188 protein-coding genes, 1 tRNA gene, 1 other RNA gene and 1 pseudogene (2 of these 191 only partly in view) are annotated in these 230,686 nt (G+C 53.7%); 65 read left to right on the forward strand and 126 right to left on the reverse strand.

All coding sequences use genetic code 11. The annotated features are described in order from the left end of the window. A protein-coding gene (locus ACRDCA_RS21160) for an HD domain-containing protein (protein ID WP_438691293.1) crosses the window boundary here: on the forward strand, positions 1-477 show its 3' portion. Its footprint begins 132 nt before the window's first position; the window shows 477 of its 609 coding nt (coding positions 133-609); its start codon lies off the left edge, out of view; it ends in the stop codon at positions 475-477. A 143-nt stretch (positions 478-620) separates the two neighbouring features. Here the strand turns inward: ACRDCA_RS21160 and ACRDCA_RS21165 are convergent, their stop codons facing one another. The 9 genes from ACRDCA_RS21165 to ACRDCA_RS21205 all read right to left on the reverse strand — a co-directional run bounded on the left by ACRDCA_RS21165 (position 621) and on the right by ACRDCA_RS21205 (position 11,896). Next, positions 621-1,367 carry an SDR family oxidoreductase gene (locus tag ACRDCA_RS21165; RefSeq protein WP_438691294.1) on the reverse strand — a complete coding sequence of 249 codons (747 nt, stop codon included), beginning with the start codon at positions 1,365-1,367 and terminating at the stop codon, positions 621-623. A 25-nt stretch (positions 1,368-1,392) separates the two neighbouring features. Then, positions 1,393-2,358, reverse strand: a complete 966-nt coding sequence (locus ACRDCA_RS21170) for a quinone oxidoreductase family protein (RefSeq protein WP_438691295.1) — start codon at positions 2,356-2,358, stop codon at positions 1,393-1,395. A gap of 109 nt (positions 2,359-2,467) precedes the next feature. Further along, positions 2,468-5,347 (reverse strand): aminomethyl-transferring glycine dehydrogenase, encoded by a 2,880-nt coding sequence (gcvP, locus tag ACRDCA_RS21175; protein ID WP_438691296.1) that lies wholly within the window; start codon positions 5,345-5,347, stop codon positions 2,468-2,470. Between the two features lie 85 nt (positions 5,348-5,432). Continuing rightward, entirely contained in the window at positions 5,433-5,819 is a 387-nt protein-coding gene (gcvH, locus tag ACRDCA_RS21180) for a glycine cleavage system protein GcvH (RefSeq protein ID WP_098929864.1), read from the reverse strand. Positions 5,820-5,848: 29 nt separating this feature from the next. Then, the gene (gene gcvT / locus ACRDCA_RS21185) at positions 5,849-6,946 is read right to left on the reverse strand and encodes a glycine cleavage system aminomethyltransferase GcvT (protein ID WP_438691297.1); all 1,098 of its coding nucleotides are present in this window, start codon (positions 6,944-6,946) and stop codon (positions 5,849-5,851) included. 476 nt (positions 6,947-7,422) lie between these two features. Further along, positions 7,423-8,625 carry an FAD-dependent 2-octaprenylphenol hydroxylase gene (ubiI, locus tag ACRDCA_RS21190; protein WP_438691298.1) on the reverse strand — a complete coding sequence of 401 codons (1,203 nt, stop codon included), beginning with the start codon at positions 8,623-8,625 and terminating at the stop codon, positions 7,423-7,425. Positions 8,626-8,734: 109 nt separating this feature from the next. After that, positions 8,735-9,913 carry a 2-octaprenyl-6-methoxyphenyl hydroxylase gene (gene ubiH / locus ACRDCA_RS21195; protein ID WP_438691299.1) on the reverse strand — a complete coding sequence of 393 codons (1,179 nt, stop codon included), beginning with the start codon at positions 9,911-9,913 and terminating at the stop codon, positions 8,735-8,737. A 1-nt stretch (position 9,914) separates the two neighbouring features. Then, on the reverse strand, positions 9,915-11,228 hold the full coding sequence (gene pepP, locus ACRDCA_RS21200) for a Xaa-Pro aminopeptidase (RefSeq protein ID WP_438691300.1): 1,314 nt from the start codon (positions 11,226-11,228) through the stop codon (positions 9,915-9,917). 89 nt (positions 11,229-11,317) lie between these two features. After that, complete coding sequence (locus ACRDCA_RS21205; protein ID WP_025122094.1) at positions 11,318-11,896, reverse strand: YecA/YgfB family protein; 579 nt, start codon at positions 11,894-11,896, stop codon at positions 11,318-11,320. A gap of 295 nt (positions 11,897-12,191) precedes the next feature. Between ACRDCA_RS21205 and zapA the strand changes: the two genes are divergently transcribed. From zapA to ACRDCA_RS21220, 3 genes are all read left to right on the forward strand, one after another. After that, positions 12,192-12,521, forward strand: a complete 330-nt coding sequence (zapA, locus tag ACRDCA_RS21210; protein ID WP_021179791.1) for a cell division protein ZapA — start codon at positions 12,192-12,194, stop codon at positions 12,519-12,521. 40 nt (positions 12,522-12,561) lie between these two features. Then, positions 12,562-12,745: non-coding RNA, 6S RNA (gene ssrS, locus ACRDCA_RS21215), on the forward strand. 52 nt (positions 12,746-12,797) lie between these two features. After that, positions 12,798-13,406 (forward strand): 5-formyltetrahydrofolate cyclo-ligase, encoded by a 609-nt coding sequence (locus tag ACRDCA_RS21220; RefSeq protein WP_438691301.1) that lies wholly within the window; start codon positions 12,798-12,800, stop codon positions 13,404-13,406. 47 nt (positions 13,407-13,453) lie between these two features. Here ACRDCA_RS21220 and serA read toward each other — a convergent pair whose 3' ends face one another. Then, on the reverse strand, positions 13,454-14,692 hold the full coding sequence (serA, locus tag ACRDCA_RS21225) for a phosphoglycerate dehydrogenase (protein ID WP_025122096.1): 1,239 nt from the start codon (positions 14,690-14,692) through the stop codon (positions 13,454-13,456). 354 nt (positions 14,693-15,046) lie between these two features. Beyond that, entirely contained in the window at positions 15,047-15,706 is a 660-nt protein-coding gene (gene rpiA, locus ACRDCA_RS21230) for a ribose-5-phosphate isomerase RpiA (protein ID WP_438691302.1), read from the reverse strand. Positions 15,707-15,923: 217 nt separating this feature from the next. On the opposite strand from rpiA, the gene ACRDCA_RS21235 reads away from it, so the two are divergent. Continuing rightward, positions 15,924-16,817, forward strand: coding sequence for a LysR family transcriptional regulator ArgP (locus tag ACRDCA_RS21235; protein ID WP_021179788.1), 894 nt, complete (start codon positions 15,924-15,926; stop codon positions 16,815-16,817). A 37-nt stretch (positions 16,818-16,854) separates the two neighbouring features. On the opposite strand, the gene ACRDCA_RS21240 is transcribed toward ACRDCA_RS21235, so the two are convergent. The 3 genes from ACRDCA_RS21240 to ACRDCA_RS21250 all read right to left on the reverse strand — a co-directional run bounded on the left by ACRDCA_RS21240 (position 16,855) and on the right by ACRDCA_RS21250 (position 18,916). Beyond that, on the reverse strand, positions 16,855-17,586 hold the full coding sequence (locus tag ACRDCA_RS21240) for an oxidative stress defense protein (protein ID WP_025122098.1): 732 nt from the start codon (positions 17,584-17,586) through the stop codon (positions 16,855-16,857). Between the two features lie 81 nt (positions 17,587-17,667). Then, positions 17,668-18,285 carry an arginine exporter ArgO gene (argO, locus tag ACRDCA_RS21245; protein WP_025122102.1) on the reverse strand — a complete coding sequence of 206 codons (618 nt, stop codon included), beginning with the start codon at positions 18,283-18,285 and terminating at the stop codon, positions 17,668-17,670. A gap of 124 nt (positions 18,286-18,409) precedes the next feature. Then, positions 18,410-18,916, reverse strand: a complete 507-nt coding sequence (locus ACRDCA_RS21250) for an RrF2 family transcriptional regulator (protein ID WP_438691303.1) — start codon at positions 18,914-18,916, stop codon at positions 18,410-18,412. Between the two features lie 221 nt (positions 18,917-19,137). Here ACRDCA_RS21250 and ACRDCA_RS21255 point away from each other — a divergent pair, with 221 nt between their 5' ends. Next, on the forward strand, positions 19,138-20,337 hold the full coding sequence (locus ACRDCA_RS21255) for an NAD(P)/FAD-dependent oxidoreductase (RefSeq protein ID WP_438691304.1): 1,200 nt from the start codon (positions 19,138-19,140) through the stop codon (positions 20,335-20,337). A gap of 160 nt (positions 20,338-20,497) precedes the next feature. Here the strand turns inward: ACRDCA_RS21255 and mscS are convergent, their stop codons facing one another. Further along, positions 20,498-21,364, reverse strand: coding sequence for a small-conductance mechanosensitive channel MscS (gene mscS / locus ACRDCA_RS21260; RefSeq protein ID WP_438691305.1), 867 nt, complete (start codon positions 21,362-21,364; stop codon positions 20,498-20,500). A 227-nt stretch (positions 21,365-21,591) separates the two neighbouring features. Between mscS and ACRDCA_RS21265 the strand changes: the two genes are divergently transcribed. Beyond that, on the forward strand, positions 21,592-22,263 hold the full coding sequence (locus ACRDCA_RS21265; RefSeq protein WP_438691306.1) for a DUF1345 domain-containing protein: 672 nt from the start codon (positions 21,592-21,594) through the stop codon (positions 22,261-22,263). A 56-nt stretch (positions 22,264-22,319) separates the two neighbouring features. On the opposite strand, the gene fbaA is transcribed toward ACRDCA_RS21265, so the two are convergent. From fbaA to epd, 3 genes are all read right to left on the reverse strand, one after another. Then, complete coding sequence (gene fbaA, locus ACRDCA_RS21270) at positions 22,320-23,399, reverse strand: class II fructose-bisphosphate aldolase (RefSeq protein WP_025123097.1); 1,080 nt, start codon at positions 23,397-23,399, stop codon at positions 22,320-22,322. Positions 23,400-23,551: 152 nt separating this feature from the next. Next, positions 23,552-24,715, reverse strand: a complete 1,164-nt coding sequence (gene pgk / locus ACRDCA_RS21275) for a phosphoglycerate kinase (RefSeq protein WP_438691307.1) — start codon at positions 24,713-24,715, stop codon at positions 23,552-23,554. A gap of 72 nt (positions 24,716-24,787) precedes the next feature. Beyond that, a complete protein-coding gene (gene epd / locus ACRDCA_RS21280; protein WP_438691308.1) occupies positions 24,788-25,804 on the reverse strand; it encodes an erythrose-4-phosphate dehydrogenase in 1,017 nt (338 codons plus the stop codon). A gap of 458 nt (positions 25,805-26,262) precedes the next feature. On the opposite strand from epd, the gene ACRDCA_RS21285 reads away from it, so the two are divergent. Further along, positions 26,263-26,550, forward strand: coding sequence for a putative quinol monooxygenase (locus ACRDCA_RS21285; RefSeq protein WP_438691309.1), 288 nt, complete (start codon positions 26,263-26,265; stop codon positions 26,548-26,550). 52 nt (positions 26,551-26,602) lie between these two features. Here ACRDCA_RS21285 and ACRDCA_RS21290 read toward each other — a convergent pair whose 3' ends face one another. The 5 genes from ACRDCA_RS21290 to ACRDCA_RS21310 all read right to left on the reverse strand — a co-directional run bounded on the left by ACRDCA_RS21290 (position 26,603) and on the right by ACRDCA_RS21310 (position 32,328). Further along, positions 26,603-27,109, reverse strand: coding sequence for a fimbrial protein (locus tag ACRDCA_RS21290; protein WP_438691310.1), 507 nt, complete (start codon positions 27,107-27,109; stop codon positions 26,603-26,605). A 40-nt stretch (positions 27,110-27,149) separates the two neighbouring features. Further along, a complete protein-coding gene (locus ACRDCA_RS21295) occupies positions 27,150-28,385 on the reverse strand; it encodes a hypothetical protein (protein WP_438691311.1) in 1,236 nt (411 codons plus the stop codon). Further along, positions 28,382-29,107 (reverse strand): fimbrial biogenesis chaperone, encoded by a 726-nt coding sequence (locus ACRDCA_RS21300; protein ID WP_438691312.1) that lies wholly within the window; start codon positions 29,105-29,107, stop codon positions 28,382-28,384. Before ACRDCA_RS21300 ends, ACRDCA_RS21295 begins: the two co-directional genes overlap by 4 nt. After that, the gene (locus tag ACRDCA_RS21305) at positions 29,104-31,635 is read right to left on the reverse strand and encodes a fimbria/pilus outer membrane usher protein (RefSeq protein ID WP_438691313.1); all 2,532 of its coding nucleotides are present in this window, start codon (positions 31,633-31,635) and stop codon (positions 29,104-29,106) included. The genes ACRDCA_RS21300 and ACRDCA_RS21305 overlap by 4 nt, the downstream gene beginning before the upstream one ends. A gap of 135 nt (positions 31,636-31,770) precedes the next feature. Continuing rightward, the gene (locus ACRDCA_RS21310) at positions 31,771-32,328 is read right to left on the reverse strand and encodes a fimbrial protein (RefSeq protein WP_438691314.1); all 558 of its coding nucleotides are present in this window, start codon (positions 32,326-32,328) and stop codon (positions 31,771-31,773) included. A gap of 418 nt (positions 32,329-32,746) precedes the next feature. Here ACRDCA_RS21310 and ACRDCA_RS21315 point away from each other — a divergent pair, with 418 nt between their 5' ends. Both ACRDCA_RS21315 and ACRDCA_RS21320 read left to right on the forward strand, forming a co-directional pair. Beyond that, positions 32,747-33,535 carry a winged helix-turn-helix domain-containing protein gene (locus ACRDCA_RS21315; RefSeq protein ID WP_438691315.1) on the forward strand — a complete coding sequence of 263 codons (789 nt, stop codon included), beginning with the start codon at positions 32,747-32,749 and terminating at the stop codon, positions 33,533-33,535. Between the two features lie 6 nt (positions 33,536-33,541). After that, positions 33,542-34,018, forward strand: a complete 477-nt coding sequence (locus tag ACRDCA_RS21320) for a hypothetical protein (RefSeq protein WP_438691316.1) — start codon at positions 33,542-33,544, stop codon at positions 34,016-34,018. Between the two features lie 72 nt (positions 34,019-34,090). Here the strand turns inward: ACRDCA_RS21320 and ACRDCA_RS21325 are convergent, their stop codons facing one another. After that, the gene (locus ACRDCA_RS21325) at positions 34,091-35,050 is read right to left on the reverse strand and encodes a LysR substrate-binding domain-containing protein (protein WP_438691566.1); all 960 of its coding nucleotides are present in this window, start codon (positions 35,048-35,050) and stop codon (positions 34,091-34,093) included. Positions 35,051-35,129: 79 nt separating this feature from the next. Here ACRDCA_RS21325 and ACRDCA_RS21330 point away from each other — a divergent pair, with 79 nt between their 5' ends. Beyond that, complete coding sequence (locus tag ACRDCA_RS21330; protein WP_438691317.1) at positions 35,130-36,215, forward strand: tartrate dehydrogenase; 1,086 nt, start codon at positions 35,130-35,132, stop codon at positions 36,213-36,215. 45 nt (positions 36,216-36,260) lie between these two features. Here the strand turns inward: ACRDCA_RS21330 and ACRDCA_RS21335 are convergent, their stop codons facing one another. The 4 genes from ACRDCA_RS21335 to tkt form a co-directional block, all read right to left on the reverse strand. Continuing rightward, positions 36,261-37,331: an ABC transporter ATP-binding protein gene (locus ACRDCA_RS21335; protein ID WP_438691318.1), complete on the reverse strand. Its 1,071-nt coding sequence runs from the start codon at positions 37,329-37,331 to the stop codon at positions 36,261-36,263. Then, positions 37,324-39,093 carry an ABC transporter permease gene (locus tag ACRDCA_RS21340; protein ID WP_438691319.1) on the reverse strand — a complete coding sequence of 590 codons (1,770 nt, stop codon included), beginning with the start codon at positions 39,091-39,093 and terminating at the stop codon, positions 37,324-37,326. The genes ACRDCA_RS21335 and ACRDCA_RS21340 overlap by 8 nt, the downstream gene beginning before the upstream one ends. 304 nt (positions 39,094-39,397) lie before the next feature. Further along, positions 39,398-40,486 (reverse strand): ABC transporter substrate-binding protein, encoded by a 1,089-nt coding sequence (locus ACRDCA_RS21345; RefSeq protein WP_438691320.1) that lies wholly within the window; start codon positions 40,484-40,486, stop codon positions 39,398-39,400. Positions 40,487-40,742: 256 nt separating this feature from the next. Continuing rightward, entirely contained in the window at positions 40,743-42,737 is a 1,995-nt protein-coding gene (gene tkt, locus ACRDCA_RS21350; RefSeq protein WP_438691321.1) for a transketolase, read from the reverse strand. A 226-nt stretch (positions 42,738-42,963) separates the two neighbouring features. Between tkt and ACRDCA_RS21355 the strand changes: the two genes are divergently transcribed. Next, on the forward strand, positions 42,964-43,716 hold the full coding sequence (locus ACRDCA_RS21355; protein ID WP_438691322.1) for a M48 family metallopeptidase: 753 nt from the start codon (positions 42,964-42,966) through the stop codon (positions 43,714-43,716). Positions 43,717-43,895: 179 nt separating this feature from the next. On the opposite strand, the gene ACRDCA_RS21360 is transcribed toward ACRDCA_RS21355, so the two are convergent. From ACRDCA_RS21360 to ACRDCA_RS21465, 22 genes are all read right to left on the reverse strand, one after another. Further along, complete coding sequence (locus ACRDCA_RS21360; protein WP_438691323.1) at positions 43,896-45,533, reverse strand: thiamine pyrophosphate-binding protein; 1,638 nt, start codon at positions 45,531-45,533, stop codon at positions 43,896-43,898. A gap of 32 nt (positions 45,534-45,565) precedes the next feature. After that, complete coding sequence (locus ACRDCA_RS21365; RefSeq protein ID WP_438691324.1) at positions 45,566-47,035, reverse strand: aldehyde dehydrogenase; 1,470 nt, start codon at positions 47,033-47,035, stop codon at positions 45,566-45,568. 16 nt (positions 47,036-47,051) lie between these two features. After that, positions 47,052-47,846, reverse strand: a complete 795-nt coding sequence (locus tag ACRDCA_RS21370; protein WP_438691325.1) for an aspartate dehydrogenase — start codon at positions 47,844-47,846, stop codon at positions 47,052-47,054. Between the two features lie 12 nt (positions 47,847-47,858). Beyond that, positions 47,859-48,653 carry an SDR family oxidoreductase gene (locus ACRDCA_RS21375; RefSeq protein WP_438691326.1) on the reverse strand — a complete coding sequence of 265 codons (795 nt, stop codon included), beginning with the start codon at positions 48,651-48,653 and terminating at the stop codon, positions 47,859-47,861. Then, positions 48,650-49,468, reverse strand: coding sequence for an alpha/beta fold hydrolase (locus ACRDCA_RS21380; protein WP_438691327.1), 819 nt, complete (start codon positions 49,466-49,468; stop codon positions 48,650-48,652). The genes ACRDCA_RS21375 and ACRDCA_RS21380 overlap by 4 nt, the downstream gene beginning before the upstream one ends. Beyond that, positions 49,468-49,992: a cupin domain-containing protein gene (locus ACRDCA_RS21385; protein ID WP_021179767.1), complete on the reverse strand. Its 525-nt coding sequence runs from the start codon at positions 49,990-49,992 to the stop codon at positions 49,468-49,470. Before ACRDCA_RS21385 ends, ACRDCA_RS21380 begins: the two co-directional genes overlap by 1 nt. Positions 49,993-50,012: 20 nt before the next feature. Beyond that, complete coding sequence (locus ACRDCA_RS21390; RefSeq protein ID WP_438691328.1) at positions 50,013-51,275, reverse strand: MFS transporter; 1,263 nt, start codon at positions 51,273-51,275, stop codon at positions 50,013-50,015. Positions 51,276-51,299: 24 nt separating this feature from the next. Beyond that, the gene (locus ACRDCA_RS21395; protein WP_438691329.1) at positions 51,300-52,511 is read right to left on the reverse strand and encodes an NAD(P)/FAD-dependent oxidoreductase; all 1,212 of its coding nucleotides are present in this window, start codon (positions 52,509-52,511) and stop codon (positions 51,300-51,302) included. After that, entirely contained in the window at positions 52,508-53,449 is a 942-nt protein-coding gene (locus tag ACRDCA_RS21400; RefSeq protein ID WP_438691330.1) for a VOC family protein, read from the reverse strand. Before ACRDCA_RS21400 ends, ACRDCA_RS21395 begins: the two co-directional genes overlap by 4 nt. 127 nt (positions 53,450-53,576) lie before the next feature. Further along, the gene (locus ACRDCA_RS21405) at positions 53,577-54,371 is read right to left on the reverse strand and encodes an IclR family transcriptional regulator (RefSeq protein WP_438691331.1); all 795 of its coding nucleotides are present in this window, start codon (positions 54,369-54,371) and stop codon (positions 53,577-53,579) included. A 36-nt stretch (positions 54,372-54,407) separates the two neighbouring features. Continuing rightward, positions 54,408-55,163, reverse strand: coding sequence for an SDR family oxidoreductase (locus ACRDCA_RS21410; protein ID WP_438691332.1), 756 nt, complete (start codon positions 55,161-55,163; stop codon positions 54,408-54,410). Next, positions 55,160-56,203: a Rieske 2Fe-2S domain-containing protein gene (locus ACRDCA_RS21415; protein ID WP_438691333.1), complete on the reverse strand. Its 1,044-nt coding sequence runs from the start codon at positions 56,201-56,203 to the stop codon at positions 55,160-55,162. The genes ACRDCA_RS21410 and ACRDCA_RS21415 overlap by 4 nt, the downstream gene beginning before the upstream one ends. A 20-nt stretch (positions 56,204-56,223) precedes the next feature. Beyond that, positions 56,224-56,532: a recombinase-like helix-turn-helix domain-containing protein gene (locus tag ACRDCA_RS21420; RefSeq protein ID WP_438691334.1), complete on the reverse strand. Its 309-nt coding sequence runs from the start codon at positions 56,530-56,532 to the stop codon at positions 56,224-56,226. A 2-nt stretch (positions 56,533-56,534) separates the two neighbouring features. Continuing rightward, complete coding sequence (locus ACRDCA_RS21425) at positions 56,535-56,852, reverse strand: Rieske (2Fe-2S) protein (protein WP_025123075.1); 318 nt, start codon at positions 56,850-56,852, stop codon at positions 56,535-56,537. A gap of 428 nt (positions 56,853-57,280) precedes the next feature. Further along, positions 57,281-58,147, reverse strand: a complete 867-nt coding sequence (rluF, locus tag ACRDCA_RS21430; RefSeq protein WP_438691335.1) for a 23S rRNA pseudouridine(2604) synthase RluF — start codon at positions 58,145-58,147, stop codon at positions 57,281-57,283. Positions 58,148-58,245: 98 nt separating this feature from the next. Beyond that, positions 58,246-59,166 (reverse strand): agmatinase, encoded by a 921-nt coding sequence (gene speB / locus ACRDCA_RS21435; protein ID WP_438691336.1) that lies wholly within the window; start codon positions 59,164-59,166, stop codon positions 58,246-58,248. Between the two features lie 142 nt (positions 59,167-59,308). After that, complete coding sequence (locus ACRDCA_RS21440; RefSeq protein WP_438691337.1) at positions 59,309-61,459, reverse strand: peptidase domain-containing ABC transporter; 2,151 nt, start codon at positions 61,457-61,459, stop codon at positions 59,309-59,311. A 2-nt stretch (positions 61,460-61,461) separates the two neighbouring features. Next, positions 61,462-62,730 (reverse strand): HlyD family secretion protein, encoded by a 1,269-nt coding sequence (locus tag ACRDCA_RS21445; RefSeq protein ID WP_438691338.1) that lies wholly within the window; start codon positions 62,728-62,730, stop codon positions 61,462-61,464. Positions 62,731-63,001: 271 nt separating this feature from the next. Further along, positions 63,002-63,724, reverse strand: coding sequence for a peptide-methionine (S)-S-oxide reductase MsrA (gene msrA, locus ACRDCA_RS21450; protein ID WP_438691339.1), 723 nt, complete (start codon positions 63,722-63,724; stop codon positions 63,002-63,004). A gap of 8 nt (positions 63,725-63,732) precedes the next feature. Next, positions 63,733-64,230, reverse strand: a complete 498-nt coding sequence (msrB, locus tag ACRDCA_RS21455) for a peptide-methionine (R)-S-oxide reductase MsrB (protein WP_438691340.1) — start codon at positions 64,228-64,230, stop codon at positions 63,733-63,735. 206 nt (positions 64,231-64,436) lie between these two features. Next, a complete protein-coding gene (gene speA / locus ACRDCA_RS21460) occupies positions 64,437-66,413 on the reverse strand; it encodes a biosynthetic arginine decarboxylase (protein ID WP_438691341.1) in 1,977 nt (658 codons plus the stop codon). Between the two features lie 236 nt (positions 66,414-66,649). Next, the gene (locus ACRDCA_RS21465; protein WP_438691342.1) at positions 66,650-66,793 is read right to left on the reverse strand and encodes a hypothetical protein; all 144 of its coding nucleotides are present in this window, start codon (positions 66,791-66,793) and stop codon (positions 66,650-66,652) included. Between the two features lie 512 nt (positions 66,794-67,305). On the opposite strand from ACRDCA_RS21465, the gene metK reads away from it, so the two are divergent. Continuing rightward, positions 67,306-68,460, forward strand: coding sequence for a methionine adenosyltransferase (gene metK / locus ACRDCA_RS21470; protein WP_025123067.1), 1,155 nt, complete (start codon positions 67,306-67,308; stop codon positions 68,458-68,460). 126 nt (positions 68,461-68,586) lie between these two features. Here the strand turns inward: metK and ACRDCA_RS21475 are convergent, their stop codons facing one another. The 7 genes from ACRDCA_RS21475 to hrpB all read right to left on the reverse strand — a co-directional run bounded on the left by ACRDCA_RS21475 (position 68,587) and on the right by hrpB (position 80,386). Further along, positions 68,587-68,739, reverse strand: coding sequence for a Hok/Gef family protein (locus ACRDCA_RS21475; RefSeq protein WP_438691343.1), 153 nt, complete (start codon positions 68,737-68,739; stop codon positions 68,587-68,589). A gap of 305 nt (positions 68,740-69,044) precedes the next feature. Further along, on the reverse strand, positions 69,045-71,033 hold the full coding sequence (gene fhuB / locus ACRDCA_RS21480; protein ID WP_438691344.1) for a Fe(3+)-hydroxamate ABC transporter permease FhuB: 1,989 nt from the start codon (positions 71,031-71,033) through the stop codon (positions 69,045-69,047). Beyond that, complete coding sequence (fhuD, locus tag ACRDCA_RS21485; RefSeq protein ID WP_438691345.1) at positions 71,030-71,935, reverse strand: Fe(3+)-hydroxamate ABC transporter substrate-binding protein FhuD; 906 nt, start codon at positions 71,933-71,935, stop codon at positions 71,030-71,032. The genes fhuB and fhuD overlap by 4 nt, the downstream gene beginning before the upstream one ends. Further along, positions 71,935-72,732 carry a Fe3+-hydroxamate ABC transporter ATP-binding protein FhuC gene (gene fhuC / locus ACRDCA_RS21490; RefSeq protein ID WP_438691346.1) on the reverse strand — a complete coding sequence of 266 codons (798 nt, stop codon included), beginning with the start codon at positions 72,730-72,732 and terminating at the stop codon, positions 71,935-71,937. The genes fhuD and fhuC overlap by 1 nt, the downstream gene beginning before the upstream one ends. Before the next feature lie 47 nt (positions 72,733-72,779). Continuing rightward, complete coding sequence (gene fhuA / locus ACRDCA_RS21495; protein WP_438691347.1) at positions 72,780-74,978, reverse strand: ferrichrome porin FhuA; 2,199 nt, start codon at positions 74,976-74,978, stop codon at positions 72,780-72,782. A 256-nt stretch (positions 74,979-75,234) separates the two neighbouring features. Further along, on the reverse strand, positions 75,235-77,736 hold the full coding sequence (mrcB, locus tag ACRDCA_RS21500) for a bifunctional glycosyl transferase/transpeptidase (RefSeq protein ID WP_438691348.1): 2,502 nt from the start codon (positions 77,734-77,736) through the stop codon (positions 75,235-75,237). A 220-nt stretch (positions 77,737-77,956) separates the two neighbouring features. Next, positions 77,957-80,386, reverse strand: coding sequence for an ATP-dependent helicase HrpB (gene hrpB / locus ACRDCA_RS21505; protein WP_438691567.1), 2,430 nt, complete (start codon positions 80,384-80,386; stop codon positions 77,957-77,959). Between the two features lie 88 nt (positions 80,387-80,474). Between hrpB and thpR the strand changes: the two genes are divergently transcribed. The 6 genes from thpR (at position 80,475) to folK (ending at position 85,474) form a co-directional block, all read left to right on the forward strand. Beyond that, positions 80,475-81,017 (forward strand): RNA 2',3'-cyclic phosphodiesterase, encoded by a 543-nt coding sequence (thpR, locus tag ACRDCA_RS21510; RefSeq protein WP_438691349.1) that lies wholly within the window; start codon positions 80,475-80,477, stop codon positions 81,015-81,017. Beyond that, complete coding sequence (sfsA, locus tag ACRDCA_RS21515) at positions 81,014-81,721, forward strand: DNA/RNA nuclease SfsA (RefSeq protein ID WP_438691350.1); 708 nt, start codon at positions 81,014-81,016, stop codon at positions 81,719-81,721. Before thpR ends, sfsA begins: the two co-directional genes overlap by 4 nt. A gap of 207 nt (positions 81,722-81,928) precedes the next feature. Further along, positions 81,929-82,384, forward strand: a complete 456-nt coding sequence (dksA, locus tag ACRDCA_RS21520; RefSeq protein ID WP_021179742.1) for an RNA polymerase-binding protein DksA — start codon at positions 81,929-81,931, stop codon at positions 82,382-82,384. Between the two features lie 74 nt (positions 82,385-82,458). After that, positions 82,459-83,370: a tRNA glutamyl-Q(34) synthetase GluQRS gene (gluQRS, locus tag ACRDCA_RS21525; RefSeq protein WP_438691351.1), complete on the forward strand. Its 912-nt coding sequence runs from the start codon at positions 82,459-82,461 to the stop codon at positions 83,368-83,370. Positions 83,371-83,663: 293 nt separating this feature from the next. After that, positions 83,664-84,980 (forward strand): polynucleotide adenylyltransferase PcnB, encoded by a 1,317-nt coding sequence (gene pcnB / locus ACRDCA_RS21530; RefSeq protein ID WP_438691352.1) that lies wholly within the window; start codon positions 83,664-83,666, stop codon positions 84,978-84,980. After that, complete coding sequence (gene folK, locus ACRDCA_RS21535) at positions 84,980-85,474, forward strand: 2-amino-4-hydroxy-6-hydroxymethyldihydropteridine diphosphokinase (protein ID WP_438691353.1); 495 nt, start codon at positions 84,980-84,982, stop codon at positions 85,472-85,474. Before pcnB ends, folK begins: the two co-directional genes overlap by 1 nt. Here the strand turns inward: folK and qseC are convergent. Both qseC and qseB read right to left on the reverse strand, forming a co-directional pair. Beyond that, complete coding sequence (gene qseC / locus ACRDCA_RS21540) at positions 85,459-86,844, reverse strand: quorum sensing histidine kinase QseC (protein WP_438691354.1); 1,386 nt, start codon at positions 86,842-86,844, stop codon at positions 85,459-85,461. The genes folK and qseC overlap by 16 nt on opposite strands. Next, positions 86,841-87,503: a quorum sensing response regulator transcription factor QseB gene (gene qseB, locus ACRDCA_RS21545; protein ID WP_025123054.1), complete on the reverse strand. Its 663-nt coding sequence runs from the start codon at positions 87,501-87,503 to the stop codon at positions 86,841-86,843. The genes qseC and qseB overlap by 4 nt, the downstream gene beginning before the upstream one ends. A 162-nt stretch (positions 87,504-87,665) precedes the next feature. On the opposite strand from qseB, the gene panB reads away from it, so the two are divergent. The 3 genes from panB (at position 87,666) to panD (ending at position 89,898) form a co-directional block, all read left to right on the forward strand. Beyond that, positions 87,666-88,460 (forward strand): 3-methyl-2-oxobutanoate hydroxymethyltransferase, encoded by a 795-nt coding sequence (panB, locus tag ACRDCA_RS21550; protein WP_438691355.1) that lies wholly within the window; start codon positions 87,666-87,668, stop codon positions 88,458-88,460. Between the two features lie 66 nt (positions 88,461-88,526). Beyond that, on the forward strand, positions 88,527-89,381 hold the full coding sequence (gene panC, locus ACRDCA_RS21555; RefSeq protein WP_438691356.1) for a pantoate--beta-alanine ligase: 855 nt from the start codon (positions 88,527-88,529) through the stop codon (positions 89,379-89,381). Between the two features lie 136 nt (positions 89,382-89,517). Continuing rightward, positions 89,518-89,898, forward strand: coding sequence for an aspartate 1-decarboxylase (panD, locus tag ACRDCA_RS21560; protein WP_025123051.1), 381 nt, complete (start codon positions 89,518-89,520; stop codon positions 89,896-89,898). 180 nt (positions 89,899-90,078) lie between these two features. On the opposite strand, the gene ACRDCA_RS21565 is transcribed toward panD, so the two are convergent. The 3 genes from ACRDCA_RS21565 to ACRDCA_RS21575 all read right to left on the reverse strand — a co-directional run bounded on the left by ACRDCA_RS21565 (position 90,079) and on the right by ACRDCA_RS21575 (position 93,331). After that, positions 90,079-91,371, reverse strand: coding sequence for a polysaccharide deacetylase family protein (locus ACRDCA_RS21565; protein WP_438691357.1), 1,293 nt, complete (start codon positions 91,369-91,371; stop codon positions 90,079-90,081). 269 nt (positions 91,372-91,640) lie between these two features. Further along, positions 91,641-92,411: an ABC transporter permease gene (locus ACRDCA_RS21570; protein WP_025123049.1), complete on the reverse strand. Its 771-nt coding sequence runs from the start codon at positions 92,409-92,411 to the stop codon at positions 91,641-91,643. After that, positions 92,408-93,331, reverse strand: a complete 924-nt coding sequence (locus ACRDCA_RS21575) for an ABC transporter ATP-binding protein (RefSeq protein WP_438691358.1) — start codon at positions 93,329-93,331, stop codon at positions 92,408-92,410. Before ACRDCA_RS21575 ends, ACRDCA_RS21570 begins: the two co-directional genes overlap by 4 nt. 200 nt (positions 93,332-93,531) lie before the next feature. Here ACRDCA_RS21575 and can point away from each other — a divergent pair, with 200 nt between their 5' ends. Beyond that, the gene (gene can / locus ACRDCA_RS21580; RefSeq protein ID WP_429616853.1) at positions 93,532-94,191 is read left to right on the forward strand and encodes a carbonate dehydratase; all 660 of its coding nucleotides are present in this window, start codon (positions 93,532-93,534) and stop codon (positions 94,189-94,191) included. 41 nt (positions 94,192-94,232) lie between these two features. Here can and hpt read toward each other — a convergent pair whose 3' ends face one another. After that, a complete protein-coding gene (gene hpt, locus ACRDCA_RS21585) occupies positions 94,233-94,769 on the reverse strand; it encodes a hypoxanthine phosphoribosyltransferase (protein ID WP_029988257.1) in 537 nt (178 codons plus the stop codon). A gap of 97 nt (positions 94,770-94,866) precedes the next feature. Further along, positions 94,867-96,483 carry a multicopper oxidase CueO gene (gene cueO / locus ACRDCA_RS21590; RefSeq protein WP_438691359.1) on the reverse strand — a complete coding sequence of 539 codons (1,617 nt, stop codon included), beginning with the start codon at positions 96,481-96,483 and terminating at the stop codon, positions 94,867-94,869. A gap of 171 nt (positions 96,484-96,654) precedes the next feature. On the opposite strand from cueO, the gene ACRDCA_RS21595 reads away from it, so the two are divergent. From ACRDCA_RS21595 to speD, 3 genes are all read left to right on the forward strand, one after another. Continuing rightward, a complete protein-coding gene (locus ACRDCA_RS21595) occupies positions 96,655-97,002 on the forward strand; it encodes a YacC family pilotin-like protein (protein WP_037408396.1) in 348 nt (115 codons plus the stop codon). Between the two features lie 138 nt (positions 97,003-97,140). Further along, positions 97,141-98,004: a polyamine aminopropyltransferase gene (gene speE / locus ACRDCA_RS21600; RefSeq protein ID WP_438691360.1), complete on the forward strand. Its 864-nt coding sequence runs from the start codon at positions 97,141-97,143 to the stop codon at positions 98,002-98,004. Between the two features lie 23 nt (positions 98,005-98,027). Then, a complete protein-coding gene (speD, locus tag ACRDCA_RS21605; RefSeq protein WP_438691361.1) occupies positions 98,028-98,822 on the forward strand; it encodes an adenosylmethionine decarboxylase in 795 nt (264 codons plus the stop codon). Between the two features lie 56 nt (positions 98,823-98,878). Here the strand turns inward: speD and ACRDCA_RS21610 are convergent, their stop codons facing one another. From ACRDCA_RS21610 to yacL, 5 genes are all read right to left on the reverse strand, one after another. Continuing rightward, positions 98,879-99,637 (reverse strand): DeoR/GlpR family DNA-binding transcription regulator, encoded by a 759-nt coding sequence (locus ACRDCA_RS21610; protein ID WP_438691362.1) that lies wholly within the window; start codon positions 99,635-99,637, stop codon positions 98,879-98,881. Positions 99,638-99,650: 13 nt separating this feature from the next. Continuing rightward, entirely contained in the window at positions 99,651-100,664 is a 1,014-nt protein-coding gene (locus tag ACRDCA_RS21615) for a D-threonate 4-phosphate dehydrogenase (protein ID WP_438691363.1), read from the reverse strand. After that, positions 100,624-101,895, reverse strand: a complete 1,272-nt coding sequence (gene dtnK / locus ACRDCA_RS21620; RefSeq protein ID WP_438691364.1) for a D-threonate kinase — start codon at positions 101,893-101,895, stop codon at positions 100,624-100,626. Before dtnK ends, ACRDCA_RS21615 begins: the two co-directional genes overlap by 41 nt. Next, positions 101,892-102,854 (reverse strand): 2-keto-3-deoxygluconate permease, encoded by a 963-nt coding sequence (locus ACRDCA_RS21625; RefSeq protein ID WP_438691365.1) that lies wholly within the window; start codon positions 102,852-102,854, stop codon positions 101,892-101,894. Before ACRDCA_RS21625 ends, dtnK begins: the two co-directional genes overlap by 4 nt. A 179-nt stretch (positions 102,855-103,033) precedes the next feature. Then, positions 103,034-103,396, reverse strand: coding sequence for a protein YacL (gene yacL / locus ACRDCA_RS21630; protein WP_025120048.1), 363 nt, complete (start codon positions 103,394-103,396; stop codon positions 103,034-103,036). 209 nt (positions 103,397-103,605) lie between these two features. Here yacL and ACRDCA_RS21635 point away from each other — a divergent pair, with 209 nt between their 5' ends. Next, positions 103,606-104,526 carry a LysR family transcriptional regulator gene (locus ACRDCA_RS21635; RefSeq protein WP_438691366.1) on the forward strand — a complete coding sequence of 307 codons (921 nt, stop codon included), beginning with the start codon at positions 103,606-103,608 and terminating at the stop codon, positions 104,524-104,526. Here the strand turns inward: ACRDCA_RS21635 and mdcH are convergent. The 9 genes from mdcH to acnB all read right to left on the reverse strand — a co-directional run bounded on the left by mdcH (position 104,523) and on the right by acnB (position 114,616). Further along, entirely contained in the window at positions 104,523-105,452 is a 930-nt protein-coding gene (gene mdcH / locus ACRDCA_RS21640; protein WP_438691367.1) for a malonate decarboxylase subunit epsilon, read from the reverse strand. The genes ACRDCA_RS21635 and mdcH overlap by 4 nt on opposite strands. After that, positions 105,452-106,075, reverse strand: coding sequence for a malonate decarboxylase holo-ACP synthase (locus ACRDCA_RS21645; RefSeq protein ID WP_438691368.1), 624 nt, complete (start codon positions 106,073-106,075; stop codon positions 105,452-105,454). The genes mdcH and ACRDCA_RS21645 overlap by 1 nt, the downstream gene beginning before the upstream one ends. 12 nt (positions 106,076-106,087) lie before the next feature. Further along, a complete protein-coding gene (locus ACRDCA_RS21650) occupies positions 106,088-107,047 on the reverse strand; it encodes an AEC family transporter (RefSeq protein ID WP_025120052.1) in 960 nt (319 codons plus the stop codon). Between the two features lie 283 nt (positions 107,048-107,330). Further along, on the reverse strand, positions 107,331-108,137 hold the full coding sequence (gene mdcE / locus ACRDCA_RS21655; protein ID WP_438691369.1) for a biotin-independent malonate decarboxylase subunit gamma: 807 nt from the start codon (positions 108,135-108,137) through the stop codon (positions 107,331-107,333). Next, the gene (locus ACRDCA_RS21660) at positions 108,134-108,970 is read right to left on the reverse strand and encodes a biotin-independent malonate decarboxylase subunit beta (protein WP_438691370.1); all 837 of its coding nucleotides are present in this window, start codon (positions 108,968-108,970) and stop codon (positions 108,134-108,136) included. Before ACRDCA_RS21660 ends, mdcE begins: the two co-directional genes overlap by 4 nt. Continuing rightward, on the reverse strand, positions 108,963-109,262 hold the full coding sequence (locus ACRDCA_RS21665; RefSeq protein ID WP_025120055.1) for a malonate decarboxylase subunit delta: 300 nt from the start codon (positions 109,260-109,262) through the stop codon (positions 108,963-108,965). Before ACRDCA_RS21665 ends, ACRDCA_RS21660 begins: the two co-directional genes overlap by 8 nt. Positions 109,263-109,283: 21 nt before the next feature. Then, a complete protein-coding gene (locus ACRDCA_RS21670; protein WP_438691371.1) occupies positions 109,284-110,138 on the reverse strand; it encodes a triphosphoribosyl-dephospho-CoA synthase in 855 nt (284 codons plus the stop codon). Further along, on the reverse strand, positions 110,138-111,799 hold the full coding sequence (gene mdcA / locus ACRDCA_RS21675; protein WP_438691372.1) for a malonate decarboxylase subunit alpha: 1,662 nt from the start codon (positions 111,797-111,799) through the stop codon (positions 110,138-110,140). The genes ACRDCA_RS21670 and mdcA overlap by 1 nt, the downstream gene beginning before the upstream one ends. 219 nt (positions 111,800-112,018) lie before the next feature. After that, on the reverse strand, positions 112,019-114,616 hold the full coding sequence (gene acnB / locus ACRDCA_RS21680) for a bifunctional aconitate hydratase 2/2-methylisocitrate dehydratase (RefSeq protein WP_438691373.1): 2,598 nt from the start codon (positions 114,614-114,616) through the stop codon (positions 112,019-112,021). A gap of 812 nt (positions 114,617-115,428) precedes the next feature. On the opposite strand from acnB, the gene ACRDCA_RS21685 reads away from it, so the two are divergent. Further along, the gene (locus tag ACRDCA_RS21685; protein WP_255417705.1) at positions 115,429-115,551 is read left to right on the forward strand and encodes a hypothetical protein; all 123 of its coding nucleotides are present in this window, start codon (positions 115,429-115,431) and stop codon (positions 115,549-115,551) included. Between the two features lie 97 nt (positions 115,552-115,648). On the opposite strand, the gene lpdA is transcribed toward ACRDCA_RS21685, so the two are convergent. The 4 genes from lpdA to pdhR all read right to left on the reverse strand — a co-directional run bounded on the left by lpdA (position 115,649) and on the right by pdhR (position 122,778). Further along, the gene (gene lpdA / locus ACRDCA_RS21690; RefSeq protein ID WP_025120059.1) at positions 115,649-117,073 is read right to left on the reverse strand and encodes a dihydrolipoyl dehydrogenase; all 1,425 of its coding nucleotides are present in this window, start codon (positions 117,071-117,073) and stop codon (positions 115,649-115,651) included. A 233-nt stretch (positions 117,074-117,306) separates the two neighbouring features. Continuing rightward, entirely contained in the window at positions 117,307-119,172 is a 1,866-nt protein-coding gene (gene aceF, locus ACRDCA_RS21695; protein WP_438691374.1) for a pyruvate dehydrogenase complex dihydrolipoyllysine-residue acetyltransferase, read from the reverse strand. 13 nt (positions 119,173-119,185) lie between these two features. Further along, entirely contained in the window at positions 119,186-121,849 is a 2,664-nt protein-coding gene (aceE, locus tag ACRDCA_RS21700) for a pyruvate dehydrogenase (acetyl-transferring), homodimeric type (protein WP_438691375.1), read from the reverse strand. A gap of 164 nt (positions 121,850-122,013) precedes the next feature. Further along, positions 122,014-122,778 (reverse strand): pyruvate dehydrogenase complex transcriptional repressor PdhR, encoded by a 765-nt coding sequence (pdhR, locus tag ACRDCA_RS21705; protein ID WP_021179689.1) that lies wholly within the window; start codon positions 122,776-122,778, stop codon positions 122,014-122,016. 607 nt (positions 122,779-123,385) lie between these two features. On the opposite strand from pdhR, the gene ACRDCA_RS21710 reads away from it, so the two are divergent. The 3 genes from ACRDCA_RS21710 (at position 123,386) to ACRDCA_RS21720 (ending at position 127,316) form a co-directional block, all read left to right on the forward strand. After that, positions 123,386-124,762, forward strand: coding sequence for an amino acid permease (locus tag ACRDCA_RS21710; protein ID WP_438691376.1), 1,377 nt, complete (start codon positions 123,386-123,388; stop codon positions 124,760-124,762). Between the two features lie 193 nt (positions 124,763-124,955). Next, complete coding sequence (locus ACRDCA_RS21715) at positions 124,956-126,356, forward strand: glycoside-pentoside-hexuronide (GPH):cation symporter (protein ID WP_438691377.1); 1,401 nt, start codon at positions 124,956-124,958, stop codon at positions 126,354-126,356. Positions 126,357-126,365: 9 nt separating this feature from the next. After that, positions 126,366-127,316, forward strand: coding sequence for a glycoside hydrolase family 43 protein (locus ACRDCA_RS21720; protein WP_438691378.1), 951 nt, complete (start codon positions 126,366-126,368; stop codon positions 127,314-127,316). A gap of 176 nt (positions 127,317-127,492) precedes the next feature. Here ACRDCA_RS21720 and ACRDCA_RS21725 read toward each other — a convergent pair whose 3' ends face one another. From ACRDCA_RS21725 to ACRDCA_RS21735, 3 genes are read right to left on the reverse strand one after another with little or no spacing between them, the layout of a single operon-like run. Next, a complete protein-coding gene (locus ACRDCA_RS21725; RefSeq protein ID WP_438691379.1) occupies positions 127,493-128,734 on the reverse strand; it encodes a c-type cytochrome in 1,242 nt (413 codons plus the stop codon). Continuing rightward, positions 128,734-129,285, reverse strand: a complete 552-nt coding sequence (locus ACRDCA_RS21730) for a (2Fe-2S)-binding protein (RefSeq protein WP_438691380.1) — start codon at positions 129,283-129,285, stop codon at positions 128,734-128,736. Before ACRDCA_RS21730 ends, ACRDCA_RS21725 begins: the two co-directional genes overlap by 1 nt. Beyond that, a complete protein-coding gene (locus ACRDCA_RS21735; protein WP_438691381.1) occupies positions 129,282-132,071 on the reverse strand; it encodes a xanthine dehydrogenase family protein molybdopterin-binding subunit in 2,790 nt (929 codons plus the stop codon). The genes ACRDCA_RS21730 and ACRDCA_RS21735 overlap by 4 nt, the downstream gene beginning before the upstream one ends. A 245-nt stretch (positions 132,072-132,316) precedes the next feature. Between ACRDCA_RS21735 and ACRDCA_RS21740 the strand changes: the two genes are divergently transcribed. The 3 genes from ACRDCA_RS21740 (at position 132,317) to ACRDCA_RS21750 (ending at position 135,502) form a co-directional block, all read left to right on the forward strand. Beyond that, the gene (locus tag ACRDCA_RS21740; protein ID WP_438691382.1) at positions 132,317-132,898 is read left to right on the forward strand and encodes a nucleotidyltransferase family protein; all 582 of its coding nucleotides are present in this window, start codon (positions 132,317-132,319) and stop codon (positions 132,896-132,898) included. Beyond that, entirely contained in the window at positions 132,898-133,872 is a 975-nt protein-coding gene (locus ACRDCA_RS21745) for an XdhC family protein (RefSeq protein WP_438691383.1), read from the forward strand. Before ACRDCA_RS21740 ends, ACRDCA_RS21745 begins: the two co-directional genes overlap by 1 nt. 235 nt (positions 133,873-134,107) lie before the next feature. Continuing rightward, positions 134,108-135,502: a sugar porter family MFS transporter gene (locus ACRDCA_RS21750; protein WP_438691384.1), complete on the forward strand. Its 1,395-nt coding sequence runs from the start codon at positions 134,108-134,110 to the stop codon at positions 135,500-135,502. Between the two features lie 60 nt (positions 135,503-135,562). On the opposite strand, the gene ACRDCA_RS21755 is transcribed toward ACRDCA_RS21750, so the two are convergent. The 3 genes from ACRDCA_RS21755 to ACRDCA_RS21765 all read right to left on the reverse strand — a co-directional run bounded on the left by ACRDCA_RS21755 (position 135,563) and on the right by ACRDCA_RS21765 (position 140,520). Continuing rightward, positions 135,563-136,453, reverse strand: a complete 891-nt coding sequence (locus ACRDCA_RS21755) for a helix-turn-helix domain-containing protein (RefSeq protein ID WP_438691385.1) — start codon at positions 136,451-136,453, stop codon at positions 135,563-135,565. Positions 136,454-136,612: 159 nt separating this feature from the next. Then, positions 136,613-138,259, reverse strand: a complete 1,647-nt coding sequence (fumA, locus tag ACRDCA_RS21760; RefSeq protein WP_025120071.1) for a class I fumarate hydratase FumA — start codon at positions 138,257-138,259, stop codon at positions 136,613-136,615. 299 nt (positions 138,260-138,558) lie between these two features. Next, positions 138,559-140,520, reverse strand: a complete 1,962-nt coding sequence (locus ACRDCA_RS21765; protein ID WP_438691386.1) for a peptidase U32 family protein — start codon at positions 140,518-140,520, stop codon at positions 138,559-138,561. 138 nt (positions 140,521-140,658) lie between these two features. Between ACRDCA_RS21765 and ACRDCA_RS21770 the strand changes: the two genes are divergently transcribed. The 6 genes from ACRDCA_RS21770 to ruvX all read left to right on the forward strand — a co-directional run bounded on the left by ACRDCA_RS21770 (position 140,659) and on the right by ruvX (position 144,804). Next, on the forward strand, positions 140,659-141,159 hold the full coding sequence (locus ACRDCA_RS21770; RefSeq protein WP_438691387.1) for a SprT family zinc-dependent metalloprotease: 501 nt from the start codon (positions 140,659-140,661) through the stop codon (positions 141,157-141,159). A gap of 114 nt (positions 141,160-141,273) precedes the next feature. After that, entirely contained in the window at positions 141,274-141,972 is a 699-nt protein-coding gene (gene endA, locus ACRDCA_RS21775; protein ID WP_438691388.1) for a deoxyribonuclease I, read from the forward strand. Between the two features lie 66 nt (positions 141,973-142,038). After that, a complete protein-coding gene (rsmE, locus tag ACRDCA_RS21780) occupies positions 142,039-142,770 on the forward strand; it encodes a 16S rRNA (uracil(1498)-N(3))-methyltransferase (protein ID WP_438691389.1) in 732 nt (243 codons plus the stop codon). Positions 142,771-142,802: 32 nt separating this feature from the next. Next, positions 142,803-143,753 (forward strand): glutathione synthase, encoded by a 951-nt coding sequence (gene gshB / locus ACRDCA_RS21785; RefSeq protein WP_438691390.1) that lies wholly within the window; start codon positions 142,803-142,805, stop codon positions 143,751-143,753. 65 nt (positions 143,754-143,818) lie between these two features. Further along, positions 143,819-144,382: a YqgE/AlgH family protein gene (locus ACRDCA_RS21790; protein WP_438691391.1), complete on the forward strand. Its 564-nt coding sequence runs from the start codon at positions 143,819-143,821 to the stop codon at positions 144,380-144,382. Continuing rightward, positions 144,382-144,804 carry a Holliday junction resolvase RuvX gene (gene ruvX, locus ACRDCA_RS21795; protein ID WP_025120077.1) on the forward strand — a complete coding sequence of 141 codons (423 nt, stop codon included), beginning with the start codon at positions 144,382-144,384 and terminating at the stop codon, positions 144,802-144,804. The genes ACRDCA_RS21790 and ruvX overlap by 1 nt, the downstream gene beginning before the upstream one ends. On the opposite strand, the gene ACRDCA_RS21800 is transcribed toward ruvX, so the two are convergent. From ACRDCA_RS21800 to ACRDCA_RS21820, 5 genes are all read right to left on the reverse strand, one after another. Continuing rightward, positions 144,767-146,938, reverse strand: a complete 2,172-nt coding sequence (locus ACRDCA_RS21800) for a fimbria/pilus outer membrane usher protein (RefSeq protein WP_438691392.1) — start codon at positions 146,936-146,938, stop codon at positions 144,767-144,769. The genes ruvX and ACRDCA_RS21800 overlap by 38 nt on opposite strands. Before the next feature lie 197 nt (positions 146,939-147,135). Next, on the reverse strand, positions 147,136-147,579 hold the full coding sequence (locus ACRDCA_RS21805) for a DUF1090 domain-containing protein (protein ID WP_438691393.1): 444 nt from the start codon (positions 147,577-147,579) through the stop codon (positions 147,136-147,138). Positions 147,580-147,699: 120 nt separating this feature from the next. Then, positions 147,700-150,927 (reverse strand): ATP-binding protein, encoded by a 3,228-nt coding sequence (locus tag ACRDCA_RS21810; RefSeq protein ID WP_438691394.1) that lies wholly within the window; start codon positions 150,925-150,927, stop codon positions 147,700-147,702. Further along, on the reverse strand, positions 150,917-151,549 hold the full coding sequence (locus ACRDCA_RS21815) for a response regulator (RefSeq protein WP_438691395.1): 633 nt from the start codon (positions 151,547-151,549) through the stop codon (positions 150,917-150,919). Before ACRDCA_RS21815 ends, ACRDCA_RS21810 begins: the two co-directional genes overlap by 11 nt. 188 nt (positions 151,550-151,737) lie before the next feature. Further along, entirely contained in the window at positions 151,738-152,730 is a 993-nt protein-coding gene (locus ACRDCA_RS21820) for a type IV pilus twitching motility protein PilT (protein WP_438691396.1), read from the reverse strand. 20 nt (positions 152,731-152,750) lie between these two features. Between ACRDCA_RS21820 and ACRDCA_RS21825 the strand changes: the two genes are divergently transcribed. From ACRDCA_RS21825 to hemW, 6 genes are all read left to right on the forward strand, one after another. Continuing rightward, complete coding sequence (locus ACRDCA_RS21825) at positions 152,751-153,464, forward strand: YggS family pyridoxal phosphate-dependent enzyme (protein WP_438691397.1); 714 nt, start codon at positions 152,751-152,753, stop codon at positions 153,462-153,464. Positions 153,465-153,474: 10 nt separating this feature from the next. Then, positions 153,475-154,296 (forward strand): pyrroline-5-carboxylate reductase, encoded by an 822-nt coding sequence (gene proC, locus ACRDCA_RS21830; protein WP_438691398.1) that lies wholly within the window; start codon positions 153,475-153,477, stop codon positions 154,294-154,296. 82 nt (positions 154,297-154,378) lie between these two features. Continuing rightward, positions 154,379-154,933, forward strand: coding sequence for a YggT family protein (locus ACRDCA_RS21835; protein ID WP_438691399.1), 555 nt, complete (start codon positions 154,379-154,381; stop codon positions 154,931-154,933). After that, a complete protein-coding gene (yggU, locus tag ACRDCA_RS21840) occupies positions 154,930-155,220 on the forward strand; it encodes a DUF167 family protein YggU (RefSeq protein WP_438691400.1) in 291 nt (96 codons plus the stop codon). The genes ACRDCA_RS21835 and yggU overlap by 4 nt, the downstream gene beginning before the upstream one ends. Before the next feature lie 17 nt (positions 155,221-155,237). Next, entirely contained in the window at positions 155,238-155,834 is a 597-nt protein-coding gene (gene rdgB, locus ACRDCA_RS21845; protein WP_438691401.1) for an RdgB/HAM1 family non-canonical purine NTP pyrophosphatase, read from the forward strand. Continuing rightward, complete coding sequence (gene hemW, locus ACRDCA_RS21850; protein ID WP_438691402.1) at positions 155,824-156,975, forward strand: radical SAM family heme chaperone HemW; 1,152 nt, start codon at positions 155,824-155,826, stop codon at positions 156,973-156,975. Before rdgB ends, hemW begins: the two co-directional genes overlap by 11 nt. A gap of 207 nt (positions 156,976-157,182) precedes the next feature. Here the strand turns inward: hemW and ACRDCA_RS21855 are convergent, their stop codons facing one another. From ACRDCA_RS21855 to trmB, 5 genes are all read right to left on the reverse strand, one after another. Further along, positions 157,183-157,515: a DUF2645 family protein gene (locus tag ACRDCA_RS21855; RefSeq protein WP_438691403.1), complete on the reverse strand. Its 333-nt coding sequence runs from the start codon at positions 157,513-157,515 to the stop codon at positions 157,183-157,185. A 106-nt stretch (positions 157,516-157,621) separates the two neighbouring features. Then, positions 157,622-158,338, reverse strand: coding sequence for a DUF2884 domain-containing protein (locus ACRDCA_RS21860; protein ID WP_025120090.1), 717 nt, complete (start codon positions 158,336-158,338; stop codon positions 157,622-157,624). 40 nt (positions 158,339-158,378) lie between these two features. Continuing rightward, positions 158,379-159,302: a glutaminase B gene (glsB, locus tag ACRDCA_RS21865; protein WP_438691404.1), complete on the reverse strand. Its 924-nt coding sequence runs from the start codon at positions 159,300-159,302 to the stop codon at positions 158,379-158,381. A 139-nt stretch (positions 159,303-159,441) separates the two neighbouring features. After that, positions 159,442-159,768 (reverse strand): YggL family protein, encoded by a 327-nt coding sequence (locus tag ACRDCA_RS21870; protein WP_438691405.1) that lies wholly within the window; start codon positions 159,766-159,768, stop codon positions 159,442-159,444. Further along, positions 159,768-160,487 carry a tRNA (guanosine(46)-N7)-methyltransferase TrmB gene (gene trmB, locus ACRDCA_RS21875; RefSeq protein ID WP_438691406.1) on the reverse strand — a complete coding sequence of 240 codons (720 nt, stop codon included), beginning with the start codon at positions 160,485-160,487 and terminating at the stop codon, positions 159,768-159,770. Before trmB ends, ACRDCA_RS21870 begins: the two co-directional genes overlap by 1 nt. 180 nt (positions 160,488-160,667) lie before the next feature. On the opposite strand from trmB, the gene mutY reads away from it, so the two are divergent. The 3 genes from mutY (at position 160,668) to mltC (ending at position 163,180) form a co-directional block, all read left to right on the forward strand. Next, entirely contained in the window at positions 160,668-161,768 is a 1,101-nt protein-coding gene (gene mutY, locus ACRDCA_RS21880; RefSeq protein ID WP_438691407.1) for an A/G-specific adenine glycosylase, read from the forward strand. Beyond that, a complete protein-coding gene (locus ACRDCA_RS21885; RefSeq protein WP_024484083.1) occupies positions 161,765-162,037 on the forward strand; it encodes an oxidative damage protection protein in 273 nt (90 codons plus the stop codon). The genes mutY and ACRDCA_RS21885 overlap by 4 nt, the downstream gene beginning before the upstream one ends. Before the next feature lie 66 nt (positions 162,038-162,103). Further along, positions 162,104-163,180, forward strand: coding sequence for a membrane-bound lytic murein transglycosylase MltC (gene mltC, locus ACRDCA_RS21890; RefSeq protein ID WP_438691408.1), 1,077 nt, complete (start codon positions 162,104-162,106; stop codon positions 163,178-163,180). A 43-nt stretch (positions 163,181-163,223) separates the two neighbouring features. Here mltC and ACRDCA_RS21895 read toward each other — a convergent pair whose 3' ends face one another. The 5 genes from ACRDCA_RS21895 to ACRDCA_RS21915 form a co-directional block, all read right to left on the reverse strand. Next, positions 163,224-164,330, reverse strand: coding sequence for a membrane-associated sensor domain-containing protein (locus tag ACRDCA_RS21895; protein ID WP_438691409.1), 1,107 nt, complete (start codon positions 164,328-164,330; stop codon positions 163,224-163,226). A 111-nt stretch (positions 164,331-164,441) separates the two neighbouring features. Next, the gene (speF, locus tag ACRDCA_RS21900; RefSeq protein WP_438691410.1) at positions 164,442-166,604 is read right to left on the reverse strand and encodes an ornithine decarboxylase SpeF; all 2,163 of its coding nucleotides are present in this window, start codon (positions 166,602-166,604) and stop codon (positions 164,442-164,444) included. A 483-nt stretch (positions 166,605-167,087) separates the two neighbouring features. Then, positions 167,088-168,434 (reverse strand): OprD family outer membrane porin, encoded by a 1,347-nt coding sequence (locus tag ACRDCA_RS21905; protein ID WP_438691411.1) that lies wholly within the window; start codon positions 168,432-168,434, stop codon positions 167,088-167,090. 139 nt (positions 168,435-168,573) lie between these two features. After that, entirely contained in the window at positions 168,574-170,517 is a 1,944-nt protein-coding gene (locus tag ACRDCA_RS21910) for a bifunctional 2',3'-cyclic-nucleotide 2'-phosphodiesterase/3'-nucleotidase (RefSeq protein WP_438691568.1), read from the reverse strand. Positions 170,518-170,587: 70 nt separating this feature from the next. After that, positions 170,588-171,769: a NupC/NupG family nucleoside CNT transporter gene (locus ACRDCA_RS21915; RefSeq protein ID WP_438691412.1), complete on the reverse strand. Its 1,182-nt coding sequence runs from the start codon at positions 171,767-171,769 to the stop codon at positions 170,588-170,590. Between the two features lie 394 nt (positions 171,770-172,163). On the opposite strand from ACRDCA_RS21915, the gene ACRDCA_RS21920 reads away from it, so the two are divergent. Continuing rightward, positions 172,164-172,239, forward strand: a tRNA-Phe gene (locus ACRDCA_RS21920). A 95-nt stretch (positions 172,240-172,334) separates the two neighbouring features. On the opposite strand, the pseudogene ACRDCA_RS21925 reads toward ACRDCA_RS21920, so the two are convergent. Then, a pseudogene (locus tag ACRDCA_RS21925) lies at positions 172,335-172,466 on the reverse strand (phosphoenolpyruvate hydrolase family protein); the annotation flags it as partial. Between the two features lie 919 nt (positions 172,467-173,385). On the opposite strand from ACRDCA_RS21925, the gene ACRDCA_RS21930 reads away from it, so the two are divergent. From ACRDCA_RS21930 to ACRDCA_RS21965, 8 genes are all read left to right on the forward strand, one after another. Beyond that, entirely contained in the window at positions 173,386-174,876 is a 1,491-nt protein-coding gene (locus ACRDCA_RS21930; protein WP_438691413.1) for an MFS transporter, read from the forward strand. Between the two features lie 654 nt (positions 174,877-175,530). After that, positions 175,531-176,109: a hypothetical protein gene (locus ACRDCA_RS21935; RefSeq protein ID WP_438691414.1), complete on the forward strand. Its 579-nt coding sequence runs from the start codon at positions 175,531-175,533 to the stop codon at positions 176,107-176,109. A 117-nt stretch (positions 176,110-176,226) separates the two neighbouring features. Beyond that, a complete protein-coding gene (locus ACRDCA_RS21940; RefSeq protein ID WP_218520309.1) occupies positions 176,227-177,150 on the forward strand; it encodes a hypothetical protein in 924 nt (307 codons plus the stop codon). A gap of 108 nt (positions 177,151-177,258) precedes the next feature. Continuing rightward, a complete protein-coding gene (locus ACRDCA_RS21945) occupies positions 177,259-177,768 on the forward strand; it encodes a winged helix-turn-helix domain-containing protein (RefSeq protein WP_438691415.1) in 510 nt (169 codons plus the stop codon). Positions 177,769-177,870: 102 nt separating this feature from the next. Beyond that, a complete protein-coding gene (locus tag ACRDCA_RS21950; protein ID WP_438691416.1) occupies positions 177,871-178,086 on the forward strand; it encodes an ANR family transcriptional regulator in 216 nt (71 codons plus the stop codon). Between the two features lie 333 nt (positions 178,087-178,419). Further along, the gene (locus tag ACRDCA_RS21955; RefSeq protein ID WP_438691417.1) at positions 178,420-179,379 is read left to right on the forward strand and encodes a winged helix-turn-helix domain-containing protein; all 960 of its coding nucleotides are present in this window, start codon (positions 178,420-178,422) and stop codon (positions 179,377-179,379) included. Between the two features lie 2 nt (positions 179,380-179,381). Next, entirely contained in the window at positions 179,382-179,855 is a 474-nt protein-coding gene (locus tag ACRDCA_RS21960; RefSeq protein WP_438691418.1) for a FidL-like protein, read from the forward strand. Positions 179,856-180,073: 218 nt separating this feature from the next. Next, a complete protein-coding gene (locus ACRDCA_RS21965) occupies positions 180,074-180,997 on the forward strand; it encodes a hypothetical protein (protein WP_218520304.1) in 924 nt (307 codons plus the stop codon). 54 nt (positions 180,998-181,051) lie between these two features. Here the strand turns inward: ACRDCA_RS21965 and ACRDCA_RS21970 are convergent, their stop codons facing one another. The 4 genes from ACRDCA_RS21970 to ACRDCA_RS21985 form a co-directional block, all read right to left on the reverse strand. Continuing rightward, on the reverse strand, positions 181,052-181,486 hold the full coding sequence (locus ACRDCA_RS21970) for a hypothetical protein (protein ID WP_218520303.1): 435 nt from the start codon (positions 181,484-181,486) through the stop codon (positions 181,052-181,054). A 156-nt stretch (positions 181,487-181,642) separates the two neighbouring features. After that, on the reverse strand, positions 181,643-183,946 hold the full coding sequence (locus ACRDCA_RS21975) for a fimbria/pilus outer membrane usher protein (RefSeq protein ID WP_438691419.1): 2,304 nt from the start codon (positions 183,944-183,946) through the stop codon (positions 181,643-181,645). Beyond that, entirely contained in the window at positions 183,913-184,107 is a 195-nt protein-coding gene (locus ACRDCA_RS21980; RefSeq protein ID WP_438691420.1) for a hypothetical protein, read from the reverse strand. The genes ACRDCA_RS21975 and ACRDCA_RS21980 overlap by 34 nt, the downstream gene beginning before the upstream one ends. 6 nt (positions 184,108-184,113) lie before the next feature. After that, entirely contained in the window at positions 184,114-184,854 is a 741-nt protein-coding gene (locus ACRDCA_RS21985; RefSeq protein ID WP_438691421.1) for a fimbria/pilus periplasmic chaperone, read from the reverse strand. A 495-nt stretch (positions 184,855-185,349) separates the two neighbouring features. Here ACRDCA_RS21985 and ACRDCA_RS21990 point away from each other — a divergent pair, with 495 nt between their 5' ends. From ACRDCA_RS21990 to ACRDCA_RS22005, 4 genes are all read left to right on the forward strand, one after another. Next, the gene (locus ACRDCA_RS21990; protein WP_218520300.1) at positions 185,350-185,865 is read left to right on the forward strand and encodes a fimbrial protein; all 516 of its coding nucleotides are present in this window, start codon (positions 185,350-185,352) and stop codon (positions 185,863-185,865) included. Positions 185,866-185,971: 106 nt separating this feature from the next. After that, complete coding sequence (locus tag ACRDCA_RS21995) at positions 185,972-186,655, forward strand: fimbrial biogenesis chaperone (protein WP_438691422.1); 684 nt, start codon at positions 185,972-185,974, stop codon at positions 186,653-186,655. 2 nt (positions 186,656-186,657) lie between these two features. Further along, on the forward strand, positions 186,658-189,186 hold the full coding sequence (locus tag ACRDCA_RS22000; RefSeq protein ID WP_438691423.1) for a fimbria/pilus outer membrane usher protein: 2,529 nt from the start codon (positions 186,658-186,660) through the stop codon (positions 189,184-189,186). Between the two features lie 25 nt (positions 189,187-189,211). Next, positions 189,212-190,156, forward strand: coding sequence for a fimbrial protein (locus ACRDCA_RS22005; protein WP_218520297.1), 945 nt, complete (start codon positions 189,212-189,214; stop codon positions 190,154-190,156). 177 nt (positions 190,157-190,333) lie between these two features. Here the strand turns inward: ACRDCA_RS22005 and ACRDCA_RS22010 are convergent, their stop codons facing one another. The 7 genes from ACRDCA_RS22010 to ACRDCA_RS22040 form a co-directional block, all read right to left on the reverse strand. After that, positions 190,334-191,278, reverse strand: a complete 945-nt coding sequence (locus ACRDCA_RS22010; protein WP_438691424.1) for a fimbrial protein — start codon at positions 191,276-191,278, stop codon at positions 190,334-190,336. A gap of 14 nt (positions 191,279-191,292) precedes the next feature. Further along, on the reverse strand, positions 191,293-191,850 hold the full coding sequence (locus ACRDCA_RS22015; RefSeq protein ID WP_438691425.1) for a fimbrial protein: 558 nt from the start codon (positions 191,848-191,850) through the stop codon (positions 191,293-191,295). A 41-nt stretch (positions 191,851-191,891) separates the two neighbouring features. Next, positions 191,892-192,422, reverse strand: a complete 531-nt coding sequence (locus ACRDCA_RS22020; protein WP_438691426.1) for a fimbrial protein — start codon at positions 192,420-192,422, stop codon at positions 191,892-191,894. Between the two features lie 216 nt (positions 192,423-192,638). Continuing rightward, positions 192,639-193,349 (reverse strand): fimbria/pilus periplasmic chaperone, encoded by a 711-nt coding sequence (locus tag ACRDCA_RS22025; protein WP_438691569.1) that lies wholly within the window; start codon positions 193,347-193,349, stop codon positions 192,639-192,641. Between the two features lie 130 nt (positions 193,350-193,479). Continuing rightward, positions 193,480-196,011 (reverse strand): outer membrane usher protein, encoded by a 2,532-nt coding sequence (locus tag ACRDCA_RS22030; protein WP_438691427.1) that lies wholly within the window; start codon positions 196,009-196,011, stop codon positions 193,480-193,482. Positions 196,012-196,060: 49 nt separating this feature from the next. Continuing rightward, positions 196,061-196,642, reverse strand: a complete 582-nt coding sequence (locus tag ACRDCA_RS22035) for a fimbrial protein (protein WP_438691428.1) — start codon at positions 196,640-196,642, stop codon at positions 196,061-196,063. 45 nt (positions 196,643-196,687) lie between these two features. Further along, positions 196,688-197,209 (reverse strand): fimbrial protein, encoded by a 522-nt coding sequence (locus ACRDCA_RS22040; protein WP_438691429.1) that lies wholly within the window; start codon positions 197,207-197,209, stop codon positions 196,688-196,690. 513 nt (positions 197,210-197,722) lie between these two features. On the opposite strand from ACRDCA_RS22040, the gene ACRDCA_RS22045 reads away from it, so the two are divergent. Continuing rightward, positions 197,723-197,860, forward strand: a complete 138-nt coding sequence (locus ACRDCA_RS22045; protein WP_438691430.1) for a hypothetical protein — start codon at positions 197,723-197,725, stop codon at positions 197,858-197,860. Between the two features lie 50 nt (positions 197,861-197,910). Here the strand turns inward: ACRDCA_RS22045 and ACRDCA_RS22050 are convergent, their stop codons facing one another. The 4 genes from ACRDCA_RS22050 to macA form a co-directional block, all read right to left on the reverse strand. Then, complete coding sequence (locus ACRDCA_RS22050; protein WP_438691431.1) at positions 197,911-198,570, reverse strand: 4'-phosphopantetheinyl transferase family protein; 660 nt, start codon at positions 198,568-198,570, stop codon at positions 197,911-197,913. A 76-nt stretch (positions 198,571-198,646) separates the two neighbouring features. Next, on the reverse strand, positions 198,647-218,008 hold the full coding sequence (locus tag ACRDCA_RS22055; protein ID WP_438691432.1) for an amino acid adenylation domain-containing protein: 19,362 nt from the start codon (positions 218,006-218,008) through the stop codon (positions 198,647-198,649). A gap of 201 nt (positions 218,009-218,209) precedes the next feature. After that, positions 218,210-220,156 (reverse strand): macrolide ABC transporter ATP-binding protein/permease MacB, encoded by a 1,947-nt coding sequence (macB, locus tag ACRDCA_RS22060; protein ID WP_438691433.1) that lies wholly within the window; start codon positions 220,154-220,156, stop codon positions 218,210-218,212. Continuing rightward, positions 220,153-221,265, reverse strand: a complete 1,113-nt coding sequence (gene macA / locus ACRDCA_RS22065) for a macrolide transporter subunit MacA (RefSeq protein WP_438691434.1) — start codon at positions 221,263-221,265, stop codon at positions 220,153-220,155. Before macA ends, macB begins: the two co-directional genes overlap by 4 nt. A 1,005-nt stretch (positions 221,266-222,270) precedes the next feature. On the opposite strand from macA, the gene ACRDCA_RS22070 reads away from it, so the two are divergent. Both ACRDCA_RS22070 and ACRDCA_RS22075 read left to right on the forward strand, forming a co-directional pair. After that, positions 222,271-223,674, forward strand: coding sequence for a M24 family metallopeptidase (locus tag ACRDCA_RS22070; RefSeq protein ID WP_438691435.1), 1,404 nt, complete (start codon positions 222,271-222,273; stop codon positions 223,672-223,674). A gap of 190 nt (positions 223,675-223,864) precedes the next feature. Next, positions 223,865-224,269 (forward strand): dTDP-glucose pyrophosphorylase, encoded by a 405-nt coding sequence (locus ACRDCA_RS22075; protein WP_438691436.1) that lies wholly within the window; start codon positions 223,865-223,867, stop codon positions 224,267-224,269. A 128-nt stretch (positions 224,270-224,397) separates the two neighbouring features. Here the strand turns inward: ACRDCA_RS22075 and ACRDCA_RS22080 are convergent, their stop codons facing one another. The 7 genes from ACRDCA_RS22080 to ACRDCA_RS22110 all read right to left on the reverse strand — a co-directional run. Continuing rightward, complete coding sequence (locus tag ACRDCA_RS22080; protein WP_438691437.1) at positions 224,398-225,243, reverse strand: MrpH family fimbial adhesin; 846 nt, start codon at positions 225,241-225,243, stop codon at positions 224,398-224,400. Positions 225,244-225,304: 61 nt separating this feature from the next. After that, positions 225,305-225,835 (reverse strand): fimbrial protein, encoded by a 531-nt coding sequence (locus ACRDCA_RS22085; RefSeq protein WP_438691438.1) that lies wholly within the window; start codon positions 225,833-225,835, stop codon positions 225,305-225,307. Positions 225,836-225,850: 15 nt separating this feature from the next. Further along, the gene (locus ACRDCA_RS22090; protein WP_438691439.1) at positions 225,851-226,339 is read right to left on the reverse strand and encodes a fimbrial protein; all 489 of its coding nucleotides are present in this window, start codon (positions 226,337-226,339) and stop codon (positions 225,851-225,853) included. 12 nt (positions 226,340-226,351) lie between these two features. After that, on the reverse strand, positions 226,352-226,888 hold the full coding sequence (locus ACRDCA_RS22095; protein ID WP_438691440.1) for a fimbrial protein: 537 nt from the start codon (positions 226,886-226,888) through the stop codon (positions 226,352-226,354). Between the two features lie 63 nt (positions 226,889-226,951). Next, the gene (locus ACRDCA_RS22100) at positions 226,952-227,701 is read right to left on the reverse strand and encodes a fimbria/pilus periplasmic chaperone (protein ID WP_438691441.1); all 750 of its coding nucleotides are present in this window, start codon (positions 227,699-227,701) and stop codon (positions 226,952-226,954) included. 8 nt (positions 227,702-227,709) lie between these two features. After that, complete coding sequence (locus tag ACRDCA_RS22105; RefSeq protein WP_438691442.1) at positions 227,710-230,286, reverse strand: outer membrane usher protein; 2,577 nt, start codon at positions 230,284-230,286, stop codon at positions 227,710-227,712. A gap of 122 nt (positions 230,287-230,408) precedes the next feature. Beyond that, positions 230,409-230,686: the 3' portion of a fimbrial protein gene (locus ACRDCA_RS22110; RefSeq protein ID WP_438691443.1), read on the reverse strand. 256 nt of this gene lie beyond the right edge of the window; only the last 278 of its 534 coding nucleotides appear in the window; the start codon falls outside the window, past its right edge; its stop codon occupies positions 230,409-230,411.

The following is a 230,686-nucleotide window of genomic DNA, read 5'->3' on the forward strand; positions in this document are numbered from 1 at the left end:
GCCGAGCACAGTTGGCACTTTGCCATTGCGGCCCTGAGCCTGGCTCCCTATGCCGGTGATGCGGTAGATATTCAGCGCGTGATCCAGATGGCCCTGCTGCACGACATCGTCGAGATCGATGCGGGTGATGTTTTTGTCTACGATCTGGCGGCTCGCGCGGCGATCCACGATCAGGAAGTTGCCGCAGCCAAACGCCTGTTCGGTCTGTTGCCGGAACCTCAGCGTGGGGTGTTCACCGCGCTGTGGCAGGAGTATGAAGAGGGCGAAAGCGCCGATGCCCGCTTTGCGCTGGTGCTGGATCGCTCTATGCCGATGCTGATGAACCTGCATAATGAAGGCCAGAGCTGGGTAGAAAATAACGTTAGCCTGGAGCAGGTGTTGAATCGCAATGCGATGATTGCAGATATCCATCCGGAACTGTGGAAGCACTTAGAGCAGCACTTGCAGGATGCGCAGCGTAAAGGCTGGCTGAAGTAATGCCCTCACCCTAACCCTCTCCCACAAGGAGAGGGGACCGATCGAGTTCGTTAGCGGTTGCAGAAATCTACCTGGCCACCACACTCCACCACGACACCGTTGCAACTCCCTCACCCTTTGGGAGGGTTGGGGTGAGGGGAATATTAACGCCCGCCCGCCGCCTCGATAAAGCTGCCGGTCACGTAGGAAGCCGCATCGGAGAGCAACCAGGCGACGGCTTGCGCCACTTCTTCCGGCTGACCGCCCCGTTGCATTGGCAACGCCGACTTCACCCGATCGACACGACCCGGTTCACCGCCGCTGGCGTGCATCTCGGTGTAAATACAACCCGGTCTGACACAGTTGACGCGTATCCCCTGTGCGGCCACTTCCAACGCCAGGCCGGTCGTCAACGTATCCACCGCCCCTTTTGATGCCGCATAGTCGATATATTCCCACGGTGCCCCCAGGCGAGACGCAGCAGAAGAGACGTTAACAATCGCCCCACCCTGCCCGCCGTGGCGCAGCGCCATGCGTTTAACCGCCTCGCGACAGCAAAGAAAATACCCGGTGACGTTAGTCGTCAGCACCTTGTTGATCCGCTCGGCGGTGAGTTGCTCGATACTCGCCTGTTGGAAGAGAATACCCGCGTTGTTGACCAGTGCATCGAGGGGTCCCAGCGTGGTCTCCAGTTCGGCAAACATCGCCATCACTTCCGCTTCGTCGGCAATATCTGCCCGCAGAGCTAACGCTTTGCCGCCCTGTTGGCGGATCTGAGCCACCACCTGCTCCGCTGCCGCACTATCGCGCAGATAATTGACGCCTACCGCATAGCCCTGCTGGGCTAATAATAATGCCGTCGCGCGGCCTATGCCCCGGCTAGCGCCGGTAACTAATGCAACCTTGGTCATACGGTTCCTTATGCGTGGATACGCTCTAATCACGGATGCGGATCACCGAACGGGTATCGCTTTGCTTGTTGATATCCCACGCGTCGGCAATATCGGCAAAGGCATGTTCCTGGGTATCGACACTGATTTTACCTGCGGCCGCCAGCGCCAGAATATCGGCCACGATGCTTTTCAACTGCGGGATCGGCGGAAAGTTGCCCGTTCCGCTGCCCAGGATCTGCAACTGCGTACTTCGTAGCACCGCCGCAGGTAAGGTAATGTTTGGCCCGGCCATTGACCCCACGTTCACCAGCCGGATGCCTTGGCCACCAGTATGGGAAGAGAGATCGTGATTGTTGAAGGTCGCCAGCAGCGCCTCCGTCGCCGGTCCCCAAATGTAGTCCACCACTACGTCATAACCCTGCGGCCCGGCTGCGGCGGTAAAGGCCTGTTGTAGCGCCAGCCCCTCAAGGCTCAGATCCACCGTAGCATCCACCTTCAGCTCATCCAGCACGCTCTGACGCCGCCCGGCAGCGACGATCCGCCCGGCACCGGCTTGACGCGCCGCTGCAACCGCAAGTTTACCCGATGTCCCGGTCGCGCCGATGATCAGGACGGTTTCCCCTGGCTGGACATTGGCTCGCCAGAACAGCGGCAACCACGCTGCCAGCGCCGGATTGATCAACGCTGCGGCAGTCGCATCATCTAGCGAATCGGGCACCGGTACCGTCCATGAGGCCACGGTATGTTCGGCCAGCGCACCGTGTGGCTGGCGAAAAGAGGCAAAGTACACCCGTTGCCCATCTGGCGTTCTGCCTACGCCATCAGTTCCCGGCACAAACGGCAGATCCTTCGGGCTGGAATAATGCTTTCCGGCCACAATAGCGCGATCCAGCTGTTTGATGCCGGCAACCATCACCTCAATAGCCACTTCATCGGCCAGCGGTTGTGGTGGCGTGAAAACGCCTAACTGGGGTACCTGACCTAACGTATTGACGACTGCCGCTTTCATACCGTTTCCTTGTTCCGTGGTGGAGACTCGTTAATCACTGATACGCTGCAATAAAAAAGGGACACGCCATGATGGCAGTGTCCCTCGATCATCATGTTGGCGGATGGTGCTATTCGTAATCGCTCATTGGTACGCAAGAGCAGAACAGATTGCGATCGCCGTAGACATCATCCAGGCGCTTCACGCTCGGCCAGTATTTATTCTCACGCACACCGGCAATTGGGAACACCGCCAGCTCGCGGCTGTAAGCGTGCTGCCAGTCGCTGACCAGTTCGGCCTGCACGTGTGGTGCATTCACCAATGGGTTGTCTTCCAGTGGCCACTCGCCCTTTTGTACACGGTCGATTTCGCTGCGGATCGCCAGCATCGCCTCGATAAAGCGATCCAGCTCCACTTTGTTTTCCGATTCGGTCGGCTCAACCATCAGCGTACCCGCCACCGGGAACGACATGGTCGGCGCATGGAAACCATAGTCGATCAGGCGTTTGGCAATGTCCATTTCGCTGATACCGGTCTCTTCTTTCAACGGACGGATATCCAGAATACATTCGTGCGCCACGCGGTGATCGCGGCCGGTATACAGCACCGGATAAGCGTCTTTCAGGCGGGTTGCGATGTAGTTGGCGTTGAGGATCGCCACCTGGCTGGCCTGCTTCAGCCCTTCCGCGCCCATCATGCGGATATACATCCAGCTGATTGGCAAGATAGAGGCGCTGCCGAACGGTGCGGCAGAAACCGCGCCCTGCTGAGTGGTAACGCCGTCAATCTGCACCACGCTGTGGCCTGGAACGAACGGTGCCAGGTGCGCTTTCACACCGATTGGCCCCATGCCTGGGCCGCCACCGCCGTGAGGGATACAGAAGGTTTTATGCAGGTTGAGGTGTGACACATCCGCGCCGATATAGCCCGGCGTGGTGATCCCCACCTGTGCGTTCATGTTGGCACCGTCCAGATACACCTGACCGCCAAACTGATGCACGATCTGGCACACTTCACGAATGGTTTCTTCATACACGCCATGGGTCGACGGGTAGGTGACCATGATGCAGGAAAGAGCTTCCCCGGCCTGCTCGGCCTTGACCCGCAGATCGTGCAGATCGATGTTGCCGTTCTTGTCACAGGCCACCACCACCACGCCCATGCCCGCCATCTGAGCGGAAGCCGGGTTGGTACCGTGCGCCGAGCTCGGGATCAGGCAGATATTACGCCCAGCCTCGTTGCGGCTTTCGTGGTAACGACGGATCGCCAGCAGGCCAGCATATTCGCCTTGTGCGCCCGAGTTAGGCTGCATGCACACTGCATCATAACCGGTCAGTTGCACCAGCCACTGGGAGAGTTGCCCAATCATCAGTTGATAGCCTGCCGCCTGCTCTGGTGGGCAGAACGGGTGCAGTTCAGAGAACTCGGGCCAGGTGATCGGGATCATCTCTGCGGCAGCGTTCAGCTTCATGGTGCAGGAGCCCAGCGGGATCATCGCCTGGTTCAGCGCCAGATCTTTACGCTCCAGGCGGTGCATATAGCGCATCATCTCGGTTTCGCTGTGATAGCGGTTAAATACCGGATGCGTGAGGATCGGATCTTTGCGCAGCATGGCCGCCGGGATCGACTGGCTGTTGTTGCTCACGGCCGCGTCCAGCGCATCGATATCCAGGCCGTGGTTATCGCCTGCCAACAGGGCAAACAGCGTCTGCACGTCTTCACGGGAAGTGGCTTCATCCAGCGTGATGCCAACGGCTCCGTGGATATCCGTGCGCAGGTTGATACCGAAGCCCAGTGCGCGTTCCAGTACCGCGGCTTTGTCTTTCACTTCCACGGTCAGGGTATCGAACCAGGTTTTATGGCGCAGTGACAGACCCGCTTGTTGCAGGCCAGCAGCCAGGATATCGGTCAGGCGATGGATGCGCCCGGCGATACGTTGCAGACCTTGTGGACCATGGTACACCGCATACAGGCTGGCGATGTTGGCCAGCAGCACCTGCGAGGTACAGATATTCGAGTTGGCCTTTTCGCGGCGGATATGTTGTTCACGGGTTTGCATCGCCATGCGCAGCGCGGTATTACCGGCAGCGTCGCGGGACACGCCGATGATACGGCCCGGCATCGAGCGTTTGAATTCGTCACGGCAGGCGAAGAACGCCGCGTGTGGGCCACCGTAGCCCATTGGCACACCGAAGCGTTGCGCAGAACCAAATACCACATCGGCCCCTTGCTTGCCCGGTGCCGTCAGCAGCACCAGCGCCATGATATCGGCTGCCATGCTGGTGACGATTTTGCGCGTTTTCAGCTCTGCCAGCAGGGCGCTGTAATCGTGCAGTTCACCCGTGGTGCCAACCTGTTGCAGCAACACGCCGAAAACGCCTTGTAGCTCCAGCACCTTCGCCGGTTTGTCGACGATCACATCGAAACCAAAGGTCTCGGCACGGGTACGAACTACGTCCAGAGTTTGCGGGTGCACATCGTCAGCTACAAAGAAGCGGTTGGCGTCTTTCAGTTTGCTGGCACGTTTGGCCAACGCCATCGCTTCTGCGGCAGCGGTAGCTTCATCCAGCAAGGAAGCGGAGGCCAGATCCAGCCCGGTCAGATCTAGGGTCACGGTCTGGAAGTTGAGCAGTGCCTCAAGGCGGCCTTGTGACACTTCTGGCTGATAAGGCGTATAAGCGGTGTACCAGCCTGGGTTTTCCAGCATGTTGCGCAGGATCACCGGCGGCGTCAGCACCGCGCTGTAGCCCATACCGATATAGGATTTGTAGCGCTGATTCTGCGAGGCAATCGCCTTCAGTTCGGCCAGCGCCTGATGCTCCGTCGCCGCATCGCCTACCGGCGGAGGCCCTGGCAGTTGAATATCGGCTGGCACAATCTGTTGGATCAGCGCGCTGAGCGAGCGAGCGCCCACCGCTTCCAACATCTGCTGCTGTTGCTCTGCAGAAGAGCCGATGTGGCGTTCGATGAACGCTTCGCTGTGTTCAAGTTGGCTGAGTGTCTGAGTCATTGCTACAAATTCCTGAATGCTTGCGGGGTACGGGATATAGCCTGAACTGCAAAACGCCCCACATGAGGGTGGGGCGTGATAGGGCTTATTCGTCGATGGAAGCCTGGTAAGCACCGGCATCCAGCAGCTTGTCCAGCTCTGACGCATCGCTTGCCTTGATGCGGAACAGCCAGCCTTCGCCGTACGGTTCGCTGTTGACCAGCTCCGGGGAGCTTTCCAGTTCGCCGTTAACCGCGATGATTTCACCGCTGATTGGCGCGTAAATATCGGAAGCGGCCTTGACCGACTCCGCAACGGCACAGTCATCACCCGCGGAAACGGTAGTGCCGACTTCCGGCAGATCGACAAATACCATATCGCCCAGCAGTTCCTGCGCGTGTTCGGTAATACCTACAACGTATTCGCCGTTGCCTGCGTCACGCACCCACTCATGGGAGGTGGCGTATTTCAATTCTGTTGGCACATTGCTCATTGGCCTGTTACTCCTTCGAAGAATAAAAACTAATTGATCAGTGACTTACCGGCACGCACAAAACCTGGCTTACAGACCTTCACTGGCATTTCACGGTTACGGATCTGCACGATAGCCTGCTCACCAATACCGGCTGGAACCCTGGCCAGCGCAATGCTGAAGCCCAGGGTCGGTGAGAAGGAACCGCTGGTGATCACGCCAACCTGCGGCTGACCCTGCGCATCGGTGAAATGCACCGGCAGTTCATTACGTAATACGCCTTTTTCCGTCATGATCAAGCCGACCAGTTGTTCAGTGCCTTTTTCACGCTGCTGCTCCAGCGCTTCACGGCCAATAAACTGGCGATCCTGCGGTTCCCAGGCCACGGTCCAGCCCATATTGGCGGCTAATGGCGAAACGCCTTCGTCCATTTCCTGGCCGTAGAGGTTCATACCAGCTTCCAGACGCAGGGTATCCCGCGCGCCAAGACCGGCAGGTTTTACCCCTGCGGCCAGCAGTTGCTGCCAGAAATCGACGACCTGCTCTTTCGGCAGGGCAATTTCATAGCCTGCTTCACCGGTATAGCCGGTGGTCGCAATAAACAGATCCCCCGCCTGCACGCCGAAGAAGGGCTTCATGCCTTCCACCGCCTGTTTCTGTTCCGGGGTAAATAAAGTGGCGGCGCGCTCTTTGGCCTGTGGGCCTTGCACCGCAACCAGCGCCAGATCGTCGCGCACCGTCAGCTCAACGCCGTACGGAGCCGCATGCTGCTCAATCCAGGCCAGATCCTTTTCGCGGGTGGCGGAGTTAACCACCAGGCGGAAATAGTCTTCGGTAAAGAAATAGACGATCAGATCGTCGATCACGCCACCGGACGCATTCAGCATGCCGGTATACAACGCCTTACCAGATTGAGTGAGTTTGGCGACATCGTTCGCCAGCAGGTAACGCAGGAATTCACGGGTACGAGCACCGCGCAGATCCACGATGGTCATATGGGAGACATCGAACATGCCGGCATCCTGACGCACGGCGTGGTGTTCATCAATCTGGGAGCCGTAGTGCAGCGGCATCATCCAGCCATGAAAATCTACCATGCGCGCACCGCACGCCACGTGCTGGTCGTACAGTGGGGTTTGCTTTGCCATCTTTTCCCTCTTTCCACTCAAGTAGCCGAAGACAGGGTGTTATTACGCAATAAGGCGGGTGTAACTCGCGGGCCTGATTGCGCGAAACACGCTGGCTGCTCAACACAAATGCCTCGCCAATAATCAACGACGCAAACGATACCTTTGCCCTGACGTTAACACCGAACGACCCCATTAACCATAAGTTAAAATAGGCACGACCAGGTTCAGGGTCAGTAAAATGCCGCGTTAGTTTGCAGAGTTTTTCACTGGAAAAATGCGCTTTAAGGCACAAAATTAACAATTAAAGCGGTGAAAATCCGAAGTTATATAACAAACAGTAACTGGAATGGAGAATATCGGGTTTTGATAACCGACCATGGAATTAGAAAAAGTAATGAGAAAATTTGCCTGGAATTAGAATTTCTCAAATGAAGGCAGGTATAAGGAAGATTGATGATGAAGGTAGAGGCCTGCACCGCAGGCCTCTGAAATAATCAGACTAACCAGTCCGGCAGATCGTTAAGCCCCATGGCCTGGCGCACCAGTTTCGGCTTCACGCCCGGCAGGCTGTCTGCCAGCCGTAGGCCCACGTCACGCAGCAGCTTCTTCGCCGGATTGTGGCCCGCAAACAGTTCCCGGAAGCCTTGCATACTGGCCAGCATCACTGCCGCGCCGTGTTTACGGCGGCGTTCATAACGGCGCAGATACAGATGCTGGCCGATGTCCTTACCCTGACGTTGCAGGCGTTTAAGCTCGGATATCAGCTCGGCGGCGTCCATAAAGCCCAGATTCACGCCCTGCCCGGCCAACGGGTGTACGGTATGCGCCGCATCCCCCACCAACGCCAGACGATGGCCTGCAAAGCTGCGGGCGTAACGCCCGGTGAGCGGGAATGTCAGCCGCTCGCTTTCAAGCTGGCAGTTGCCCAGACGCATGTCGAAGATCATCGCCAGCTCGCGGTTAAAGGCTTCCGGTTCCAACTGCTGCAGCCGCTCCGCCTCTTCTGGCGCGACCGACCAGACAATCGAACTTAAATGGGGATCGTTAAACGGCAGGAAAGCCAGGATCCCTTCGCCATGAAACACCTGACGCGCCGTAGCTTGGTGCGGCTCTTCGGTACGAATGGTCGCCACCAACGCGCTGTGGCGGTAGTCCCAGAAAGTTAACGGGATATCGGCATGCTGACGCAGCCAGGAGTTGGCCCCATCGGCACCGATCACCAGCCGGGCGGTTAGCATACGGCCATCCTCCAGCGTGATAAAGGCGTCGTTCTCTCCCCATGCCACCTGTTTCAGCGCTGCCGGAGCTAGCAACGTCACGTCCGACAACGTGGCCGCCTTGCGCCACAACGCCTGCTGGATCACGTCGTTTTCAATGATATGGCCGAGATGGCTGAATCCACACTCATCCCCACGAAACGCGATCTTGCCGAAGCTGTCACGATCCCAGACTTCCATGGCGTTATACGGGCTGGCGCGCAGGTTGAGGATCTCATCCCATACGCCAATCCTTTGCAGCAAGCGCTCGCTGGCGGCGTTAATGGCAGAGACGCGCAGCGCTGGCTGTGCTGGCAGCGGTGATAATTCCGGCTGCCGGTGTTCCAGCACCGCCACGCGCAGGCCACTGCCCTGCAAACCGCAGGCCAGTGCCAATCCCACCATACCGCCACCGGCGATAATCACATCAAATGATTGCATGCTGCTTGAGTTCCTTAAATTTGCGGACACTTAGTTTTTATGACCTGTTCCCCTCACCCCAACCCTCACCCACAGGGAAAGGGAGCCAGTACCGTGCTGTGGTCAGGTATTAGCGTTCAACCCAGCCTAAGGTGCGCTTGGCAAAGGCATCGCGCAGAGCCGGTGATTGCTCCATCGCCATCAGCCCAAGATTGCGCCCGGCCACCAGCGGCGCATAGCTATTGGCAAACAGGCGGATCAATCCATCAGTGACGCCGATAGTCGCCTGTTGATCTTGCTGCCGCCGTTGCTGGTATTGACTCAACAGCGAATAAGCTCCTAAATCGGTACCCACCTGCGCGGCTTCGGCCAGCGTTTCCGCCAGCGACATCACATCCCGCAGGCCAAGGTTAAATCCCTGCCCGGCGATCGGATGCAGCGTTTGCGCCGCATTGCCAACCAGCGCCAAACGGTGGCTGACGTGCTGATTGGCCTGCAACAGGCTGAGAGGGTAACTGTGGCGCTTGCCTGCTTTCAGCATCTTGCCCAACCGCCAGCCGAACGCCTGCTGCAACTCGCTGAGAAAGCGCTCGTCACTCCAGCTATCGACCTGTTCACGATTTTCCCGTGCGTGGCACCAAACCAGCGAGCTACGCCCGTTAGACATCGGCAACAGCGCCAGCGGCCCGTAACGGGTAAAGCGTTCAAACGCCCGCCCTTGCGGGGCTTCAGCCGTTGAGACATTGGCAATGGTGGCAAACTGCGGGTAATCGCTCTGCTGCCACTGAATATTGCAGGCCTGCGCCAGCGCCGAGCGTGAACCGTCCGCGGCTACCAGCAACTGCCCCTTCAGGCTCTGGCCATTATCCAATTGCACTTCGGCGCAATCGGCGGTACGCAGCACGTCGACCACTTTGGCCGGGCAGTGCAGGGTGACGCCAGGTGCTTTAGCCAACAGGGCAAACAGCCGTTGCCCGGCGTCGTGCAGCTCAATCACCTGCCCCAGGGCTGCAACCTGATAGTCCTGAGCGTGCAGGTTCACAAAACCGGCATGCCCACGATCGCTGACGTGAACATGCGTGATCGCCGTGGCACAGTCCCGCAGCGCAGCCCAAACGCCGATACGCGCCAGCTGTTGGCAGGTTCCCTGCGCCAGCGCGATGGCCCGGGCATCAAAGCCAGGATGCGCGCGATCGTCCGGCCGGGTTGCCTCCACCAGTTCGACGGCCACCTTACCCTGAGTCAGCGAGGAAATCGCCAGTGCCAACGTCGCACCCGCCATCCCACCGCCCACAATGATTACGCTCATGTTATCTGGCCGCCGCCATCAAGGCTTCAATGGCATCAGCATCCTTCACTACGCTGGCGGTCAGATTTTCATTACCGTCTTGCGTGATCAGAATGTCATCTTCGATACGGATGCCAATACCGCGATATTCCTGCGGCACATCAGCATCCGGCGCGATATACAGACCGGGTTCAACCGTCAGCACCATGCCTGGCTCCAGCACGCGATCACGGCTCGCCGAACCATAATGGCCAACATCATGCACGTCCAGCCCCAACCAATGGCTCAGGCCGTGCATAAAGAACGGACGGTGCGCCTGTTCGGCAAACAGCTGTTCCACGTCGCCTTTCATCACGCCCAGCTCCACCAACCCGGCGATCATGATGCGAACCACCTGATCGTTCACTTCGCGGATGCTGACGCCCGGTTTAAACATTTCCAGCGCCTTGTCGATCGACGCCAGCACGATGTCGTACACCGCACGCTGCGGCTTGCTGAACTTGCCGTTCACCGGGAAGGTACGGGTGATATCCCCCGCATAGCCACGATATTCGCAGCCAGCATCGATCAGCACCAGATCGCCGTCGCGCATTTCACATTCGTTTTCGGTGTAATGCAGGATGCAGCCATTTTCACCGCTGCCGACGATGGTGTTGTAAGACGGGTAGCGGGCACCATGGCGGTTAAACTCGTGCAGGATCTCCCCTTCGAGCTGATATTCGAACATGCCCGGGCGGCACTTCTCCATGGCACGGATATGTGCCAGAGCGCTGATCTCACCGGCACGGCGCATTACCGCCACCTCTTCCGCCGATTTGAACAGGCGCATATCATGCAGCCACGGGCGGTAGTCCGTCATAGTTGCAGGCGCTGCCAGGTTCTGACGGAAGCCTTTACGCAGTTTATCCAGCGCGCCGAACAGGATTTCATCGGCATAGGCATATTGCCCCTGCGCGTGATACACCACGTCCAGCCCGTTGAGCAGCAGGTGCAGTTGATCGTTGATTTCGTCGAAGGCCAGCGCGCGGTCTACCCCCAGCTTGGCCGGAGCCGCATCTTGACCCAAACGGCGGCCAAACCAGATTTCTGCCGTCAGATCGCGTACGCGGTTGAACAGCACGCTGTGATTATGGGTTTCATCACTCTTCACCAGGATCAGCACCGCTTCCGGCTCGTTGAAACCGGTCAGATACCAGAAATCGCTGTTCTGACGATAGGGGTACTCAGAATCTGCGCTGCGTGTCGCTTCCGGTGCCGCGAAAATAACGGCTGCACTGCCCGGAGCCATCTGTGCCAACAATGCCTGACGGCGGTTTTGAAATTCCTGCTGGGTCATCACATCTCCTGAAATCGGTTTATGCCACCTTCTGAACGTTATCAGAGAGGGGGTTATCAACGCTCTTGGCCAACGGACGGAGCCAATGGTCAGTGCAACGTCGGCCTTTTATTTTCCGGGGCCGTCGGTTTCTGGCGGGTAAATTCAGTATGGCAAAGCAGCGCGGCAACACGCACATACTCCACCACTTCTTCCAGCGACTGTTCCAGCTCTTCCTGGTCTTCGCCTTCGTCATAACCCAGTTGAGCGATATTACGCAGATCGTCGATCGCTTCGCCCACTTCATCTTTCACCTGCGCCAGCTTCGGCTGCATCATGCCCAACCCCAGCAGGAAGTGGTTTACCCAACCCGCCAGGGCATCCGCACGGTCAAACACGCTGACGGTTTCGCCTTCCGGCATCATCAGTTGGAACATGAACTCGTCATCTTCCAGCGTATCACGGGTGATTTCATGCAGTTGCTGCAAAGGTAAGCTCAACGCCTGCGGGAAGGCAATGCCTTCGTTGGTCAGATCAAACACCAGGGTCTGCCAGCTGGCATCGCGGTTGCCGCCGCACAGCAGGCCACTGATCAATCCGTGCATCTCGGCTGCGGTCAAGGCAACCGCCTGCTGGTTAAGAGCCACGGTCAAAGATTGGTAACTTGGAAATGTATTCTGTATAGACATGCGCATTCGTCATCGTTGGCAGGATAAGTTCGTGTTATGCTACCACCAAGGTCCGTTGGTATACCAGTTGAGGCAACACCTCAGTGGCTAGTTATAATCAGCGCAGGCCGGGCAAACTTACGGTAAATACGCATTTTACATCCGTTTTTTGTCTGGTAAGGTTGGGCGCGGTAGATTACAACCAGGTACTGAAAAAGTGTTGAATCTTGGTACCGGGGTATATATAGTGGCGCCCGCTTCGGTGGCCCGGCAATGGCTGACCGGTGCTGGCGCGAAATTTAGGCAGGAAGGTGGCATGTCTGCACAACCGGTAGATATTCAAATTTTTGGCCGCTCGTTAAGAGTCAATTGCCCGCCAGAACAACAAGATGCGTTGAACATGGCAGCAGAAGATCTTAACCAACGGTTGCAAGATCTTAAAGTTCGCACTAGAGTCACAAATACAGAGCAGCTCGTATTTATCGCAGCATTGAACGTCTGTCACGAACTTGCTCAAGAACGCTTGAAAACGCGTGACTATGCGGCCAATATGGAACAACGAATTCGTATGCTGCAACAGACCATTGAACAAGCACTGCTTGAACAGGGTCGCATCTCTGAACGTCAGGATGCACAATTCGAATAACTAAATTGCTGGGGTTGAAGGCTCCGGCAATGAGTGAAAAATTTCTCTGAGATGTTTGCCAGCGGGCCAGTCCCCTGAGCCGATATTTAGTACCAACAGAATGTGATGATCCACGATCGGTGTGCATGCTCGGCCCGTCCGAGAAGCCTTAAGATTGTGACAGCACGTTCACCTTGAACCATGGGTTCAAGGGTTACAGCCTGCGACGGCATCTCGGAGATCCCTTCACCTGCGTTTTCAGTGTGTTAACTCATCACGGTTCGCGGATCCAGCACCATGTCCTTACACCCCCAGTTTTCTCAGCAACGCCAACTGATCCGTAACGAAATACGTCAGCGTCGCCGTGCCTTAACACCTGCTCAACAGCATGCTTTTGCCCAGCATATGGCCAACAATATTGCGCAGCATCCGCGTATTCAGGCAGCTCAATGCGTTGCGGCATTTCTCTCTTTTGACGGTGAACTGGATACTAAGCCATTGATCGAACGGCTGTGGCAACTGGGCAAATCAGTTTATCTGCCCGTCTTGCATCCCTTCAGCCCCGGCAACCTGCTGTTTCTGCATTACACCGCGCAAACGCCGCTGGTGAGCAACCGCTTCAAGATCCTCGAGCCTGCGCTCGATGTCCGCCACGTCTTGCCGGTATCTCTGTTGGATGTGGTGTTGACGCCGCTGGTCGCCTTCGACTCGACAGGGCAACGCCTGGGGATGGGGGGAGGATTTTACGATCGCACTTTGCAACACTGGCAGCACGCAGGCCCTTATCCGATGGGGATTGCGCACGACTGCCAACGGGTTACCACCTTGCCGGTGGAGCATTGGGATATTCCCCTGCCAGAGATCATTACCCCTTCGCAAACCTGGTCCTGGCCAATCGCCAGATAGCAAAAGGCCGGATTGCTCCGGCCTTGATGTTGTCCGTCGGTTACCGATTACAGCAGCAGGCGGGCGCGGATGGTCCCTTCAATCGCCTTCATGCGCTGCAACGCCACTTCGGCACGTTCGGTTTCCGCTTCGATATCGATCACCACGTAGCCGATTTCCGAGCTGGTCTGCAGATACTGGGCCGCGATGTTCACCCCTTCTTCGGCGAAGATCTGGTTAATCTGCGTCAGAATGCCTGGGCGGTTTTCATGAATGTGCAGCAAACGGCTGGCGTTCGGACCATGGCCTGGCAGTGAAACCTCTGGGAAGTTGACCGCTGACAGCGTAGAGCCGTTATCGGAATACTTGGCCAGCTTGCCAGCCACTTCATCACCGATATTCTCTTGCGCTTCCTGGGTTGAACCACCGATATGCGGCGTCAACAGCACGTTATCGAACTCGCACAGTGGGGAGTTGAACGGATCGGTGTTAGTTGCCGGCTCTTCCGGGAACACATCGATGGCCGCGCCGGCCAGATGATCGCTCGCCAAAGCATTACACAGTGCCGGGATATCCACCACGGTTCCGCGTGAGGCGTTGATCAGGATCGCTCCTGGTTTCATCAGTGCCAACTCTTCGGCACCGATCATGTTCTTGGTCGACAGGGTTTCCGGCACGTGCAGCGTGAGCACATCGCTCATATTGAGCAGATCGGACAGATGGCGCACCTGTTGAGCATTGCCCAGCGGCAGCTTGTTCTCGATGTCGTAGAAGAACACCTTCATCCCCAGGCCTTCCGCCAGGATGCCGAGTTGAGTCCCGATATGGCCGTAACCAATGATCCCCAGTTTCTTGCCGCGCGCTTCATACGAGCCGACAGCCAGTTTTTCCCACTGGCCACGGTGGGCCTTGGCGTTGGCTTTTGGGATACCGCGCAGCATCAGCAACAGTTCGCCCAGCACCATTTCGGCCACGGATCGTGTATTGGAGAAAGGTGCGTTAAACACCGGAACGCCGCGCTTGGTCGCCGCCTTCAAATCAACCTGGTTGGTGCCGATACAGAAACAGCCCACCGCCACCAGTTTCTCTGCGGCCGCGAAGACTTCCTCGGACAGATGCGTACGCGATCGGATACCGACGAAGTGCGCATCACGGATGGATGCCTTCAATGCTTCGGTGTCTAACGCACCTTTATGGTATTCAATGTTGCTATATCCGGCAGCACGCAGGTTATCTACGGTGCTCTGATGGACCCCTTCTACCAACAGGAACTTAATCCTGTCCTTCTCCAATGATACTTTTGCCATTTACCCGACCCTATAAGCAGACTTCAGAAGCGGCTGTAATTCAAAATCAACAGCACATCCCTTCAACATAACAAAAATAACGCGCCCGGCAATACAAACGATTGCCTACCCGTCAGCACAAGGATCAGTGATGTCGGTGGTTTCTGGTGGAAAATGCCATAGGGAAAGATTTAGGCAGAAGCTTAATGGAGGTTATGAAGGGAATGTGACATATGTCACCAAATTCGCCGATTTTGAGAAAAGATATTTTAGGACAAGAATTATTGGCAATGCCCCTCACCCTAACCCTCTCCGACAGGGAGAGGGGACTAAACGTGCCACAGCTTACCAGCGGCACGTGCATTCAGGGGCCGGTTATCTGACCACTTTTTTCACGCCATCTGGCGTACCGACCAGCGCAACGTCCGCGCCACGGTTGGCAAACAGGCCGACGGTCACCACACCGGCAATGCCGTTCATCTTGTTTTCCAGCGCGATGGCGTCGAGGATATCCAGATTGTGCACATCCAGGATCACGTTGCCATTATCGGTCAACACGTTCTGGCGGTATTCCGGCAGGCCGCCCAGCTTGACCAGCTCGCGTGCCACATAAGAGCGGGCCATCGGGATCACTTCTACCGGCAGCGGGAATTTACCCAGCACGTCAACCTGCTTGGTGGAATCGACAATGCAGATAAACTGACGGGCAATGGCCGCAATGATTTTTTCACGGGTCAGGGCTGCGCCGCCGCCTTTGATCATCTGCATATGGCCGTTGATCTCATCGGCACCGTCAACGTAAACATCCAACGAATCCACTTCATTGGTATCGAAAACGTGGATCCCCAGGCTTTTCAGCTTGGCGGTTGAAGCGTCTGAGCTGGATACCGCGCCTTCGATCTGGTGTTTGATCGAGCCGAGTGCATCGATAAAGTGAGCCGCGGTAGAGCCGGTGCCCACGCCAACGATAGTGCCAGGTTTGACGAATTCCAATGCCGCCCAGCCTACCGCTTTTTTCAGTTCATCCTGAGTCATGATGTGTTCATTGCCTATGTACGAAAACGTGTGCGTATTATAGGGTAAATCACTGACAGCAACTCAGGCTAAAGCACACTTATTTAACCTGCCGCACATTTCTGGCCCGCCATGAGCGGTTCGATTTGCAAAGATGGCCGGGATTTTTTTCCCCTGGCAAAGCGCAAAAATGTGGCATAGTGCCTGAATCAATTTACTTTAAGGGATCTTCTCTCCGATGAAACGCCCAGACTATAGAACGCTGCAAGCGCTGGACGCGGTGATCCGTGAGCGTGGCTTTGAGCGCGCGGCACAAAAACTTTGCATCACCCAATCGGCGGTATCCCAGCGCATTAAACAGTTGGAAAACCTGTTCGGCCAACCGCTGCTGGTACGTACCGTGCCACCACGCCCAACCGAGCAGGGTCAAAAACTGCTGGCCTTGCTACATCAGGTCGAGCTGCTGGAAGAAGAATGGTTAGGGAATGACAATGGGGTCGATACGCCGCTTTTGCTGTCGTTGGCGGTCAACGCCGACAGCCTGGCAACCTGGCTGTTACCGGCGCTAAAACCGGTGCTGGCCGACTCCCCGGTGCGCCTGAACTTGCAGGTAGAAGACGAAACACGCACGCAGGAACGACTGCGACGGGGGGAAGTAGTCGGCGCGGTGAGTATCCAGCCGCAACCGCTGCCGAGCTGCCTGGTAGATCGTTTGGGTGCGCTGGACTATCTGTTCGTCGCCTCGAAAGCCTTTGCCGATCGCTATTTCCCCAATGGCGTGACCCGTTCCGCCCTACTGAAGGCGCCGGCGGTGGCATTCGATCATCTCGACGATATGCATCAGGCATTTTTACAGCAGAACTTCGATCTCTCGCCGGGCAGCGTCCCCTGCCATATCGTTAACTCCTCTGAAGCCTTTGTGCAGTTGGCACGGCAAGGCACCACCTGCTGTATGATCCCACACTTGCAGATTGAGAGGGAGCTGGCTAGCGGTGAGTTGATCGATCTGACTCCGGGCCTGTTCCAGCGCCGCATGCTGTTCTGGCACCGTTTTGCGCCGGAGAGCCGCATGATGCGTAAGGTGACCGATGCGCTGTTGTCGCATGGGCATCAGGTGTTAAGGCAGGATTAAAGGCGCAGCGTGATGCCGCGCCTGGGCAAGAGATTGCTTACTGCGCGGCGTTACGTTGCAGTTCGAACACCACGTCCACCTGATCGTCAAAGTGAATGCTTTGCTGTTCGTAAGTTTGAGCGGCATCGGCTTGTGGTGCCGCAGAAGCGGCTTTAAACATGCGTGCTACCGGCATCGGTTGGTAGTTGGCTACGTGGTAGCGAATGCTGTACACCGGCCCCAGCTTGGCCTTGAAGCCCTGCGCCAATGAAGCCGCTTGCTGAGTGGCGTTTTCAATCGCCTTTTGCCGCGCCTGCTCGCGATAAACATCCGGGTTAGCCACCCCGAGTTCGACCGCACGGATCTCGTTCAAACCCGATTTCAGCGCACCGTCCAATAATTCGTTGAGCTTATCCAACTGGCGCAACGTCACCTGTACCTGACGCACGGCCTGGTAGCCTTTCAGCTGCGACTCGCCGGTCTTCAGATAGTCATATTCTGGTTGGGTACGCAGGTTGGCCGCGTTGATATCTTTCTTTTCGATACCGTTCTTTTGCAGGAAGTCGAAGTACTGCGCCACGCGCTCATCAACCTGTTTTTTCGCCTGGGCGGCATCTTTGGCAGAGACGCTGACCTCGATTGCCAAAGTAGCAATATCTGGGGTGGCGTCTACGCTGGCCGTGCCGGAGGTGACCACGTGTGGGCCTTCAGGAACTTCTGCCGCCTGTAACGCCAGCGGTAACGTGCCTAATCCAATCATTGCGGCCATGGCCAATGCTTTAAGCTTCACAGTGTCTCCTTGAATGACTAAATGCTTACCTTCAAAGCTAACACATCCTGCTGCCCTTGGAATTCGGATTAGTGACAAAAACTACAAATTAGCCCCGTGCCAGGCCAATTGCAGCGCAATGGCCCACATCACCACCCCCACCAGGACGTTGATAATGCGCTGTGCCGTCTGGGTTCTTAGCCACGGAGCCAGCCACGAGGCCAACAGAGCCAAGGCAAAGAACCAGACCACCGAAGCGCTGACCGCGCCAAGGGCAAACCATGAGCGGATATCTGGCGTCAACTGGCCTCCCAGGCTACCGAGCACCACAAAGGTATCGAGATACACGTGCGGGTTCAGCCAGGTAACGGCCAACATGGTTACCACAATACGCCAGCGGCTTTGCTTCATCTCCTGCGCCGCCGCCAATTCCAGATGTTGACTAAACGCGGTGCGAAAAGCGCCCCAGCCGTACCACAGCAGGAAGGCAACGCCGCCCCAGGTCACTAGCGCCAACAACAAAGGCGAACTGCTGAGCAAGGCGCTACCGCCAAAAATACCGGCACAAATCAAAACGATGTCGCTCAGTGCACACAGCGAAGCGGTCATCAGATGATAATGGCGGCGAATGCCCTGGTTCATGACAAACACGTTTTGTGGGCCAAGCGGCAGGATCATCGCGGCGCTCAAGGCAAAGCCTTGCAGATAGATGGCTAACATGGTGTTCCTTCTGGAAATTTAAGCGCCAGCAAAGCGGCGTGTGCTGTTCAACACGCGCATCATACGAAGAGAAAATTATTAGGGGAAATGGATATTTCTAATCGGGCATCAGTAATACTAATAGTTAATCGTGACGACGCTGGCCAATCCATTCTTCAATTTGAATAGGAAAAATATCCGGTGCCTTTCTAAACATTCGCCGTACCAGATCCAGCACGGTATGCTGTGATAGCGCTTCTTCCATCCGTTGCTGGGCGACATTCATCACCTGGCGTACGCCGCAGATCCCTTCGCAAGCCCAGTCGGGTGCCGGTTCATCAAACACGGCCATGCGTTGGCGGATCTCCTTGCAGTCAAAGATCGTCTTTTCACCGTCGATGGCCGCAACGATATCCAGCACGGTGATCTGATCGGCCGGTTTGGCCAGCCGGAAGCCGCCGCCTTTACCCTCGGTGCTTTCAACCAGCTTAGCCTTGGAGAATTTGGTGAAGATCTTGGCCAGGTAGTCATAAGGCACGCCCTGCAATTCGGCGATTTCACGCACGCTCATCTCGCGCCCTTCACCTTTGCTATCGACCATACACATCAGGCTATGGATGCCATACTCCACCCCGGAACTGTAGAACGCCATGTTTTCTCCGCACGATTAACTCTGAGTTAAATAGTAAATTCTTCCTCGCACCGATGCAATGCCGGCGGATTGGAACATTTTTAACATTATAAAATTCAATAAATTAAACAAAAACTCTCCACAACTTGGTGTAAAACGCTTGATGATCTTAACTACGATCAATATAGTCGCAGTTAAAGGTTAAGGCCAATTGTCAGATGAAACATCAGCGGAGTCATAGCATGAAACAACAAATTCTTATCCTCGGTGCCGGTTTTGCAGGGATGTGGGCAGCATTGAGCGCGGCTCGGTTAACCGACCTTCATGGTCGTCACGATATCGAGATCACCGTACTGGCCCCTCGGCCAGAGTTGCGCATCCGCCCACGTTTCTACGAGGCAGGGGTAGAAAACTTCGCCGCTCCGCTATTGCCGCTCTTCGCCGCAACCGGCGTGAAGTTCATCACGGGGGTGGCTAGCGAAATTGACAGTGCAAGCCAGCAGGTCTGGTATCACAACGAGCAGGATCAGCTTGCTGCTGTGCGTTACGATCGCCTGGTGCTGGCAACAGGAAGCCAGATGGCTCCTGCCCTGCCAGGGGCACAGCAGTATGCCTTCGACGTTGACCAGATGGAGAGTGCCGCCCGCCTGGAGCAACATTTGGCTGCGCTGGCCGAACGGCCGGAAAGCGTGGCGCGTAATACCGTTATTGTGTGTGGCGGCGGCTTTACCGGCATTGAACTGGCCACCGAATTGCCAGCACGTTTACGGGCCATTCTCGGCGACTCCGCCGCCATTCGCGTGATTATCGTCGATCGTAGCCCGGTAGCGGGTGGGCGCTACAGCGAACAGCTGCGCGGCGTCATTGAGCAAGCCTCGGCGGAGTTGGGCGTCGAGTGGATGTTGAATGCCGAGATTAAGGCAATCGACGAAAGCGGGCTGACGCTGAAAAATGGTGAGCACATCGCCTCCAGCACCGTTGTTTTAACCGTGGGTGTACAGGCTAGTCCGTTGACACGGCAAATCGCAGCGGAGCGCGATCCGCAAGGCAGACTACACGTCGATGGGCAGTTACGAGTGATTGGGCAAAACGCGGTTTATGCCACCGGCGATGTCGCTTTTGCCAGCACTGACGATCAAGGCAACCACGCCCTGATGACCTGCCAGCACGCCATCATGTTAGGCCGCTTTGTCGGTTATAACGTGGCCGCCGATCTGCTTGGCGTTGAACCTTTGCCGTACAGTCAGGTGAATTACGTCACCTGTCTGGATCTGGGGGCATGGGGCGCGGTGTATACCGAAGGCTGGGATCAGGTAGTGAAATCCACCAGAGAGGAGGCCAAGAAAATCAAAGTCGCCATTACTAACGAACTGATCTATCCCCCGCAAGCAGAGCGTGAAGCGGCCTTTGCCGCCGCCGATCCGTTAGCACCGTTTGTTTGACCCCTCATCCCAACCTTCTCCCACAGGGAGAAGGAGCTGACCGGAGCGCATGGTAGGATCCGGCAGCTTCAGTCAGCAGTGAGCATTACACAGACAAATCAGCAAACTCGATCGGTCCCCTCTCCCTGTAGGTGGGCTAAGGTGAGGGGACACCAGATAATTACTCCGCCTGTTCAGCCGCTTTGGCTACGTGGCGCACGTGCACATCCATCTGCGGGAACGGAATACCAATCTTGTGGGTATCCAACTGACGCTTGAAGTTCTCCATCAGATCGTAATATACGTTCCAGTATTCGGCATTGGTGGTCCAGGAACGGGTCACAAAGTTCAACGAAGAAGGAGCCATCTCATTTAGGCGTACTGTTACACCTTTATCATGCATGATGCGCTTATCTGCCGCGATCACGTCACCCAATACCTTCTTCACCAGATCGATATCGGCGTCATAGGCCACACCCACCACAATATCCACACGGCGGTTCGGTTCACGGGAGTAGTTGATAATGTTGCCCGCGATGATTTTGCCATTAGGTACCACAATGGTTTTGTTATCTGCGGTGCGCAGCGTAGTCGAGAAGATCTGAACCTGATCCACCGTACCGGAAACGCCGCCCAGATCGACAAACTCACCGGCACGCAGCGGACGGAAGGCCACCAGCAGCACGCCTGCCGCAAAGTTGGACAAGGAGCCTTGCAGCGCCAAGCCAACGGCTAAACCGGCGGCACCCAACACGGCAATCACCGAGGTGGTCTGGACACCCACGCGCCCCAGCACCGCAATAAAGGTAAACGCCAGGATGCTGTAACGTGCCATCGCAGCCAGGAAATCGGCCACCGTGGCATCGATGCCACGCAGCTTCATCACGCGGCTGAGCGCATTGCTCACGACGCGCGCTATCACCGAACCAATAATGAAGATCACGATCGCAGCAACGATATTTACCGCATATTGGATCAGCATATCTTGATGGTTGACGAGCCAACTGCTGGCATTGTTAATGCCTTCTACTACGTTAAGTTCTTCCATTCTGACGTCCTACTTTACATCCCCGTGTGGGGAAAATGAGCAAAATATACTGGCGAAACAAGGCCAGCAAACAAACCAGTGCTAAGGGTAACCAACATTTTGCCGCAGTGCCAACCGCAATGGGTAAAATTTCCCACCGGGTTTGCCGGATATAACCTGAATAAATCCCGGGTTAAGCCGATTTCAACTATGCTGAAACCATCTTACCGACAGTAGGAAAGTCCATCGTGAACGCCATTTTCCCCTCGCTAAAACACTATTGGCAGGTTCGCCCAAGATTGTTGATTTCGGTGGGTACCGGGTTGCTATGTGCCGGGCTGATGCCCGCTCATTTCTCATGGCTGCAACGACTGATCGTTGGCTGGAACGTGATGGCCTGGATCTACTTATTGTGCCTGTGGCATCTGATGCTGGGCAGCACGCCGCAACGTACCAGGCAGTTGGCCCGCAGGCAGGACGAGAGCGCCAGCCAGGTGCTGGCAATGGTCAGCCTTGGCTGCGCGGTGAGTATTCTGGCGATCCTGTTTGAATTGAGCACCGCCAGGCAGGTCAGCGATCCGTTGAAAACACTGCAACTGGCCCTGACTGGCTCAACGCTGGTCGTTTCCTGGCTGCTGCTGCCCACCGCATTTACCATGCATTACGCCCACCTGTTCTACCGCCAGCGAGGCAATGCGGAGGTGTTACCGCTACTTTTCCCCGGCAAGCTGGCCGAGCCAAGCTATTGGGACTTTGCCTATTTTTCCTTCACCATTGCCGTCGCTTCACAAACCGCCGACGTGGCCGTGGGCACCGCAGACGTACGCAAAATCACCCTATTGCAATCAGTGATCTCCTTTGTCTTCAATATCCTGATATTGGGCCTATCGATTAACGTCGGGGCCGGGCTGTTGAGCTAGCAAAAGAAAAGGCTCCACAAGGGAGCCTTTCGCATCAAACTAAACGCAGAGAAGAATTACAGCACGTCTACCGCGTTCAGTTCTTTGAATGCCAGTTCCAGACGGGTGATCATGGAAGCCTGAGCAGCACGAGTCCATACGCGTGGATCGTAGTATTTCTTGTTCGGCTTGTCGGCACCTTCTGGGTTACCCAGTTGGCCTTGCAGATAGCCTTCGTTCTTTTTGTAGTAGTTCAGGATACCTTCCCAAGTTGCCCACTGGGTATCGGTATCGATGTTCATTTTCACTACGCCGTAGCTGACTGCTTCTTTGATTTCAGCAGCAGTAGAACCTGAACCACCGTGGAACACGAAGTTCAACGCATTGTGCGGCAGGTTATGTTTCTTGGAAACATAGTCCTGAGAGTCACGCAGAATGGTTGGAGTCAGTTTCACGTTGCCTGGCTTGTAAACACCGTGTACGTTGCCGAAAGAGGCCGCGATGGTGAAGCGTGGGCTGATCGCGTTCAGTTTTTCGTACGCGTAATCAACGTCTTGTGGCTGAGTGTACAGGGAAGAAGCGTCCATGTGGCTGTTGTCTACGCCATCTTCTTCACCGCCGGTGCAGCCCAGTTCGATTTCCAGGGTCATACCGATCTTCGCCATGCGAGTCAGGTACTTGCTGCAAATTTCGATGTTTTCTTCCAGAGACTCTTCAGACAGGTCGATCATGTGAGAAGAGAACAGTGGCTTACCGGTCGCCGCAAAGTGCTTCTCACCCGCGTCCAACAGGCCGTCTAACCATGGCAGCAGTTTCTTGGCACAGTGGTCGGTATGCAGGATCACCGGCACGCCGTAATGTTCAGCCATCTGATGTACGTGGTGTGCGCCAGAGATTGCGCCCAGGATCGCCGCACCTTGTGGCACGTCAGTTTTGATGCCTTTACCCGCGATAAAGCCAGCACCGCCGTTAGAGAACTGAACGATAACTGGAGCGCGCACCTTGGCCGCTGTTTCCAGTACGGCGTTGATGGAGTCGGTACCCACGCAGTTTACCGCTGGCAGCGCAAAGTTGTTCTCTTTGGCAACGGCGAAAACTTTCTGCACGTCATCACCTGTGATGACACCTGGTTTTACGAAATCAAAAATTTTAGACATTAGGCGTTGTCCTGTTTCGTTGGTCGTATACCCGTCGTCTTGCAAGCGACAGCCTGAAAACTCGTGGTAGCGATGGATAAATATCGGTGTGTGCCCCGCAGCCAAGCTGGGGGCATAAACAAACGGGCGGCTTGCGCCCCCCGTTGTCTCAATTACTGCTTAGCGCGCTCTTCCAGCATCACTACTGCAGGCAGTTGTTTCCCTTCAACGAATTCCAGGAAGGCGCCGCCGCCGGTAGAGATGTAGGAGATTTGGTCAGCGATACCGAACAGATCGATCGCTGCCAGAGTGTCGCCGCCGCCTGCGATAGAGAAGGCTTCGCTTTCTGCGATAGCGCGTGCCACGATTTCTGTGCCCTTACGGAAGTTAGGGAACTCGAACACGCCTACCGGGCCATTCCACAGAATGGTTTTAGCTTCTTTCAGGATCTTGGCCAGACGCTCTGCAGAGACATCGCCCAGGTCCAGAATTTGCTCGTCGTCTTTGATTTCGCTGGCTGGCTTCAGGGTTGCCGTCGCGGTTTCAGAGAACTCGGTAGCAACGCGCACGTCGGTTGGAACCGGGATATCACAGGTTTCCAGCAGCTTTTTCGCTTCTGGGATCAAGTCTGCTTCGTACAGGGATTTACCTACGTTGTGGCCTTGTGCCGCAACGAAGGTGTTAGCGATGCCGCCGCCAACAATCAGCTGGTCAGCGATCTTGGACAGGGAGCCCAGTACGGTCAGTTTGGTAGACACTTTAGAACCACCAACGATAGCCACCATTGGGCGAGCCGGATTACCCAGCGCTTTGCCCAGGGCTTCCAGTTCCGCAGACAGCAGCGGGCCTGCACAGGCAACCGGAGCAAATTTGCCCACGCCATGAGTAGAAGCCTGCGCACGGTGTGCGGTACCGAAGGCGTCCATCACATACACGTCGCACAGCGCAGCATATTTCTTGGATAGCACTTCGTCGTCTTTCTTCTCGCCTTTGTTGAAGCGAACGTTTTCCAGCACCACCAGCTCGCCTTCTGCAACGTCAACGCCTTCCAGATAATCCTTCGCCAGACGTACTGGAGATTTCAGATGATCTTTCAGGTAGTTAACCACTGGCAGCAGGGAGAACTCTTCGTTGTACTCGCCTTCGGTAGGACGACCCAGGTGGGACGTTACCATAACGCGGGCGCCTTGTTTCAGCGCAGCTTCGATAGTCGGCAGGGAGGCACGGATACGCGCATCGGAAGTCACTTTACCGTCTTTCACTGGTACGTTCAGATCGGAACGGATCAGAACACGTTTACCCGCCAGATCCAGATCGGACATCTTAATAACAGACATGGTGAACCCTCTTTGTTGATTCTCTATAAAGTTGCCTGAACGACGCACCAACACCACGTTGATAGCGCCTTACTAGAAACCGCTTGCGGCCATTGCCCGTGTTGTATCCAACATCCGGTTGGCAAAGCCCCATTCGTTATCGCACCAGACCAAGGTCTTGATCAGGTGCTGTCCACTGACCCGGGTTTGCGTTCCATCGACGATGGCGCTGTGCGGGTCATGGTTAAAATCAATCGAGACTAATGGTAGTTCTGTATAGTCAACTATACCACGAAATGATCCCTGTGCCGCCTTTTGCAACAGTTGGTTTACCTCTGTGACCAACACCTTCGAACTCACGCTGACGCTAAGATCGATGGCCGTAACGTTGATCGTCGGCACCCGCACGGAGATCGCTTCGAAACGATCGCAAAACTGCGGGAAGATGCGCGTAATGCCCGCGGCCAGCTTGGTGTCGACCGGAATAATCGACTGGCTCGCCGCGCGGGTACGCCGCAAATCCTGATGATAGGCGTCTATCACCGGTTGATCGTTCATCGAGGAGTGGATGGTGGTTACCGTGCCGGACTCAATGCTGTAGGCATCGTCCAGCAGCTTGATAATCGGAATAATGCAGTTGGTGGTACAGGAGGCGTTGGACACGATACGGTGTTCGCCACGCAGCGTTTGGTGATTAACCCCAAACACGATGGTCGCATCCAGATCGTTACCGCCGGGATGGGCAAACAGCACCTTTTTCGCTCCCGCTGCCAGATGGGCTTCGCCATCGGCTCTGCTACCGTATACACCGCTGCAATCCAGCACCACGTCCACGCCCAGTTCGCCCCAGGGCAACTGTTCCAGCGCTGGCTGATGTAGCAACCGAATGCTGTCATCACCCACGCTCAACACGTCACATTCCTGGCGCACATCCCAGGCAAAACGGCCGTGGCTGGAGTCATACTTCAGCAGGTGGGCCATCCCCTCGGCATGTGCCAGTTCGTTGATGGCGACGACGGAAATTTCGGCACGTCGTCCCGATTCGTACAGTGCGCGTAAAACGCTGCGGCCAATACGGCCAAAGCCGTTTATCGCTATGCGGATTGTCATGCTACTCCCTGAAGTAGGGCGCTCCCCGGCGGTGGTTTTCCGCTGCTGGGATGGCGCTGACTGGTTATCTCGCCTAGAGTACTTTAGCGTACCGCCTGCTGTGAATCGCTGCTTTGCATTATTCGTCACACCCGGGTGCTCATCGCATCCGTTCACTCTGGCGTTTCCACCGACAACAGTGATAACTGAAACGCTTCAGCCGAGCATAAACCAAAGTTTTGTCAAAAGGAACAGGTGCCGTGCGATGCCTGTCGCGCAGGCCGGACTTTGCGAAAATAAAATGATCTAGCGCACATTTTTACCCTCCGCCCTTACGAGAAGAATTGAGGTCGGCTGCGCAAATGACTTGCCGCTAACGCCAAGTCCACCATAATAGACCCAGCGTTTGTGGGTGAAGCAGATGCTGATGGGTATAGCTCTCTTTCTTTTGTGGTCAATGTTATTTACAAGGAATCAAAATGAGTGAAATCAAAGTAGTCGCCCTGATTAAAGCCAAGCCTGAGCACCGCGCAGCGGTAGACAAAGCAGTACGCGCCATGGTCGCCCCAAGCCGTTCCGAGCCGGGCTGCATCCAATATGATTTGCATGAAGAACAGGGCCATCCAGGCGCCTTCGTGTTTATTGAGCGCTGGACCTCAGAGCAGGCGCTGAAAGAGCATATGGCGATGTCTTACCACGATGCTTTCCTGGCCGAGTTGGAAGGCAAGCTGGTCAGTCTGGAAGTGAAAAAACTGACCCAGCTGTAATCATAACGATTAGGGGCGCTGTCTGTTGCGCCCCTTAATGTTGGCCGGTTAGCTATTCATAAGACAGCGTGTAATGCAGCAAACGCGCAAAATTCCCTGGCTGGATCGCGCCGGTCTTTACCATATAGGCCGAATAGAGCAGCACGTTATCTCCGCCCTGGATCTTCTGTCCACCGGACTTTTGACCAAAGTTAAGCCGGTTACCGGCACCATCGAGCAGAGTTAATCCTACCCCACTAATGCCATCAACCGGGATCACCTGTCCTGTCGCCCCCTTGCCGGTTTTATCAAACAGGGTTTTGACGATCTTGTCTGCGGTATTACAGCCGTACAGGCGGATAGTGAACGGCACCGGGGTTGATTGCCCTTTGCTATCTAACTCTGCCGTAGAGATCTCCCCCAGGTAAACCGTCTGATTATCATCACCGACTACGATGTTACAGGTCGCGACCGTAATACGTCCTTTGAATATCGTCCTGCTGCTGGCTACCAGCTCTGCCTGTGCCATAGTCAGCAGCGATATAGCGAACAATAATAAATAAACCAGTGTTTTCATCATCTATTCCAAATAACGAAGGATCCGCTCGCCTCGTTTACCCTCAAGGCATCCTGACTTCAAAAATCAATACCTGGCTATATTCACCATCCTTGATCCTTTTCAGATCGTTGGTGGTAGCCGCAATCTCGGCACGGATCCTTTTGGTTTCGCTCATGCTGGAAATATTGGCGATAAAGGCCGGGTAGGTATGATTGAACTGCAGATAGTTGCCTTTATTCAGGTCGTAGAGTTTCAAACCAATTCCCTGCGGCGCACCGCTGGAATGATTGATGCCCCAGAAAGTGCTGCTGATGGCATATCCCCCCTCGGTCTTGATCGTGCCGGGCAGGTTGTAGGTACTCCCCGTGCAGACCTGTGATTGGATCGGCCCCTTGGTGGCGGTTAGCGTAAAGTCTTCCATTCTTACCCGATTGCGGCTCAAGTCGTCAGACGAGATCGGCTGGAATTCGACGACGCCGGGAGTGGTGATGGTCAAAGTACACTGTGGTACCGGCGGAACTGCTGGGCCTGCTCCACCGCCACCATCGCTTATGGCACAGCCACTCATATCCGAATTCATCAAGCCACAAATACCTGGGCTACCAATGCCATAGCCGTGGTAGCTCATATTCGGGTCATCGCTACTTCGGTGAACCCACAGGCGGCCTAATAAGTTGACGCCATCAAAGTTTGGCTGTGGGCCACCGTCAATCCGGGTCTTGATTGGCTGCACCGTAAAGGTGAACGATAGCGTTTTGGTATAGTTTGGGTAACCGTCTTGAGTAGAGAAACAATTACTCTGGCAGGGTCCCAGCGTACCATCGCTCCAACCACGGATCTCACCCGTCCCCATATTCTCCAATCCGCTGACTGAAAACGAGCCGGCACCGCTGATACGCATTGTCAGATTTTTGAAAAACTCAGGCTTGAGGGTCGATGCCTTTTCAAAAGAAAATCTGACCGGGGCCGCCGTATCGCCGATATTGACACAGTTCACCGTGGCGGTCGCGGTCATCGTATAGGTGCGGTTAGGGATATTCCAATAATAACGATAGCGACAGCCATCTTTATCACAGTCATACGCCTCTCTTCTCTCCTGGATCTGTGGGCCAATAACATCCCGGAAGCTGCCAGCATTAGGGCCGATAAATTTCGAGCTCCGCAAATTGCCCCAATTGCAAACCAATAAGTCTCTGGCCATCACAGTATTGAACATGGCATACAGCGCCAATAATCCCACCGCTAACAGCAGCTCCCTGATCCCCCACCGGGAGGTCTTCGTCAACACATTCATCATGATTTATCCCGCACACAGGTTGTCGACGTGCAGCTGTAAGTCAGCGGCTGATAGGCACCATAGTCATTGATAAATTTGAGTGCGATCTTCTGCGGCTTTGGCTTGACGGCGGACAGCGTGACTTCACTTTTCGGCCTGAGCGTGACGGCTTCATCTTCTGCCAGCAGCGAATTTTTCCCCACCACCACCTCGGGCAAAATGACAAAAAACGGCGTGGGATTCACCAACTTCAGACCTTGGCTGCTTGGTTCCAGGCGGATCTCTTCCTGCCACACCTTCTCTGCCAATGGCTTCAGGGAGGCTGGGCGATAAAACGTTTTAACCTTGATGCGCAACGCTAACTGGATCGAATTGGGTTTATCCGACTTCGGGGGGATCTCCTGTAAAACAAAGAAAAACAGCGACTCCCGGTCCTGTGGCAGGCGAGCGGCATCCGCAAGAGGCGTCACCCGTATCTGCACGGTGCTGTCTTTTTCTACCCGCTGCAGTGGCGGCAGCGCGGTCAACGGCGAGCTGATTTTCTCCCCCGCTTCATTCTCCAGCCAGGTTTGTGCCAGGTAAGGCAATGTTTTGCTGTGATTGATAACGTTTACCGGAGATGACTTTTCATCACCCAATAAAATAACCCGAGTTCTGTCGATAGAAATTGCCGCCTGCGCCGAGCCGACAAACAGAAACAGCAGCCCGCTGATCAAGCCAGCGGAAAGGGATTTATGCATCATTGTGAAGTTCCTTGAGAGGATGAATCAATACGGCAAACAACCGGTAAAGCAGAAGATAAAGAAAGCCCCTGGGCTGGAAGAGTAAACAGGCAGCGCTGGCCGTCGCTATCCAGCGCGCTCAATTGAGCCTTGATGCCAACGCCGGAAATATAGACCTCGCCGTTTTCGCCCACCACGCCGATCTGACGCCGATCCTGACTTTCTTCCACCGTGGCACCGAAAGGAATGGCTCTTCCCTGCGGATCGCTAAGTTGCAGCAATGCCTTGATACCGCGATAAACATTCAACTTACGGTAGCCGATGGCTCCCTCAGTCAATACCATCTGGATGTTGGGGTTGGTGCTCTCGACATCATCGGGTAACAGGTTGGTATCGATGGTGTAGTTGGTACGGTAATAGTCCGGTACGTTATTAATCACCGCGATACCCTTGGCGTTGGTTGGCATCGGGTTGTTATTGCCCCGATTGCCGACATAAACCCCCTCAATGCCACCGGTATCAACCATCAGGCGAGTATTGCCCGCATAGCCATCACGATGTACGGCAATGCCGTACTCGGTCGCGGTAATACCTGATTTGATACTGCCCCCAAGATAGTAATCATTGCTGCTCATGGAGGTATTCAGCGTCGCGGCATACGCATCGCGATTCAGAGCCAGGTTGCCATTCAGGTTGCTGTTGCTGAACGAGCCCGAGGAACTGCTGCCGATTGACCAGGTCTGGCCAGGATCTGAATTATTGGTGTACGTGGCACTCGGAGAAAGGCTGCCATTGCTGACCCGCATTGCCGTGCTGAGATAGGATTGCGAGTTTAGCGGTATGCTCAGGCTGAGATAGACGGCGTTGTTATTCTTCTGCTCCTGCGAGGCAAAGCTGGTTTTATACTCGGTGCGATTAAGCGAAACGTAGGCGTTGACGTTTTTCAGGCTACCGATATCAAAAGATTTGGCGACGCTAAGACCATAGCTGTTGCTATCAGAGACATCCTGCCAATAGGTCTGGCGATTATAGATAGCGTTAATCGACACCCCCAACTCGCGGAAGCTCTTGCTGGCCACCAGGTTATAGCTTTCCTTGTTGGTCGAGGTGAAATCCGGCGACATCCTCATCGCGACAAAGTTATCTAGCGAGAGGTAGTTTTTCTCCGAGAAACGGTAACCGGCAAAGGTGATCTGGCTATCGATGCTGTCGAACACTTTGGAGTAATTAAACCGGTAACTTTCGCCCTTCAGGGTTTGATGTGCCAGTTGAGAACTGGCATGGGTCATATCGACGGATATCGCTCCCAGCGCATTCATGTCATAGCCAATCCCCCCGTTGAGGGCATAATAATTCTCGTCGGTTAGCAATAGGCCACCAAACACCGATCCTCCGGAGAAGACGCCAACGGAAGCCTCTCCGGTAGCCAATAACGGCTTGATGGATCCATTGGTCTGATTCATTTGGCCTACCATACCCTTGTAGCGAATATGGCCGGAACGGGTGAGGAAGGGGACGTTCGAGGTTTCTATGGTAGAGACTCGCTCTTCGCCATTCTCCTCACGGATGGTCATGGTTAACTGGCCAGAGGTGGCGTTAGTCAGATCCTGGATGACGAACTCACCCGGCGGCACCATCTTTTCATAGATAATACTGTCGCCACGCATCACGGTGACCCGGGCGTTACTATTGGCAACGCCGGTCAACTGTGGAGCATAGCCACGCAACGCCGGAGGCAGCATACGGTCATCGCTGACGATCGCCACGCCACTGTAATTAATCGAGTCAAAAACGTCTGATTGGAGGTAGTTTTTACCGATCGTCAGATTTGCCCCAGCCTCTTTAAGTGCACGAGCGGCATAAACTGTCGTCGTCTTGAACTGACGCTGATCATTGCCATAGCCACTGCTGTACAGCGACGTCTGGTAATTACTTCTCAAGCGCCAGTCTTGATAGTTTGCACCTAGGGTGCCGTAGCTGGAAAACGCGCTATTGCTGGTGTTACGGCCTTGATACTTATTACCGCTCAACGTGTAGTCAAACAACACACCAGGAATACCGTCGTCCCACTGAGCCGGTGGCGTCCAGTCCGGATCGCTGTATTTGAGCAACGCCTGGGGAATACTCACCAGCAGCTCACTCTTACCGCGATCGATACGGGCAGTAATCCCTTTAAAGCCGCCGATCAGTAAGCAATGCGGAATGCCTGGTACGGTACGTTTTATCAACTCTGCCAATGGCGCTTCTTTAAAACCGAATTGTTCTACGATAGGCAGGGGAAAACAAATCTGACTTTTCCCCTCCTGATTGATCACGCTAAAACTGTCGCTGGCGATCACCCGGTCATTGACTTTCAAGGCAAGCGGATAGATCCCCTCAGGGATATAATCAGGGCGAGAAAAATTACTCAGATTAATATTGTTATTATCACGCAACTCAAGCGCTCTGGTTTCAAATTCGATGTTATCATCATCAGCTCTGGCCGGATCTACCGCGATGAGGCAAAGAATAATGGTAGAAATAAATGAGTATTTCTTCTTATCATCCATAATTATATTAACCCATTAAGGCAACAACGTAGAGCAAGGCTCATAAATAGCAGCCCGTTCTAAATAAAGAACAGCACCAAATCACCTTTCTCTGCGGCAATTTGGCACTGGGGTATTACTCTAAATGGCTAAAGCTTAGAGATAGGTCAGAGAGAAGTTGGTCATCGCGTCGTAGGTACCAGCTACAATATCCTGCCCATCCAGCGCCACAACCTGTGCGGAGAACTGCAAGGTGTTATCCCCGGTGCGCAAGCTGTAGTTGTCTGAAGTAGCACCAATTTTAACGTGCTTGTTAGCCGCATCCAGCAGGCGGATTGCTACACCTTTGGCATCACCGCTTACGCCCAGGAAGCCATTGGCAGCCCCAACAGACATACCGTCAAAGCGTACGTTGACCTTGGTTTCTGCCGTTGCAGCAGGATCAAAGCTGCAGCCAATCAGTTTGATCTTGAACTCTTTCGGCGCGCTGTAACCTACGGTCTTCAACTGTGCATCGGCAATTTGCCCCAGGTTGATGTTCTGGTTGTCACCATCCTGGCCGGGAGCCAAGCCGCAAGGTGCTTTGATAACAGAACCTTTAAACATGATTTCACCGTTCCCCTGAGAACCAGGAGGAACATCAGCAAAGGCGTAACCTGATAACATTGCAGATGCCAGCGTGGTCAGAGCAAGTGTGCGGAGTGTCATTTTCATTGCATAAATTCCTTGAGAAGTTTTCCTATACTATGTTTGTCGCCGCTCTTGAATATCGCATTACCTTATACGTTGTATGCATAACCTAACGGCTGATGCCCACTGTCGGCGACCCGATAAATACTATGGACAACGCCCTTTAACAGCAAATTAATCTAAACATAAGGAAAATGTTAGATTTTAAATCTAAAAAATTAATTTTATTAGGATTAAAAACCAAGTTAAGCCAAATACGACCTGATGGACAACATTTATAACTTACTCAAAATCAACAGGATCTCCGGTGAAAAATAAATTCTTAATTCATGCTTGACTCGCTATGTATACTTAACTTAGATTCCTCCTAAATTTCTCAATCGAGATTATTCCTAATCAATAAATCATCTCATTAACCGCAACCAGGACGTTGATTACAAAAATGAAATACACCATAAACTTAATCGTTGTCTTTGACCCAGAGCTGCGAACTCTCGCACTCAATAATAACAATCAGACATCGATTGAACTTTCAAAACCCTGTTGCCGGGTGCTTAATGAGTTTATCAAATACAATGGGGATAATTTATCCCGTGATTTGTTACTGAAAAATGCGTGGGAGGACTATGGCTTTCCCCCTTCCAACGCCAGCTTGAACAATTGCATCAGTGAACTAAGGAAATCATTTGTTAGTCTGGGTGTAGAAAAACCCATCATTATAACCTTGCCACGGGTAGGGTTTAGAATGGAGGCCGATATTCATCCCACCCCAAAACAAAAAACCGAGGTCAAGATAAAAAAACAGGAACCGATGATCTCTAAACCAGAGCTGTCGGTGGCACTAAAAGAAGAAGAGATCGTTAACTCTCACCCAGTTGTCAGAATAAAAAAACCTATGGCGATGCCTATTCTGGCATTGGTGAGCGTATTGGGGTTGATAGGCATTGCATTACTATTATGGGCACCTTCGGCGCAGCTCAAACTGATTGGTGTTTATAACCAATGTGATATTTACTCCATCAACAAAGAGCCTAGTCCCGGCGCCGAATTCAGAGCCAAGCAGATGCTACTGTCAGAAAAGCTGGATTGTGACCAGCCAGGGCAAGACATTTTTTACACCGAAGAACGGCCTGATAACGATCTGTTAAAAATCACCTTCCTGGCCGCCTGCAAAAAGGGCCAGACAGGCAGTGATTATCAATATTGCAAAACGTTTAAAATCATTGAGTAAATTGAAATGAAAAAAATCATTGGCGCAGTGCTGTTTCTTGTCATTTTGCTTCCCTCCCTGTGGTACTACTCTCAGCAGCAGAGTAGAAAACCCTTTCGCTGCGATACACAGCAAATTTCTGTACAGGTGAAAGCGCAAAATAATATTGTACTCAATGCCAACTCCACCATCATATTCTCTTCTGCAAAAACCGGGGTTGCTTACATTACTGGCTCAATAACCGAAAATAACACCCGATATCTGCTGGATCGCAACATTTCATTTTCCATCACGCCATCAGAAATAAAAGGTAATAACAATACCCAGTTCACCCATGAAAACGTACATCCCGCCGATAACACCCCGGACAGTGTTTGGCACAACTTTCTGATGCCTGAAGTTGAGAATATTGATTTTTATACAGAAATCAAACCATTACGGGGCAATGCCTTATTAATCAGGGGATTTACCAACCCATTCCTGGTGTGTATAAGGCAGGATTAACCCTTCGCACTCAGGTTGATTTTTTTAACGGTTACTACAGGGAAATATGACCATGTACCCTTTGCCCCTGAGTCAGCGACGTGACAGGTATTCAGACAGCGGGGCTACTTCGCCATAATGCTGCTGAAAGTAGTTACGCAGGAATTCGACGGTGACGCGTATTTTAGCCGAGGTCGCCAGTCGCGAGACGTAGACTGCCCAGATATTTGCCGGTTGGCTGTACTCCGGCAGAATATGTACCAAGCGCCCACTGCCAATACTCTCCTTCACATCCCAAATTGAACGCAGCGCAATGCCTAGCCCATCAAGGCACCACTGATGAACGATCTCTCCGTGATTAGAGGACAAGGCTCCCGTCACCTTAACGTTTTCCTCCCCCCCTGGCCCCTCCAGCCGCCAGAGTCCGAACGGATGATCGCGCTCTTTGATCACCAGGCAAACGTGTCCGGAAAGTTCATTAAGGTTCCTGGGTGCCCCATGCCTGGCCAGATATTCCGGCGCAGCACACAAAATACGCTGATTCTGTGCCAATTTACGAGCTATCAGGTTCGGAGCGATTTCATCCCCGATGCGAATATCCAGATCGATTCCTTCACTGGCCAAATCCACCAACCGATCTGATACCTCCAGCCGCAGCTCCAGCCTTGGATACTGTGCCGCCAGTTCTGACAGGGCCGCAGCTACAAAACGCCGGCCAAAACCAAAGCTGGTGACAATACGCAATGTACCCTGCGGTTCCTGACGAATGGCTGATACCTCATCCATCATCTGATCGACATCGTTAAGAATACGCTGTGCCCATTCATAGATACGCTCACCATCTTCGGTGATCGTCACCCGTCGGGTCGTGCGGTGCAGAAGGCAAACATTAAGCGCCTTCTCCAATAGCGCAATGCGCTTGCTGATAAAGGCGGGTGAAACCCCCAGCTCTTGCGCTGCTGCGGCAAAACCGGCACGACGCGCTACCAGCATAAACACCTGCAAATCACTCAGAAGGGGAAGATTGTTCATGATCCGTGTTTTATGTTTCACCATTTTCAGGATTGATTAACATTCAGTCAATTATAGGATGGATTAAATGTCAACCAATCCAGCAAAAAGTAGGTATCGGATGAAGAAAACATACAGAATCGCCGCCCTGGCTGGCGACGGTATCGGTCAGGAAGTGATGCCCGAAGGGATCCGTGTATTACAGGCCGCAGCGGCAAAATGGGATCTAGAGCTGGAATTTACCACCTTCGCATGGGCCAGCTGTGATTACTATCTGCAACACGGTCAAATGATGCCAGAAGATTGGTTCGCACAACTGCAAGGCTTCGATGCGATCTATTTTGGTGCGGTCGGCTGGCCCGATAAGGTGCCGGATCATATCTCCCTTTGGGGTTCGCTGCTGAAATTCCGTCGAGAGTTCGATCAGTACGTTAATCTGCGCCCGGTTCGACTGTTCCCCGGTGTTCCCTGCCCGCTGGCCAATAAGCAGCCTGGGGATATCGATTTCTATGTCGTGCGCGAAAACACCGAGGGAGAATATTCTTCCCTTGGTGGACGGATGTTCGAAGGCACCGATCGCGAGATGGTAGTCCAGGAGTCGGTCTTCACGCGCCACGGTGTGGATCGCATCCTCAAGTACGCCTTTGAACTGGCACAGCAGCGCCCGCGTAAACAGCTGACCGCCGCCACCAAATCCAACGGTATGGCTATCAGCATGCCCTATTGGGATGAACGTGTTGCCGCAATGGCGCAACAATATCCGGATATCCGTTGGGACAAACAGCACATCGATATTCTCTGCGCCCGCTTCGTGCTGAACCCGGAGCGTTTCGATGTGGTAGTTGCCTCTAACCTGTTTGGCGATATCCTGTCCGATCTTGGCCCAGCCTGTACCGGCACGATTGGCATTGCACCTTCGGCCAACCTGAATCCAGAGCGTAACTTCCCGTCGATGTTTGAGCCAGTGCACGGTTCCGCCCCGGATATCTTTGGCAAAAATATCGCCAACCCGATAGCCATGATCTGGACCGGCGCCATGATGCTGGATTTCCTCGGAGACGGCGATGAGCGCTATCACCAGGCGCATGATGACATCCTACAGGCTATCGAGCAGGTGATTGCCACAGGCCCACGTACGCCAGACATGCAAGGTAATGCCTCAACCCAGCAGGTTGGTGAAGCGATCGTCGCGCAATTGCGCCGTTAAGCACATCGGCTGGTTCGCAGAGCGTTCCCCACGCTCTGCATTTACCTATTGCTTGGGGAAAATCCACAGATGGTCCGCGGGCAGGGAAAGCGTGCACATTTCCTGGCCACGCACTTCCGTGCCATAGGCGCGAACCACAAAATCCTCCGCCACCGTGCGGAACAGATATTCCCAACGGTCACCAAGATACATGCTGGTCAGCAGCGGTAACGAGATCTGATTGCCTTGTGGATCTTCACCCAGGCGTACGCGTTCAACACGGATCACCGCCGTTGCCTCCTGCCCGGCAACCAACCCCGCCCCGGCCTTCCCCCACAACACCCAGTCTTTACCCTCAATGCGTGCGTTGCCTGCACGGATCTCGGTAACTTTGCCAAACAGACGGTTGTTGCTGCCCATAAACTCGGCGGTAAACAGCGTGGCAGGCGAGCCGTACATTTCCTGTGGCGTGCCCTGCTGTTCGATCTTGCCGTTATTGAGCAGCAGGATCCGATCGGAAATCGCCATTGCCTCGTTTTGATCGTGAGTCACCATCAGTGCAGAAAGGCCCAGTTTGATGATCAGCTCACGCAGGAATACCCGTGCTTCCTCGCGCAGCTTAGCGTCCAGGTTAGACAGCGGTTCATCCAGCAAGATCACCGGCGGGTTATAGACCAGCGCACGGCCAATCGCCACACGCTGCTGCTGACCACCAGAGAGTTGATGAGGATGACGCTTACCCAACTGCCCCAAACCGAGCTGTTCGAGCACCGCCTGCACACGCTGAGTAATTTCTGCTGCAGGCGTTTTACGTAATTTCAGCGGATAGGCGACGTTATCAAACACCGTTTTATGGGGCCATAACGCATAGGACTGAAACACCAGGCCCAGATTACGCTCTTCCGCCGGGATCTCGCTGCGGGCCGTGCCGTCATAGACAGTATTGTTGCCAATGACGATTTTTCCTTGTGTTGGCTTTTCCAACCCGGCCACCGCTCGCAGCAAGGTGGTTTTGCCACTGCCTGACGGCCCGAGCAGTGAAACGACCTCCCCCCGTTTGAGCTGCATGGAAACGCCCTTCAATACCGGGTTATCGCCATAGGTCAGGTGCAGGTTATCTACCGAAAGCTCAATCATGAATTTTCACTCCAAATCGCAGGGCAATCCCTAGTCCTAACACGACCAGAAGAATGTTAATGAAGGACAGTGCAGCCACAATATCGATCGCCCCTGCCGCCCACAGGGAAACCAGCATCGAACCGATGGTTTCGGTACCCGGCGACAACAGATAGACCCCGGTGGAATACTCACGTTCGAAGATCAGGAACATCAGCAGCCAGGAGCCAATCAGGCCATAACGGGAGAGCGGGATCGTCACATGGCGTGTGATCTGACCGCGAGAGGCACCGGTGCTGCGTGCGGCTTCTTCCAATTCTGGCGCAACCTGCAACAGCGTTGACGAGATCAGCCGCAAGCCATAAGCCATCCACACCACGGTATAAGCTAACCAGACGCTGAAGATGGTGCTGCGCAAAGAGCGTAGCCATACCACCAGGTTTTCACGCAGCCATTCGGCGATCGGCAATACGGAAAGCCAACCGCCTTTTAGCGATTTATCCAGCCACATCGGCAGGAACAGGAACACCCACAGGAAGGCCAAACCAGCCAGCAAGCCAGGCACCGCTCGCGGCACCAGCACGCTGTAATCCAGAAAACGGGTCACCCCGTCGGGTTTACGGTGCATGGCAATGCCAATAAACAGGTAACACACTACCGCCAGCGCACCACCGAATACGCCAATTGCCATCGAGTTGACGATCGCCCGCAACAGATTGGGTTGCTGCCAGATGGTTCGGAAAGTGTTGAGCGACAACTCATCCCAAATGGACACTCCGACGCCCCAGTTGGAGATAAAAGCACGCAGCACCACGCCCACCAGGGGAACACCGATGGTAACGGTCAGCCACAAGACCACCACGCCGCCCGCAACCCAACGCCATTTACCCAAAGGTAATGCGCGGGCCTGTGAGGCTTTGCCCTTGACCGTGACAAAGCGGTTGGCGGTACGCATCAGACGCCGTTGCAGCATCACCAACGGGATAGTAATGCAGATCAACACCACTGCCACCGCCGCCATCAGATGGTAAGACGGCGTGCCCAGCTTGTTGGTCAGTTGATACAGATAGGTCGCCAACACCAGGTTGCCTTCCGGATCGCCCAGCACCAGCATCAGACCGAACACTTCCAGCCCCAGGAAGAACAGCAAGACGCTGGCATACAGGATCGACGGGCGCACCATTGGCAAGCTGACCGCGGTCATCACCTGCAACGGAGAAGCCCCGGCAGTACGGGCGGCCTCTTCAACATCCGAGCCTACGCTGCGCAGTGCCGATGAAATATAAAGATAAGCGTGGGGCACGTGCGTCAACCCGGCTATCACCACGATGCTGCCCATCGCATAGATATTCCAAGGCACAAAGCCCAGCAAGGATTCCGCCCACAGCGAGAAGAAACCTACTGGCCCGGCTGCCACCACGTAACCAAAACCCAGCACCATCGGCGAGACAAAGATCGGCACCAGGATCAGCGGCTCAATAAAGCGACGGCCTGGCAGATCGGTTCTTACCATTAAAAACGCCAGCACACCGCCTAATGGGATAGAGATCACCACCAGACCAAAGGCCAGAATAAATCCGCTTTTCAGCGCTTTGTAAAAATCGGGGTCGGTAAAGATAAACCGGAAGGCCTCAAGGCTGAATACCTTGGAAGGCGAGAAAAATGGCGCGGAAAGGAAGCTTTGGATCACGATAAACGACAGCGGCACATAGATTACCAGCGCGGTTATCAGCACCACCAAACCGCGTGGCAGGCTCTGCCACTTGTTGCGCAATGCTCTCATAGTCAGTCCCGATGGTGATATCCCCTGCATCCTGAGATGCACCGGGGGTAGAGTTCCCTGTTTAAGCAATACCGCCAGCCTTTGGCGTCATGCAGAAGGAGAATGCAGCAGATTTGCAATTCCCCTCACCCTAACCCTCTCCCAAAGGGAGAGGGGACAGAACGTGCCACAACTTAATCACGGCACCGCCCCAAGCATTAATCCTGTTACAGATTAACTTCTGCACCTGACCCCAACTCCGCACCAGCTCCCTCTCCCTGTGGGAGAGGGTTGGGGTGAGGGACAACAATGATCCATCCCGTCACTACTTCGCGGCAGCAGTACGCCACTGTTTGATGTAGTCCAGGCGCTTGGTTGGTTCCAGATATTCCAGCAGGCTTTCATCCACCGGGATCGGTTTCAACGCCTTGCCCAGCATCTGGGTCATGCCATCAATATCATTCTTGCCTTCGATATCGTTACGGATGGAGGGGATATCCGCCTTGTTGGCCAGGATGTTCTGCCCTTGCTCAGACAGCACATAGTTCAACCACAGCTTGGCCGCATTGCTGTTGGCCGCTTCCTGGCTGATAAAGCTCACCCGTGACAGCACCAACGTGTAGTCTTTAGGGTAAGAGATACCGAGTGAAGGGTCGGTTTTGGCACGTGCCTCGGCATAAGAGCCCAGGATGTTGAAGCCAATCAGGTTTTCGCCTGAAGAAACCCTCTCCATCATGGTGCCGGTGGAAGACTGCACCGCCAATCCACCTTTGGCGACATCGGCCAAGGTCGCGAAGTAGTTTGGATCGGCCTTGAAGTCCTGCACCGAGAGCATGAAGCCCAGGCCCGACTTCTCTATGTCATAGGTGGTCACTTTCTTTTTGAATTTGTCTGGCTGGCTGGCGATCAGCTTAGCCAACGCAGCGTGGGAATCCGGCACCTCGCCTTGCGGGATCAGGCGCTTGTTGTAGATAAACACCACCGGCTCATAGGTCGTGCCGTAGGCCTTATCTTTCCACACCGCCCACTTAGGCAACTGCCCCAGTTCTGGCGAGGCATATTCCAGCGCATAGTCGGTGGCCAGCTTCAGCGCGGTATCCATCGAGGAACTCCACACCACGTCACCACTGGTGCCCCCAGCCGCTTGCTCGCTGATATAGCGGTTATACAGCTCGGTGCTGTTCATATCGTTGTATTCCACTTTAATACCAGGGTACAGCGCTTCAAACCCCTGGATCAGTGGCCCTGCGGCTTTGGTATCCGTGGTGGAATACACCACCACCTTGCCTTCTTTTTTCGCCGCATCGACGATCTTTTGATAATCGGCCGGATAGCCTGCCGGGAACTGCGCGAACGCCGGAGCAGAGATGAAGACGGCCGCTGCCGCCACGGATACGCCAATCCTTAAAAACATATCATTAACTCCTGGTTACATTTACAAAACCAAAAATTAACATATCGCCAATGAAGGGGGTTAAGCAACGCCGTTAATTGGCTATGTTGCTGTTTTGTGATGCTGGGCAATTTTTCGGCAGTAACTGCCATGATTATCCAATCATTAAGGATTTCTTAATGTTGCATGGGTGGTAGGTGGAGAGAGGTTATGGGCGAAGAAAAAAATTAAGGGGCGATTAATCGCCCCTTAATACTTTTAAAGCTGAGTGGCGAAGTTATTTCACCAGCGCGTTAGCCTTGGCTACCACGTTGTCGACGGTGAAGCCGAACTCTTTGAACAGCTGTTCTGCCGGAGCAGACTCACCGAAGGTAGTCATACCCACGATAGCGCCGTTCAGACCCACATATTTGTACCAGTAATCTGCAATACCCGCTTCCACCGCTACGCGAGCAGAAACTGCCGCTGGCAGCACGGATTCGCGGTAGGCCGCATCTTGCTTGTCGAAAGCATCGGTAGATGGCATGGAGACCACACGCACTTTACGCCCTTCGGCGGTCAGCTTGTCGGCCGCTTCCACGGTGATACCCACTTCAGAACCGGTAGCAATCAGGATCACGTCCGGAGTGCCTGCGCAGTCTTTCAGCACATAACCGCCGCGATAGACGTTCGCCAGTTGCTCGGCGGTACGTGGCTGCTGGGTCAGGTTCTGACGGGAGAACACCAGCGTGGTTGGGCCATCGTTGCGTTCGATGCCGTACTGCCAGGCGATAGCCGACTCGACCTGGTCACAAGGACGCCAGGTGCTCATGTTCGGGGTCACGCGCAGGCTGGCCAATTGCTCAACCGGCTGGTGCGTCGGGCCATCTTCGCCCAGACCGATAGAGTCGTGGGTGTAGACGAATACGTTGCGGATTTTCATCAGCGCAGCCATACGCACGGCGTTACGCGCGTATTCCACGAACATCAGGAAGGTCGCAGAGTACGGCAGGAAACCACCGTGCAGCGCGATACCGTTGGTGATGGCGGTCATGCCGAATTCGCGCACGCCGTAGTGGATATAGTTACCCGCCAGATCGTCACCCAGAGACTTGGAGCCAGACCACATGGTCAGGTTGCTTGGTGCCAGGTCCGCAGAACCACCGAGGAATTCAGGCAGCAGTTTGCCGAAGGCTTCCAGTGAGTTCTGTGATGCTTTACGGCTGGCAATGTTGGCCGGGTTAGCCTGCAACTGCTCAACGAATTTCTTCGCTTCTGCTTTCCAGTTGGCTGGCAGTTCACCGCTGGTGCGGCGTTTGAACTCTGCGGCCAGTTCCGGGAAGGCTTTGGCGTAGGCAGCCAGTTTCTCGTTCCAGGCAGCTTCTTTGGCTTTACCGGCTTCTTTGGCATCCCACTGGGCATAGATGTCCTGTGGAATTTCGAAGGCCGCATATTTCCAGCCCAACGCTTCACGGGTAGCCGCAACTTCGGCTGCGCCCAGTGGTGCACCGTGGGAATCATGGGTGCCCGCTTTGTGCGGAGAACCGAAACCAATCACGGTTTTGCACATCAGCAGGGAAGGTTTGTCGGTAACTTTATGCGCTTCTTCAATTGCTGCTTTGATGGAGTCGCTGTTGTGGCCGTCAACGCCACGCACCACGTGCCAGCCATAGGCTTCGAAACGCTTGGCGGTATCGTCGGTGAACCAGCCTTCAACGTGGCCGTCGATGGAGATGCCGTTGTCATCATAGAACGCGGTCAGTTTGCCCAGCTTCATGGTGCCGGCCAGGGAACAGACTTCGTGAGAGATGCCTTCCATCATGCAGCCATCGCCCATAAAGGCATAGGTGTGGTGGTCAACAATGTCGTGGCCTGGGCGGTTGAACTGCGCGGCCAGGGTACGTTCGGCGATGGCAAAACCGATAGCGTTGGCGATGCCTTGGCCCAGTGGGCCAGTCGTGGTTTCCACGCCTGCGGTATAACCGTATTCCGGGTGGCCCGGAGTTTTGGAATGCAGTTGGCGGAAGTTTTCCAGCTCGCTCATTGGCAGGTCGTAACCCGTGAGATGCAGCAAGCTGTAAATCAGCATGGAACCATGGCCGTTAGACAATACGAAACGGTCACGATCGGCCCAGTGTGGGTTGGTAGGGTTGTGATTCAGGTAGTCACGCCACAGGACTTCAGCGATATCTGCCATGCCCATAGGGGCGCCCGGGTGGCCGGAATTTGCTTTTTGAACGGCGTCCATACTGAGTGCGCGGATGGCGTTGGCAAGCTCTTTACGAGAGGACATGTTTTACTCCAGGTCGGATTAAAAAAGCGATCAAGATTTCTATTTTCTCAGACTCGGCATTGAAACAGCAATCCCTAATACCGAATGAGAGCGAGTTCATCACTAATGCGCACGTTCGGGACACATTTCGGAATATAGCTATTTCGGCCAAGCCTGCCGTACACTAGGCTATGCGCAAAATAATGGCAGCAGATCTCCCCCTTAACTATCACAGGACGATAGAACGATGAAAATCCGTACTTCTTTGATTGCACTGAGCATTACTGCTTTATTGAGCGGCTGTCAAAACCTTAATACCGATACCCTACTACAATCCGGCGCCCAGGCCTACCAGGCGGCAACGCTGAGCGATAGCGACGTCAAGGCACTCAGTGATAAATCCTGCGCAGAGATGGATAGCCAGGAGCAAATCGCGCCAGCAAGCAGCGAATATACCAAGCGCCTGAACAAGATTGCCGCAGCGTTGGGGGATAATATCAACGGTACCCCTGCAAACTACAAGGTCTACGTGACCAAAGACGTCAATGCGTGGGCGATGGCTAACGGCTGTATCCGCGTTTACAGCGGCCTGATGGACATGATGGATGATAACGAAGTCGAAGGCGTACTGGGCCATGAAATGGGCCACGTTGCGCTGGGCCACACTCGTAAAGCCATGCAGGTAGCTTATGGGACAGTTGCATTACGTACCGCAGCATCTTCAGCTGGCGGCGTAGCGGCCTCACTGTCTCAGTCGCAGTTGGCCGATCTGGGCGAAAAACTGGTCAATGCCCAGTTCTCACAGAAACAGGAAAGCGATGCGGATGATTACTCGTTCGATCTGCTGAAAAAACGCGGTATCAATCCTGCTGGCCTGGCTACCAGTTTCGATAAACTGGCGAAATTAGACGGTAATCATGAAAGCAGCATGTTTGACAGCCACCCAACTTCCGAAGCCCGTGCCAAGCACATTCGCGATCGCATCGCGGCTGGGAAGTAACACTTAGCTCCGGGTGATGTGATTGCCCCTCACCCTCTCCCACAGGGAGAGGGGACCTAACGTGCTACATTTTACACCGTCCAACTTCTTGGGGTCAGTTCAATGCGGCGCCCCTACGCACCTGACTACCACACCGAACTAGCTCCCTCTCCTTGAGGAGAGGGTTGGGGTGAGGGAGATCAGTACAGCTTCTGCGGCGGGCCAGCGAAGGTCAACGGCCCAACGCTTTTCATATCAACCTCTACCACCGATGGCCCAGGGTAATTGATCGCCTCCGCCAGCACGCCGCCAAACTGCGCAGCATCACTCACTTTCCAGGCTTTCAGCCCCATGGCTTCGGCCACCTGGCAGAATGCCGGGGTATGCAGTTCGTTGTAATACTGACGCCCGGCGAAATACTTGTCCTGAATGCCACGCATCACGCCGTAACCGCCGTCATTCATAATCAGCAAGGTTATATTGGCCTGTTCCTGCGCCATGGTGGCCAATTCCCCCAGGCCTAGCGCCAAACCGCCGTCCCCGACCAAGCCAGCCACTTTACGCTGCGGGTTGGCAATGGCTGTCCCGATAGCCATAGGTAAACCCATACCGATGGCACCCGCCAACGAGTGAATGTTGCATAAAGGCGAGATAGCCCGGAACAGACGGCTGCCCCACACGCTGCCAGAAACGGTAATATCACGCACCAGCAGGCCATCCTGCGGCAACGCGGCGGCGATGGCATCGTTCAATTTGGCATATTCACCCGACTGCTGGCGCAGCGCCGTTTCCGCCAGTTGTACCGCACGGCCAATCTCGGCATCCCATTCGGTATTAACCTTTTCACCGGGTGCCAGACGCGCCGCCAACGCGCTCAGCAAGGCGGAACAATCGCCATAAACCTGTTCATCTGCCAGATAATTACGGTTGGCCGCCGCCGGATCGATATCAATCTGCACCAACGGGCGTGGCAGAGGGAGCGACCAGGTACGGGTCTCATTACTCCGCAGGCGCGAACCGGCCACCAGCGTCAAATCACACTGCGTCAGGATCGTCTCAACGCTTGGCGAGTTGTGGAAAGCCCGAAGGCTGCGCGGATGACTATCCGGCAAAATCCCACGCCCGTGGGTACTGGAGATCACCACCACACCGGCATCAGCCAACTGCTTCACCGCCTCACGGCAAGCCAACGCTCCGCCCCCCACCCACAGTAATGGGCGTTTGGCTCGTTTCACCCTTTGATATAAACGTTCAACCGCAGCAACATCGGCAGCAGGCAGCGCTGGAGGTGCCACAACCTTCCCGACCAGGTTGGCCGGGATCAGGCTGTTCTGAATATCGATCGGGATCTCTACTGCCACCGGGCCACAAGGCACGGTCTGCGCATCCAGAATGGCACGCTGGATCACCGCCACAGCCTGCTCCGGCGAGTTCACCCGGTAAGCCTGTTTCGAACAGGCACGTAAAAAGCCCAGTTGATCCTTGGTTTCGTGGATAAATCCGGCATCGGCATCCAGATAGGCTTTCTCAACCTGTCCGGTGATATGCAACAGCGGCGTGTTGGCATTCAGCGCCTCTATCATCGCACCTACCGCGTTGCCTGCTCCGGCACCGGTGCTGGTCAGTGCCACCCCCAGACCGGAAAAACGCCCGTGGGCATCGGCCATGGTCACCGCCCCCGCCTCACCGCGCGCCGGCACAAAGCGGATCGCGCCGCGTTGCCCAACGGCATCGGCAATCGGCAGATTATGGATCGAGATGATGCCGTACATCGCCGCTACTTCGTACTGCTCCAGAGTTCGGGCTATCGCCTCACCAACCGTAATTTTATCGCTCATCGTCTGCCTTCTTATTTGTCTTGTTGAGTGCGTTAGTCGCTCCAGCGGTTAGGCTGATTGCTAAGGGACAGGTACAAACTCTTTTGCTGCATATAGGCCTGGATGCCATGCAGGCCCTTTTCGCGCCCCAGACCGCTTTGTTTAAAACCGCCAAACGGGGTAGAAATCGAGAATGTCTTGTAGGTATTGATCCAGACGGTGCCGGTTTCCAGCTGTTCCGCCAGCGCCATCGCGCGGGTAAAATCACGGCTCCAGATCCCGGCAGCCAGGCCGTAGATCGAATCGTTGGCCTGCTCGATCAGGTCCGCCTCGTCATCAAACGGCAACGCCACCAGCACCGGGCCAAAGATCTCTTCCTGACAGGTACGGGCGCTGTTGCTCAACCCTTCGATAATGGTCGGCAGGTAATAACTGCCTTGGGCCAGTTGCGGATCCGCAGGCGCTTCGCCGCCAATTAACACCCGGCCACCTTCCTGTTGAGCCAAAGCCACATAGTCCGCCACGCTTTGGCGATGCTTATGGTTGATCAATGGGCCGAGGTGAACGCCGGCTTGCAACGGATTGCCTATGCGCAACCCGGCGGTCAGCTCGCATAAACGGGCCAATAGCGGTTGGTACAGCGAGCGGTGGACAAACAGCCGTGAACCGGCGATACATGCCTGCCCGGCCGAGCTGAAAATGCCGTAACAGATGCCGCGCGCCGCCTGTTCCAGATCTGCATCTTCCAGCACAATGGTGGGCGATTTGCCCCCCAGTTCCAGCGAGGTAGGGATCAGTTTCTCTGCGGCGACATGAGCCAGGTGACGACCGGTCGAGGTCCCGCCAGTGAAGGAGATCTTTTTCACCAACGGATGGCGAGCCAATGCTTCACCAATCACCGAACCTTTGCCCGGTAATACGCTGAGCAGTCCGGCGGGTAAACCGGCCTGTTCAAACAGTTCGGCCAGTTTCAGCGCCATCAGTGGCGTGGCTTCTGCTGGTTTCAGCACCACCGCATTGCCTGCCGCCAACGCCGGAGCCACCTTCTGCATTTCGCTGGCAATCGGTGAGTTCCACGGCGTAATTGCCGCTATAACGCCCAGCGGCTGATACTGGCTCAGCGTCATCACATCACGATTACGCTGGGTAGGCAGCTCGCCCTCCAACACCTCGCAGGCAGCGGCAAAATAACGCGCTGTAGCAGCCGCGCTCATGACCAGACCACGGGTTTCCGCCAGCGGTTTACCGTTGTCGCGTGTTTGCAACTGCGCCAGAGCATCCACCTGTTCAGTGATCAAATCACTGACACGATGCAGGATCGCCGCACGCTGATGTGGCACCAGTCCACGCCAGGAGGGGGCGCGCCAGGCTTTTTCTGCCGCCGCAACCGCTTCATTCACATCTTCGACGTTGGCTGCCCGCAGGCGAGCATTCACGCTGCCATCCGCCGGGAAAATCGAACTCATCTCTTCACCGCGCCCTTCGCACCAGCGGCCGGCAAGAAAAATTTTTAACGTTTCCATGCTTTGCTCCTGCCCTTCAGGCAATAAAACCACCGTCTACCAGACTGCGGCAGGCTTGCACCGCACTCAGCGCCGCCAGCGTGGACGTTTTCGGGTTGCTGGCCAGCGGATTGCCGCACAGCTCAATCTTGAATTCGCCAAACTGCCCGCATACCTGAATGCGATGAGTATTACGTTGCGTATGGGGATCGACCTGCAAACGCACCCGTGTGGCATCCATCCCCAGACCATGCAGCGCAATGGTGGCCGCCACGTTGGCGTTGGCTGGGAACATGCGTGCGGCTTCACGGGCCGAGCCTTCAAAGAACACCCGTGCTTCGCTGACGGCATCCAGATCGATCAGTTTTTCCGCCTGGCTGCCACGCCAACTGGCCGGGCTTTTGCTGGACTGATAGGTCACGCTATCCAGCCCACCTTCCCGTGCCGAAGCCAGGCCATCCATACCGGCGACGGCGCCAGACAGCACGATCAGCCGTCCGTGATGGCGAACACAGGCCTGCTGCAAGCGCAATTGCAATGCGGCATCAGCCAATGCCCCCGTCGAGATCACCGCCAACTGCCAGCCACGTTTCACAATCGCCTCACCAAACTCGGCAACCGCCTGCTGGCTGGCACACTCCAGCACCAGATCGGGTTGATCCGTGCACTGGTCAGGATGGGTCAAGGCCTGCACCCGTCCGGAAAACGCGGCCTCAATCTCGGCGTGATATTTTTCACGTGCCACAATCCACCCGGCGGCCACCCCTTCCGGCAGGCGCGCCAGCACCTCTTTCGCCATCGAGCCATAGCCAATCATCATGATGTTCTTCATCTTTTCGTCCTGTCAGAGATGGCGATTGAAACCGCCGGAAACGTCCAGCGCCGCACCGGTGGTGAAGGAAGCCATGGGGGAGGCTAAAAACAGCAGCGCCCGTGCCGGTTCCTGCGGCTTGCCCAACCGCCCCATCGGGATACCACGCCGCTCGGCAATCGCAGCCGTCCACTGTTCCCAGCTCTGCTCTTTATCCTGACGCTCGGCAAAGCGCCGCCGCCATTGACCCGACTCCACCATGCCCAGCAGGATCGAGTTGACGCGGATCCCTTTACTCACCAGCTCTTTGGATAAGGTCAGCGTCATATTGAGTAACGCCGCACGAGCCGCCGAGGTGGCGATCATGTGCTCCTCCGGTTGCAGGGCCAGCAATGAGTTAACGCAGGTGATTGAAGCGATATCCGAACGCTCCAACGCCGGTAAAAAGGCCTGCACCGGGTTGATTACCCCGAACAGTTTTAGCTCCGCCTCATGCAGCCAGGCCTCACGCGGCGTCTGATCGAAATGCGCCACAAACCCCTGCCCGGCGTTGTTGATCAACATATCCACCGCGCCGAAATGTGCGCTGACCTGCTCGGCAAATTTGGCAACCTGCTCGGCATCCAGCACGTCGCAACGCAACGCCAGGATCTCCGCCTGCGGGAACTCTTCACGCAGGCTGGCCTCGGCGCTGGCGAGTTTGTCCTGATTGCGACCGCAGAAAGCGACTTTCGCCCCCTCACCCAGCAGCAGGCGCAACGTTTCAAAACCGATCCCCGAAGATCCACCGGAGACCACCGCCACCCGCCGCTCAATCTGAAAATTCATGGTTGGATTGCCCCCGTAAAGTCCTGCAAATAACGGTTAAACAGCGCTGGTGCATCGAGATAGCTGGCATGCCCCGCAGCGTCAATCAGGCGCATCGTCGCATCCTGCTGTTGCGCCAACGTTTCGGCCCCCTGCGGCGGCGTGATGCGATCGTCACTGCCACACCAGACCTGCAACGGGCCGCGATAGCGCAGCAGGTAGCGACTGATATCGTCATTGGCCAGCATCCAGGCGGCGCTGAGAAAGCCGGCTGGATTGAGTTGCTGCATACCACTGCGCACCCAGGCAATATCCTGCGGATCCGCACCTTCACGCAGCAGTGCCGCCGCGCGCTGTTCGCTGTAGCCCTGCGGGCCAAGCGTTTCAATCATTTGCTTGCGCTGACCATAGACCTGTTGGCGTTTTTCCAGTGGTGCAGTGGCATAGCCCTGCGCCGGATCGGCCAGCACCAGACCACTAAGTCCATCCGGATTGGCGGCAGCATAAGCGCTGCCGATCAACGCACCAAGCGAGTGCCCCACGATCAGTGGTTGTTGTAATCGCAGTTCGGCGATCAGCGCCGCCAGCGCCTTGGCATAAGCGGCTGCATCTGGATCTGACTGTGGCAACGGTGCGCTGCCGCCGTAGCCCGGAGCATCCCAGGCAATCAGGCGGTGGCCGTCGGTCAGGGCGCGATCGCTGAACTGCTTGACCCACGAAGCGGAACCGGAACTGATGCCATGCAGCAGTACCACCGCCCGGCCATGCCCAGCCTCGCGCCAACTCAGCCGCTGGCCTCCACAATCCGCCTGCTGGCGTTCCGGTAAGCCGTTCATCAGTTGCGTTTCACTTTCGACAGCGGATGATCGGCCGGGTAGGTCGGCGTTTCCGGCTTGGCGGTACCGAGCATCACGCACATCAAGGCTTCTTCTTCACCGTGATTGAACAGGCCACGATAAACCCCAGCCGGAACCGAAATCAGGTCACGCTCTTTCAGAATGGTTTCGTAATACTCTTCACCGTCCTGGATCATCAGCGTGATTTTGCCTTTCAGCATGAAGAACACTTCTTCCACGTCGTCATGCAGGTGCAGCGGCCCCTCACATTTCGACGGCAGCACCATGGTGGAGAAGGTAAAATTCCCCGCCGGAATGGTGTTGGTGTCGCTCACCACGCCGGTAGCACCGGTGCCGATATAGCGCATCTGCGCACGGCGGTACTTCGGATCGTAATCGGCCTGGAACTTCAGCGCGTTCCAGTCATATTTACGGCCTTCAAAACGGGCGATACGCGATTCCACCCACTTCTCCATCGTCAGATCCTGCGGCTTGATGCCGGCTTTATTCTCAACCTGGGACATGTTGTCTCTCCTTCGTTGCATCAATACTTCTTCAGTAACGGCAGCAGAATGGCGCAGCCGACAAAGGCCATCACCACCAGGAACAGCAAACCGTTATCCATATTGCCGGTGGCGGCGATCAACGCCCCCATCAGCACCGGTGCCAACGCACCGGCAAAATTACCCAATCCGTTAAAGACCCCACCAGCGGTAGCACTCACCCGGCTGCTGGTTGCCTTGGCCAGCAGCGCGAAGATGTTTGGCGCCCCAGCTCCCCACATGAAGGTGCTGAAGGACATTGCGGCAATCACGCTGTAGGTGCCTTGCATATGCAACACCACGGCTAACCCGATCCCGGCACCGCATAGCGAGATAAAGCAGGCCAGCGCACGACGATCCATTTTGTCCGACAGCCACGCCCCCACCACCTCGCCAAGCAACATGGCAATAAACGGCAGTGACGACAGGTAGCCGGCATGCTCCAGATGAATGCCTTTGCCTTCGATCAGATAGCTTGGTAACCAACCGTTCATTCCCCACAGGTAGGTGAGAAACGCGATGTTAAACAGGCAAATCATCCAGAAGTGCGGAGTACGGAACAGCTCACGGCGTAGCTGCTTGCGCTCGGCCACCGCCGGTTTACTGGTCGTGCTGGCCGCTGGGCGCGCGACGTTGAGGTGACGCATGCCAAACAGCACCAGCAGCATCACCGGCACGGTCAGGAACGCCATAAAGAAGAAGGTGGTTTCCCAGTTAAAGCGGCTGAGGATGAACAGCGTGACCGGGAAGCCCAGCGCCGCCCCAATCGGCGTCCCCAACAGCCACAGCATGGTGGCACGCGCCTGGAGACGCTGCGGGAAAGCCTGGCGCACGATGGCGTAGGCCATCGGCAACAGCGGCCCCTCGGCGATACCCAACAGGATACGCAGTGTCATCATGGTGTGATAAGAACGCGTCATACCCATCAGTACCATCAGCACGCCCCAGGTCACCATCATGCCAATCAGCACTTTGACCGGATTGAGCCGGTCACCGATGCCGCTTAGCAACATCGAAGAGAAGCCGTAGGAAAACAGAAAAGCACTCATCAGCAACCCGAGCCGAGTGGGATCAAAGCCGATGCCCATCGCCTGCTGAAACTCGTGGTCGGAAAACAGCGCGGCGATGCTGATCTTGTCGAAAAATGCCAGCAACACGCAGGCAAACAGGGCTGCCGGCACCGACCAACGCACGCTGGTTGGCGAATTTTCGGCAACAGCCTCCCCCACCCGACCGCTGCGGGCGTCGATATCTTGCGTAGTCATAAAACGCTCCCTTCAGGTCGGGCGTTATTTCAACGCCATCAGAGAAAATTCCACATCCGCCAGTTGCTGCGGATCCAGTACCCGGCCGCTGGCCAGCCAGCGTTTGCCCAGCTTGATGGTGCGGGCGTCGTTAAATGCCACCAGTTGCACCAATTGCCGATCGGCATTCAGGGTGAAGAACAGCTGTGACTGCGGTGTGCGACGTACGATTTGATGAACACCGCCGGTAGGGACACCGAGGATTTGGATATTAGCGTCATATTGATCCGACCACAGCCAGGCCACATCATCGTAAGGCGCGGCAAACGCATCCAACATCGCGCAGGCGGTGCTGATTGCCTGATTCTGTGCGTAAGCCCAGGATTGCAGGCACAGGCCGAGAGTGGGATGGCGCGCGACATCGCCCGCGGCAAAAATGGCCGGATGGCTGGTGCGACCTTGTCCATCGACGACAATGCCGCCTTCAAGGCTCAGCCCGGCGCTGTGTGCCAGTTCCAGATTCAGTTCAACGCCAATGCCGACGACCACCAGATCGAAGGGTTGTGCGGCGCTGCTGGCGCTGCCAATCCAGGCTTCGCCATTACGATCTTCGAGCGTGATGTCGCCGCAGTCGCAATGCACGGTGACGCCTTGTTGCTGATGCAATTCCAGTAACGCCTGGGAAACGTCAGCCCCTACGCTGCGCATGCACAACGCGGGTTGGCGTTCAAACACCGTCACTTCGACACCCAGTTTGCGGGCCGAGGCGGCGATCTCCAGCCCGATCCAGCCGCCACCGACGATCGCCAACTTGCGGCATTGCTGTAAACCCTGGCGCAGGCGGGCTGCATCATCCCAGGAACGAAGGGTCATCACTCGCGGGTGCTTGGCCCAGTTGGCATCCGGCAGGCGTGGCCGACCACCGGTCGCGATCAGCAGTTGATCGAACTGCAACTGGCTGCCGTCGCTGAGCGTGACGATTTGTTGTTGCCCGTCGATGGCTTCGGCACGCAGCGGACGATGCCAATCAATGTTCATCCCGGCCACCACGTCTTCACTGAACAGGCGGCTGAGCGGCGCGTTGCCATCCAGCAGCGCCGCCTTGGACAGCGGCGGGCGTTCGTAAAAATCATAAGGTTCGTCACTGACCACCGTCAGCTTGCCGGTGTAACCACGGTCGCGCAGCGTTTTTGCCGCCCATCCCCCGGCCTGACCGCCGCCGATAATGACAATCCCTGCACGGGTTGGTTGGCTCATACCGCCCCCGGCTTCTTATGTTGACGGCGGGTATCATGATCGATTCCACCTTCGACCGCCCATTCGGTAAACGACACCAGCGAATGCTCCAGCTCACGCGGCTGCCAGTTTTCCGTCAGGTAATCATCGTTGGTGTAGTACTCAAAAGCACCGCCGGTCGGGCTATTGACGTACCAGAAGTAGGCCGAGGAGATCGGATGACGGCCCGGACCAATAAAGGTGCTCCAATGCTCTTTATTCATCGCGATGCCGCCGCCGATCACTTCATGGATATCACGCACGGTGAAGGCGACGTGGTTCAGGCCGCGTGGGCGGTTAGGCAGTTTCAGCAAGAACAGGTTGTGATGGCCGCCGCGTGCCTGGGTCCGCAGGAACACGGCACGATCGATATAGCGATCGGAAACCTGGAAGCCTAGTAAATCGCAGTAGAAACGCTCGGTAGCGGCCAGATCCTCAACAAAGAACACCACGTGACCGATGTTGACCGGCTCAGCCTTGGCATAAACCGGGCTAGGCTGATCGATGCGGCGCACGTCGCCCCATTGGTTGATCGGTGAAACCGGCAGATCCACCGCCCGCTGCGCGGTGACGACAAAACGCAGCGTCATGCCGTTGGGATCGCGGCATTCCAGCTCTTCGCCTACCTGGCGGAAACCGGGCATCTGCGCCAACTTAGGTTGCAACTCAGCCAGCGCGGCCGGGCTTTCTACCGCCCAGGTCATGCGGCGTAGGGTTGAACCTGCTTCAAACGCAGTCGGTAAGACCTCGCTGTCCTGCGGGTATAGCACCACGCTAGCGCCACTCAAGGTGGTAAATTCACGGCGCGGCTCGCCCCAATGCTGCTGCGTCGGTTGCAGGCCGAAGTCCCGCATAAACTTTTCGCACGTTGGCAGATCTTCAACGCCAAATTCCAGCTTTTCGATTCCGGTTATGCTCATTATTGTGCCTCACGTTCTCGCTGAATGCGTTTTTCAGGCATGATCGATCCCGGCCCATGAATTTCATGGGTTTTATCCGTGCCTGAGTTAATGGGTAGTGGGCGATTGGCTTCGCCCGACAACAAAATTAGCCGACGTTAGCCTGCGGTGGCGCGCCCAGCAGCCCGGAGATTTTCACCGCGGCGTCCCGGACTTCCATGCGCAACCGCTCGCGATCCGCCTTCGGGATCTCATCGGACGGCACCATAATGCTGATCACCGCTTCCACCCGCTGTTCGCGGTTAAAGATCGGATAGACGATCGAGGAAATGCCATGGCGGAAGAAGGATTCGCCAATCACATAGCCACGCGCCTTATCCTGCTGCACCATCTGCCACAACGCTTCGCGGTTGGCCGGTGTCCCTGGTGCTGCATCGGGCAAGGCGTCATGGGGAAACAGGCGTTCAAACTCTTCCCGGCTGGTGCTGGTCAGCAGCATGCGGCCAAGCGAAGTGCGATGCACTGGCAAACGAGTGCCCACGCTAACCTGGTTGATCTGCGATCCAGCGGCGCTGACGCGGGCAATATAGATCACGTCATGCCCATCGCGGATCGCCAGATGGCTGCTGCACTGGCTGCGATCGCGCAGTTGCTCGATCACCGGCTGACCAGCCTGGGCAACGTCCAGCGAGGCGATATATTCAAAGCCCAGACGCAGCACTTTGATCCCCAACGCAAAGGTGTTGGTACGCGGATTACGCTCCAGGAAGCCCAGGTGTTCCAGCGTTTGCACCACTCGGTAAGCGGTCGCCTTTGGCATATCGACCAGGCGATGTAATTCTGCAAAGGTCATTTCCTTATGCTGCTCGCCGAAGGCCAGCAGCAGTTGTAACCCGCGATCCAGCCCCGGGATCAGATACTTACACGCTTGATCGTCTGCCATGTGCTGCTCCTAAATGTTTGCCTGTCCGTCAGGCGGTCAGTTAAACACAAAACCACCGTTGACCGGTATTAGTTGCCCGGTGACAAAATCCGCCAGCGGTGACAGCAGATAGAGCACGCTGCCGGTCACATCGTCCGGATGCTGAGCACCTGCCAGTGCCCGACCTTGCTCGTAAAGCTGATGTCGTTCGGCCGGGACGTATTCTGTCGCTTCAACTCGCGTCAGACCCGGTGCTATGGCGTTGACGCAAATCCCTTGAGGCCCCAGTTCACGCGCCATCGAACGGGTCATCGAGATGATCGCGCCCTTGCTGGCGACATAAGCCATCAATCTTGGTGCCCCCCACAGGGCGGTATCCGAAGCAACGTTGACGATTTTGGCATGCGGCGTTTGCGCCAACAGTGGCACTGCCGCCTGGCTCACCAGCCAGGTGCCCCGTACGTTGACCTGCATGACCCTGTCCCACAGCTCGATGTCGTATTCCATCATGGTCTTGCCGCCGACGCCGGTCGCCAACGCGGCGTTATTCACCAGCCCGTCGATCGCGCCGCCTTGAGCTATCGCACTGAATGCCGCAGAGATGGATTGCGGTGACGCCAGATCGATAACCTGAGCCTCGACCTGTGCTCCCTGCTCACGCAGGCTGGCGGCGCTGTCCTGCAACTCCTCCGCCAGAATATCGCACATCACCACGCGGGCACCGGCCTGCGCCACCGCAGCAGCAAAGCTGCGCCCCAGCCCACGTGCCGCTCCGGTGACGACGATGCGTTTGCCTGTCAGCAAGCCGTTCACTGTGCCGCCTCCAGCTCGCGGATCGTCGCCAGCTGTTTCTGAGCTTCTTTCTGCATCATGCGGCGCAGGCGGGAGAGGCCCACGTCATGCTGATACAGGTATTCACGACCACGCGCGTTCGGTGCCATGTTCTCCAGCACGATGCGGTCCTGCTCCAGTACGTCCCAGTGCAGTTCTTCCAGGCGGTTGCGGTACATAAAGCGCCACGCATCACGCTGCCAGTCTTTCACTTTGCGGATACGCCAGAAGAATACCCGGCAGTGATCTTTGTCTTCCGGTACCACCATGCCGATGATCCAGAAGTGACCACCCGGCCCAAAGCGTTTTTTGTATGGGATCGACAAGCGCATCCAGTAGGCGCCGCTACTGCCAAACTCCACCCAGTCAAAGTTCACGCCAATCTGGCCGTTCTTTTTAAAGATGAACCCGCTGTCGGTGGGTTCCAGCGCCATATCAGCCTTGCGATCCCCTTCCGCCATCGAATGTGATGAGGAATGCAGGTAGGTGCCATGCATCGGATCCATCACGTTTTCCAATGCGTATTGATAGTTGCAGTCCCAGCTGGCGGTACACAGGAAGTTGCTGTATTCAGCCTCATTCGCCAGTTCCTGCGGGAAGGTCAATTCGGCAGGCTGTTCATCAGCGGTGACGCCGAAATACAGGAATACCGCACCGTAAGCTTCTTTAGCCGGGTAAGATTGCAGGCATTTCTGCCCCACCAGCGGGCAGCGATCTACCGCAGGCACATCTTTAACTTCGCCGTCGCCGCCGACTTCAACGCCGTGATACCAGCAGGCAATGCGATCGCCCAGGTTCCAGCCCATCGACAGGCGCGCACCACGATGCGGGCAACGATCTTCCAGCGCATGGATCGCCCCTGTTTTATCGCGCCACACCACGATCTGTTGCTCAAGACGGGTGATCCCCACCGGGTTATTCCCGACTTCCCAACTGGCCAGCACCGGGTACCACATACCGCGTAAACCCTGATCCAGATAGTCTTGTACCGTCTGCGCGGAGGATGTTGTATTTGCTGTCATTGTCCTTCTCCCTGTGCGGCTCAGAAACCGTTAACATGTAGGAATTCGCGGAACGCGGCTTCATTCCAAGGCTGGCCGCTACGATCGAACAAGCGACGTTGATTGAGCGCGCTGACCACCTGCTCCAGCTCTTCCGCGCCCTGTTCGAAGATCTCTTCCAGTGCGGCCACCAGCGCGCTTTCAAACCCGTCCGGCACGCGCGCCCGGGTTTGCCAGATCACATTCTGAAACTGACCTGGTTGGTGGATTTGGCCGTTGCCGCCCTCACGCGCCGGGATCACCTGTTGGGTATCCGGCAGCCAAGGGTTGAAATCGGTAATGTGCTGCATGCTTATTCCTCCGCGATAAAGGTGATTTGGATTTGGTTATCGATCACCCGGGTAGGGTAGGTTTGCAGATCACGGCCACCGGGTTCGCGCAAGCATTGGCCGCTACGCACATCGAACACCGCTTCGTGCAGTGGACACTCCACTTTTCCGTCATCAACAAACCCCTGGCTGAGCAAGGCATAGGCATGCGGACAGACGTCTTCCAGCGCGTAATATTGACCGTCGATCAAATAGACGCCGACCTCTTTTCCCTCAACGTTGGCGGAGAAAGGAAAATCTTCTTTAACCTGAGACACTTCGCACACGTTCTTCCAGCTCATTGCTTCTGTCCTCTATCTGATTGTTTCATATATGAAACTCAGTTTCTTATTTAATACAGTCACTATAGGTATGGCGAATCTTTCGTCAAGACAGCAACGGGCAGAATGTTAATGATTGGTTATTTTAAAGTTACAACTGCGGAGTGGATCACGAAAAAATGCACTAGGGGTGAAACCCCAGCAAAAGGAACTGGAACCGGCTTACCGCGCATAGTGAGACGGTCATGGTTTCCCCTCACCCCAGCCCTCTCCCGATATAAAGACGCGGGATTTCATGAACATGGGTTCGGGGAGAGGGGGTTAGCCCGGGGTCGAATTCAGGTACGGAGGTGGTCTGTAGCAGGATTAATGTCGAGGACGAATGCACTGGCTAACATGTAGCACGTTCCATCCCCTCTCCCTGCGGGAGGGTTAGGGTGAGGGGCAGCTTAACGCCCTTTCTTTTTACGTCCCGGTTGAGCAAAACGCTTACGCGCTGGGGCGTTACTACTCGGTTTGTCCGCAGCTTTGTGCCCGCTGCTCGCCGGTTTCTTCACCGCCGGCTTGGCGGCTTTCTTGGCTGGTTTGGCTTCTGAGGAGGAGTCTTCAATCAATTTAAACAGCTCGACCAACTCGTCGTCCGTCAAATCGCGCCATTCCCCTAACGGCAGCCCAGACAGCCCAACGTTCATGATACGGGTGCGCTCCAGCTTGGTCACCTCGTAACCAAAATGTTCACACATGCGGCGGATCTGACGGTTAAGCCCCTGCACCAACACGATACGGAACACAAAAGGCGCTTCTTTCTTGACCTTACATTTTTTGGTTACCGTGCCCAGCATCGGCACTCCGGCACCTAAACCACGGATAAAATCATCAGTCACCGGCTTGTTGACCGTAACCAGATATTCTTTCTCGTGATCGTTACCGGCACGCAGGATCTTGTTGACCAGATCGCCGTGGTTGGTCAGGAAGATCAACCCTTGAGAGTCTTTATCCAACCGCCCGATCGGGAAGACGCGGGTGCTGTGGTTAACGAAGTCGACAATATTGTCTTTCTCGCCGTCTTCCGTGGTGCTGACAATACCGACCGGCTTGTTCAGCGCAATAAAGATCAGGTTGTCTTCGTTACGCGGCTCGATAAGCTGCCCGTTAACCTTGACCACATCGCCAGCGAATACCCGATCGCCAAGCGCCACACGCTTACCGTTGATAAAAACATTGCCCTGCTCGATGTAACGATCGGCATCGCGACGAGAGCAGATGCCGCTCTCACTAATATATTTGTTGAGGCGTATAGATGGTTTAGTCAGCACGGTTCCTCCGTAAACGCGAAATACACTTTATCTTCACGGCAATATTTTCATGATGCAAAGGTGGGCGTTTCCGCCCACCCGCCAATCCCTTTCGGGACTTAGCCCTGCTTTTTAGCAGCTTGCAGATACAGCATTTCCAGGCCCAGCGTCGCTGCGGCCAGCGCAGTGATCTCTGACTGGTCGTATGCCGGAGCCACTTCTACCACGTCCATGCCGACGATGTTCAGCGACTGCATGCCACGCACCAGTTTCAGCGCACGATCGGAGGTCAGGCCGCCGATCACCGGGGTGCCGGTACCAGGAGCGAAAGCCGGATCCAGGCAGTCGATATCAAAGGTCAGATAAACCGGCATATCGCCGACGATCTGTTTGATCTGCGTCAGCAGATCGTCCACACCACGATCGTTGACCTGGGCAGCATCCAGCACGGTGAAGCCGTTGTCACGATCGAACTCGGTACGGATCCCGATCTGCACGGAATGGTTTGGATCGATCAGGCCTTCGTTCGGCGCATGGAAGAACATGGTGCCGTGGTCAAACTGGCTGCCGTTGGCGTAGGTATCGGTATGGGCATCGAAATGCACCAGTGCCATTTTACCAAAATGTTTGGCATGCGCGCGCAACAGCGGCAACGTAACGAAGTGATCGCCGCCGAAAGAGAGCATGCGCTTACCAGCTGCCAGCAGTTTTTCTGCGTGCGCCTGCAGCTTGTCGCTCATATCCTGGACGTCGCCAAAGTTGAAGACGACGTCACCACAGTCGACCACGTTCAGGCGTTCGCGCAGATCAAAGCCCCACGGCCAACGCGCCCCTTCCCAGGCCAGATTGGTAGAGACCTGGCGGATAGCGGCAGGACCGTGACGCCCACCGGCACGGCCAGAGGTCGCCATATCGAAGGGAACACCGGTGATCACCCACTCTGCATCGCTGTCGTAAGGCATAAAGTTCAGCGGAAAGCGCAGGAAACCAAAGGCGTTGGACACTAAGGAATTATCGGGCTGATGGCCTAAGGTACTCATATTTACCCTCATTTTTCAACGGTTCGCCCGTAGCCGGACGCTTGGGCGGTAGCAAAAAAAAATCCCTCCCGCGTCGTTAGCCCGACGAGAAAGGGATTTATTCGATGTCTGTTTCAATGAGTAGATTATCGCCGCATTTGGCTCACTCTTCAAGGTGCCTGTCATCAGCAGATGCAACCAGTCTACCCGCGTCAAGTTCGACGACGCGATCGGCAGAAGCAATCGTCTCTGGCCGGTGAGCGATCAGCAGGATGGTTAAGCCCAGATTGCGCAAGGTGCTGCCGATCAGGATTTCATTGGTGACATCAAGATGGCTGGTGGCTTCGTCCAGGATCAGCAAACGTGGGCGTTTATATAATGCCCGCGCCAACAGCAGCCGCTGTTTTTGTCCCCCCGATAACGAATTCCCCATTTCCCCAATCAACGTCTGATAGCCCATGGGTAACGCGATAATATCTTCATGCAACTGCGCCAGTTGAGCACAGTGCTGCGCCCAATCCAGATCGCTGTGCTGAGAGAAAAAGGTGATGTTGTCGAGTATCGTTCCACGGAATAGCCGATCCTCTTGCATCACCGCGCCGATCATCTGGCGAACCTGCCCATACCCTGCGTGATGATGTTCAATGCCAAACACCCGCAGTCGTCCTGCCGATGGCTGATATAACCCCAGCAGGATCTTCGCCAAGGTGGTTTTCCCGCAGCCAGAGCGGCCTACCAGCGCGACAACCTCCCCCGGCATGATACGTAACACCGCACCAGCCAGGAGGGTGTTAGTTCCCTGACCATAGCTGAAAACGATATTTTCCAGTTCCACGACCGGGCGATCGTCTCTTTGCGCAGGGAAAGCTAATCCGAGAGATTCCGTTGCCTGAGCGCCGCCCTCCCTCGGAGTCAGCACAATATCGGCCAGCCGTTCGTTATAGACATCCAGCATGCGCCAGGCAAACGCCTTATCGATCAGGCCATTGATACTGGCGGAAAAGCGCCCTTGAAACGACATATACGCCACCAGCATGCCGATGGAGAACGAGCCAGACAATACCGCATTGGCACCAAACCACAGCACCGCCGCGCCCACCAGGCTACCAATAACCTGATTGATGATGTCATAACCGATAGCCAGCTTGTTCTCACGCAGTTGGCTATTGCGCCTGGCGATATTCAGGTTGCGCCAGGCCGATTCCCGCTGGGCCAACGCCCCATTAACCCGCAGGCTGAGCATGCCATGCAGCGTTTCCAGAAAGTGGCTCGATTCCAGAGTCCCCGCCGTCCAACTGTCCTCTGCTGCCCGGCGCAAGGTTCGAAACCATAACACGCGCAATAGGCCGTAAATCAGCGCAGCGCCCAGCGCCAGCATAGACAGCGGCACGCTGTAGAGCAGCATCATGCCCAAGGTGCCAACCACCAGCAATACGTCCAGCAGAGCCTCCAGGATACTGGTGGTGAGCGTATCCTGAATGGTATCGACCGCATCAAACTTGGCGCTGATATTGCCAATGTCACGCTTTTCAAACCAGTCAATCGGCAGGCGTAGCAGGTGATGGAACACGTTGGCCGTCCACTGCATATTGAAATTGACGGCCATGGTGATGGTGGCCCATTGCCGGGCCAACCCAATCAGCGTCTGGGTGGCACTCATCAACAGCATGGCAATGACAATCAGCACCAGCAGGCTGTCATCCAACGCCACCAACACTTCATCGATCACGATTTGATTGATCAACGGACTCAGCAGCGCCAACACTTCCAACGCCAGGGCAAAACAGAAAATACGCGCCAGCGCGGCTTTCAACCCAACCGTCTTGCCGACCAATTCACTCAGCCGCACTTTCTGGCGCTCATCACGCTGTTCAAAATCATGGGTTGGTGTCAGTTCCAACGCGACCCCGGTAAAGTGGCGGTTAGCCTGTACCAGCGACATTTTCACCGCTCCGCGGGCAGGATCGTGCAATTCGATGTCGTTACCCCGGACCCGTTTAAGCACCACAAAGTGGTTGAGATCCCAGTGCAGAATGCAGGGTACGGCCAATTGGTCGAGTTCTTCCAGCTCTAAACGTACCGCACGCCCGGTCAGTTTCAGGATCTGAGCGCTCTCCATCAAATGTACGAAGGTCATGCCTTGTGTAGAAACGCTGAATCTTGCACGTAGACTGGGAAGGTCAATACGGTACCCGTGCCAGCCGGCGACCATTGCCAGGCAAGCCACGCCACATTCCGCGGACTCGGTTTGGCGGATCAACGGCAAGCGGCGGTGCCAATGCAAATTCAGCTGCAGATGCTCGGTCCATTCCATGGTTAGATTTTTCCTTGCAGACTCCATAACGGCTCCAGCAGCCATTCGTACAGACGCCGCTTGTCCAGCTCGATATCTGCGGCCACCACCATCCCGGTGCGCAGTAATTCCTGGCGGCCATATACGGTGACGCTGGGTTTATCCGGCACGACAATCACCCGGTAATGCCCCTCATTTTCTTTCCATACCACCGGGTTATGCGGCATGACATCGGTCGGACTGAGGCTGATACGGGTCACTTCGCGCGTCGTACCATATTGCACGCCAAATTTCTCATAAGGATAGGCGGCAAAACGCAGGCCAACCCGCTGATGAGGCTTGATAAATCCTACCGACTTACTCGGCGCATACAGTTCAATCTGCAATTGGGCCGCTTCTGGTACCAGCGTTAGCAGCAGCTCGTTCTGGTTGACCGCTTGCCCAGCCTTGACCAACACCGCAGCTATACGCCCTGCCACCGGGGCCGCCAGCGTGCTTTCCTCCTGCGATTGCAGTTCGATCTGTTGCTGACTGATCCCTTGCAGTAGCCGGTCCAACTCCGCCCGGCGGCTTTGCCCCTGCTGCAACAAGCTGCCCCGATCCGTTTCAACCGCGGTCAACTCACGCTTCAGGCGTTGCTGTACCTGCCGCTGGTTTTCGACATAGCCTTCCACAGCCGCCAGTTCAACCTGCTTTTGCTGAAACTCAATCTCGGAAACATACTTCTGCCGCACCAGGCGTTGATAGCGCTCCATCATCGAGCGGGTTAGCCTCGCCTGGCGCAGCGTCAGTTTCAGTGCCTCATCGGCGCTGCGCAGCTCATCTTTCAGTTGATCGACCCGCTGGCACAATCCCTGTAGCTGCAGGGTATTGGCGGCCGTTTCCTGATGCTGTTGCTGTACCAACATCTGATACTGTTGCGCCAGGGAGTTTTTCAGCATCGCCAAAGTGGCCATGCCCTTGCCGTCGTAGCGTTCCCCGCTCAACCGATAAAGTAGTTGGCCGGCCGTCACCTCATCGCCTTCTTTAATCAACAAGGCTTCAACCCGCCCTTGCGTACGCGCAACGACCTTAACCACCCCGGTAGAAGGCATCACGACGCCCTCCAGACGTGCCTTACGGGTATATTCGCCGCCAATTAAAAAAGCGATCAATGCCGCCACCAAGAGTACGCTGGCGCAGGCATAAAGCGTCATATTTGGGCTAGGGGAAATCAAGATCCCCCCTTCGGCCCGCGTGGCCTGAGCGGTGAAATAGGCCTGACGGTAGGGGCGATGGGAACTATGCTGCATAACCAACGGGTACACCTTCCATGATGACCAACCGAGTTTTTATTATTCGTGATTGATTCTTTGCTGAAACGCTATTGACTTACTTTGCTAATGGAGTTTTTTACGGCCCAAAAAACTTATCAAAATAAACCTGACAACTCAACAGCACAGCCAATTATTATTAATTACATCATAACGTTAAATAAATAAGTAACAGCCATCCCGAAGAGATGGCTTAATATCGGTAACGCGAATAATTAATAATTACCGTGCTCAGCAACAGAGATCCTGATTATTTAACTAAAACCGGTTCTGCACGATATTGCGTTGGGAACAGCTGCTGTAACTGTTTAATCTTTGGTAAATCATTCACCACGATATAAGGTTGATCCGGGTTAAGAGTAAGATAGTTTTGGTGGTAAGTTTCAGCTGGATAAAAATGTCCCTGCTCCTCAAGGGTGGTGACCAACGGTTTGGTAAAGCGTTTACTGGCATTCAGTTGGGCAATATAAGCTTGGGCGACCTGCTGCTGCGAGGCCGTTAACGGGAAAATGGCAGAGCGGTATTGTGTGCCGCTGTCCGGCCCCTGACGGTTCAGTTCCGTTGGGTTATGAGCCACCGAAAAGTAGATTTGCAGCAGTTGGCCATAAGAGATCTGCTGGGGATCAAAAGTGACCTGTACGGATTCTGCGTGGCCGGTATTACCCCCACTCACGCTATCATAATTGGCCGTTTGCGCCGCACCACCGGCATAACCCGATACCGCGTTAGTCACCCCTTTGACATGTTGGAACACCCCTTGTACGCCCCAGAAACAACCACCAGCAAAGATCGCGGTTTCCAGGTGTGATGCCGTCGATGCTTCATCTTTTACCGGTGCAGGGATCGCTACCGCCGTTTCCACATCGCCAAGTGGCCAGGCAACGCTTTGCAAACAGAACACGGCGGCAGCCAATGCCACTCCCCATATTCCGCACTTGCGTAGCGATAGCCTCGCTTTATCTACGTTTCTCATCTTATCCCTCACTGCTGTGGCGTAAAGTTCATGGCTAAACCATTCATGCAATAGCGAAGGCCCGTCGGTGGCGGACCATCGTCAAACACATGCCCCAGATGCCCGCCGCAGCGGCTGCAATGCACCTCTTCCCTCAGCATACCGAGCGTCCGGTCCTTGCGCGTGGCCACTGCCTGCTCAAGCGGTTGCCAAAAGCTGGGCCAACCGGTATGGCTGTCAAACTTGGTATGGGAAGAAAAAAGCGCCAGATCGCAACCTGCACAGGAAAACTGACCAGCGCGATGCTCATCGTTCAGCGGGCTGCTGTAAGGCGGCTCCGTTCCCTCCTCCCGTAAAACCGCATATTGGCTGGCAGAAAGCCGTTGCCGCCATTGCTCTGCGGTATAGCTGACGGCAAATGACTCCGCCAGCGCCGAACGGGGAAAGAGTGTGGGCAGCAGGCCCACGGCATAGGCAACAGAGATCGCCCCACCGCTCAGAATAAAATGCCGTCTGTTGATCATCATCGTTACCTCTGGTGCTATCGACCGATGATGACAACTTAGCGGAAAATTGCTGACCAAATCCTCACGGAGAGTTCACAAATTTGTGATAACTGGCAAGGCAGTGGTAATAGATTGAAATTTCTAACTTAATCAGGCGGGGATGGGATGCGGGTAATAAAAAAGGAGCGCAGCCTATGCCACGCCCCTGGTCAGTTTATTAGGGCAGCTTATTCATCTTCTAAATAAGTGTAGCCATACAAACCGGCTTCAAACTCTTCGACAAATTGCGCCTGCAACTCGCCATCCAGATCGGTTTCTTTCACCTGATCGCGGAATTTAGCCAGCAGCGCGATCGGATCAAGCTGCACGTATTCCAACATATCGGCTACGCTATCGCCTTCATCCGACAGCTCGGTTTCGACGCTGCCATCCGGGAACACAAACACATCCACCGAGGCGGTATCGCCAAACAGGTTATGCATGTTGCCCAGGATTTCCTGATAGGCACCGACCATAAAGAACCCCAGCAGAGGCGGGTTTTCCGGATCGTACGGCGGCATCGGCATGGTAGTGGCGACGCCGTCACCATCAATGTAGTGATCGATGGTGCCATCAGAGTCACAGGTGATATCCAGCAATACCGCACGGCCTTCCGGCGGCTTGTCCAACCCTTCCAGCGGCAGTACCGGGAACAGTTGGTCGATACCCCAGGCATCCGGCATCGACTGGAACAGCGAGAAGTTGACGTAGAACTTGTCTGCCATCCGCTCCTGCAACTCATCGATGATTGGCCGGTGTGCGCGGTTGCTCGGATCGAGCTGCTGCTGGATCTTGTTGCAGATGTTCAGATACAGCTGCTCGGCATAGGCACGCTTGGTCAGATCCAGCATGCCGTGCGCATACTGGGTATGGACATCATGCAGATCCATCTGGCTGTCGTGCAGCCATTCACGCAGCGAACGGCGGTTTTCCGGCTCGTTCATTTCCTGCCAGGTTTCCCACATGCTTTCCAACGCGCGCGGCGCATCTTCAACCGGAGGAACCGGCTCACAGAATTCGTTGCGCTCCACGCCAATGACGTTGGAAACCAGCACCGTGTGGTGAGCGGTGACAGCACGGCCAGACTCGGTGATCACCGTTGGATGCGGCAGGCCATGCTCATTACAGGCATCACCGATCCCCCAAATCACGTTGTTGGCGTATTCATTCAGGCCATAGTTGACCGAGCAGTCGGACTGCGAACGAGTGCCTTCATAATCGACACCCAGGCCGCCACCCACGTCGAAACATTGAATATTGACGCCGAGCTTGTGTAATTCCACATAGAAACGGGCAGATTCACGTACGCCGGTGGCGATATCCCGAATGTTGGCCAGTTGAGAACCCAGGTGGAAATGCAGCAGTTGCAGGCTGTCCAGGCGGCCCGCTTCACGCAGGGTTTCCACCAGCTTCAGGACCTGAATGGCTGCCAGACCGAACTTGGATTTTTCGCCACCGCTCGACTGCCATTTACCTGCCCCTTGTGACGCCAGGCGGGCACGAACACCCAGACGTGGTACCACATTCAGGCGTTCGGCTTCTTCCAGCACCATCTGGATTTCCGACATCTTTTCGATCACCAGGTACACTTTGTGCCCCAGTTTTTCACCGATCAGCGCCAGACGAACATATTCACGGTCTTTATAGCCGTTACAGACGATCACCGAACGGGTCATACCGGCATGGGCCAGCACCGCCATCAGTTCCGCCTTGGAGCCGGCTTCCAGCCCCAGTGGTTCACCGGAGTTGACCAGTGATTCAATCACCCGGCGGTGTTGGTTAACCTTGATCGGGTAAACCAGGAAGTAGCCACCTTCATAGCCGAAGGATTCACGCGCACGTTTGAACGCGGCGTTAATCGAACGCAGGCGATGCTGCAAGATCTGCGGGAAGCAGAACAGGGCAGGCAGGCGCTGGCCGTCTTTCTGGCGTTCTTTCACCAACTCTGCAAGATCGACACGCGCATGCGGGACGTCGGGGTCCGGGCACACGCTGATGTGGCCCAGCTCATTGACGTCAAAGTAATTGTTGCCCCAGTAGGCGACGTTATAAGTGCGCAGCATCTTGCTGGCATTACGATCATTCATGGCAACCTCCTGCATGGAGCGTAAAGAGACATTTTCACCCGCTACTGACGGGCGTTGGATCTGCATATCATCAGACATTACTCGCCTCACCTTGCATACTGACGATATAGTCAGCCACTATCGCAGCTACAACCCGCGAGAACAACCCGGAAACACCCCATTTTAGCAGTGAATTCACCTGCCGTTCGTGGTCAGCGATCGGTTTATACCCAATAGATTTTTTGTAAGACACCCTGTTCAAACCTCGTGAATCGGGTAAAGAATCATCCCACAGTAGGCTGTAGGCTACCCTTGTTCAGTGCTTCAGACAGCCGTTAACCGGCCCGAGCATCCTGAGTAGCGCCCAGATGTGTGTAACATCGGGTAGATGGTGTAGAGACAAGACGGGAAATAGCAGAAGAATGCGCGCCAGAACGGCACTGCTGTTGAGAACCAACAACCAGTAGACAACGGATCATTAATCCAACCACCTCCACGCATGCCGCCCACAAAGAACGACAAAGCCTCTATATAGTGTAAGAACATGAACGTTCAATGAAGCGGCGGCCCCCTGATGGGGTCCTACGGCTGGTCATGGCACGGTATTACCGGGTTTTACAGAAGGTGACGATTTCTGTAACACGCTGTGCACCAAATGAGCCGCGCGCGCAGTTTATACCGGACCCCCGGGCAAAATGCAAAATGAAAATTCGCCAGAAACTGTTTCAAGCGATGAAAATGGCGGCAAGCGGTTTGCCCAAAAGAGCGTTAGCGCAAAAAATTACTGGCAATCCGGCTAAAGGCTGACCTAAAATAGACGTCCAGATGTTAATCCATCTATACCGATTAACTGAGAAACTGCTTAACGGCTTTGCCTGAGGGGCGTTGCAGGATGCATCTCGCCATCAGCGGAAGACCCTTCGCTTTGATGCCCGGATCTCCAGCGCTGTGCAGTAATTTCCAACCCGTCTTTTGCAAGGTAAAGAACACCATGGCTAAACACCTCTTCACGTCCGAATCTGTTTCCGAAGGACATCCGGATAAAATTGCCGATCAGATCTCCGATGCCGTTCTGGATGCCATTCTGGAACAGGATCCCAAAGCCCGCGTAGCCTGCGAAACCTACGTGAAAACCGGCATGGTGCTGGTTGGCGGCGAGATCACCACCAGCGCCTGGGTTGATATCGAAGAGATCACCCGCCAAACCGTGCGCGAAATTGGCTACGTCCATTCAGACATGGGCTTTGATGCCAATTCCTGTGCCGTATTGAGCGCCATCGGTAAACAATCACCGGATATCAACCAGGGCGTAGACCGTAGCGATCCGCTGGAGCAAGGTGCCGGGGATCAGGGCCTGATGTTTGGTTATGCTTCCAATGAAACCGACGTGTTGATGCCTGCGCCAATCACTTATGCCCACCGTCTGGTTCAACGCCAGGCCGAAGTGCGTAAAAATGGCACCCTGCCCTGGCTGCGCCCAGATGCCAAAAGCCAGGTGACCTTCCAGTATGACGATGGCAAAATCGTCGGCATCGATGCCGTGGTGCTTTCCACCCAGCATTCCGAAGATATCGCGCTGAAAGATCTGCAAGAAGCGGTGATGGAAGAGATCATCAAGCCAGTGCTGCCAGCCGAATGGCTGACCGCGGGCACTAAATTCCACATCAACCCGACCGGCCGTTTTGTTATCGGTGGCCCAATGGGTGACTGTGGCCTGACCGGCCGTAAAATCATCGTTGATACCTACGGCGGCATGGCTCGTCACGGTGGCGGCGCGTTTTCCGGCAAGGATCCTTCCAAGGTTGACCGCTCTGCGGCCTATGCGGCGCGTTATGTGGCAAAAAATATCGTGGCCGCGGGTCTGGCAGATCGCTGTGAGATCCAGGTGTCCTACGCTATCGGCGTAGCAGAGCCAACCTCCATCATGGTGGAAACCTTCGGCACCGAGAAAATCTCGACCGAGCAGTTGACCCTGTTGGTGCGTGAGTTCTTCGATCTGCGCCCATACGGCCTGATCCAGATGATGGATCTGCTGCAACCGATCTACCGTGAAACCGCTGCTTACGGCCACTTTGGTCGCGAGCACTTCCCTTGGGAAGCGACAGACAAGGCTGCCCTGCTGCGCGACGCCGCTGGTTTGAAATAAGCCTGAGCGTTAGACATAAAAACGGCGAGCCTGAGGCTCGCCGTTTTTGTTGGTCATAGAAGGGTGCTCATAGATCTGGACGCCAACAACCAACAGGCGGGAGCAGGCCCCCGCCGTTGGGTTGCCTTACCGTTCGGATTCGTAAGCCAAAATGGCCGCAACCTCCGTGTTGCCCGATCGAATACGCAGCTCACAAAGTTTGCTGCGCGTTATCCATACCAACAGGATCACCGTGGTACAGATAACGACCAGTTTTACGACATTCCATTTACTCGGCATGGTGCCTCCTTCTCCTTGCCTCTCGGCAGATAAGAAGCTAACCTAACGTTGTCGAGCGTTAGAGTTGGCCTCGGGTTGATGTTATCGACTCGGGGCTTTTCTCTTTGTACCTTTTGCCGCGGCTCCAGATACAAAGATCCAGAGCACCCACCCGCAGTATATTCATCTCATCAGCCCGATTAGCGGCCGTTTTACAGCCAATTACCCACTTTGCGTACTGCCACGCAATGCGTTGCAACGGCCTGAAGAACCAAGGGCCCAGCAATGCTGAGCCCTTGATGGCAACGCTGCTAACCCGAGATTGTCTACGACGTCTGCTTACGCAGCAGGTAGACGAAGTACGGTGCGCCAATAAAGGTCGCCAGCAGCCCCGCAGGGATTTGGTAAGGGAACATCACCATCCGGCCACACCAGTCGGCAAACACCATCAGCAGACCGCCTAGCAGCGCAGCAATCACCATCTGCGGCAGCGCCCTACGGAACCCCAACATGCGGGCCATGTGTGGTGCCATCAGGCCGATAAAGCTCAGCGGCCCGACGGTCAGCGTTGCCATTGCCGTCAGCGTCGCCGCCAGCAGCAAAATGGTCAACCGCGTCGGCGTCAGTGCGATCCCTACTGAACGTGCTGTTGCACCGCCTAACGGCAGGATCGTCAGCCAACGCCGACACAGCGGTGCCAACATGATCAACACACCGGCAATCACCGCCGTACGTATTGCCTGCGGCGCATCCACCGAATAGGTAGAGCCTGAGATCCACACCAATAACCCGCCCATACGGGGATCGCCACTGGCCAGCAGCAGGAAAATGGTCGTAGTGAAAGCGGTACTGAGAGCGATACCCGCCAGCAACATGCGCTCGGTAGAGAATCCGCCGCGCCCTGCCGCCATCATGATGATCAACAGCGTTGCCGCGGCCCCAAGGCTCCCGGCGGGCAGCAGCCACACAAAGGCATCACCGGGTACGATAAACAGCATCACCACCACACCGAAGGCCGCACCGGAGCTGATGCCTAACACTTCCGGGCTGGACATCGGGTTGCCGGTCAACTTCTGGATCAGGGTACCGGCTACCGCCAGCATCATCCCAGCCGCCAGGGCAGAAACGACTCGTGGCCAGCGCCAAGGCATCAACGCCTGCAATTCACTGCCTACGCTCCAGTGCCAGCCGTGGGCGTTTTGGCCAAACATCAGCGCCACCGTAATCCCAGCCAATAATATGACGCTCCCCAGCAGCACCCAAATCGACAAGTTGCCTCGTTCGACAGGCACTTTATCACCCAGATCCATGGGCGGTGGGGTGGCGCTGCTGCGCAGGCGTGGGAGCAGCCATAGCAATAACGGTGCACCAAACAGGGCCGTGGCAGCACCGGTCGGGATTTCACGCCAGAACAGCGTCAGCCAGATCATCACCTGATCGGTCAACCACAGCAGCAATGCCCCCAATAGCGGGGCCAGCATCATGCGGTGCGCCAGACGGCGGGCTCCCAGCATCTTGGCCATCAATGGGGCAAACAAGCCGATAAAACCGATCACGCCGACCGCATTAACCAACATGGCGCTGAATACGATCGCCAGCGCCAACGCGGCAAAGCGTGACATCGCCAGGCCAAGGCCCAGATTGCGCGCCACGCCATCATCCAGCCCTAACAACGTTAATGGCCGGATCAATAACGCAGCCAGCACGGCAACTATCAGCAAGCGTGGCAGGATAGACTGCACCGTCGCCCAATCCTGCTGATTTAGCGCACCGGTACTCCACAGAAACAGGCCTTGCAGTTGATCGTAATTGAACAGCGCCAGCAGGCTATTGACCGCGCCGCAGTACAAACCAAGCACCAGCCCCGCCAAAATCAGCGTAACGGGCGACATCCGTTTGCCCCAGGCAACGCCAAACACCAGCCCACCGACCACAATGGCACCAGCCATCGCCGCCAACTGTCGGGTCAATTCGCCCCCTGGCAGCATCCACAGCGTGGCAATCGTCAGCCCTAGCTGGGCTCCGGCAGCAACGCCGAGCGTAGCGGGCTCCGCCAGCGGATTGCGTAATACCTGCTGGAACAGCACGCCAACCAATCCTAGTCCTGCGCCCACCAACAACGACACCGACAGGCGTGGCAACAGGCTGTAGTGGAACAGCATCTGATCGACATTGTCGATATCGGGCCGTAACAACCCCTGTGACCACTGATCCCACGGCAGTTGATGCAGCAGGTTGAATAGCGTCAGGCCACTCGCCACGGCCAGCAATAACATAATCAACGCTATCGGCAAGATACGCAGGCGTGGGCTCATGAACGGGCCTCCTGCGCCTGCTCCAGCAAACGGCAAAAGCGCATGGCCGACAGCGTGGCACCGTAGAACCACACCGCAGGCATCTGCCGCAGTTGTCCTTGGCGGATAAACGGTAAGGCCTGCCACAGCGGCGTCTGGCTGACTTTATCCATCATCGCCTGATTGCCGTGATCGAGATAAATCGCCCGGGCATTTGTTATCGACGCCAGACGTTCGATCCCTACCACCGAGGTGCCCCAGAAGTTGGTTTCTCCCTGCCAGGCATTCTCGATGCCTAGCTGATCCATCACTTCCTGAAACAGGCTCTTCTGACCAATCACCAACACGTGCCGAGGATCGAGCAAGGAAAACAGCAGCAGCGGCTGTTGCCGATACCCCGCCAGACGGTTACGCGCCTCCACCATGAAAGCATCAAACTGTTGCAGATGCTGGCTAGCCCGTGCTTCCAGCCCTATTCGCTGTGCCAACTGCTGCAGCGAGTTTTTGCCGACGGTGAGTGGTTTACCACTACCATCGTTAAAACCAAACTCCATGGTCGGGCCGATCGGTTGCAGTTTTTGCGGTGAAGGGCCATAGCCTTTGGAAAGCAGGAGCAGCGACGGCTTGAGCTGTTGCAGCAGTTCCAGATTGGGTTCGGTTCGTTGGCCCACGTCGATCACCGAGTCCGGCAGCCGAGGGTCTTGTACCCACAGGTTGTAGTTACGAATATCGGCAACCGCCAGGGGCATCACGCCCAGTGCGATCAACAGCTCGACAGGTAACCATTCCAACGCCGCGATACGGGTAATATCGGGCAAACCTGTCGCACGCGACGGTAAAGAGAACAGCAGTGGCGATAATGCCAGCGCCGTTAATAAACGTCGGCGCAGCGGGTCATGATGAAAATCGGCAGAGGTAGGCATTAATAAACGAAGCTCACGGGTGCACCGCCACTCGGATGCGGCAGGATGCCCATCGGAATACCGTAGATTTGTTCCAGCACCGGCCCTTGCATCAGCTCAAGCGATGACCCCTGGGCAATCATTTCACCACCGCGTAACGCCACCAGATGATCGCAGTAACGAGCCGCCATGTTGATGTCATGCAGTACCGCAATCACCGTCAAGCCGCGTTCATGGCTCAGGCGTTGGATCAAGGCCAACACTTCAACCTGATGGGCAATATCCAGTGCCGAGGTCGGTTCATCCAGCAGCAGACAGCGGCTATCCTGCGCAACCATCATCGCCAGCCAGGCCCGCTGACGCTCACCACCGGAGAGGCTGTCAACCAAGCGGTTGGCAAAAGGCTTCAGCCCCACCAGACCGATCGCCTCTTCCACCAATTCGCGGTCGCCCACCTTGAAGCGGCCTAATGCGCCGTGCCAGGGGTAACGGCCAATAGCGACCAGTTCACGCACCGTCATCCCTTCCGCTGCGGGCAATTGCTGCGGCAGGTAGGCCACTTGGCGAGCAAAGGCTTTGCTGTCCCATTGGCCCAGCGGTTGCCCATTAAGCAGTGCCTGACCGGCGGTAGGATTTTGATGGCGGCCGAGGATTTTCAGCAACGTGGATTTGCCGGAGCCATTATGGCCGATCAGCCCACACACTTTGCCTTGGGGAAACGTCAATGACAGCGGCTGTAACAGCACCCGCCCTGGAACGGCAAAGCTCACGCCGTCGAGCTGGAACGTAGCATCGCGATTAAGGTGTTTATCCTGCATAGGCCCTGCTTGGCAGAGGGCGACCAAAAGTCGCCCCCGTTAGCCGATTAGAAACTGAAGGTTGCCGTGGCGACCACTTGACGTTCTGCACCCCAGAAACAGCCATAGGTCGCAAAGCAGCTGGACACGTACTCTTTATCAAACAGGTTGTTGACGTTCAGCGCGACGGAAGAGCCCGGCAGATTGAAGCGTGCCAAATCATATTTCAGCACGGTATTCCACACGGTATAGTCCGGCACTTTGAAGGTGTTGGCTTCATCACCATAGGTTGAGCCGGTATAGCGCACGCCCGCGCCCAGCGTCAGGCCACTCAACGCGGTTTCATGGAAGGTATAATCCCCCCACAGCGAGGCCATATGCTTAGGAATAATCGCTGGCGTATTGCCTTGGTTGGTGGTGTCTTCGGTGTATTCAGCGTCGGTATAGGTATAGGACGCGAGGAGGTTGACGTTAGCCGTCAGTGCCGCCTTACCTTCCAGCTCTACGCCGCGAGAGCGGATCTCGCCAGTTTGTTGCTGGAACCAACCTTTGTCGGCGTGCTCAACATCCGTCACCAGGTTATTGGACTTGGTCAGTTGATAGATGGCAATGGTCGCAGAGACAGGCTTGTCTTTCGGCATGTACTTCACGCCAGCTTCATACTGTTCACCTTTGGAAGGTACGAAGGCCTTGCCGTTATAACCCGCCCCCACGTTCGGTTCGAAAGACTGCGCATAGCTGACGTAAGGGGAAATGCCATTGTCGAACAGATAGTTCAGGCCGATGCGATTGGTTGACTGGTGATCTTTCTGCTCGCTGTAAGGCACTGTGGCCGTATCGGTACGATCTTCAACGGTGCTCTTAGCCCAGTCATAACGCGTACCGGCAGTCAGGATCCACTGGTTCCACTCGGCCTGCTCTTGCAGGTAAATCCCCACCTGCTGTTGCCCATTGACCTTACTGGTTGGGTTTAACGTCCCTTTGGTATAATTTCCGAACTGCGGATTAGCCAGATCCAGCGGGCTTGCTACGCCCCAGCCCCCCTGGATGTCGTTACTCATACGCATAAAATCTACGCCAGCCAACAACGTATGATCCACTCGGTCAGTAGCAAACTTGGCCTGGCCCTGGGTATCGACGCTGAAGTTATTCAGGCGCTCATCTGATGCAATATAGTTACGGTTCAGAGTGATATTGTCGGCGTTGACGCCGGTACCATAGATATTGTTCTGGTTGGTATGCAACTGCATATAACGCAGGTTCTGGCGTACGGTCCAGGTATCATCGAAATCATGGGAGAAGCTGTAGCCAAACATGCGCGTCTGGCGCGAATAGAAGTTACTCTTTTCGCCTTCATTGAAATTGGTTGGCAGTTTGCCATATGGCGCGTTTTGCACCGTGCCTTGCATCGGCAACCAGCCGTAGTAGCCAAGGTTAGGATCGTTTTGCAGGTAAGAATACAGCGTCAGGTTAGTATGCTCATCGGGCTGCCAACTGAATGAAGGCGCAATGGCATAGCGTTTTTCCTTGGCCATCTCCTGCTGAGCGTCGGCGTCTTTCGCCAACCCGGTCAGACGGAATGAATACTTACCGTCATCATCAAGCGCATTGCTGAAATCAAAGCCTGTCTGGAACAGATTGTCTGTCCCCATTTTGAACTGGATTTCCTTCAGCGGTTCCGTCGTAGGGCGCTTGCTGATCAGCGAGACAATCCCACCCGGGCTGCTTTTTCCGTACAGCACGGAAGAAGGCCCACGTAAAACCTCTGCACGCTCCAGGAAGTAAGGATCAATCACCGCTTCGTTAAAATAATCGCCCTGCAGCTTTAAACCGTCCAGATAGATATTCTGGTTAACCGAGCCAAAGCCACGAATATAAACCGCATCATAGACGTTAGAGCTGCCGCGGCTACCCACCATCACACCAGGGGTGAAGCCTAACGCTTCTTTCACCGAGGAAGGCTGCATCATATCCATCTGTTCACGCGTAACCACTGACACCGATTGCGGAGTCTTCACCAGCGGCGTATCCGTCTTGGTACCGGTAGCGCTACGTTTCGCCACGATGGTGCCAACCGGGCCCCATGCGCTTTCCTGACGAGCACCGCCGCTACCGCCCCCAACCACCGTAATGGTATCAGCATCTGCAGCTGTAGTCTGAGCCGCAACCGCAGGCAAAGTTAGCGTCGCCGCGATGGTGGCAGCCAATACGCTAACGGAGAACAAGCCTGGTGTGGCCGGTGTTGAGGAATGACGCTTGGTCGGCATGTCTGGTTTCTCTGATGTGGATTGATAACGAATGTGAACGAGAATAATTATTATAAGCGCGGCATTTTATGCAGAAGGCGATCGGAACTGCAAGCGTATTTCAGCCGGAAAAAACCTGTGGGATTGGCGCAGTAGCCGCATTAACCGCATGGAAATAAAATAAACGGTAAATAGAAGGAAGCCCGCAACAGAACGCTGCGGGCCTGGTAACACATTAAAATAAAATGATAAATATGCTTAACATTACGATTGGGATTTATTTGCCAAACATATCTTTTATCCAGCCAGCTACGCCGTCGGCATCTTTCTGTTCGCCGGGTTGCTGCTGCTCAGTTTGCTGCTGCGCTGCCTGGCTGGCCTGACATAGCCCTTGCGGGTTTTCCGTCCAGACCGGGATCGTGCGCCAACTGCTGCCACCACAGATAAAGTTGCCGGCGGAATCAATGCCCATCTGGCTAATACCTTCCGGTTGCTGCAGCTTGAGCACCAGCGGCGTCTGGTTTTCCAGATAGCGGCGATACAGCGTCAAGGCACCGTTGGCACCGGTCAGCTTGGCCGGGCCGTTATTGTCACGGCCTACCCAGGCAATCGCCACTTCCTTGCCGTCGATGCCGGCAAACCAGCTGTCACGCAGATCGTTGGTGGTACCGGTCTTCGCCGCCAGATTGTAGTTGGGGAATTTGACTGACAGCGAACGGGAGGTCCCGCGCGCCACGCCCTGCTGCATCGCATACAGCGTCAGGTAAGCCGCCTGTGCAGGCACCATACGCTCCGCCTGTGGGAAGCTCTGATACAGCGCCGAGCCGTCTTCGGCAATCACCGAACGCACCGCAGACAGTGGCGCACGGTTGCCCCCGCTGGCGATGGTCTGATATTCCTGTGCCACTTCCATCGGCGTCAGGCCGATGGCCCCCAGCAACATGGAAGGCACTGGAGTGATCGCCGATTTAGGAATACCCAACTTTTGCAGGGTAGCGCTGATCTGATCCAACCCCACCGACATCCCCAGGTTAACCGTTGGCACGTTGAGCGAGTTGGCTAACGCATCCATCAGCATCACCCGGCCACGGAACTGACGATCGTAGTTGTTCGGCTGCCACGAAGTGCCATTAGACAGTTTGATCGACAGCGGCTGATCGGCCAGCCAGGTATTGAGCCGATACTTATCCGGTTCCGACAGCGCGGTCAGATAGGTTGGCGGCTTGGCCAAGGATCCCACCAGACGGCGCGCCTGCATTGCACGGTTGAAGCCGGCAAACTGCGGATTAGCCCCGCCCACCATGGCACGAACTTCCCCGGTAAAGCGATCGACAATCACCATCGCCGCTTCCAGATCGTTCAGATGGCGCGCGGCACGTAGCGCAGGAATACCGTCTTCCACCGCCTTTTCGGCCGCATCTTGCGAAACCGGATCCAGCGTGGTGAAGATCTTCACGCCGGACAGGTCATTCACCTTGTCGCCCAGCTTGGCCTGCAACTCCTGGCGCACCAACTGCATAAACGCCGGCTGTGGTGAAATCACCCCGCCTTTCGGCTGGACGCCCAGCGGGCGAGCACTCAGCATGTTATACAGCTCAGCATCGATCACGCCCTGGTTCTGCAACAGCTTGAGCACCAGGTTACGGCGTTCCAGCGCCAGCTTTGGATTACGCCAAGGGTTATACAGCGAAGCTCCCTTCACCATGCCCACCAACAGCGCCTGCTGATCGAGACTCAGTTCATCGACCGGGCGGCCAAAGTAGTACAGGCTGGCCAACGGGAAGCCACGGATCTGATCGCTGCCGCTCTGGCCGAGATACACTTCGTTCAGATACAGCTCCAGAATACGGTCTTTGCTATAACGGTAATCCACCAACAAGGCCATGTAGGCTTCGTTAGCCTTACGCCACAGCGAACGCTCGTTGGTCAGGAACAGGTTTTTTACCAGTTGCTGAGTCAGGGTACTGCCGCCCTGCACCGCACGCCCGGCGGTCAGGTTAGCCAGCACCGCACGGCCGATGGAGTAAGGGCTGATGCCATCATGCTCGTAAAAGTGACGGTCTTCGGTGGCGATTAGCGTGTCGACCAGCAGATCCGGGAAACCAGAACGCGGTACAAACAGGCGTTGCTCGCCATTCGGCGATTGCAGCATGGTGATCAGACGCGGATCGAGGCGGAAAAAGCCAAAGTTACGCTGATTTTCCATGTTGACGATCTTCGCCAGTCCATTGTTCTGGAAATCGAGGCGGGCATGGATCTGGCCTTCTTTACCATCCGGGAAATCAAACGGGCGGCGCAGCATCTCGATGCTGTTAGCCTGCACGGTAAACTCCCCAGGCCGGGTCATGCGGCTGACCTGGCGATATTGCATCCCTTCCAGCAAGGCGATCATTTCCTTTTTGCTGTACGGCATACCCGGTTCAAGGTTGACCATGCGGCCATACACCGCCGCCGGTAGCTGCCAGACCTTGCCATCAATGCGGCTGCGGATCTGGGAGTCCAGGTATACGCCGTAGATTGCCAGCAACACGGCAATCACCAGCAACAGTTTGATCAGCAGGCCAAGCCAACGGCGCTTTTTACGGGGCGACTTCGCTTTTACCTTTGGCGGCATGCGCTGTTCCTCTTCGTCGTCATCGTACTCATCATCGTCATACTCATCCTGATAGTCTTCTTCTTCATAATCGTCATCACGTTGACGACGCGCCGGTTTGCGCGGCACATTACGTTTTGGTTGTTTGCCTTTGCGCCCGATGGGCTCGCGGTCATCACCAGCCATTGCGGTTCTTCTCCACGCTTGCTGCAATTTATACCCTATGGATTTCAAGCTGCGGCTAGGCGACAAACTATCTCATCCCCAGGAACTTACTTTTGGGCAAGTGACTGGGGTGAGATAGTGCAGGTAACAACGCTGCAGCTTGAAAGACGACGGGTCCGTTATTTTGTCGCTTAATCTGTCCCTAAGCCATCTGGCTGAACAGAAGAAACATCTGAATTCATTACTGGTATTTCTTGGTGCGTCTGGTGGGGGCGGTATTGGCCGGATCGTCTGGCCATACGTGTTTGGGATAACGCCCCTTCATTTCCTTTTGCACCTCGCGGTACGCCCCTTGCCAGAAGGCGGCCAGATCGCCGGTGATCTGCAATGGCCGGTGCGCCGGAGAGAGTAACTCAAGCACCACCGGGATGCGACCCTCTGCCAACGTTGGGCTACGTTGTTCACCAAACATTTCCTGTAAACGCACTGCCAATGCCGGTGGTTTATCGGCGTCGTAACGGATCGGCAAGCGGCTACCGGTCGGTACAGCATAATGAGTGGGCAACGCATTATCCAGCCGCTGCTTTTGCTGCCAGTCCAACCGGCGGGCCAGTGCTTCGGCGATATTCACCTGCTTTAAGCCACGCAGATCGCGCACGCCACTCAACGACGGCAACAACCAGCTTTCCAGGGTGTCGAGTAACGTTTCGTCGTCCACCGGCGGCCAGGCGGCCTCTGGCAACCAACGCTGGGCACAGTGTAAACGCAGGCGCAACTGCTCGGCGGCAGTGTCCCAACTCAGCACCGCCAACCCCTGAGCGCGCACCCAGTTTATCAGAGCCTGTTGCAGCTCCTCCTCCGCCGGTTTGGCCAGCGGCTGGGCACGCAACGTCAAGCGGCCAATCTGCTGGCGCTTCCAGGCTCGCAAGGAGCCCTTCTCTTCATCCCACTCAACGGCGGTCTGGCTGCTGACAATCTCCGGTAGCCTTGCCACCAGCGCGTCAATCTCGATCGGTAACGCCAGCAGAATTCGCGCATCCGGGCTGTTATGGCCTTGCAACAGGCTGGGGATAATCAACCAGGGCGCTCTGGAAAGGGCTTCGTCCTGATCCATCGCCGCCCCCAGACCATTGGCCAACAGATAGCGGCCATCCTGCCCACGCCGCTGGGCGATACGATCGGCAAAGGCCTGCGCCAACAGAGGAGCAGCCAGATCGATATCTATCTGCCCGCTTTTTTGCGGTAAACGCCTGCTCAACTGACCTGCCCGGCGCTGCCAATGCGGTTGAGGGCGACTCAACCAATAGCTGATATCCATCTGCCCGCTGCGGGGAGGTTCTTCCAGCAAGGCGGCCAACATCGCCGCCGTGGCTAATCCGTCGGCCCCCATCCTGGCTCCGGCACACAGCATGGCCGCCAGTCTGGGATCGCAGCCTAATCCAGCCATTTGGCGGCCAATGGCGGTGAGCTTCTCACCGTCATCAATAGCGGCCAGGGTGTGCAATAAACGGCGGGCGGCAGCCAATGCCGCCATCGGAGGCCGATCGAGCCAGGTCAGTTGCCCGGCGTCCACGCAGCCCCATTGCAGCAGCTCCAGCCAGAAACTGGCCAAATCGCTTTGCAGGATCTCCGGCTCGGCATGTTCCGTTGCGCGTTCAGCCTGCTCTTTGGCAAACAGATGCCAGCAAATTCCCGGCTCCAAACGCCCGGCACGTCCTGCCCGTTGGATCATCGAAGCCTGGCTGATGCGCTGAGTCACCAACCGTGTCAGGCCATTGCGTACTTCATAACGCGCCACGCGCTCCAGCCCGCTATCGACCACCAGACGGATACCTTCAATGGTCAAACTGGTTTCGGCAATATTGGTCGCCAGCACCACTTTGCGCCGCCCCTGCGGTGCCGGTTGGATCGCCTTTTGCTGCTGCGCCAACGGCAATGCCCCATACAGCGGACAGAGATCGGTATCTGCAGGTACCTCACCAATGAGCCTTTCCTGCACGCGGTTTATCTCCGCCACGCCGGGCAGGAAGAGCAGCAGCGAGCCTGATTGCTCAGATAGCAGGCGCTTCACCGCCGAGGCCACGCCATCCTCCAGCCGCTGGTGGCTTGGCAGCGGCTGGTATTGGCGATCGACCGGGTAGCTGCGCCCTTCCGACACCACTACCGGTGCCTGCGGCAGCAATTGAGACAGGCGCGCATTATCCAGCGTCGCCGACATGATCAGCAGTTTCAGATCGTCGCGCAGCCCTTGTTGCACATCCAACAGCAGGGCCAGAGCCAGATCGGCCTGTAGGCTGCGTTCGTGAAATTCATCAAGAATAATCAGCGAAACGCCCTGTAGTTCGGCGTCCTGCTGCAACATACGGGTGAGGATCCCCTCGGTCACCACCTCCAGTCGCGTTTGTGGTCCGCTTTTGCTCTCGGCACGCATCCGGTAACCCACGGTCTGGCCCGGTTCTTCACCCAACTGTTGTGCCAGCCGATACGCGACGTTTTTTGCTGCCAGTCGCCTTGGCTCCAGCATGATGATACGCCCCGCCAGCCCGGCTTTGGCCAGGATCTGCAACGGTAGCCAGGTAGATTTACCGGCACCGGTCGGGGCATGTAGCAACACCTGTGGGGCAGATTGCAGTGCGGCAAGCAGCTCATCTAGAACCGCGCTGACGGGCATTGAGGACACAAAACTCTCCATGGGGTAGTTAATGGACGGCACACATTGTAGCATTACGCCCAGATTTTCATTCATGTACCGGGGTTCCATGTCCAGTTCGCGCCGCCTGTTTTTCGCCTTGTCGCTACCCGATGCCTTGCAGCAGCAGGTGATCCGCTGGCGTGCCGATGCGTTTAAACCCGAAGATGGCCGCCCGGTGGCCGCTGCGAATCTGCATCTGACGTTGGCCTTTCTCGGCGAAGTCAGCGCACCAAAAGAATTAGCGTTAAAAACGCAGGCAGGGCGTATTGCGCAGGCGGGATTTAACCTGGACCTGGACGATCTTGGCCACTGGCCACGCCCTGGAGTGGTGTGGTTGGGTAGCAAACGCCCTCCGCGCGCGCTGTTACAACTGGCGGAGTTGCTGCGTTCGCAAGCGGCCCGCAGCGGCTGCTATCAAAGCCCGATGCCTTTTCATCCCCATATCACGCTATTACGCGCCGCGACGCAACCGGTCGCCATTCCTCCAACTACGCCGGGTTGGCCATTCAACGCCAGCCATTTCTCTCTCTACCAATCGTCGTTTGAGCAGGGCCGCACCCGTTATCACGAATTGGAGCAGTGGCCCCTCGGCCCACAGGATAAGCCATGATTTTTGACCCACCACTCAAGCCAGCGACGCTCATCAAGCGCTACAAGCGTTTTCTGGCCGATGTGATCACCCCGGAAGGCGAAACCTTCACCCTGCACTGTGCCAACACCGGCGCCATGACCGGCTGTGCGACGCCGGGGGATACCGTTTGGTACTCCACTTCGGATAACGCCAAACGCAAATATGCCCACAGTTGGGAGCTAACCCATACCCAGGCGGGCAACTGGATCTGCGTTAACACTCTGCGTGCCAACACCTTGGTTCGCGAGGCAATTGAACAGAATATAATCAGTGAATTATCCGGTTACAGTAAAATCAGCGGCGAAGTGAAGTATGGCGGAGAAAACAGCCGTATCGATTTGTTATTACAGGCAGAAAACCGGGTTGACTGCTATATTGAAATCAAGTCGGTCACACTCTTGCAACATCAACAGGGCTACTTCCCTGATGCCGTAACGCTTAGAGGGCAAAAGCATCTGCGTGAGTTGCAAAACGTGGTTGAACAAGGGCAGCGGGCGGTGCTGTTGTTTGCCGTGTTACACAGCGGTATCGGCAGTGTTTCCCCGGCAAATCATATAGATCAGCATTATGCGGCACTACTAGCGCAGGTTCAGCAGTTGGGAGTGGAAGTGGTTTGTTATGGGGCAAAATTATCACCTGACGGTATCTCGCTAAGCGGCAGATTACCGTTTTTTATCGGCTAGCGGTGCCGGGCACAAATAAATCGACAACCGGACATTGCTTCGCCAAATACGCCTTCCTTCACACCATTGTCAAGCAGGCGACAGGAATAATTGCCATCCCTCTTCCCTTCTGTTATTTATAGCGGCCTGTTTTTCCCCCGTATTGGGGATTCGACATACCCTACTAGCATTAAAGGGTATAGTGCGTGTGTATGTAGGAGAAGCAATATGCAAGAAGGGCAAACCCGTAAAACCTCGTCCTTGAGCATTCTCGCCATCGCTGGGGTGGAGCCGTATCAAGAGAAACCGGGCGAAGAGTACATGAACGACGCCCAGTTGACGCATTTCAGGCGCATCCTTGAAGCATGGCGCAACCAACTCAGGGACGAAGTCGATCGTACCGTGTCGCATATGCAAGAAGAGGCAGCCAACTTCCCTGATCCGGCAGACCGTGCCACTCAGGAAGAAGAGTTCAGCCTTGAACTGCGTAACCGTGACCGTGAGCGCAAACTGATCAAAAAGATCGAGAAAACGCTGAAGAAAGTAGAGGACGATGATTTCGGCTTCTGCGAGTCTTGCGGCGTGGAGATTGGCATTCGTCGCCTTGAAGCGCGTCCGACTGCCGATTTGTGCATCGACTGCAAGACGTTGGCCGAAATCCGCGAAAAGCAGATGGCCGGCTAAAGCAGTTGTTACCTCCTGCGGCGCGTGCCAATAACGCGCGCCGCATAGAGTTAAGGGAAGTTATCCCTTCTGATATGCTAGCAAGTCACTATGTGGGGCGATTTGCCCCATCGCCTTCCGGGGATCTGCATTTCGGTTCGCTGATTGCCGCTCTGGGAAGCTACCTGCAGGCTCGTGCTCAACGCGGGCAATGGCTGGTACGTATTGAAGATATCGACCCTCCGCGCGAAGTCGCCGGAGCAGCCGGGCGTATCTTATCCGCACTCGAACACTATGGTCTCCACTGGGACGGCCAGGTCATCTATCAATCCCAACGCTCCGAAGCTTACCGCGCGACCCTTGATTGGCTGCAACGCCAGGATCTGAGCTATTACTGCACCTGTACCCGTAGCCGCATTCAGCAGATTGGCGGTTTGTATGATGGCCACTGCCGCCAGCTACGGCTTGGCCCACAGGGTGCCGCGATCCGCTTACGTCAATCAAATCCGGTCTATGCCTTCCAAGATCGGTTGCAAGGCGAGCTGCGGGCCGATCCGGCTCTGGCACAGGAAGATTTCATCATTCGCCGCCGCGATGGCCTGTTTGCCTACAATCTGGCCGTGGTGATTGACGATCATTTCCAAGGCGTGACCGAAATCGTGCGCGGTGCCGATTTGATCGAACCCACGGTGCGCCAGATTGCGTTGTACCAGCAATTACAGGCCGCGGTGCCAACCTATGTGCATTTGCCGCTGGCGTTGGGAGACAATGGCATTAAACTGTCGAAGCAAAATCATGCCCCTGCGCTACCCGCTGGCGACCCGCGGCCGGTACTGGTTGCTGCCCTGAAGTTTCTGCGTCAACCGCTGCCGGAAAACTGGCAAGATCTTGATCTGCCATTATTATTGAGCTGGGCGGTTGAGCATTGGCGGTTAGCAAATGTGCCGCGTCAGCCAGCGATCCCGCCGTGTGAAAACACAACGGCATTCTCAAAACAGCTGGGGTAAGCTATGATTAGCCGCTATTTTTTTGTTAGCGCCATTTTTATCCGTCACTATCGAGGTGTACCATTTTTACCCGAGTAGCCAATTTCTGCCGTAAGGTACTAATCCGCGATGACAAGTTGACCCGCGAAGATGCGCCGGCCAGCGATAAAAACCAAGTCCGCGAAGAAAGCGCGCCTGCAGAACCGTCAGCAACCACGCCACCGCGCTCGCACGAGAGCGGCAGGGAAGCTCCTGCCCGCCGTCCGGCGCCGCGTAAACGCCCACCAGTTGCAGCCGCTGAGGGAACGCGCTCAATGACCGTTATCCCCCGCGACCAACATTCGATCTCGCGCAAAGATATCAGCGAAAATGCGCTGAAGGTGCTGTACCGCCTGAACAAGTCCGGCTATGAAGCCTATCTGGTCGGCGGCGGTGTCCGCGACCTGTTGCTCGGCAAAAAGCCGAAAGATTTCGACATTACCACCAACGCGACGCCAGAGCAGGTACGCAAACTGTTCCGCAACTGCCGCCTGGTAGGCCGCCGTTTCAGGCTGGCGCACGTGATGTTCGGGCCGGAAATCATTGAGGTTGCCACCTTCCGAGGCCATCACGAACAGACCCCGGAAACAGACAAGAACTCCTCCCAGCAGGCCCAGAACGGCATGCTGCTGCGCGATAACATCTTCGGTACTATCGAAGACGATGCTCAACGCCGCGATTTCACCATCAACAGCCTGTATTACGGCGTGGCCGACTTTGCCTTGCGTGATTACGTCGGTGGCATGCGCGATCTGCAACAGGGCGTGATCCGCCTGATCGGCGATCCGGAAACCCGCTACCGCGAAGATCCGGTGCGGATGCTACGCGCGGTGCGCTTTGCCGCCAAACTGGATATGACCATCAGCGAAGAAACCGCCGAGCCTATTCCACGCCTGGCCTCGTTGCTACACGAAATTCCGCCGGCGCGCCTGTTTGAAGAAGCCCTGAAACTGCTGCAAGCCGGTTACGGTTATCAGACTTACCTGAAGCTGTGTGAATACCAGCTGTTCCAACCGCTGTTCCCACTGATCGCGCGCAACTTCACGCCGAATCACGACACGCCGATGGAACGCATTCTGGTGCAGGTACTGAAAAATACCGACCACCGCCTGCAAAACGATAAGCGTGTCAACCCGGCGTTCCTGTTCTCCGCCATGCTGTGGTACCCGCTGCTGGAGCATGCACAGAAGCTGGCGCAGGAAAGTGGTCTGGCCTATTACGATGCCTTTGCTCTGGCGATGAACGACGTGCTGGACGAAGAGTGCCGCTCACTGGCAATCCCTAAACGAATCACTACACTGGTACGTGATATCTGGCAGTTGCAGTTACGCCTGTCCCGTCGTCAGGGCAAGCGTGCGCACAAGCTGATGGAACATCCTAAATTCCGTGCGGCGTATGATTTGCTGGCACTGCGTGCCGAAGTGGAAAACAACCCGGAAATGCTGCGTCTTGCCGAATGGTGGGATGAGTTCCAGGTCGCCACCGCGGCTCGCCAGAAGAACATGTTGAGCACGCTTGGCGAAGATCCGGCACCGCGTCGGGCACGTCAGCGCCGCCCACGCCGCAGGACGCCGAATAACGAAGGGGCATAATGATCCGCGTTTATATCGCGCTGGGTAGCAATCTGGCGCAACCTTTGCAACAGGTGAATACTGCACTGGAGGCGTTGGAGCATATCCCTCGCACCCGTCTGATCGTTTGTTCACCGCTGTACCGCACCAAACCGCTGGGGCCGCAGAACCAGCCGGATTATCTCAACGCGGTGGTGGCACTGGATACCCAGTTGCCACCGGAACAGTTGCTCGATCACACCCAGGCGATAGAACGTAACCAGGGCCGAGTGCGCAAAGATGAACGCTGGGGCCCACGCACGCTGGATCTGGATATGATGCTGTATGGCGATTGTGTGATCGACACCGATCGTCTCACCGTGCCCCATTACGGCCTGAAACAGCGCGAATTCATGCTCTACCCGCTGGCGGATATTGCTCCGGACCTGGTGTTCCCAGACGGCGAAACCCTGGCGGAATGCCTGCAACGCGTGCCAAAAAACGGCATGACGCTGTGGCATCAACCCAAGGCCTGAATACCCCGCCCTGACAACGTTACCGTCGCGATAAATCCGCCTTCCGGCAGATTGGCAAAACTCACCCGCAGCCCGTGCAGGCTGGCAATCCGCTGCACAATGGACAAACCTAGCCCGCTCCCTGTCTGCTCCTGCCCTGGCGGACGATAGAAACGTTCCCCTAACCTGCCCAAATGCTCAGCCGTTACGCCAGGGCCATCGTCCTCCACCGTCAGTTGCCGCTGGCCAAGCGTGACCGTTACCGAGCCACCGGCTGGTGTATAACGTATCGCGTTGTCCACCAGATTGCGTACCAACAGCGATAGCAGCAGTTGCTGGCCCGATAACACCGGTGGCTCCCCCTGCTGTTGATAATGCAGCGTGATCCCAGAGGTATGAGCCTGTCGATCCAATTCTGCCAGGGTCATCGGCACCAGTTGGCACCAATCGACCTGGGTCAGGTCGTGCAGGTCAGCAAGCGAATCCAGCCGGGACAAGGTGAGCAGTTGATCCACCAGCCGCGTAGCGCGATCGATACCCACCGTCAGGTTGTTCACCGCATGCTCACGCATCGGAACATCGTCCCCCGCCAGCTGCACCACCTCGGTCTGGACCCGCAGTGCGGCCAACGGGCTGCGTAACTCATGCGCGGCATCCGAAGTGAATCGCCGCTCACGTACCAACAGGCTGTTAATGCGCGTAAACAGCGTATTCAGCGCGTCCACCAATGGACGCACCTCACTGGGTACCTGCCGGGTATTGAGGGGCGTAGCGTCGTCTGGAGCTCGTTGGCGTAGGCTTGCGGCGACTTCGCGCAGCGGTTTTAGCTCCCGCCCCACCATCAGGGCGATCAACAACATTAAAATGGGCAACGTAATCAACCATGGCACCAACTGCCCGGTGACCATCCCCAGCGCCATATCGTGGCGATAGTCCCACTCCTGACCGACCACGATGCGATAGCGCCCATCCGGGCTGCTCAGCCATACCAGCCGCCAATTGTCGCTGTCCCCTTTGCGTTTACCGTCGACAAAGCCTTGCCGTTCACCGTCAAACAAAAAATCTTCACCGTTCTCACCGTCATTGAGCAGCATGCGCCCATCGTGGGAAAAAATGGCGAACGCCAACGCATCATCTTCCTGCTCACCGCGTTTACCGTGGTCGAGCATCTTCTTGGTTTTCGGCAGGCTGCGCGCCTGCTGATTAGCCAGCAAATCCCCCAGATCGGTAGTCGCCAGCCGCTTGGCAAACAGCATTTGCTGGGTGTCGAACACTTCGTTGATATTGTGGCGCGTCATCATCCACGCCACCACGCTGGCGGAGCACCAGGTCAGCAATGCCAGCAGGCTGAAGATCAGGATCAGCCGCAACCGTAAACTCAACTGCCTCACGGCTCATCTCCCAGCGTGTAGCCCACGCCATGTACGGTACGGATAAAGCCGTTACCCAGCTTGCGCCGCAGATGATGGATATGTACCTCCACCGCGTTACTGCTTACGTCATCGTCCCAGTTATACAATTTCTCCTGGATCAATGGCCGTGCCAGCACGCGTCCCTTGTTGTGCAAAAACAGTTCCAGCACCGCCAGCTCACGCGGGGTCAACGTGACGGGCTCACCGCCACAGCTCACGCTACGGGATGCGGCATCAAACACCACGTTGCCATGCACCAGTTGAGGCGTCAACTGGCCGTGGCGGCGGCGGATCAACGCCTGTAAACGTGCGGCGACTTCTGTCAAAGCAAAGGGTTTGCACAGGTAGTCATCGGCACCGCTCTGCAAGCCACTGACGCGCTGTTCCAACGCATCACGCGCGGTCAGGATCAACACCGGCACATCCTGCCCGGCCTGACGCCACTGACGTAACAAATCCAACCCGTCCAACCCCGGCAGGCTGAGATCGAGGATCACCGCATCATAAGGCGCGCTGTCCAGGGCGTTCTTACCGACGATGCCATCGGTGAACCAATCGAGGTTAAACCCCAGCTTGGTCAAGCCCGCCTTGATGCCATCGCCGATCAGTTTGTCGTCTTCAATCAACAGAATTCTCATGTGCACTCCCTTTAGGACGCCCATTAAATCACAGGCTTCTTAAGAACATCTTAACCATCAGCATCGGAGCTACCCACCCCCGAAGGGTTACAGTAGAATGACAGCACTTTTTACCTCCGTGCTACAGCTTCAGACTGCGCGGTCATTCCAGGAGAGGTTGTCATGAAACCCACCACCGTGAGCCATTTACGCCAGTGGAAACAGGAACAACGCAAGTTTGCGACTATTACCGCCTACGATGCCAGCTTTGCCCAGTTGTTTGAAGAACAAGGTATTAAAGTACTGCTGGTCGGAGACTCGTTGGGAATGACGCTACAAGGGCATGACTCAACGCTCCCTGTCACCGTTGCCGACGTGGCCTATCACACCCGCGCGGTACGTCGTGGTGCACCAGCCTGCCTGCTGTTGGCCGATCTGCCTTTCATGAGTTATGCCACGCCTGAGCTTGCCTGCCAGAGTTCGGCAGAGCTGATGCGTGCCGGGGCCAACATGGTCAAACTGGAAGGCGGCAGTTGGCTGTGCGATACGGTAAAAATGCTCGCGGAGCGCGCCGTGCCCGTGTGCGGTCATTTGGGTCTCACACCACAATCCGTCAACGTATTTGGCGGCTACAAGGTGCAGGGCCGCGATGAGTTGGCGGCCAAGCAATTGCTGATCGACGCCCAGAATCTGGAACTGGCCGGTATGCAGTTGCTGGTGCTGGAATGCGTACCGACCGAGTTGGCACGCCAGGTCACTGAAGCCTTGTCGATCCCGGTGATCGGTATTGGCGCCGGTAATGCCACCGATGGTCAGATACTGGTGATGCATGACGCTCTGGGGATCACCGGCGGCCATACCCCTAAATTTGCCAAAAACTTCCTGGCGCAAAGCGGGGATATCCGCAGTGCCATACAGCTGTATATCCAGGAAGTCGAGCAAGGCATTTATCCCGACGAAGCGCACTCGTTCAACTGAGCGATCGGCCACGATTGATAATCCCTCACTACCTGAATACCGAGGGAGACACCGAGGAGTTATGGAATGGTAATTATCGAAACCCTGCCACTGCTGCGCCAACAGATCCGCCGCTGGCGGCAAGAAGGCAAACGCGTCGCGCTGGTCCCCACTATGGGCAATCTGCATGAAGGCCATATGACGCTGGTCGAAGAAGCCCGCGCCCGCGCCGACGTAGTCGTAGTGAGCATTTTCGTTAACCCGTTGCAGTTCGAACGCGCAGACGACCTGGAGCGCTACCCACGCACCTTGCAGGAAGACTGCGAGAAACTGAATCGCCGCAATGTGGATTTGGTCTTCGCTCCTGCCCCGGCAGAAGTTTATCCTAAAGGCCTGGATGAGCACACCAGCGTCGACGTGCCGGTGATCTCCACCATGCTGGAAGGCGCCAGCCGCCCGGGCCACTTCCGCGGTGTCTCCACTATCGTCAGCAAACTGTTTAACCTGATCCAACCGGATCTGGCCTGCTTTGGTGAGAAGGATTATCAGCAGTTGGCATTGATCCGCAAAATGGTGGCGGATATGGGCTATGACATTGATATCGTTGGCGTACCGACGGTGCGAGCTAAAGACGGGCTGGCACTTAGCTCCCGCAACGGTTATCTGACCGCAGAAGAACGCAAGATCGCGCCGCAACTGAATAAAATCATGAATGCTTTGGCGGAGCAGCTTGCCAACGGCGAGCGCCAGATCGAAGAATTGCTGACGCAAACGGCCGAGAAACTGCAAGCGGCAGGTTTCACCCCGGACGAGCTGTTTATTCGCGATGCAGACACGCTGCAACCGCTGAGTGTAGAAAGCCGCCGTGCCGTGGTGCTGATGGCCGCCTGGTTGGGCAAAGCCCGCCTGATCGATAATCAGCAGGTCGATCTGACACAGTAAGTCATTTGTTGTACAGTCGTTGCCGTTTTTACCCGGTTGGCGGTAGACTAATCGGGTTTTCGGTGATGATTATTATTGCAAGGATGCAGCTCTTACTCAGCCGCCTGAAAAGGCCGATATTCAGTTAGGTAACGCTATGATACGTACTATGTTGCAAGGCAAGCTGCATCGGGTGAAAGTGACTCAGGCTGACCTGCACTATGAAGGTTCCTGCGCCATTGACCAGGACTTCCTGGAAGCCGCCGGGATCCTGGAATATGAAGCGATCGATATTTATAACGTGGATAACGGCCAACGTTTCTCCACCTATGCCATCGCCGCCGAACGCGGTTCGCGCATAATCTCGGTCAACGGTGCTGCCGCCCGCTGTGCCTGCGTAGGCGACAAACTGATCATCTGTTCTTACGTACAGATGAGCGATGCCGATGCCCGCCAGCACCATCCGAAAGTGGCCTACTTCGAAGGCGAAAACCAGCTGCAACGCAAGGCAAAAGCCGTGCCCGTTCAGGTGGCCTGACCCCCTCACCCTAACCCTCTCCCAAAGGGAGAGGGGACCGAATGTGCCACAATTTAATAACGGTGCTCGTCTTCGACAGCCCTGTTACAGATAAGCGTCTAAGCCTGATCACAGCACCGAACTAGCTCCCTCTCCTTTTTGGGGAGAGGGTTGGGATGAGGGGAAATGACCGAATTGTCTCTATTCAGTCACCGCCACACCCGGTAACGAGCCAGATTTATTGGCTATCCGTTCCGCCATGGTCGGAATGGAATCGGTACGCAGGATATACAGCCGCTTCAAGGTATAAGGGTTATCACCCGGTTTCACTTTCCCCTGCACAGTGGTCACGGCCAAATGCAGTCCGGCATCTTTTGCCGCCTGGATCGCCTTCTGGTTATAGCCGCCAAACGGATAGGAAAGGTAAAGCACATGCGGATTAAACTGCCCCAGCGCGCGTCTCGAGTGCTCAAAATCAAATTCGATATTATGCAACGAACGGCTGAGCAGGATCGGCCGACGGTTGCCATCGGTGCGATGCAGGAAATGGGTGTGCGACTGAATATCAAACACATCCTGGATCTCTTTCAGCTCCGAAATGCTCATAAACTGTAGCGAGTCCGGGTTCCATTTCTGCGGATGACGCTTAATGCGAGAAGAGATGATAAACGCCGTGGCGCGGAAACCATAATCCTTCAGCACCGGATACGCATAGCGATAGACCGATTTCAGCCCGTCATCAAAGGTCAGCAGCACCACTTTGCCCGGCAGGTTGATCTGATTATTCAGGTAGGCTTCCAACTGGTACATCGAGATGGTGTCGTAACCCGTCTGTTTCAGGTAGGTCATCTGGTTGCTGAACGCCACGTCCGAGGTGGTCGTCGAGGTATTACGGAAGCGTTTATTTTCTTCATTTTTCAGCAGATGATGATAGGTCAGCACCGGGATGCCGTTATCGATCTCACAGTCCAGATCGCTGACAAATCCCAGACGATCACCGATATTGACCTCATACCAGGTGTTATTCAGCCGATCTTTCAGCTTGCCGATAATCGGATAGCGCAGGTTCTCTTCCAGCACGCCAAAGATTTCGCTTTTGTTATCGGCCGCCGTGTAGACGTTAATCGCACGCTGGGTGATCAGATTCTGATTGGTCAGCGGCTTGTTCAAATCCCCCAGATCGTCCTTCACCTTACGGGTCTTGCTGATGGTGCGAACGTCGTCTTTATCGATAAAGCCGGTGCCGTAGCCAAACTTCAGCTCATAGTATTCCGCATCTGCCGGGAACATCTGGATCAGCTGCCCCTTTTTCACTTCGCCCACCGGAATAACATGTTCACCGATTAGCGAATAGACTTCGCTGTTACGCTGCACTTCCATGTATTCGGCTTGAACCGCGCTGTCTTCTGACAGCAAATCCGCCAACGCTGCCGGTGCCAACAACGACATAACTATGCCGAGTAGCCCTGCTGCAATCTTATGTTGAGGCTGCATGGTTTGTTCTGCTTACGAGTGCGTAATGGAATAATGAAGAAAATGTGGAACGCCAGCATAGCACAATTTAAATCGCCGGGAGAAAGGGCTTATTACCGCAATTTTAGTCCCTCACCCCAACCCTCTCCTTTAGTGAGAGGGAGCTGGCCAGAGCGCTTGGTTAGCCTGTGCTACTTCGGGAAGTCGGCGTAAAGGTCGCACGCAGAAACATCAACAAGCTCGATCGGTCCCCTCTCCCTGTGGGAGAGGGTTAGGGTGAGGGGAAGGCATCAGGAACGCAAGCCGCGGCCACGCTCAATCAGATACCAGGCCAGCGCGTAGAACACTGCAATAAACGCCACCAGTACCAGCATGGTCAGCGCTAACGGCACGTCGGAAATGCCCAGGAAGCCGAAGCGGAAGCCGCTGATCATATAGACGATCGGGTTGAGTTTGGACACCGCCTGCCAGAACGGCGGTAACAGCGTCAGCGAGTAAAATACCCCGCCCAGATAGGTCAGCGGCGTCAGCACAAAGGTCGGGATCAGGCTGATATCGTCAAAGGTGTTGGCAAACACGGCATTGAGCAAACCGCCCAGCGAGAACAGGATCGCCGTCAACAACAGCGTCACCGCGATCACCCACCAGGAATGAACTACCAGGGGAACGAAGAACAGCGAGATCACCGTGACCAGGATGCCCACGCAGATACCCCGTGCCACGCCACCGCCAACATAGCCAGCAATGACCACGTGAGTCGGCACCGGTGCCACCAGCAGTTCTTCGATATTACGCTGGAATTTGGCGCTGAAGAACGACGCCGCCACGTTGGCGTAGGAGTTGGTGATCACCGCCATCATGATCAGGCCGGGCACGATAAACTGCATATAATCAAAACCGTGCATCTCACCAATGCGCGAACCAATCAGGTTGCCAAAGATGATGAAATACAGGGTCATGGTGATCACTGGCGGTACCAGCGTCTGGATCCAGATGCGGGCAAAGCGGTTGATCTCTTTGGCCCAGATGCTTTTCAAGGCCACCCAATACAGATGCATCATGCTTGTTCTCCGTTGCCGTTCACCAGGTTAACGAACAGCTCTTCCAGCCGGTTGGCCTTGTTACGCATACTCAGGACCTGGATCCCCTGCGCACTCAGTTGGGTAAACAGGCCGTTCAGCCCTTGCTCCCGCATCACTTCCACTTCCAGCGTGGAGGTATCCGTCAAACGACTGATGTAACCCTCCAGTTTTGGCAATGGACTTTTCGCCGCCAGATCGAGGATGAAGGTTTCGGACTTCAGCTTGGCCAACAGCCCCTTCATCGAGGTATTTTCGACCAGCTCACCGTTCTGGATGATGCCGATATTGCGGCACAGCATTTCAGCCTCTTCCAGATAGTGGGTGGTCAGAATGATGGTGGTGCCTTGGGCATTCAGCTCTTTGAGGAAGCCCCACATCGAGCGACGCAGCTCGATATCCACCCCGGCGGTCGGTTCATCGAGGATCAGCAGTTTAGGCTGATGCATCAGCGCACGGGCAATCATCAGGCGGCGTTTCATGCCGCCGGACAGCATACGCGCCCGCTCATTGCGTTTCCCCCACAGATCGAGCTGGTTGAGGTACTTCTCTGCCCGTGCCATCGCCTCACGGCGTTCAACGCCGTAGTAACCGGCCTGGTTGACCACAATCTGTAACACGGTCTCAAACGGGTTAAAGTTGAACTCCTGCGGCACCAGCCCGAGCTGACGTTTGGCGTTGACGATATCTTTATCGATATCGTAACCAAACACCCGCACGGTGCCCGAGGACTTGTTGACCAGCGAACTGATAATGCCGATGGTGGTGGATTTCCCGGCGCCGTTCGGCCCCAGCAGGGCATAAAAGTCCCCCGCCTCCACGTTCAGATCGATACCGCGCAATGCCTTGACGCCACCGGCGTAGGTTTTGGTCAGCTGCGCTATTTCCAGTGCGTAATTCATAAGTTGTGAGAGTACCTTGTGATGGAGTTGGCTGCTGTGCTTTTTAAGAAGGAGTTTACCATCAGCAGGCCGACGACTGAGTCGAATCCGTGCGCAAATCTATAGGGGCAGAAAATTGCTTAACTGTTCCGATTTCCAAATTGTGACGCTTGCCATATATTACATCAACGCAATTCGTTCATAACAGGCCAATAACCGCCATGAAAGAAATCGAAAGGCTTATCGCCAATAACCAAGCCTGGTCCGCTAACATCAACCAGGAAGATCCCGGCTTTTTTGAACGTTTGGCTCAAGCGCAAAAACCGCGATTCTTATGGATCGGCTGCTCAGACAGTCGCGTCCCCGCCGAACGCCTGACCGGCCTGGAGCCGGGTGAGCTGTTCGTTCACCGTAACGTCGCCAACCTGGTGATCCATACCGATTTGAACTGCCTGTCCGTGGTGCAATATGCCGTCGACGTGCTAGAGGTGGAACATATCATCATCTGTGGCCACCTGGGCTGCGGTGGTGTTGAAGCGGCGGTGGAGAACCCGGAACTGGGGCTGATTAACAACTGGCTGCTGCACATTCGCGATCTGTGGTACAAGCACAGCTCACTGCTCGGCGAGCTGGAACCGGAACAACGCCTGGATGTGTTGTGCGAGATTAACGTGATTGAGCAGGTGTATAACCTGGGCCACTCAACCATCATGCAGTCCGCCTGGAAACGCGGCCAGAAAGTAATGATCCACGGTTGGGTCTACGGCATCCAGGACGGTCGTCTGCACGATCTGGAAGTCACTGCCACCAGCCGTGAAAGCCTGGAGATGGGCTACCGCAAAGCGATAGCCACGCTCAAGCAGGAAAAAGGCCTGTTCTAGCGCCCGATCGGGGTTCAGCGCACAGCTGAACCCCAGCCGGATTATTCGTCCAGCATCACGACTTTGCCGATGTATGGCAGATGGCGATAACGTTGGGCGTAATCGATGCCATAACCCACCACGAACTCATCCGGGATCGGGAAGCCGACGTATTCCACCGGCACTTCAACTTCACGGCGCTCAGGCTTGTCCAGCAGCGTACAAATCGCCAGAGACTTCGGCCCACGCAGTGCCAGGATCTCGCGCACCTTGTTCAGGGTGTTGCCGGAATCGATGATGTCTTCCACGATCAACACGTCCTTACCCCGGATATCTTCGTCCAGATCTTTAAGGATTTTCACGTCGCGGGTGGTTGACATGCCGCTGCCGTAGCTGGAGGCGGTCATAAAATCGACCTCATGCGACACCTCAATGGTGCGGCACAGGTCAGCCATAAACATGAAAGAACCGCGCAGCAGCCCAACCAGCACCATGTCACTGCCGCTATCGCGGTAATCTTCGGTGATCTGGCGGCCAAGTTCAGCAATACGGGTCTTAACTTCCTGCTCGGAAATCATTACTTCTACAGTGTGTTTCATAGTTTTCAGGTCAGTTGCCGGAAGAAGGGCGCAGAGTTTAGCATAGCTGGCGGGCGGTGGCGACGCGAGCGCGTCACCACTTGATAGCCTGGGGAAGTTAGTCAGTAACGGTAAAGCCCAGCATCATGCCGGTATCTTCATGTTCCAGCAGGTGGCAGTGAGCCATATAAGCCTGATCGGCACTGGCCAGATGATTGAAACGCACCAGCACTTCGCTGCGCCAACCTTCTACCAGCACCGTATCTTTCCATCCTGCACGGTGGGCCGCCGGTGGCTTGCCGTTTTCCGACAGAATGCGGAACTGGGTGCCATGGATATGGAACGGGTGCAGCATCATGTCGCCTTCACCAGAAATGGTCCACTTCTCGTATTTGCCGCGCTTGGCCTCGAACGCTGGCTTGGCCATATCGAAGGCTTTGCCGTTGATGGTGTTAGCATGGCTGAAATCAAACGGCTTGCTGCCATGATCCATCTTACTGTGGTCCATACCGGCCATGTTACCGTGGTCCATGCCTTGCATCTTGCCATGATCCATACCGGTCGTGCTGCCAGCGGCATTGCCGTGATCCATGCTCATCCCGGCCATTGCCTGGTGACCATAGCGATCCATCAAAGCCTGCATCCCCAGCATATCGAGCTTGGGATCCATCATCAGTTGCAGCCAACGTTCCTGCACACCGGCCAGCGATGGCAGCGCAGGCAATTTCACCAGGCTGTCCGGCATGGATTTCACCCCCGGTGCCAACGAGGGCTGAATATGCAGCACCGGCAGCGGCTGGTCGAACGGTGCCAGCGTCATGCCCATCTGCTTCACCGGCAGGGTAACGATATCGAACGGCTTGCCATCGGAGGCATCAACCAACACTTCAAAGCGCTCGCCCATCAGCATCGACAGTTCGGTCAGCTTGACCGGCTCACCCAGGAATCCACCATCACTGGCAATCACGTATAAAGGCCGGTTATCGCTGGTGGACAGGTTGAGCGAGCGGGCATTACAACCATTGAGGAAACGCAGACGCAGCCAGCCGCGTGGCGCGATGTGTTGCGGATAGCTGGCACCGTTGGTAAACATTCGATCGCCAAACCAACCTACCGCTGCGCTCATGACGTCCAACTGATATTCGATCTGGCCGTCTTTGCCCAGGCGCTTGTCTTGCAGGATCACCGGAATATCATCGGTTCCCCAGGTTTTCGGCAACGGCAATTTGCTGCTTTCGTCATCTTCCAGCAGTACTAATCCCCCCAATCCCATCATCACCTGCTGGCCGGTTTTGCCATGCGTGTGGGGATGGAACCAGCAAGTGGACGCTGGCTGGTCGGCAGTAAAGGTTATCGTGCGGGTGGTTCCTGGATGGATCAAGGCTTGTGGGCCACCGTCGACATCACCGGGGATCTCCAAGCCGTGCCAGTGCACCGTGCTGGCTTCCGGCAGCTTATTGCTGATATCTACCGTTACCGCTTTGCCCCGCTGTAAACGCACTGCCGGGCCAAGTAACGCGCCGTTAATCCCCCAGGTGCGGGTGGCGACGTTGGGCAGCCAGTTCATCTCACCGGTTTGCAGCGCCAGCGCGATCTTTCCCTGCGCATCTGGCGTCAAAATTGGCGGGATCGGCAAGGCGGGACGGTCGGCCGCCCAGGCAGCACGGCTCCATAATGGCAAGGCGCTTGCCGCACCCAAAGCGGCGGTCAGTTTGATAAAATCACGGCGTAACATCGCTGGTTCCTTTTCTCAGTGATCGATAGCTTAAGGCCCGCAGCCTAAACCCTCCCCCTAGTGGAAGGTCAAGTGCTACTATTAAGGAGTGTTAAGCCCACATAATTAATTTGGTGCCTTTCCAGCCAAGTGTGGTAACGTCAGCGAATATTGAACAGGTCTATTTTCATCATGAAAAAAACAACGTTGTTGCTGCTATTGCTGACTATGCTGGGCTTTTCCAACGCCAGCCTGGCGCTGAATGAATCCGAAGCGGAAGATCTGGCCGATCTGACCGCGGTGTTTGTCTATCTGAAAAACGACTGTGGCTACAACGATTTGCCTAACGCGCAAATCAAACGTGCCATCGTCTATTTCGCCCAGCAAAACCGTTGGGATCTGACTAACTATAATAGCTTTAATATGAAGTCTCTGGGTGAAGACAGTTATCGCGATCTCAGCGGCATTGCCATCCCTACCCCCAATAAGTGCAAGTCCCTGGCGCGCGACTCCTTGAGCCTGCTGGCCTACGCCAACTAATCCCCCTGCTTTCCCCACTCTGCCAGCGATAGCCGGCAGGGTTGGCTATCGCCTGCCGATCTTGCTGTAATTTGCAGCACAGAGGGTTTATGATGTTGCGCTCATTTTTCATGGTTGTTATTACGGAGTAACCCGCACATGACCCAGAAAGAGATTTGGTATGAAACGCTACATGCCAACTTTGGCCAGTACTTCTCGGTGGAGCAGGTGCTGTTTCGTGAGCAGACCGAACATCAGGATCTGGTGATCTTCGAAAATCCGGTGCTGGGCCGCGTGATGGCTCTCGATGGCGTGGTGCAGACCACCGAACGCGATGAGTTTATCTATCACGAGATGATGACCCACGTACCGATGCTGGCCCATGGCGATGCCAGGAAAGTGCTGATTATCGGCGGTGGCGACGGCGCGATGCTGCGTGAAGTCTGCCGTCATCAGGGCGTTGAACAGATCACCATGGTTGAGATCGACGCGGGCGTAGTGGAGTTTTGCCGCCAATACTTACCTAATCACAATGCCGGTGCCTATGACGATCCCCGTTTCAAGCTGGTGATCGCCGATGGCGTCGATTTCGTCAGCCACAGCGACGAAAAATTCGACGTGATTATCTCTGACTGCACCGACCCGATCGGCCCCGGTGAAAGCCTGTTTACCTCGGCATTTTATGAAGGTTGCGCACGCTGCCTCAACGAAGGCGGCATCTTTGTGGCCCAGAACGGCGTCTGCTTCCTGCAGCAGGACGAAGCGGTCAACAGCCATACCAGACTCAGCCAGTATTTTAGCGACGTCAGCTTCTATCAGGCGGCGATCCCGACCTATTACGGCGGCATCATGACCTTTGCCTGGGCCAGCCAGAACCCGGCCCTGCGCCAGTTGGATAGCGCCACGCTGCAACAACGCTTTCATCAAAGTGGCTTAGACTGCCGCTACTACAATCCGGCAATTCACGCAGGCAGCTTCGCTCTGCCGCAGTATTTGCTCAACGCGCTGAGCTTGGCACGTTAAGAGAAGATAGGGGGTGGACCTAATTGCAAAAGTTAAAACTGCACGGCTTCAATAATCTGACCAAAAGCCTGAGTTTTTGTATTTACGATATTTGTTATGCCAAAACCGCAGACGATCGCGATGGCTATATCGCCTACATTGACGAACAGTACAATGCCAACCGCCTGACCGAGATCCTCAGTGAAACCTGCTCGATCATTGGCGCCAATATTCTCAACGTCGCCCGTCAGGATTACGACCCACAAGGCGCCAGCGTGACCATTCTAGTGAGCGAAGAGCCGGTCGATCCCAAAGACGTGGATAATTCCGAGCATCCAGGGCCCCTGCCTGGTTCGCTGGTGGCTCATCTGGATAAAAGCCATATCTGTGTCCACACCTATCCGGAAAGCCACCCTGAAGGCGGCCTGTGCACCTTCCGTGCCGACATTGAAGTTTCAACCTGTGGCGTGATCTCGCCACTCAAAGCGCTGAACTATCTGATCCATCAGTTGGAGTCCGATATCGTCACCATGGACTATCGGGTGCGCGGTTTTACCCGTGATGTGAATGGCGTGAAGCATTACATCGATCATGAGATCAATTCGATCCAGAACTTTATGTCCGAGGATATGAAAGCGCTGTACCACATGATGGATGTCAACGTGTATCAGGAGAACATCTTCCACACCAAGATGCTGCTGAAGGATTTCGATCTGAAACACTACCTGTTCAACGCCAAGCCGGATGAGCTGAGCGTGACAGAGCGTAAAAGGATCACCGATTTACTGTGGAAAGAGATGCAGGAGATCTATTACGCGCGCAATATTCCGCACCTGTGATCGCGGGCGGGCGCAGCATGCTGCGCCCCAACAGATTTAACACCTTGCGCGGGACGTTATACCAAATGCAGGCCAGCGGGCAGATCGGCCAGTTGCCGTTGAGCGGTGGCAGGCAACGCCTTATCGGTGACGATATCCGTCAGGCTGCCTAGCGGGGTCACGCAGAACAACGAGTAAGCCTCATATTTGCTGCTGTCTGCCAGCAGTACCCGCTGGCGGGCATTGGCCATCAGATCCTGCTTCAGGCCCGCCTTCTCTTCGGTTGGGGTGGTAATACCTTTCTCAATACTCCACGAGTTGCAGCTGACAAACGCAATATCCGGGTAAATTCCTCGCAGTAATCTGCGCCCATGATCGCCGACGCAGGACTGGCTACTATCATCAATCCGGCCACCGATGATGGTCACTTCGATCTGTTTAAAGCCTGAGAGGAACAGGGCGATATGCAGATCGGCGGTGATCACCCGCAGCGGGAGATGGGTCAAGTGCCGTGCCAGTTCCAGCATGGTGGTGCCTGCATCCAGCACGACCGCATCCCCGGCTTTAACCATAGTGGCAGCATACTGGGCGATCGCGCGTTTCTCCTGCGGGTTACGCAGTTGCTTTTCATTGGTGGTGGGCTGTGCGGGGATAAAGCGGTTGAGGGCCACGCCGCCATGACTGCGGTTGATGATCCCCTGCTCATCCAGCTTGATCAAATCACGCCGGATGGTGGCAGGAGAAGCATCGATAGCGCTGACCAATTGCTCAACCGTGACCAGATTATGGGCTTTGAGGTATTCCAGAATCTGGTCCTGGCGAGTTTGTGGCTTCATGACGTCCGCGCTATCACGCCAACTGAGTGGCTAATTGAATCGAGATAGCCATGCTCTCAGACTTGGCTTTACCTGTCCAGGCAATATCAAACGCGGTGCCGTGGTCGGCAGAAGTCCGGATAAACGGCAGGCCTGCCGTGATGTTAACCCCATCATAGAAGCCCAGCAGCTTAAGCGGAATATGCCCCTGATCGTGGTACATGGCGACCACCATATCGTAATGCCCCTCGTAAGCCTGCAAGAACACGGTATCCGGTGGGCATGGGCCAGTCACATCAATGCCAAGTTGTTTAACAGCCGCAATCGCCGGGCTGACGATGTTGATCTCTTCGTCGCCAAACAGGCCATTTTCACCCGCATGGGGGTTAACCCCGGCCACCGCGATCCTTGGCTGTTTAAAACCAACGCGTTTGAGGAAGGTGTCCGCCATCGTCACCACCGTTTCAATCCGTTCGGCACTCAGCGTGTCGAGGAATTTACGCAAAGCGATGTGGGTAGAGACATGGATCACCTTCAGCTTGTCGGTATACAGCACCATGGCGTAATCGCGGCTGTTGGTCAGCGTTGCCAGCAGCTCCGTATGGCCTGGGTACAGATGCCCGGCCAGATGCAGCGCCTCCTTGTTCAACGGCGCGGTAGCAATGGCCATGACCTCACCTGCCATGGCCAGTTCGGTGGCACGCTTTACGCATCGGTAAGCCAGATCGCCCGCCTGTGCCTGCACTTTCCCTGGTGTCAGCGCTGCGGGGTCAGCCAGCGGTTCATCAATGACGTTGATAATACCGGGCGCAAAACGTGCCTGCGAAACTTGCAGGATCGGCCTCAACTCCACTTTTGGCACGATCCCCAATGCCTGTATACGTTGCAACGTTTGCAGACAGCCCACCACGACCGCCGGCGTTCCCGCCAGCTCGCCTTCAGACAGCGCCTTGATGATAATCTCTGGCCCGATGCCCGCCGGATCGCCCATGGTGACCGCAATCGTGTTATTTGCCACTGTACATCTCCTCAATATAATAAAGTGCATCCCGCAGCGTTGACGCGCTGCCAAATCCGCCGGCTTTGGTGATCACCGGCAGATCGTCGATCTCGCTGTTGACGAACGTTCCGCAAGGTACACAAGGCACCACTTCACTGGTGATCCGATAGCCTTCCGCGCCTAACGCTCTGGCGACGGCAATGGCGATATCGCCACCGGTCAGGAACAAGCCGCCAATCTGGGCCTGATTGATGATCGACAAGGTAATGGCGCCCAGCGTCTGGCTGATTTTGTCGCCTAACTGCTGGCGCGAAAGGCCATACTTTTGACACAGCGTATCGATCATCTGGCGGGCATCGGCATCCCGACAGGTGCGTAACACGCAGTGTTGCCGATCCCGCAGCACGCAGACCGCCTGGCGGATAATGTCATCTACCGCAGGCTGGCTGTCCGGCTGCAACAAACCTTCGACATCAATATCCAGAATGCCGAGCGATTTTTCCTCTGCGGCAAACACAATCTGCTGCCGAGTGGCTTCGCTCATTGAACCGGCCACCACCAGCACGGGCAGACGCTGGCGAGCAGCCAGATAGCTGCTGGCTGGCAGTGCATTTGCCAACCCCGCCGCGCCCACCAGCAAATAGCGGCAGTTGAGTTGCTGAATTGCCTGCGCCAGTTGTGCCAAATCGCCATCGGTTTCGGCATCCACGACTACGATCGCTGGCCCGGCCTGACTCAGGTGAGATAATTCGCTGCCTAGCTTGCCACCGCGTACTGCCTGCAAATCCAGTTCGTGGATCGGATAAGCGGTCTGCAAGCCAATCAACGTCTTGATATGAGAAGAGACGATCGGCGTTTTCGGATCGCTGGCGAACTCGGTTTCGACCAACGGTATGCCGTGAACCCAGCATTCGCCATTGCGCGTTATCCGACCCGCTGCGGGGATGGCGGCGGCAACGATAGCCAACTGCGCACCGCTGGCGACCATCGCCGCCTCCACCTCCGCCCCCACGTTGCCGCGAAAGGTCGAGTCGATCTTTTTATACACCAGAGGCGGCGTCTCGCTTTGACAGTAAGGCTTCAGGGCTTTGCTCACCTTTTCTTTTGCCATTTCTGGAGATAACGCCCGGCTTTCGGTGTTGATCACCAACACATCCGTGCGCCGGGTAGAGTGCGGCAGCTCGTTGAGCACCACGTCGGTACGCGCTCCCTTTTTTGCCAGTTGCACACCGGTATCATTGGCACCGGTAAAGTCATCGGCAATCACGATCATCTTCATGGCAGTTCCTCCCCAACCACGGCCTTGGTTCGTTGCTGATTGCGTTTTGCTACCCATGAGGTCAGCATCGGCGTCAATAGTGCGGTCACAATGACCGATGTCGCGACCAGTGGCGTAGCCACCGCCACCACTTCGGCCAAGGCGGGATCGGCCTGTGAAATCGCCAACGGTGTCGCCACCGCGTTACCTGCCGTGCTGGAAGCAGCCGCACCAGCGATACCCGTACCGCCCAGTAAACGATCGGCCTTGATATTGAAGAAACCGCCGAACAGGGTAGTCAGCACTCCTAACAGAATGCCCGCCAAGCCGCCTTTGAGCAGCATGGCCAAATCAATGTTGGCCCCCAGCGCAAACGCAAAGAATGGGATCAACAGTGGGCCGCCCTTGGTGAGGAACTCGCGCATCTGTGCATCCAGATTACCTAACAGCATGCCGATCAGCATTGGGATCAACACCACCACAATCGACATCACCGGAATATTGGCCATACCTGCCGCACCCAGCGCGATCATCGTCAGGATCGGGCCGTCGCTCAGGGACATCAGAGGAGTCGCACCTACTTCATTCTCCGTGCCAAACTCCCCGGCCAGCGCAGCATATAATCCGCCGTTGGTGTTGCTCATTGCGGCAATAATCGCCACAGAGGAGAGCCCCCAGATGCCATCGGCACCAAACATTTTCTCAACCCCGAATCCCAGAGCCACTGCTACGACAAATTTGGTAAAGGTGATCCCGCCGCCTATCAGCAGCGATTTAGGCGCCGCCTTGATATGGATCCCGGCTCCCATGCACAGTAGGAAAGCCCCGATCAACGGAGCCGCGCCGTTTTTGAACAATGCCGTGGTAAAGCCCCCCACCTCCAGCGCCTGCGGAGCAAAGGTGTTGATCATTGCGCCAAGCACCAGCGGGACGACCATCATCCCCCCAGGGATTTTCTCTATTGCCGCCTTAATTTTCATCTTACCCTCGTCATTTTGATTTATTTTAATCAAAATGATTATATTGAATCATAAAAATAACAAATGCGCGCTGTGTCGCAGATTAAAACATCAGCGACATGATTATTTGATTTTATTTAGTCATTACAGGGGGACGGTAAGGCGGCCAACAATCGGCCACCTCCTTTGATTGAGGAAAATCAGTAGTTCAGCATAAAGGTGCGATAGGCTTTCAGCACCGTCAGGAAATCTTCGATACCGCAGAAAGAGAGACTCTCTTCGTCATAGTAGTTCATCCCCTCTTCCATTTCGTCGCCTTCGAACTCTAACTGGTTGGCGCGGATCATCACCTCTTCACCATCCATCAGCAACGTGTATTCGTGGCCTTCCAACTGCCACTGGCGCTCACTGCCCTTAACCCCTGCCGCCCCGGCTTCGATGCGATCCAGCAGATTAAAATCACCCTTGAGCTCTTCATTGATCCAATGGCCGATGGCCTCATGCCCCATCGAAAATCTGACCACCACCTGACCGGTTACGTCACGCAGAAATTCGTAATCCATAGCATGCCCTCCTGAGCCGTGTATAACACTGAGTTTAACCCTAAATTCGCGGCTAACTCAGTGAGCGCTCGCAAAGTTGATCAATAATTCGTGGCGCAATATAACGGTTCTGCCCTCCGCTTGGGAAGCGGGAAGGCTCTCGGTGTCTGCTATGAACGGATAATTGTTGTTATCATGACATTCCTAAGCCCGCAACCAAGCCTGAGCCGATGATCGACAGCGAAATCACCCTGAAAAAATTGGAAATCTTTCTGGCGTTTATGGAGAAGGAAAACATTGCCCGGGCCGCAGAGCAGCTGGGTTTGAGCAGCGTTAGCGTGCACCGGGCTCTGCATACCCTGGAAGAAGGTTTCCGCTGCCCGCTGTTTATCCATAAAGGGCGTAACCTGCTACCTCTGCCCGCTGCGCAAACGCTGGCAGAATACGCTCGCGATATCGTGGATCTGACCTACAAAGGTATCGAAGAAACTCGGCTGAAGGCGGGATTTGGTCAGCAACGCATGCGCATCGGCACGCTCTACTCACTCACGCTGGAAACTATTCCACGGTTGATCATGGGGCTGAAGGTGCGTCGCCCTGCCATGGAGATCAGCCTGACAATGGGATCGAATGAAGATCTGCTGGCCCAGTTGGAAAATCAACTGCTGGATGCCATTCTGATTTCGGTTTCGGACAGCCAGATCGATCCACTGCGCTTTGAGATCCTGCCGCTATTCGAGGATGATATCTATCTTGCCGCACCGGCAGCGTCGGCGCTAAACAGCAATGGCACGGCAGATCTGCAAGACTTCCGCAGCCAGAAGTTTGTTTCCCTGACCGAAGGTTTTGCCACTTACCACGGTTTTAGCGAAGCGTTTCAGATCGCCGGGTTTGAACCGGAAATCGTCACCCGGGTGAACGATATTTTCTCTATGCTCAGTCTGGTACAGGCCGGAGTGGGCTACACGCTGGTGCCAGGGCGGATGAAGAAGATGTATGAGCACACGCTGCAATTACTGCCGCTGTGCGAGCAGTACCAGATGCGCCAGACCATCGCGCTGGTGTTCAACCGCAATCAGCAGCAGGATCCGAATCTATTGGCATTGACGGCGGAAGGCCGGATGTATGCTCGCGGCGAAGGCCCGGTTTAATCGCGCTGATATTTGGCGACTATGCCGCATACCGCTTTCAGACCTAACTGACAGCGGGACAGCGCTTCCCCCTGCTCCATCACTTTTTTGGTCAATCCGGTCAATACCGCGCCCGGCGGCATCTCGATCGCCAGACGAACTTCCCGTTCATAGGCCGCCACCATCGCCTCATGCCAGCGTACGGTGCGCGCCATATTAAAGGCCAGATCGTCGGCAATCCGTTCTGGCTGCCACAACACGCGCCCAGTGCTGCCGCTGAGATAAGCAATCTTTGGCCGGTTGAGGCTGACCTGGTTCATTGCCTGTGCCAGCTTCTCAGCCGATTGTGCCAGCAGGGCGCAGTGGGAAGGGACGCTCACCGCCAATCGCTGCGTCTTGGCTGCCCCTGCGGCTTTTGCCAGCGCCATGACCTGCGCCATCGCGGCTTCGCTACCCGCAATCACCAGTTGGTCTTCGGCATTGATATTGGCCAGATAGACCGGCGACTCATTGCTGTTCACCTGCGCGATCAGCATTTCTACCCGGCGCAACGGCAAACCAACAATCGCTGCCAACCCGTATCCTGCCGGATAAGCCTCTTCCATTAGCTGACCACGCAACCCCACCAGCCGCACGGCATCGGCAAATGTCAAAGCCCCGGCAATCACCGCAGCCGGAAAAGCGCCGATGGATAATCCACTGACAAAATCTGCCACGATGCCTTGCTGCTGTAGTTCCCGCGCGTAGGCGACACCGGCGATCAGCAAACATAGCTGTACCGCACGGGTTTTCTCTAAAGCTGAGGCGCTATCCAGTGTCAGGACATCCTGATCAAGAACGGCGCTGGCCTCACTTAACAGCCGTTGGGTCGTTTCATTGGCCGGCAGTTGGTGCAGCATTTGCGGCACCTGCGGCCCTTGGCCGGGAAAGGTAAATAAAATCTTCATCAGTCCTCCTGAAAACTGGCCCACGGATCCCTCGTTAATCGCGGGCCAGCGGCGGTTTTCAGCATCGCTCGCCCATCCCGTAGCCATTCGCTCAGGGCAAACCCGCCCAGCGGCGTCTCTAGCTGGGCATCGGCTCGACAAGGCAGAGCCTGCAACCACATTGCCAGCCGCTGCAAATCATCCAGGCTGGCAGGCTGCGGGCAGCGAACCACCAGATCCAGATCGCTGTCGGCGTGCATTACCGGAATTTCGGTGGCCAGTGCATAACCACAGCTACCGGTCACGCCCCAGGTCCACGGCCAAGGCCGCTGAGCCAACATAATTAGCGCCTGCACCGGCTGTTGGGAAACAAAAGTCGAGTGCAGCAACGCAACGGGTTCACTCACCAAAGACTCCGGCGTCACGATGCGCCGGATAGCTTCTTCGCTCACCCAGGCCGCAGCGCGCTGGCTGCGTTTCATACCCCGGATACCTACCGGTATTCGCCCGCCCTCCTGAACATCCCGCCGTACCACCAACGGTAATGAGGTACGCCACTGCTGGCTGACCCATTCCGGCAACGCCTCGTCGGCGCCAAGGGCAGCACGCTCATTAATCCAAATCAGGTCATGCGGGCGAATCATCGGCTTCTCCAGTTACATCCCTGAGGTCAGGGTGATAAACAGCGGTAAGGTAATGATACACAACACGGAACTGATCAGTAACGTGGCTTCGGCATCCGGCGACTGCACGCCAAAACGGTTACCAAAGACGATGCCGAAGAAACCGGCGGAAAGCGCAATCATCAAAATAGCGGTGATCGCCACGCTACCGTGCAGGCCCAGTGCCAACACCAGCCCCCAGGCAATAAACGGTTGGATCAGCAGTTTGGTTACGCTCGACAGGATCACCGAGCCGTTGATCTGTAGCTTACGGGCAGACAGGATCACCCCGGTCAGGAACAGCGCCGTCGCCGTGGCCGACAGACCAAGCGGTTTGATGGCAGCTAACACCATTTCAGGCATATGGATGCCGATGGCCGACAGTACCACCCCAAGCAGCGGCCCCCAGACGATTGGTTTTTTCACCGAGCGCCACATCAGCACTGGCAACATGCCGAGGGAAGAACCTTGAGCCGCACCGGCTGCACGGGCCTTTTCGCGCTCGAGGATCAGCAGGCAGAACGGCGTCATCAGTACCGAACCGCAGGCGATAGCGACCGCCACGGACAGTGAGGTTCCCGGAGTTTCCCCCAACACGCTGCCGAGGATCGGCAGGCCAAGCGCGGCATAGTTGGGTAGCGCAACGGTGAGCGTCAGCACCGCGGCATCCTGCGGAGACTTATGGAAGATCTTGGTACAGATGAAATAGATCGCCGCATAGGTGATCCACATCGCCAGCACTAACACCACGATCAGCGGCGACTGCTCCACGATCCCCGCCCAAGGCGTTTGTACGGTGGCACCAAACAGGGCCGCCGGCAGGGCAAAATCCATCACGAAGATGTTGAGTAACGAAACGTTCTGGTTATCGACCATTTTTGCCTTACCGGCAAAAAAGCCCAGCAGCATAATGACGAAAATCGGTGCCAAAGCATGAATAATTACGTATGTCATAAATCACCTGTTAAAAAGAAAAAATCAGTCAGATCAGGTGCGATGGTGTCGGTTATATTTTTATTTGCAGGTGTTGCTATACCCTATGAATTTCAAGCTGCAGCTAGGCGACAAGCTTACTCATCCCCAGGAGCTTACTTTTGGGTAAGTGACTGGGGTGAGTAAGCGCAGGTAACAACGCTGCAGCTTGAAAGGCGACGGGTATATATGCCGGGCTGGAACGCATAGCCCGGCGGGTGTTGTTAATATCCTGAACTCTGACGTAAAAATGGCTGGCGTGGCATTACCACTCTGCGCGCATCCGTTCACGCACCAGTGCAGAACTGTGGCGGTTGTCTGCCCCCAGGCGGTTAGTTAAACCGACCCCTTCACGGCGGGTTTTAGCGATCGCCTGGATCACCGCGTGGCGTACCAGATGAAGCTCCTGCTCAGTGGCATGTAGCGGATCACGGATATCCAGCAGCTGTTCCAGCAGGCCCAGCGAACTGTAATGCTCAATGTCATAGGCCATCGGTGGAATGGTTGCAGCCAGCTTCTCTAACGCCGCTACAGAACGCAGCGTGATGCGGGCAGCAGACTCTTTGCCCATCGCATGGATCATCACGCCAGCATCGTTGAAAGCGATCAAGCGGTTGGCCTGATAGCCGTGCGCCAGGAATGCCCCCGACATGGCCTTACCGACGATGAGACCAATCACCGGATGGCCTGCCAGCCGAGCCTTGGCATAAGCCCCGGCCGCACCGGCCAGCGCCTGATGAATACCAAAGGCTTCTTCCCGCCGGCCATAGGCCTGGCTTGGCACATCGATCACCGCTACGATGGCACGCTTTTGCACTTTATCAACGTCAGCCGCTACTGCTTCACTGACGACCTGAGCCAACGTCCAGCCTTCCAGCAAGCCCACTTCACCACGTGCGGCCCGTGGATAATGGTTATTCGCATCCGGCACCACGGCGATAAAACGCGCCGGCTGGCCCTCAAGTTCCCCATCGGCTACCCGGATCGAGGCGCACTGCCCCTGGCGCTGTTCGGCACCCGCCGTCAGCAAAGAGAACCAATACTCTCCACGGCTTGATGATGACGTACTCATACCCGATCCTCCACAGCAAACAGTTGAGCAATGACTGCCGCATCCGCCTGTTGGCGGGTGTCAAACTGCGACAGTTTCGGCAAGTAATAATGATAATTATCGGAACGGTGCTGAGCAGGTACGCCGCGTTGCAAACAGTCTGTCATCGCCGCTTTTACCGCATGCAGCGCATCTGGCACTTCTTCATCGACAAACCCGCTGCGATAACGCACGTCGCCACCGGTCATGCTCCAGATGAAAGGCCGATCGCGGGAATCGTATTCTTCGATACCGGCTTCTTGCTCAATCACCTGCGGGCCATTCAATCCCAGCCGCGCTTCACGGGTGACGATCAGATAGCTGCATAATGCTGCCGCAATCGACATCCCACCAAAGCAGCCGACGGTGCCAGCAATAATGCCCACTACCGGGGTATAACGGCGCAGGTCGACAATCGCCGCATGAATATCCGCGATCGCTGCCAGCCCCAGGTTGGCCTCTTGCAGGCGCACGCCACCGGTTTCCAGCAACAATACAGCCTGGGTCGCAATGCCGTTGCGATTATCTTCCGCCGCCAATTCCAGGGCTGCGGCCATCTTGGCACCGGAGACTTCCCCCATGCTGCCGCCCTGAAACGCCCCTTCTACCGCCACGACCACCGCCGGTTTACCGTCAATGGTACCTTTGGCAACGACCATGCCGTCATCGGCCTGTGTGACGATGCCTTGCGGTTCCAACCAAGGTGAAGTAATGCGCTCAAATGGCCCCAACAGTTCACGGAAGCTGCCGCTGTCCAGCAGATTGCGGGCACGTTCACGGGCACTAAGTTCGATAAAGCTGATGTCATCACGCATGAGCGGCCTCCTCAAATACCTGTTCGATACGCAGCCGAGCCACCCCAGGCGTAGCGCCGAAGTCGTTAATCTCCAAGCGCCCGGCAGGTAAATCACGCAATGAAGCCAGGCGTTCAAACAGATGCTGCCAACGCTGCCGGCTACCGTCTACGGAGGTTTTTATCGTTACTGTCAGAGTGCCATCAGTCGCAGGCTCAAACAGCGCCTCCATGTCACCGGAGCCAACGACGCCGGTTAGTGCCTTACCCGGCAGCGTCATACTGGCCGGATAACTCAAATCGATATGTTCCATAACATCCTCTGGATTGATTATTCAGCGGGCCGTAGCCCGATCGAGGAACAGCGCCGCAGCCAGCAAATCGGCCGCGCCACCGGGTGAAGCGTTGCTCGCCAATAGCCGTTGTTCCAGTTTGACCAACGCCGCCTGTCCTGCCGGATGCTGATATCCTCCGGCATGCAGTACCTCTGCGGCCCCCTGCTGCATCGCGTTTAGTGCCGTTAAGCCACCGCGCGACAACACACAGGTATCGCTCAGGGTGGTCATGATGGCCATCAAGGCATCAATTTGCGCGGCAGGTTCACTGGCCCCCAGGCTCCTGCTGTGCCACAGTTGCGGCAGCGCCCGTTGCATCACATGTGGAAAACCCTGTTGAGCCTCTTCCCGCGCGCCGGGTACCTGATAGCGTTGAGTGGCGCGCAAGCCCTTGCTGAACACCTTGGGGCTGACGTGATCCGCTAACTGCGCCAACTGGGCGGCCAATGCGCAACTGCCGGATGGCGTTGCGTGACCACCTTGCATCGCCACCGTCGTCACCAGCAGGCCCAGCGCCCAGATCGCGCCACGATGCGTATTAACACCGGCGGTGGCAGCCATCATCACCTGTTCGCCTTCCCGGCCAATCCGGCCCACTTCCTGGCGTAACGCGCTGTCTGCCGGGCGCTGCCAACCGGCAATCGCCAAACGATGGAAGACCGGCGTCAGGCTGTTGGCTGAACGCTCCATCAATTCCAGCGTCAGATCCTGATGTGCACCAGAACCTCGGGCATCCACCAGCCCCGGTTTCGGGCTAAGGCGAGCCTCATCCACCAGCGCCTGCGTGGCAAACTCTGCCAGCCGTGCGGCAACAACATCCGCATCAGAGGCGTTCAAACAGCGGGAAAGTTTCATTACCAGCTCCGGAATTTAGCTGGCGGGTTGTACAGGCCGTCGGACCACTCGACCAGATCCGCAACGCTGCCTGCGGCCAACAGAGAACGCGAAGCATCGGTACGGCGAATATCGAGATCTTCCGGGAACACCACTTTGCCTTCACGGCGTAGTTCGGCCACGCGTTTTGCGTCCACGCCCAGCCCGATATCGGTGATACCGGCCACCGCAGCCACCATCGCACGGCGTTCTTCCAGCGAACGTGCCCGATACAGATAAGCGATGCCCTCTTCGGTCAACACGTGGGTCACGTCATCGCCGTAAATCATGACCGGTGCCAACGGCATGCCAGACTCTTGCGCTACATCAACGGCATCGAGCTTTTCTACGAAGGTCGGTTTGGCTCCTGCCTGGAAGGTTTCCACCATCTGCACCACCAGCTTGCGGCCACGGGCCAACGGATCCGGCTCTTCGATCATATCCAGCCAGGCCGGTGTCGCATGACGACGACCATGCGGGTCATGCCCCATGTTCGGCGCGCCGCCAAAACCAGAGAGACGACCACGCGTCACGGTCGAGGAATGGGCCATTCCGTCGATCTGCAAGGTAGAGCCAATAAACATATCGACGGCGTACTGGCCAGCCATCTGACAGAACGCCCGGTTAGAACGCATGGAGCCATCACTACCGGTGAAGAAGATATCCGGGCGAGCTGCGATGTAGTTTTCCATCCCCAGCTCCCCCCCAAAGCAGTGCACGGTTTCTACCCAACCGCTTTCGATGGCCGGGATCAGGGTCGGATGCGGGTTCAGGGTCCAGTGTTTACAGATTTTGCCTTTCAGGCCCAGTTGCTCACCGTAGGTAGGCAACAGCAACTCGATGGCAGCGGTGTTAAAACCGATGCCGTGGTTCAGCGATTGCACCTGGTGTTTGGCGTAGATGCCTTTAATCGCCATCATCCCCATCAGCACATGCACCGGTTTGATCAGGCGCGGGTCGCGGGTAAACAGCGGCTCAATAAAGAATGGCTTGTCGGCGACGACCACAAAGTCGATCCAGGAACCGGGAATATCAACCCGTGGCAGGTCGGTTTCATCATCGACCAGTTCGTTAACCTGTGCGATGACGATGCCGTCTTTGAACGCAGCGGCTTCCACCAGTGCCGGAGTATCTTCGGTGCTTGGCCCGGTGTACAGATTGCCGTGGCGATCAGCCTTGAACCCGGCCACTAACGCCACGTTCGGCACCAGATCCACATACAGGCGGGAATAGAGTTCGATATAGGTGTGGATGGCGCCAATTTCCAGCTGCCCATCTTCCAGCAGTTGGGAAATACGTAAGCTCTGGGTGCCAGAGAAAGCGAAATCCAGCTTGCGGGCGATGCCCTTCTCAAAAATATCCAGATGCTCGGCACGGCCAACGCTTGGCATGATCATATGCAGATCGTGAACCTTGGCTGGGTTGACCTCGGCGAGCATGCGGGAGAGAAAATCGGCCTGCTTCTGGTTATTGCCTTCAAGCACCACCCGATCGCCAGAAACCAGCAGCTTTTCCAACACGCTGGTCAGATCGGCAGTGGGGATCACTTTGCCCTGCGACTGCCCTTGCACACTTGCGATACGGCGTTTTTTTTCCTGCCGCCGGGTATCCCAAACGCGTGTGGGGCTTTGATGAAGCGACATACCTCAACCTCCTGGGTTTACTTGGTTCTGTTCAGTAGGGGTAGAGTAAGAGTCTAGGAGAGGGCCATCAATCAAGCAGGCAGCGGGTTTGTTAGCCTGAGAGTAATGATTCTATTTAGTTAATAGTAATCAATCGGTTAATTTCGCCAGAAGTGGGATGCGATCACAAAAAAATGGGGAACCTAAAGGCTCCCCGTGATGTATCAACTCAGTAATGAATTACACTGCGGTCTGGAAAATCACACCGTCGGCTTTTTCCGTGTACTGGGTCAACTGGTCGAAGTTCAGGTAGCGATAGGTATCCGCCGCCGTCTTGTCGACCTGCGCCATATAGGTCTGGTATTCATCTGGGGTTGGCAGGCGACCCAGCAGGGAAGCTACCGCCGCCAGCTCTGCAGACGCCAGATAAACGTTGGCACCGGTACCCAGACGGTTCGGGAAGTTACGGGTCGAGGTAGAAACCACGGTCGCACCATCCGCCACGCGTGCCTGGTTACCCATGCACAGTGAACAACCAGGAATTTCGATACGTGCTCCGCTCTTGCCAAAGACGCTGTAGTAGCCTTCTTCGGTCAGTTGAGCCGCATCCATCTTGGTTGGCGGAGCCACCCACAGGCGGGTTGGCAGTTGGCCTTTATGCTGATCCAACAGTTTACCCGCCGCACGGAAGTGACCGATGTTGGTCATGCAGGAACCGATAAACACTTCATCGATCTTGCTGTTGGCCACATCGGACAGCAGGCGCGCGTCGTCCGGATCGTTCGGCGCACACAGGATAGGTTCCTTGATATCGGCCAGATCGATTTCGATCACGGCGGCATATTCCGCATCCGCATCGCCTTCCAGCAACTGTGGATCCGCCAGCCATTTTTCCATGCCCTGAATACGGCGTTCCAAGGTGCGGCGATCGCCATAACCTTCGGAGATCATCCACTTCAGCAGCACGATATTAGAGCTGAGATATTCGGCGATCGGTGCCTGATCCAGTTTGATGGTGCAACCGGCGGCGGAACGTTCTGCCGAAGCATCGGTCAGTTCAAACGCCTGCTCGACCTTCAGTTCCGGCAGACCTTCGATCTCCAGAATGCGGCCAGAGAAGATGTTCTTCTTGCCCTTCTTCTCTACGGTCAACAGACCCTGTTGGATTGCGTAGTAAGGGATGGCATGCACCAGGTCACGCAGGGTGATGCCAGGCTGCATTTTGCCCTTGAAACGCACCAACACTGACTCAGGCATATCCAGCGGCATCACGCCGGTCGCAGCAGCAAAGGCCACCAGACCAGAACCGGCCGGGAAGGAAATACCGATCGGGAAGCGGGTGTGGGAGTCACCGCCGGTTCCGACGGTATCCGGCAGCAGCATGCGGTTCAGCCAGGAGTGGATCACACCATCGCCAGGGCGTAGCGAAACGCCACCACGGTTCATGATGAAGTCCGGCAGCGTGTGGTGAGTCGTCACGTCCACCGGTTTCGGGTACGCGGCGGTATGACAGAACGACTGCATCACCAGATCGGCAGAGAAGCCCAGGCAAGCCAGATCTTTCAGCTCGTCACGGGTCATCGGGCCGGTGGTATCTTGTGAACCGACCGAGGTCATCTTGGGTTCGCAATATTCGCCAGGGCGAATACCGGCAACGCCACAGGCACGACCAACCATTTTCTGTGCCAGTGAGAAGCCCTTGTTGCTAGCCGCAATCGGCTTGGCAATACGGAACACTTCGCTGTGCGGCAGGCCCAGCGCTTCACGCGCCTTGGTGGTCAGGCCACGGCCGATAATCAGAGGAATACGGCCACCGGCACGCACTTCATCCAACAGCACATCGGTTTTCAGCTCGAAGCTGGCAACCAGTTCACCGGTTTCATGGTTACGCACTTCGCCTTTGTACGGGAAGATGTCGATCACATCGCCCATATTCAGGTCAGAGACGTCCACTTCGATCGGCAACGCACCGGCATCTTCCATCGTGTTGAAGAAGATTGGCGCAATCTTGCCGCCCAGCACCACACCGCCACCGCGCTTGTTCGGCACGTAAGGGATGTCGTCGCCCATAAACCACAGCACCGAGTTGGTGGCGGACTTACGTGAAGAACCGGTACCGACAACGTCACCGACGTAGGCCAGCGGGAAACCTTTCTTGTTCAGTTCTTCAATCTGTTTGATCGGGCCTACGCTACCCGGCTGATCCGGGAAGATGCCTTCACGTTCGCTCTTGAGCATGGCCAAAGCATGCAGTGGGATATCTGGACGTGACCAGGCATCCGGCGCCGGTGACAGATCGTCGGTGTTGGTTTCACCAGTCACTTTGAACACGGTTACGGTGATCTTTTCCGCCAACGGTGAACGTGACAGATACCATTCGGCATCGGCCCAGGACTGCATGATCTGCTTGGCGTGCGGGTTACCGGCTTTGGCTTTTTCTTCTACGTCGTAGAAGTTATCAAACATCAGCAGCGTATGGGAAAGCGCCTTGGCAGCGATCGGTGCCAGCTTTTCGTTATCCAACGCATCGATCAACGGATGAATGTTGTAACCGCCCTGCATGGTGCCTAGCAGTTCAATGGCTTTTTCGGGGGTAACCAGGGGGGAAGTGGCTTCGCCTTTGGCGACGGCTGCCAGAAAACCTGCTTTGACATAGGCGGCTTCGTCGACGCCCGGTGGTACACGGTTAATCAGCAGGTCTAACAGAAATTCTTCTTCGCCTTTTGGCGGATTTTTTAATGATTCAACCAGCGCTGCCATTTGTGTCGCATCTAATGGCTTAGGGACGATGCCCTCTGCAGCACGCTCGGCCACGTGCTTACGGTATTCTTCTAGCACGACTTTCTCCTCGCTCTCATTGTCATTTATTGTGCCTGGCGTTTTATATTCAACCGTTTGTATACCCTATGGATTTCAAGTCGTGGCTAGGCGGCCAGCTCGTTCATCCCCAGGAGCTTGCGCAAGTCAAGTGACTGGGGTGAGCGAGTGCAGTCAACAACGCTACGGCTTGAAAGACGACGGGTAGAGCGTACGGCGATACTTGTCGGGCACTGCTGTCGATATCCTGGACTGTAAGTAAGGTACAGTGCCCGGTTCCGCCCAGCCAGCATATCAGGATTTGAATCGGTTGTTAATTCGTTCACATAAAAGCAACATTAAATCTTTGCTGAATCGTTGACCGCAGCGTAATCGGCTGCAAAGCAGACGGGACGGGCTCGGGTTGGTTACGGCACAAACGCACAATCAGCCAGATGAGCACAACATAACGTCCATACTTTTACAATGGTTATCGGTGGGATTAGGGAAAATTGGCGGGCGTCAGGCACAAAAAAACCGCCATAAGGACGGTTCTTTTGTATCCGAACGGTGTTAGCAGGCACCGACCGGATTTCTTACATCGTTAAAAAACGATACAAGCGCTGATGAACAAAGCCATTGTGCGTAAACTTGGTTAAAAAATCAACCGCTGGGATGCAAAAACTCTCTATTTTATGTACCCTGATTTTGGGTCTGTTCTGCCGGTTTAGCAGCCGGTCATCGGGCTTGAGAACAGTGCTGCAACGACTGCGATACAAGCGCTGATGAACGCTTGTTCCACCGGAGCTTTCCCGGTGAAGTCGCGGTGGTCGTGGTTCCACAAGGAACGCGCAATGAAAGGGAGATCGCTCATTATCCTGCTCATTGTACTGGGATCGGTGTTTGGAGTCAGTAAAGGTGGTTGGTCAGTTTCTGGCAATCAACTGATCTTCAACGTCGTATTCCAGAACAAGTAAGCTACTGGCCGCTCTCTGAGCGGCCTTTTATTGGCGCAGCCGCAAATAAAAACGGCCCCTTTACAGGAGCCGCTTATCAACCTTCAAACCGCAGAAATTACTTCTTCTTGGCTTTCGGGTTTGGCAGATCGGTGATGCTGCCTTCGTAGATCTCTGCTGCCAGGCCTACGGATTCGTGCAAGGTCGGGTGAGCGTGGATGGTCAACGCGATATCTTCTGCGTCACAACCCATCTCGATAGCCAGACCGATCTCACCCAGCAGTTCGCCGCCGTTGGTGCCGACAATAGCACCACCAATGATACGGTGAGTTTCTTTGTCGAAGATCAGTTTGGTCATACCGTCTGCACAGTCAGAAGCGATAGCACGGCCTGAAGCTGCCCACGGGAAGGTGGAAGTTTCATAGCTGATGCCTTTCTCTTTGGCTTCTTTCTCGGTCAAACCTACCCATGCGACTTCTGGCTCGGTGTAAGCGATAGATGGGATCACTTTCGGGTCGAAGTAGTGCTTCATACCCGCGATAACTTCAGCGGCTACGTGGCCTTCATGCACGCCTTTGTGCGCCAGCATCGGTTGACCGACGATGTCACCAATCGCGAAGATGTGTGGCACGTTGGTACGCAGCTGTTTGTCGACGTGGATAAAGCCACGATCGTCAACTTCAACACCGGCTTGGCCAGCGTCCAGCAGTTTACCGTTCGGCACACGACCGATCGCCACCAGCACGGCGTCATAACGCTGTGGTTCCGCAGGGGCTTTTTTGCCTTCCATCGTCACGTAGATGCCGTCTTCTTTGGCTTCTACCGCGGTTACTTTGGTTTCCAGCATCAGGTTGAACTGCTTGCTGATACGCTTGGTGAAGACTTTCACCACGTCTTTGTCTGCGGCCGGGATCACCTGGTCAAACATTTCAACCACGTCGATTTTTGAACCCAGAGCATGGTATACGGTGCCCATTTCCAGGCCGATGATACCACCGCCCATAACCAGCAAACGCTCTGGAACGGTTTTCAGCGCCAGTGCATCGGTGGAATCCCACACGCGTGGATCTTCATGAGGAATAAATGGCAGTTGGATCGGACGGGAACCTGCGGCGATGATGGCATTGTCGAAGTTGATGGTGGTGGCACCATTCTCGCCTTCAACGACCAGCGTGTTGGCACCGGTGAATTTGCCCAGACCGTTAACGACTTTGACTTTACGGCCTTTAGCCATGCCAGCCAGACCACCGGTCAGCTGATTGATGACTTTCTCTTTCCAGACGCGCACTTTGTCGATGTCGGTTTTCGGCTCGCCGAAAACGATGCCGTGTTCGGCCAACGCTTTGGCTTCTTCGATCACTTTGGCAACGTGCAACAGCGCTTTGGAAGGGATACAGCCTACGTTCAGGCAAACACCACCCAGAGTGGAGTAACGCTCAACCAGAATGGTTTCAAGACCTAAGTCAGCGCAACGAAAAGCAGCAGAGTAACCTGCAGGGCCCGCCCCAAGTACCACGACCTGAGTTTTAATTTCAGTACTCATCATGACCTCTTAATTAGTTGTCCGGCGGGTCAGACGTCATTTTTATTGCTAATCAGTCTCATAACGCCCTTCATCCACCGGGACGCATACACCGCGAGCAGTTTACAGAATTGTTAATAATCTGCAAAGCGTGTTCGAGTGACCCGTGTCCCAACAATTCTGTCGAGTCATGCAAAACCCGACAAAACTGCTACTGAATTACTAAGGGCGCAGCATGCTGCGCCCTTTTTTCATTACATCACCAGACGGCGAATGTCGGCCAGCATGTTGTTGATGATGGTGATGAAGCGCGCACCATCAGCACCGTCAATCACACGGTGGTCGAAGGAGAGCGACATTGGCATCATCAGACGCGGCAGGAACTCTTTGCCGTTCCAGACTGGTTCAATCGCCGACTTGGAGACACCCAGGATAGCCACTTCCGGCGCGTTAACAATCGGCGCGAAGTGAGTTGTCCCGATACCGCCCAGGCTGGAGATGGTGAAGCAACCGCCCTGCATTTCGCCAGCGGTCAGCTTGCCGTCACGCGCTTTCTTGGAGATCGCCATCAGTTCACGGGACAGTTCAGTGATGCTCTTCTTGTTCACATCCTTGAAGACCGGAACCACCAGACCATTTGGCGTATCTACCGCCACACCGATGTTGATGTACTTTTTCAGCGTCAGCTTCTGGCCATCTTCGGACAGAGAGCTGTTGAAGCGTGGCATCTGCTCAAGAGCAGCAGCAACGGCTTTCATGATGAACACCACCGGGGTGAACTTCACGTCCAGCTTACGCTTGGCAGCTTCGTCGTTCTGCAGCTTACGGAACGCTTCCAGATCGGTGATATCGGTTTTGTCGAAGTGAGTCACGTGCGGGATCATCACCCAGTTGCGGCTCAGGTTGGCACCAGAGATTTTCTGGATGCGGCCCAGTTCAACTTCTTCGATCTCACCAAACTTGCTGAAGTCTACTTTCGGCCATGGCAGCATGCCTGGCAGACCACCACCGGTTGCGGCAGGAGCGGCTTCGGCGCGTTTGACCGCGTCTTTCACGTAAGTCTGCACGTCTTCGCGCAGGATACGGCCTTTACGGCCCGTGCCCTTCACTTTCGCCAGGTTAACACCGAACTCACGCGCCAGACGGCGGATGACCGGGGTGGCGTGCACGTAGGCGTCGTTCTCGGCAAACTCACCTTTACCTGCGGCGGCAGCAGGAGCAGCAGCTTTGGCTTCCTGCTTGGCCGGAGCCGGGGCAGCTTCTGCTTTCTGAGCTGGCGCAGCGGCTGGTGCAGCACCTTCCACTTCGAAGACCATGATCAGAGAACCGGTTTTCACTTTATCGCCGGTAGCGATTTTGATCTCTTTCACGGTACCCGCGAACGGAGCCGGCACTTCCATCGAAGCCTTGTCACCTTCAACGGTGATCAGTGACTGCTCAGCGGCAACTTTATCGCCCACTTTCACCATCACTTCGGTCACTTCTACTTCATCGCCGCCAATGTCTGGCACTTCGACGTTTTTCGCCGCGCTTGCCGCAGGAGCAGCAGCCGCTTGGGTAGCCGCAGCAGCAGGGGCTGCAGAAGCCGCTCCAGCCACTTCGAAGACCATAATCAGGGAACCGGTTTTCACTTTGTCACCGGTGTTGATTTTGATCTCTTTTACGGTACCGGCGAACGGTGCAGGCACTTCCATTGAAGCCTTGTCGCCTTCAACGGTGATCAGAGACTGCTCGGCAGTCACGGTATCGCCAACCTTCACCAGGATCTCGGTGACTTCAACTTCGTCAGCCCCGATGTCCGGCACTTCAACGTCTTTGGCTGCGGCAGCAGCAGGAGCGGCGGCCGGTTTTTCTTCTGCCTTGGCGGCAGGTGCGGCAGCGGCCGCACCTTCTGCTTCAAAGATCATCAGCAGTTTGCCCGTCTCGGTTTTATCACCGACGGCCACTTTGATCTCTTTCACCACGCCAGCCTGCGGCGAAGGCACTTCCATGGAGGCCTTGTCGCCTTCCACGGTGATCAGCGATTGTTCAACTTCAACCTTATCGCCAACCTTCACCAGGATCTCGGTGATTTCAACTTCATCTGCACCGATGTCCGGTACTTTGATTTCGATAGACATTATTCAGTACCTCTTAGGCCAGACGCGGGTTAACTTTTTCTGGGTTGATGTCGAATTTCTTAATCGCATCAGCGACCACAGAAGCTTCAATTTCACCGCGTTTAGCCAGTTCACCCAGAGCAGCAACCACCACGTAAGAAGCATCAACTTCGAAGTGGTGACGCAGGTTTTCGCGGCTGTCTGAACGACCGAAGCCGTCAGTACCCAGTACGCGATAATCGCTGGCTGGCACGAAAGTACGAACCTGCTCGGCGAACAGTTTCATGTAGTCGGTAGACGCTACCGCAGGCGCTTCGTTCATCACCTGAGCGATATAAGGCACGCGTGGGGTTTCGGTTGGGTGCAGCATGTTCCAGCGCTCACAGTCCTGGCCATCACGCGCCAGTTCGGTGAAGGAGGTTACGCTGTAGGTGTCGGAACCCACGCCGTAGTCGTTCGCCAGGATCTGCGCAGCTTCACGCACATGACGCAGGATCGAACCGGAACCCAGCAGCTGTACTTTGCCTTTCTTGCCTTCCAGGGTTTCCAGTTTATAGATACCTTTACGGATACCTTCTTCTGCGCCCTGTGGCATGGCCGGCATGTGATAGTTTTCGTTCAGCGTGGTCAGGTAGTAGTAGACGTTTTCTTGCGCGTCACCGTACATACGAACCAGACCGTCATGCATGATCACTGCCACTTCATACGCGTAAGCCGGATCGTAGGAGATGCAGTTAGGGATGGTCAGCGACTGAATGTGGCTGTGGCCATCCTCGTGCTGCAGACCTTCGCCGTTCAGGGTAGTACGACCTGAAGTCCCGCCGATCAGGAAGCCACGTGCCTGTTGGTCACCCGCTGCCCAGCACAGGTCGCCGATACGTTGGAAACCGAACATGGAGTAGTAGATGTAGAACGGGATCATTGGCAGATCGTTGGTGCTGTAGGAAGTCGCTGCGGCCAACCAGGAAGAGGCTGCGCCCAGTTCGTTGATACCTTCCTGCAGGATCTGGCCTTTCTCGTCTTCTTTGTAGTAAGCAACCTGCTCACGGTCCTGCGGAGTATATTGCTGACCGTTCGGGCTGTAGATACCGATCTGACGGAACAGACCTTCCATACCGAAGGTACGCGCTTCGTCGGCAATGATTGGCACCAGGCGATCTTTGATCGACTTGTTCTTCAACATCACGTTCAGGGCACGCACAAAGGCGATGGTGGTAGAGATCTCTTTGTTCTGCTCTTCCAGCAGGGAGCTGAAGTCTGCCAGAGCTGGCATTTCCAGCTTCTCGGTGAACTTCGGCATACGGGTTGGCACATAGCCTTCCAGCGCCTGACGACGTTCGTGCAGATATTTGTACTCTTCGGACTCTTTCTCGAAGGTGATGTATGGCAGTTTTTCGATGTCGGCATCGGCAACTGGCACGTTGAAACGATCGCGGAAGTGGTGAACCCCTTCCATGTTCATTTTCTTCACCTGGTGAGCGATGTTTTTACCTTCCGCAGTTTCACCCATGCCGTAACCTTTGATGGTATGGGCCAGGATCACGGTTGGTTTGCCTTGGGTATCCTGCGCTTTTTTCAGTGCAGCAAAGACTTTCTTCGGATCGTGACCACCACGGTTCAGCGCCCAGATCTCGTCGTCGGTCATATCTTTGACCAGTGCGGCGGTTTCAGGGAAGCGGCCGAAGAAGTGCTCACGCACGTAAGCGCCGTCTTTGGATTTGAAGGTCTGGTAGTCGCCGTCCAGAGTTTCGTTCATCAGTTGGATCAGCTTGCCACTGGTGTCTTTACGCAGCAGTTCATCCCAACGACCGCCCCAGATCACTTTCAGCACCTGCCAGCCAGCACCTGCGAAGATGCCTTCCAGCTCGTTGATGATCTTGCCGTTGCCGGTAACCGGGCCATCCAGACGTTGCAGGTTACAGTTGATGACGAATACCAGGTTGTCCAGCTTCTCACGGGTCGCGATGGTGATCGCGCCTTTGGATTCCGGTTCGTCCATCTCGCCGTCGCCCAGGAAGGCATAAACGGTCTGGCCAGAGGTGTCTTTCAGACCACGGTGTTCCAGATACTTGAGGAACTTGGCCTGATAGATGGCGCTGATTGGGCCCAGACCCATGGATACGGTCGGGAACTGCCAGAATTCAGGCATCAGTTTTGGATGCGGGTAAGAGGACAGGCCTTTACCGTGCACTTCCTGACGGAAGTTGTTCATTTGATCTTCGGTCAGGCGGCCTTCAAGGAAGGCACGTGCATAAACGCCCGGAGAGATGTGGCCCTGGAAGTAAACCAGATCGCCGCCGTCTTTCTCGTTGCGAGCACGGAAGAAGTGGTTGAAGCAGACTTCATAGAAGGTCGCGGAAGATTGGAAGGAAGCCATGTGGCCGCCCAGATCCAGATCTTTTTTCGAAGCACGCAACACGGTCATCACGGCGTTCCAACGGATGGCAGAACGAATACGACGCTCCAGATCCAGGTTGCCCGGGTATGCCGGTTCGTCTTCTACCGCGATGGTGTTGACGTAGTTGTTAGCCGCAGCTCCCGCTGCAACGCTAACACCGCCCTTGCGGGCTTCGCCCAAAACCTGATCAATCAGGAACTGAGCGCGTTCAACACCCTCTTCACGGATGACCGATTCGATCGCCTGCAGCCAGTCGCGGGTTTCGATCGGATCCACGTCATTGTTTAAACGTTCTGACATGGTGGTATTCCTTATCTGTCTAATGGTTTGTTTGGAGCCTGTCTTCCTGCATTCTGAGCAAAATGCACGAAGACAGGCTCATCAGTTTGGTTGCCGCTTAAGTACTTAACTAAGCACTCCGAGCTTCATCTCAACAAGCTGGTGTGCCTTGAGGAGAACCACTCTTAATCCTTGCGTTGCTGGAGACGCCGCAGCGATCGATCACGCCGGGTGTGTTCCCTGCTGAGATCCAGCAAAATTTCCTCGATAAACGCCAAATGGCGGTGCGAGGCTTCACGGGCCTTTTCAGGTTCGCGTGCCACAATCGCCTCGAAAATCCCGGCGCGATGGCTACTCACTGTTGCCAACATCTCACGGCGCGAGTAGAGCAATTCAAAGTTCTGACGAACGTTCTGTTCCAGCATCGGGCCCATACAGCGCAGCAGATGGAGTAACACAACGTTGTGGGCAGCCTCGGTCACGGCAATTTGGTATTGCATGACCGCGTCGGCTTCGGCGTCCAGATCGCCGCTGTCCTGGGCCTGCTGGATCACATGATGGCAATCGCGGATGCGCGCCAGATCTTCGTCCGTCCCACGCAACGCGGCATAATAGGCAGCGATGCCTTCAAGCGCATGACGGGTCTCGAGCAGATCGAATTGTGATTCAGGGTGATCGGCCAGCAGTTCAGCCAGCGGGTCGCTGAAGCTCTGCCACAGATTAGTTTGTACAAAGGTGCCGCCTCCCTGGCGACGCAGGAGCAGCCCTTTAGCTTCCAGACGCTGGATAGCTTCTCTCAGAGAAGGACGGGAAACATCAAACTGTTTCGCCAGCTCTCGCTCTGGAGGCAGCTTTTCGCCTGGACGTAGCGTACCCTCGAGGATCAGGTATTCGAGCTGCTGCTCGATAACATCTGACAACTTGGGTTGGCGGATTTTGCTGTAGGCCATGGGTGATTTCTTCTCTGCGAAGTGCCCGGAGTCAATTGGTAATACCAATTTCAAAAACGTGACGGTAAAGTAACAAAGTATTCACCTCCTGTCCATATGGGGCTTGATCGAAATCATGAAAGCCGCACATTTTAACACTTCAATCCATAGGCCTTTGCAAACCGGTAACTCGGCGTTGGTAATACCATTTACGAGGTAGCCGTTGGATTTAACTTTTGTGAAACCTCTGGTTAGCAACAGTGCCGGTGTTATAGGGTGAGGAGATGAAGGGGTATTTCTACTTTTTCAGCGCCTGTTGCACCTCGCGCCGTTAACAAAAAAACAACAACAATGACGATTATTTTTGCGCATTCTGTGATTTATTGCTTATTTCGCGCATGCAATCACCCCGCTCGTCACACAACCCGCATTTTGTTGCCTAAACTGCTGCAATCTTCACCATTCGAACCACAAAGCAGGTGCAAACTTTCGCACATACCATTATTCTCTGCCAAACGGTAGCGACGCCGTGGAATTTATAGTTATAACGTCGTAAACAAAAAACAACACACATCGTAATCATTATTTTACGGTAATGAGCATTTTGTCACCACAGAGGGTTTCATTGATGGATGGTCAACAGCATGGCGACCAGCTGAAACGCGGCCTGAAAAACCGCCATATCCAGCTGATCGCCTTAGGTGGCGCAATAGGTACCGGCCTGTTCCTCGGTATCGCTCAAACAATAAAAATGGCCGGCCCGTCGGTCATTCTCGGTTATGCAATTGGCGGTTTTATTGCCTTCCTGATCATGCGTCAACTGGGTGAAATGGTGGTCGAAGAGCCGGTCGCGGGTTCCTTCAGCCACTTCGCCTATAAATACTGGGGAAATTTTGCCGGTTTCGCCTCCGGCTGGAACTACTGGGTGCTGTATGTGCTGGTAGCCATGGCGGAACTGACTGCGGTGGGCATTTACGTGCAGTACTGGTGGCCGCAAATTCCAACCTGGATCTCCGCCGCCGTGTTCTTCCTGGCCATCAACGCCATCAACCTGTCGAGTGTGAAGGTCTATGGTGAAATGGAGTTCTGGTTTGCCATCATCAAAGTGGTCGCCATCATTGGCATGATCGGCTTTGGTGCCTACCTGCTGTTCAGCGGCCTGGGCGGCCCGGAAGCCAGCGTCACCAACCTGTGGGCACAGGGCGGATTCTTCCCGAACGGTACCATGGGGCTGCTGATGGCAATGGCGGTGATCATGTTCTCCTTCGGCGGTCTGGAACTGGTGGGCATTACCGCCGCCGAAGCCGATAACCCGGAAAAAAGCATCCCGAAAGCCACCAACCAGGTGATCTATCGCATCCTGCTGTTCTATATCGGCTCACTGACGATCCTGCTGTCACTCTATCCGTGGGGCAAAGTGGTCGAAGGCGGCAGCCCGTTCGTACTGATCTTCCATGCGCTCAACAGCAATATGGTCGCGACGGTATTGAATATCGTGGTACTGACGGCTGCGCTGTCGGTCTACAACAGCTGCGTCTATTGCAACAGCCGCATGCTGTACGGCTTGGCAAAACAGGGTAATGGCCCGAAAGCTCTGCTGAAAGTGGATAGCCGTGGCGTGCCGGTGATTGCCATCGGTTTCTCTGCGCTGGCAACCGCACTGTGCGTACTGATTAACTACCTGATCCCAGGCCGTGCCTTTGAGCTATTGATGGCGCTGGTGGTGTCTGCCCTGGTGATCAACTGGGCGATGATCAGCCTGGCACACCTCAAATTCCGCAAGGCTAAAAACCGTGAAGGCGTTGAGCCGAAGTTCAAGGCGTTCTGGTATCCGTTCAGCAACTATCTGTGCCTGGCCTTTTTGAGCGCCATCCTGGTGATTATGTATCTGACGCCGGGGATCCAGATTTCCGTGCTGCTGATCCCGGTGTGGATCGCCATTCTTGGCATCGGCTACTTTATCAAGCAGCGCGGCCAGCAACCGGCCAGTGCCGCAAGCCGTTAATTTTTAAATTTTTTTCTCAGGCCCGCCACTGCGGGCCTTTTTTTCCCCTACCCATTTTGCCAACTGGCTCACACTTTTTCCGCAGTGACTGATTTGTCCATCTCTACAACCATTAACTTCTGATAGTTCGCCGCCACACAGGGCAATAATCGTTATCCAACAGTCCGATCCTGTCATCGCGGAGAAAATGTCCATGAAGAGCAATGCCCTATCGATAAAAGAAAAGATCGGCTACGGCATGGGAGATGCCGGTTGCAACATGATCGGCGGCGCAATCATGCTGTTCCTCAACTACTTCTATACCGATATCTTTGGCCTTACGCCAGCGCTGGTCGGCATTTTGCTGCTGTCCGTGCGCGTGCTGGACGCCGTGACCGATCCCATCATGGGCGCGATTGCCGACCGAACCCAGAGCCGCTTCGGCCGTTTCCGTCCGTGGTTGTTATGGATTTCCCTGCCTTACGTGCTGTTTAGCGTGTTGATGTTTACCACCCCGGAGTGGAGCTATAACAGCAAGGTGATTTACGCCTTTGTTACTTACTTCCTGATGTCGCTAACCTATACCGCCATCAATATTCCTTACTGTTCACTGGGTGGCGTGATCACCGCCGATCCGCAGGAGCGGGTTTCCTGCCAGTCGTACCGTTTCATCATGGTCGGCATCGCCACACTGATCCTGTCGCTGACCCTGTTACCGATGGCGGAATGGTTCGGCGGCGCCGACAAAGCCAAGGGCTACCAGATGTCGATGGGCGTAATGGCGTTGATTGCGCTGGCTATGTTCCTGTTCTGCTTTGCGACGGTGAAAGAGCGTATCCGCCCGGCGGTTCCCACTCACGATGCGCTTAAGGCCGATCTGAAAGACGTGTGGAAAAACGATCAGTGGGTACGCATTCTGCTGCTGACCTTCTGCAACGTTTGCCCCGGCTTTATCCGCATGGCTGCCACCATGTATTACGTCACCTACGTCATGCAGCAGTCCACCTCATTCGCCAGCCTGTTTATCGGCCTGGGCGTGGTCGGCATGATGATCGGCAGCGCCCTGGCCAAGCCCCTGACCGACCGCTTCTGCAAGCTGAAGGTGTTCTTCTGGACCAATATCGTGCTGGCCATCTTCTCCAGTGGTTTCTACTTCCTCAATCCGCAATTCACCTCGCTGATCGTGGTGGCCTACTTCCTGTTGAATATCCTGCATCAGATCCCTTCACCGCTGCACTGGTCGTTGATGGCCGATGTGGACGACTACGGCGAATGGAAAACCGGCAAGCGCATCACCGGTATCAGTTTCTCCGGTAACCTGTTCTTCCTGAAGGTCGGGCTGGCGGTCGCCGGGGCGATGGTAGGTTTCGTGATGTCTTACTCCGGCTATCAGGCCGATGCGGGTAGCCAAAGCGCTGGGGCACTGCAAAGTATTGTCTTGCTGTTTACCGTGATCCCGGGCGTGGGTTACCTGATCACCGCTGGCGTGGTCCGTTTGCTGAAAGTAGATCGTAACCTGATGTCACAGATCCAGAGCGATCTGGAAAAACGCCGCGTCAATTATCAGGAACTGGCGGAATACCGCGAACAGCAGCTTGAAACCAAACACTCTTGAGAGGAACCGATGTCTATTTATCCTAACCCACTGATTGAACAGCGTGCCGATCCCTTTATCTATCGCCATAGCGATGGCTATTACTATTTTATCGCCTCGGTGCCGGAGTACGATCGCCTGGAACTGCGCCGTGCTCGCCGTCTGACGGAGCTGGCACAGGCTCCAGCCAAGGTCATCTGGCGCAAACCCGCGTCTGGGCCAATGAGTAACCTGATTTGGGCACCGGAACTGCACGTTATCGACGATAAATGGTATGTCTACTTTGCGGCGGCCCATAGCCCAGAGATTGCCGACGGTCTGTTCCAGCATCGCATGTTCGCACTGGAATGCAGCGCCGCCAATCCGCTGGAAGGAGAATGGCTAGAGAAGGGGCGCATTGAGACACCGATCGACAGCTTCTCGCTAGATGCCACGCATTTTGAGCACCAAGGTAAGCACTACTATCTGTGGGCACAGCAAGACCCACAGATCCGGGGGAACTCCAACCTGTATCTGGCAGAAATGGCCAACCCCTGGACGCTGAAAGGGACGCCGGTGATGCTAAGCAAACCGGAGCTGGCTTGGGAAACTATGGGTTTTTGGGTAAACGAAGGCCCGGCGGTGATCAAACACGGTAAGCGAGTTTTCATCAGCTATTCTGCCAGCGCCACCGACGAAAATTATTGCATCGGCCTGCTGTGGGCAGACATCGATGCCGATCTCCTCGATCCGGCACAATGGCATAAGGCCAGCGAACCGGTTTTTCGCACCAGCTATGCCAATCGCCAATATGGCCCTGGCCACAACAGTTTTACCGTGGATGAACAAGGTAATGACGTGCTGGTCTACCATGCCCGTAATTACACCGAAATTGAAGGCGATCCGTTATACGATCCGAATCGCCATACGCGAATTAAACCTCTGGAGTGGGATGCAGAGGGAATGCCAATGTTTGGCGTTCCCCCGGCAGATAATCGCTAACGCCCCTCACCCTAGCCCTCTCCCACAGGGAGAGGGGACCGATCGAGCTCATTGATTGATTTGCGTAATACCTTGCCTTTCTTGTTGTTACCCCCTGCTTTCCGAAATTGCGCAGGCTAACTACGCACTCGGAACAGCCCCTTCGCCCTGTGGGAGAGGGGGAAATCAGTTCTGACTTAATGGGCTTTGCGTAATGCCTTCACCTGCTCGGCGGTGATATCCGCCGGCAAGCCACCCCAGGTCACGCGCAGATAATTGACCAGTTCGGCAATTTGCGCATCGTCCAGGCGATCGGCAAAGCCCGGCATGCTCTGCATACTTTCGTTGCCAGGGAACTGCTGCGCCGGTAGCCCATCCAACACCGATACGATCAGGTTCTTGCCGTCCGGTTGACGCAGCGTGGCGTTATCACGCATCGCCACCGCCACGTGCGGCTTGCCCGCGCCATCACGCTCATGGCAAGCGGAACACTGATCGAGATAGGTAAGACGCCCGGCATCGCTACCCTGGCCAGTTTTCGCCGCCACCGGCTGCGGTGGTTTGTCGCCCATCAGGTACGTAACCAGTGCCTGATGATCTTCCGGCGTCAAATGACGAGTACTGAGATCCACCACCATATGCATTTCGCTGAACGCCGAGCCTTGTGGCGCTAAACCGGTGCTGAGGAAACGGCTCAGATCCTCTGGCGTCCAGCCGCGCTGGGCCAAAGCCTGTGGGGTAATATCCGGCGCGATAAATCGCCCCAGATCGCCGCCCTGCATCGGCTTGCTCAGTTCCATCTGCCCCAGCATGCCCCGTGGCGTATGGCATTCACCACAGTGCCCAAGCACGTCAGACAGATAGCGGCCACGCTGCCATTCGGCAGAGTTCCCCTGTGAGCTGGCAGGCATAGGGTCATTCGTGCGGAACAGCAAATTCCAGCCGATCAGCGCCATCCGCTGGTTGAACGGGAACGGCATATCGTTGGCCGGAATGGCAACGTCTACCGCCGGGCGTGACATCAGATAGGCATAGATGGCATCCGCATCCTCGCGCGTGATGCCTTTGTAAGAGGTATAAGGCATCGCCGGATACAGATGACGGCCACCCGGAGCAACCCCCTGAGTTAGCGCCAGGAAGAAGTCGTCTTTATTCCAGCGGCCAATCCCATGATCGGCAGAAGGCGTCAGGTTGCTGCCATAAATAGTGCCAAACGGCGTATCCAACGGATAGCCTCCCGCCAGCGGAGCTCCACCAGCGGCAGTATGGCAGGCGGCGCAGTCGGCAGCCTGGGTCAGGTAGCGGCCACGGGCAATCTGTTCACTGCTGGCGGTAACCTGCTGGACCGGGCCGTCGTAGCTGCGGTTTTCCCGCCACCACAGTACGGCGATAACGATCGCCGCAATCAGCACAATCAACAATGCGAGACGTTTTTTCATTACGCCGTCTCCTTCAGGAGGCCCGGAGTTTTCAGCACCACGTCGCGCACCGCTTCGTAATAACGCACATAGCCGGTGCAACGGCAGATATGGTTCTCCAGCGCCTGCTCAATCGCACCTTCCAACCGATCGCGCAGGATCGGCTCACGCTTGAGCTTCTCGACAAAGATGGTGGCCGCATTGACGAAGCCCGGCGTGCAATAGCCACACTGGAAACTGTAATGATCGAGGAACGACTGCTGGATCGGCGAGAGCTGAACCACTTCACCTTGGTTATCCACCTGCGCATGGCCTTCGATGGTGCGCACCTGCTTGCCATTGAAGAAGTGGGCACCGGTGATGCAGGTACGGATTTCTTCGCTGGTGCCGCTTGGATGGTCGAGGATCGCCACGCAGGCGTGACAGATCCCCTGGCCGCAGCCGAGGCGTGAGCCGGTCAGATCGAGATATTCATGCAGAAAATCGATCATCATCAGCCCTTCCGGTACCTCGACGGGGCCGTATTGTTTGCCGTTAACGGTCAGGGTAATAGGTTGGGTTTTAATGCTCATGGTAAGACCTCAAGAATATTTTCGGCACGGACAGGCAAATCACGGAAACGGTGACCGGTAGCGTGGGCGATGGCATTCACCAATGCGGCAACTACCGGGATCATCACGACCTCCGCCATGCCTTTTGGCGGATCGGTTTCCGACAGCGCAGGCAGGATATCGCCGGTCTGTTTCCAGACCGCCACATCACTGGCGCGCGGCAAATGGTAACGGTTAAAGTTCCAGGTGCCGTTACCCGGCCCATCTTCGTACAGCGGTAAATACTCATGCAGCGCATGGCCAATCCCCATCGCCAACCCGCCCTGCAACTGGCCGGAAACCAGCTCAGGCACAATCAGGTTGCCGCACTCCATTATCGAGTGGTGGTTCAACAGCTCAACCTTGCCAGTGGCGATATCCACCGCCACTTCCGTCAGCGTGCCAACGGCACTGTAATAGGTTACCGCGGCGTTATTGCGTTGGGTTGGCGGGTAGAAAACCTGCTCACGCGCCAGGGTGCTGAATTCACCGTTGCCAATGCGTACCGACAAGCCATCGACCGGCAGACGTTCACTGTGATTACTCAGTTTGAAGTCCGCTTCGGCCCACTGCCAGCGGTTGAAGACATGCACCACCGCGCCGGTAAGGTTGCCCATCTGATAGGCTTTCTTCGCCAACAGCTCAAACGGCAAGATCTGCATACCGGCCGCCGTTAGGCCACCTTCTACCCAGCGTGCATCTTCTTTGCGCACCACCAGCGGTGCCGCCTGCCCGCCACCAATGCCGGACTGCCAGATAGACAGCGCGGCAGGCCACAGCCCCTGCTCAAACACCAACCGGGCCGCTTCACGGGTACTGTGCGAGAAATAGTAAGCGGAGTTACTGGCGCTGGAAGGCGAGCAGTAGCTTGGCGTCCAGTTCGGATTGGTTTGCAGTTTGTCCTGCTCTTCCTGCGACATCATGTAGGGATCGCCGCTGGTTTCCATCGGCAACAGCGCCCAATCGGTCACCGAGAAATGCGCCTCATCCGCCGGCTTACCCAGCCATTGCGCACACAGCACCGACTGCGACGTCGACATGCCGGTGCCCATTTCGGCCCCGCTGTGATACAGGGAGAGGCGTCCATCCTCACTGAACTCCACGCGAGCAAAGGAGGTTTCGGCCCCGGTGCCAAAGTCTTTCTGCACGCAACCAAAGCCCACGCCATAGCGTTTGCCTGGGTTTTGGCTCTCAAACGCCACCTTGCGTTCGGCACGCTTGCGCCACATCTCATGTTGAGAGGCTTTCACCAGCACTTCATCGGCGCGGATCGCTCCTGCCGGGATCGCACCCTGGGTGTTTTTCATGCCGGACTTAAGCACGTTGCGCAAGCGAAACTCGATCGGATCGAGCTTCAGCTCTTGAGCCAATTCGTCCATCATCATCTCGGTTGCGGCCATGCTTTGCAGCGTACCGTAACCGCGCGCAGAACCCGCATCGATGGCGCGAGATGCCAGCCCTACCGAGGAAAGATCGCTTTTCGGGAAGTAGTAAATCGACTGGGCCGCCGTAGCGCCAACCATTACCACCGATGGCGTAAAGTTACTGCGCCCGCCACCGTCGGCGGTCATGGCACCTTGGAAGGCCTGCAATACGCCGGTTTTTTTGTCTACCGCGATGCGGTAATCCATATCGAAGGCGTGTCGTTTGATCGAGGTCTGGAACTGTTCATAGCGATCATTGGCCAACCGCACCGGCAGCCCATCGCCATACAGCGCCGCGACCGCACCGTAATACGGGAAGTTATAGTGATCTTTTGAGCCGTAGCCCACGGTGTAACAAGGGTGCAGGATCAGCTGTTTGACCGGCTGATGACGTTTGGCCAACATGCGTGGCATCTCGTCCGCCACCTCCTGCGGAGACTGGGTTGGGATCACCAGATGCAGGGTCTGGCTGGCGGTATCAAACCAGCCGTTGGCGTTGTCCGGCTCCAGGGCCGACGTATCAATGGATTGCGTGGTATAGCGGCGTGACAGCACCAGCCAGTCCTGCGGCGGCGTTTGCAGTTGTTCGGCAATCATCCCGGCATAATACATGCCTTCCTGATCCAGCTTGCCGCCCTCACGCCCTTCCGGCCATACCGGCAAATGCCTACGCATCGACAGCGGGAAGATCGGTGTGTCTTTGAGGCTGGAGAAGCGATCGTCATCAGATGGCTGTTCGCCGCCAACGCGCACATAGCGGAAGCTACCCCAAGGATCGCGTTGTAACGGGCCGGTTTCACTACCATATTGGATCACTTCGTCGTGGAATTTCAGCTTGTCTTTGGCAAAGCGGAAACGAGCAAAATCATGATAGATCAGGATCGCCACCGCATGACCGAGATAGGCCGGCGTTTTACCTGTCGGCAATAGCATGTCATCGCCATAAAATGCAGGGAAGGCCAAACCATCTCGCTCAAGATCCTCCGCCGTCACTAAACGATCCGGTTGCAGATCGTCACCCAGTAAGGAGAGATCGATACCGGTAAACAGACGGTCAGCCTTGGTAACACGCAGAATAAAGGCATGAGCCTGCTGCTGCGGCCAGTGCGGCATATCCACGGCGCGAATATCGCGGGCAAATACTTTCTGCCCCATCACCTTGGAACGGCCATCGATGCGGTAACGAATGCGTTTAGTCTGCGCATCCCAATTCGGCGATTGCAGGATTTTCTGCTCAAACAGCGCGGCATAGGCCCGGCTGTAGAGGGGAGCGAGGTAGACGGACACCCCCGCAATCACGGCACCTTTGATAAAACGGCGTCGTGACGGATTGAAATTGCTCATAAAATTTCCTTTACGCTTTTATCTACCCGCAGGATCCAGATGCGGGCAACTGGAAAACTGAAGGTAAGTCGTTTTTTTATCGGTTTTGTTGCGCAACCGCTAGTAACCTTGCCGAAGACGTTATAATCATATGCTTATAACCAAAAAAATGTGAGCATTAACATTTTGTTTTCATAAAAAGAAACACTTTGAAACATACAATACTTTTATAGTGTGGCTGATTTGCGCAAACGCGGACAGACGAGATGACGACAGGTATCGTGATTACCGCTGCCGGGCGGGGTGAGCGTTTCATTCAGGCCGGCGGCATTGGCAACAAGCTTAACGCCCTATTGCAGGGCAAGACGGTGTTTGAACATACGCTGCAACAAGCGTTGTCCTCCGGTTTACCGGTGCAAGTCGTCACCCGGCCTGAAAACCTGCTGGTGCAACAGGTATGCGCAGCAGATCAGGTACCCTGCATCTTGCTAGCCAGCGGTGGGCTGGGTGAGTCTATTGCCGCTGGCGTTGCCGCAACCGCAAACTGGGACGGCTGGCTGATCCATTTGGCGGATATGCCGTTCGTCTCGCCGCAGATCTTTGTGCAAGTTGCCGCAGCCCTGAGCCAGCACAGCATCGTCCGCCCCAGCTTCCAGCAACAACCTGGGCACCCGGTGGGATTTACCGCCCTTTTGCGCAAACAACTGTGTGCATTGCGTGGCGATAATGGTGCGCGGGAATTGCTACGCAGTCACGGACAGGTCCATCTGATCCCTGTATATCAACCAGCCATCGTGCAAGATATCGATCTCCCTTCTCAGCTAGTGGCAAACGAGTCCATGAATTAATGCAACACCTTGATATCACCGTAGTCAGCCAGGCCATCAACTGGCTGGAGCAACAGCCAGTGTGGCTGTGTACCGTATTGAACACCTATGGCTCATCACCCCGCTCTCCGGGCGCTTTGATGGTAGCGACCCGCGACGGGCACTATTGTGGATCGCTATCCGGTGGCTGTGTGGAAGAGGACTTTTTGCACCGTCTGGCAGAGGGGGAATATCAGGCCGCCAGCCAGGTGATCCGCTACGGCGCTGGCGGGCTAACTCCCAACGTAGCGCTACCCTGTGGCGGCGTGCTGGATGTGCTGATTGAACATTTGCCCGCAGGCCCTGCCAGCATTGGCTACCTGCGCAGTATCGCCGAGGCGTTGGCTGGCCATCACGCTCTGGTCAAACACCTGACCCTACCCAATGCCTGTCACGCGCTGGAAACCACCCGTTTTGCCAGCGCCACCCAGGTTATACGCAACCAGCAAGAGATCCAGCTGCACATCGCCGCCGCTCCTCGGTTACTGATTGCCGGGCTTTCCAGCGTGGCGCTGTATTGCGCCGACTTTGCCAGCGCACTCGGCTTTGAAGTGTTGGTTTGTGAGAGCCGCCCGGAAGCGTTGGAGAACTTCGCCACGCAGCTCAAGCCTCATATCACTTTGCTGCGCCAGTTCCCGGCAAAATTCATTGAGGAAGGCGGTTGCCACGCCAATACCGCGATTGTGGCACTGACCCACGATCCGCGCATGGATGACTTGACCCTGATGGAGGCAATTCATACTCCGGCGTTTTACATCGGCGCGATGGGGTCTCAACAAAACAGCGATCGCCGCCGCCAGCGGTTGCAACAGATCGCCGAATTCAGCCCGCAGGAACTAGGCCGTATCCATGCTCCGATCGGCCTGCCGCTTGGCAGTAAAACCCCGGCGGAGATCGCGCTGGCCGTGATGGCCGATATCGTGCAGCAGAAAAACCAATCCCGCCAACCAGTCTGAAAATTTTACGCTCTCCGGCCATGATTGTTGTGCGCCGGATTTAATGAAAGCGATTACACATTTATCCGTTAACACTCCACATCCCATGGCATTAACAAGTTAATTAATGCCACTTTAGAAAGATCGCCTCAGTGTAAGCGATTACATTATATGTGATCGAAAGCACGTTAAATCATCACCATGACCAATAACATAGCCTACTAACGAATCATCAATCTGGTTAACCGAGGCCGTTATGAGTACAGCATCATCAGGTAAAGGCAGATCGAATGCCCAAATGACCTTCTTTGTTTGTTTTCTGGCAGCACTGGCAGGCTTATTGTTTGGGCTGGATATCGGCGTGATTGCCGGGGCATTACCGTTTATCGCCCATGAGTTCCAGATCACGTCACAGCAACAGGAATGGGTAGTGAGTTCAATGATGTTCGGCGCAGCGGTTGGCGCTGTCGGCAGCGGTTGGCTCTCTTACCGGCTGGGGCGCAAGTACAGCCTGATGATTGGTGCCGTGTTGTTTGTCATTGGCTCGCTATGCTCAGCTTTTGCCCCCAACAACGATGTATTGCTGGTTTCCCGCGTTCTGCTCGGCCTGGCAGTTGGCATCGCCTCCTTCACCGCCCCGTTGTATCTATCTGAAATCGCACCTGAACGCATTCGCGGTAGCATGATTTCCATGTATCAGTTGATGATTACGATAGGTATTCTTGCGGCTTATCTTTCCGATACGGCTTTCAGCTATACCGGCTCCTGGCGCTGGATGCTCGGTATCATTACCCTTCCGGCTTTGTTGCTGTTCGTTGGCGTGTTCTTCCTGCCCCGCAGCCCTCGCTGGCTGGCGTCACGTGGCCGTGATGCTGAAGCCAGAAAAGTGCTGGAGATGTTACGAGATACGACCGAGCAGGCAAAAGCCGAATTGGATGAGATACGCGAAAGCCTGAAAATAAAGCAAAGCGGCTGGGCACTGTTCAAAGACAACAAGAATTTCCGCCGCGCGGTCTATCTTGGCGTATTGCTTCAGGTCATGCAGCAGTTCACCGGCATGAACGTGATTATGTATTACGCGCCAAAAATTTTCGATCTGGCCGGTTTTACCAATACAGCTCAACAGATGTGGGGAACGGTGATCGTCGGGTTAGTGAATGTGTTGGCAACCTTTATTGCCATCGGTCTGGTGGACCGTTGGGGCCGTAAACCTACGCTGAAGCTGGGCTTCCTGGTGATGGCCATCGGCATGGGGACGTTGGGTACCATGATGAATATCGGTATGGATACGCCTGCGGCTCAATATTTCGCAATTCTGATGTTGCTGATGTTTATTGTCGGTTTTGCCATGAGCGCCGGCCCGTTGATTTGGGTATTGTGTTCAGAAATACAACCGCTTAAAGGTCGTGATTTCGGCATCACCTGTTCAACGGCAGTAAACTGGATCGCCAACATGATCGTGGGTGCCACCTTCCTGACCATGCTCAACAGCCTGGGCAGCGCGCATACCTTCTGGATCTATGCCGGGCTGAACCTGATCTTTATCTTCATTACTATTGCCTTAATACCTGAAACCAAGAATATCTCTTTGGAGCATATCGAACGTAATCTGATGGCGGGGAAACCTCTGCGAGAAATTGGCTCACGCTGATTGTGATACGATTAATTAAATGATGCCGCCCATATGGGCGGTTTACCTATCAAACAGCAATCAGGTACGCACTGTGTTTTTCTCTGCAAAGGCCTTATCTGGCACGATCGGGATCAGATACTCTAATTCTAGGTGTAGCTCTCCAGCACTGTCTAGCGAGTAGTCATGCTGTGCGATATCGTACCCTTCCCGGCGTACCAGATTAAACTGCGGCAGCAGTTTGGTATAAACGCTGGCGATGTGATCGTTGAGAGCCACCGGTTTGCCTGCATAGCGGAACCGGCAAAAACTGCCACTGAATTCCGGCAGTTCCGATAACGCTTTATCTTGGGCGATCTCTTTATCTACCGCGACAAAATAACCGACCTTGACCTGCTCACCATCCGGAATAAATTGGGTTAGCGCATACAATCTGTCCGGACGTAAGTTAAATTCGTCACAGAAACGTTCCTTTATTTCATTACGAATATCGGCATGTGATTTATCCAATTGATCTATATCGATATGGTAAGAATAATATTGACCGACCAACGAATAACAACCTGGTTTAACCTCAATATAATCAACGGAGATATCGCTGGGTTGGTTCAACGACAGTGATTGCACCAAATGGCTGAAATCACAGTTCTGAGCCTTGCGGTAGGCACTGGGCGTTTGGGAAAAATGTTTTTTGAAACAGCGTGAGAATGTCTGTTGGGAATCGAACTGATATTCCAACGAGATATCCAGAATGCTTTTCTGCGTAAAGCGTAATGAGAAAGCCGCCAGATAAAGGCGACGGGCACGGATATAAGCAGCAAGCGGCAGATTGGTCTGCTGACGGAACATACGTTGCAGATACCATTTTGAGTAGCCGGATTTTTCACTAACAATATCCAGAGAGAGTGGATTTCGTAGGTTGTTTTCTATCCAGACCAGTAATTCCTTGATATGCGTTGCCTGCGTCACCATGGTAGTTCCTGACTAAAAATGTCCACGGCAATGGTATACAGATTTATTTATAGCGTCCAAAGCGACGACACTATTTTACAAAGACTGACGATTTCCACACAAACATCACAACTGGATACGTAGGGAAAAGCCGCCCACCCGGGGCGGCTATCGATCAGATTACTTCACACAACGCGTACATTGAGATTCCTGGATCTTCTGGAAGAAATCATTGCCTTTGTCATCCACCAGAATAAACGCCGGGAAGTCCTCCACTTCGATTTTCCAGATCGCTTCCATACCCAGTTCAGGATATTCCACGCACTCCAGACTCTTGATGCTCTGTTGTGCCAGTACCGCAGCCGGGCCACCGATGCTGCCAAGATAGAACCCGCCGTGTTTGTGGCAGGCATCCGTCACCTGTTGGCTACGGTTACCTTTGGCCAGCATGATCATGCTGCCGCCGTGCGACTGCAACAGATCGACATAAGAGTCCATACGCCCTGCGGTGGTTGGCCCCAGGGAACCTGAAGCATAGCCTTCCGGGGTTTTGGCCGGGCCCGCGTAGTAGATCGGATGATCTTTCACGTACTGCGGCAAACCTTCGCCACGATCCAGGCGCTCTTTCAGCTTGGCGTGAGCAATATCGCGGCCAACGATGATGGTGCCGCTCAGAGAAAGACGGGTTGACACCGGGTATTGCGACAGTTGCTTGAGGATCTCGGCCATCGGGCGGTTCAGATCGACCTTGATCGCCTCCCCTTCTCCCGCGCGACGCAGTTCCTGTGGAATAAATTTACCTGGATTATGCTCCAGTTTCTCCAGCCAGATCCCTTCGCGGTTGATCTTGCCTTTGATATTACGGTCAGCGGAGCAGGAAACCCCCATCCCTACCGGGCAAGAAGCGCCGTGACGCGGTAGACGCACCACACGCACATCATGGGCAAAGTATTTGCCACCAAACTGCGCGCCCAGGCCCAGGTTCTGGGCTTCTTTCAACAGCTCTTCTTCCAGCGCCACATCGCGGAACGCCTGGCCGTGTTCGTTGCCTTCGGTTGGCAGCGCATCATAATATTTGGTTGACGCCAGCTTGACGGTTTTCAGCGTTGCTTCCGCCGAAGTGCCACCAATCACAAACGCCACGTGGTACGGAGGGCAAGCTGCGGTGCCCAGGGTGCGCATCTTGTCGACCAGATAGTCCTTCAGCTTACCCGGCGACAGCAGCGCCTTGGTTTCCTGATACAGATAGGTTTTGTTGGCCGAGCCACCGCCCTTGGCGATGCACAGGAATTTATACTCGTCACCATCCACGCTGTAGAGATCGATCTGCGCAGGCAGGTTGCTGCCGGTGTTGACCTCCTGGTACATATCCAGCGCGGCGTTTTGCGAATAGCGCAGGTTGTCTTCGATAAAGGTGTTGTACACCCCGCGCGACAGGGCTTCTTCGTCCCCGCCACCGGTCCAGACGCGCTGACCTTTTTTACCCATGATGATCGCCGTGCCGGTGTCCTGGCAGGTTGGCAAAATACCCTTGGCGGCGATTTCTGAGTTACGCAAAAATTGCAGCGCAACGTACTTGTCGTTCTCACTGGCGTCTGGGTCGTTGAGGATATCGGCCACCTGCTGTTGGTGTGCAGGGCGCAACATGAACGAGGCGTCGTGGAAAGCGTGCTGGGCGAGTAGGGTCAGGGCTTGCGGATCGACCTTGAGGACTTCCTGGCCGGCAAATTCAGCGACGGAAACATGGTCGCGGCTTAGCAGATAGTATTCGGTATCGTCTTTCTTCAGCGGGAACGGATCTTGATAATGGAACGGTTTATTCGACATTGATCTCTCACTTGCAACATCAGCTGCGTTAAATTCACACTTACTCAGCGTGCTCGGGGTACGCTGCGTCAAAAAAACTCCCCACACCTTACGTATTTTTAGGTAGTCAGTTATTGCGCCAAATCGCAAAATAACCGCTATTAACGCAGGGGTTAACGCTGGTGGTGTTTTTCTGACCTCATCCGGTGAGAACTGCGGGTACAGACTCATCATGCACAGACTATTATCCCGCAGTTAACACATTGATTACAATCTATGTGAGTCGATCGGCTTATCATTGTCGGAAAATAACGTTGCGGCTATTTTTTCTTCCCCGGTAGCGTCGCCTTGAGCTCCTCTACCGAGATCCCTCCTGCCACACTCCCCGGCACTGGCATCCGCAAAATATGATGTTTGATCTTGCCAATCACATGCATCTCACACGGCTTGCAGTCAAACTTCAGCGTCAACGTCTCACCCTGATGTACCAACTGCATCGGCGATGCCCTCCCCTTCACACCCTGCACACCCTTGGCCTGTTTAGGGCAGAGGTTGAAGGCGAAGCGCAGGCAATGCTTGGTGATCATCACCGGCACATCCCCTTTTTCTTCGTGCGCCTCGAAGGCGGCATCAATCAACGTGACACCATAACGCTGGTAGAATTTTCGCGCCTTCTGGTTATAAACATTGGCAAGAAACGTCAGGTGCGTATCCGGATAAACCGGCGGCGGGACGGAAACCGGTTTGCGATCGCCGCGTTCGTTGACCGCCAGGCGTGCGGCATCCAGTGCCTCCACCGCATCGCGACGCAGTTGGTTGACCTGGCTGTTGGGCATGAAGCACACCATCGGCAGATCAATATGAACGTCACGCGGATAATAGAGGCTTTGCCCCAGTTTGCTCAGCCCGTCACGCAGTGAGGCAAGCGCTTTTTCCGGCTGGTTGGCGGCGCCGAATTCGCCGTGCAGCGTATGGCTGGCGCTGATGCCCTCTTCGCTGATCAGGGTCAGCGTCACTCCGTCGCTGCTTTGTGTCAGCAGAACATCGACGGCTATGCGGCGTTCCGAAGAGGTTTTTAGCAACGCCTGTTGCCAGTTGTGATCGAGGTTGCGATTAAGTGGATGGTTTGGACGCAGCTTATCCAGACCTGCCGGCATTTCGTTAGGCCAAACCCGGTAGCGCCCTTCGGCAATTTTATCCGCCTTGTTGGTGCGAAAGCCGACGATATCGCGCTTGATCAGCACGTTAAGCCCATCGCCGTTGGTTAGCGGTGCTGTGACTTCCACGTCCAGATGATCTTTCCCCACCTTTAGCACTTCTCCTATCGGCAGGCCAATGAACTTGGGTGAGTCGAAGGCACCAATATCCACCTGGCGTGCGTTAACGAAATAATCGGTACTGCCACGGTGGAAGGTTTTATCCGGCGACGGAATAAAAAAGTGTTCCGTGCGGCCTGACGATGCCGGCGTCAGATCGGAACGCTCGTTGAGAATGGCATCCAGGTGCTGACGATAGTACGCGGTGATGTTTTTCACATAGCTCATATCCTTATAACGCCCTTCAATCTTGAATGAGCGAACACCGGCGTCGATCAGCGCCGTCAGGTTGCGGCTTTGATCGTTATCTTTCATCGACAGCAGATGCTTTTCATACGCAACCACCCGCCCCTGCTCATCTTTCAGGGTGTAGGGAAGCCGGCACGCCTGTGAGCAGTCGCCACGGTTGGCACTGCGTCCGGTCTGAGCATGGGAAATGTTACACTGGCCGGAGAAGGCCACGCACAACGCGCCATGGATGAAAAACTCGACGGCGGCGTCGACGTTGTCACTGATAGCTTTTATCTGGCTGAGATTCAGCTCACGCGCCAATACCAGCTGGGAAAAACCGGCATCGGACAGGAAACGAGCCTTCTCTACGCTACGGATGTCGGTCTGGGTACTGGCATGCAGCTCAAATGGCGGAATATCCAGCTCCAGGATCCCCATATCTTGCACGATAAGCGCATCGACGCCGGTCTCATACAGCTGATGGATCAGGCGACGTGCCGGCTCCAGCTCGTTGTCATGCAAAATGGTGTTGAGGGCGATGAACACTTTGGCCCGGTAGCGGCGGGCAAACTCAACCAGTCCGGCGATATCGCTCAGACTGTTGCCAGCATTATGGCGGGCACCGAAACCTGGGCCACCGATATAGATCGCATCGGCCCCGTGTAAAATAGCCTCACGGGCGATACCTGCATCGCGGGCGGGACTGAGCAATTCAATCTGATTAGATAAAAGCATGGTTATCGCCGTTAGGGTAAGGGTGAAAATCGCTGCTATTGTAGACACAAGCCTCGTACATACAAGCCTTGGTTGCCCATATACTTTTCCTTACTGCCCCGTTGCCAGCCACCGCGTCATTGCTTAAGCTAGCGCCCCATGAACAGAGTAAGAATCCCCATTGCACTGCAACAGGCGGTGATGCGCTGTCTGCGAGACAAGTTGCAGCTGGCACAGCAGCATTTTGCCATTGAGTTCCCTGAACCCAGGATCCTGTATCAGCAACGCGGCACCAGCGCGGGCACCGCTTGGCTGCAAGCCTGGGAAATCCGCCTTAATCCGGTCCTGCTGATGGAAAACCAACAGCCGTTTATCGACGAAGTGGTGCCCCACGAATTGGCTCATCTGCTGGTCTTTCGCCAGTTTGGCCGCGTGCCGCCACATGGCCGGGAATGGCGCTGGATGATGGAAAGCGTCTTGCAGGTGCCCGCCAGCCGTACCCACCAGTTTGAAACCCGCTCGGTACAGAGCAAAACCTTCCCCTACCGCTGCAATTGCCAGCAGCATCAACTGACCCTGCGCCGTCATAATCGGGTAATGCGTGGTGAAAGTGAATACCGCTGCCGCCAGTGCGGTGACAAGCTGACCTTTTCCGGTTAATCAAAACCGTAAACAAAAATATTTACAAGTTAAAACAATCCATTATCTCCATTTGCACCTGCCGGTGACTTCCGTTACCCTGCCTGCCTTTCCAATTTTGAGCTGTTTTGGAATATGCATCGCAAAATTTTACTTTTGGTCGTACTGACGGCCTCCAGCGGCGCGCAGGCAAAGGGGATTAATAACTTTACCCAGGCCAAGGCTGCCGCCGCCAAAATCAACCAGGACGCCCCCGGCAGCTTTTACTGTGGCTGCAAGATCGACTGGCAAGGTAAGAAAGGCATACCCAACCTCAATAGCTGCGGCTATCAGGTGCGCAAAAATGCCCAACGCGCCGAACGTATCGAGTGGGAACATGTGGTTCCGGCCTGGCAGTTCGGCCATCAGTTACAGTGCTGGCAGCAGGGTGGGCGCAAAAACTGCAACAAGGATCCGGTTTATCGCCAGATCGAGATCGACCTGCATAACCTGCAACCCGCCATCGGTGAAGTGAACGGAGATCGTAATAACTTTATGTACAGCCAATGGCGTGGCGGCGAAGGGCAATACGGACAGTGCGAGATGAAGGTGGACTTCAAGAACAAACAGGCCGAGCCACCAGCCCGTGCGCGCGGTGCGATAGCCCGCACCTACTTCTATATGCGCGATCGCTACCAGTTGCCGCTTTCGCGCCAGCAAACCCAGCTGTTTGAGGCCTGGAACCGGCTGTATCCGGTCAGCGCCTGGGAATGTCAGCGGGAAGCACGCATCGCCATAGTACAAGGGGCTCACAACCCTTATATTCAACAAGCTTGTCAGCAACGAAAAGGCTGACCTACTATAGAGCTTTCGCGTTGCCCCGGCAGCGCCGTTTCATTGAGCCAGGATCTGACAATCATTATGCGTAAACCCCGCATTTACCATCCAGACCCCTTGAGCGCCAGTGCAGAAATTGCATTGAGCGAGGATGCCGCCAATCATGTTGGCCGCGTGCTGCGGATGAGCGCCGGGCAGGCGTTGCAACTGTTCGACGGCAGCAACCAGGTGTTTGAGGCTGAAATCACCCGGGTGGATAAAAAGAACGTGCTGGTTCAGGTCAGCGCCGGGCAACTGGAAGATCGCGAATCACCGCTCAACCTGCATCTTGGCCAGGTGATCTCCCGTGGCGAAAAGATGGAATTCACCATCCAGAAATCCATTGAGTTGGGGGTGAACGTGATCACGCCACTCTTTTCCGAACGCTGCGGCGTTAAACTCGACGGCGAACGCCTGGAGAAAAAGCTCCAGCAGTGGCAAAAAATCGCCATCGCGGCCTGCGAGCAATGCGGTCGCAATCGCATTCCAGAAATCCGCGCAGCGATGTCGCTGGAAAACTGGTGCGCCGAGCAGGACGATAGCCTTAAGCTGAACCTGCACCCGCGCGCCAGCCAAAGCATCAATACCCTGCCCCTGCCAGTCGATCACGTGCGTCTGCTGATTGGGCCGGAGGGCGGATTATCCGCTGACGAAATTGCCATGACCACAGGCTATGGATTTACTGATATCCTGCTGGGGCCACGCGTTTTGCGTACAGAAACCACCGCGCTCACCGCAATTACCGCTTTGCAGGTCCGTTTCGGCGACCTGGGCTAAGAGCCTGTCAGACAGGTTCGTAAGGAGAAGAAATGATCAAGCTCGGCATCGTGATGGATCCTATTACCTCCATCAATATCAAAAAAGACACCAGCTTTGCCATGCTGCTCGAAGCGCAGCGCCGCGGCTGGGAACTGCATTATATGGAGATGGACGATCTCTATCTGCACGCTGGTGATGGCCGTGCCCGCACTCGCCTGCTGAGCGTGAAAGAAGATAAAGAGAGCTGGTTCAGCTTTGGCAGCGAGCAGGATCTGGCATTGCAGGATCTGGACGTGATCCTGATGCGCAAAGATCCGCCGTTCGACACCGAATATATCTATGCGACCTACATCCTGGAACGGGCCGAAGTGAAAGGCACGCTGGTGGTCAACAAGCCACAAAGCCTGCGTGACTGTAACGAAAAGCTGTTCACCGCCTGGTTCCCGGAGCTGACGCCAGACACCCTGGTCAGCCGCAGCGCCGCCCATATTCGCAAATTCCACCAGCAGCACGGCGACATCATCCTCAAACCGCTGGACGGCATGGGCGGAGCTTCGATTTTCCGCGTGAAGCAGGATGACCCGAACCTGTCGGTGATTATCGAAACCCTGACCGAACACGGCAGCCGTTTCTGCATGGCGCAAAACTTCTTGCCTGCTATCAAGGATGGCGACAAACGCATTCTGGTGGTGGATGGTGAGCCAGTGCCTTACTGTCTGGCACGTATCCCGGCCCAGGGCGAAACCCGTGGTAACCTGGCCGCCGGTGGCCGTGGTGAAGCGCGTCCACTAAGCGAAAGCGACTGGAAAATTGCCCGTGCGGTGGCCCCAACGTTAAAAGAAAAAGGGCTGATCTTTGTTGGCCTGGACGTGATTGGCGATCGCCTGACCGAGATCAACGTCACCAGCCCAACCTGCGCCCGTGAGATCGAAGCCGCGTTCCCGGTTTCCGTCACCGGCATGCTGATGGACGCCATTGAAAAACGTCTGGCCGCGAAGTAGGCAGACGACGCGCCCTCTCTCGTTGGGAGAGGGCATGTATTTGACTTCCCAATCGAATTAACGACATGAATTTACAGCACCACTTCCTGATTGCCATGCCCGCGATGCAAGACCCGCGCTTCAAACGTTCGGTGATTTACGTTTGCGAGCATAATGACGACGGAGCCATGGGATTAGTGATCAATAAACCCGTGGAACATTTCACCGTGGAGACGGTGCTGGATAAACTCGACATCAAGCCTACACCGCGCGATCCGGCGATCGACCTGGATAAGCCGGTATTCGCTGGTGGCCCGCTGGCGGACGATCGCGGCTTTATTCTGCACACCCCGCGCAAAGGCTTTGGTTCCAGCATTCAGATCTCACCGGCCACCATGATCACCACCTCAAAAGACGTGCTGGAAACGCTCGGCACGCCGGATCAGCCCGCCGATGTGCTGGTGGCGCTTGGCTATGCGGGCTGGGAAAAGGGCCAGTTGGAACAGGAGCTGTTAGACAACGCCTGGCTCACCACCGAGGCCGATACCGACATTCTGTTCCACACGCCGATCGCCAACCGCTGGCGCGAGGCCGCTAACCGCCTTGGCATTGATATTCGCAGCATTGCCAGCCACGCAGGACACGCCTGATGAGCAACCGTACTATTATCGCCTTCGACTTCGGCACCAAAAGCATCGGCGCGGCTATCGGCCAGGAAATTACCGGCACCGCCCGGGCATTGGCAGCCTTTAAGGCACAGGACGGCGTACCGGACTGGCAGAAGATCGAACGCCTGCTGAAAGAGTGGCAGCCGGACCTGGTGGTGGTTGGCTTACCGTTGAATATGGACGGCACCGAACAACCGCTGACCGAGCGAGCACGTAAATTTGCCAACCGGCTGCACGGCCGCTTTGGCGTGCAGATTGCGCTGCACGATGAACGGCTGAGCACCGTTGAGGCACGTGCCAATCTATTCGACCATGGGGGATTCCGCGCCCTGGATAAAGGCAGCGTCGATTCCGCTTCCGCCGTGGTTATTCTGGAGAGTTGGTTTGAGCAGCATCCGGGCTGACTTTTCGTGCCGGGGCAAAGCGGCTGAACATGATAGCCCCGGCAGTTGGCACCACTTCCTGGTCAGTCTCTGGTAGCTCAAGCGTTTCGGGCAACTCAAAACTATCCAGCGTGAGACTATTTATCCGGTACGGCGTCAGGTTACCCACCAGCGCATAGCCCCGCCAGTCGGTGGTGACACCATACTGGTTATCAACCCCAATCCCCGGCGTACCCGGTACACTGACGATAGCTACGGTATCCCCTAATGACTGCCCAAGCGTCAGCCCTTCCTGATGCGCCATCAGGCTACCGGAAAGCTCCAGGTTCTGCTGGCGATAGCCTTTCCCTTGCGAATGCCCCACCCGCAATTCACCGGCATTATATTGATAATCGGCGCTCAGATCCTGGCTGCTGCCATAACGTTGGCTCTGGCTGGTGCTGGCGTTATAACTCAGGCTATAGTCGTCGAGTAACGTTCCGCTGACGCCGATCCGCCGGCTGTCGGTCCGATCGTTAGCCAGCGTATGATCGTAGTTCAGCTTCATGCGTGGTGCCCCCAGCGCATTCAGCGGCAACGAGAAAGACAGCCCCAACTGCGCCTGTTCTTTGCCATAAGAGGGGCGGTTATATTCCGCATACAGCGCAACGTCAACCTTACCCATGCTGGCGCTAAAGCCCATTTCAACGCTGGTCTCGCCTCTTTGATTACCCCGGGTTGCTTCCCGTACCAACGTTAAATAGAGGCTGTCTGAATCTGACAGATACTGGTTATAACGCGCCTCCAGACGATACTTTTTCTCCTCATCAAAGTCACCGACAAACATGCCGTCTTCCCAGTCCCACCAGTAGGTGCTCTGCTGATCTATCGCCGTGCCAAAGGTACGATACCGCTGCCGCGGATAATATTGTGCCATCAGGCTGAGGGAAGACTCCCAGGCCGGAAAAGCTTTGGCGTAACGCACACGCATCATGCTACCGGTATCTGGCGTCGCACGCCTTGGCTGGCGCGCAGAGGAAAACGTATAATCCGCCGAGATCGCGCCCCACTGGTTGAGACTCTTGCCAATGCCGATCGCCGCGCTGTGATAAATATCCGCTCCTTGCACACCACCATACAACGTAACCTTTCCCGGCAGCCCATAGCTGAGCGACGCCTGGACAAAACTCGGCTGTTCTTCTTCCATCCCGTAATAGGGACGGTATTTCCCCACCGAAGCGTCATAGCGCCACTGGCCAATGTAAACCAGGTTGGGCATGGAGGAGTAAGGGATTTTACGCTCGGTTTCGGTACTGTCGCTTTCCCGTATCGTAACGGTAAGATCTCCCTCGAGCGCAGGCGGGTAGACATCTTTCAGCACAAACACGCCGGGAGATACAAACGTCTGGTAGATCAACTCGCCGTTCTGGCGCACCCTCACCTGTGCGTTACTGCGTGCGAAGCCGCGGATCCAAGGCGAAAACTGCCGCAGGCCATCCGGTAACATCCGGCTATCCGAGACCAGGCTGATACCACGGAAACGGACGTTTTCGAACAAAGCCGACGGCGTTACGCTATCGCCCAGGGTCAGCGTGGCCCGCCAGGCTTTGATATCGCGATAGGCCAACGCCCGTTCGGTATGCCAGGTAGGGTTGCCCCAGGTTTCTTTCTGATAGACGGGCTGATAACGCAATCGCCACGGGCCGACGTTGGCCCCGGTGGTGATATCGGCGTACAGGCTTTCGTGCCGATCCGTGTTGCGATAGTTTTCGCCCGCGTAATGACCGTAGTTGAGCTGATAGTTAACAAATGCCGCATCAATACCGTCATCCCAACGGCCTGCCAGCACACTGTCGCCGAGCATGGCCGCCGGGATATCTACCGTCAGCAGTTGCGCGACCGGTTCGTAAAACACCTCAATGCTGCGCGCACTCAAGATATTGGGCAGAATACAGCCCTCAGCGGTCGTTGCCATCTCCTTGGTGGCGGCTTCACGGATGCCCCATTCACGCAGCAACGGCGTATTGATACAAGGCTGGCCATCCGGGCCCAGGTTAACGACCACCTCTCCTTTGAAGTTGTCGTTAATAATGAGATAGGCGCTGCTTACTTCTGCCCAGGCACCTTTAGCCAGCAGGGCCAACGGCATGATGGCAATGCGAAAAATGGGTTTCATTCGTTCCCTGAGTGCAAACCACGATAATTACCCATCGCCCCTCACCCCAACCCTCTTCCAGATTACAGATAGGGGATCTCATCAGCACTTGTTTGAGGGAGAGGGAGTCGGTCCAGAGTTGCGGTCAGGTGCGGGGGATAGTTACCCAGCACAAAAAGAGGCGCATCTGCGCCCCTTGATAATGAGATCCTGACGGCTTATTTCTGCAAAGAGGCCAGTTCAGCACGAGCCTGCTTCAGCTCTTGTTTGATTTCATTAGCATCAGCCTGCTTTTCCTGCAGTTTTTTCTGGTACTTGGCAACTTTTTTAGCGTCACCTTTGGCCTGGGCTTCGCGCAGATCGGCTTTCACTTCCTGCACGTCTTTCTGCTTGTCGGCCAGCTTGCTTTCCAGCTTGGCCACTTTCTTCTGGGCGTCCTGCAACACGCTGCCGTTAGTGCAGTGAGCATTAACTTCGCTCAGCGCTTTCTTCAGGCCAGCAATGCGGTTGTAGTTACCGTATTTTTCAGCTTGCTGGATCTGGTACTCGATCGCAGCACGCTTTGCGTTGCAGTCTTGTGCCGCATTGGCCAGAGTAGAAAAACCGGCACCCAGAGCCAAAACCAGTGGCAGTACGGCTAATTTGGTGATCTTTTTCATCATGTTATCCTTTAACGTTATGACAAATGGGGAGCACTTAGCTCCCCTTCCTAGTGATAAAGAATAAAATGAACCTGATTACCTTAAAATCTGCCAAAGCCTTAATCGCGCTGTAGGAAAGGACTATTCTTCTGTAGTACGTTGGATTTTTCTTAGCTCATCAACCAACGATTGCGCTTCATTCAGTACCTCCGTAGCGGTCTCCTGGCTGGGGCTATCATGCAATGCCTGACAGGCCTGATTGAGCCTGTCTGCCTTGACCAATCGCGCGGCACCGGCCAATTTATGTGCCAACGCTTTGATGATGGCCAGATCGATAGATCGCTGCTGGAGTTCCTGCTGAAGCTGCTCGCCGTCTTCCTCCATACAGGTTATCAACGTGGTGATGAACTCCTGTAATACCTGTGGCTGGCGCAGTTCCGGCGGTAAGTCTGCGACGAAAAAGGGTGCCTGCTGCTCGCTTTGCTCCCGTTCGACCGGCGGTAGCGTAGCCAGCTTCTTTCTCAGCATGGCCAGATTGACCGGCTTAAACAGGCAGTCATCCATCCCGGCCTGTAAGCAATCCTCACGTGCACTTTCCTGGGCATTGGCCGTCAGCCCCCAGATTAGGAGCGGCGTGACTTGCCGCTCCTGCTCATTACGCCTGATTTGGCGGCTAAGACTGTAACCGTCAAGTTTGGGCATCTGGCAATCGGTGATCATCAGATCGAATTGCTGCTGCCCCAGTTGCGCCAATGCCTGCTCCCCATCACCAACCACGGTGGGCCGATGACCGAGGAAGCACAGTTGCTGGTTCAGTAACATTCTGCCTGCCGGGTGATCTTCGACGATCAATATCCGCAAATTAACGGATACTGGGAGGGGAATGATCTCTTGCTGGATCGGGAACTGGAGTTTCAGCAATCGGGCCACGGAAAGCAGCACGGTGACTTCACTGCCAATCCCCACTTCGCTGTTTAATATGATAGTCCCCCCCATCATGTCCATCAGTTTACGGCAGATGTACAGGCCTAGCCCGGCTCCCCCAGTTTCGCCATGACCTTGGGTGAAAGGCTGGAACAGACGCTGCTGGGTTAAGGTATCAATGCCCTTGCCGGTATCGGTGACGCGCAAGCGCAGATCCAGCCGTTCCTCGCCGATCTGGTCAACCGCCACGCTCAACGCCACCTGCCCTTGTTCGGTAAACTTGATGGCATTACTCACCAGGTTGGACAGTACCTGCTTGAAACGCATGGGGTCGATCAGCACATCACCGGTAACTTCGGCATCAATATCCAGTTTGAATAGCAGGCCTTTTTGCCGGGCTACGCCGTCAAACAGCGTCGCTACAGATTCGATCAGGCGGCGTATGTCGGCGCGCTGTGGGTGCAAAATCAACCGGTCTGACTCAATCCGCGAGATATCGAGAATATCGCCGATCAGCGCCAGCAGGGAGTGAGCGGATTCGTGGGCCACGCTCAACAATTCTCTATCCTGCTCCACGTCCCGCCGTTGGCGATTCAGTACCAATTCCAACATGCCGATAATGGCGTTCAACGGCGTACGGATCTCATGGCTCATGGTGGCCAGAAACGTCGTTTTAGCCCGGTTGGCGCTATCGGCATGTTCTTTCGCCTGCTGTAACTGCTCAATCAGGCGATCGCGTTCGGTGACATCGAATACGGTCTGACAACGCTGTTGGCGCTTGCTGCGCAACCGGCCGATAAGCAAGGCCGCCAGCAGCAATACCCATAGCAAAGCCACCAAGATCAGCGCCATAGGGAAATAACGAGCAAGCTGCTTATCATCCGTCGGTGCGTCTTCCAGCAGATAGGTATTGTTGTACCAATTGCTGGTCATCGCATGAATATCCTCTGGGGGAACGTTCAGCAAGGCCTTATCGAGGATGGTCGCCAACGGGTATTCAGTGCCGGCAACGCCAATGACAAAACGCGCCGGTTCGATATCCAGCGCGCCAAGAATGCGCAACCCAGAGGAGGGCTCGCGGGCCAGGAAGTAGTCGGCGCTGATCATCGGCAAAACCAGCACTTGTGCCTGCCCTGATTTTAACGCCGTGATACCAGCCTGCGGGGAACTTACGCTGACAATCTGACTAGCGGGATATTGAGCCTGTAATTGAGCCTGCAATGGATGCCCTGCTACCAATGCAATCGTGCGTGGCGGATCGTGACTAGCCAGATGTGGGATGCCTACCAACACCCAGGAATTGAATAAGTAGGATCGGGTTGCCAGCAGTCCATTAGGCCAGATCGCATCCAGAGTGACACCGGTGACAATATCGGCTTTACCGGCCTTGATGGCATTCAGCGAGTCTTGTAACGATCCCGCGCGAATAATATCGAATTTCAGGCCGATACGGCTGGAGATGGCTGCCATCACATCGGCGGTCAAACCACGAAAATCGCCTTGAACATCGAAGAACCCCAACGGGGCAAAATCACCAGTGACCACCATCCGCACTCTGGGATGCTCTTCCACCCACTTTCTTTCCAACGAGGTCAGTGACAGATGTTCATCCCCTTGTGACATGGGGATGCCCCCATTCCAGCGGCTTTGGATCTCGGTATGTGCACTTTCCGGGATGCTAGCCAGTACCGCATTCAAGACCCGCTGCAAACGCACATTATCCCGCGCCAGACCAAAGGCAAAACCCTTGATATCTTGTTGGGGCAGCAACTGCATACGCAAGTTATTCAGGTTGCCCTGGTTAATTAAATAACGAGCCGCCGTGGCATCACCAATAAAAGCCTCCAGCTTGTTAAACGATAATGCCTCCAATGCCCGGCGTGGGGCGTCATAAACCTGATATTCTGCCGCCGCAAAGCGTTCGGTCAGTTGCGGGTTGCCACTATAGAGACGCTCAATGGCGATGTGTTTTGGCGGATGTGATTGCAGCAGGCTGTCGATGCGCATAATCAGCGCCGGAGCGGCGAGTACGTAGGGAGTAGAAAGCAGCAGGTCGGGATCGGCATGACTTGTGGCAACCACATTACCAATCACATCGACTTCCCCTTTAGCCAAATCCTGGCGCAAAGTCGCGCCATCCTCGTAGTAACGTACTTTGACCCGCACGTTCAGGTTGTAGCCGATAATCCCCAGATAATCGGCATTGATACCGCCGTAATCCCGTGTACCACTGGTGATATCAAAAGGAGGATAGTTCGGTGCCGCAATACCAAAAACCAACACCCGTTTACGGCGTAGCCATTGCCAATCCTCGTTGGTTAAATCAGCTTCGGGTAATTGGACCTGACTGCGGCTGAGCAAATTAATTTCGCGGTATGCCTGAGTCCCTTCAGCACAAACGCTAAAGCAAAAAAACAGCATGATGATAAAAAATTTATTTATCATCAGCGTGCTTATCCTGATGAAGGAACAAATCCACCAACTCCTCAGTATGGTTAACTTTCAACTTTTCCATCAGACGTGTCTTATAAGTGCTGATCGTTTTATTACTTAAAATCAACCTGTCAGCAATTTCCTTATTACTCAGCCCCGCAGACAAATAACGCAACACGGTCAATTCACGATCGGAGAGGCGAGCAAGAATATTCTCATTATGGATGGGTGCGTTGAGCAAAGGCTGCAGGGTGGTTTGCGGAAAACAGGCATAGCCTTGCAGCACCAACTGGCACAAAGGTGCCAATTGGCTGATATCCTGATCCTTGTTGAAAAAGCCACTGGCTCCGGCCCGCAGCGCCCTCTCTGCATAGCTTTCTGCGGGCAGGCTGGTGTAAACCACCACTTTAATATCGCTATCCACCTGACGAATATGTTGCAGGATCTGCAACCCATCCATTTTGTTGAGCATGATGTCCAGGATCACCAACTGTGGCGTATTTTCCTTTATTCGCGCCAGCGCATCCAGACCGTTCGTCGCAGTAAGGATCGAGTCATTACCTAATGGGGAGAGAATAGCTTTCACAGCGAAACAAATTGCGGGATGATCGTCGACAATCAACCAGGGACCCATAAAAACACCTCATCCATGAAAAGGAGAAATCCTAGAAAACCAGCAGGTATTAAATAACCGAGACACCTACTTATACTGCAACATGATCCGTTCTAAAATGGTAAATACATCCAGAACAATCCCAAAATCACCACTGGGTGGATTGTAATTAAAATCTGATGAGCAAAAATAGTTAATGGATTGTGGCATTATAATATTCCCTGCGCAACTCGCTGCTGCAAACCCTGTTCAAAAGTTTGCATGCCTGACTGTGCTCCGGTTTGCAACACGCTGAGCAACTGGTGGGTTTTGCCTTCGCGGATCATACTGCTCACCGCCGCCGTTGCCGTGAGGATCTCGTAAATGGCGACACGCCCTCCCCCCGGTTTACTCAGCAGTTTTTGCGCGATCACCGCTTGCAGGCTGTTGGCCAACTGGGCCCGAACATAGGCTTTCTCCTCCGCAGGGAACACATCTACCAGCCGTTCTACCGCCTGAGGAGCGCTGCGGGTATGTAAAGTAGCCAGAACTAAATGCCCGGTTTCTGCCGCGGTCAACGCCAACCGGACGGTAGTGGTATCACGCAGTTCCCCCAACAGGATCACATCAGGATCCTCACGCAATGCGGCCCGCAGCGCATCGTCAAAACTGTGGGTATCCCGCCCTAGCTCCCGCTGCTGTATCAGGCAACGCTGGCTACGATGGATAAACTCGATCGGATCTTCCAGCGTGAGGATATGGCGGCGCTGATGTTGATTGATAAAGTCGATCATTGCCGCCAGCGTGGTGGATTTACCACTGCCGGTAGCCCCGGTGACCAATATCAGGCCATCATCACGCTGTAACAGCGCCGGGATGATTTCTGGCGTGGCCAGTTCGGCCAAGGTGGGGCACTGGCTGGCGATCCGGCGTAACGCCACGGAGACGCCGCCGTGCTGTAAAAAGAAATTGGCACGTAACCGAATATCCCCCGCCAAGGTTAATGCCATATCAAGCTGCCCAACCCGCTGTAGCTGCTGCCACATCGCGGGTGGCAACTGCGTTTGGCACCATGTAGCCATCTGCTGGTGAGTCAGCGTTTCCCCATATTCTCCAGCCTGAAGCTCACCATCAATACGTAACATTGGCAGATGGCCGGTACAAAGGTGCAGATCGGAGGCATTATGCTTTACACTAAGAGCCACAAATTCATCGATATCCATATCAATCTCCCAGGTTAACTATGAGCACTATCCAACAGAATCTGCAGGATGTCAGGGGCCGCATTGCCACGGCCGCTCAAGGTTGCGCACGCATTCCAGAAGAAGTGACATTGCTTGCAGTCAGCAAAACCAAACCTGTGGAGGCGATCGCACAAGCCATCGCCGCAGGCCAGCACGCATTCGGCGAGAATTACGTGCAGGAAGGGGTAGACAAGATCCAGCATTTCGCCCAACTGCCCGCAGGGGCGGGGTTGGAATGGCACTTTATCGGCCCGCTGCAATCCAATAAAAGCCGGTTGGTGGCCGAGCATTTTGCCTGGTGCCACACCGTTGACCGTTTGCGCATCGCCCTGCGCCTGAGCGATCAACGCCCCGCAGCCATGCCGCCGCTGAATGTGCTGATCCAGATAAACATCAGTGACGAGCAGAGCAAATCTGGCATTGTATTGGATGAGTTGCCCGCGCTGGCAGAAGCGGTCGCCGCACTGCCCAACCTGTGTTTACGTGGGCTGATGGCCATCCCAGCGCCGGAACACGACTATCAGCGCCAACTGGCAACCTTTGGCCAGATGAATGACGCTTTCCAAGCCCTCAAACAGCGCTACCCGCAGGTGGATACGCTTTCGATGGGTATGACAGACGATATGCAGGCCGCGATCGCCGCTGGCAGCACGATGGTTCGTATCGGCACCGCTATTTTTGGCGCCCGTGACTACTCGCACACAACCGTATAACGAGGATTTGATGCAACATCGCAAGATTACCTTTATTGGCGCCGGTAATATGGCCCGCGCCATCATTGCTGGCCTGGTAGCCGGTGGTTATCCGGCCGCGGCCATCAGCGTTTGCGCGCCGTCAACCAAAAACCGTGACGCCCTGGCCGCCGAATATGGCATTAACAGCAGCGCAGATAACATCACCTGTGCCAAAGAGGCCGATGTCGTGGTCCTGGCGGTAAAACCGCAATTGATGGCGCAGGTTTGCTTACCTTTACAAGAACAGGTCGATTTCTCCGGTAAACTGGTGCTGTCGATCGCTGCCGGTATTCTGGTGAGCCGCTTTTATCAAATGCTCGGTGAAGGGTTGAATATTGTGCGCATCATGCCCAATACACCTTCATTGGTGGGGAAAGGGATGAGCGGGCTGTATGCTCCCGCACAGGTTAGCCAACAGGATCGTGATTACACCCGCGATCTGATGAGCTCGGTGGGTAAAGTCTGCTGGGTCGATGACGAAAACGGCATTAACGGCGTGATCGCCGCTGCAGGCAGCGCACCGGCCTATTTCTTCCTGTTTATGGATGCCATGCAGCAGGAAGCCGAACGCATGGGATTCAGCAGCCAGGCGGCTCGCGATCTGGTGCAGCAGGCTGCTATTGGTGCTGCGGCATTGGCCGCCGCCAACCCGGAGATCTCGCTGGCTACGCTGCGTGAGCAAGTGACCTCTAAAGGTGGCACCACCGCCGAGGCATTGCGGGTCTTCAACGAGCAACAGTTGCCAGAGACCGTTGCCAAGGCTATGCAGGCCGCCGTTTCCCGAGCACAAGAAATGGAAAAATTATTTTAACTATGCCCGATGAGTTGCAGGCCGCCACGGCGGTCTTGCAGCCAAGGGGATAACCCAAAAGTTAAGGAGAAGGGTAACTTACATGCTAACGCTGACTTTCCTGGTCAAAACCGTCGTTGATATTTACGTGATGGTGCTGCTGTTGCGCATCTGGATGCAACTGACGCGCACCGACTTTTATAATCCGTTTTCGCAGTTTGTGGTGAAAATCACCCAGCCGATCGTCGGCCCGCTGCGCCGCATAGTGCCTTCGATGGGGCCGGTAGACAGCGCCTCATTGCTGCTGGCGTTCCTGCTGATGACGATCAAGTATCCGCTGTTGTTGTTGATCCAGAGCGGTACCCTGTCACTCAGCCTGTATAACCTGCTGTTTGGCCTGATTTCGCTGGTCAAATCCGTCGGCTACCTGATCTTCTGGGTGATGATTATCCGCGCACTGATGAGCTGGATCAGCCAGGGCCGCAGCCCGATTGATTACGTGATGTTCCAGCTTACCGAGCCGTTGATGGCCCCTATCCGCCGAGTCATCCCGGCTATGGGTGGCATCGATTTCTCTGCGATGGTGGTGATCCTGATCCTGTATCTGATCAACTACCTGGGCATGGATCTGTTTGGCGAGCTCTGGTTCCTGCTGTGAGTGCAGTCACAGAGCAACTGGACGGGCTGGTGGTCAGGCTTTATATTCAGCCCAAAGCCAGCCGCGATCAGATTATTGGCCTGCATGGCGACGAGGTTAAAGTCGCCATCACCGCCCCGCCGGTTGATGGCCAGGCCAATGCCCATCTCATCAAATTTATCGCCAAGCAGTTCAAGGTGGCGAAGAGCAACGTGACGATTGAGAAAGGTGAACTGGGGCGGCATAAACAATTGCGCATTCACAGTCCGCAGCAAATCCCTGACGTCATCGCGGCGCTGATCGAATAATTTTCAAGGTATCTATTATGCAAAAAATCGTTCTGGCCACCGGCAACCCCGGCAAAGTGCGTGAACTCGCCACACTGCTGGCCGATTTCGGCTTTGACGTGGTGGCACAAACCGAACTTGGCGTAGACTCTGCCGAAGAAACCGGCCTGACGTTTATTGAAAATGCCATTCTCAAAGCTCGCCATGCCGCACAGGTCACTGGCCTGCCAGCAATTGCCGACGACTCAGGTCTGGCCGTGGATGTATTAGGCGGCGCACCGGGTATTTACTCCGCCCGCTATGCCGGTTTAGAGGCCAGCGACCAGCAGAATCTGGACAAGCTGCTGGTCACGCTGCAAGACGTGCCTGAGGGCAAGCGTGGTGCGCAATTCCATTGCGTATTGGTGTATATGCGTCATGCAGAAGACCCTACCCCGCTGGTGTTCCACGGCTGCTGGGCCGGTGAGATCACCTTTGAAGCGGCTGGCGTTGGCGGTTTTGGTTACGATCCGATCTTCTATGTGCCAGATTTGGGCTGTACCGCGGCAGAACTGACGCGGGAAGAGAAAATTGCCGTTTCCCACCGTGGCAAGGCGCTGAAGTTGATGTTGGAAGCGATGCGTAATGCCAGCTAACGCCGTACAACTGCCACCGCTCAGTCTCTACATCCATATTCCCTGGTGTGTGCAGAAATGCCCGTACTGCGATTTCAACTCGCATGCCTTAAAGGGCGAAGTGCCGCATCAGGAATATGTTGATCACCTGCTGGCGGATCTGGATGCCGATTTGCCGCTCGCCAGCGGGCGTAGCATCAGCACCATCTTTATCGGTGGCGGTACGCCAAGCCTGTTGAGTGCCGAAGCCATGCAGGCGCTGTTGGATGGCGTGCGGGCGCGTATCCACGTCGCAGATGACGCCGAAATCACCATGGAGGCCAACCCAGGCACCGTGGAAGCCGATCGTTTCAGCGGCTACCAGCGCGCCGGGGTGAACCGCATCTCGATTGGTGTACAAAGCTTTAGCGCCGAGAAGTTAACCCGTCTGGGGCGCATTCACGGCCCGGAAGAGGCCAAACGCGCGGCACATCTGGCAACCGGCCTTGGCCTGCGCAGTTTTAACCTGGACCTGATGCACGGTCTGCCGGATCAGTCGCTGGAAGAGGCGCTGGACGATCTGCGTCAGGCCATCGCCCTCAATCCGCCGCATCTGTCATGGTATCAGCTCACCATCGAGCCAAATACCCTGTTCAGCTCACGCCCGCCGGTATTGCCGGACGATGACGCGCTGTGGAATATCTTTGAGCAAGGGCATGAGCTGTTGAGTGCTGCCGGCTATCAGCAGTATGAAACCTCGGCCTACGCCAAACCGGGCTACCAATGCCAGCACAACCTGAACTACTGGCGCTTTGGCGACTATCTGGGGATTGGCTGTGGCGCACACGGCAAGCTAACCTTTGCCGATGGCCGTATTCTGCGCACCGCCAAAACCAAGCATCCACGCGGATTTATGCGAGGGGATTATCGGGACAAGCTGCATGAAGTCGAGGCGCACGATCGGCCCTTCGAGTTCTTCATGAACCGCTTCCGCCTGCTGGAAGCCGCACCTCGCGCCGAGTTCGCCCACTATACCGGGCTGGATGAAAGCGTGATCCGCGTGCCGTTGGACGAAGCGTTGGCCAAAGGCTATCTGCTGGAGACGCCGGAGTATTGGCAGATCACCGAGCATGGCAAACTGTTCCTTAATTCGCTGTTGGAACTGTTTTTGCCAGAGGAATAAATAATTTAAGGCTGTGCTGGAAATAATACTCGCCATTGCTATTTCCCCTCACCCCAACCCTCTCCCAAAAGGAGAGGGAGCTGCTCCAGCGTTATATTCATATTCTGGTTCACTCTGCAACTCAGCCTATAAAAAGTCAGGCACAGGAATCAATCCGTGGCACAATCCGTCCCCTCTCCCTGTGGGAGAGGGTTAGGGTGAGGGCCATCAGCAAGATAAAAACCGACCAAAAAAAGCCCACCACCAGTATATGACTAGCAAGCCCGTCAATATTGGATGCAGGAATCTTCTTTGCTTAGCTCGATAAATAGAAAGTATTACCAGAGGAAAAATGAACGCTGAAGTTAAAGGAATACCAACATTACTCATATCATCAATATTAAAATGAGTCATCACATCGCAGATATTCTCTATCCCTTCCTCTCCTATGGCCCATTCATATTCTATTATTGAAAATAACATGATGCTGATAGCACAGACGAAGTAATAAAAGAATAGTAGAGGAGTAAGCAGCTTGAGTATCGACTTTACCGTAGCCATAAGTTAATCACCTCTCAGAGGTCGTCGCGCTTCCTTGGCGGCATAAAAGGTTCCGTCGCACCAGAAGCGTAGCCCTGAAAACAACGAAACCTTTTAACGTCAGATCTTAGTTCAACGCCTTGACCAGATCCTTACGCTGGGTTTCCAGCGCCGTGACGCGGTTACACACGTCGCGACCAAAGTTCTGGAAGTCCTGCTCCTGATTGTTCCATTCGTTCTTGATGGCCTGCTGGAGCCCACCCAGGTTGCCCATAATCGCCTGCAACGGGTTGCCATTGCTGTTGGCGACCTGCTTGACGCCCATTTCGTTCAGGCTGTCCTGCAATACGCCGCCCATGCTTTGCTGGACGATATTGCGGCCATCCTGCTCCACCTGAGCAATTGCCTTATGGTGGAACGTCAGACCGTCGCTACGATGTTCAATGATGCGGTTCATCTGTTGCTTCAACTGATCGTTGAGCGTGGTCAGGCGGTTACGTACGTTACTGCTGTCCCCCAATTGCTGAACGATGACCTTATCCAGCGCTACCCGTGCCTTTTCCAGATGCTGCTGCGCACCCTGATCGATCCAGGGCAAGTCTTTACGCAGTGCGTTCTGGTAGCTGAACGCCTTCTGGCGCTGGCTATCGTTCAGGCTCAACGCTTTGCCATCACGGGTGACATCACCATCGGCGGTGATTTGCAGGTTGCCGCTGGCACCCACCACCTGCACGGTCTGCGGGCTGATAATCACATCGTCCTGTGGTCTGACGCTGCACTGATACTCGGCATGCGCCTGTGAAGCCGTCAACAACAGCAAGGCCAATCCGGTTCTCTTCAACATAGTTTCTCCTGGCTCCCTTCCACCCGCACGCGCGGTGGAGTTAAAAAATCGAACGGCTAATGCGTTGAGACAACAGTTCCAGTGCCGCAGTTCCCGCCAATGAGTTTCCAGACGCATCCAGCTCCGGCGACCAGACGACAATCGACAGTTCGTCAGGGACAATGGCAATAATACCGCCTCCCACCCCAGACTTGCCCGGCATGCCAACCCGATAGGCAAATTCACCCGCACCATCATACATACCGCTGGTCATCATCAAGGCGTTAATCTGCCGGGCCTGTAAGGGGCTGATCACCGTGTCGCCATTCAGCGAACGCCCTTGATTGGCCAGGTAGACAAAGCTGCGTGCCAGCTCAACGCAGCTCATACGTAACGCGCAATAGTGGAAATAGGTTTGCAGCACGGTCAGCACGTCATTGTCGAAGTTACCGAACGATTTCATCAGATAGGCAATGGCGGCATTGCGGTCGGAATGTTCAAACTCCGATCGTGCCACGCGGGTGTCGTACAGCAGATCGTCAACGCCGGCCAGTTGGCGTACCACTTCCAACATTCGCTGCTTGGGCGCACTGAGCCGGGTTTGCAGCATATCGCATACCACCAGCGCCCCTGGATTGATAAACGGATTGCGCGGTTTACCCTGCTCCATTTCCAACTGCAACAAGGAATTGAACGGCAGGCCAGAAGGTTCTTTCCCCACCCGCTGCCAAATCTCCCCCTCCTGATAACGCGTCAGCGCCAGCGTCAGGCTCAATACCTTGGAAATGGACTGGATCGAAAAGCGTTCCGTCGCATCCCCGGCCTGAAACAGTTCACCGTCAACGGTACAGACGGCGATCGCCAACCGATCGGCCGCCACTTCCGCCAATGCAGGAATATAGTCAGCGACCTTGCCTTGCCCAATCAGCGGGCGTACCTGTTGCAGGATCTCGTCCAGCAACGCGTTATCTAATGTTGTTACCACCTACTCATACTCCAGATAAAACAAAGGTGCCGTTAAGGCACCTCAGACCGCTGACATACTCCTCTGAGGTTAAAAGCCCCCTTTTCAGGGCTGATAAATACCAAGGATGCTGTCTTTGAACTTCGCTAATCAGGCAGGATCAATCCCACCAGATATCGAACAGATCGCTGGTTTTCACATCGCTCAGCTTGCGTGCTTCCAACCAGTTTTTGATCAGCTCACGGTGTTGTTCGGTGCAATGACCGATCTTCTGCAGGCAGACCAAACCTTCCCACTGCAGATAGCCACTACCGTCAAACGCCAGGCCGTTCGGCTCGATCACTTCATCGATAAACGCATCCAGGGTGCTGTCGATATCTTCAACGGCAGTCCCTTCAGCAAAACGCCAGGCTACGGAAAAACCCAGTTCCTGAAACTCTTCGATATGCAGCTTTTTACGTAAACGACGACTACGGTTCTTAGCCATTATTCCATCCTCTCAAACATCAAATCCCAAACGCCATGTCCCAGACGCTGGCCACGTAATTCAAATTTTGTCAGCGGACGCGAGTCCGGGCGCGGTACGTAATCATTGCTCTCGGAAAGATTACGGTAACCTGCGCTGCTGTTCATGACTTCCAGCATGTGTTCCGCGTAAGGTTGCCAGTCGGTAGCCATATGGAATACGCCACCCACTTTTAATTTGCTCAGCACCAGTTCAACAAACGGCGTCTGTACGATGCGGCGTTTGTTATGGCGTGCTTTGTGCCATGGATCCGGGAAGAACAGCTGGACCATATCCAGCGAAGCGTCCGGGATCATATTCTGCAAGACTTCTACCGCATCGTGGCACATCACCCGCAGGTTGGCCAACTCCGCCTCATGAGCATCTGCCAGGCAGGCACCCACGCCCGGCGAGTGAACTTCAATCCCCAGGAAGTTCTGCTGCGGATTATTGCCCGCCATGGTGACTAAAGAAGCCCCCATGCCAAAACCAATCTCCAGCACGGTTGGCGCTTCACGGCCAAACAGCGCGGCGATATCGACAGGTTCAGCCTGATATTCCACGCCCATCACCGGCCAATAGTTGTCCAGCGCCTGCTGCTGGCCTTTGGTCAACCGCCCCTGGCGGCGAACAAAACTGCGGATACGGCGCATCGCGCGGCCGTTCTCATCAAATTCTGGGGAGATGACGTCATTAATCATAGTGCTTTCTGTCTGTTTGGCTGCCAATTAGGGGAACGCGCATTATCCAAAGATACCTTGGTTTAGCAAGCGTTCATCATCATACCTGTTGTGCTACTGCCGAAAGTTCCGGTTTACAGCACCATCACTCTATGCTGCAATCGCGCATCATTATTTATCTGCCGGATAGCGAATTCGCTCATGATGCAAGCGCAACAGTTCTCGCACGTGGTGCTGGACTGGTACCAACGCTATGGCCGCAAAACGCTGCCGTGGCAACTCGATAAAACGCCTTATCAAGTATGGCTGTCTGAGGTGATGCTGCAACAAACTCAGGTTGCCACCGTTATTCCCTATTTTCAGCGGTTTATGGCACGTTTTCCCAACGTGCGCGCCTTGGCCGAAGCGCCACAGGATGAGGTACTGCACCTGTGGACCGGGCTTGGCTATTATGCCCGAGCAAGAAATCTGCATAAAGCGGCTCAGACCATTGTCGCACAGCACGGCGGTGAGTTCCCGACAACCTTTGAAGAAATCGTCGCGCTGCCTGGCGTAGGCCGCTCAACCGCCGGTGCCATTCTCTCTCTGGCCCAGGGGCAGCACTACCCGATCCTCGACGGCAACGTCAAACGCGTGCTGGCTCGCTGCTATGCCGTCGCTGGCTGGCCGGGCAAGAAAGAGGTGGAAAACCGCCTGTGGCAGATCAGTGAAGACGTCACGCCGGCCAAAGGGGTTGGCCAGTTCAATCAGGCGATGATGGATCTGGGGGCGATGGTCTGCACCCGCAGTAAACCCAAATGCGAGCTATGCCCGCTCAATATCGGCTGTCTTGCCAACGGCAACAGCAGTTGGGCCGACTATCCGGGTAAAAAACCCAAGCAAACCCTGCCGGAAAAAACCGCCTACTTCCTGATGCTGCAAAGGGGCGATGGCGTCTGGCTGGAACAGCGCCCAGGCGCTGGCCTGTGGGGCGGGTTATTCTGCTTCCCACAGTTTGGCGCCCGGATCGATCTTGAGCTCTGGCTGCAACAACGCGGGCTGCAAGGCAGCCGCCTGGAACAGATGACCGCCTTCCGCCACACCTTCAGCCATTTCCATCTGGATATTGTGCCTATGTGGCTCAATAGCGACAAAGCGGGCAGCGCCATGGATGAGGGTGCCGGTCTCTGGTATAACTTAACGCAGCCACCTTCGGTCGGGCTGGCCGCGCCGGTAGAGCGCCTGCTACAGCAGTTGGCCAAACAGTCCCCGACCCAACCCGGTTTATTTGGCAACAGCGCCATTGACGAGGAATTAGCATGAGCAGAACCATTTTTTGTACCTTCCTGCAGCGTGACGCCGATGGACAAGACTTTCAACTCTATCCAGGGGAAGTCGGCAAGCGCATCTACAACGAGATCTCCAAGGAAGCCTGGGGAGAATGGATGAAAAAGCAGACCATGCTGATCAACGAGAAAAAGCTCAACATGATGAACGTTGACGATCGCAAACTGCTGGAACAGGAGATGGTCCGTTTCCTGTTCGAAGGGCATGAAGTCCACATCGAAGGCTATACGCCACCGAGCGAATAAGATTTTCCGGGCCAGCCGCTGGCCCTTTTCCCCTGTTTAATTCTTCGCGTATACGGCTTTTACAAGATGAAGAAAGTGTTAGCTTTGCTAGTGATAGCGCCTTTGCTGATCTCCTGTTCCGGCAAAAAAAACGACGTGGTCACGGAAGCCTATGTCAAAGACACCAACGCCTTTGATATTCTGATGGGCCAATTTGCCCACAATATTGAGAACATCTGGGGGCTGAGTGAAGTTCTGATCGCCGGGCCAAAGGACTACGTCAAATATACCGACCAATATCAGACCCGTAGCCATATCAACTTTGATTCGGGTACCATCACCATCGAAACCATCGCCACCACCGATCCTGCGGCCCATCTGCGCCAGGCGGTGATCAGCACCCTGTTGATGGGTGACGATCCAGGCTCGATCGACCTCTATTCCGATGCCAATGATATCCAGATCAGCAAAGAGCCGTTCCTGTACGGCCAGGTGCTGGATAACAATGGTCAACCTATCCGCTGGGAATGGCGGGCGGCGCACTTCGCCGACTATCTGCTGCAAAACAGACTCAAAAGGCGCACCTCGGGCCTGCACGTGATCTACTCGGTGACCCTCCAACTGGTGCCGAACCACCTGGATAAACGTGCACACAAATATCTGCCAATGGTGCGACAGGCCTCTGAGAAATACGGCGTCGAAGAGTCACTGATCCTGGCGATCATGCAGACCGAATCCAGCTTTAACCCTTATGCGGTGAGCGGCTCCGACGCGCTGGGCCTGATGCAGGTGGTACAACATACTGCCGGTAAAGACGTCTTCAAGATGAAAGGCAAATGGGGCACGCCAAGCCGCAGCTACCTGTTCGATCCAGAGAACAATATCGATACCGGTACCGCCTATCTGGCCATCTTGCAGAACAACTACCTGGGTGGTATTCAGAACCCGACATCGCGCCGTTATGCGGTGATCACCGCTTATAACGGTGGCGCTGGCAGTGTGCTGCGCGTGTTCAACAGTGACAGAACCAAGGCGGTAACCATCATCAACAGCATGCAGCCAGGTGATATTTTCCAAACGCTGACCACCAAGCACCCGGCAAGTGAATCGCGTCGCTATCTGGTGAAGGTGAATAACGCGCAGAAAAACTACCGGCGGAAGTAGCCTTGGCAGGAAGTACAGAGCTGGGGGAAACCATTTCCCCCAGCTAATCAGCCAGCATATAACCATTGCGGCCATTGGCCTTGGCTTGATACAGCGCCTTGTCGGCCATCTCGACCAGTTGTTCACGCCCCACGCCGGTTCGCCACAACGCAATTCCCTGGCTTACCGTCACCCATGGTCCAACATCCGATTTTTCATGTGGGATCGCGATCGCCGCAACCTGAGCCTTGATCCTTTCGGCCACCGCTGTCGCCTCGGCACGATCGGATTTGGGCAGCAGAATAATGAATTCCTCACCACCATAACGCGCCACCAAGTCCTGTGAACGCCGCACGCAACTGTCAAAGCATTCAGCCAGACGGATCAGGCACTCATCGCCCAGCTGGTGGCCATAATGGTCGTTGTATTTTTTAAAGAAATCCACGTCCAGCAGGATGACGGCAAAACCATCCTGAGCCTCAGATTCTCTGGCAAACACCGAGTCAAAGTAATTGCTGAAATAGCGCCGATTGGCCAGCCCGGTCAGCGGATCGCGGTTCGCCAGCTTCCCCAGGCGCTCAATCAGTTGCTTGTTCTCTTTTTCACGCTCCACCGCCAACATGAACCATTTTTCCAGCATGCGTTTGGCCGAATAGATCAGGAACAGCATCAGTCCGTAAGAGAAAATATTTGCCAGCGAGACCGCACCGCGGAAAAAAATGTTCTCGGCGATGGCCATCATCAGGATTGGGGCTGAGAATAGGGAAAGCAGCAACGGGGACAGGTAAAACGGGATCAGCGAAGCAAATATCAGCCCGATTAACAGGGGATAAACCAGATAAACGCTGTTAATGGCAATCAGGTGATGAAACACGCCACACCAGCATAGCGCCAGTATCGTCACACAGGCATTCAATATCCACCAGGCCGCCTTCTCACTGTGTGGGCGTAGCAGCCTCAAGATGGTGTAGGTCACTGCGGCCATCAGCATCACGCCGACCACCGCCGGTGCCGATCGTAGAAAATGCGTCAGCGAAGGGTAGGCCCCGATTCGCTGAAGCAACAGATACAAAGAGAACAAGGCATTGACCAGTAAAAACCAGTCGACACTGTGAAAGGTCGATTTTCTCTTTTCTTGTGCGATCCAGGCGAGGTGTTTTTTATCTTTCATTCATTACGATGCTCGTAGTTTTGCCACTTCACTCACTTTAGTGGCGCCACCCATCTTTGTCATTATTGGCCGAGCTACCTGAAGCAAGGGCGCCTTGCGGCGCCCTTGGCTTTACTGCTTGATCATATAACCAAAAATCCGTTTCCAGCCATGATCTTTCTTCTCGATATACACACCCTGCAATTCCGGTGAGAAACCGGGCAGACGGTTGATACCCTCTTCCAGCGCCAGGAAGTAACGTTGCACCGCCCCGCCCCACACTTCACCCGGCACCACGCACAGCACGCCCGGCGGATAAGGCAGAGCACCTTCCGCCGCTATGCGGCCAGCGGCCTGAGCAATCGGCACCAGCTCAACGTTATCGCGGATAAACTCAACGTTGGCATCCTGCGGATTCATCATTACCGGCGGGAAATGATCCTGACGGAACATCTCTTTTTGCAGCTGCTTCACGTCGAAGCTGACGTACAGATCGTGCATCTCCTGACACAGTTGACGAAGGGTGTAGCCTGCGTAGCGCTGCTGATTCTTGCGGTAGACCGTCGGTAATACCTCGCTCAGTGGTGCATCTTCCTCAACGTAACGCTCGAATTGCACCAGCATATCCACCAGATGATCCATTTTCTCCGGGTTCTCTGCTGGGGTGAGCAGGAACAGGATCGAGTTGAGATCGCACTTCTCTGGCACAATGCCGTTCTCACGCAGGAAGTTGGCCAAAATGGTCGCCGGGATGCCGAACTCGGTGTACTGACCGGTGGCTGCGTCAATCCCCGGCGTGGTCAGCAGCAGCTTGCAAGGATCGACCAGATACTGCCCCTGCGCATAACCTGCAAATCCGTGCCATTGCTCGCCCGGAACAAAGTTGAAGAAACGCGCATCGTTGGCAATCAGGTCAGTATCGTAGTCCTGCCAATCTTTACCAGCTACCTGCGGCGGAATAAAAGGCCGCAGTTGTGAACAGCGTGCCAGCAACTGTTTACGTGTGTCGATCCCCAGCTTGACGCATTCCATCCACATACGGCGGCCAGCGGCACCGGCATGCATCTTGGCGTTGACGTCCAGCGCGGCAAACAGCGGATAAAACGGGCTGGTTGAGGCATGCAGCATAAACGCATTGTTGAGATGCTTATGGTTGCAGTGGCGTTTCTGGCCTTTGATGTGATCGTCTTTCTTATGGATCTGCGAAGTCTGCGAGAACCCGGCCTGCTGCTTATGCACCGATTGCGTGACGAAAATACCCGGATCGTGCTCATCCAGCTCCAACAGCAGCGGCGAGCACTCTTTCAGCATCGGGATAAAGCCTTCATAGCCCACCCAGGCCGAATCAAACAGGATGTAATCACACAGATGGCCGATGGTATCGATCACCTGGCGGGCGTTATAAATCGTGCCGTCATAGGTGCCGAGTTGAATGATCGCCAGACGGAAAGGCCGTGGCGCAGCGGCTTTTTCCGGGGCAACATGGCGGATCTGCTCGCGCAGGTAATCCTCATCAAAGCATTGGGAATCAATGCCGCCGATAAAGCCAAACGGGTTACGCGCCGTTTCCAGATACACCGGCGTCGCCCCTGCCTGGATCAACGCGCCGTGATGATTGGACTTGTGGTTATTGCGATCGAACAACACCAGATCGCCGCGCGTCAGCAGCGCATTGGTCACCACTTTATTGGAGGCAGAAGTGCCGTTCAGCACGAAATAGGTTTTATCGGCGTTAAACACCTTCGCCGCGTGTTTCTGCGCATCCTTGGCCGATCCCTCGTGGATCAGCAAATCGCCGAGCTTCACATCGGCGTTGCACATGTCCGAACGGAAAAGCGTTTCACCGTAGAACTCGAAAAATTTGCGCCCTGCCGGATGCTTACGGAAAAACTCACCGCCCTGGTGGCCTGGGCAGGCAAAGGTTGAGTTCTCCATTTCCACGTAGGTTTTCAGCGTCTTGAAAAACGGCGGTAACAGCGCCTGTTCATAACCATCGGCAGCCGCCTCCAACTGCGCCATGTAAAACGCCTTGGTCGCCGCAGCCAGTGCAAATACGCCAGTAATCAACGGCAGGTGATCCGGAGAGAGCTGTTCATCCCCTTCGACGGCAACAAACGTCGGGATATCGAAACCGGTCGCTTTGAGCGTGGCCAGAATACCGGCATCCACATCGCTCACGGAAACCACGGCCGCCGCCACATCGGTATAGTCCGTCTGACCCACGCGCACGATTTCACGCAGCGTTTCAATACTGGCCACCAGGCTGGCGCTGACTGCTATCTTCAATTCTTTCATAAAAGCTGACTCTCAAACGGTTAAGGATGAGGGTGTGCCACCGGGCACATAATGAGATAACCCAGGTTATCCCGGCAAAGTGATGAGCCAAGGCGCAACCATGACCGGCCGATGCGGGTAGGCATCAGACAACTATCGGGGACTGGGATCGGCAGCGTCCGATAGACATCAGTAAAATCAGAGCCGCAGCTCTATTCTTACTCATGCCTAACAGCGAGCATTGGATAGCTTTACCGCATGGCGGGCAGCGGCGTTCGCATAAATGGCGTTAAGGATACACAGAGGGATCGCATCATCAGACGTCTGGAGCGCGGTTGCTCTGAGGTAGTGAAACCAACCATGCCTGTGCTCCTCGGTGATGATGTGGGAAATTCGCGCAATGATTACACGTTTTTTTCGAGGGTTCAAGCCGGTTAATAGTGACTATTACTGCATAATTATTTATACCGTGTGGGTTTCCCCACACGGCCAGGTGAGCGGCGATCAGAACAGGTTAAACTTGTAATCCACCTGCAGTTCGATCGAGTGGTTCTGAGCACGCATCGGTTTGCCATCCGAGGTCAGTTTCGGCTGGTTGTTCTGGCTCTGGTAGTTCCACGATGGACCACCGGAAAGCTGCACGGCCAGGTTTTTCAGCGCAGGCTGCGATGGCGTCCAGCGGGAGTAAACCAGGGTTTCGCCACGTTCGATACTGCGCCCACGGTACTTCATCCCCCAGCCATAGTTGGTGACCATGCCCAACTCAACTTCTGGTGTGACGGCATAGCCGAAGGTCCAGGCCAGCATCTTTTCCCTATCGCCTACATAGTCGTTACCCCAACTATCGGCCATCGAGTTAAAGGTGCCACGGCTGTGCTTGGCCAGGTGCCACTCAAAGCGCCCTAACCCGTTACCATTGTCGAGAGAGGCCTGGGTGTATGACGCCCCAACCTTGTGCTTCCAACGCTCAGCGCGCCATTCGGCATACAGCGCGTAATGGTAGGCATCATCATCGAACGTCCGGTGTTTGGTGGACATACGGGTCCAGTCTTGCAGGCCGTGGTTGTAGTAAAACTGGCTGGCTAATTTGAGGCGGTTTTCCGCCCAGGCCGCCGGTTGCCAACCCAGCTCCACCCCGTGACGCTGCATATAGTTATGGCTTTCACCCAGGAAGTAGAGCGCACTGTAGCCATTAGCGCTATAGCTCAGCTCACCGGTGGCAATGCTGCTGATCTCCTTTTTATCCGCCGTGCGGAAATGGATTTTATCCGGAGAATCCCTGTCGCTGTAGCGGGTAACATAGGCACCACGAACCCGTACTGGCCCGGTAGCCGCTTCGCCACGCAAGCCAAGATAGGTGCTTGGAATGGCGCGCGTGGAGTTGTTGAGCGCGCCCCATTTTTTAATCTGCTGCCAACCTGAATAGAGATGTAAATAGGTGTCCTCGTCACCTAAACGCCCTTTCAGGTAGAGTTGGCCAATCTTGTTGAAGCCTTTAGCTTCGCCGTTGTCGTTATACAGCACGCTGCGGCCCCAGAAATCATCGCTGGCGGCCAGTTTAATTACGCCATAATAAGATGCATCGACCCCCAACATGTCAGCAAAATAACCAGACTGGTAATCAAGGGTGATCCCTTGCCCCCAGGCGGTTTGGATTGAACGTGAACCATAATCCTCGGTGCTGAGATTTTTAAACACGTTACGGAAAGAGAGATCCGCGTGGCTATCATTAATAAAGCTGGAGAACAGATGATTATTAACCTTCAGTTCTTCAGCCGAAATTGGCAACGAGAACATCAGTGCAAACAGTGCCAACGGTTTATTTATTTTAAATTTATTTATTTTATACATAGAAAATCCCATTTTCTATTTACTAACCCAGAACTATTTTCAATTAAATTATTTCTAGATAATGATGGAAATGTTTCACCCTGCAATCAGGGTGAAACACGGCTTATAACGTTATTCTGTCATAGTGATATGGATCTCTTTATTTCTGCAAATCGATCTTGTAAACCGCAAAGCCGATGTCGTCTTTGCCTACCAACGTCATCGGGTGCTGAGCCGACTGCTTGATATATTCGCCAGCATGCTGACTTGGCGAAGTCTCAATGCGGATATCCAACGGCTTATCCGCATTAATCTGCGCAATCCGCCAGCTGTTGATGGCCTGCGGCTTATATTCGCCGTGCAATTTGGTCTGCTCGGCGATGTAGTTGGCCACGATGGTGCGCACTTCATCCGGCGAGGAGATGACGATATTTTTCTCACCCGTGCCAGCAAACTTGCCGGTAAATGCCCGGTAGTTGTTCACGGCAACCAGGAACGGCGCATCTGCGACCACTGGCTTACCTTTATAGGTCAGTGACTTGATACGCTGAGCCTGTGGATTAATCACGTTGCAATCAACGTCGTAACGCGCCGGCTGGGTCACATCGATCTGATAGCTCAGATCGTCAAACATATCGAAGTTGTATGCCCGGAAGCCGTTCCAGTTGAGCAGCGACTGTGGCTTCTCGCTCTTCACGTCGATCTGGTTGTACATGCCCGCAGAGCATTCCAACCACTCTTTCAGATCGCTACCTTTCACCTTCACTGCCGCCAGCGTGTTGGAATACTGGTAGAGATCGGCCGCGTTACGGAAGCTCAGAGGCCCTTTACGCATATCGACGAAGGCCGCCGGATCGTTCTTCCTGCCACCCGCTTTGAACGGTGCCGCAGCCGACAGCACCGGAATATCTGCCAGATCCGGATCGCCCTGAATAAAGTGTTCGACGTAGGCTTTCTGCGCCGCGCGGATGATCTGGATGGCCGAAGAGTCCTGCACTAATGACAGATAGGTATTGGTATCTTCGGCAATGGTGCCAATCGGCTTGTTGACGAACTCACGGGTGTCGTTATGCGCCTGCTCCAGCGTTTTCACCAGAGTAGCCTTGGCATCGACCAGAGATTTATCATTCTTCTTATCATAAACTGGGCGAGCTTCCGCGCGGCTGGAGACCACCTTCCAGTTATTGGTTTCCCCTTCCAGCACCAGATCGATCACCCCCAGGTTATCCGCCCAGTGGCCCGGCATCACGGCAGGTACGCCGTTGACTGTGCCCTTTTCAAGATCTACCCCAGGAATAGCAGCAAAGTCTTTGCTCGGGAAAATACCGTGTGAATGGCCAAAAGCAATGGCATCAATACCTGGCACTTGCGTGAGGTAGTAGACCGAGTTTTCTGCCAGCGCCTTATAAGGATCGGCCGAGATGCCGGAGTGAGCGATAGCAATCACGATATCCGCGCCTTCCTTACGCATCTGTGGCACCAGTTCCTTGGCGGTTTCGGTAATATCTTTGGCGATCACCTTGCCAGAGAGCTTGTCCTTGTCCCACAGCACAATCTGCGGTGGCACGAAACCGATATAGCCGATGCGTACCTTATGTTCTTTACCCTCGGTATCTTTTACCGGTGTTTCCACGATCAGGTACTGCTTGAAATAAGGCTTGTTGGTCTTGGCGTCGTAGACGTTAGCGTTGATATACGGGAATCGGGCACCGCTGATTGCCATTTTCAGGTAATCCAGCCCGTAGTTGAACTCGTGGTTACCCAGGCTGCCGACCGCATAATCCAGGGTGTTCATCGCCTGGTAGACCGGATGCACATCGCCCTTCTTCAGATTGGCGGCGGCATAGTCCGCCATCGGGCTACCCTGGATGATATCGCCGTTATCTACCAGCACGCTGTTGGTCGCTTCCGCGCGGGCCGCATCGATCAACGTGGCCGCACGTACCAAGCCATATTGGGCAGTGGCTTTATCCTTGTAATAGTCATAATCCATCATGTTGCCATGAACGTCGGTGGTTTCCATGATACGGAGATCCACCGTTGCGGCATTGGCAGCGCCCGCAACCAGCAGGGCTAATAACGATATCTTGAGCGGAGAAGTCATTTTCATCATCTATTCCTTAAAACTAGAAGGCGATTGCAGGCCACAACCTCACGATGCGGCCTTTGGCTAATTAAAAGAAGAAACCTACGACAGCGGCGTTCAGGAAGCTGACCAGCGTGGAGCCGTAAAGCAGCTTCAGGCCAAAGCGGGCGGCAACGTTACCTTGCTTGGAGTCCAACGCCTTGATAGCACCCACGATAATGCCGATAGAAGAGAAGTTGGCAAACGACACCAGGAACACCGAAACGATCGCCATGGTACGTTCAGAGAAGTGGTAGTCACCCTGTGACAGGTTAAGCATGGCAACAAATTCGTTGCTGACGATCTTGGTCGCCATCAGGCCACCTGCCTGCACCGCTTCGTGCCATGGCACACCGACCAGGAAAGCCAGAGGAGAGAAAACGTAACCCAACACGCCCTGGAAGGAGATACCAAACGCAGCGGTGAACAGTGCGTTAGCCATGGTGATCAGAGCAATAAAGCCGATCAGCATCGCGCCAACGATGATCGCCACCTTGAAACCATCAAGAATGTATTCGCTCAGCACTTCGAAGAAGCTCTGTTTTTCCCCTTCAACAACGTCAAGGATATCTTCCTCAGGTTTGACCTGATAAGGGTTGATCAGCGACGCCATGATAAAGCCGCCAAACAGGTTCAATACCAGAGCGGTGACCACATAGCGCGGGTCGAGCATCACCATGTAAGCGCCCACGATCGCCATGGAGACAGTCGACATCGCCGAAGTACACAGCGTATACAGACGATGCTCCGGCAGCAGGCCGAGCTGTTTTTTCACCGAGATAAACACTTCAGACTGGCCGAGGATTGCCGAAGCCACGGCGTTGTAGGACTCCAAACGCCCCATGCCGTTAACCTTGCTCAGCGCCAGGCCGATGTATTTGATGATAAAACCCAGGATGCGCCAGTGTTGCAGGATGCCGATCAGCGCGGAGATAAACACGATTGGCAGCAAAACGGACAGGAAGAAAGAAATCTCGCCGTGATTCACCAAACCACCAAAGACGAAGTTCACCCCTTCGTTAGCATAGGACAGCAAATTGCCGAACAGCTCGGCGATCACGCCGATCACCTTATTGCCTACGTCGGTCTTAAGCAGCAGTGCGGTCATCAAAAACTGGCAGGCCAGCATGACGAAAATCGGACGATAGCGAATGTTCTTGCGATCGTTGCTCACTAAAAGTGCTAAAACACAGATAGCAACAATGCACACTATCCCTATGATGTATTTCATATTTTCCCCAAAATTATCTGCGAACCTTTACGCTCTATTGCCGAACCTTGTCCCCTGGCGTTTGCCGGGAACTAATGATGTTATTATCGAAACATAACACGCACAATATGTTATTTAAGTTACACAGATCACATTTGGAAATAACAATAGCCTTAAAATACAAATAAGTAACATGTTGTACTTATCACTAACATTAATCGACTATGGAATAGGCGGAACCGAACATTGTTGGGGTGAATATTTATGTCCCCTGGCGTTCGGCGTTTTGGCAGAAAGGGAGAATACGAGTATTGAAAGGCACCCATGCGCTTGCTTGAAATTAGAGCAATCGCTCGGCTTTGTGACAGAAACCCATTGACGACACAGGACCAAATACGGTTTAATGCGCCCCGTTGCCCGGATAGCTCAGTCGGTAGAGCAGGGGATTGAAAATCCCCGTGTCCTTGGTTCGATTCCGAGTCCGGGCACCATCATTTAGAAGAACCCGCCTATGGCGGGTTTTTTGCTTTCTAGGCAATGCTCCTTTTCCCAACGTACTGCGAACCGCGATTTCACCTTGTTGAGTCTAATTTCTCATGATTTGCTTAAAGGCATTAACGGTATTTTTGATGGCTACTTCTGTTGGTAAGCGTACCATCGAACTGGCCCCGTAAAAGCCATGGCAGTCTGGGCAATACGAGAGAATATAGACTACATCCAGTAGCCAGGCAGCATAGGTATCCTCCTACCGTCTCCATCGCTTCATCCATGCTACATTTAAAAATATGATCCCGAGCATCTAAGCTAATCCTTCGCCCAGAGCAATCAGTTCAGTAATCAATGCCATCGTTCATAGTGACTGTGCATAAAGCCGTAGCTACATTACGTGGGTAAAGTCATAAGCCAGATATGGATTAATATAGGCGTTCAACTGTTCTAATCCTCACGACCTCAATTTCGATAACATTTCAAATGTAGAGTCGTCGTCTTGAAAGAGGCTTCAGATGCCTCTTTTTAACATCATTTCGCTATTACTTTCCGTTGAGAAGATGTTCGACAAAACAGGAAAAAAAACTTAATGAACATCCCAGAGTTGCTGAATAAGGTTGAAAATATGAAGTTCTGAATACCCCTGATAAGTATCGTGAAAGGCATAAGCCATAGTGTCATTGATCTCAACATCCCATTGCCTATAGCTCTCATAGGGGTAATAGCAATAAAAAACCTCCTTTATTTTCTGCTTAATTTCTGTTTCGAACAACCCACAACCCGAATGACTCAGACAATGGACTATAACATCAGAGCGCCTCATGTTATTCGCATCCCTAAGGGAAATATAAATCAAATGAACTACAATATACTATCGCAACTCAATTAATAGAAGTTAACACGCAAATAATAAAATTAAAATTAAACTTAAGTAAAATAAATAAAAATAAATCAATAATTTTTTTAACGCAGGTACTTACCTCGATAAATGTATGTTAGCATCATTAGGTGTTCTCATGTATCTACAATAACAATACCAGCCAAACATCTTCTATATGTCTAAGGTCAACAAACCCCATGTAATAAACTTTCTTTTCTAATTTGTTCAAAAAATAAATTAACCAATAAAATCAACAAGGTATTTAATAATGACAAATAAGTGGTTAGTACTTTCACTGATCATCGCAATGTATCTTCCTGTGTCAATCGATGCCACAGTTTTACATGTTGCTGCTCCGACACTGTCTATCGAGTTAAATGCCAGCAACAATGAACTACTTTGGATCATCGATATCTACTCGTTAGTCATGGCATGCTTTCTACTGCCAATGGGTGTGCTCGGAGATAGAATTGGCTTCAAGCGGCTTGCTTTGATGGGGAGTGCAATTTTTTGTGTGGCTTCTCTTTTTGCTGCGATTTCTATCAATGTCATGTCATTAATATTGTCGCGAGCTTTTTTGGCTCTAGGGGCCGCGATGATCCTTCCAGCGACCCTCTCAGCACTACGGCATACCTTTGCCGATGAAAAACAACGTGCCATTGCACTTGGCGTATGGGCTGCAGTGGGTACAGGTGGGGCTGCCATGGGTCCTCTGGTTGGTGGGGCTTTAATGGAGTATTATCATTGGGGCATGGTATTTGCTATCAACGTGCCGTTGTGCCTACTAGTTATCATAGCGACATTGACGCTACCTTACCAAGTTCAAATTGATAGATCAAAAAAGCTACCCATAGTAGATTCCATATTCTTAATAGTAGCTATACTTCTCTCCATTTTTTCAATTAAGACAGGATTCAGTGAGGGTTTTAATTACGTTAAAACTGCCATGCTATTTTCAGGTATTTTCATGATCGTGATATTTTTTAAATATCAGGCAAAAACAAACTCCCCCATGATCGACGTGTTACTTTTTAAAAACAAGGTAATCATTGCCGGTATAATTATGGCTCTCACAGCCATGATCTCACTGGTTGGGTTTGAATTGCTGATTTCTCAAGAATTACAGCTTGTTTTTGGCAAAACTCCACTTCAAGCAGGCCTTTTCCTGTTACCGTTGATGATCGCCAGCAGCGTTTGTGGTCCTATCGCTGGTTGGCTTGTCTCCTTCATTGGTTTACGTCAAGTCGCGACAGGGGGATTATTGCTTAGTGCAGTCAGCTTTATTGGAATGGCGATGACTGATTTCAATTCCCAAGTCTATATAGCTTGGGCATTCATGATACTTTTAGGTTTTAGTGTTGAAGCCTCGCTGCTATCCTCAACCGCCGCTATTATGAACGCAGTCCCAAAAGAAAAAGCCGGTGCGGCTGGTGCCATCGAAGGGATGGCCTACGAGTTAGGCGCCGGAATCGGCATCGTGGCCTTTGGTCTGATGATGTCATACTCGTATATGAACGCCCTGTCTTCTACAATCGAACCTTCTTCAATTGATTTTGAGAAAACCAAAGGATCACTAAGTCAAGCTATGCAGTACATTAATAGCCTAACTCCTATACATGGGGAGCAACTTTTTTCGAAGGCCAAAACAGCCTTTTTAGCGTCACACACGCTTGTTTTATCTCTCGCTGCATTGATTTTATTCCTGCTGGCGGGTCTCATCTATAGACTGCTATCAATAAAATCAGCGGATATTAAATAAAAACAGAAACCATACGAAAATTTGATACCAACCGCATCAATCGCAATCTGACAGATTTCATTTTTCACAAATTCACTTTGTCGGGTAAGGTGGTTGTAGAACACTTCAATGTAATCGACAAAACCCAGGCCATGTCCCGGTTTTTGTCGATTCTCTTTCTTATCCGCTCTTTTTTAGCGAACTGAAGAACGATTCTGCCACCGAATATCCCAGCATTTCCTCAAAGGCTGACACTCGGTGTCGCCCACCAGAACCGTTGCCAATCATTGCTACAGTACTGCTCTCCCTATCGCTACGCTTCCACTTGGTTTGCTCTATCAGCAACACTCGGCAACAAACATGCTAGCCACTATCGTGAATTAATCCCGTTATAATTCCTAGCAGATTGATTGACACTCAATCATTCATGCCAAACCGCCCCCCCGCCACCGCGCAAAACAGAATAAAAAACTAATTAATCGCTAATTTAATAATTATTTTGCTGATTATAGGCCAAAATGTAAAATATAAGTGCAATTTAATCCAAGCCCTATCGTATGCCAAAGGTACAAAACACTCTGATTGACAGTTGCCAGTAGAGCATCAATGTCAATTTGGTGCGGTAGCTATTGCGCCATACTTTACTACATAAATAAATCATATAAGGTTAATAATATGAAAGTATTAATTGTCAGTGATTCACATTATGTGCGTGATGGAATATCCTCTCTACTTAATAGAAGACATAGCGTTAAAGTCCTAACACACGCGTCCTATAATGAATTATATCTTTATAACTTTCCGAGAAGCAGACCTCACATTATTTACTTTCACCTAAACTCTATTCATCAACTTAACTCTTTATTAAGAAATGACGCACAACGAATTAGCGTATTTTTTTCATCCAATTTTGAGGGGTTAATAAACACCCTATTATGGCCTGACAATCATAGTTTCATTCGATTAGACTCAAAGGTAGATAAACTGGAGAATTTTATTTTACAACAAGAGAGAAATATGGATTATTTGCAAAAAACCGAATCAACAATACCTGCAAAACATTATGTTTCAGCATCTGAGCTTGAGGTTATAACGTTAACTTCAATATCATGGTCTTGCCAGAGAATTGCCATGGCTAAAAATAAAAGCTATAAAACCGTTCATAAACAAAAATTATCAGCCATGAGAAAACTGGGGTTCAGCAATAAAATTAATTTTTCAAAATACTTAACAAAAATAAATTACCACTCATAAATATGCCAAGTGACCATATATTTAAACTACGACCATTACAAACTGATAATAAATATCACTTTTTATTGTTAAAGCTTATTTAACAACCTGCCGCCTTTATATAAAACGAGAATAATTATGGATATAAAAAGCAACACAAGAAAATTATCAATTATAGGTATTAATTTATCGATAACTCTACTAATCATCATCATTATCTGCGGACTACCTTTTGCTATAAAATCAATCTATAACGAAGTAGTGAGTAATGCTTCAGACTCTGATAGATTTACATTGATTGAACCAAATAAATTCGATGACTTCACTCAACTGGAAATATTGACAAAAGAACTAGATCCGATAAACCAGACGATTAAAATTACAGTATCAGGATATCATAACTGCCAAACACGATGTAACAAAAAGTCGCTGAGATTACATATCTCAAGCTATTACCTGAAAAATGCCAATGAAAAACGCGTCCCGGAAAGTTTTGTTATAGACATCCCCAAAGGAGGTACTGAATTTGAAAAAGAGATCGTCTTACCGGTAAGTGGCGATATTCATGAATACCCTTATGATAGTTACTCCGTACAAACTGCAATAGCACTTGAAAGTATTGTGAATGGCATATCAACCTTTAGTAATAAAGAGAGCAATGCAATTGCCATTATACTCGACGAGCAAACATCGCGCCTACAAGATATCAAACATACTCAGGTATCTGATTTGAAGACAGTGATAACTGAGCACCCTCCCATAGTCGCATTTAGCAGCGATTATGAACGCCCATTTTATGTTAAGTATATAGTCACTCTTCTCGTTATCCTGTTATTGATTACCACGGCTGCAACCATTTTCTTATCTGATTTTTCCAAACTGATTACTGGTTCTGCTGGGATTATTATTGGTGTTTGGGGGACTCGATCTTTGCTGCTTGGCAGCCTCCCTGCAGATGTGACTATCATTGATATTATATTGACACTGATCGTCATTGGAACGCTTATCTGCGTAGCGATTAAATCTGCGTTACATACAAGGAAAAACATTAAGAGGGACTGATGGGGAAATATAATTTCGGCATAAGTTATCTTCCTCCATAAAATAAATGCATATTATCGCATTCTCAGGATGAGGGGCATAATGAAATTCCCAATAGTGAAATTGAACATGAAAGTCATTATAAATAACAACGTCTTATTTGAGCCGAAGTATAACATCATCTATCGTACTGATGACCATACTTTACATTATCTTTTGCCAAGTTCAGCAACCCGGTTGCTAAGCGAATTCATAAACAAAAATGGCATATTGTTATCCAGAAGACATTTATTGGATCACGTATGGAGAAGGAAAGGGTACACAGCGTCAGAAGCAAATTTAAACAACGCCATCAGCACGCTTAGAAAGGGATTTTCTGAATTAAAAACTGACAGAACAATAATAATTACCATTCCCAAGAAAGGGTTCCAATTCAAAGCAAATATAACAATTCAGCAAGACAACGATAAGCCACCCTTGGTGAGTAACGCTCATGCGCTTTCACGAGTAAAGAAAAAAATCATCAGTAAGAACAAAGATGGGTTTAACAATAGAAAAGAGCACACATTTATTTTACTCGTTATTGCAGCAATATTATCCGCCTTAATCATTACCGCAATCATTGAGAGCAAAATCTGACTTATAATAGATATAGCATTAGTGACTACTTTCATTGAAAAAATAACACCTTGAATTCAACTTGTTTAAAAAACATTAAAACTCTCTTGGAGAAATAAGAAAATGGCACTCACTTCATACTATTTTCACACTGCTACGATGGCAGCTCACGCTGAAAGAATGTGCTTTTGGCTTGATGCAATACAACTTTGGGAACAATCATCACTCAAAGCAATCAACCCAGAGAACTACTATTGGGCAAAAAGACGGGCTGAACATTGTCGGGCAAAAATGAATGCGAGTCATCTCCATACGGTCGAACAAAAAGCAGCCAGTTAGAAAAACATAGCCATTTAGCTTCCCCAAGATAGCAGAAAACCAGTTTAAGCAATACTTGCTATCAATTTCTATACGAAGAACTTGATCTTATCTGCACGCTGCAGAAACATGGTTTGGGAGACTCTGCTTTCAAGCTGTTCTTAGCGCTTCGATAAAATAGCCTCTCCGGAGATTCAGTAATTACTCCCCACCAAATGTCAGCAAGACAGGTTGTTACACGATTTCCCGGTATTTCCGCCAGGTAAAAATTCACTACTTGATTTAAAAAACAGTCTATAATTATAAGGTTATAACGGGTTGAACTATGTTTAAGTCCACACAAAGTGAAAGACAATGAAATATATAATAAATAACTCTGTAGTATTTGATGTTAATAGTAGGACCCTGTCGATTCAAGGCGACTCTGAGAGGTCTATTGATTTGCCTGCTCCCTCAGGGCGATTACTCAGCGAATTTATCCGGGTTAAAGGACAACTTGTCACGCGAGATCACTTACTAAAGCATGTTTGGGAGGATTATGGTTTTGTGGTTTCATCTGCAAATTTAAATAACCATATCAGTGTGTTAAGACGCTCATTTATCTCTTTAGATCAAACGGGTGCTATCATTAACACCATCCCCAAATTGGGGTTTCAGTTCGACGCAGAGGTCCAAGCCATTTTATCAGAGAAATCTCTTGAAGACCAAAAAATAGACAACGATACCGACACCCGCATGCAAACAGTATTGGTAAACCCTACCACGCTCCCTACTGAACATAGCGATAAAATTGAACCCGTTGCTTTACCAGACGCAATGTCCGATACAGTTCTAGCCACTGAACATAAAGAAGATATTAAGCCAGATATTTCATCTGGCATTTCCTCCGGATCCAATAGCATCAATAAAAATCAGAGCACGCTATTGCTAAACAAAACAATTCCAAAAAGCATTGTTTTTCTATCATTAACTTTACTTATTGTTTCCTTATGCATAGTGGGTATTACCTATACCAATATGAATAACATTGCCATGGGGAGATTTAGTCCTGAATTACTTTACACTGAAGGCAAATGCAATGTTTACTCGCTAGATTCACATATTAATTCGAGTAATAAAGCCTTTATCAATGAAGCCAGGGATTTGTTAAAGCCCCAGGTTACAGACTGCTCTGGAGAGGCATTTGATCTATTTTTTCAAAACGACGAAGGAAATGATGTTCGTGGCCAAGTCTACCTTGTTTCGAAATGCAAGAGAGAAAGCAACTCATCATATAGCCACTGCGCAAACTTCAGATTTCTTGAGGGGGTATAAAAATGAAGGTGAAATACTTTCTAACATCCATAGTTATTATACTTCTTCTAGGATACGCTTGTATCATCACATTTTTCAACAAGAAAAGTATTTTGTGTGACTCAGAACAAATTATCACTATCAGTAACAGCAAAGAAGAGGCAAAATTGGATGCCCTTTACTCGCTGATTTTCAACCACGATAATACCGGGCTACTCCGAGCCGTTGGAGCAGTCAGTATAAATGGTGAGTATTATGGTTTGAATAGAGTTCTCCATTTTAACTACGTCAAAGAACGTTCTGGGAAAATGTACAAGTTCACAATTACTGAAGAGAAGATCAACCGCGCGGATACACTATCCACCGAGCTTTTTCACACCTACTTTTTACCAGAAAAGCCCGGGGATTCGTTTTTTGCTGGAATTAAAAATTTGAATGAAAATGCTATTTTTGTACGTGGCCTGACTTATCCTTACTTTATCTGTAAGACCCACTAACGCCTTCCCCAGCCATACAGTTTACAACGATATAATGAGGCATTAACGCCTCATTACATCATCGCATACCAGTCATTTTTCTGATTAATGGCAACAAGCAATTATATTGCCATTTATTGTAACAGGACAACACGACTAGCTTAGTCTCAATGCACGATTTGAAAACCCGCAAATACTTCCTAACTACCACACTTACCAACATTTAGATGAGTATCACCATGGAAATAAAAACACTCAAGCATACCTTTCTGCTTTACGGCATCAATTTATTTATTGCATCTCTTATCGTTATTATCATTGCAGGGCTGCCCTTTGCAATAAGCTCGATTTACAGCGAAGTGGTGAGCAATTCATCCGATGCTGATAAATTCATCTTAATAGAGTCAGATCGGACGGACGACTTTACTCACGTAGAAATCCTTTCTAAAGAACTAGACCCCATTAATCAAACCATTAATTTAAAGGTTTTTGGTTATCGAAACTGCGATGCAAAATGTGATATTAAACAACTCAAGTTGCATATCTCCAATTTCTACTATAAAGACTCAAATGAAAACCGTATACCTGAAAGTTTTATTATTAACATTCCGGCAGATGGCTCTGAATTTGAAGAAAACATTATCTTGCCAATCAATGGAGTAGTCTATGAATATCCTTATGACCGTTACTCTATGCTGACCGCCATAGCGCTTGAAAGTGTCGTTAAGGGGGTATCCACTTATGCCAAGACAGATGATAACAGGATCAGAATATTGCTCGATGAACAGACATCTAGGTTACAGGATACTGAACACCGCATCATACCGGATTTGAGAAAAATCATGACTGAACATCCACCTGTGATAGCCTTTGCCAGCAATTACGAACGTCCATTTTATGTAAAGTATATTGTCACTCTATTGGTCATTCTGCTAATTATCACGACTACAGCAACTATTTTCTTGTCTGATTTTTCAAAACTGATTACTGGCTCGGCGGGGATTATTATTGGTGTTTGGGGGACCCGTTCTTTACTGTTGGGTAATCTTCCCCCCGATGTGACTCTCATTGATATTGTGCTCACCATGATTGTTATAGGTACATTGATTTGCGTAGCAATTAAATCCGCACTCTATGCCAGAAAACATATTAAGCGGGATTGATTTTCTTGAGTCAACTTCTGCAAGGGCAATCGCCCTTGCAGAGAGTGTGTGGCTTTAGTTAGTAACGACGTCTAACGTCCAAGTATCCTGCCAAACACCTCCTTTTGGCGTGGTTTCACCCGCTGTCGCTACCGCTAAATACTCCACTTGTGTTTGCAGCAATTCATCCGTATTCGCAAGTACTTTCCCAGTACTATCTAAAATGTCATATTGCCAAACATCAGAATCCTCTCCCCCTCTCAGTAGCAGTTTCTGATTGTTAGTACTCACTAAACTGTAGGTCTGCCCTTTAATCGAATTCTTGCAGGAAACATAGCCCAATCTGACTGAACCACTGACGGTACCGCTTGTCGGGGTATCGGCAAAGCTACATTTTAGCGCTGGCGGGGTATCGTAATGCGTATGGTTCAGATGCAGCGTAGATTGCGCAGCCAACACCTGCGATGAAGCCAAAGTCACGAACGCCAGAGTTAAAAAACGTAATTTCATGTAATCATTCCTAATCGATAAATTAATCAATAAAAGCACTGATAAAATACAAGTGCTATACAAAACCCTCCATTCAGGAAGGAACGGTATACTGTCCTGCTTGCTTGCAGCCACAGTGGAATCAGCTCACTCAAAGCTGACTACGCTGAGGCCGTACTATCGGCACTCACCAGACCAACGGAAAATCCCGCTGACGGGGCGCTCAACCGGCAAGGTGTAATCAACCCGGCAACGCTGATCCTGGCTGTTTCCCCACTGCACCTGCAAAGTTCCACTGTCTGGCATACCTGATAGATAGACCTCCCCCGCCTCTCCGACCAATGCGCCTTGTGCGTTGGCGGACTCTAGTAAGCTGGCGCTGGCACCGAATGGCACTGGCTGACCATTGAGGCGCTGCAACGTCATTAACACCCGGCGCCCTTTGGTAGCGACAAATTTTGCTTTCACTACCGCGCCCCGAGTAGGGATAACCTCCTGTGCAAGCGCTGGTAAGGTATAATCGCTGTCTGATGAACCAGGAGATATTTGCAATGCTTTCACGCTATAAGCGCTGAGGTGAGGGACTAACGCATAACCATTAGCGTCGGTAGACACCAACGGGTTATCCTGCAGGATGGCGCCTGGTGCGCCGGACGCATCGATCAGTGCCAAGGTTTCGCCTAGATAGGGCGATAAGGTGAAACCGCCTGCATGAAGAACCATGCCGCCTTGCACGGCATAATCCAATCGTTCACTATGGCCGCTATAACCATACCCTGCCGAAGTGGCAACATAGCTACCGCGATAATCGCCCCGAATGCTGCTTTCCCGAGCCTGATCACCACCGCCATATTGCTGCTGCGCTATCCAGGACAATGCCTGCCCCTCAAAAGCGGAACCGCTGATATTCAACGTTTGAGTGACGTTATCCCGCCCTTGAGCCCATACGCCGTAGCCAACATAGTTATTTTGCCTATCGCCGCCAAAAGGCAGACTAACCGCAAGGTTAATCAAGCGTTCATGGCTTAACGAGGCATGATGTGCTCGCTGACTTTCACTGATCCCCAAGCTAACCAAAGCACCGAGAAACTGTTGCCGATAAGAGCCGCTGAAAGTAGTTCGCTCGCCTGAAGTATGAAAATGTTCACGCAGCCAACGTAGGGATAGATATCCGTTGGTAAACGGCAAAGGCTGGGATAGGCTAAATTCGAAACTTTTCTGCCGCAGCTGGGAGGAACGGTTACCGATCGCGCTTTCCAAAGTGCGATAATCAACGCTAGCATGCTGATAAGCTGCCGCAATATTAGAACCTGTAGTGCTCATTACCTTGCTATAACGCAAGCGGTTCACATTGCCATGACGGCCTGCAGCCTGTGTTTGTGTCCTATCCCCAGAAAGTGCGCCTAACTGCCCCAGCATAGCGCCCACACCCAGTGAAAGCGCCTGATAAACACCGGCAATCTGCACGCCACCATACAGCGTGACACCACCAGATAAGCCTGCAGCCTGAGTTAACTGGAAAAAGTTAGGGCTTTGCTGCCGAGCGTCTGTGGAACGGTAGCGCCCCGCCGTTAATCCGTAATTGGCAACACCTTCACGTAATAACACTGGCAACGTGGCAAACGGAAATGTCAGCAATTGCACTTGTCCGTCGCTCTCTTCTACGCGCACAACGACATCGACACCATTATTAATCGGCGTAATATCATTAAGCTCAAAGGGCCCTGGAGTCACACTACCGCTATATAACAGTGACTCCCCCTGTGTCACGGTCACTCTTGCTGGAGTACGGGCAATTCCCCAGAGCAACGGTGAGAAGCTACGTTTGCTGGTAGGGAGCATCGCCAGATCGCTACTGAGTTGCACGCCGCTAAAAGGCATGCTGGCAAAAATATCCCCCAGCGTATTGCTGTCTCCTAGCGTTAAACGACTTTGCCAACGGCCAATATGCCTCTCCAGGTAATTAAAGTTCGAATGATAAGTCGTTGGCTGTTCAATGCTGCGCTGGAATTGGCTGTAATTGCGATAACGCCAGGCCCCTAGGTTGATACCCGGTAACAGAATGACCTGCTGCGCGTCATAATCAGGGGCTTCTGGTTGCCGGGAAAACTGATGTGTGGAGCTCAACCGGTAATCCAGCAAGGCGGCATTAACCCCGGTATCCCAGCGAACAGGATCGACCTCACCTGCTGAAACTTGCCGCAGCAACGTTGCAGGCAACAGCAACAGTAATTGCCGTTGATGAAAGAGGAAGGTCATGCTGGCGTAAGGTATGCGCGACAACATCACGCAGCCTTGATTATCTAATGCACTGCTCGGGATCGCGCCTTCACGTACACCAAACACATAGAGCTGCTCAGAGGATAAACAGGGCTGCAACCCAGACAAGCCACTTTCGGCCTCAGGTAAAAAGAAGGTGAGCGGTTGCTGTGCGACAAACTGGCTATTTAGCGTGACTTCAACGTGATAAACCCCAGGCAATTGCCCCCCTCGTAGGCAAAAGCAGATAAATCGGTTACCTCAGGCAGACTGGTGCCTAAAACTTCTGGATCAAAGCCAAATTCAACCGCCGAAGTCGTTAGCGAGATCGCAAGCAACATCGCGCCTCCCAGAGATAAGGTGAAATAACCCGATTTTTTCATTTACTGCTAGAGCGTTAATTGGCTACTGTGCGAAGCGCCCGCTCCACCAAACTCATCAATCACGCGCCAAATCACCCTATTCCCCGGCGAATGGGTTTGAACGGTATAGTGGGTTGAGGAAAAGGGGGCTACATAACCAGCATTTTCAATTGGTACACCATCAAGCGTGATGCTGCTGAAATGTTGATAAAGCGGGGTGGTATTCTTGACCGTCAATTGATTACCCTGGCGTCCCCAAACCAGTTGATTTGCAACAACCTCTACCCTGGACTCCGCTAGGCTGGCAGGACGGTAAAGAATTTTGATGCAGGTATTAATGGCCACCATCAGCGCCGATGAAGCATTTTGCGGCACACCAGTTCGCTTTTCTTGTGAAGGGATCCCTTTAACACAAAGAAAATGCAGGCTTTCTCTGTCGCTCGCGAATACGGTGTCGCCCTTGATGATCTGAACCTGCCCTTTCTGCCCGCCTTCAATACGAAACAAAGGAGGGGTAACAATAAAGGCACTGGATTTCTGCATTGTTTCATTACGCACCACGGACTGAATCAAATAAGGTTTATTATCTGGGTTCTCCAACGGTAATGTCACCACAGCATTTTTAGTCGTCTCATTAAAAATCACCCGTGACATGCCTAATTGGATACCTGATGTTTCTACCTGCCCATAGGTAGCAAACGGAACACCGAGCAAAGTAGCCAGCAGTGCACCTAAGTGATGTTTATTAAAATATGCCACGGTCAACATGTTACAACCTCTTATTACATCGGTATTCTTGTTGTTTTGAAAGTTGTTGAAGCTCTGAAGCTGAATTCAATGTAATCAAGATAAAAAACAAAAACAACATAACACTAGCAAAAGACAAAACATAGACGTTAATTTCAATCACCATAAAGAAATTAACCTTTAACTACAAAACAATCAATAACCAGGAATATAAACACAAGTTAATTTCAGGAAATTCACCTGGCGCAAAGAAGCATTACCGACAGATTAAAAACTCATTCATCATCATGATGCGCATCAAAAAACATAATTACTAACCCCCTTATCAAAATAACCACCAGACATAACTGATTATCTTTTAATTAAGATAAAAAACAAAGGGTTATCTTTATCACGCCAAATTTTACATACTTTCAATCATGCACTAACATCTCAAGGCTTCGATTTCCTCCTAAGTAAATCAAGCCAAGGACTCTACCTTTTCACACTACCTCAATTAAACAGGAAATAAGACATATGAGATTCCATCTCCCCCTCGCTGCATTAGCTTTTATCGCTTCTACGGCCAGCTATGCTGATAATGGGACAATTACCTTTAGCGGCAGCGTTATCGCAGCGGCTTGTGATATTCCCACACCGAACCTTGATATCCCAATGGGCACCGTGACACAAAGTGCCCTGCCAAACATTGGCGCCGTAGCGGCCACAAAGTCGTTCCAGATTGAGTTAACTGGTTGCCCTGACCTGTCAGCATCAGGCCTCACAACACTTAGCGTCGCTTTTAGTGGTGAACGAGATAATGACAACCACAATCTTTTAAGCCTGGATGAGAGTTCAACAGCGGAGGGAATTGCGATTGGGCTGTATGAAAACGATAATACGGCGATTAATATAAACAATGCGTCCAAACCACTGACTTTACAGCAAGGGGATATTCCATTGCAATTTATAGCCAAAATCGTCGCCACAAAAAACTCAATTACTGCAGGGAATTTTACTGCCACCACTGATTTCTCCATTACTTATAATTAACCACGACATCCTGTAATACTTTCATACCTTGTGGTTAAATTTTAATTTAGCCACATTTTTCAAGATATGTGTATCTCTCGTTACGTGGATAAAAAGGCGAACCAACTTGACTACTTGGCTAAAAAACACATGGGCATTTATCTTACTGGCAAATAGCTGCAATGCTTACGCTGGTGTGGTAGTGGGGGGCACCAGGGTTATTTACCCAGCTAACAACAAGGAAGTCTCGATCTCGGTGACCAATACGGAGCAAAAGATCCCTTTTGTTATCCAGGCCTGGATTGAGAATGAACGGCATACTGAGACAAGTAAGGTCCCCTTTATTATTACTCCACCTTTATTCCGCCTTGATCCGGAACAGGAAAATACCTTGCGTATCGTTTATGTGGATGGCGCGTTACCCAACGATAGGGAAACGGTTTATTGGCTAAATGCCAAGGCGATCCCAGCCTCTAAAAAAACGACCGAAAACCGCCTGCATATCTCGATCAACACGCGTATTAAACTCTTTTATCGCCCCACTACGCTGATAGCCGACGCGGCCTCAGCATACAAAAAAATCACCTTTAAAACGCAGCAGGGTAAACTCATTGCCCACAATAGCACCCCCTACTATGTCTCTTTTGCCACATTAGCCGTCGGCGGAATAAATATCGAAAAACCAGGCATGATCGCCCCCATGAGCTCACACGCCTGGGATCTACCGACAGGCAAGAAAAATAACGACGTGATCTGGAGCGCTATCAATGACTTTGGTGGCGTCTACCCGCAGGAAAAGGTTCAACTGTAATCATGACGGTGAAGCTCCCAGCGGCAACATGGCCACGCGATAAGCGAATAAAACTAAGCCACATCATCCCTTACCTGGCATCATCCTTTTCACTTGGCTATATCCCTGCCTCATGGGCAGAAGAGGATTACTTCAACCCCTATGCATTGAATACCCGTGGGCTTACCCACCCCGTTACCGACCTGTCACAGTTTATCACTAAAGGTAGCCAGCGCCCCGGTGCCTACCGGGTAGAGATTTATATCAATAAGGAGGAGGCCGGTACTCAAACCGTGAATTTTATCACTACCCCCACAGGACTGAAGGCGGAAATCAGCGTGGGTATGTTGCGGCAGTATGGCGTGAGAACCGCCGCTTTTCCAAAGCTGAATAACCTGGACGACCAGGAGATTATTACCGACCTCGCCGATGTGATCCCCGCAGCGGATAGCAGCTTTAACTTTAACCGGCAACGCCTTGACATCAGTATCCCTCAAACCGCCATGGAGGCGGAAGCCCGGGGTTATATCAACCCGGCCTCGTGGGATCAGGGATTACCCGCCCTGATGTTGAACTATGCGTTCTCTGGAGAAAATAGCTGGCAGCAGAATAGCTCTGGCCCTAAAGACAGCTACTTTCTTAATCTGCGTTCAGGGGCCAATCTGGGGGCCTGGCGCGCACGCAACTACAGCACCTATAGCCGACAAAATGACCAAGGCTATCATTGGGACAGCATTAACTCTTATTTACAGCGCGATATTCATGCCATTCAAGGGCAGTTAACCCTGGGCGAAACCTTCACCCCTGGCGATCTGCTCAACAGCGTGCAATTTCGCGGTGTACAACTGAGTTCTGACGAAGCCATGCTGCCAGATAGCTTACGTGGTTATGCTCCGGTAGTGAGAGGAATTGCCAACAGCTTTGCCAGAGTGACCATTCGCCAAAATGGCCATACCCTGTACCAGGCCAATGTCCCCCCAGGGAGTTTTGCCATTACCGATCTCTATCCTACCGGCGGTAGCGGTAATCTCCACGTCACCATTACGGAAGAAAACGGCGAAGAACGCCATTTTGTTCAGCCTTATGCCATAATGCCAAATATGCAACGTGAAGGGCATTTGAACTACTCGACCAGCATCGGCAAGTATCGCGCATCTTCCCCTAATACCCGCACACCACTGTTTATCCAAAGTGGCCAGCGTTATGGCATGCCTTATGGTGTGACGTTATCTTCCAGCCAGCTTTTCTCCGGTTCCTATCAGGCCCTACTACTGGGCGCTGGTTTTGGATTGGATACGTTCGGCAGCCTCGCCTTTGACATTACTCAAGCCAATACTCAGTTGCCCGAGGAAACCGAATACCATCGTGGGCTCTCTTATCGCGTGCAATATGGCAAAGATATTACCCAACTGGGTACCTACTTGCAGTTTGCTGGCTATCAGTTCTCTTCAAATGGTTTTTATGATTTTAATGAAGCCAACAGGTTGAACTCTGCCAGTAGCCTATGGGGGAATAACCGCTACGCAAAACGTAATAAACTGCAGCTCAACCTAAATCAGGCTTTAGGCCAATGGGGGTCTATTTCGCTCTCCGGTTATCAACAGGATTTTTGGCACCAAAGTGGCATAGAACGGAATCTGAATACCCGTTATTACTTTGATTATAACGCCATCAGTTATTCATTAAGCATCAATTATACCCAGTCAGCCTGGCAGCAGAATAGCGATCGGCAACTGGCCTTTAGTATGCAAATGCCCCTGAGTCACTGGCTGCCCAACAGTTGGGGCAGCTATAGAGCCAGCTCAAGCCGTGGCGGCCCCGTCACTCAGAATGTCGGTATTGGTGGCACGGCTCTGGCAGATAACCGCTTAAGCTATAATCTGCAAACAGGTTACAGCAATAATGGTGAGGGAGCCAACAGCCTGGCAACCGCCACCTATAAGGGACGCTATGGCAATCTTGGTGCAGGCTATAGCCAGAGCCCACATGCCAAAAAGGCCAGTTATCAGCTACAAGGTGGCATTGTTGGCCATCCTTATGGGGTAACGCTCTCTCAACCATTGGGGGAAACCTCGGTATTGGTTCGAGCCCCTGGAGCCAGCGAGGTAAGCGTACAAAATAACCCAGGGGTCGCAACAGATTGGCGTGGCTACACCGTGGTACCTTATTTAAGTGCCTACCGTAAAAACCGCCTGACGCTGGATACAACCAGCATGGGGAACAACGTTGATATTGAAAAAAATACCCAGTCGGTTATCCCGACCCGCGGCGCGTTAGTGCTTGCTGATTTTAATGCTCAGGTTGGCCAGCGCATCATTGTGACGTTGACCCACCAAGGAGCCCCGCTCCCCTTTGGCGCACAGGCAGAATTGATCAGCGCGGCTCACAAAAAGAGCGAAGGTATCATGGATAATGATAGCCGGGTCTATTTCTCTGGCATGCCGAATGCCGGACGTATTCGCGTAAGTTGGGGAAATCAGCAATGTGAAGCCGACTATAAAATTACAGAGCAAAAAAGCTCGATTCACCTGATTAACACGCAATGTCTTTGAACGATTTCAATCATAAGGGTTCTATATGAACATCAAGTTAGCATTATCTACATTCCCAGCACTGTTATTTAGCAACCCCATTCTGGGAGCCTGTACTTACCCTGGGGGTAGCCAGGCAAGCTCAGCAAATTTCATAGATAATTTACCCAATTCAATTTCAGTATCCAGTGGCTTACCCATTAATAGTGAAATTTATACTGGAAGCATGATATTGATCAGTAATACAACAGCAACATGCGGCAACAGCAACAACACGCTTTATTTCTCTATGCAATCGTCCCCCAGTCTCGGCAACGCCGTCTATCCAACGTCATTGCCTGGCGTGGGTGTCTCCATATCACACCTGGGTGTAAATTTAGCCAACCCTGCAGTATCCAGAGTCATTAACTTTAATCCGCTGTTAAACGCACCACTCTCTCCTCAGTTAAGGCTAATCAAAACGGGTGATATTACCGTAGGTGAACTCAAGCCAAAAAATAGCGGGATCTGGGGGCAAACCAATATTAACGCCAGCGGCGTTCCGTTGTTTTCTTATTTAAATTTCACCCCTGTAACAATACAAAAATCATCCTGCAATGTAATACAATCGGCTATTCAGGTCCCTATGGGCATCATCCATAAAAGCCATTTCTCCGGGGTGGGTAGCACAGCGGCTGAACGGACCTTCACCATTAATATAGAGTGCGATGGATTGACAGAAGTGCTGTTAAAAATGGATGGAATAGCCGATAGCAGCAATGCTCCTGGCGTATTAGCCTTAAATACCGCTGTTACTCCCGTTGCCAGCGGGGTTGGCATTCAGATTTTATATGGTGATACACCGCTTACGCTAAACCAGCTTAATTCATTGGGCGAGTATAATATTGGCCAGGACGATATAGAACTCACTGCGCGCTATTATCAAACCCAGTCATTGATTACTGGCGGCTCGGCTAATAGCGCGGCGAATTTTACTTTGACGTATCAGTAATGGTGGCGGTTATGGTCACATACTGCTTAGAGCAAAGACAGTTCCAATCGGTCGAAAACCGATTGGAATGCCGCGAAACGGAAACCCAAAGGATGAGCCTAATGAATGAGACAAGTAACCTAAGCCAACAAAGGTGCCATTTGAAAAATAACGGATATATATGCATTCATTGCATCATTATGGATACGCAAATATTACCGTCATATTTACCTCTACATTGCCAGGTCGGAATGGTTGCCCGGTCGCTACATACTTAACTTTTAACCCCAAAGATTGGAAAGAGTTATTAACCTCCCCGATTAAGTAAGCTTTGTTAGGTTCTAAAATCTCGTTAGCGCCAGTGAGGATCTGTATACCAACCCCATGAGCAGAATTGTTATTTGTTGTGTTATGGAATATTTTATTGGTATAATCAAAATTGCCTGCAGCTTGGACCGTATAGGTTACCTTCCTCGATGAGGCGCATTTAAGACTTAAACCAACATCTTTGGAGTAGCCTGAAAATTCAGAGGGAAACTTGGAATCCAGCACCACCAGATTATTATAATTATTTACATCACACCCACCGGTCGGAACAAAAACATCTTTTTCCGTGAAAAGATTAAATGTATAAATTTCATCGCGAAGCGAGATGAGATTTTGAGAAACCCTTATAACAACAACACCTAAAGACTCTCCAGCATTTATCTTAACGCCTCCCTGAGCCCCCACTGGGGATACATATAATTTTAATGGCAAATAATAATACTTACCTTTGGGATGCGGCATTTTCCATTTGGGCATGTAGTCCTTAATTGGAAAAGGATAGTTACCACCATGCCATAAAATACCACCAGAAAATCCTTTATCTATAAGCAATTGTGGGAATACTGTTCCAGTTGATGCCCAAGCATAATCCTCAACACTAACATCATCATTTTTACAAGACACTAGCGTTGAAAGGTCAAAAATGATGTTGGCATTTGGCGTTATTTGAGGCTCGGATGATATCGTGACATTCATTACTCCTCCCGTTGACGGAATAAAACCTTGTGGCCCCATACAAGAAAAAGCATAAGCCTTGCACCCAGGCAAGATAAAAAAAACTGAAATAAAAAACCTTAATACATTTGTATTATTCACAACTCTCACCTTTATTACTGCCATTCAAGAACTAACGTTGTGGAAGCGCTGAAGTCTGCAGGTGTTAATGTTATATTATTATTGTATCGTTCTAAAACCATATTAAATCCAAGCGTACCTAAACAATTGTTTCCCGAACACTTCAGAGAACCGAAACGGCTAAAATCCGCATAAGCATTAAGATTAAAAGCATTTCTATTCATATCATAAAACGCGATAGCCAAACCACTTTTAGGTATTCCTATCGTTTCTAATTTATGACCACTCACCGAACCAGCGTTGTTGGAAAACTTAACTTTCAACCCATTTAATCCAAGGCATCTCACAGGAAGTACAACGGTTTTCTTTATTGAATCACTTGTTCCTGCCATTACATCACGTATATAAACCGTACCAAAATCAAGTTCAACACTATTGTTTTCATTAATAACGCAAGGAGGGAGCATAATACTTCCTCTTACCTTGATATCCACATCCGCAGCGTTAATACGCTGGAGTAGCAATCCTCCCATCGCCAAAAACAAAATCACACACTTAATAAATAGCCTCTCGCCTTTACTAAAAAAAGACATAAAACGCCTCTTGAGTTACCACATGAAACCACATTTCTAGCTTAGTAACTGTAATCCAGCAGCATGACAGCTTCACCAGTAAACTGTCCTAATGTAATTTTTTCATTAACGCCAGCGACTACGAACGCCTTAAAATCTATGCTATTTTCTTCAAGCGGCAGATCGTAAAACTTACCCGGCAGGTTAATAGGTAACTGCCCTCCCTTATCGTTTTCTATACTTATATATACTCCCTGAGCACCTTTCAACCTCAACATTCCTTTATTTTTTTGATTCAAACTTTCGTTCCCTTTGAATGTTATACTCACCTTATTTTTGGAACCATCACATTCGGACAGCACCAAGCGAAACACCTGAGGATGAGTGCGACTATTGAATGCAAGATATTTATTAACCACCATGCCAAAATCAACCACAATATCCTGATGCTGTGGTTTAATGATACAAGGAGTATTAGAAAGCGTTCCTTTTACACTCAAACCAATAGCATAAGAATGCTCATGAACCAATACCCCCGAGGCTAATAGCATAATTACTTTCCATGACAGACTATTTTTCATCATAATATGCATAGCACTTTCTCTTTATTACCAATAGGACAATGCAGGACTTTGCTATACGGGGGCTCTCTTGCACTTAGGGATGCCGTAGGTTGAATGTGTACGCGTAAAATGCAATGATCAGTGCCCAGAGACTCGTCAACATCCATTATTTTCAAGCGCAGCAACCACTCTGGTATATCAGGGTATAGCATTCAATCTCGTACTAGGCTGTGTCCCTTCAGGGCCTTACTTCTGCGCTATGATCCTGCAAGAGTTCCCCGTGCAATTAAAACTGAGCTGCGGGCGACCACCGTAGTCATTAACGTAGGTTAGTACCGGGTTATTACCCACGCTGGCGGCGCTCACCGTAAGCGGTAAATTACCCATCGGCGGAACCATCATCGGTTCAAATTCCTTAACCCCTTCGCCATCCATCTTACTGCTCACATCGACTAAAGTGACGAAATAAGGAGTCGGGTTGTTCACCACATACTTGTCCCCCTGGCGGCTCATCGTCAGCTGTTCCTGAGGAGGTTGAGCATTGGCATCAATAGCAATAGCCGCCGGCCGATAGAACAGCTTGATACGGGTCTGTAGCGCAATCTGCAACGTGTTGGGTTTATCGCTTTTCGGCGGTATTTCACGCAGGTTAAAGTAGAAAACCGATTCCCGATCTTGTCGCAACAGCTTAGCCGCAGGCAATGCTTGAACCTTTATCTGGCTGGACTTTCCTGGTTCAATACGTTGCACTGGCGGCAACACGGTGAGTGGACTCTGGATTTTATTGCCCTGCTCATCTTCGAGCCAGCCCTGTGCCAGATACGGCAGTTGTTTATTCTGGTTGCTGATATTCAAGCTCAATGAATCCTGGCTACCATTAAAAACCACCCTGGTACGGTCCAGTGCAATCGCTGCCTGAACCTGCTGAGCAGCCAGCGCCCCTAAAAGAACCCCCATCCTTAGGGTGTTATTGCGCAGAATGCCTACCATACGGGGCCATACCTGCGGGGTTAACTTAGTGTTTATCATTACTTACTTCCCGACCATTTCGGTCTTTAAATCAGTTAGTTGGTTAAATGTTATTACTTCAAGATACTGGCTGAGCGTCCACCCGTTGGCACGGCAACAGCAGACTATCTATCATCATATTTTCTGGCAGTGACTCAGGCATGGTCACCGCGCACTGCGCTCCGCCATTCCAGTGTACCGTCATCACATCACCGGCCTTAATCCCGCTCAGGTAAACGCTGCCACCTTCATTAACAATGCCTGTTTCCTGTTGGCGGGCATTCATTACCGAGGCACCAAACGGCGGTTCACTACCGTCTGCCAGTTTAATCACCGCCATTGCTTTGCCCCCTGCGACGACCTCAAATTGCCGGTAACCGATCGCCCCTTCAGTCAGCGTTAACTGCACCACCGAGTTAAGCGCCTCCGCGTTATCACCTATCTTATTCAGATCGATGCTCGCCTGGCTGCGGTAATAGCTGTTCATATCACCAATCACCGCCTTGCCCCATCTATTAGTCTGGGTATTGCTGCCATAACCCCGTACCGGGATCCCGGCCACACCAGCGGTGTCAATCAACATACGTGTCCCCCCAGGCACACCCGCACGGTGCAGCGCTCCGCCTTGTTTGGTAAGAGTCATCCCGCCTTGAGCGGAAAAACCTAGCGCACTGTAACGGCTTTCCTGGTAGCTGGCATTGGCACTGATACGCGCAAAATCCCCCTCACGGCTGTAGTTGCCACTGAGGTTTACCCCGCTGCGTGCACTCCCCGCGCTTAACTGGTAGTTGCTGCGTTCGTCCAATCGGGTGCTGTACCCCACTCGGTGGGTCGTATCGCTGTCTGCCACCGAACCGCTGTAGCTGACATACGAACGTTCTCCCCAAGGCATCGACAGCGAGATGTATCCCCCGTTATCACTGCTCTGGTTGTAATTATTGCGGTACGCTGACAGAGACAGATTCACATTACGCCAGCGGCCGAAATCGAAATTACGGGACAGCGTCAGGGTGTAGCGGTCATTCGCTGGCCGGTTCCAGTAAGTCTCGTGGCTGTAGTTGAGATTCGAGCTCAGCCCCCAATCGCGAAAGTGTTTGTTCAGGCTGATGGTGTACATCTCTTTACCACCGCCGCTGCGGTTACCCGTTTCCCGAGCCTCCAGAAACTCCCCCATGTTCATAAAGTTCTGCTCAGAGAAACGGTAACCGGCAAAGGCCACCTGGCTGTCATATTCCTCAAAGCTCTTTGAGTAACTCAAGCGATACGAACCGCCGCTGAGCGTACCTTGCTGGAATGGCAAGCTCGCACGGGACTGGGTGGCATCCACAGACAAAGCGCCAAAAATCATCAGATCGCGGCCGATCCCCAGCGAAGCGGCGTTATACTCACCCGCAATTAGCGCACCACCATACAACGACCAACCGTTACTGACTCCCCAGGAAAACTCCCCTGTACCGAACAATGGGCCACGTATTCGATGCTGTAATCCCGAAGGTTTCCCCGTGGCAAATCTGAAGCGTACCAAGCCGGGACGCGTCAAATAGGGGATCGTGGCAGTATTGAGGTTGAACGCCTGCACGCTACCGTCTTGCTCTTCTACGCGCACATTCAATTCTCCCGTTACAGCATCGTGAATATCCTGAATACGGAATGGGCCAGATGCCACCTGCGTTTCATACAGTACCCGTCCTTGCTGACTAACGGTGACCCGAGCATTGGTCTTTGCCACACCTACCACTTCTGGTGCATAGCCGCGCAGGTTCGGCGGCAACATGCTGTCGTCCGACACCAAACTGGCACCGGTAAAACTAAAGCTGTCGAACATCCCTGAACCCAGCGAGTTCTCCCCCAGCGTTAACTTCGAACGCCACGGCGCAATCGCACGAAAAGCGTAGAAACGGCTCCAGTCAAACTGTCTCTGTGTGGAGCCTCCGGCACCACTTTGGGTATTAAAATTACCCTGCCAGTCGGCCCGCAAGCGCCAGGAAGACAAATTCGTGCCTACCACGCCATTGCCACTCAAGTTTTGGCTTCGTGCCTTCTGTTGCAACTGCTGTTGGCTCTGGGCATTCACACTGTAATCAAGCAGTATCCCGGGGATCCCTTCATCCCAACGCGAGGGCGGATCCCAATCTTCCGATGTGTGTTCCAGATAAGCTTGCGGAATACTCACATACAGAGATGAGGTAGACAATTCCCCGCGAACCTCCATCCCCGCCAAGCTGCCCTCATCCAAACATTCTCCCTGGTGCCACCAAGTTAAATCGTCGACCAATCCGGGCTTCAGCCCTAATTGCGCCACTAACGCCGAATTAATACAGGCCTTGCTAATGCTTGGGTCATTTTCCGACGCCAAGAATTGCACCTGCTGCTCCGGTAACTCATGCTTATTAATTCGAATCAGCATGCCGTAGGTTCCGGGCATAATATAGGTTCCGCGCGAGAACTGGCTGAGATCGAAGTTTTGCTTATCGTTAACATCCAAAACATCGGTGTTAAACTCAATGACCTGTGCGGAAAAGCTTGCTTTTGGTGAGGTCAGCAACGCCCATGAAATACACAGACCCAGCACCTGAAGCCGTGCTAATTTACCAACAGGTGACAACTTCATACCTCTAACCTTTATTGACTGTATTTACCGTGGTGTTTAATCTAAGTATTTAAAAATAATCCAGCTTAAATCTAACCGCAGAGAAATAGCTACCTGACCTGACAGTCTGATTATTTGCAATGAGCCGAAAATCATAATCAAGGCGCTTACTTTCAGAATGAACACTTCTCAATGGCAGCGGTTGGCCTGGCCGAGCAGTATTGCCAAATTTGTCGTTGAGTTGCAACGCAACCCCCGCCCCCTCACCCCACAGGCTAAAGTGTTCTCCATCGGGTTTACCATCAAATGTTATATGGAATCGTTTTTCACCTAATGGATTTATTTCATTATGCACCAACACGCAATTAACTAGAGCAATTGAAAATGTTTTACTGCTGCCCTGACCACTGTCAATAACGCCTGCTAACAATGTGGTATCTATAGTAATTGTTTGATCATGACTCCCCATACTAATTGTACAGGCGGAGTCCATAATCTCTCCTTGCATATTCACCTGCCCTACACTCTGAATAACGGGTGCCGCATGGATTGCTGTAGATGCCAATATTGTTGCCATTGTGAATGTTGCACCCATTTTATTTTTCTGCCAACGCATCACAGCAGCCCTTTCACAGGTAAATACACCAAGCATGCGAATAACCGCACGCCTGGTCTTTTTATACTCGTGAGTTTACTATTACGGATAAGCTAAAGCGAAGTTTGCCACGGCATAAAAATCACCTGGTGTGATCACAGCAGTGGCCGTTTCACCTTTCAGATAAGCAGCAAACTGCAACGTGTTAGTACCGTCATTCAAATTTTGCGCCGAGGTCGGGGTATTTAGTTTTACGAGCATACCACCTTGGGAGATCGCAACACCTGCTCCTTGAGCTGCACCCGCAATACCTAAAAGGTCAGCGTTAGTAGCGGAAGCTGCGCCACTGAATGTGGTTTTCACAGTTTGTTGAGTACTGGTGTCACAGTTCTCTAATGTAATATCAAAGCTAACAGGCGTAGACTGACCACCGTTTGCCAGCGCCACTTTTGATATTTGGCCAAGTGAAACGGTTTGGTTCATAGTATCTGCCGAGATAGAGCAAGGTGCATCAATGATCGAACCCTCGAACTTTACAGTTCCCGAACCCTGGTTTGCCGCGTTAGCAGCAGAAGAGATACCAAAAGCAACAACAGTTGCCATCATGATTTTATTCAGTTTCATGAAAAATAAATCCTTAATAATTCTAGAGGTCTTCAATAAATGTATGGATATCTTTATATCCTGGTCTGGCCATCATCAGGCCGTCAGCACTGGGTTGTTACGTTAATGCAGTAACCCCCTATATCAGTTGTTCGATAACTCCCGGTGAGCCCTAGGGTAAACCGAAGCACGCATCAAATTTGCTGATGACATAAAGTTACCACAGGATTAAAAAATCAGAACAATAACCTTTAATTTTGAATAAAAATAGATTTTAATTCTACAAATTAAACAAACAAAAGATAAAAGCCAGGTAACGATCTCATTTTTCAAGGTGCGCTGAAATTTAATCTCAGAATTATTTATATGAAATAACCAGCATTGCTGTCAGTAGAGGCTATCGACCCATTCAGCGAGAGATTAGTCTCCAAAATTCCCGAGGTGGTTAGGTATTCTATTCGATGGTTGACGTATTAGTGAGATAGTCTGAGATTAACTGCCGATCGAACAACTTATCCACAGCTATGGCAGCGGATGCAGCAGCGTAGAAAATACCTGGTCGAAACATTGGGGATAACGCTGTCAGCAGATATCTTGCCGATGTGCAGCACCGTTGCCTATTTGTGCCCTTATTTGCTGGACAAGGGCAGCGCTTTTGTCTGCCAGAGCTGAGAGACCATCCATATCGCGTATGGCTTTGACAGAGAACGGCAACGAGTAAATCAGGCCAACAAGGTATCAAAGGCTAACGAAAACAGTGCGGTTTTATTGGATACTGAGGCGCTGGATAATACGTATTCCTCCCCAATGTCCTGTGAGTACAAGTACCAACGTTTTTCAGCCACGTCGACGGTTAAGCCATTGGCAAAAGGGTGAGGTAAGGTAAACATGGTCGGAGATAAGGAAAAACCCCGGCCATCCGCTTTTATGATGGCTTCTTTCAACGACCAAAGACGAAAGAAATCAACGTTTCCCCCCTGGGCGAGTTGTGTAAACTCCTCAGGGGTGAGCACATCCTGGTAGTCATGTATGTCAATGGGGACTCTTTTTTCAATATCAACGCCGATATCCCCCAGAGGGTTATAAGCGCACACGGCCCAGACACCCGCATGTGAAATATTAAACTCTCCTTTCATACCCATAATAGTCGGCTTGCCAAACTGCTGATAGTGCAGATGAGGAAAGTGAGGGCCTTGATATCCTTCATGCTTGGTTAATACATAGCGTAAAAGCATTCTCGCCAATAACATTCGGCGTTTGTCATCATCAAATCTGAATTGATCGAATGTGGTTTGCTGGTGTGGATCAAGTAAATTCCGTTGCGAATAAAGCCGCTCCCTACTTAGCCCATCAATGCGTGAGCAGTAAATATAGTTCATCATTGTTTCATCCGTTTACTGACATCCCTGCCGCCTGCTGGGCAGGCAAAACACCGCCTACCCAGCATTAGGAAAGAATTTAGCCGATGTGGTTTATCAACTCATCCTCCTTCTCCAGCAAGGTAAAGTGACTGGCTGCAATTTCAAACGTCCGTAATTGAGCGATATTTTTAACACCCGTTTCAATGTTGTTATGGCGATATTGCTGGAATTCCTCGCCCTGGATCTCCTCGGTTGCCTTAAATAGCACTATCTGCGCATGATTTAACACCGCCGAAAGCGGTTGTGCATTCAATACGCGATCGGATAAAACGACCGACTCGACGTTATGTCTTAAATAATGAGGAATATGCAACCGATCCATCATCTCGTCCAGATTGAATGAGGCTTCATTCAACTGATAGCTATCCTCGTTTAACAGCCAGGTATCAAGCAGATAGATATTGATCGAAGTAATGCCCCGCGCCTCTAGATGGGCCGCGATCTCCAATGCGATCTTCCCGCCAAGTGACCACCCTAATAGATTGACCGGCTTGCTGACATCGAGACTGCGATCGATCTGCTCCAGATAATAACGTGCCAATTCATCAAGCCGTTCAATCTTCTGCTCATGATAGAAGTTATACGAGTCAACCCCATAACAACAGTAACTATCGCTAAGCCGATTAGCCAAGGATTGGTAGACCGAGCAGTTCCCCATCCCCGGATGGATCATAAACATTTGTGGCTTTTCGCTGATGCTATTAAATGGCACGATCGCATCGAAGGATTTCCCTTGAGCCCGCGCAATTTCCTGTGACAACGCTTTTAGCGTACGTGCATTGATAATATCCAGCAAACGTAGCTTGACTCTCAGTACCTGGTTAATCCGGTTGTTCAGCCGCATTGCCAGGATGCTGTTGCCACCCAGTGCAAAGAAGTTGTCCTCCATACTGATTTCTTCGGCTGAGATTTGCAGCGTATCGGCGAGTAGCTCACACAAGGTTTTTTCGATTTTGTTTGCCGGGGCGATATAGCTTACAGAATGCGTCACCTTAGGTTCAGGCAACGCCTTTCTGTTCAACTTACCATTTGAAGTCACCGGCAACGCCGTTAAATGCACAAACACGCCAGGCACCATATAGTCTGGTAGCGCCTCTCGCAGGTGCTCAGCCAACTGTTCGCTGGCAATTTCCTGTGCGCTAACATAGTAAGCAACCAGGTATTTGTCGGTGGCTCCGCGCTGATAGGCAATCACCACCGCATGATTAACATTCGGATAGCTCGCCAGGCAGGTCTCAATTTCGCCCAGCTCGATACGATAGCCCCTGACCTTAACCTGGAAATCATTACGGCCAAGATATTGAATATTATCATCGCTCAGATAACGCACCACATCGCCGGTTTTATAGATTCGGCTATTGTACCCCCTGCGCTTTTCATCCTCCGTCTGGAATGGATTGCCCATGAAGGCCTTATCCGTCAACGGTTGATTATTCAAATACCCTCTGGCCACCCCGACGCCGCCAATGAATAGCTCACCGACCGCCCCCGGCGGCACGGGTTGCATTTGCGCATTCAGCACATAAGCCGATGTGTTATCGATCGGCTTACCGATCAGTACATCGTTGATCAATGGCGAATTACAGTCATAGAACAGGACATCGACCGTGGCTTCCGTTGGCCCGTATAAGTTATGGATCTGGCAATGTGGTATTAATCGCTGGCATTTCCGTACTTCAGCGACATTTAATGCCTCCCCGCTGCAGAACAGATAGTTAAGACTGCCCAGCTTAGCCTGCAACGCGCTCTGCCCTTCCAGGGTTTCAAGGAATGCCGATAGCATGGAAGGGACGAAATGGAGCGTGGTCACCTGCTGCCGTTCAATCAGTTCGGCCAGATAAATATTATCTTTATAGGCTGCCTGCGAAGCAAAAACGATACAGGCACCGTACCAGTTGGCCCAGAACAGCTCCCATACTGAAACGTCAAAGGTATAGTTGGTTTTCTGCAATATGCGGTCGCGAGGGGTGATCGGGTATTGCTTGTGCATCCAGACAATACGATTGATCACGCTGTGATGTTCTAGCATCACACCTTTTGGATTGCCGGTTGTCCCGCTGGTATAAATGATGTACGCCAGTTCGCTAGACCGGACCGACCAAGGCTGATTTTCGCCAGAGTAGCGAGCAATGTCATCTGACGTTTGCCGATCGGTCAAATCAACGATGTGTCTGCCGCTTGCCGCCAGTGCGCTGGCTTTCTCTTCGCCAAGCTGGGCAATCAATATGGTATTGATACCGGCGTTTTCCAGCATATAGCTCACCCGGTCATCGGGCGCTAAAGGATCCAGCGGTACGTAGGCCGCTCCTGCCTTCAAGATGGCCAGTATTGCCACCAGCATATGCTCAGAACGATCCTGACACAGTGCCACCAGATCGCCAGTAGCGATCCCAAACTGCTCTCTCAGATAAGCCGCCAACCGGTTGGCACGTTCATTCAGTTGCCGGTAAGTCAGGCTGACGTCCTCAAACATCAGGGCGATATTTTCCGGGGTCCTCGCGGCCTGCGCCTCGAACATTCCGTGGATCGTCATATCCCGCGGATAGTCACATTCCGTGTCATTACTCTGGCAGATGAGGTGTTCGTATTGCACAGGATCCAGGTACTGGACCGCTGACAGGGAACGACCCCGATCGCACAGAGTGTTCAACTGGCTCAGGATATGCCGATAGGTGGCAATATAGTTCTGCACCGTCTGCGCGCTGAACAGGGAAGTCGCATAGTTGAACACACCGCCGATCGCTTCTTCACTGTCGTCCATCATCACGGTCAGGTCGAACTTCGCGGCCTTATAGGCCCCGTCTTGCGCGTCATACTGCTCAAAACGGCCTTCCCCTGCCGTGCGCCCTGCCGCACCAAACGACTGGAGGCTGAACATCACCTGGAATATCGGGTGCCTGGAGCTGTCTTTTTCCGTCTTCAGCGCCTCCACCAGTTTTTCAAATGGCAGATCCTGATGGGTGTGCGCCTCATTCACCTGCTGCCCCGTCTGGTTGATAAACGCGCTGACCGGCTGACTGGCATCTATCTGCCGTCTCAGCACCAGCGTATTAACGAACAGCCCCATAGTCTCTTCCACCCCCGGATAATGCCTGCCCGCTATCGGCGTCCCCAGCACGATATCCTGCTGGTTGCTGTATACCCCCAGCAGCAGGTAATAGCCACTCAGCAGTACCGTGTACAGGCTGACGTTCAACGACGCGGCCAACGCCCGCAGGTCGGCACTGGTCTGCGCATCCAGTTGGAAGGTGATATCGTCACCACGGTAGTCCATCTGCAACGGACGAACATGGTCTGTCGGCAGGTTGAGCGGCTCATAGTCGGCCAGTTGGCTGTGCCAGTAGGCCAGTTGCCGCTCCAGCGTGGCACCTTGCAGGTAGTGGCGCTGCCACAGTGCAAACTCCCGGTACTGTACCGCTGGCAGCGGCAGTTCGCCGGTCACTTCGCCTGCACATATGCGGTAGTAGTGCAGTAACTCTTTGAGCAACAGATCCACTGACCAGCCGTCAAACGCGATGTGGTGAATGACAATGCTGACGTAGTGGATCCCCGCCAGCGTATAGCCGTGGACCGCAATCGGACATTCCCGCGCCAGATCAAACACCCGGTGCTGATGGTCGTGCAGCCGTGCATGCAGCGTTGGCTGGCTGTCGCACTGGGTGTGATCCATCGTCAGTGAGAATGCCTCCGCCGGCACGATCTGCTGATAACCCTGCCCTTCATCGTCGCACAAGATCAGCGTGCGCAGCGCTTCATGGCGGGCAACCACCTTCATCAACGCCTGCGCGACGTACTGCGGATCGGTACCGGCCTGTAGCTTGAGCGTCAGCGGGATATTGTAGGCGTTGCTGCCTTCTTCATAGGTATCGATAAACCACAGCCGCTCCTGGGCAAACGACAGCCGCTGCTCCTGAGGCCGGGCGATCGGCGGTGCCTGGATGATTTGGCAACCCTGCGCTTCGCCGTCGATAAAGGCCGCCAGTGCCCGGATGGATTTCAGGCGGAACAGGTCGGAGACGTGCACGTTTTTTTGCAGCGTCCGGGTTAAGCGCCCCGTCAGCTTGATCGCCAGGATGCTGTTGCCCCCCAGACGATAGAAATCGTCAAGGACACTGAGGCTGTCTTGTGGAATGCCGAGCAGCTCCGCAAAGACCTCGGCCAGTTGGTGCTCGGTCGCGGTCTGTGGTGCCACCCGATCGGCCTGTGCCTCAAAGGTAGGCACCGGCAACGCAGCACGATCCACCTTGCCGTTGACGGTCATTGGCAGAGAGGTCAGATGGATCAGGGTCAACGGGATCATGTAGTCGGGCAAAGCCTGTTGCAGATGGTCGTGCAACGTCTCAAGTTCCAGAGGGGCCTGCGCGACGTAGTATGCCGTCAGATGGGCGTACCCGGCCTGATTGCGTCTGGCCATGACCAGTGCCTGATGGATCGCAGGATGCTCGACCAGCCGGGCCTCGATCTCCCCGGGCTCGATGCGGAACCCACGGATTTTTATCTGGAAGTCATTGCGGCCCAGGTATTCGATGTTGCCGTCCGGTAAATAGCGCCCCCGGTCGCCAGTTTTATAGAGGCGAGCATTTTCACCACGGGCACGGTCAGCCTCGCTGCGCAAAGGGTTGGCAATGAATGCGTCGGCGGTAGCCTGTGGGTTGTTCAGATAACCACGCCCGACGCCAGCACCACCAATATAAATCTCACCAATGGCTCCCTGCGGCACCGGGCGCAGATATTCGTCCAGTAGGTAGACGCAAACGTTATTGATGGCCTGACCGATATTGGTATTGGCGTCACCGGGTTGATAAAGCCGCGCCGTAGCCCACACGGTGGTTTCGCTCGGTCCGTAACCGTTGATCAAGCGAACACCGGCTTCACAGTAGCGGTCAACCAGGGTCGCATCAATACTCTCGCCCCCCACCAGCAGCGTAGATAATGGCAGTAGCTCATTTTGCGCCAGTAAAGCCGGAGGAATAAAGGCAAAATCAATCGCATGATCCCTGATATAGCCTGACAGAGCGAGAAAATCGAGACGCAGCTGTTCCGCCAGAATATGCAGGCAATGGCCATTCAATAAAGCGCAAAATACATCCAGCGCATGAGCATCAAACACATACTCCGAGTACCACAGCGTGTTGAGCTGCTCAGCATCCGTGTTCATAGCTAACAAATCGGATTGCGCTGTCGCCAGATTGACTAACGAATGATGTTCAATCATCACCCCTTTTGGCCGACCAGTGGTCCCACTGGTATAGATAACGTAAGCCAAATCGGTAGGCTGCGTTGCGGGCAGCATATTGCCGTCGTCATGCTCCAGCAACTTCTTGGCAAGCTGGAGGTTATCAATCTCCAGCAGGGTCAAACCGCGGTTCGGCAGTAAGGTAGCCAAGCGTTCGCCTTGAGATTGATGCGTTAAGATCAGCACCGGCTTAATATCGTCAACCAGCATACACACACGGTCGGCGGGTGCCTGAGGGCTGATTGGGACGTAGGCAGCTCCCGCCTTGAGCACCGCCAGCATAGCAATGACCATATATTCAGACTTGTCAAAATAGAGGGCAATGGCGCTATCAGGTTGCACAGCAAAATTCGCCCGCAAAAAAGCTGCCAACTGATTCGCCCGCTGATTTAACTCGCGATAGGTCAACCGGGTGTCCTGATAAACCAATGCGAGACGATCCGGCGTTCTGGCGGCCTGCTCTTCAAACATCTGACCGACCAGTTTGTTACGCTCAACGGCAACCCGAGACAGCGGCTGGTTGGTTACCCGTTGCTGATACTCCGCTTTGCTCAACAGCGATAGCGCCTGAGGACGGATGGCAGGATTTGCGATCAACTGCTGTAGCGTTAAGCGTATGCCTTGCAGAACGCCTTCAATGGCGCTGCGGCTGAATAGCTCCCCGGCATAGTTAATCTTGAATTCAATCCGCTCATCCTTTTCAAACACCGTGACGCCTAATGGATAATCCAGCTTTTCTTCGCTGTGCTCAAAAACCAGCTTGAATGGGCTGTCGTCACTGCTGTCCTGCAACGGGTAGTTTTCAAAGACAAATAGCGAGTTGAACAGGCGAACCCCGGCATCCTGCAGTTTGCTCAGATTGATATTGCTGTAGCTATTGATGTCATTGATGTGTGCTTGCAGGCGTTTTATCGTGTCGATAATCGCCTCATCCGCATGCGCCAGCACAACGGGTAGCGTATTGATATATAAACCAACGGATTGCTCTATATCATCAACCGGCAGGGTGCGCCCCGATACCGTCATCCCCACAATCGTCAGGTCTGCATGGCTATAAACACTGAGTTGCTGGTGCCAGCAGTATTGCATGAACGCATTTAACGTGACGCCATGCTGCCTGGATAGCGCCTTCAGCCCGGTGTAAAGCTCACCAGCAAATGCGGTCGATACCGCCTGCGGATCTTGTACGTGTTTATGCTCGGTTAAATTGATGTGTTTCATTTCTGGCCTGAGCAGACCACCGAGATTCTCCTGCACTTCCACTGCACCCAGATAGTTTTGCCAGAACAATTCGGTTTCCTGACTAACTACCTGTAGCAATGCCTGCGCATCCAGATAGCTGGTATCTTGCTGTTGTTGCGGCGTTTTGCCCTGTTGTAGCAGCAGGTAATTCTGATGCACATCATTGAGCAAGACCGGCAAACTCCAGCCATCCAGAATGGCATGGTGGTTATTGAACAGGCAAACATAGTGTTCTGCCGCACATTTGACCAGATAAAGCCGGAATAGCCCTTTGGCAGACAAATCGAAGCTGAGTTGCCGATCCTGCGCGATCAATTCGGCGATGGCGCTTGCTTGCGCACTTTCACCCCGCTCGCTGATATCGATAAATTGCCAACCGAACGAGCCTTGTTTATCGACGATCTGCACAAACTCTTCCTGCCAGGAGAATCTTAACCGCAGCGCCGGGTATTTCGCCTGGCTGCATTGCCAGGCCTGTTTTAACCGCTCGATATTTAACGCATTGTGATAGTGCCATACCATTTGCGTACGGTAGGCGTTATCAATATCGCCTTGCAGCACGTAGTGATAAATAAACCCTTGTTGCAGGCTGTTGGCCGGATAAATCGCCGTCACCTCCTCATGCTGCTGAATATCGGCTAGCGTTCCAGCGCTGACCACGCCATTGACATCAGACTCGGTGAGATAAGATCGCGGTGACTGCTTCAGCCCATCGATCAACTGTATTAGCCGTTGCTGATAAGTCGTGGCAAAGCATTCCAGCTGCTCCGCACTCAGTTCCCCTTCAACCAGGAACTGCAATTGGCCATTTAACACGCCGCCATTCAGCGCCAAGAAGTCAGTGGTGCGGTTATTGGGTGATAATGCCTCCCCCGCCGAGTCTTTGACGAATGACCACTCGCCATCCCGTTGCTCGCCATCGAATTGTCCAAGGTAGTTGAACGTCACGGCGGGCATTGACCGGGCAGGATAATCAAACAGCACGCCATAGCCTAAACCATGGTGGGCTGGAGCTCGCAGCCGCTCTTTAATCAGCGGCAAATTGTGCACAATATTACGATGCTCAACGCACAGATTGACCGGATACATACAGGTGAACCAGCCGACGGTATTATTGACATCCACTTGGTCAAAGACGGCTTCTCTACCGTGCCCTTCGAGCAGGACATACTGGCTGTCACCGCCAACCAGTTGCGATAACGCATCCGCCAATACGGTCAGCAGAATATCGTTCACCTCCGTATGATAAACAGGGTGAATTTCTCGTAACAAACTGTGGGTGTACTCTGGCGACAGGCATAGCGTGGTGCGATTGAGTTTACCCACGCGATGAGCCTCCAAACGCTGATGCCAGGCTGGCAAATCGGCCGTCAGGCTATTCCAGTATCCCTGTTCATCCTGATGATTTTTGACTGCCACGGCAGGGTAGTCTTGCAGAGCATTGACCCATTGACGATAGCTCGTGCCTTTCGGACCCAGGATGGTTTCCGCATCGACCGTCGCATCCAGATTGTCACCTTGCTCGGCAAAGAACTGGTAAAGCCGGTGCAAATCATCCTTGATGATCCGCCAACTGACCGCATCAATGTTGAGATGGTGCACTGCCACGTGGATACGCGCAGTATCGTCGGCATAACCGGCAATATAACCAATATGGCACAGCGGCCCTTGTTCAAGGTCAAAACGGTTCTGCCAGGCCGTCAGCTGCGCTTCGAGCTGAACGGCTGTAAAATCATTTTGGTTGATGGCGTCAAACGGCAACGTCGCTATCGTCTGGCGGTAATGGCCGGCAAGCGGATCTTGCGAGTAAACTACCCGCAAAACATCATGGTATTCGACCAGCTTAGCCACGCTCAAACGCAGTAATCCGACATCCAACGCGGGCACTTTAACCATAAATGCCTGGTTCCAATGGCCAGACTCAGGCAGCCTTCCCGACTCTACCTCCTGGAAGAACCAACGCTGAATCGGCGACAAGGGGAGTTCCCCTGCCAATACCCCACTTTCCGACTGGATAACCGCGGCATTATCCCCCTGACATTTCAGCAGATAGGCGCTTAACGCCTTGGCCGTGCGGCAGGCAAAGATATCTTTAACCGTGAGATGATAACCAGATAGCTGTTTGAGCTTATTCGCCAACTGAATACTACTGATACTGTCCCCCCCTAAACGGAAGAAATCATCGGTAATGCCAACCGCGCTCTCCTTAAGCTGCAATACCTGCGCAAAGGCGCGACACACCAGCATCTCGCTCTCGTTGCCAGGGGCAACATAATTCGCCTCATCGGTGAAGATCGGCATCGGTAAGGCTTTGCGATCCAACTTATTGTTGATAGTCATTGGCAACGCGGTTAAATGTACCAACGCAGCGGGGATCATATAGGCAGGTAAACGTTGCTGGAGATGTTCCGACAGCGCATCAGTAGGCAATTGTTCTGGCGAAACATAATAGGCAACCAGCGACTTGTGCACCGAGTCATGCTGCTGCACCAGTACAACAACCTGCTCAACCCGCGGATATTGGGCCAGACAGTTTTCGATTTCAGCCAATTCGATTCTGAAGCCACGGATCTTCACCTGGGAATCCGCACGCCCCATATAGTCAATATTGCCATCGTTCAGATAACGCACCACATCGCCGGTTTTATACAGACGATCATGGCGCCCACGCGCTTGATCCTCATGACGTTGGAATGGGTTGACAATAAATGCCTGCTGCGTCGCATCAGGATTGTTTAAATAGCCACGACCTACGCAGTCGCCACTGATATAAAGCTCACCAACGGCTCCCACGGGTACTGGCCGCAGGTCACGATCCAGAATATAGGCGCCAGCATTGTCTATTGGTTGGCCAATGAGGGTGTTGCTATCACCGGGTTGGAAAACATTGCTGGTGACAAACACCGTGGTTTCCGTTGGGCCATAACAGTTAACGACCTTCACGCCCTGTTCAGTATAGCGCTCCATCGTACTGCTATTGGCTACCTCACCGCCCAGAATGAGAGTGGAAAGCCTCAGTGTTTCATTGTTATTCAACAGCGCAGGGGGGACAAACCCGATATCAATCGCCTGTTGTTGTATGTAGGCCGCAAGCGTGTCGAAGTTCAGACGCGCGTCGTCAGACAACATATGCAGGCAATGGCCGCTAAGCAACGGACTGAAAACATCCAGAACGTGGGCATCAAAAGTATAGTTCGAGTAGAACAGGTAATTCTTCGCCTGCTCCCCAGCCTGGCAGATTTCGGTGCCAAACACACTTCGCTGTGCCTCAATCAGGTTGGCGACGGAGCGGTGCTCAATCATCACCCCTTTAGGCGTTCCCGTGGTTCCGCTGGTAAAGATGACATAAATCAGATTTCCAGCCCCGGTGCTGGATACCTGATTGGCAACCGGCTGACCGGCGACCTTTGCCATCAACTCAGGATCGTCAACACACAGCAGTGTTGTCTTCTCGGTATCAATCAGCTCGGCCAACGTTTCCTGGCTGTTCAACTCCGTCAGAATGACGCTGGATTGAATATTGTCGATGGTCCAACGCATTCTCTCTGCTGGCATATCAGGGCTGAACGGCACATAAGCCGCCCCGGCTTTCAACACCGCCAGGATACTGACGATCATGCGCTCCGATCTTTCCAGGCAAAGCCCAATCAGATCGTCCGGCTGCAATACAAAATGCGTTCTCAGGTAAGCCGCCAACCGGTTGGCCTGCTCATTCAGTTGCCGGTAGGTCAGACTCACGCCATCAAACACCAGAGCGATATGCTCCGGGGTTCGCGCGGCCTGCGCCTCAAACATGCCGTGGATCGTCATATCCCGCAGATAGTCACATTCCGTGCGGTTACCCCGGTCAATGAGGTGCTCGTATTGCACCGGATCCAGATACTGGACCGCCGACAGGGAACCACCCCTATCGCACAAGGCACTCAGTTGGCTCAGGATATGCCGGTAGGTAGCAATATAGTTCTGTACCGTCTGCGCGCTGAACAGCGAAGTCGCATAGTTGAACACACCGCCGATCGCCTCTTCACTGTCGTCCATCATCACGGTCAGGTCGAACTTCGCGGCCTTATAGGCTCCATCTTGCGCGTCATACTGCTCAAAACGGCCTTCCCCTGCCGTGCGCCCTGCTGCACCAAACGACTGGAGGCTGAACATCACCTGGAATATCGGGTGCCTGGAGCTGTCTTTTTCCGTCTTCAGCGCCTCCACCAGTTTTTCAAACGGCAGATCCTGATGGGTATGCGCTTCACTCACCCGCTGTCCCGTTTCATCGATAAACGCGCTAACCGGCTGGCTGGCGTCTATCTGCCGTCTCAGCACCAGCGTATTGACGAACAGCCCCATGGTCTCCTCAACCCCGGGGTAATGCCTGCCCGCTATCGGCGTTCCCAGCACGATATCCTGCTGGTTGCTGTACACCCCCAGCAGCAGGTAATAACCGCTCAGCAGCACCGTATACAGGCTGACGTTCAACGACGCGGCCAGTGCCCGCAGTTCGTCGCTGGTCTGCTTATCCAGCTGGAAGGTGATATCGTCACCGCGATAGTCCATCTGCAACGGACGGGCATGGTCTGTCGGCAGGTTGAGCGGCTCATAGTCGGCCAGTTGGCTGTGCCAGTAGGCCAGTTGCCGTTCCAGCGTGGCACCTTGCAGGTAGTGGCGTTGCCACAGCGCAAATTCCCGGTACTGTATTGGCGGCAGCGGCAGTTCGTCGTTGATCTCCCCCGCGCATACGCGGTAGTAGTGCAATAACTCTTTGAGCAACAGATCCACTGACCAGCCGTCAAACGCGATGTGGTGAATGACAATGCTGACGTAGTGGGTCCCCGCCAGCGTATAACCGTGGGCCGCAATCGGGCATTCCCGCGCCAGATCAAATACCCGGTGCTGATGGTCGTGCAACCGTGCATGCAGCATTGGCAGGCTGTCGCACTGGGTGCTCGACATCGTCAGCGAGCATGACTCTGCCGACAGGATATGTTGATAACCCTGCCCTTCGTCATCGCACCAGATCAGCGTGCGCAGCGCTTCATGGCGGGCAACCACCTTCATCAGGGCTTGTGCCACGTACTGCGGATCGGTACCAGCCTGCAGCTTGAGCGTCAGCGGGATATTGTAGGCGTTGCTCCCCCCCTCATAAGTATCGATAAACCACAGCCGCTCCTGGGCAAACGACAGCCGCTGCTCCTGAGGCCGGGCGATTTGCGGTGCCTGGATGAGCTGGCTGCCCTGCGCAACGCCTTCGATAAAGGCCGCCAGTGCCCGGATGGATTTCAGGCGGAACAGATCGGAAACGTGCACGTTTTTTTGCAACGTCCGGGTTAAGCGCCCCACCAGCTTGATCGCCAGGATGCTGTTGCCCCCCAGGCGATAGAAATCGTCAAGGACACTGAGGCTGTCTTGTGGAATGCCGAGCAGCTCCGCAAAAACCTCGGCCAGTTGGTGCTCGGTCGCGGTCTCTGGTGCCACCCGGTCGGCCTGCGCCTCAAAGGTGGGCACCGGCAGCGCGGCACGATCCACCTTGCCGTTGACGGTCATCGGCAGAGAAGTCAGGTGAACCAGAGCCGACGGGATCATGTAGTCGGGCAACGCCTGTTGCAGATGGTCGTGCAACGTCTCCTGGTCCAGAGGGGCCTGCGCGACATAGTATGCCGTCAGGTGGGCGTGCCCGTCCTGATTGCGTCTGGCTATGACCAGCGCCTGATGGATGGCAGGATGCTCGACCAGGCGGGCCTCGATTTCCCCAGGCTCGATGCGGAACCCACGGATTTTAACCTGGAAGTCAGTACGACCCAGATATTCGATGTTGCCGTCCGGTAAATAGCGCCCTCGGTCACCGGTTTTGTAGAGGCGGGCATTGTCAGCATCGTCACACAAAGGATTGGCAATAAAAGCGTCGGCGGTAGCCTGTGGATTGTTCAGGTAGCCACGCCCAACACCAGCGCCACCAATATAAAGTTCACCAACGGCTCCCTGCGGAACCGGGCGCAGGTGATTGTCGAGCAGGTACAGTTGGGTGTTAGTGATAGGTCGGCCTATCGGGACGGTATGATCAAATTCTTCCGACGCCGCATTGGTCAAATAGCTGGTAGCAAAGGTCGTGGTTTCCGTCGGCCCATAAACATGAACCAGCTTCACCTGAGGGTACAGCGCCCTGAAACGATTAACATGGCTCACGGACACCTGCTCGCCGCCAAACAACACATAGCTCAATGATTGCAAGGCAGGCAGTGCCGCATCGACCAGCGTATTAAAGAATGCGGTGGTCACGAAGAAGTTGGTGATCTGGCGATCGACAATAAGCTGGCTAAAACGGTTTAAATCCAGAATGTTGTGCTTATCGGCCAGCACTAACACGGCACCGTTTAACAGCGCACCGAAGATGTCATAAATTGAGGCATCAAACTGATAACCAGAAATACCCAGAATGCGATCGCGCTCGCCAAGCTCCACATAATTGGGGTTGATCACCAATCGATTGACGCACCTTTGCTCGATTAGCGTTCCTTTCGGGCGCCCGGTGGTGCCACTGGTATAAATCACATAGGCCAAATCGCTGGCGCAGGTGTGGTTGCACGGATTATCGGTTGAGTAACGCGCCAAATGCCCCGCGGTTTCTGGTGTATCCAGCGGTATAAGCAGCATGTCTGGTGCCATGCGGCTTAATGTTTTCACCGCGTGCTGATGGCAAAGCACCGCTTTTACGTTGGCGTCCGCGATAATAAAGCCATTACGCTCATCGGGTGAATCCGGGTCGATCGGCACATAGGCCCCGCCAGCTTTCAGTATCGCCAGTATGGCAACGACCAGTTGCTCACTGCGATCCAGATAAATAGCTACCAGATCGTTGGCGCGAATATGGCAGGTTTTCTGCAGATAACGCGCTAGCTGGTTCGCTTGCTGATTTAACTGCGAATACGATAACGCCAGGTTGTTAAACTCTACGGCGATATGATCGGGTGAGAGTGCGACACGTTCCTCAAACAGCGTAGCTAGGGTTTTATCGCAGGCATAAGGTCTGCGGGTATCATTCCACTGGTGGATGATCATTTGATGCTGCTGCGCTTCCAGATAACTCAACTTATCTTGTTGCTGCTGCGCACCATGAATAATATTTTCAACCAGTGTCCGCATCGTATTCAGCAGTTGTGCGATCGTCGCGTCGTCAAACAGCTCGCCGGCATAGTGCAGGCTCAATGCCAGATGCTGCTGTTCAAGCACCGTGATCACCAAAGGATAATCTTGCTTCTCTTTGGCGCTGCCGAAATGCAGCCGCAATCCCCCCTCAAAATCCCCGCTGGGCATTGGGTAGTTTTCAAATACAAACAACGAGTTGAACAGGCGGTTACCTGAGGGTTGCAACTGCGCCAGGTTGACATGGCTACGGCTATTCGCTTCGTGGATGTCGTTTTGCAACTGCTGAATGGCCGTGAGCACCGCCACTTTTTGCTGATGGTCGACGATCAGCGGTAGCGTATTGATCAGTAATCCTACGGTTTGTTCTACCCCCTCGACAGGCAGGTTTCGGCCCGAAACCACGGTGCCAACGATGCTCGCAGGATTGCCAGAATAGATACTAAGCACTTTATGCCAGCAATATTGCAATACCGCGTTCACGGTAACCCCGTTCTCCGCGCTGAAAGATTTCAGTTGGTGATAACTCTGCCCCGCAAAAATCAGCGATTTTTCTTTCGCTAGTTTTATATGCTTGTATTCATTTAAATGAACCTGCTTCGCTTGCCCGCACAGCAAGATATTCAAATCTTCAGGTTCATCCAGCTGTGTCAGATAATCCCGCCAGTACTGTAAATGGTCGGTGCGGTGAGCCTGCATATAGCGCTGAACTTGATGAAAACCGGTGTCGGATGCTTGATCCCACGGCTCATTACGCAACAAGGCCAGGTAGCGTTTATGTACGGCTTCAATCAGTAGCGGGTTACTCCAGCCATCCAGGATGGCGTGATGACAGCTGAAAATGCAGCGATAACGTTCATCCGCATTTTTGACCACATAGACACGGAACAACCCACCGATCGACAAATCGTAAGGCTGTGCGCGATCTTGGGTACATAAGTCGGTGAAAAATGCGCTCTGTTGATCCGAACTCTGCTCGCTGAGATCGAAGAAATGCCAGTTCATCGGGGCATGGGTATCAACAATCTGCACCAGTTCTTCATGCCAGTCAAAACGCGAGCGCAGCGTTGGATACTGCTGCTGAGCTTGCAACCACGCCTGTTTCAGACAGCCAATATCCAGCGCATTGTCATAATCCCAGAACATCTGGCTATGGTAGGCATCGTCGATGTCCCCCTGCGAGACGGCATGATAAATAAAGCCTTCCTGTAAACTGTTGGCCAGATAAACCGACTCCAGTTCGCTATCACGCTGCAAACCATCGAGCGTCTGTTGAGATATCACACCTTCAATATCCTGCGCCGTCAGGTAAGTGCGATTTTCCGCCAGCAGGCGCGCAATAACGCCTTCAATCGCAACAAGATAATGGTTGGCCAACTGTTGCAATGTTTCGTCTGGCAGATAACCGGAAAGGCGGACCCTCAGCTCCCCGCCAATAACTCCCGCGTTGACACTCAGCAGTTGCGCTTCACCATTTTCATGCGCAACGGTTTTACCACTGTCCTGTGGGCTGAAGCACCAGCCCTCCTGCTGCGACTCATCAAAGCGCCCTAAATAGTTAAAGGCGATCGGTGGAAGATGGTCCGCCCCATACCCGATCAGCGGTGCAAACCCAACGCCCCGGCGAGGGATCCCGGCCAGGTTCTCTTTTACGCTGACGATCCGTTTAAGCCAATCGCCATCGCAGCTCAAACGGACAGGGTACATATTGGTCAACCAACCTACCGTACGGTTGACATCGACGCGGGCATCAAGCGGCTCTCTGCCATGCCCTTCCAAAGTCAGGTACTGCGTATTCAGGCCGGTAAACGCACCGAGTACCTCAACGAAACTTGCCAACAGAATATCGTTAACCTGCGTATTGAGTACTGGGTGTATCTTGCCCAATAGGCTCTGCGTTAACGGTTTGCTTAACGATAACTCGCGCTGACTCAGTGACGGAGCAGTGAAAAGTGGTGTTAACCGTTGGCGATATTCCTCAAGGCCAGCAATAGCCTGATGCCAATACACCGATTCGGCCTCGGCTCCCTGATGGTTGGAGAAGTCCAGCACCTGAGCCACCCACTGGCGATAACTGGTGGGTTTATCACCCAAAATTTTAACCGGATCGTCAATCTCCGCCGCACTCTCTGCCAGCGCTCGGTAAATGCTTTCCAGATCCTGTTTGATAATATGCCAACTGACCGCATCAATAATCAGGTGATGAAAAGCAAAGTGTAACTTTGCTCGTGCCGCATTTGCGCCGATTATGTAGCCCACATGGCACAGTTTCCCGCCAAAGATATCAAAATCGCGCTGCCACTGATTAAACAGCTCGAGTTCCTGTTCGGCACTGATGGCGTTATCAATCACCGATAACGGTATGTCACCGGTTTCTGCTTGGTATTGCTGACGGTAACCGCCTTTGCTGTCACGCGTAAAGGTGAGCCGGAGTGCATCATGATAGGCAAATAACAACGCCAGACTCTTGTTGAGTATTGCCGTATCCAACCGGGGAACATCCAATACAAAGGATTGGTTCCAGTGCTGATAATGGGCAAAAGTGCCGTCATCTACACGATCGAAAAACCATTTCTGGATTGGCAGCAATTGCACCGGGCCTTGCAATAGCCCCGGTTCGGACAAGTGTTTGATTTGCTCCGCATCACCGTCAAAAACGATACTCCGGGCCAGCAAGCGGACGGTTTTACAATCAAAGATATCTTTTACCCGTATCGTGCCCTTTAATCTCTGACGAACCACTCTGACCATCTGAATGGCACTGATACTGTCGCCACCCAACTTGAAGAAATCATCATTGGCACCGACATGACCTGACGCCTGCCCTAGAATTTCACCATAGATTTGGCACAGCTCAATTTCCAGCGGGCCTTCTGGCGCAACATAATCATCTTGGCCACTCCAGTCCGGCTGCGGCAACGCGGCACGGTTTAATTTACCGTTAACCGTCAGAGGGAATGCCGTTAGATGAATATAAAGCGCCGGGATCATATACTCGGGTAAACAGCCACTCAGGTGTTCGGTGATCCGTTGTTTGTCCAATGCCGCATCCGCGACATAGTAAGCGACTAATGACAGCACGCCTGTCTGCAGTCGATGCGCAATGACCGCGGCTTGAGTAATTTCCGGGATCTGGGCAAGCTGCATTTCAATTTCGCTTGATTCAATTCTGAAGCCACGGATCTTGAGCTGAGCATCTCGCCTGCCGATATACTCGATACTACCGTCAGCCAGACGGCGGACCAGGTCACCCGTTTTATACAGCCTTGCAGCCTCATGGCGCTGCTTTTGCTCGTCGCTCTGGAATGGATTGGCGATAAAGACCTGCTCAGTCTGCTGCGCATCATTCAGGTAGCCACGGGCCAAGCCAACACCGCTAATGTAGAGCTCGCCGATCACGCCGACGGGGACTGGCGCCAGGTGCTGGTCGACAATATGCACATCGAGGTTGGGCAACGGCAGGCCGATATTGAGATTGCTGTCGCCACTTTGGTAATAGTGCAACGTCGCGCAGACGCTGCTTTCCGTCGGGCCATAAGCATTAATGACCGTGGTTCCCTGTAAACGATAACGCTCCATAATCTCGCGATTACAAGGCTCTCCAGCCACCACCAGCGTAGCCAGAGGCAACAGACAGCTTTTGTCCAATAAAGCCGGTGGGATGGTCGCAATATCAATGTGATGCTTGGCAATATAGTCAGCCAACGCGTCAAAATCCTTGCGCTTGTCTTCCTGCAGAATATGCAACGCATGCCCATTGGCAATGGCCGTAAATAACTCTGAGACGTGCGCATCAAAAACATAGGCCGCATACCAAAGGCATTGCTTCACCGACACGTCATTGGGCGCCAGGCCAAAAGCTTCCCCCTGAGCAAGCGCAAGGTTGATCAGCCCCGCATGTTCAATCATGACGCCTTTAGGCTTGCCTGTGGTGCCACTGGTATAAATGACATAGGCCAACTGGTTCAACGGGATGGCAACACCCAGATCTTCGGCTCGCTGCCGGGCAGCCAGTTCGCGTTGGAATTCGGGATCGTCAACGGCCACAACCGGTAGCGACGGTAGGTCGGTAATCTGATTGAGATAGGTCAGGCTTACACTGTCACACAATATGGCTTTAGCGCCAGTGTCCTGCAAAATAAAGCCCAGCCGGCGTTCTGCTTCACCAGGATTAAGGGGGACATAGGCAGCTCCGGCCTTAAGGATAGCCAGTATAGATACTGGCATCGCCGCCGATTTTTCCAAACACAGGGCGACCAAATCGCCGGTTTTAATCCGCAGCTCATGCCGAAGGTAGTCCGCCAGGCGGTTGGCCTGCTCATTAAGTTGCTGATAGGATAATATCTCATCCCCGCAGATGATGGCGTTACGTGCTGGGAAAGTCGCAGCAATCTGCTCAAATTGTTCGACAATCGAATGTTGTGGTGCGGGAGCTGCCACTGAGGTATGGCGAGAATATTGCACTGACGGCCAATGAGAGACCAGATTGATGTTATTTATTGGCGTATCGACTTCGCCAGCGGTCAGTATATCCAGCGTGTTAATAAATAGATTACGATAGAGTTCGATCAGGTTTTCAACCAACGGTGCATCCAGCACGTTACGATCAAACCTGACGCGATAATTGATACCACTCGCTGACACTTCCTGCTCAAAAAGCAATGTACTGACCAGATCAATATGAAACTGGTGGTTGATCGACTCATCTACTATACCGCTAAAATGCGTACGATGGTCGCGTAGAAAAGTTTGTGCAAAAGCCACATCGAGTATGCCGCTACCTGCACCACAGGCCAGGATCTCATGGACGGGTAAATACTTTGCCTTGGTCTGTTTTAAGGATTTGTAAAAATGATGAATGCCGTCAATAACGCTGCGCATTGTCGACTCATCCGTGAATCGATAATCGATTGCCAAGGTATTGACATGTGCGCCATACAACAGTTCCTTACCCTCCGATATCGCCACCGGATAAGCGAGCGCCACGGCTTTTTGCCCCGACATTTTATGTAGCAGCAGGGCCATCACCATCTGCCCAAACAGGTAAGTGGTCAACTTGTACTTACGCAGTAACTTATGGACACGCAGGCTACATTGTTCATCAAACCCAAACAGTAATTCATCGACTTGAGGCCGTGTTGCCGTGGTAGCAAGCTGCCGACTCGTTTTTAAAAAACGTAAATCAACGCCGTCAAGATCGCTCAGCCGCGTGCGCCAAAACTCCCGCATCTGCTCGCCTCTTTCCTCCAGCAGCATGGTAAAATTTTGGCAAAGCCGCTGGTGCATAGCGCCCTGAACCTGCAATGACGGCACCTGATAGTCAATGCCGTTATAACGTTTACGCCATTTATCCCAGATTGCATCGGTACTGATACCATCGATAACAATATGGTGGAAGATAATCAGAGAACGGTATCGCTCAGCACCAAGGGTGATCAGATGCAGCCGAACCAGAGGCCCATTGCGCAAATCAAAAGGGGCTGATACCAGATCGAAAATTTCTTCATCCGTCAGGGGGGAATCATGATAGGTAATTAAATTGCAAACGGGTTCTCTTGGCACCCAAAATGGCCCATCAGAACCCTCATCAATATTATGGCGAGTAATAAAGTGCTCATTGAGCATTTGTTCAAAACTCTCGCCGTACTTTTGCTTGTCTATTTCACCCTCAAGGGTAATGTCAGTCACAATATTGTAATCACTGCGACCTGGATCCTGTAACCATTCATGATAAAAAATCGTCTGATAGGGGGTAAGCGTGATCAATTCCATATTTCCTTTCATCATGGTCATTACTCCTTGAGAGATACTGCAAACAAACTGTAAAATTGAAAATACACGGCCTAATGGAAGATTGCCGTGTTACAGTAATAGATGACATCTGCATGGCATGGTGCCATTCAGCATTTATCGGGTTAACCCCATCTCGCCCAGCTAAATAATGGCCAGGCAAGTTCACTAATAATGGTAAATGTAGAGTTTGGCTTACTATTCGCGCGCTAATGCGTCAATCGGATCCAGCCGTGCAGCACTGCGAGCAGGTAGATAACCAAACACGATGCCAATAGCGGTGGAACACAGGAAAGCACTCCACAAAGCGGTGGGCGGGAAACTGATCTGCCAGCCTGGCATCAACCACTGCACCAATTGACCAATGACGAGTGACAAAGCGATCCCCAAAGCGCCGCCCACCAGGCAAACCAGCACCGCTTCGATCAGGAACTGTTGCAGCACATCGCCTGACCGGGCGCCTACTGCCATTCGTATACCAATCTCACGCGTCCTTTCGGTGACCGAGACCAGCATGATATTCATCACCCCAATTCCCCCGACGATCAGTGAGATCACCGCGACCAGAGCTAAAAACAGTTGCATTGTGCGGGTGGTTTTCTCCGCCGTTTGCACCAGGTTATCCATGTTGTAGGTAAAGAAATCTTTCTTGCCATGGCGTAACGTCAGCAAACGTGTCAATTGCTGCTCTGCCTCCTGATTGTTATAACCATCACGGATGCGCACGGTGATCGAGTCGAAGTAGTCATTTCCCGTCAACCGGTTGGCCATCGTGGTATAAGGTACCCATACATTGAGCATCTTGCTGCTGCCAAACATTGACTGCTTTTCCTCCGCCACGCCTACCACGGTCGCGGGCATATTGCCCACCAGGATCACCTCGCCTATGGCATTTTTCCGCAGAGGGAACAGCCGACGTTGCGTATTGGTATCGATCACCACCACCTGCGCACCGGACTGTACTTGCCCGACATCGATCCCCGCCCCCTGAGAAAAGGCCATACCGTAAACCCGGAAATACTGCTCACTGACACCGGAAACATTTGCCGCCACATCAATATTGCCAAAGCGTAAACGCATACTGCTGCGGATAGTCGGCGAAAGGACGCTGACATAAGGCTGTTCACGCAGCGCACTGAGGTCGTCATATTTCAACGCCTGGCGATAGGTCGGGTCATCATCACCAAAATCCTTGCCGGGATAGATATCCACGGTATTAGTGCCAATAGATTTGATCTCGGCCAACACGCTCTGTTTGGCCGCATCGCCAATGACCAGGATCGAGATGACTGAGGCGATACCAATGATGATCCCCAGCATGGTCAGCAGGGTGCGCATCTTGTTGGCCGCCATCGCCCACCAGGCCATCATCAGCGCCTCACGAAAACGGTCTGTCATCTGCTGCCAGGAAGGGGAGAGTGACGTCAGCGACAATGGTTTCGATGGCGACCCCACCTTTGACAAAGGACGCGAGTCGCTCATGATTTCCCCATCACGGATTTCGATAACCCGTTCCGCCTGTCGTGCAACCGCAGGATCGTGCGTGACGAGGATCACGGTATGCCCCTGTTGACACAGTTGCTTGAGGATCGACATCACCTCTTCACCGGAATGGCTGTCGAGCGCGCCGGTTGGCTCATCCGCCAGGATCACCTGACCACCGTTCATCAGTGCCCGCGCAATGCTGACACGCTGCTGTTGCCCACCGGAAAGCTGGCCTGGCCGGTAGGCAATGCGTTCCCCCAACCCCAGGCGCTTTAACAAAGCTACTGCTCTTTCGCGGCGTGCCATATTACCCACGCCGGCGTAAATGGCAGGCACCTCGACGTTATGCACCGCACTCAGATGGGGCAACAAATGATAACGCTGGAAGATAAATCCGAAATGCTCGCGGCGCAGCTCGGCCAGCGCATCACCATCAAGCGCGGCCACGTCCTGCCCAGCCACGCGGTAAGTCCCGGCACTGGGTTTGTCCAGGCAGCCGAGGATATTCATCAACGTTGATTTGCCGGAGCCCGAAGCTCCCATGATCGCAACCATTTCACCAGCATCGATCCGCAGGCTGACGCTTTTCAGTACTTCCAGGGTTTGATCGCCAGATTGATAACTACGCCGAATACCAATCAATTCCAACAGTGCCGTCATCCGTTGGCCTCCGCACCGTCGTGGCTGACAATCACCTCTTCACCCGCCTTTAGCCCACTGACAATCTGCACATCCAGGTTGTTACGAATGCCAATGGTCACTTCCCGCTGCTCTGCTTTACCCTGATGCAATACCGAGACGTGGTAGCGGTTGTCGGCGACTTGCTCCCCTAATGCCACCAGCGGGATCACCAGCGCATCGTTGACACCAGAAAGTTGGATCTGCACCTGCGCGGTCATTTGCAGGCGTAGCAGGCCTTGCGGGTTGGGTACTTCAAAGCGCGCGTAATAAAAAATGGCGTTGTTGACCTTCTCTGGCGTGGGTTGAATATCTTTCAACACCCCCTCAAAGCGTTTGCTCGGATCACCCAGCACGGTAAACCAGGCTTTCAGCCCCGGCTTGAGGTGGATTACGTCCGCCTCAGACACCTGGGCTTTTACCAACATGGTACTTAGATCGGCCAGCGTCAGAATGTTCGGTGCCTGTTGCGCCGCGATCACCGTCTGCCCTTGCAAGGTGGTGATCTGCACCACGTCACCGTCCATAGGGGCTTCAATGCGGGTATAAGCCAGATTGTTCTTGGCGGTGTCCAGGCTGGCCTGATTTTTAGCGATCTGCGCCTTGGTGTTGTCCACCTGCGCCATTTTCACCGCCAGATCGGTCGTCAATTGATCCAAATCCTGACGCGACACCACCTGTTTGCTGGCCAGTTCACGGTTACGCCGCAAGGTGACCTCTGCCAACTGTCGTTCTGCCTGCGCCTGTTGCAACTGGGCCTGCAATTGCAGAATTGTGGCTTCCCCCTCACGAATACTGTTTTGCGCCTGTTGCGGATCGATAACGCCGAGCAATTGCCCCTTCTGCACTTTATCGCCAATCTCGACCTTAAGGCTGACAAGTTGTCCACTGACCTGCGCCCCCACGTCGACCTTGCGCACGGCATCCAGTTGCCCGGTGGCCAGGACGTTATATTGAAAATCGCGCTGCACTACCTTAACCGTTTTATAATCATCAGGTGGCAAATGGCTTGAATAACGATAAACCAGCACGGCGAGCACCAGCAAAACGGCACCGCCGATCAAACCGCGTTTTGTTCGTCCTGTTAACATGGGAATGTTCTGTCCTGACTGTTTGGATATTGCTATTAATCTCGAGCCGCCAAGCCCCTAGCCGATTAAATCATCACGCAGATCTATAATAACTAAAATAACCTAGCCCAAGATCAATACATTATGGCAAGCATGTTGTTGGAAATATCAACAATCCCATACCGTTAAGACGAATCAGCGTGGTGAACCTCGCAACCATAATACGCCAGCCTCAAGATGATTAATCTTGTCAAATCGACATAAGCAATTGAATACCGTGCGAAATGTTAAATTAAAGTTATTATTGATTACTTTTTCAAGGTTACTTAAATTAATTTTTCAGGTCAAGCATTCAATATGAGTGATTCTTATGTTTTTAACAGACAATTCCCTCAATCAACAATAAAACTAAAAATTACCTCCATGCATTATTAAGAATAATCCCGCCGTGATATTGTGTAACCCAATCATTTCATCGATTACCAAGATTCAGTTTTTACGTTAACTCCTCTGCATATAAAGCTTACTGATGATATTTTTCCTGGCTCTGTCGCATTAAGGGAAATAAGAAATATCCGCCCCACACCGTGGGCAGTGCAGGCCAACCCATCGGCCTTCTGCTGACCGCCGAGCGGGGCGAGTATGACTTGCTGATCGACTAAAAAATCGGCAGTACGACTTTTGCTATACTGCAGTTGTCACGCCATGAAACAGTGAAGCATCACCATCAACTTCGCTACTTCAGGGAATTATTGTTCAATGTGAAGAGTTCGTTGCGTCCGCAGCTCCGTTTCCAGACGGTAAACCAGGTCAAGCCAGAGTGTAGCGATATTATGAAACGTTATTGAGAGGTGATCATATATGAGGAGTTTTTAAAATAATAACCCACATTGAATTACATGCTATGAGTCCAAAAATACACTGCCTCTGCCCGTAAGTATTTCTGCCCGTCAACAGAGCCGTAAACATGCTATCTTCGATGTCACGTTCGGTTGCTCGAAATCACACTTGGCCAGAGAGGATCGCATGAAAAACTATGTAGTGGGATTGCAAAAAATCCAGGAGCCGCAACAGGACTGTTCTGGCGTTCCCATTGCGTTAACGGATGAAACCATCCAACAAAGAAAAAGCCACCTCCTCAGCATGATGAAACAGCGTGGACTTGATCAACTGGTGATTTATTGCGATGTAGAGCACGGCAGCAATTTTGAATATCTGGTTGGTTTTTTCACCCGCTTTGAAGAAGCCTTATTGATTATCAACGCCGATGGCGAAATGACACTGGTGCTGGGCAACGAAAACCTCAATAAAGTTACCAAGGCGCGAATTCAAGCCAAGGCCGTACACCTATCTCAATTTTCATTACCAAACCAACCTGGTAGGAACGACAAGTCGATTAAGGAACTGCTGATTGAAGCTGGTGTACGGGAAAATACCCGCACCGGCCTGGTTGGCTGGAAGATGTTTACCGACGGGTCTGAAATTAACAAAAAAATCTATGACCTGCCGTCATTTATCGTCGACACCATCCGTAGCATCGTCGGCGATGAGGCCTGCTTGTCCAATGAGACCGATTTGTTTATCGGCGAAAACGGCGTGAGAACGGTCAATAATGCCAACGAGGTGGCTCACTACGAATATGGTGCGGCATTAGCTTCAGATTGCATTCTGGATGCCATGAATAAGCTGGCCCCTGGCGTCACAGAGCAAGCGTTAGGGGATTGCCTGGTGCGCTATGGCCAGCATCCGAGTATCGTCACCATAGCTGCCAGCGGCCCACGCTTTATCAAGGGCAACCTGTTCCCAACCGCAAACACCGTGAAGTATGGTGACACGATCTCGTTAACCGTAGGCTATCGCGGCGGGGCCTCCAGCCGGGCGGGCTATGCGGTAAACGCGGATGGTGAGTTATCGGCAGAGGCGAAAAACTATCTGGATGCGGTCGCCAAGCCCTATTTCTCAGCCTATGCCCACTGGCTTGAAGTGATTAGCGTGGGCATGCGTGGCGGCGAGCTGTTTGATCATGTAGAAGCGATATTACCGCGATCGAAATACGGTTGGTCGCTGTGCCCTGGGCACTTGACCGCTGAAGAAGAGTGGATGTCTTCCCCCATATATGAAGGCTCTCAGCAAAAGCTGTTGAGCGGTATGATCCTGCAGATTGATATCATTCCCTCAGTGCCCAACTTTGGTGGTGTCTCTGCCGAAAGCACCGTGTTACTGGCGGATGAATCGCTGAAGGAGGAGATCCAACGGCAGTATCCACAGCTATGGCAACGGATGCAGCAGCGTAGAACCTATCTGATCGATACATTGGGGATAAAACTGTCGGCGGATATTTTGCCGATGTGCAGCACGGTGGGTTATTTGCGCCCCTATTTGCTGGATAAGGAAAGCGCTTTTGTCTGTCTGGGCAATGTTGATATTTGATGGCAAACATAACGGGCGCTGCCTATGAACTGCGCCTGTAAATTAGACCTGAGTCGTGCGCTGGATCCCGTTTTCCAAATTATCTGACACCGGGGCTTGCTTGCGAGGTAACAAAGGAGGTTTGGTAGAGGGGATGTTCAGTGAGGGCAGGATAACGCTCCAGCAGCAACTCCAGACCAAGGCAGATCCCATGACCGACTCATCCTCTTTGCCTAAAACGCTTGCGATGCCGGAGATCCCCGGCGTCACCGTCCCTCATGACGGCCTGCATTATCTCAAACCCGAATTATTACTGGATTTTATCAGCGTGACGCCGCTTCCTTTGGCATCCATAACGCCGGTGGCGGTGTTGTATGCCTCGATAGGCGTGTTGCAACGTATTGATCTGCGGAACATCCCGGTCGCCATTAAAGGGAGGGTCATTTACCCCATTTGCCCACACTCACTCCCTAACCTGCGAGCCAAACTTGTCATCAATGGGCCGTTAAAGAAGCTGAAATTCCAGGGAAGCCTCGTCCCGGTCACCGAAGCTCAGTCAGTAAAAAACATGACGCTCATTGGCCTGGCGCTGGAATTCACGGTGCGCAAAGCCTGATGAAGGGCTGATTGATTAATGGCCCCTCTCCCAAAAGGAGAGAGGACCGATCGAGTTTGCTATCAGTTGCAGAAACTTACCTCAACACGGCACTGGCTCAGCCTGTTATCGTGGCGAGCAGGAAAACGCTATGGCATGGTCAGGATCGCGGTAGCCGAACCGAAGAAATCACCTGCCTCCACGGCCCCCACTTTAGTCAGGGTAGAAGCAAACTCCAGCGGCATCTTGACGCCCGCCAAAGCATGAACTCTGACCCCGGTAGAGCCACTCACGCCAGCAATGGTCAAGCGGGTTTGCAGGCTGCCGTCGTTTCTGAGGTTGACCATACCGTTACCGGCAGACCCGGCAAGGTAGACCATTACATCCATTTCTTGCGTACAACGGACATAACCTGTTTGCCGTGCCTGATGTCCTTCAATATCCCTCAGTTGCACCTGGCCGTGGGTCAGCTCAAGGCTGGTGTCGGTAAACTCGCACTTGCCCACCGGCGGCGGTACGATCCCACATAGACTGCTGGCCATCATAGGGCTACCAAACGCACCTGACGTGCCTGTTGACGCCTTAAAGTATATCCCGACGCATTCCTGAGTCACCGCTGGCCCGTTGTGGCTCTGGGTGCCGCTGCGAGGCAACGCATATCTGCGCTGAAAAGCAGCCCCTATATCGCCAACCGTCCGATATCCCTGAACACCATCAAGATATTCGTTACCATCCGAGACCCAGTTGCCAGCCTCCCCGGCATCACTATGTCGGTGGCCGATAAAGACAGTGCATTGTGCCCATCCGTAACAGGGGTTCGGCGTAGCATCAACGGTGTCCCAATATTCAATGGTCCACCAATATTTGGCATTCGAGGGTGTGCCCTCGCTACGAGTAATATAAGAATAAATCGCGCTATTGGCGCTAGAAGCTGTCAGCAACATGACAGCTAACAGCATCACTCTAATGGCTTGCATAAATACCCCTGTGATCATCCCTTATCTATCGCGTAGTGATTAGTTACGCCGTCGATTTCAGGGTAAGCCGTGTTACAGGCTACTCATATTCCAATAAGAACGTCGCGCTGGCGGTAAATTCACCAGGGTTAATGGTTTTTTGGCTAATCGCATCGGGTTCCCCCTGCACATAGGTCCGCAGACTAATGGTGTTATTGCCCGTGATCAGTCCTTGGTTATAGCTGCCTGTATTGATCGCCACCTTATTTCCCTGTTGCGTTTCAATACCGATGCCAATACCGCTGGTCTGGCTAGACCCGGATATTGCCAACAGGCCATTCAGCCTGCTGTTTTCCGTGCCGGAAAAGGTCAACTTGACCATATTACCCAGGCTAAGATCACAATCATCAAGATGTAATACCAGCGGTACCCCTAGCGTGCGGGTGTTGAGGTAAAGATACTTCTCGACGATCGAACCAAAATCGATAGTGATATTTTCATCGGTGACTCGTAATGTGCAAGGGTCAGCAACCAGTGCGCCTCTAAAACGTACGTTATCGACCGCTTGCAACGAGCTGGATAAACCGACAAGACCTACCGCCAGGGCCAGTAACAGTGCCGAAATTCGCATGATATTACCTCCCCGTTATTGATAGTCAGCCTGAAGCGTGGCTGTGGCTTCAAACGCGCCTTCCGTTAACACGATGCCAGCCTGTTGCACCGGGACGGCTTTAAGCTGGGGTTTACTGGCTGGCGTGATGGTTATTTCACTGCCAAGCACAAAGGGCTGGCCGTCACGCAGGATTTTAATCCCCAGTCCGTTAATATTGGTTTGCACCGCCGCGTTATCAAAAAAGATGGGGTTTCCCGTCAGCTTCAGTTTCAACGCCCAGCTGTGGGTATTCGGCTCACAGACCAGATCGTAATTAATGTCCTGCATATAGTTGACGCCATCCACTTTTTTGACACCGACCTTAAGGCCAAAATCAACGATAATATTATTACCGCTGTTAATGGTACAAGGCGGCGGCTCAAGCAGCGTTCCCCGAAACTCCATATCGCCCCCAGCCGCAAATACCGCAGGTAAAAAGCCGCTTATACCCGCAGCCAGTAGGGATAACAGTAGAATTCGCATATCTTTGCTCCCTTACTGGTAATCAATTAATAACGTCGCGGAGGCGGTAAATTCGCCCCCCGTCAGAGTGGCCCCGCTACGCTTGACCGGCACCGCATACAACACCGGCTTATTGGGATAGCTGTAGTTAAACCAGGTATTGATATTCAGCTGCTGTGTCCCATAGTACAAAGCAATACCCAGATCGCTTTTACTGGTGCTTAATAATCCGGTTCCAAAGCCAGCCGTGCCGCCCTGAATGCTCATTTTAAGATCGTTGGATTTCTGAATGTCGCAATCCAGGCTATAGACAATGGTCTGCTTATAGTTGACGCCATCAATCCGGGTGGTCATCACTTCATCGCCAAAGTCCACCCGAATGGTTTGATTATTATTAATCGTACAGGGCGGTGGCAGTATAATGGTTCCCCTGACGTTCACTGGCATCGCACTGGCCGGAACACTCGTCAGCAAGACACTGAATAGCGCCCCGGCAAGACAGCAGCCCGAGGCCCTCACTTTCATTCCCCCCCGGCGATGCTTGCCAGGAACAGGGTAATATTGTTGCATACGTTCTCTCCTTGCTGACCTGATCCGCGCCCTCTCCCTGTTACCTGGCACGAGCGGTTTGAATTAACTCTTCTTCACCGGTTCCACCTGGCAATCCGCTCCGCCGCAACGGAACGTCAGCACTGGACGGCCGCCATAATCGTTGACGTAAGTCAGCACTGGCGATCCCCCTAATACCGATGCGCTCACGCCTAAAGGAGCGCTGCTTTTCGGTTCCAGCATCAGGGGTTCGAAACCCGTGGCGCTCACGCCCTTTCTGCTGCCCGCATCCACCAGCGTCACGTAGTACGGCGTCGGATTGTTCACTACATATTTGTCACCCTGTTTGGTCAACGTCAGTTGGTCCTGCCACGGCGTCGCCATTTCGGTGGTGGTCTTTACCAACGCCTTTGGCCGATAGAACAGTTTGATGCGCGTCTGCAATGCCAGTTGCAAGGTGTTAGCCTTGTCACTTTTCGGCGGGATCTCACGCAGGTTGAAGTAGAACAAGGTTTCCCGATCCTGAGGCAACTGGCTCAATACCGGTAACGCCTGCACCTTCACCTGGCTCTTGGCACCCGGTTCGATACGCTGTACCGGTGGCAGCACCGTTAACGGACTGGTCACCTTGTTGCCCTTGGTATCTTCAATCCAGCCCTGTGCCAGGTATGGCAATTGCGGGTTGTCATTGTTGACACTCAGGCTGACCGACTTATCGCCACCGGGAAAGATAATCCGGGTGCGATCCAGTGCGATGGCGGCCTGAGCCTGCGTCGTCAGCGCGCACAGTAGGGTTGCGGCGGCCAACGCCATCCCCGTATTGGTTCTCTTCATATCATCTCTCATCGTGTTATCTCAGCCTTGGTCTGTACTGCAGCCAGGTCAGTGGTATCTGTTTTCGGGGTTATCGCCCGGCAAGGTAACAACAGTTCGCTCATACCGTTTGCTGGCAACACCGCCGGTAATGTCAGTTCACACTGCGCCCGTTCGTCCCAGTGAACCGTCATCGTTTCACCGCGCTCAATACCGCTCAGGTATACGCTGCCAGCGTCGCTGACGATCCCCACATCGCGTTTTTTCAGGTTCTGCACCGTCGCCCCAAACGGCGGCATCGTGCCGTCCGCCAGACGGATCACCGCCATGGCCTTCTCACCCGCAATCACGTCAAACCGGCGATAACCTATCGCGCCTTCCGTCAGCGTGGCCTGCACCACCGACTTCATCGCTTCGGCGTTATCCGGCAGCTTGTCCAGATCGATATTCACCCGGTTACGGTAATAACTGTTCATGTCGGCTACCACGGCTTTGCCGTAGCGGTTGGTACGCACTGGCGCGCCGTAGTTGCGAATTGGAATATCGGCTACACCATCTGTGTCCACCAGCAAACGGGTTCCGCCCGGGATAGCGACCCGGTGCAGCGCAGCCCCTTCCGCCGTCGCCGTTACCCCGCCCTGCAATGCCAAGCCCACCGTGCTGTAACTGCCGGATTGAGCACTGGCAGTGGCATTAATCTGTGCCCAATCCGCCTCATGGCTATAGAAGCCACTGGCCAATGGCCCTTTGCGGGTCCAGCCGCTGCTCACCTGGTAGCTGCCGCGATCGCCAACCCGATCGGAGTAACTGACCCGATGGGTGTTGTCATTGCGATCCAACGTGCCGCTGTAGCTCACCGAGCCGCTGTTGCCCCACGGTAGCGACAGTGACAAGAACACTCCGTCGTCATTCTGCCCGTTGTACTGATTGCGGTAGCCGGTCATCGACAGGCTGAGGTTCTTGAAGCGCCCAATATCCATGTAGCGCATCAGTGAAAGGCTGTAGCGATCGTTGGCGTCCCGATCCCAATAGGTCTGGTGGTCATAGTTCAGGTTGGCCGTCAGCCCCATCTCGCGGAATTGCTGGCTGTAGGACACGGTGTACATCTCTTTGCCGCTCTGACTACGGGTACCGAGGTTACGCACTTCCAGGAAATCCCCCATGGTCATAAAGTTGCGTTCTGAGAAGCGATAGCCCGCAAAGGTCACCTGGCCACCAATCTGGTCAAAGTTTTTCGAATAGCGCAGACGATAGGAGCCCCCGCTCAACGTGTCCCCCTGCGGCAAACTTGCCCGCGACTGGGTCACGTCAAACGACAGTGCACCAAACGCCATCAGGTCGCGGCCAATCCCCACAGCCAAGGCGTTGTACTCGTCACCAGCTACCACGCCACCACCGAACAACGACCAGCCATTGCTGACGCCCCACGAAAATTCACCACTGCCAAATAGCGGCCCCTGCGTACGGTGACGCCAGTCCGTTGGCCGCCCGCTCGCCAGCTTGTAGCGCACCATCCCCGGCCTGGTCAGATAAGGAATACTCGCCGTGCTGATATTGAACGATTGCACGCTGCCGTCCTGTTCTTCGATCCGCACGTCCATCAGCCCCGAGACTGCGTTACTCAGATCCTGAATACGGAACGGGCCGGCTGGCACCAGGGATTCATACAACACCCGGCCCTGCTGGCTGACGACCACACGGGCGTTAGTACGTGCCACACCACTGACCTCTGGCGCATAGCCACGCAGGTTCGGCGGCAGCATCGCGTCGTCGCTCACCAGGCTTAGCCCGGTGTAACGGAAGCTGTCGAAAATATCGGAGTTCAGGAAGTCTTCACCTACCGTCAATTTGGCCCGGAGCTGTGCGATCGCCCGGTAAGCGGTATATTGGGTCCACTCAAAGTTCTGCTGGCTGGACTGCCCAGAGCCGGTCTGATGGTCAATCTGTGTCTGCCAACTGGCACGCAGCCGCCAGCTTCCCGCATTGGCACCTACTACGCCGTTGCCGCTCAGGTTATAGCCTTTCTCGACACCGTCATTTTGATCCTGGCGCTGGCTCTGAGCGTTGAGGTTGTAATCCAGCAGCAGCCCGGGAATACCATTATCCCAACGCGCCGGAGGATCCCAATCGGGAGAACTGTATTCCAGGTAAGCCTGTGGAACGCTGAGATAGAGGGTGTTGCTGCCCAGTTCTGGGCGGGCCGTCATCCCTGCGAGGCTATCGATCACCAGGCATTGCCCGTTATGCCACCAGGCCAGATCGCGGGTAAACTCCTCCTTTAGCCCCATTTGTTCCACCAGGGCGGCAGACAGGCAGGCTTCGGTTACGCTCGGATCTTTTTCCGTTGGATAAAATGGGATCGTCTGTTCCGGCAACTCCTGCTGGTTGACGTTGATCAACAGGCTGTATTCTCCCGGCATCACGTAACCACTGCGGGAAAAACGCCCTAAATCGATATTGCCGCGCTCTTGAATATCCAGCACGTCGGTATTGAATTCGATGGGTTTGGCGGCAAAAACCTGGCCATTCATCAGTGCCAGCGCAATCAACAGCGGCAACAAGCGGGTGCGCGGAACCTGTACTCCTACCAGTGGGGTGCTCATCATCCATTGACCTTTATGCGTTAAAACTTTCCCGGGCGTTATGGTTGTTATTTAAGGGAATACCCTGCCGGGGAAGTCAATCTGTCTTGGCGTGCCGACCATCCGTTATCGTGTCAGCCTGCTGCTCAGTGATATTCCAGCTGATAGCGCACCTGGGCGCTATAAGTGCCCACCTGTAACGGCTGATTGTTGGCGACCATACGTGCGGTGTAATGCAGCCGCATTTCTTTGCCTTGCAACACCGGCGTCTGCGGCGGCAACTCCTTACCTGGAGAGGCCTCATTCCCCAGCGCATCGTTCAACACCAGTGCAACACCGCGTGCCTCTCCCTCTACGCCGAAGTGCCCGTCCTCATTGCGGCCGTCAAACGTGACGCGAAAGTGCTGCTTGCCCAGAATGTTAT

This window comes from Serratia sp. (in: enterobacteria), assembly GCF_051654945.1.
Classification (GTDB): Bacteria; Pseudomonadota; Gammaproteobacteria; order Enterobacterales; family Enterobacteriaceae; genus Chania.

Coding starts and splice junctions, on each gene's coding strand:
- ACRDCA_RS21165 (WP_438691294.1), bottom strand. CDS start 1,367: ATGACCAAGGTTGCATTAGTTACCGGCGCTAGCCGGGGCATAGGCCGC.
- ACRDCA_RS21170 (WP_438691295.1), bottom strand. CDS start 2,358: ATGAAAGCGGCAGTCGTCAATACGTTAGGTCAGGTACCCCAGTTAGGC.
- gcvP (WP_438691296.1), bottom strand. CDS start 5,347: ATGACTCAGACACTCAGCCAACTTGAACACAGCGAAGCGTTCATCGAA.
- gcvH (WP_098929864.1), bottom strand. CDS start 5,819: ATGAGCAATGTGCCAACAGAATTGAAATACGCCACCTCCCATGAGTGG.
- gcvT (WP_438691297.1), bottom strand. CDS start 6,946: ATGGCAAAGCAAACCCCACTGTACGACCAGCACGTGGCGTGCGGTGCG.
- ubiI (WP_438691298.1), bottom strand. CDS start 8,625: ATGCAATCATTTGATGTGATTATCGCCGGTGGCGGTATGGTGGGATTG.
- ubiH (WP_438691299.1), bottom strand. CDS start 9,913: ATGAGCGTAATCATTGTGGGCGGTGGGATGGCGGGTGCGACGTTGGCA.
- pepP (WP_438691300.1), bottom strand. CDS start 11,228: ATGACCCAGCAGGAATTTCAAAACCGCCGTCAGGCATTGTTGGCACAG.
- ACRDCA_RS21205 (WP_025122094.1), bottom strand. CDS start 11,896: ATGTCTATACAGAATACATTTCCAAGTTACCAATCTTTGACCGTGGCT.
- zapA (WP_021179791.1), top strand. CDS start 12,192: ATGTCTGCACAACCGGTAGATATTCAAATTTTTGGCCGCTCGTTAAGA.
- ACRDCA_RS21220 (WP_438691301.1), top strand. CDS start 12,798: ATGTCCTTACACCCCCAGTTTTCTCAGCAACGCCAACTGATCCGTAAC.
- serA (WP_025122096.1), bottom strand. CDS start 14,692: ATGGCAAAAGTATCATTGGAGAAGGACAGGATTAAGTTCCTGTTGGTA.
- rpiA (WP_438691302.1), bottom strand. CDS start 15,706: ATGACTCAGGATGAACTGAAAAAAGCGGTAGGCTGGGCGGCATTGGAA.
- ACRDCA_RS21235 (WP_021179788.1), top strand. CDS start 15,924: ATGAAACGCCCAGACTATAGAACGCTGCAAGCGCTGGACGCGGTGATC.
- argO (WP_025122102.1), bottom strand. CDS start 18,285: ATGTTAGCCATCTATCTGCAAGGCTTTGCCTTGAGCGCCGCGATGATC.
- ACRDCA_RS21250 (WP_438691303.1), bottom strand. CDS start 18,916: ATGGCGTTCTACAGTTCCGGGGTGGAGTATGGCATCCATAGCCTGATG.
- ACRDCA_RS21255 (WP_438691304.1), top strand. CDS start 19,138: ATGAAACAACAAATTCTTATCCTCGGTGCCGGTTTTGCAGGGATGTGG.
- mscS (WP_438691305.1), bottom strand. CDS start 21,364: ATGGAAGAACTTAACGTAGTAGAAGGCATTAACAATGCCAGCAGTTGG.
- fbaA (WP_025123097.1), bottom strand. CDS start 23,399: ATGTCTAAAATTTTTGATTTCGTAAAACCAGGTGTCATCACAGGTGAT.
- pgk (WP_438691307.1), bottom strand. CDS start 24,715: ATGTCTGTTATTAAGATGTCCGATCTGGATCTGGCGGGTAAACGTGTT.
- epd (WP_438691308.1), bottom strand. CDS start 25,804: ATGACAATCCGCATAGCGATAAACGGCTTTGGCCGTATTGGCCGCAGC.
- ACRDCA_RS21285 (WP_438691309.1), top strand. CDS start 26,263: ATGAGTGAAATCAAAGTAGTCGCCCTGATTAAAGCCAAGCCTGAGCAC.
- ACRDCA_RS21290 (WP_438691310.1), bottom strand. CDS start 27,109: ATGATGAAAACACTGGTTTATTTATTATTGTTCGCTATATCGCTGCTG.
- ACRDCA_RS21295 (WP_438691311.1), bottom strand. CDS start 28,385: ATGATGAATGTGTTGACGAAGACCTCCCGGTGGGGGATCAGGGAGCTG.
- ACRDCA_RS21300 (WP_438691312.1), bottom strand. CDS start 29,107: ATGATGCATAAATCCCTTTCCGCTGGCTTGATCAGCGGGCTGCTGTTT.
- ACRDCA_RS21305 (WP_438691313.1), bottom strand. CDS start 31,635: ATGGATGATAAGAAGAAATACTCATTTATTTCTACCATTATTCTTTGC.
- ACRDCA_RS21310 (WP_438691314.1), bottom strand. CDS start 32,328: ATGAAAATGACACTCCGCACACTTGCTCTGACCACGCTGGCATCTGCA.
- ACRDCA_RS21315 (WP_438691315.1), top strand. CDS start 32,747: ATGAAATACACCATAAACTTAATCGTTGTCTTTGACCCAGAGCTGCGA.
- ACRDCA_RS21320 (WP_438691316.1), top strand. CDS start 33,542: ATGAAAAAAATCATTGGCGCAGTGCTGTTTCTTGTCATTTTGCTTCCC.
- ACRDCA_RS21330 (WP_438691317.1), top strand. CDS start 35,130: ATGAAGAAAACATACAGAATCGCCGCCCTGGCTGGCGACGGTATCGGT.
- ACRDCA_RS21335 (WP_438691318.1), bottom strand. CDS start 37,331: ATGATTGAGCTTTCGGTAGATAACCTGCACCTGACCTATGGCGATAAC.
- ACRDCA_RS21340 (WP_438691319.1), bottom strand. CDS start 39,093: ATGAGAGCATTGCGCAACAAGTGGCAGAGCCTGCCACGCGGTTTGGTG.
- ACRDCA_RS21345 (WP_438691320.1), bottom strand. CDS start 40,486: ATGTTTTTAAGGATTGGCGTATCCGTGGCGGCAGCGGCCGTCTTCATC.
- tkt (WP_438691321.1), bottom strand. CDS start 42,737: ATGTCCTCTCGTAAAGAGCTTGCCAACGCCATCCGCGCACTCAGTATG.
- ACRDCA_RS21355 (WP_438691322.1), top strand. CDS start 42,964: ATGAAAATCCGTACTTCTTTGATTGCACTGAGCATTACTGCTTTATTG.
- ACRDCA_RS21360 (WP_438691323.1), bottom strand. CDS start 45,533: ATGAGCGATAAAATTACGGTTGGTGAGGCGATAGCCCGAACTCTGGAG.
- ACRDCA_RS21365 (WP_438691324.1), bottom strand. CDS start 47,035: ATGGAAACGTTAAAAATTTTTCTTGCCGGCCGCTGGTGCGAAGGGCGC.
- ACRDCA_RS21370 (WP_438691325.1), bottom strand. CDS start 47,846: ATGAAGAACATCATGATGATTGGCTATGGCTCGATGGCGAAAGAGGTG.
- ACRDCA_RS21375 (WP_438691326.1), bottom strand. CDS start 48,653: ATGAATTTTCAGATTGAGCGGCGGGTGGCGGTGGTCTCCGGTGGATCT.
- ACRDCA_RS21380 (WP_438691327.1), bottom strand. CDS start 49,468: ATGAACGGCTTACCGGAACGCCAGCAGGCGGATTGTGGAGGCCAGCGG.
- ACRDCA_RS21385 (WP_021179767.1), bottom strand. CDS start 49,992: ATGTCCCAGGTTGAGAATAAAGCCGGCATCAAGCCGCAGGATCTGACG.
- ACRDCA_RS21390 (WP_438691328.1), bottom strand. CDS start 51,275: ATGACTACGCAAGATATCGACGCCCGCAGCGGTCGGGTGGGGGAGGCT.
- ACRDCA_RS21395 (WP_438691329.1), bottom strand. CDS start 52,511: ATGAGCCAACCAACCCGTGCAGGGATTGTCATTATCGGCGGCGGTCAG.
- ACRDCA_RS21400 (WP_438691330.1), bottom strand. CDS start 53,449: ATGAGCATAACCGGAATCGAAAAGCTGGAATTTGGCGTTGAAGATCTG.
- ACRDCA_RS21405 (WP_438691331.1), bottom strand. CDS start 54,371: ATGGCAGACGATCAAGCGTGTAAGTATCTGATCCCGGGGCTGGATCGC.
- ACRDCA_RS21415 (WP_438691333.1), bottom strand. CDS start 56,203: ATGACAGCAAATACAACATCCTCCGCGCAGACGGTACAAGACTATCTG.
- ACRDCA_RS21420 (WP_438691334.1), bottom strand. CDS start 56,532: ATGCAGCACATTACCGATTTCAACCCTTGGCTGCCGGATACCCAACAG.
- ACRDCA_RS21425 (WP_025123075.1), bottom strand. CDS start 56,852: ATGAGCTGGAAGAACGTGTGCGAAGTGTCTCAGGTTAAAGAAGATTTT.
- speB (WP_438691336.1), bottom strand. CDS start 59,166: ATGAGTACCTTAGGCCATCAGCCCGATAATTCCTTAGTGTCCAACGCC.
- ACRDCA_RS21440 (WP_438691337.1), bottom strand. CDS start 61,459: ATGGAATGGACCGAGCATCTGCAGCTGAATTTGCATTGGCACCGCCGC.
- ACRDCA_RS21445 (WP_438691338.1), bottom strand. CDS start 62,730: ATGCAGCATAGTTCCCATCGCCCCTACCGTCAGGCCTATTTCACCGCT.
- msrA (WP_438691339.1), bottom strand. CDS start 63,724: ATGAGAAACGTAGATAAAGCGAGGCTATCGCTACGCAAGTGCGGAATA.
- msrB (WP_438691340.1), bottom strand. CDS start 64,230: ATGATGATCAACAGACGGCATTTTATTCTGAGCGGTGGGGCGATCTCT.
- speA (WP_438691341.1), bottom strand. CDS start 66,413: ATGTCTGATGATATGCAGATCCAACGCCCGTCAGTAGCGGGTGAAAAT.
- ACRDCA_RS21465 (WP_438691342.1), bottom strand. CDS start 66,793: ATGATCCGTTGTCTACTGGTTGTTGGTTCTCAACAGCAGTGCCGTTCT.
- metK (WP_025123067.1), top strand. CDS start 67,306: ATGGCTAAACACCTCTTCACGTCCGAATCTGTTTCCGAAGGACATCCG.
- ACRDCA_RS21475 (WP_438691343.1), bottom strand. CDS start 68,739: ATGCCGAGTAAATGGAATGTCGTAAAACTGGTCGTTATCTGTACCACG.
- fhuB (WP_438691344.1), bottom strand. CDS start 71,033: ATGAGCCCACGCCTGCGTATCTTGCCGATAGCGTTGATTATGTTATTG.
- fhuD (WP_438691345.1), bottom strand. CDS start 71,935: ATGCCTACCTCTGCCGATTTTCATCATGACCCGCTGCGCCGACGTTTA.
- fhuC (WP_438691346.1), bottom strand. CDS start 72,732: ATGCAGGATAAACACCTTAATCGCGATGCTACGTTCCAGCTCGACGGC.
- fhuA (WP_438691347.1), bottom strand. CDS start 74,978: ATGCCGACCAAGCGTCATTCCTCAACACCGGCCACACCAGGCTTGTTC.
- mrcB (WP_438691348.1), bottom strand. CDS start 77,736: ATGGCTGGTGATGACCGCGAGCCCATCGGGCGCAAAGGCAAACAACCA.
- hrpB (WP_438691567.1), bottom strand. CDS start 80,386: ATGCCCGTCAGCGCGGTTCTAGATGAGCTGCTTGCCGCACTGCAATCT.
- thpR (WP_438691349.1), top strand. CDS start 80,475: ATGTCCAGTTCGCGCCGCCTGTTTTTCGCCTTGTCGCTACCCGATGCC.
- sfsA (WP_438691350.1), top strand. CDS start 81,014: ATGATTTTTGACCCACCACTCAAGCCAGCGACGCTCATCAAGCGCTAC.
- dksA (WP_021179742.1), top strand. CDS start 81,929: ATGCAAGAAGGGCAAACCCGTAAAACCTCGTCCTTGAGCATTCTCGCC.
- gluQRS (WP_438691351.1), top strand. CDS start 82,459: ATGCTAGCAAGTCACTATGTGGGGCGATTTGCCCCATCGCCTTCCGGG.
- pcnB (WP_438691352.1), top strand. CDS start 83,664: ATGACCGTTATCCCCCGCGACCAACATTCGATCTCGCGCAAAGATATC.
- folK (WP_438691353.1), top strand. CDS start 84,980: ATGATCCGCGTTTATATCGCGCTGGGTAGCAATCTGGCGCAACCTTTG.
- qseB (WP_025123054.1), bottom strand. CDS start 87,503: ATGAGAATTCTGTTGATTGAAGACGACAAACTGATCGGCGATGGCATC.
- panB (WP_438691355.1), top strand. CDS start 87,666: ATGAAACCCACCACCGTGAGCCATTTACGCCAGTGGAAACAGGAACAA.
- panC (WP_438691356.1), top strand. CDS start 88,527: ATGGTAATTATCGAAACCCTGCCACTGCTGCGCCAACAGATCCGCCGC.
- panD (WP_025123051.1), top strand. CDS start 89,518: ATGATACGTACTATGTTGCAAGGCAAGCTGCATCGGGTGAAAGTGACT.
- ACRDCA_RS21565 (WP_438691357.1), bottom strand. CDS start 91,371: ATGCAGCCTCAACATAAGATTGCAGCAGGGCTACTCGGCATAGTTATG.
- ACRDCA_RS21570 (WP_025123049.1), bottom strand. CDS start 92,411: ATGATGCATCTGTATTGGGTGGCCTTGAAAAGCATCTGGGCCAAAGAG.
- ACRDCA_RS21575 (WP_438691358.1), bottom strand. CDS start 93,331: ATGAATTACGCACTGGAAATAGCGCAGCTGACCAAAACCTACGCCGGT.
- can (WP_429616853.1), top strand. CDS start 93,532: ATGAAAGAAATCGAAAGGCTTATCGCCAATAACCAAGCCTGGTCCGCT.
- hpt (WP_029988257.1), bottom strand. CDS start 94,769: ATGAAACACACTGTAGAAGTAATGATTTCCGAGCAGGAAGTTAAGACC.
- cueO (WP_438691359.1), bottom strand. CDS start 96,483: ATGTTACGCCGTGATTTTATCAAACTGACCGCCGCTTTGGGTGCGGCA.
- ACRDCA_RS21595 (WP_037408396.1), top strand. CDS start 96,655: ATGAAAAAAACAACGTTGTTGCTGCTATTGCTGACTATGCTGGGCTTT.
- speE (WP_438691360.1), top strand. CDS start 97,141: ATGACCCAGAAAGAGATTTGGTATGAAACGCTACATGCCAACTTTGGC.
- ACRDCA_RS21610 (WP_438691362.1), bottom strand. CDS start 99,637: ATGAAGCCACAAACTCGCCAGGACCAGATTCTGGAATACCTCAAAGCC.
- ACRDCA_RS21615 (WP_438691363.1), bottom strand. CDS start 100,664: ATGCACTTTATTATATTGAGGAGATGTACAGTGGCAAATAACACGATT.
- dtnK (WP_438691364.1), bottom strand. CDS start 101,895: ATGAAGATGATCGTGATTGCCGATGACTTTACCGGTGCCAATGATACC.
- ACRDCA_RS21625 (WP_438691365.1), bottom strand. CDS start 102,854: ATGAAAATTAAGGCGGCAATAGAGAAAATCCCTGGGGGGATGATGGTC.
- yacL (WP_025120048.1), bottom strand. CDS start 103,396: ATGGATTACGAATTTCTGCGTGACGTAACCGGTCAGGTGGTGGTCAGA.
- ACRDCA_RS21635 (WP_438691366.1), top strand. CDS start 103,606: ATGATCGACAGCGAAATCACCCTGAAAAAATTGGAAATCTTTCTGGCG.
- mdcH (WP_438691367.1), bottom strand. CDS start 105,452: ATGAAGATTTTATTTACCTTTCCCGGCCAAGGGCCGCAGGTGCCGCAA.
- ACRDCA_RS21645 (WP_438691368.1), bottom strand. CDS start 106,075: ATGATTCGCCCGCATGACCTGATTTGGATTAATGAGCGTGCTGCCCTT.
- ACRDCA_RS21650 (WP_025120052.1), bottom strand. CDS start 107,047: ATGACATACGTAATTATTCATGCTTTGGCACCGATTTTCGTCATTATG.
- mdcE (WP_438691369.1), bottom strand. CDS start 108,137: ATGAGTACGTCATCATCAAGCCGTGGAGAGTATTGGTTCTCTTTGCTG.
- ACRDCA_RS21660 (WP_438691370.1), bottom strand. CDS start 108,970: ATGCGTGATGACATCAGCTTTATCGAACTTAGTGCCCGTGAACGTGCC.
- ACRDCA_RS21665 (WP_025120055.1), bottom strand. CDS start 109,262: ATGGAACATATCGATTTGAGTTATCCGGCCAGTATGACGCTGCCGGGT.
- ACRDCA_RS21670 (WP_438691371.1), bottom strand. CDS start 110,138: ATGAAACTTTCCCGCTGTTTGAACGCCTCTGATGCGGATGTTGTTGCC.
- mdcA (WP_438691372.1), bottom strand. CDS start 111,799: ATGTCGCTTCATCAAAGCCCCACACGCGTTTGGGATACCCGGCGGCAG.
- ACRDCA_RS21685 (WP_255417705.1), top strand. CDS start 115,429: ATGAAAGGGAGATCGCTCATTATCCTGCTCATTGTACTGGGATCGGTG.
- lpdA (WP_025120059.1), bottom strand. CDS start 117,073: ATGAGTACTGAAATTAAAACTCAGGTCGTGGTACTTGGGGCGGGCCCT.
- aceF (WP_438691374.1), bottom strand. CDS start 119,172: ATGTCTATCGAAATCAAAGTACCGGACATCGGTGCAGATGAAGTTGAA.
- aceE (WP_438691375.1), bottom strand. CDS start 121,849: ATGTCAGAACGTTTAAACAATGACGTGGATCCGATCGAAACCCGCGAC.
- pdhR (WP_021179689.1), bottom strand. CDS start 122,778: ATGGCCTACAGCAAAATCCGCCAACCCAAGTTGTCAGATGTTATCGAG.
- ACRDCA_RS21710 (WP_438691376.1), top strand. CDS start 123,386: ATGGATGGTCAACAGCATGGCGACCAGCTGAAACGCGGCCTGAAAAAC.
- ACRDCA_RS21715 (WP_438691377.1), top strand. CDS start 124,956: ATGAAGAGCAATGCCCTATCGATAAAAGAAAAGATCGGCTACGGCATG.
- ACRDCA_RS21720 (WP_438691378.1), top strand. CDS start 126,366: ATGTCTATTTATCCTAACCCACTGATTGAACAGCGTGCCGATCCCTTT.
- ACRDCA_RS21725 (WP_438691379.1), bottom strand. CDS start 128,734: ATGAAAAAACGTCTCGCATTGTTGATTGTGCTGATTGCGGCGATCGTT.
- ACRDCA_RS21730 (WP_438691380.1), bottom strand. CDS start 129,285: ATGAGCATTAAAACCCAACCTATTACCCTGACCGTTAACGGCAAACAA.
- ACRDCA_RS21735 (WP_438691381.1), bottom strand. CDS start 132,071: ATGAGCAATTTCAATCCGTCACGACGCCGTTTTATCAAAGGTGCCGTG.
- ACRDCA_RS21740 (WP_438691382.1), top strand. CDS start 132,317: ATGACGACAGGTATCGTGATTACCGCTGCCGGGCGGGGTGAGCGTTTC.
- ACRDCA_RS21745 (WP_438691383.1), top strand. CDS start 132,898: ATGCAACACCTTGATATCACCGTAGTCAGCCAGGCCATCAACTGGCTG.
- ACRDCA_RS21750 (WP_438691384.1), top strand. CDS start 134,108: ATGAGTACAGCATCATCAGGTAAAGGCAGATCGAATGCCCAAATGACC.
- ACRDCA_RS21755 (WP_438691385.1), bottom strand. CDS start 136,453: ATGGTGACGCAGGCAACGCATATCAAGGAATTACTGGTCTGGATAGAA.
- fumA (WP_025120071.1), bottom strand. CDS start 138,259: ATGTCGAATAAACCGTTCCATTATCAAGATCCGTTCCCGCTGAAGAAA.
- ACRDCA_RS21765 (WP_438691386.1), bottom strand. CDS start 140,520: ATGCTTTTATCTAATCAGATTGAATTGCTCAGTCCCGCCCGCGATGCA.
- ACRDCA_RS21770 (WP_438691387.1), top strand. CDS start 140,659: ATGAACAGAGTAAGAATCCCCATTGCACTGCAACAGGCGGTGATGCGC.
- endA (WP_438691388.1), top strand. CDS start 141,274: ATGCATCGCAAAATTTTACTTTTGGTCGTACTGACGGCCTCCAGCGGC.
- rsmE (WP_438691389.1), top strand. CDS start 142,039: ATGCGTAAACCCCGCATTTACCATCCAGACCCCTTGAGCGCCAGTGCA.
- gshB (WP_438691390.1), top strand. CDS start 142,803: ATGATCAAGCTCGGCATCGTGATGGATCCTATTACCTCCATCAATATC.
- ACRDCA_RS21790 (WP_438691391.1), top strand. CDS start 143,819: ATGAATTTACAGCACCACTTCCTGATTGCCATGCCCGCGATGCAAGAC.
- ruvX (WP_025120077.1), top strand. CDS start 144,382: ATGAGCAACCGTACTATTATCGCCTTCGACTTCGGCACCAAAAGCATC.
- ACRDCA_RS21800 (WP_438691392.1), bottom strand. CDS start 146,938: ATGAAACCCATTTTTCGCATTGCCATCATGCCGTTGGCCCTGCTGGCT.
- ACRDCA_RS21805 (WP_438691393.1), bottom strand. CDS start 147,579: ATGATGAAAAAGATCACCAAATTAGCCGTACTGCCACTGGTTTTGGCT.
- ACRDCA_RS21810 (WP_438691394.1), bottom strand. CDS start 150,927: ATGATAAATAAATTTTTTATCATCATGCTGTTTTTTTGCTTTAGCGTT.
- ACRDCA_RS21815 (WP_438691395.1), bottom strand. CDS start 151,549: ATGGGTCCCTGGTTGATTGTCGACGATCATCCCGCAATTTGTTTCGCT.
- ACRDCA_RS21820 (WP_438691396.1), bottom strand. CDS start 152,730: ATGGATATCGATGAATTTGTGGCTCTTAGTGTAAAGCATAATGCCTCC.
- ACRDCA_RS21825 (WP_438691397.1), top strand. CDS start 152,751: ATGAGCACTATCCAACAGAATCTGCAGGATGTCAGGGGCCGCATTGCC.
- proC (WP_438691398.1), top strand. CDS start 153,475: ATGCAACATCGCAAGATTACCTTTATTGGCGCCGGTAATATGGCCCGC.
- ACRDCA_RS21835 (WP_438691399.1), top strand. CDS start 154,379: ATGCTAACGCTGACTTTCCTGGTCAAAACCGTCGTTGATATTTACGTG.
- rdgB (WP_438691401.1), top strand. CDS start 155,238: ATGCAAAAAATCGTTCTGGCCACCGGCAACCCCGGCAAAGTGCGTGAA.
- hemW (WP_438691402.1), top strand. CDS start 155,824: ATGCCAGCTAACGCCGTACAACTGCCACCGCTCAGTCTCTACATCCAT.
- ACRDCA_RS21855 (WP_438691403.1), bottom strand. CDS start 157,515: ATGGCTACGGTAAAGTCGATACTCAAGCTGCTTACTCCTCTACTATTC.
- ACRDCA_RS21860 (WP_025120090.1), bottom strand. CDS start 158,338: ATGTTGAAGAGAACCGGATTGGCCTTGCTGTTGTTGACGGCTTCACAG.
- ACRDCA_RS21870 (WP_438691405.1), bottom strand. CDS start 159,768: ATGGCTAAGAACCGTAGTCGTCGTTTACGTAAAAAGCTGCATATCGAA.
- trmB (WP_438691406.1), bottom strand. CDS start 160,487: ATGATTAATGACGTCATCTCCCCAGAATTTGATGAGAACGGCCGCGCG.
- mutY (WP_438691407.1), top strand. CDS start 160,668: ATGATGCAAGCGCAACAGTTCTCGCACGTGGTGCTGGACTGGTACCAA.
- ACRDCA_RS21885 (WP_024484083.1), top strand. CDS start 161,765: ATGAGCAGAACCATTTTTTGTACCTTCCTGCAGCGTGACGCCGATGGA.
- mltC (WP_438691408.1), top strand. CDS start 162,104: ATGAAGAAAGTGTTAGCTTTGCTAGTGATAGCGCCTTTGCTGATCTCC.
- ACRDCA_RS21895 (WP_438691409.1), bottom strand. CDS start 164,330: ATGAAAGATAAAAAACACCTCGCCTGGATCGCACAAGAAAAGAGAAAA.
- speF (WP_438691410.1), bottom strand. CDS start 166,604: ATGAAAGAATTGAAGATAGCAGTCAGCGCCAGCCTGGTGGCCAGTATT.
- ACRDCA_RS21905 (WP_438691411.1), bottom strand. CDS start 168,434: ATGTATAAAATAAATAAATTTAAAATAAATAAACCGTTGGCACTGTTT.
- ACRDCA_RS21910 (WP_438691568.1), bottom strand. CDS start 170,517: ATGACTTCTCCGCTCAAGATATCGTTATTAGCCCTGCTGGTTGCGGGC.
- ACRDCA_RS21915 (WP_438691412.1), bottom strand. CDS start 171,769: ATGAAATACATCATAGGGATAGTGTGCATTGTTGCTATCTGTGTTTTA.
- ACRDCA_RS21930 (WP_438691413.1), top strand. CDS start 173,386: ATGACAAATAAGTGGTTAGTACTTTCACTGATCATCGCAATGTATCTT.
- ACRDCA_RS21935 (WP_438691414.1), top strand. CDS start 175,531: ATGAAAGTATTAATTGTCAGTGATTCACATTATGTGCGTGATGGAATA.
- ACRDCA_RS21940 (WP_218520309.1), top strand. CDS start 176,227: ATGGATATAAAAAGCAACACAAGAAAATTATCAATTATAGGTATTAAT.
- ACRDCA_RS21945 (WP_438691415.1), top strand. CDS start 177,259: ATGAAAGTCATTATAAATAACAACGTCTTATTTGAGCCGAAGTATAAC.
- ACRDCA_RS21950 (WP_438691416.1), top strand. CDS start 177,871: ATGGCACTCACTTCATACTATTTTCACACTGCTACGATGGCAGCTCAC.
- ACRDCA_RS21955 (WP_438691417.1), top strand. CDS start 178,420: ATGAAATATATAATAAATAACTCTGTAGTATTTGATGTTAATAGTAGG.
- ACRDCA_RS21960 (WP_438691418.1), top strand. CDS start 179,382: ATGAAGGTGAAATACTTTCTAACATCCATAGTTATTATACTTCTTCTA.
- ACRDCA_RS21965 (WP_218520304.1), top strand. CDS start 180,074: ATGGAAATAAAAACACTCAAGCATACCTTTCTGCTTTACGGCATCAAT.
- ACRDCA_RS21970 (WP_218520303.1), bottom strand. CDS start 181,486: ATGAAATTACGTTTTTTAACTCTGGCGTTCGTGACTTTGGCTTCATCG.
- ACRDCA_RS21980 (WP_438691420.1), bottom strand. CDS start 184,107: ATGAAAAAATCGGGTTATTTCACCTTATCTCTGGGAGGCGCGATGTTG.
- ACRDCA_RS21985 (WP_438691421.1), bottom strand. CDS start 184,854: ATGTTGACCGTGGCATATTTTAATAAACATCACTTAGGTGCACTGCTG.
- ACRDCA_RS21990 (WP_218520300.1), top strand. CDS start 185,350: ATGAGATTCCATCTCCCCCTCGCTGCATTAGCTTTTATCGCTTCTACG.
- ACRDCA_RS22000 (WP_438691423.1), top strand. CDS start 186,658: ATGACGGTGAAGCTCCCAGCGGCAACATGGCCACGCGATAAGCGAATA.
- ACRDCA_RS22005 (WP_218520297.1), top strand. CDS start 189,212: ATGAACATCAAGTTAGCATTATCTACATTCCCAGCACTGTTATTTAGC.
- ACRDCA_RS22015 (WP_438691425.1), bottom strand. CDS start 191,850: ATGTCTTTTTTTAGTAAAGGCGAGAGGCTATTTATTAAGTGTGTGATT.
- ACRDCA_RS22020 (WP_438691426.1), bottom strand. CDS start 192,422: ATGCATATTATGATGAAAAATAGTCTGTCATGGAAAGTAATTATGCTA.
- ACRDCA_RS22025 (WP_438691569.1), bottom strand. CDS start 193,349: ATGGGGGTTCTTTTAGGGGCGCTGGCTGCTCAGCAGGTTCAGGCAGCG.
- ACRDCA_RS22030 (WP_438691427.1), bottom strand. CDS start 196,011: ATGAAGTTGTCACCTGTTGGTAAATTAGCACGGCTTCAGGTGCTGGGT.
- ACRDCA_RS22035 (WP_438691428.1), bottom strand. CDS start 196,642: ATGCTTGGTGTATTTACCTGTGAAAGGGCTGCTGTGATGCGTTGGCAG.
- ACRDCA_RS22040 (WP_438691429.1), bottom strand. CDS start 197,209: ATGAAACTGAATAAAATCATGATGGCAACTGTTGTTGCTTTTGGTATC.
- ACRDCA_RS22045 (WP_438691430.1), top strand. CDS start 197,723: ATGCAGCAGCGTAGAAAATACCTGGTCGAAACATTGGGGATAACGCTG.
- ACRDCA_RS22050 (WP_438691431.1), bottom strand. CDS start 198,570: ATGATGAACTATATTTACTGCTCACGCATTGATGGGCTAAGTAGGGAG.
- ACRDCA_RS22055 (WP_438691432.1), bottom strand. CDS start 218,008: ATGATGAAAGGAAATATGGAATTGATCACGCTTACCCCCTATCAGACG.
- macB (WP_438691433.1), bottom strand. CDS start 220,156: ATGACGGCACTGTTGGAATTGATTGGTATTCGGCGTAGTTATCAATCT.
- macA (WP_438691434.1), bottom strand. CDS start 221,265: ATGTTAACAGGACGAACAAAACGCGGTTTGATCGGCGGTGCCGTTTTG.
- ACRDCA_RS22070 (WP_438691435.1), top strand. CDS start 222,271: ATGAAAAACTATGTAGTGGGATTGCAAAAAATCCAGGAGCCGCAACAG.
- ACRDCA_RS22075 (WP_438691436.1), top strand. CDS start 223,865: ATGACCGACTCATCCTCTTTGCCTAAAACGCTTGCGATGCCGGAGATC.
- ACRDCA_RS22080 (WP_438691437.1), bottom strand. CDS start 225,243: ATGATCACAGGGGTATTTATGCAAGCCATTAGAGTGATGCTGTTAGCT.
- ACRDCA_RS22085 (WP_438691438.1), bottom strand. CDS start 225,835: ATGCGAATTTCGGCACTGTTACTGGCCCTGGCGGTAGGTCTTGTCGGT.
- ACRDCA_RS22090 (WP_438691439.1), bottom strand. CDS start 226,339: ATGCGAATTCTACTGTTATCCCTACTGGCTGCGGGTATAAGCGGCTTT.
- ACRDCA_RS22095 (WP_438691440.1), bottom strand. CDS start 226,888: ATGCAACAATATTACCCTGTTCCTGGCAAGCATCGCCGGGGGGGAATG.
- ACRDCA_RS22100 (WP_438691441.1), bottom strand. CDS start 227,701: ATGAAGAGAACCAATACGGGGATGGCGTTGGCCGCCGCAACCCTACTG.
- ACRDCA_RS22105 (WP_438691442.1), bottom strand. CDS start 230,286: ATGATGAGCACCCCACTGGTAGGAGTACAGGTTCCGCGCACCCGCTTG.